The organism is Brevibacillus sp. NRS-1366, assembly GCF_050467985.1.
On record NZ_JBITPN010000022.1, the window covers coordinates 461,373 to 692,058 of the forward strand.

Genomic DNA, 230,686 nt, shown 5'->3' on the forward strand with positions numbered 1-230,686 from the left:
CTTGTCTGCCTTGGCAATCGCAGCTAGTGTTTGTGCCCTTCTATCCTCAGGCATTTCAGACATGATCGAAATTGCTCTCGCCTTGTTTGTTTGCATAAGGGAGCGAATCACAGCGGCTGAATCCTCTGCTGGCATCTGCGCAAACGTATTTGCTATTGATTCCTTGCTCTCGGTGCTTGCCCGATTGTCACGGGTTTCACTCAATGCTTTGGTCAATACTTGGACACGTTCTTGTAAAGCAGCAAGGTCATCATCTTTTGCCACAACAGAATCTTTTAACAAGATGGAAATGTCAGCAGCCTTCTTTGGATCCATTTTGGCTAAGATGTCTGCTCGCTGATTTGGCTTCATCTTGGTCATTACCGTTACTGATTCTTCCATACTCAGGTTTTCAATGATCGCAGCAGCGTTCTTCGCGGACATGGTCGTATAAACTTTGGCCAAATCTGCGTATTGCTGCTGCCGCTCTTCCTCAGTAGTCCGCTTCTCTTCACTCAGCTTTTTCAATTCCTGAATCTGATTTTCCAGCGCTTGAATGGTCGAATCTTTTTTGGCCGATTCCGCTTGCAGCGTGGAAAGAGCTTGTTGGTTCTTGGCTTGATCATTTTGCAGGCTGGTTACCTGCTTCTTCAAATCAGGCTTCTCATCCGTGCCGGGAGCCGCCGCATAATCGTCTGGGATTAGCTTTTCCACGTACGGTATGGAGTTGGCCCAGTTTAGAACATTGCCAAGCACGTTGACCCCCAGCAAGCTGAGGAGCACGCCGCCAAGGAGGCAGGCAAAAAGGGCAGGAATGACAATCATGTAAAAAAACCATTCCCACCTGCCGTACTCGCGTTCTTCTTGGATTTCTTCCATCGTGTACCTCCCTCAGTTGCTTCGACGAAGATAGAGCTGAGTGCCAATCTCGTCCAACTCTTTTTGCTCTCTTTGCTTTTCTGCGTCTAGAAATTGATGGAGAGATCGTTCACGCAGGCGATTCCATAGCTCGGACTCTTGCATCCGCTCCGTTAGGCGAGACTGACAGCGCTCCACATCCTGTTCGCACCCATTCAACGTCCGCCTTTGATTGGTTATAGACCTTGCTACAGATTGTTGATACTGCGTAATGGAAATGAGCTGCGCTGCACTGCAAGTCTGCTCTTGCACTTCCTGAAGCAGATGTGTCATTTGGTCATGGTGCTCATTTAATTGAAACAGCTTCCATTCTTCTTCGTTTTTCCGTTGAATGGATTTACCAAATGCCCACTGGGCCTGTTCTTTCTCTTTTTCCTTTAGATCCAGAACTTTTTGGAGATGAAACTGAAAAAACTTCACGCTAGTTCACTCCTCCGAAATGAGCTGTCAACGCTTTTATGGCGCTTTGCAGTGTGGAGGGCTCATGCGTCCCTTGCGCCGTAAACTCACGTATGACATCCCGATAACGAATTGCGGCATCAATTTCCCGATTGGTCCCTGGCTTGTATGCACCGATGTTGATGAGATCTTCTGCATCTCGAAAGATTGCCAAATGCCTTTTCAGTTGACGTGCAGCATCCTGATGTTCATCTGTTGCAATTTCACTCATTACCCTACTGACGCTGGCCATCACATCAATGGCAGGAAAATGACCTTTTTGTGCGATTTTCCGATCGAGTACGATGTGGCCGTCCAATATCCCGCGAACAGCATCCGCAATCGGATCATTCATGTCGTCCGAATCCACAAGTACTGTATAGAAAGCGGTAATGCTTCCACGGTCTGCAGTGCCTGCCCTCTCAAGCAGCTTTGGAAGAAGAGCAAACACAGAAGGCGTATAACCGCGTGTCGCAGGAGGTTCTCCAATTGCGAGGCCAACCTCGCGTTGAGCCATTGCAAACCGCGTAACCGAATCCATCATCAGCATGACATTCAAACCGCGATCTCGAAAGTATTCCGCTATCGAAGTAGCAATCATAGCGCCTTTGATCCGGATCATGGCAGGCTGGTCAGAGGTAGCAACGACAACAACCGATCTCTTTAGACCTTCTTCCCCAAGATCTCGTTCAATAAACTCCATAACCTCACGCCCGCGTTCACCAATCAGCCCGATGACATTAATATCTGCTGTAGTATTGCGGGCGATCATTCCCATCAAGGTACTCTTGCCCACCCCCGAACCCGCGAATATGCCGACCCGCTGTCCTTTTCCAATCGTCAGCAATCCATCAATAGCTCGAACACCTACACTCAAAGCTTCCTTAATACGCGGACGCAGAATCGGGTTTGGGGGTAAATTGTTCGTCGGAAAAGCTGTTAGTCCGAAAGGGAGTGACCCTTGGTAAGGGCGACCCAAACCATCTAGAACCGATCCGAGAATTTCTGGTCCCACCTTCACTTCAAGCGATCGACCAGTTGCTACAACATCGCAACCAGGTCCGATGGCAGTGAGCTCACCCAACGGCATCAGCAGAACCTTGTTTTCACGAAAGCCAACGACTTCCGCAATAATGGGCTCACTGCTATTCGTTGGAAACAGGTGGCAAATTTCGCCCAGCTTTACTTCAGGGCCTTGTGATTCAATAGTCAGTCCTACAACCTGCGTTACCTTTCCATTTACACGCAAGGGATCTAGTCCTTGTAATACTTGTTTGTATTTCGAAAGGTCGAGGATACTCATCCTGTCTCACTTCCTCGAGCAATGTCCAGCAGCGCTTGCTTGATTTCGCCCAGTTGTGTATCCACTCGTGCGTCCACACTCCCCAGCTGGGTGCGAATCACACATCCCCCATCCTGGACCGTGTAATCCGGGTAAATAGACAATTCAGCTTGTCCATCCAGTAGTTCGAGCAATTGGGAACGATGCTCTTGCACGTAATCAAAATATTGATGATTGACGCATACCGTTATCTGACCGTGGACACGTGATCTTCTAAGTACCTTTTTAGACATTTCCAGGACCTGCTCTGGTGACTGCTGGAGTTCAGCAACGATCACTTTTTTAGCTACCTCCATGCTCAACTCGACTAAAAATGGTTCAGCTTCGGCGATAATCTGTTCTTTAACATGGTAGGCCTGTTCCAAAATCGTCTTCGCTTTTGTAAGAGCTCCTATTTCATCCTCGTATGCTTGTCGCTTGCCTTCTTCATATCCAGCAGCGTGACCCTCGCGAGCAGCTTCTTCCTGGATTTGTTCGAACAAAGCTGCTGCTTCCGCCCGCTTTTGTTCCCACCATTGATCCATCTGCGCAAGTGCTTGCTGCTTCATTTGCTGAGCTTGTTCAGTGGCTTGTTGCAATATCTTCTGAGCCGTTTCTTCCGCGTCGGAAATAATGGTTTTTGCTTCTATTTCTGCTTGATTAATAATTTCTAGATTTTCTTGCAACCTTTCGGAACTTTGCTCCGTCTTAAATGGTACAGGCGTCACCGAGAGGATAATAGAATCCTCGGAAGGCCGATAATTGGCCACCTTGATGATCCTAGACAATGATATCATCTCCTCCACCGCGAGCGATGATGATCTCACCAGCCTCCTCTAAACGACGGATAATCGCAACAATACGCGATTGTGCCTCTTCGACGTCGCGAAGGCGAACAGGACCCATAAATTCCATTTCTTCCTTGAAGGTATCCGCCATCCGCTTTGACATATTGCGGAAAATAACTTCCCGTACCTCTTCGCTGGACACTTTGAGGGAAAGTTGTAGATCGGCATTCTCCACATCGCGGATAACCCGTTGGATGGAGCGATTGTCCAAAGTAGCGATGTCCTCGAAGACAAACATGCGCTTTTTGATTTCCTCGGCCAATTCAGGATCCTGAATTTCCAGGGAATCTAAAATAGTACGCTCGGTCCCGCGGTCAACACCGTTCAGTACAGCAACGATTGCTTCGATACCACCTGCTTGAGTGTAATCTTGCGTAACCGTAGCAGACAGCTTTTGTTCCAGCACTTGTTCTACTTGAGCGATTACTTCCGGCGACGTACTGTCCATCATAGCAATTCGCTTCGCTACTTCCGCCTGACTCTCTTGGGGAAGAGCGGACAAAATCATCGCTGCTTGCTGTGCTTCCAAATAGGACAAGACCAAGGCAATTGTTTGCGGATGCTCATTTTGAATAAAGTTCAGGATTTGACCAGGATCAGCTTTTCTGGCGAAATCAAAAGGCCGAACCTGCAAATTTGCTGTCAGGCGGTTAATAATATCCATGGCTTTGGTTTCACCCAATGCCTTTTGCAGAATATCTTTTGCGTACGTAATTCCACCTTGGGCAATTACTTCTTTTGCTACTGCGATCTGATGAAACTCGGAAAGAATTTTATCTTTTTCCTCGGTATCTACTTTGCGAACATTGGCGATTTCCAATGTCAGTTGCTCGATCTCATCTTCACGTAAGTGTTTGAACACCTGGGCAGAAATTTCCGGCCCGAGTGAAATGAGTAGAATAGCCGCCTTTTGTCGTCCGGTCAACTCTTTAGCGCCGCGAGCCATCACTTTCACTCCTTAATCTTCTGCTAACCATGTACGCAGTAGAACAACAAATTCATCTGGCTTGCTACGCGCCAACTTTTCAAGCTGCTTTCTAACCATTACTTGATCCCCGTCTTCTTGGTAGATCAAATCAGGGATTTCCATCGACTGTGATGGTGTCAGCAAGTCTTGAATATCATCCTCTTCTTGCTGCTGCTTGGCCTGAGTGCGTCTACGATAGACTAGGAATGCAACTGCTGCGAGAGCCAATACCGCAATACCACCCACAGTCCAAAGAACAGCAGGGCTAAGTGCACTCGAATCTTCTACAGCGACTTTTCCTGAGAATTGACGTGGCAAGACGGAAATATGCTTGTCCAGTTCTTCCTGGCTGAGATCCAGGCCTTGGTTACTCAGAGTCACGCGGACTACATTACGTAACACCTGCTTGATGCTCTCAACGGTCGCATCATCCAACTGACCTCCGGCTGGCGGTTCGACACCTACGTTAATCGTTAAGTCTTCGATCTTGTAAGGAGTTACGACTACGTTTCGTGTAATTCGGTTTACTTCTCGATTGATCGTATCGTTGATCTCTTCGTATTGACTGTTACTACCTTGTGGATTATTCCCCGGATAGCTTGGGACAGCATTCGCACCTGTGCCGGCCACTCCGCCTGGAGGCGTTCCTTGTCCGGAAAAAGCTTTGGATAATTTTTGAGATGAGATGATTAGGCCTTCGTTATTCTCTTTGTCAGGTGCTTCTACGAGATTTTCTACACGGTTTTCCTTATCAAAATTCATTTTGATAAATGCATGGACAATGACTTTGTCACGACCCATGATTGTTCCAAGTAGATTATACAGATTTTGCTGAATTTTCTTTTCCACTTCTGCTTTAATTTCTTCTTGCTGCTTGAAGCTGCTCAGTGTTCCCTCGTTTTCATTTCCTTCCACGCGCTCCAATGGATTAGAGTACTGGTCAGTAATTGCGATCGCTTCCATCGGCAACTTAGGAACACTTCGAGAAACAAGCAGATAAAGCGAGTTGATCTGCTTTTGTTCCAATGTAGTTCCTGGTTCTACATCGACGATGACCGAAGCTGTTGCCGAATCCGGGGTCTCGGTTACCCAAAGAGTTTCTTGCGGCAGCGTAATCATGACCTGTGCACTCCGTACACCTTTTACCCGCTCCAGCATTTTACGCAATTCCTGCTGAAGTGCTTCCTTCTTCATGACATCAAATTGGCGGTCTGTCACACCAAGCGTATTGGAAAAGATCTCTGCGTTTATTCCCGCTTGACTCGGTATACCTTGTGCTGCCAGATCTACAATGACATCCTGCGCCATCTTTTCGGGTACTTCAATGCTTGTTCCATTCCCTGTAATCCTGTATGGAATTTGGGAGCCCTCTAACTCTTTTTTGATCGTCCCGATTTCTTGTTCACTCAGCCTTTGGTTATACAAGGGCTTGTACACCGGTTGAGCTGCTATGTATATGTATAAGCCAAGCGAGATCAGAAGAAATAAAGTAATTCCGATAATCATCCATCTTTGTTTCTTCGTAAACTGGTTCCATTTAGTCGTAAGCTGTTCTCTGAATACTGCCAGACGCTCGTTCATGATTCACCTCTCACAGGATACCAACAACACTTAAATAGGCATGCGCATGATTTCTTGGTAAGACTCGATTACCTTGTTACGTACCTGTAAGGTCATCTGCAGCATAACCGAAGATTTTTGACCGGCTGCGGTTACTTGATGAATATCCTGAATTTGACCAGCAGCAAATTTGTCTCCCAGAATCGCCGAATCTACTTGAGCCTGATTTACCTGATTGATTGCATCTGATAAAAATGAGGTAAAGTCTTTGGCTAATTCTGCAGGTGTTTGGCTCTTGTTTACACCAGACGTTTGAATGGGACTAACTTGGGATAATGCTTGAATATTCATCTTTTACTTTTCACCCGCCTACCTGATTTCCAAAGCTTTCATCATCATTTGTTTGGTTGCATTAAAAGCAGTAACGTTCGCTTCATACGATCTGGATGCAGAAATGAGGTCAACCATTTCTTTCATCGGATCCACATTTGGCAACAATACGTATCCTTCTGCATCGGCATCGGGATGAGATGGATCATACAACCGTTTGAATGGCGTGTTATCCTCTTGAATGGCCGTGACTCGTACACCCTGCTCCGTGCTTCTGCCGGAGACATTGCCAACTGCCGCCTGTAAAAAGTTGTCAAATGACTCGCTCGTTTTAGGGGACAATTCAACCATTTTTCGTTTGTATGGCTGCCATGCCCCGTTAACAAAGTTCGCTCTAGTAGACTCAGCGTTCGCAATGTTGGAAGCAATGGTATCCATGCGCAAACGGTTAGCAGTCAAAGCCGAGGCACTTGTGTTCATTCCCTGAAACAAACTCATCCCTATTTACCCCCACCCTCAATGACACTTCGTAGTTTTTGATAGGATCCTGCAGTTAGCTGTGTCAGACCGCTGTACCAAATTTGGTTTTTGGCCAGTTCCGTGTTCTCTGACTCCATGTCTACATCATTTCCATTGTTCTGTACAAAGTTAGTCGGATTGGATACGACCTGCGGCACTGCAAAGCCTCCACTATTGGCAAATGGAAGATGCCGCTCGTTGGTTCGGTAAGCTGCCAGTTTTTGCTTCCCCACTACTCCGTTTAATTCATCTTGCAAATAATCTTCAAAGATGACTTGCTGACTTTTGAACCCGGGGGTATCTATGTTGGCAAGGTTGTTCGTGATCGTTCTATGACGCATCGTGGCAGCGTCCATCGATCGCTCTAGGACTTGAAGATGATAGCTTCCCAGCATTTTTCATTCTCCCCCTATATTTTCCAGTCGTTTCCTCAAATCTACCTAAATTTCCTGTATTTTCGACATCTAAGACACGCTTCAATCATAGCAAAACTGTAATAGTGAAAAAAGCCCCTTTTCATGAAGATTTTCAAAATGATTCAATCGCACTAAATCCCTGATCTTTCCTGTTTTTTTACTGCATTTGACAATTAACTGAATGATCTTGCCAGATTTTGTACAGAAGTTATGACGAATATACGCGGAAAAAACTGGTTTATCGTGTCGGTTTATGTTGTATTTAGGTATAAATACCCACGAAAAAAGGCATAGCAACATAAGTTGCTACGCCTCTTGTTTAGCCTCGTATAACTTTTGCTCTACGCTCTGGCGCCTTGCCTTAGGAGGTTTTTAGCTTCTCCAGCTCAGGTAACAGCTTCTCGTTCAGCACTTTAATAAATGTACCTTTCATCCCGAGAGAGCGAGACTCAATCACACCAGCACTCTCAAGCTTACGCAGTGCGTTTACAATCACAGAACGGGTAATCCCCACGCGGTCTGCAATTTTGGAAGCTACGAGTAGACCTTCTTTTCCTTCCAGCTCTTCAAAGATGTGCTCCACTGCTTCCAATTCGCTATAGGAAAGCGAACCAATTGCCATTTGAACTACCGCTTTGCTGCGAGCTTCTTCTTCAATTGCTTCGGAACGCTCACGCAAAATTTCCATTCCAACTACAGTTGCCCCTACTTCAGCCAGAATGAGATCGTCATCTACGAATTGGTCGTTGATGCGTCCCAAAATGAGTGTACCCAGACGGTCGCCGCCACCAATGATCGGTACCAATGTGGTCCAACCTGCACGGAAAACTTCTTTCATTTCTTCCGGGAAAATGGTGTATGGGCTATCTACATCCAGGTTTGCAGATGTCTCATCTACTTTCAAGAGACCCATGCTGTACTCTTCCGGAAAACGACGATCTTCCAACATTTTGCGAATACGTGCGTTTTCCATTTCTTGATGAATAGCAAAACCAAGAAGTTTACCTTTGCGGCTTACGACAAACGTATTCGCTTCAATTACGTCACTTAATACTTGTGCCATTTCGTTGAAATTAACGGCATGACCTGCAGATTTTTGCAGCATGCGGTTAATTCTTCTTGTTTTCGTTAGTAGATCCATCTTTATTTCCTCCCAGTGTCTGTGTGTTACCTACCCAATCATCGTTACAAAATATATTGACTTAAATCTTTGTTCCCCACGATGGTACCTAGTTTTTGACGTACGTAATCTGGGGTAATCTGCACAACCTCCAGGTGAATTTCTGGGGCTTCAAAGGATAGATCCTCCAAGAGCTTCTCCAGTATGGTATGCAAACGTCTTGCTCCGATGTTGTCCGTACTTTGATTCACCTCAGCGGCAAGGCGTGCAAGCTCGGAAATGGCTTCTGGTGTGAATTCAACATGGACACCTTCTGTTTCCAAAAGGGCAACGTACTGCTTCAGAAGTGCATTTTTGGGCTCCGTCAAAATTCGAACGAAGTCCTCCACGCGAAGGCTAGTCAGCTCCACCCTGATTGGAAAACGTCCTTGAAGCTCTGGAATGAGATCGGATGGCTTCGCCATGTGAAAAGCTCCTGCAGCGATAAACAAGACGTAATCGGTCTTGACTGGACCATATTTGGTCATAATCGTAGAGCCTTCCACAATGGGCAAGATATCACGCTGAACCCCTTCACGGGACACATCAGGACCACGGCCATCTTTTCCTGCAATCTTGTCAATCTCGTCAATAAAGATAATCCCGTGATTTTCTGCCCGGCGTATCGACTCCTGCGTTACTTCATCCATATCCACCAGTTTTTGCGCTTCTTGTTGAATTAATACCTTTCGCGCATCTTTAATTCGCAATTTTCGCTTCTTCGTCCGCTTCGGCATCAGGCTTCCGAGCATATCTTGCATTTGCATCCCCATTTGTTCTGTACCCGGAACCTGGAACATATCAAACATCGTTGGCGATTGATCTTCCACATCTATCTCAATGATTTGCTCTTCCAACTGACCATTCGCCAGTTGCCAAGCCATCTGTCTGCGCTGTTGTTCCACAGAGGCTTCTTCTGGATCATTTGCAGTTGGTTGTGTTTGTTGCTGTCCGCCGAAGAACATCTCCAATGGATTTTTAAATGAGCTCTGCTGTTTACGTGATGGAACCAGCACGTGGACAATTGCTTCATTTGCAAGCTTTTCCGCTTTCTCTTTAACCGACTCCATTTTTTCTTGCTTGACAGTACGAATGGAGGCTTCCACCAGATCGCGAACCATTGACTCTACATCTCGTCCTACATAACCAACTTCCGTGAATTTGGTCGCTTCTACCTTGATAAAGGGTGCTCCAGAAAGCTTGGCAATCCGACGAGCAATTTCCGTCTTCCCTACACCAGTAGGACCGATCATCAAGATATTTTTCGGAACGACTTCGTCTATCATCTGTTCAGGCAAACGACTGCGACGGTAGCGGTTACGAAGCGCTACGGCGATGGCTTTCTTGGCTTGTGCCTGCCCGACGATGTATTTGTCCAAATGCTCTACAATCTTACGTGGGGTTAATTGCTCAAGATTCAGCACAGAAAGTCCTCCCTTTCGCTCAATTCAACTCATCCACAACGAGATTGTTATTCGTGAACACGCAGATTTCGGCAGCAGTTCGAAGTGATGCTTCCGCAATTTCTCTTGCGCTAAGATGGGGTGCATACGTCTTTAATGCTCTTCCAGCAGCCAAAGCAAAGCTGCCTCCGGAACCAATTGCCAAGATTCCATCATCCGGTTCAATGATTTCTCCGTTTCCAGATATGAGCAGTAAATGATCCTTATTCAGCACAATCATCATCGCTTCCAGACGACGTAGTATTTTATCCATGCGCCACTCTTTGGCCAGCTCGACAGCGGCACGCTGCAGATTACCGTGGTATTCCTCCAGCTTCCCCTCGAACTTTTCAAAAAGCGTGATCGCGTCGGCAACAGATCCAGCGAAACCTGCCAAAACCTCTCCGCGATAGAGGCGTCTTACTTTTTTGGCACCGTGTTTCATTACCATGCTGTTCCCAAAAGTGACCTGACCGTCTCCGGCCATCGCTACGGATCCATTATGCTGTATGGCGAAGATTGTTGTTGCGTGAAACTGTTCCATCACTGATTCCTCCCGTTTATGTCCGATTGGCGGAACCGGTATCGCGCGGATTTGCACGCGGATGAGCGGTGTCATATACATGGCGAAGTCGCTCTTTGGTCACATGCGTGTACACCTGTGTCGTCGAGACATTGACATGCCCCAGCAATTCCTGAACGGTCCGCAGATCTGCACCTCCATTTAGCATGTGGGTTGCAAATGTATGCCGAAACGTATGAGGCGATACACGCAAATGCAGAGCGTACGTGTCAACGTATTTGTCTACAATCCGGCGAACACTGCGGTCGGATAGCGGCTCTCCACGATAATTAACCAGTAAATTGCCGTGGTCTTCTTTTCCTGCCAGCAGTTTTTCTCTTCCATACTCTAGGTATTGCCGAAGAACGTCACAAGCATAACTGCCAACCGGCACATAACGTTCTTTTGCCCCTTTTCCATAAACGAGAGCGACTCCCATGTCTGGATTAATGTCCCCCACGGAAAGTGTGACAAGTTCCATGACACGCATGCCACTAGCGTACAGTAGTTCAAAAATCAGCCGATCACGAATTCCTAGTGGAGTGGATGTGTCTGGCAGATCAAAAAACGCCTGGACTTCTTGTGGATACAGAAAGGAAGGAAGTTTCTTCTCCATTTTCGGAGTGGAGACGAGTTGGAATGGATTTTGTTCCAGCTTACCTTCACGCAATAAAAAGCGATACAAGCTTCGCAAGCTGGAGAGCTTACGTGCAATACTTCGCCGTGAAAGCCCCCTCCCCACTAATTGTGCAAGAAAGGAGCGACCATGCAAATAAGAAACAGCAGCAAATACAGTGATTTGGTGCTGTTCCATAAAGGAGACAAATTCGCTGATATCTGCCACATACTGCTTTACCGTATGAGGAGAGGCGTTTTTTTCGACTCGCAAATAACGGGTAAACATCGCAAGATCCGCAGAATTCTGTTGCGAAAAGTCCATACGGGATGCACCCTCCTCGAAGCACCTATATAGTAACACAGTCGAAAATATGATATCAACGTTAATTGTGTCGTTATTGTGTAAAATTCTGAATTGTATCTAGCGCCCGCTCAGCCAATTTTTCATTTTTTTCTCGCTTGTTTCGAATTCGTTCTGGCAATTCGGGAACTAAGCCGAAATTGGCGTTCATCGGTTGAAAATGATTGGAGTCAGCGGTCGTGATATAACGCGCCATGCTGCCAATGACCGTCTCAGGAGGCAGGACTAAGAGTTCCTCCCCTTTTGCCAGTCGAGCAGCATTCATTCCAGCCATAAGCCCTGAAGCAGCAGACTCTACGTACCCTTCCACACCTGTCATTTGTCCGGCAAAGAAAAGGGTGTCGCGGTCTTTGTACTGGTAAGTTGGTTTCAAAAGCTTTGGAGAGTTGATAAATGTGTTGCGATGCATAACTCCATAGCGTACGATTTCGCAATTTTCCAGTCCAGGAATCAAGGAAAAGACGCGTTTTTGCTCCGGCCATTTTAGATGGGTTTGGAAACCTACGATGTTATATAGGGTTGCAGCACCATTATCCTGCCTCAGCTGAACGACTGCATAAGGCTTTTTACCTGTTCTCGGGTCAGTAAGTCCTACCGGCTTCAGTGGTCCAAATACCATTGTCTGACGACCGCGCTTGGCCATGACTTCAATCGGCATGCAGCCTTCAAAGAAGATTTCTTTCTCAAATTCCTTTAACGGAACTGCTTCTGCCGCTATCAGTTCATCGTAAAAACAATTGAACTCTTCCTCTGTCATTGGACAATTCAAGTACGCTGCTTCGCCTTTATCGTAACGGGAAGCAACGAAAACCTTGTTCATGTCAATGGAATCCTTTTCCAGAATTGGAGCAGCCGCATCGTAGAAGTACAAGTATTCCTCACCAGTCAGCTCTTTTAACTGCTTCGAAAGAGCCGGGGAGGTCAAAGGACCTGTGGCAATCACAACGATCCCTTCAGGAATCTCGGTAATTTCCTCCGATACGACCTCAACCAGCGGATGATTTCGAACCGCCTCTGTAACATAGTCGGCGAACTCATGTCGGTCTACAGCCAGCGCTCCACCTGCCGGTACAGCACAACGATCCGCCGCATTAATAATGACGGAGCCAAGTCGTCGCATTTCTTCCTTTAGAACACCAACCGCATTCGTCAAGGTATTTGCACGCAAAGAGTTGCTGCATACCAATTCTGCGAATTTGTCTGTATGGTGAGCAGGAGTCTGTGTTTTCGGTCTCATTTCATACAACTTCACTGGAACACCGGCCTGAGCAATTTGCCAAGCAGCCTCACTGCCTGCCAGTCCAGCGCCCACAACGGTAATCGTTGGTAGTGTCATGCTGTTAATCCTCCAAACCTGCAGAAATCTGATAAACCCTTTTATGAATCAGCTTCTTCCTGATAATCGCATTTCGTGCAAACGACGCTAACACCTTGTTTCTTGCGTTTTTTCTCTATGAGCATGCTTGAGCATTTCGGGCACGGTCTGGCAATCGGTTTGTCCCAAGAAACAAAATCGCACCCTGGATATTGGTTACACCCATAAAATATGCGGCTCTTCTTAGATTTACGTTCGATAATCTCTCCGGTTTCACATTGTGGACATTTTACTCCAGTTTCTTTTACAATCGGCTTGGTATTGCGGCAATCCGGGAATCCAGAGCAAGCGAGGAATTTCCCGAAGCGCCCCAATTTGTATACCATGACACTGCCACAAAGCTCGCATGATTCATCTGACTCTTCATCTTTGAGCTCTACTTCTTTCATCTCTTCTTCTGCCACAGCTACCCGTTTTGCAAAATCTCCGTAAAACGCGTCCAAGATTTGGACCCAATTAGTGGAGCCTGCTTCGATGTCATCCAATCCGGATTCCATATGAGCGGTAAACTCGACATTGAGAATTTCAGGGAAAAACTCCTCGATGAGTGTGATAACAATTTCACCCAGCTCTGTCGGAACAAACCGCTTTTCCTCAAGCGCTACGTATCCGCGTTTTTGTACGGTTTCCAGCGTAGGCGCATAGGTGGAAGGCCGACCAATGCCCATCTCCTCGAGCGTTTTTAACATACGCGCTTCAGAATAACGCGGCGGAGGCTGTGTAAAATGCTGGCTCGGTTCAATTTCTTGTTGTTCCAGCGTTTGCCCTTCTTCGATCGGAGGCAGGTAACCTTCCTCTTCCGTACCGTCGTCGTTTCCTTCAATATATACCTTCATAAAACCAGGGAACTTCACTTTAGAACCAGTCGCTCTAAATGTGACTCCTCCTGAATCAATATCCACGCTCATCGTATCCAGTACTGCCGATGACATTTGGCTGGCGAGGAAACGCTCCCAGATCAACCGATACAAACGCAGCTGATCACGCGATAAAAACTCCTTGATTTCATCAGGCGTGCGAGCCACCGCTGTTGGTCTGATCGCTTCATGGGCATCTTGCGCATTTTCGTTTTTGGCCTGCGTACGTGGTTCAGACAGGACATACTCTGCACCAAATTTTTCAAGTATGTATTCTTTCGCTTCATTCTGCGCGGTTACAGATAGACGGGTCGAATCCGTACGCATATACGTAATCAAACCCACAGCGCCTTCCTTATTGCCTACATCAATACCTTCGTACAGCTCTTGGGCAATCCGCATGGTCTTTGCAGTTCGAAAGTTCAGCTTGCGCGCCGCTTCCTGCTGCAGTGAGCTGGTGATGAACGGAGGTGCCGGATTTCGCTTGCGCTCACGCTTCGTAACCTTTTGTACGACATAAGGATGGTCTTTCATCCGCTCGAGGACTTGTTTTACATCCTCTTCTGACTTTAGTTCTACTTTTTCATCGCCATAGCCGTAAAATTTAGCTTGAATTTCTTTTCCGTTACTTATCAGCTTACTGACGATTGACCAGTACTCTTCAGGAATAAATTGCTGAATTTCACGTTCCCGGTCCATGATCAATTTAACGGTTACCGATTGTACGCGGCCAGCACTTAACCCTTTACGAACCTTTTTCCACAAGATAGGGCTGATGTTGTAGCCTACAAGACGATCCAAAATACGGCGTGCTTGTTGGGCATTCACCAGATCCATATTGATATGCCGCGGGTGTTTGAACGCTTCTTTGATGGCGTCCTTGGTAATTTCATTAAACACCACACGAAGTGGCTGACTCATGTCCAGCCCTAAGTATTGTGCCAAATGCCAGGCAATTGCTTCCCCTTCGCGATCCGGGTCAGCCGCCAGATATACTTTTTTGACTTTCTTGGCGGCATCTTTCAGGGCCTTCAATACATCGCCTTTACCGCGAATGGTTATGTATTTAGGTTCAAAGCCACGTGTTACGTCTACACCCATCTGACTTTTCGGGAGGTCGCGCACATGACCCATGGACGCTTTTACAATATATTTGCTGCCTAGATATTTTCCAATGGTTTTCGCCTTCGTAGGGGATTCTACGATTACGAGCGTGTCAGCCATTTTTTTCCTCCCCTTTTAGTAAGGAATCTTCCCTATTATTAAATATGCTTATCCGATTTGTCAAACACTTGCAAGACTTAGGGGATGTAAGGGTAGGGGAGAGAGCCGCTTAACGCTTTGCGAAATACCCCCCTGGCAGTGCGACAATTGCACCCTTTGCCTCGAGTCTGATGAGTACCTGATGGAGATTTCTACGCATGTCTGGCTCCAGTAGACCGACCAAGTCGTCTGCATGAGTGCCCTCGTGAGAAATGACTGATACGATCGCCTTTTCATCAGGTTCTAGTGCCGAAGCGGATGCTGTGGTAGTTTGATTATCATTTGATTTACGAGCCAGCGAAACCCCCAACTCATCCAAAACATCAGAGCTTCTTGTTACTAGCTTTGCTCCTTGTTTGATCAAGTTATGCGGGCCAGCGCTCACTGATGAAAAAATCGGCCCTGGAATTGCAAAAACTTCACGTCCTTGCTCTAATGCACAATCGGCCGTAATCAATGATCCGCTCTTCTCTGCCGCTTCCACAACCAGAACACCCAAACTTAAACCGCTAATAATCCGGTTACGTTCGGGAAAAAGACCTGGCACTGGCGGCGTTCCAGGTGGATGTTCGGAAATGAGTAGGCCTAAAGATGCGATTTTTTGATAAAGCAACCGGTGACTTGCCGGATAAATCTGGTCAATTCCACACCCTAAGACGCCTACCGTCTTCCCACCTGCTGCAAGCGCGGTCTGGTGTGCTTCGCCATCAATGCCATGCGCCAAGCCAGAAATGATCACGAGTCCTGCCTGAACCAATTCCTTGACTAAATAAGCGCAGCTAGCCTTACCGTACGGGGTAGGCCTTCGTGAACCAACCACTCCAACCGCTGGCTGCTGCAACAAATGAATGTCTCCACGATAAAACAAGGTAAGCGGTGGATCGGGAATATGACGTAATAAAACTGGATAATCGTCGTCAAAACAACACATGTAATCTACACCTTTTGATGTACGTTCTTGCAGCAATTGGTATACCGATTCTATTCTTGTCTGCCGTTTCACCGCTTTTCTGAGCGGCGCAGTCAGCTTTAGTTGATCAGCAACATGATCCCAATTGTCCACTGTCGTACCAAAAGACCCAGTTGCTTCATAGATGGCCCTCAGCCTTACTCGCCCCAATCCAGGTATCAACGCCAATACATACAGCCAATCTCTTTCTGTTACTTGTCCCATCAACACGCCTCACTCTCCCTGTCTGTTGCTCTGTTTTACTACCCAGACAGTATCGAGTGCTATTTTATCGAAAGACAGTGGTCGCTTCAAAAATAAAAAGCGGACAAGGCCTGAAGCCTGTCCACTTTTTGAAAACGATTAGCTTATTTGCTCATTACTTTGTCGAGCATTCCACGCTCAGTCAACAGTTGAACCAAAGTTTCACCGATAACTGCAGGTGTTTTCGCTACGCGTACGCCACATTCTTCCAGCTTCGCGATTTTTTCAGCGGCTGTACCTTTACCGCCGGAGATGATCGCACCAGCGTGACCCATGCGTTTTCCTGGAGGTGCAGTTTGTCCGCCGATGAAGCCTACAACTGGTTTTTTCATGTTCGCAGCGATCCATTCTGCTGCCTCTTCTTCCGCAGTACCACCGATTTCACCCAGCATGATTACTGCTTCTGTGTCTGGATCCTCATTGAACATTTTCAGTACATCGATGAACTCCATACCTTTAACAGGGTCCCCACCGATACCTACAGCAGTGGATTGACCAATGCCGCGAGTAGAAGTTTGGTGTACTGCTTCATAAGTCAAGGTACCAGAGCGGGATACGATACCCACTTTACCTGGAACATGGATGTAACCAGGCATGATACCGATTTTGCACTCGCCTGGAGTGATAACGCCAGGGCAGTTTGGTCCAACAAGAAGGGTTTTCTTGCCTTCCATGTAGCGCTTAACTTTTACCATGTCCAGTACTGGGATTCCTTCTGTAATGCAGATAACCAGATCCAGTTCAGCGTCAACCGCTTCCATGATCGCGTCAGCAGCAAATGGAGGAGCAACGTAGATTACGGAAGCAGTTGCACCCGTTTTTTCTACTGCTTCTGCTACTGTGTTGAAAATAGGAATACCGTCAACCTCAGTGCCACCTTTACCCGGTGTTACACCGCCCACCATTTGTGTACCGTATTCAACGGCTCCGCGAGTGTGGAAAAGGCCCGTTGCACCCGTAATACCTTGCGTAATTACCTTTGTATTTTTATTAACAAGAATACTCATCGCGTAATTTTCCCACCTTTTTTGACGTATCTACTCGCCTAAGCTTACTTCACCAAGGATACGATTTTTTCAGCGCCATCCGCCATAGATTCAGCAGCTACGATGTTCAGACCAGACTCGTTGAGGATTTTCTTACCCAGATCAACGTTAGTACCTTCGAGACGAACTACGAGAGGTTTGTCCAGTTTGATTTGTTTCGCTGCATTCACTACGCCGTTTGCGATTACATCGCACTTCATGATGCCGCCGAAAATATTGACGAAAATACCTTTTACTTTTTCGTCACGGAGAATAATTTTGAACGCTTCTGTTACTTTTTCTTCAGTAGCTCCGCCACCAACGTCAAGGAAGTTAGCAGGGTCTCCACCATAGAATTTCACGATGTCCATAGTTGCCATAGCCAGACCAGCACCATTTACCATGCAACCGATGTTACCATCGAGAGCAATGTAGGACAGATCAAACTTGGAAGCTTCGATTTCTTTTTCATCTTCTTCATCCAGATCGCGCAGAGCCACGATATCAGGGTGACGATAGAGTGCGTTGCTGTCGAAGTTCAGTTTAGCATCCAGTGCCATTACTTCACCGTCGCCAGTAACAACCAGAGGGTTGATTTCAGCAATAGAAGCATCTTTATCAACAAAAGCTTGGTACAAGCTCATCATGAATTTGGCAGCTTTGTTAATCAACTCTTTTGGAATATTGATCGCATAAGCCAGACGACGAGCTTGGAAGCCGTTCAGACCAGTTACCGGATCTACTACTTCTTTGAAGATTTTTTCTGGAGTATTTGCTGCTACTTCCTCAATGTCCATACCGCCCTCTTCAGAAGCCATCATTACGACGCTTCCAGTTGCACGGTCAACTACAACACCTACGTAGTATTCTTTTTTGATGTCGCAGCCTTGCTCGATCAGAAGACGCTTAACTTCTTTGCCTTCCGGTCCTGTTTGATGAGTAACCAGTACTTTGCCAAGAATTTCACTGGCATATGTACGAACTTCATCCAGATTTTTTGCAACTTTTACCCCGCCTGCCTTACCACGGCCACCAGCGTGAATTTGCGCTTTTACTACGTTTACTTGGGTGCCCAGTTCTTTCGCTGCTTCAACAGCTTCTTCCACTGTGAAAGCTACGCGTCCTTCAGGAACTTTTACACCGTACTGCTTAAGTATCTCTTTACCTTGATACTCATGAATGTTCATTCTCCATCCTCCTATGGCAGATAAAGATCGGCAGGCTTTTAGACCGGTATTGAGACATACTGTAACATACTGTCTCCCCCAGTCTTAAAGCACCACTATCAGTGCAACGTTACTATTCTACGACAAAAAATGCAAAAGTGGTAGTAATATGTTCTCCTTATCCTGACCATTCATGTCAAACTTCATAAGGTAAAACACTTACATTCGCAGATTTTCAAACAACTTCCACACATTTTGGTCTAGTTCACTATGAGCGTACCATGATTGATCCAGCTTAAAATAACGAGGATAAAAGACGATTGACCGCTCTGTTCCATTCACCAGAAAATGCAGTTGGAATTGTTCTGTTCCTGGAGATGGAGGAGCTTCTTTCATGAGGACTCCTGTTTGTAGTAAGCGAACGATTTGATGAGCAGTTCCTTGCTCAACCGTTGTTTGGGTCACATCCAGTTCCCGCTTTTCTACAGCCATTTCTCCAGTTTTTTCCACCCGAATTCGTGTGGCTTTAAACAGCGGATCAAGGGGTCGCTCTTCTTTCTCTCCCGGCGGCAGCCATTCGGTCAAACGAGAGAACAGTTTTCCATCTACATGAAAGTTGTGTTTCTCCCGGCCAAAGGGTACAGATATCAACGTAGGTGTTAAGACTGTTACCTCAAGTGGCCTTTGCGCTGAGCCCATTCGCAATTTGTAGTACGGAAACAGGGTGTATTGCTTGTTGTTCTTATCGGTTTCAGGAATTGCTGTCGCGAGCACTTTGCTAATGTAAGCCACCTCTGGCTCTCCTAATGCACTGGATCTGGAAAGATCTTCTGCTGACAAAAGAACACTGTCGAACTTTTGGGCAAGCAGTCCTTTTCCGGTTTGTTTATGAACCCACTGATAAAAATAAATGGCACCATTCCCGCGATATGTACTTTCTCCAAACTGGCTTGCTTTTTCACCCACCGTAACGACGAGGGGCGCTAGCTGCTTTCGATACAAAACGAGCGTAAAACGCACGTCTTCTTGTTTGAGCGGCTCAGTTGATAATTGCAAGTCATTTCCCTGAGTAGGCAATTCTTTGAGGAAAACAGGCAGATCCAGTGCCACCTCCTGCCCATCTGTGGACATGACCGTCACCTTTTCAACCGCACCCAGCTCGGTCTCTATACGGTCTCTCATATCGGTCTCGGTAACCTTGCTTCCTTGTGCACATCCAGTCATTACCATGCTTGCCACCAAAACACTAAGCAGATAGGCACGTAAAGACGATTTCATGCAGCAACCTCCTTCGTGTATGCAATCCTGTACGATTATGCTACAGAAGCCCCAATCGACGGCTGATTTCACTGCCCAGTTTTCGTTTTACGTAGATTTCTCCAATTTGATGAGGGTCCCGGACTACGACCGAGCGATTGTTTGTACGAATTACTACGTACTTTTCTCCGTTCTTGTCCAGTCCACAAATCAATTCGGAAGCAACCTCTACAAAGATGGCAACAACATATTTACCCTGTACCCTTAGTAAGGAAATTTTGGGAAAAGGCGTAAGAAATGGCGTCATTTTGTCTTGTATATACTGCGTAATCGCTAAAATATACTTATCCGGATCGCCGTAATGCTCCACTTCATGATCCACGCCGCAAATATGTCCTTCGTCTGTAATGCCTAGAAACAAATTGCCGTTGTTTGAATTCGCAAATGCCACGATCGACTTGATAATTCCACTCTTGGATAACAAAAAGTCGCGTTTGAATTCAATCATGTCGTTCTCACCAAGCTGTGTAGCAACAAGTGGGTCATCGACACGACCGAGGTAACGAAACCTGCTGATCGCTCCCAAGCGGTAGACGTATTCTTCAAAGATGTCTGCCGGGAGGGAGATGTCCTCCAAAATGGCATCGGTATTTTGCCATAATTTGTACGTTTGCGGGGCAAAACACATATCAAACAGCACATTGCTTCCCAGAGATCGGATATTCATACCAATTGCAGCAGGCTGAGCAGCAATCGGTTGGTAAGGCGTATCACTCTCTACTTCCAATACTCCCGAAAGAAGTAAATAATCAAAATAGTGCCGGGGCAGGGTAACCCTTTGTTTTAAAAGTTCGCGGTCCGGTTTAGACCTTTTGATCTCTTGGTAAAAGTCAAAACGCACAGATTGTTCTTCCAGTTGGGTAACGACAGCTACAAATGAACAAATATGGCGCATGATTCCCCTCGTTCTTTTAGTTTGATGACTTGTCATTCATTGGTCATATTTTAACGCAACCCTTTAGGAATTGACCAGTTATTTCTAAATAAGCATGGATGACATGGAAAAACCAACCATTTGATTCAGGAATTCGTTTCAGAGCTTCCATCTCTTCTTCAATTCCTAGAGAACCTATATTTGATAGGTATGGAGGACAGTTTGAAGCTTGATAGAGAGTCCTATGTCCCCTTTTATTTTCATTTTTCCAGTAATGATAGAGACTGCCGGATTTAGTTTACCTTCCAACCATTGAATCAAATCAGTGCCTGACAGTTCCAAGGAGCATTTAGCCTCTCGGGTAATTCCCTTTTGAAACGATGCCTGATTATTAGCGAACTCAACTTGATAATCCCCTCCATCGTTACCATCCAGGTAGAAGTGGTACACAGCATGAAATCCATCTATACCATGGGGATTCTTATTTATTTTCGCAGTAAATGCGGATAAGGCTTTTTCAACGACAGACACGAATATTCCCTACTTTCACACTGCAAGAATACGCAAAGGAAGGATTGCAAATGACCAAGATACAAGCGTTGGCTACGCCCTACTTTTGAAGGAATTCAATCTGTGATGGAAAAAAAAGAAAGCCGGTCAAATCCCGGCTCATTTCACACGTACAGCAGTGCCTGTTGCAATAACCATCATCATGCCTTCGCGCAAGGTTTCAAAATCCAGATCGACGCCAACAACGGCATTTGCTCCTAAACTCCGGGCTTTTTCTTTCATTTCACGGATAGCCATTTCTCGCCCTTCGGCTAGCTTGCTCTCGTAAGAACCGCTTCTTCCCCCGATGATATCTGTGATTCCGGCAAGAAAATCACGCACAACGTTTGCTCCCATAATGACTTCTCCGCTGACGATATCTAAATAGGCTTCAATCTCTTTTCCTTGCAATGTGTTTGTAGTCGTAACAATCATCCGACAGCCTCCTTTTATTCAGGTTCCTTTTTTTCTTATGTATTACGATTGAACAAGAAACTGGTTGCACCTAACCTCGGAATTATGCCCTATCATTCTCAACGAAAAGTTTATGCAAGAAGACGAATCGCTATTCCCCGACTGTTTTTTTCTACTTATGACGGTAGCGTTGAATAATCACTTTGCAATTTAGCTGCCGATGATTCCAAGCTGGCTTTCGCCATCAGATCCCGCAAGGTGTGCGTAAAAAAATAAGGGTCTTCATATCCATTCACATGACCAACTGCAGCAGAAATCCTGACGTGGTGAATGTTTGTTGGTTGCGTAATTAAGGCTATTCCCTTTTTGACTTGTTCCACTTCTGCTGTGGAGATCAGGACAAACTCATCTCCAGCATATCGGCATAGATGGGCACCTTGCTCTGAAGCAAAGGAAGAGAGCACAGAGGAATATTTTCGAATGACATCGTCTCCAAATGGGTGTCCGTACAGCTTATTAATTTGTCCAAAATCGTTTAGATCAATGAAAAGCAAATGAAACGGCTTTTGTTCCTTCAAGAGCTGCTCACCAATAAACTGAATGTATGGTGCTTCATATAATCCTGTCAACGGATCAATATATTCCGCAATTTTCATACGTATGTCTTCCTTTGTTATCAATCCGATTAACTGATCTCCATCCATAATGAGCGCAACTTCTCGATTTTTTTCCTGCAAAAAGCTGTGTGCCTCCCACACATTTTGATAAGCCGACATACGACTTGGCTGCAGACTCATCGCATCTGCTACAATCCGATTGGGATGAGCCGACAGTACATCGCGGGAAGTCACGACACCCAAAATCTCTCCGTGATCCATGACAACTAACCATCGAGTATTGCATTCATTCATCCGCTCCGCCGCATGAGAGACACTTTTGCCAGAGGTAATGGTGCTTATCGTCGTTGTCATGATTTCGGAGATGTTCATAACAAATCCACCTCTCGTTGGACCGAAACGGCAATTTTCAGTTCAGATCGCAGCACCATAGAATCGCTAATCATGCGTTCTGCTTCCTCCAGCACAATCTTCATCAGCAGTTTTTCATCCAGCATTTGCAAAAGAGTATTTCGCAAAAGAACCGCCTCAATTTTGGGGTGATCCATTTTTAACAAGGTGAACTGCTCGGGAGAAAGGGCTTCAGCCATTCTTCTTACTGCTTCTGGCCCAATAGGAGCCTTTTTCCCGACGATCAGCATGTCTTGCATGGGAGGAACTTCAAACTCCGATATTTTAAGAGAAAGGGTAGCCTTTCTGGAATAGACGTTTTTATCACTGCTCATATGTATACCTCCACATTCTACACTTGTTTCTTAATCGTCCAGCAAGCTGCCTGGCTTCCCAAACAAATATCCCTGACCGATTACGACACCAAGCAAAGAAGCACATACAAAATCCTCTTCTTCTTCAACTCCTTCGAGAATGAGTTGAGAATCATTTTGGCAAAAGTCTACGAAAAGCTTTACGGTTTTTTGCTTATCCCGCGAAGTAGACAACTCTTGGGAAAAAAATCTGTCAATTTTTATGTAATCGGGTGAGATATCTACGATTTTCCTAAAGGTGTTTACTCCTTCGCCTACATCATCAAGTGCAATCAAAAAACCTCTTTCTTTTAAATCTGCAATTCTCTCTTTGAAGACAGGGTCGTGCCATACCTCCCCTTCCATGATGGACTCGTTTATTTCCAGCACGATTTGGCTCAGGAACGGATGAAACGACTGGGTGATTTCTTGAATAAAGAACGGAAACGATTTTCCCGTAATTGTCGATGGAAATATGTTGACAAACAAAAGATCCTCTCGTTGAATAGTTGCCGAAGGAAAAAAAGTAGAAAGAGCATAATGCAGGGATTGCGTGTCGAGCTCTGGTAATTTCCTCCGTTTCTTTGCCAGTTGAAACAAGGTTTCTGGATCTATTTCTGCCTTACTACGCAGTAATACTTCATACCCGATTCTCTTTCTTTCGGGAAGATGGAAAATGGGTTGAAAGGCGTGGTAGTATTCTTTCTTTTCAAACAGTTCCGCAATGCTCTCCATCAGTTTTCCTTTCCCTTTCTTAGCAATTGATGAACACAAAGAAAAAGCTTCTCCCAATCGAGAGGAGCACCTTATAGTCGCCTGCTCCTTGGAGAGTGCTGGAAATTGACCAACACGCGATTAACAAAGAATTACCATTCTAGTCCTCTTTTTGTTTTTCTTTCACTTGTTTTTTAGGTAAAAAAGATCATTCAAGAGCAGTTTTCATTCGACACTATATGTCTTTATCCCTATTCATTCGCTAATATTTCTTAAAATCCTTTCCAAATCATACTAAATATCGATAAAAAAATGGCAGTTTCCCCATTTACTACATCTTTTGTTTACTGTCATATAATTCAAAATTATTATATACTTCAATGAAATTACCCGTATATTTGTCATAACCCAATTCGGAACGCTACATATAGTAAAAGTGTGCATTTCAGAAAGCGAAAGCACGCTAGAAAGGACGAAGATAGTTGGCCAATATCTCTACCTACGCCATCCGCACAGCTGCGGGTCATTCTTTTTCCTTGTCGCTCGACGCAAATCCAAGTAACGGGTACCAATGGGGGCTCTCCAATCCACTAGACTCGCGGTATCTCGAACTCATATCCAGTCATTATGCACCTCTATCCGCACCTTCACGAATTGGTCAAGGTGGACATCAAATATTCACCTTCCATCCGTTGAGGGCCGGAATGACCTCCATTGCCTTCAAGTATTGCCGTCCATGGGATGACAGCGACTGCGGTCAGTTTACGTTTTATGTTGTCACCATTACGTAATTTTCTATGTAGCTATCAAGGTCAAAAGGAGATAGCTCGATCCAAAGCGCGATAACGGATTGCCTCGGCTACATGTGCAGCCTCAATCCCTTCTGCTCCCTCCAGATCAGCGATGGTTCTCGCTACCTTCACAATTCTGTCGTACGCTCGAGCACTTAATCCCAGTGTTTCAAAAGCGAGTTGCAGCATTTCCTGCCCCTCCTTGTCCAAACGGGCAAAGCAGCGCAGCTCTTCTCCACTCATTCCACTATTAAACGGGTAGCTTGTGCGCTGGCTGTACCGCGCCAATTGGATGCTCCGGGCTTGTTCTACGCGCTGCTGAATGGTCTTGGACGATTCCTCCGCTGTGCGCTTGTGCAGCAGATGTACAGGGACACGCGGTACTTCCAGATGTAAATCGATGCGATCCAGCAATGGCCCGGAGAGCTTGGACCGGTATTTCTGAATCTGCTGTGGTGTACACGAGCATGCTTGTTGGTCGCGGGCTGCGAAAAATCCGCAGGGACACGGATTGCATGACCCTATTAGGAGAAAACGAGCAGGAAAAGTAAATACCCGCTTGGCCCTCCCAATCGTCACGACCCCCGCTTCTAGAGGCTGACGCAGCACTTCCAGCACATGCCGTGAAAACTCTGGCATCTCATCTAAAAAGAGGATGCCACCATGAGACAAGCTGCACTCGCCTGGTCGAGGGATTTGTGTTCCTCCCCCTATTAGCGCAGTCGCTGTAATCGTATGGTGCGGAGAACGAAATGGCCGCTCCTCGATAAGTCCGCCTGCCCGCGTCAAATGTCCCGCGATGCTGTAGATTTTCGTCACCTCGTACGATTCATCCATCGTCATTTGCGGCATTATGCCCGGTAAGCACGTCGCGAGTAATGTTTTTCCCGAGCCAGGAGGGCCGACTAAAATCACGTTGTGGAAGCCGGCAGCGGCTATCTCTAACCCGCGCTTTACAAAGTGCTGGCCGTATACATCGGTAAAATCTGCAGTGTTCCCCTGCTTTATTTGATTGTTAGAGTTAATCTGTCTCACCTCGTTATTACGGTCAACGGTAAGTCCGTTGCTCCAATAATGAACAGCCTCCCGCATTGTTACGGCTGGCAAGACAATGATATCGACGAGCTGGGCTTCGGCTGCATTTTGTTCAGGCAGGATTACGTGGGTAAATCCATTCCTTTTTGCCTCAAGTAAAATGGGGAGCACGCCAGTTACGGGACGCAGGGAGCCATCTAGCGCTAATTCACCTAAAATGAGAATTTGTTCTGAGCGAGGGGTGATTTGCTTTGAAGCAAGGAGGATTCCAAAAGCAATCGCGAGGTCAAACCCTGAGCCTTCCTTACGCTGGTCGGCAGGGGCCAGGTTGACAGTGATTCGCTGCATGGGATAGTCAAAGCCTGCATTTCGCAAGGCTGCACGTACGCGGTCTCGGGCTTCTTTTACAGCAGAACCCCCCAGTCCGACCAAATCGAACTGAGGCAGTCCGTTGGCGATATCCGTTTCTACGGTAACCACCATTCCATCTATACCATGTACGGTGCCGGAATAACTGGATGCAAACATGTTCTCTCCCCCTCTTTCTTCTAAGGTAGGAAAAGATAGAGGGGGTGGGCAAGTTTATTGTGGGGGGTTACCTTCTGAATCACTTAGGTTTTGGTAGTACAGTAAATCAGAAGGTTCATTCTTGGTTATGAACAGTAGGCAGTTATTTATAAAATCTGTATTAGATTCATAACTAAACTCTCATCCTTAAAATTTTCTAATGCCTTGCCAATCGAAGTACTTCAGAAATCTTTTTTCTTTCCAAAAAGGGATTTATCCTTTTAAACAAATATCCAATTTGGTGATCTGATAAAGTTATTATTCCATTTTCCAAAGTTTCTAACATGCCTCTAAGCGTATAATCAAGCCTTGCAGCATATATTACACTTTCTTCAATAGTAGTTATATATTCAGTAATACTAGTCAGTATCTGAGTCTTTGAGTTTCCATTTACAATGCTTCTTAAATTACCGGCAATATACTGATATTGGTTAGATCCCATCTGCGATAGGCCAATTAATAAATGTAATGCTTCATATAACCCAACCAACTCGTCTTTAGAATATAAGTCTTCATTCAATAAACACGCATAATATGATTGCAGTTCCGATATTCTCTCCTTTAACTTTTGGTAGTTATCTTTTTTTTCTGACACATTATTAAAATTGTAGATAACAGTATTAAGATCGAAGCTTGCTTTAAAATTATCAAAACTAGGATTTATTCTCCGGATTAAGAAACTTTTCTGACTAGATTTTATATGACTTTTGTAATAAATAAGGTATGGAATAAATTCTTTAGTCAACCAATTATATGCTTCCTCAGGCCCCCACTTCTTTTTAGGCGAGTATTCTTCTAAATTTTTTTCAGTATTTGAGAAAAATATGTCTGTCCAAACTATCCATACCATACCGTAGCCTTTTCTAACTTGGAAGGCGCTTCCTTCTTGTTCTGGAATTAAAAAAGCGTGATATCCTGGTTCATAAAATGAATGATTAGTTTTACTAAATACTTTTATTTGATTACCATTCGAGTCAAAAATATTCCACTCTGAGTTACCACTCTCATAATCAAATTCGCTACAAAACGCCATCATTTCTTCCCATAATTCTACACTAACACCCAAAAGACGTTGTCCATTGTTTACCGCTTCAGAAGGTCTAAAAATTTCAGGTTTTAATTTTTCTTGAATTATCATTAATTGTTTTAGATAATTCTTTGCAAAGTCATCAATTATCTCACATAATTGTTCTACCTCAATAGATTTTAAGGGCAACCTAACATTTCCCAATTGGACAAAATAATTGTCATTATAGCTTTCTAAAAAATTTCTCAAACCATATTTCTTATCTGTATTTATTCCTGAAAAGAGTATAGAAAGTATTTGATCGTGATTTAAACTGATCATACAATCTCTAATTCTCAAGCTTTTAAATAGAATTTGACAGCTACCTGTTTTATTTGGGTATTTTGGTATAAAACCACTTAGGGATACGTTAGGCAAGGTTTTTTTATATCCATACTGTTTTCCAAAATCCCATATTTCATTCTCTTTCTCAAAAGTTGTTTCACCGGTTAACGTATCATATATATCTGCTATATCAATATGATTATTGAGATTCTCTAGTTGCATAGCAATTTTTGTTATATCTACATCGCCTTTGAACTGATTGCGTAAGCTACTAATTCTTTCAATAATCTTTGGTGCCATTTTCATCGTTGCATCTAGCATATTTGATGTAATCGAGTCCGTATACATTAAAGTTCCTTTATCACGATTATTGGTACCTCTGCTTGGCACTAAATTTCGCAAACAATCTTTATGAAAATTATTAGGTAAGTTAAATTTCTCGAAAATGTATCTTAATTCTTCTTCATTCTCTTTCTTAAACAGATCTTGCGGAATTATATGATCTAATTCCATTTCTCTATATTTCAATGGCTCTTTGTCATGAAAACATATTCCCCCATGCTCATAATAAATCGCTGCACGAACATATGAATTGTATCTATCCACTCGACTGTACATTAAATAATACTCCTTACTTTTGCAGGATTATAGAAATCTTTGCTTAATCAAACTCACCTTTAAAATACTTCAAACCACTTCAAGAACAAACTTAAGTACCGGTAGGCTAATCCCTCAGCAAGGTTTCTCAAGATTATCCACACCTTATCCTAATACATGAGAATTGCTTATGCACTTACCCATTCTTCTATAATACAAACCTGAAATTTTCTAAAAAAGTAATCTTTCATCAAAAACGAACACTTCTATTTTAGACCAAGTACTTTTTAGATCTGATAATGATTTTACTTACTAACCGATATATACTTCTTATCCACCTGATCTGCCAACCAAACCATTTCATTCCCGTGATAAAATTTGACTCCCTCATCCCACGCTCTTTTCGCATCTATCTTGAGTATTACCGGTTGCTCGTGTAACAATAAAGAACTTATTCGATTTCTACCCACCCGTATTCATCTAACTCCAGCTCATACTCATGTGGTGCATGACGCAAAGCATATGAAAGTTCCTTGCTCAGTTTTTGATAGTCCATTTTATTGCTCACCTCTTACATCAATATCTGCTCTCCATTCCCCTATCCAAACGTCCCCTTCTCCTACCTTGTAATACTTATCTACACCATAACTCAGCTCCATCATTCCTTCGCTGTACGAGCGCCTAATTAACGCGTCAACCTCATTTGCGGTCATTAAGCCTAAACGAATATCTTCCTCTAATTCAGATAGCCAGTAGGTTGAGGCATCCTTGTGGAGCTTCCATTCAAATCTACCTGTGATTTCTTCCCCCGCAAAAAAATGGCTGGGGAACTTTTTGCTCTGTAAGTCGCGATCGAATAAACTCTCATAGTATTGAATTTGTTCTTTTATGGCTACCACGATTTGAGACTGTGTAAAAGAAGGATGGTAAAGCCATATTTTCAGATAAAATGGTTCATTCAAATCTCGTAATTTTTCATGCCAAGAGCAATAAATTTCTACCATCGCTTTAAAAATGATCCGTGTCAGCCACTGTGGTGGATTCCGTCTCACTAATCGGTACCAAGGATCGATCCAGAGCTTTACGTAGTCTTTGTGATCAACCAACAGGGTATCAAGATCGAGACCGATACACCGCTTCTTCCAATCCTCGACCTCTCGGATTCTCCTTTTCCACCCGCGGACTTTTTTCTTATTTGACTCTGGATTCGCCAACTGTGCACTCACCTTTTCTTCAATGCTTATCTTTTTACATGGGCATACCCCTGTATTAGGCGCGCCCTAGTGGAAGCCTACTTTCACCTATTCCAACTCATTTTCTTCTCTTTAAAACAGTGACCACATCGCGAGAAGCTCCTTGGGATTGACTTGTATCAAAACATGAGATCAGTTCCCAACCTTGCTCGCCCATTTTGTTAAGCATGGCCTCAAACTCATTTGTATCAAGCTTCCCTCCAAAAAACCCTCCTGTTTGGAACTTGATTGTTCTATACTCCCACTTTTCCATTTGAATTCTCCTTTTTATCTGTACTTAAATAGAGGTCTTACACCTTTCTCTGTCTGAATCGCCCAACATAGCCAAACAATAAATCCAAAAACAAAAGAACTACCCCAATATTTATCGCATGATCAGCCAGGTTCAGAATGCCATTCCCCGAAGAGGAGACCAGAAAGTCGGTTACACGCCCAAAGAGGATGCGATCAATGGCATTTCCGATAGCTCCTCCTACGAAAAATCCTAGACTCACTTCCACCAATAACCGCTTTTGTTCTGCCTTTTTTCGATAGTAGAGAACTCCCATGACAAACAAGACCGCCACTACCGCAAACAATCGTGCATAGCCTTGGAATAAGCTAAAGGCCATGCCCGCATTTTCATAATGGGTCAATTGAAATCCCCATAGATCGGTCGTCTTCCCAACAGGAAGGTAGAGGCGAATCATATATTTCGATAGCTGATCTACGAATACAACCAGAGTGGATATGAGATAAAAAATCATATGTTGACCTTCTTTCAAGTAGAGTACATGACTACTTTCCCCACTTTACTCTGGTGCTACGATTTTTGCCATCTCCAAACTCTTTTGCATTACGTACAACATTTAAAAAGAAGCCCACTGAATCAACAACGATTGACCCAGTGAGCTTCAGCCTTCTTTATTTTACGGTAACTTTAATTTTCACTTTTTCCCCTTTGTATTCAGCGGTAATCGTTGCAGTTCCTTTTGCTTTCCCTTTAACAACACCGCGATTTACGGTTGCAACAGACGATTTAGACGTTGTCCAGGTTGCCTTGCTGTTAGAGATGGATTTATTATTGTATGTTAAACCAATGGTCTCTGTATCGCCTTTTTTGATGCTAATGCTCGTATCATCTGCTTCCAGTGAATCAGAGCCAGAGCCATCTGTATCTACATTAACCTCAATTTCTACTTCTCCCCCCTTGTACTTGGCGGTGATGGTCGCAGTGCCTTTTGCCTTGGCTGTAACTTCTCCGCTGCTGCTCACTGTCGCGACGGAAGATTTGGAGGTGCTCCAGGAAGCCTTCGTTCCGGAGAGCGAGCTGCCATCATAGGTCAATTTAATTGTTGCCTTATCGCCCTTATCCAATGACAATTTGGTCTTTGATGCTTCCAACGTGTCAGAAGAGCCAGTCGTATCGACGTTGACTTCGATTTTAACACTTTCCGATTTGTACGAAGCAGTGATCGTAGCGGTACCTTTTGCTTTTGCAGTAATGACGCCATCATCGTCTACAGTTGCAACGGAGGATTTGGACGTTTTCCAGGTTGCTTTTGAGCCTGAGATGCTTCTGCCATCATACTTTAATTTGATAGTTTCTTTTTTCCCTTTTTTAAGATTTACCTTCGTTTCGTCAGCTTCCAGCATTTTGGAATTTTTCTCTTCAACCTTTACTTCAATTTCTACTTTTTCGTCTTTGTACTCGGCCTTGATTGTCGCCGTTCCTTCGCCTTTAGCAGTAATTACTCCATCCGTTACCGTAGCCACTGCAGCTTTCGAGGTATTCCATGTAGCTTTTGATCCTGCAAGTTTTGATCCATCATAGAATAAGGTTACCGTTTCTTTCTCGCCTTTTCTCATCGAGATTTCCGAATCGACTACTGCTAGCTTTTTGGAATCTTTGTCATCAACTTTTACTTCAATTTCAACCTCGTAACCTTTGTACTCTGCCGTGATTGTCGCCGTTCCTTTGCCTTTGGCAGTAATCACTCCATCCGTTACCGTAGCCACTGCAGCTTTCGACGTATTCCATGTAGCTTTTGATCCTGCAAGTTTTGATCCATCATAGAATAAGGTTACCGTTTCTTTCTCGCCTTTTCTCATCGAGATTTCCGAATCGACTACTGCTAGCTTTTGGGAATCTTTGTCATCAACTTTTACTTCAATTTCAACCTCGTAACCTTTGTACTCTGCCGTGATTGTCGCCGTTCCTTTGCCTTTGGCAGTGATCACTCCATCATTTACAGTAGCCACTGCAGCTTTTGACGTATTCCATATAGCTTTCGATCCTGTAAGTTTTGATCCGTCATAGAATAAGGTTATCGTTTCTTTCTCGCCTTTTTTCATGGAAATTTCCGTATCGACTACGTCTAACTTTCCTGACGCGTTGCTGTCTACGTTCACTGTAACTCTCACCGTTTGCCCATTGTATCTAGCCGTAATGACTGCAGTACCCGCAGATTTGCCAGTAACTACACCATTTTTGACGGTAGCCACATCGGTATTTGAAGTAGTCCATGTTGCACTGGTCCCTGAAATACTTTTGTTGTTGTATTTCAACGTAATTGTTTTTTCATTTCCTTTTTTCAGAGAAATAGTACTGCTATTTGCCTCGAGAATATCCACTTTTGTAACGTTGAGCAGAATATAGACCTCTTCATCGTTATAGGAAGCAGTAATGATGACTGTTCCCGATCTTTTACCTAAGATTCCTCCATTTTTAACAGCGGCAATGGAGGAATTTGTTACGCTCCAATCTACCTTTGCATTATCGAGTGTCCGGCCGTTATAAGTAAGCTCGATTGTATATGTATCTCCAGGTGAGACAGTTATCACAGGTTTATCAGCTTGAAGTTTCTCTGAATAAGCCTTTGCTACAGCACTGTAAGTAGTTGCTGAATTCACTGTCTGTGCTGAAGCCATGCCTGTAAGAGAAAACTGTACGGAGCAAATAGTCGCAATTGCAATGGCGACATTTTTCATCATTTTGTTTTTCGTCTGTTTCATATTTACCTCCAAGTGGATTCCTATACTTTATTTGACGAATGAACTGGAAAAATGTCACATGAAAAAGACGCTTTTTTTGAAAAACATTTGTTTTTTTATTTATCAAATGTTTTCTAGATATTTGATCTGATAAAAAAAAAGCCTTCCAGCAACCATGCTGGAGGGCAAATGTTGATGCTTGGAGGAGTTTCATCGCGTCGAGTACAGTACATCATACGCCGGGTGCAAGGCGGTTGCTGTAGACATATCCCCAATAAACAGATGGTCTAGAGCCCTTTTTTAGGAAAGGCGTTATTTTTTCAGCTTACGCAATTGACGGACTAAAATGCCTGCTCGATGTGCTGGATTTGCAGCTGTTCTTTCAAAGCGCCCTGATTGGAACATTCAATTGCGATCACATCAAATCGAAAGGATGGAACATACCCCGTCGTCGTTTGCAAATACTCCATGGCGAGCTCACGCAGCTTTTGTCTTTTTCTCCATGTAATTGACTCGGCCGCGGTGCCAAAAGTGTGACTGCTTCTTGTCCGAACTTCTACGAACACCAGCGAAGTCCCGTCCATTGCGATTATATCAATCTCCCCACGTTTCGTGCGAGCATTGCGTTCGACTATGCGATACCCCTTTTGCTCCAGAAATGCCTCAGCCATCTCTTCTCCCTTTTGCCCAAGAATCCGGCGGCGATCCTTCATCACCGGTCACCCCCTACTTTGTCCAAGCGATAGACGAAAGCAAGAATTTCGGCGACCACCTGATACAGCTCAGGAGGAATTTGCTGATTTAAGTCCAATTTCCCAAGGACTTCCACGAGCGACGGATCTTCCTGGACCGGAATATGATGTTCCTTTGCTGTCTTGAGAATGTTTTCGGCGACGTAGCCTTTCCCCTTAGCCACAACTTTAGGAGCATCCATAGTCCCTGCTTGATATTTGAGGGCCACTGCCTGTATTCGTTTATTCTCTGGAGTAAAGGATTGACTCATACGCGCAGATCCACTCCTTTGTAATCCGAGAGAGCGGCACGCTTTGCTCCCGCTTGGCCTGACATCCGACTACGCTCATCAGGAACGGGCTGAATGCGCATTGCTGACAGGTGGTAACCGACTTCCTGAAGCTGTACAGAAAAACTGTCCTTCATCCCTGACACTAGCGATTCCACCCACTTGGTATCATTGAAGATCTGGAGATTGACAATGCGATTTACGATACTTACGTCAATCATCGTCGTCCCCATCGATTGCAGCTCCAAATGGAAAAACAAGCGGCAGTTCTCCGCGTCCACCTGCCCACCATCTTTTTTCTTGGATTCGATCTGTACAAAGGCTGTATCCTCACCCTGTTCAGAGCGTATCGGGATCTGCAGAACGATCTGGGACAATGCCTGACTGGGAGGTTGAAGCATCATGAGCTGCTGGCCCGTGACTTGCTGCAGCATCTGATCTGCCGCCTCTCGCAGTGCAGTCGGGACAGTTTGAGGTGGGGCTTGGGTGATTTGCAGGAGCAATGATTTGACGGATTCCATTTGTTTATGAACACCTGCATCAAGCGAGCCACCGGACAGGGTCTGTCCCATGATGTTGCGTTCATGCCCAACTCCCAGCTGACGAAACAGTTCCGCAATTGGATTAGAGGGCGCTGACGCGGAAGCCGTCGTTTGAACATTTGCTGGAGCGGATGAATTTGCTTTCACAGGGACGTCAACGATTGATTTTTCTGACTCTCCCCTCGTCAATGAAACACCCCGCTGTGGCTGCGGTTGCCCGCCATTTGGAATGACGATGATGGACTGACTCGCCCCCTCCTGTACAACCATTCCCCTACTGTTCATGATTTGTCCACTTGCGGTACCTACGCTCTGATTTCCAATTCCAGTACTCGGCTGGCTCCCATTACTTTGTGCCACTTCCTTTTGCACAACGGCTCCATCTGCTGTCGTTTTTAGCAGGCTGATCTGTTCACCAGCCAACATCTGTTTCGCAGAGGAATCCGTACCCTTCGCTTGGGTCATTGCGGCGGGAGCTTGTTGTAGACTTCCTGTACCAGTCGTTGTTGCTATCTGTCCAGCAGAAGGACTGGCAGCCGGCTTATTCGAACCAGCTTGGAGCGACGCATCTGCCTCTGCTAACGTACCTTCCCCAGCAACTGTCATCGGTAGAGCAGCCAGCTTTTCCTTCAATTGACCTACTACCTGACGCAGATCCAGATGGGACGAATTAGTCTGGTCTTGGCGGGCAGCTTGTCCCATCGGCATGGGTGCTGCTGTGTCCGCTTCTAAAAAAAGCGAGGCTTGTTGTTGAAATTGCTGCATCACTTGGCCGATTGGTTTTGCAGACAAAAAAGCTTTGAGCCCTGAAATGGTATCGTGAGTCAGGGGGAGATTTCGTTTCGCTGCCAGCATGAATGCCTCAATCGTAGCATCATCCATTCCCTGTCGCTGCGCTACCGCAGAAAACGCTTGTACCGTTTCCTTGTTCACTGGCAAATTAGCATGCAGCAGAGCAGAAACAATGGCTCTACTCTCTTTGCTCTCCGGAAGCCCCAGAGAACGCATCAAGCCCTCCAGCGTCGCCTCTTTCCCGGCCCCTGTAGATGCAGTTTCCAAAACCTTCAAGGTAACGACGTCTGCAGTTGGTTGCACTTGCAGCCACGCTTTTTGCCCCGGCTCCAGGTTTGCTTCCATTTTAGCCTGGACCTGCATCCCGCCGATTTGCACCAGCGCCATGTTGTCCGGATATTGCTTGATGACTGTGCCTTTAAACACCTGGCCAGGGGTGAGTTCCACCGGCTTTGGAGTCGAAATGGGTGATCGCTGCACTACTGATTGTATCAATTGCGAGGGGGAAAACATGGGAAACCTCCTCCTTCACGTTGAGAGTATACCGCAGGAATTAAGCCTGTTCTTTTACACCGGTAAAAGTCATGCGATGAATCGGCGTTGGTCCGAAGCGAGCGATGGCAGCCAGATGCTCAGCCGTACCGTAGCCTGCATGCTTTTCAAATCCATACTCTGGATACTCATTCGCGTATTCTGCCATCATCCGGTCCCGCGTTACCTTGGCGACAATGGAGGCTGCAGCAATCGATATACTTTTTGCATCACCGCCAATAATCGGAACCTGCTCACAAATAAGACCGTCGATTTGGACGGCGTCAATCAGACATGCATCTGGAACGAAGCCTGCATTGTCAATAGCACACTTCATCGCCTCTTTGGTTGCCTGCAGGATATTGATTGCGTCAATTCTCGCAGCATCGACGATTCCTATTCCTACCGCTTGTGCATCCCGCATGATTACCTCATAAAAAGCTTCCCGTGTAGCAACCGGAACTTTTTTGGAATCATTTAATCCGGGTAAGTAAAAATCTTCTGGAAGGCATACGGCACATGCCACAACAGGCCCAGCCAATGGGCCTCTGCCTACTTCATCCACTCCAAACAGGTGAACGTGACCTCTGGCACGGAGCGTTCGTTCAAAGTGCGTCATTTCCGTCCACATCGCGGCAAGCTTTTCCTGTCGAGCAATAGCCGCCTCCATCTGGCGAGCCAAAGCTTGGACACCTGCCCGCTGATCCTCTTTTAACGATTGTAAAAAATCTTTGGGTACTTCGTCCATTTTTTCGATCGCCATCCGTATTTCTTTTATCGACAGTTCGGACAAATTCATTGACTCATTTCTCCTTCAGTTATGTATCGAAACTTTTTCAATCCTGGCTCAAGGACAGCGGCAGTCAATCAAAAAAAAACCGCCTACCGGATTGTCGATAGACAGGTTTTTTACGGGCTCACTGCACTCATTCAGGGAAGGATACAGGTTTTCCGATCGGCTCTTCCATTTCCCAGTCAATCGGTCGCTCTAATGATACCGTCCCCAGCTTGCCAGAGCGCAGTTCACGTAGGAAGATTTCGGCCGCCTTATCATAATCAATATTTCCGCCTGAAATGAGGCATCCTCGCTTCTTGCCGATCTCCTCGAGCATCGTGATTCGATCCTCGGGCAGTTCTTTCATCTTGAATCGTTCCAGCAAGCGTTCCGGATAATAATGCATCATGTAACTGATGACGAACAGAGCAACCTCAGAGAAGTCGATCAGTTCATCTTTAATCGCCCCGCTGGCCGCGAGTCTGAGGCCTACCATTTGGTCTTCGAATTTGGGCCACAAAATTCCCGGGGTGTCCAAAAGCTCCAGTGTATCGCCCATCTTCACCCATTGCTGCGCTTTGGTTACGGCAGGACGGTCACCAGTCTGTGCTACAGCGCGCTTGGACAGCCGGTTAATCAATGAGGACTTGCCCACATTTGGAATACCGAGAATCATGATGCGAATCGCCCGTCCTTGCATCCCTCGCTCGGTTCGTTTCGCCAACATCTCAGCCGCTTGCTCTTTGCACAGCTCAGGAAGCTTGTTCACACCTTTACCGCTTAATGCATCAATCGGCAATGTGCGAATGCCCAGCTTGCGGAAATACGCAATCCATTCGTCAGTCGCTTTTTCATCAGCCAAGTCGGCTTTGTTTAGTAAAATTAATCGGGGTTTATCGCTGACAATCTCATCAATCATCGGATTTCGGCTGGACAACGGAAGACGTGCATCCAAAAGCTCGATGACCACGTCAATCAGTTTCAGCTTTTCCGTTACTTGTCGGCGTGCCTTTGCCATATGGCCAGGAAACCATTGGATCGCCATGATGTCTCACCTACCTTGGAGCTATGCTAGTAAACTTATCGAGTCATACGGATATCTCCGATCGGCCAGAATGTAAATTCCGCCCGCCCAACAACGGTACTTGTAGCAACAGGCCCTATTGCCCGGCTGTCGTGACTGTTGAGTCGATTATCTCCCATAACAAAAATGTGTCCGGCTGGTATTTGAACCGGCGGGAAATCATTGGTGAAAAATGGCTCACCCTGTAATTTCGCTTGTTCTTTATGTTGTGCAAGATAAGGCTCTTCTACCAATTTTCCGTTTACCAGAAGCTGATCGTTCTTTACCTCGACCGTATCTCCAGCAACCGCAATTACTCGTTTAATATAATCGCGTGTCTGCTCGGCGTGGAACACAATGATATCTCCTGGCTGCGGGTCTTGCAAATAGTAAATAGCCTTATTCACGACTAATTTTTCACTGTTATGTAAAGTGGTTTCCATTGATTCGCCCTCTACAATAAAGGGAGCGAACAGGAACGTACGGATCAGAAACGCTAGTACAATCGCTATTCCGAGCGCCTTTAACCATTCCCATAGCTCGTTCTTCTTGGCGCGGCTGGAGGTAACTTCTTCGCTCATGTTTTAAGATCCTCCTATGCAAGCTCGTCCATTCTGAAAAAATCCACTAACGATGCCAGCTCAGGGAGGCGTGACACAAGTTTAGTGGGAGAATTTTAGCGAATAGTAGAAAACGTGGCTACGTCAACCATGTGAGCGTAGCCTTAGCTGCAAGCAAAATGGAAAAAAGAGGCCTGGCTAGCAGACCAGTCCCCTTTCTCATGCGTTATGAAACGCTTATCGACGAATTTCTTTAATACGAGCTGCTTTACCTACGCGATCGCGCAGATAGTACAGTTTCGCACGACGTACTTTACCATGACGCACGATTTCGATCTTGTCGATCTTAGGCGTGTGCACTGGGAATGTACGCTCAACACCTACTCCGTAAGAAATCTTACGAGCAGTGAAAGTTTCGCTGACACCTGTACCACGACGGCGGATTACTACGCCTTCGAACAGCTGAATACGCTCACGCTGACCCTCGATAACCTTAACGTGTACACGAACGGTGTCACCAGGTCGGAACGCAGGAATGTCCTGTTTCAATTGCTCTTTTTCCAATTCACGGATTACTTGGTTCATTTGAATTCCCTCCTTCCGATCAGACGTTCTTACTCGTCTATCCAATAGGCTCAGTCATAACTGAGTTACGAGTAGCGGACCGCCTTAGTCAGCGGGCAAAATTGCCACAAGAGATATATTAACACAGTGGGCGAAAAACCACAAGGAGGTTCTACGATTTGTCCTCCCATTTTTTCTCTTGCTCCAGTTCGGCCAGCAGCTTTTTCATTTCAGTGGTCAGCTCCAGCTTATCCAGCAGATCTGGTCTGCGTTCACTCGTTCTCCTCAGTGATTCTTTGAGACGCCAGGTTTCAATATTGGCATGGTGTCCAGACAGCAACACATCTGGTACTTTCCAACCACGATATTCGGCTGGTCTGGTGTAATGCGGGTATTCGAGCAGCCCAGTAGAAAATGAGTCTTCTACTGCAGATGTCTGGTTTCCCAATGCTCCCGGCTGCAGACGAACGACACTGTCAATGACAACCATGGCAGCCAGCTCGCCGCCAGTCAGTACGTAATCGCCAATGGAAATCTCATCGGTAACCAGATGCTCACGAATGCGCTCATCGTACCCCTCATAGTGTCCGCAAATAAAGACCAGGTGTTCCTCCTTAGCTAACTCTTCTGCGAGCTTTTGATGATACGGGACGCCCTGTGGACACATGAGGATGACACGAGGTTTTTTGTCTTTGTCGGTAGCCATAGATTCTACAGCCCTAAACAATGGCTCTGGCTTTAACACCATTCCACCGCCGCCACCGTACGGCGTATCATCTACTGTTCCGTGTTTGCTTTCTGAGAAATCGCGAAAATTATGGACGTGAAAGTCCGCAATCTCCTTTTCGCTCGCTTTTCCCAAGATACTACTAGACAGAACTGGGGTAACCATCTCTGGAAACAATGTAAGAATATCAATCCGCATCTGACACTCTCCTCCCTACAGCAATCCTTCCATCAGATGACAGATGACTCGCTTGTTCGCGATATCTACTTTCTTGATGCAATCATCGATGTAGGGGAGCAGGATTTCGCCGCGTTTTCCTTTCACTACCCAGACATCGTTAGCACCGGGCTGTATGACATCCACAATCTTGCCCAGCTCTTCCCCTTCGTCTGTCACGACATCGCATCCGACGAGCTGATGGATGTAAAACTCATCCTCTTCAAGCTCCATGAGCGCATCCTCGGGGATTTTCAGCTCTCCACCCTTGTACTTCTCGATATCATTAATATTGCTGTATCCATGAAAGCTCAAAACCTCAAAGCCCTTATGAGAACGGCGTGTTGCGATTTTCAGTTTTAATGGCTCCGATAGCGACGGATGAAACAAAAACAGCTCATTCCCTTTGCGAAAACGTTGATCGGGGAAATCCGTCGTAGGCGTAACCCTTACTTCTCCGCGCAGCCCGTGGGTATTTACGAGCCTGCCTACACCAAAATAGTTTTTCTGATCCAAGGAACATGCCTCCTTTTTACGTACCAGCCAGCGAGCTCAAGTTTTTTGACGTATCTCATGAACACGGCCATCTTTTAACATGATTTCCGTTCCTGCCATCTTTTCATCCCAAATATCGCCTACTTGAATCGTCACGGGGCTTTGGATAGTCTGATAATCCAACTCGCTGCCCACAGGCAGGTTTTCCACCTGATCGAGCTGCAGCGTTAGATTCTCTATTTTTTCTTTGCGCAAACGTTCTTCCCGAGCGATTTTCTCTTGCGCTAGTGCATATGTATCCGCAGACTTTTTTCTCGCATCAGCCAGTATTTTTTTGGCTTGAAACTGCCACTGCTCCCATTCCTCATTGCGCTGTTGCAGTTGGTTTCTGTACTGAGCTACGAGCACGGCACGAGACGCTTCCGTCATGATGATCTTGACCTGTACCGAACGAAAAATCGTGAGCATTATCAAGCACTCCTTTACGCGCAAGAGTTATCCCAAACGCGCAAAAATACGTAGAAAAAAGACTGGGAAAGCTCCCAGCCTTTTCTCAAACAATCTCAACCGTGACACGCTTGTCCGTTTCCACGGAAGCCGCCATCACGACCGTGCGCAGTGCCTTGGCAATCCGTCCTTGCTTGCCGATGATCTTCCCCATATCATCAGGGTGAACCGACAACTCAAAGACGAGAGTGCGCTCTTTATCCACTGCGTTAACACGAACCTCATTCGGATGATCGACGAGAGCTTTAGCGATCGTTTCGACCAGCGCTTTCATCATCAGACCCCCAGATGATCGACTTATTTGCCGTATTTGGTTTCGTGTACTTTTGCCATTACGCCTTCTTTGGAGAGAAGGTTACGAACGGTATCAGTCGGAGCTGCACCATTCAGGATCCATTGTACCGCTTTTTCGGTATCAATTTTCACCACTGCCGGTTGTGCAACCGGATTGTAGTAACCGATTTCTTCAATGAAACGGCCATCGCGAGGGGAACGAGAGTCAGCTACTACTACACGGTAGAAAGGAGCTTTCTTGGAACCCATACGCTTCAGACGGATTTTAACTGCCATGTTGTGTCACCTCCTGTATGGATCAACGCAAGTTACACTAGCGTTGGTGCTACTATATCTGAACCATCGCATCCACTGACAAGTCAGCGTCGCGAAGAGATCATGCCTTTTTACTTGAACGGTGGTTTAAAGTTAAAGGGAAAGTTCATGCCGCCTTGGTTGTTTCCTCCGCCTTTACCCATGAATGGTAGACCAGCGAAGCCCTTTTTCTTCGACTTCTTGACCATTTTGTCAGCAGCGCCAGAGAATTGCTTCATCATTTTCTTCATTTCCTCGAATTGCTTGAGGAAACGATTCACTTCCTGAATGCTTGTTCCGCTACCGCTTGCAATACGCTTGCGTCGGTTGGCGTTGAGAAGATCAGGATTGGCGCGCTCCGCTTTGGTCATGGATTTGGCGATCGCTTCCACTCGGGCAATCTGCTTCTCGTCCACGTTCATTTTGCCCTTCATCTTGTTCATTCCTGGCAACATCCCGAGAATGTCTTCGAAGGGACCTAGATTGCGAAGCTGCTGCATGGAATCCAAGAACATGTCAAAGGAAAACTCACCTTGACGCATTTGGCGTTCCATATCGCGTGCTTTGTCTTCATCGACGGATGCCTGAGCTTTTTCAATCAGGCTGAGCACGTCACCCATACCGAGGATACGGGAGGCCATGCGATCCGGATGAAACGGTTCAAGCGCATCCAGTTTTTCACCCATCGCCGCGAATTTGATCGGCTTGCCAGTGACAGCTTTTACGGAAAGTGCCGCACCGCCCCTGGTATCGCCATCGAGCTTGGTGAGAACCACACCAGTCAATTCGAGCTGGCTGTTAAAGCTCTCTGCCACATTGACGGCATCTTGACCAGTCATCGCATCCACAACCAAGAGAATCTCATCAGGCTTGGTTACGTCGCGAATCTGTTTCAACTCGTCCATCAGTGCCTCGTCAATGTGCAGGCGACCTGCCGTATCGATGATGACTACGTCGAGATGATTCGTTTTCGCGTGGTCGATTGCCTGCCGAGCGATATCGACTGGACTGACTTGATCACCGAGAGTGAAGACGGGAACATTCAGCTGATCCCCTAAAACTTGAAGCTGTTTAATCGCAGCAGGACGATAGATGTCCCCCGCTACCAAAAGCGGCTTCTTGTTTTGCTTTTGCAAATGCTTGGCCAGCTTACCGGTCGTAGTCGTTTTACCTGCACCTTGCAGACCTGCCATCATAATGACGGTCGGCGGTCGGTTCGCCATCGTAAGCCCGGCCACGCTGCCACCCATCAGGGCGACAAGCTCCTCATTTACGATCTTGATCACCATTTGACCAGGTGTCAGGCTTTTCATGACTTCCTGACCGACAGCGCGCTCCTTGACACGAGCTACGAAGTCTTTTACTACTTTAAAGTTAACGTCTGCTTCCAACAGGGCCAGGCGTACTTCACGCATCGCTTCATTGACGATGGTTTCGTCAATCTTTCCTCTGCCGCGCAGTTTGTCAAATGCGTTCTGCAGCCGATTGGCTAAGCTCTCAAACGCCATACGAGCCCTCCTAATCCATCTCTGACAGTTGGTGGAGCAAAGTGTTCAGCTCGTCTCTCGTCCCGCCTTCCGCAAGCCCTTCTACAAGCTCGGTCATTCGGTTCAGTACAGCCATCCGATTCTCATGACGCTCTGCGAGACGAAGCTTCTGATCGTACTCAAACAGCTGCTTCTCTGCCCGCTTGATATGGTCATAAACAGCTTGGCGACTTACCTCGTGCATCTCGGCAATTTCTCCGAGCGATAAATCATCCAGGTAATAAAGCTCCAGATATTCTCGCTGCTTGCCCTTGAGTAGCGGCGCGTAAAAGTCAAACAAGAGATTGACTTGATTGGTCTTTTCTAACATGAAACCAATCCTTTGCTATGAGGTACTCGATTCAAATCTGTAAAGACTTTTTCTTTACAGCACGTAGATTATAGTACCTAATTCCACACCTAGTGTCAAGGTTTTTTATTGACATCATTTTTTTATTTTGGTTCTACTTGATTTTATCCGTTTTCTTGGGCTTTCGTCTCTTCATTTTGAATCAATCCAGCAAACAATGCATGTACAAATTGCTCAGGATCAAATTGCTGCAAGTCATCCATTCGCTCGCCAAGCCCTACATATTTTACTGGGATATTCAGCTCATTACGAATGGCGATGACGATACCGCCCTTCGCCGTGCCATCCAGCTTGGTCAGCACAAGACCGCTTACGCCTGCCGATTGACCAAAAGTCTTTGCCTGGGACAGCGCGTTTTGTCCGGTTGTAGCATCTAACACCAGGAGAACTTCGTGCGGAGCGCCAGGCAGTTCTCTTTGCAGAACGCGATGGACCTTGGCCAGCTCCTCCATGAGGTTCACTTTGTTTTGCAAGCGGCCCGCTGTATCGCACAACAACACGTCAACCTGACGAGATTTGGCAGCCTGGACCGCGTCGTAAATGACAGCTGCCGGATCAGAGCCCTGCTGCTGCTTGATCACGTCTACGCCGACACGCTCACCCCAAACTTCCAGCTGCTCAATCGCGGCGGCACGGAATGTATCTCCTGCTGCGAGCAGAACTTTTTTCCCTTGCTGCTTGAACATATGCGCCATTTTTCCGATCGTGGTCGTCTTTCCTACCCCATTGACCCCTACGAACAAAATAACATTTACACGACCGTCTTGTACATTTAGCTCGGTATCCGCCGCCTCGTCGTTCTTCAATAAAGCAACCAGTTTTTCAGAGAGAATCGGCTGAAGATCAATCGCATCTTCGATTTTTTGCTTGCGCACTTCTGTGCGAAGGTCGTCAATCAGCTCCATCACCGTATTGACTCCGACATCAGAAGTAATCAAGATTTCTTCTAATTCATCAAAGAAGTCATCATCAATTTTTTTATAGCGACGAACCAAATCCTCTACTTTTTCGACTAAAAGGTCTCTCGTCTTGGCTAGTCCGTCGGTAAATTTTTTTGTAACATCTTCTGATTTTTGTACGATCGCGTCACGCAGGCGCTTGAAAAAACTCATGTCCATCTTCCTTTGCAGGTAATGTCGGTTGAAAAAGAGAATGACTACGATGCTGATTCAATAAATTTGTCGCTATCCTCCAGCTTCACAGAAACTAGCTTGGAGACACCGCCCTCTTGCATCGTAATCCCGTATAACACGTCAGCGGACTCCATTGTTCCTTTGCGATGAGTTACGCAAATAAACTGTGTTTGGCTGCTAAAATGGTGCATGTACTCGGCAAAGCGGTTGACGTTGGCCTCATCCAGAGCCGCTTCCACCTCATCCAGCACACAGAAAGGAACAGGCTTGACGCGCAGAATGGCAAATAACAGGGCCATTGCCGTCAAGGCTCGCTCACCGCCTGAGAGCAGCGCCAGATTTTGCAGTTTTTTACCCGGAGGCTGAGCCACAATATCAATCCCGGTCTCCAGCAGATTATCCGGATTGGACAATACGAGATCCGCACGTCCTCCTCCAAACAATTGGACAAACACATCGCGGAACTGCAGGGAAATCGCATCAAATGTCTCTTTGAAGCGCCTAGACATTTCCACGTCCATTTCTTGAATGACCTGGTACAGCATGTCTTTCGCTTCGTTCAAATCGTCTTCCTGCGAGCTTAGGAACTGCTGACGCTCTGACAGTCGCTCATATTCTTCGATGGCTCCCAGATTCACGGTACCCAAGGAACCAATCTGCTTTTTGAGACGGTTGACGATTTGCATTTCGTCTGCAATTTCCCCACGAGCAGGGTACTTTTGTTTAGCCAGATCGTAGCTCATTTCGTATTCTTCGGAGAGTTTGTGGAGCAGATGATCCAGTTCTACCTCATTGCGGTTTACCTTCACTTCTTCCTGGTGCAGCTTCTCCTCAAGCGATTTGACCTCGCGACGAATTTCCTTTACTTGCTGTTCCAGTTGTTCCTGTTTGTAGAAAAGAGTAGCTCGTTCATTGCGACGCTCAGAAATCAAGCCGGCCACCCGGTCTTTGTCCTGACGTAATTCTGCAATTCGCGAGTCCAGGTGAGCTCCCGATGATTCGTTTGTACGTTCCAGTTCGTCAAACGATGCTAAATTCTCGTTTTGCTCTTCCCATTCCCGCTGCAACAAACCTTTTTGCTCGCCCAATCGCTCCGTCTGTTCCAGGCGGGATTGATATTCTTGCTTGACCTGTGCGTTCAACACCTTGAGACTCGTGATTTTTTCATTCATCTCTTCTTTGGATTCGAGCTGTTCTTGACGCTTGGCTTCCGCGGCTGCAACCTGGGCAGAGAGTTCCTTTTCCTCTTGGTCCATGGTAGCTAAAGAGGCTTGGAGCTCCTCTTGCCTGCGAAGAGCTTCTTCCATTTCCCGCCTGTAGCCAGCGATATCTTGTTCGACCAGCTTCGTACGCTCGCCGAGTGAACGACCTTCTGCTTCGGTTTGTTGCAAAAGCCCTTTTACTTCCTGTTCTTTCAAACGCAAGGTCTCGCCTTCCGACCGCAGCGCTTCCTGCTCTTGTTCCATTTGGTCAAGCTCTTTGGCTAGCTGTTCGATACGGGTAGTATGTCCAGAAATTTCCTGATCGATATCCCCCATCTGCGCTTCCAGTTCTTCTGCTTGGCGATTTCGCCCCAACAGGTTGGTGCTATTTTTTTTGAGCGCGCCCCCTGTCATCGAACCGCCTGCATTCACGATGTCCCCTTCGAGAGTGACGACGCGATACCGATAACTGAGTGTACGGGCGACCTTGTTGGCTTGCTCCAGCGTCTCCGTTACGATCACGTTACCGAGCAGCGCTTCCAGGATCGGGCGATAAGTAGCGTCAAATGACACCAGCTCGCTCGCGATACCGATGACGCCTGTTTCCTTAGTCAGTTGTCGTTTATCATCTGCAGCTAAATTACGCGCCCGTATGACATCAAGTGGCAAAAATGTAGCACGCCCCGCATTGTGTTGTTTCAAGTACGTGATGGCAGAGCGTCCTGCCGCTTCGTTTTCCACAACGACATTTTGCAGAGCACCACCGAGTGCTACCTCCAAGGCAGTCTCATATTGCTTGGGAACAACGACCAGTTCGGCTACTGCACCGTGAATCCCTTTAAATCCGCGCTCCCGAGCCTTGAGGATTTCCTTTACCCCCTGCTGAAACCCGGCAAACTCGGACTGCATTTCTTTTAACAGATCGAAACGGGACTTTGCAGCTTCCCTTTTTTGCTCGTATTGACGAAGCTCCCGGCGTGCGCTCTCCATCCGAGCCTGTCCATCGCGCAGACCATCCATTAGCTGTTTGTAGCGTGTTACGGTCTCCACGATCTTTCGTTCAATGCCCTCTAGCTGCTCTTTTAAGGTAGACAGCTTTTCATGACGCCGCTGCTCCTCCAGATCCAGTTGTTCTTTTCCCGACATCTGACGGTCCAATCTGGCCTGACTCGTCTGGACAAGCTGCTGCTGGTGACGAATCTCGTTGCGTTGATTGGCCATCTCGTTCAGCTTTTCGAAATAATCGCCTTTCAGTCTCTCAACATCATCAGTCAGTGACTGTACCATGGAAAAGAATTGGCCTTCCGCTTCTTGCAACGCTTCATGCGCCTCAGTCATCCTCCGTTTGGCTTCTTGCGCTCGCTCCTGTTCTTCCGTCAGCTCTGACTCCAAAAGGTGCTGCTTTTCCGTAATTCGATGCATCTGCTCCATCGTCTGCTGACGGTTTGCATGCAGATTTCGCATGCGTTCCCGCAAAACTTCCCGTTGCCCCTCTACTTTTTCAGTTTCTTCACTGACTGTGAGCAGGACGTGCTGTAGTTCTTCGATTGACTGGTCGATTTGGGTGACATGAAAACGCGCTTGCTCCAGATCTGCTTCTTGCTTGGTTGCTTCCGACGACTGCCCGACAAGGAGCTCCCGGAGCTCCACCACGCGTTTAGAAGCATCCTCCCATTTGGTGTGTGCGGCTTCTATTTGCTGAACATAGAGGGCAACCTCATGCTCAACCAGCTTCCGATGCAGCTCCTTGTACGTCCTCGCTGTTTCTGCTTGCTCCTGCAAGGGACCGATTTGTTCGCTTATTTCACTTACGATATCGTGGATTCGGACCAGATTTTGTTCCGTATCATCGAGCTTCTTTTCCGCCTCACGCTTGCGGGTCTTGTATTTCACAATTCCAGCAGCCTCTTCAAAAATGCCTCGACGATCTTCCGATTTGGTGCTGAGGATCTCCTCAATTTTCCCTTGGCCAATAATGGAATACGCTTCTTTTCCCAAGCCCGTATCCATAAACAGCTCCATAATATCTTTTAAACGGCATGATCTGTTGTTTATGTAATACTCACTATCCCCAGAGCGATAGACTCGGCGTGTCACGGAGACTTCCGAATATTCCATGTCGAGGGAGCGATCCGTATTGTCCAATGTTAGCGTTACTTCAGCAAAGTTCACCGGCTTGCGTGTATCGCTGCCAGCAAAAATTATATCTTCCATCTTCGCCCCACGAAGCGATTTGGCACTCTGTTCACCCAGTACCCAGCGGATCGAATCGGAGACGTTGCTTTTTCCGCTCCCGTTCGGACCTACAACCGCTGTTACCCCCGGCACAAATTCCAACTCCGTCCGGTCGGCAAAGGACTTGAATCCTGCCAGTTCCAGGCGTTTCAAATACATACTGACGGTCCTCCTTAAGAACGCATCCTCACCACATAACAATAGAAGTGACGGTGAAAGTCTCATCATCCATTGGTGTCATCTGGATCGAATGTTACCCGAAAAGAAGCCCCTGCATCGAACAGGAGCTACTCCACTACGAGCATACTTGATCATATCGAAATAAGTGTATCATAGAAGGCTTCGTCACGCAGTAATTTCCCTATGTTTACAGCCAAAAATGGCGAAAGCCGCACCATCTTTTCACAGATGATGCAGCCTCCCTTGTTCGTTCTATCATTTATCGCCCAGAATCACTAGCGCACGCGCAGCGGCTTGCTGTTCCGCTTCTTTTTTGGAGCGGCCAGAGCCGATGCCAAGCGAACGGTTATTTAAAAGAACTTCGGACACGAATTCTCGATTATGAGCCGGTCCTTTTTCTTCGACGATTCGATACTGGATGTCTCCCAGATTGTCCTGTTGAACAAATTCCTGCAACTGGCTCTTGAAGTCGGTTACCTGGGCAAACTCTCCCTTATCTACCCTGGGATAGACGTATTTTTCCATAAAGGAGAAAACAGCGTCTACTCCCTGATCTAAATAGAGTGCACCTACAAATGCTTCAAAAACGTCCGCTAGCAAGGCTGGTCGCTGTCGGCCACCCGTCAGCTCTTCCCCTTTTCCCAGCAAAACGAGATCGCCAAAATTCAGCAGTTCGGCAAATTTAACCAGAGACGGTTCGCAGACGATGGCCGCTCGCAGTTTTGTCATTTCCCCTTCACTCATTTTGGGAAATGTCTTATACAGAAACTGTGATACAGTCAACTCCAAAACGGCATCACCTAAAAACTCCAGCCGCTCATTGTCAGATATCCGTTTGCCTCGTTGCTCGTTCACGTAGGAAGAATGGGTGAATGCTTGCCGCAAAACGCTTTCATCATGAAAGCGTACTCCGATTTTTTCTTGCAGCTGTGCAAAACTCATCACCCTCACCACCGTTCCAGGAGACTGCCTACTTTTCCTCACAGTAGGACTCATTTATGCTTCGTAACGCTTAAGGACAACCGTTGCATTATGACCGCCGAATCCAAATGTATTGGAAACAGCTACATTGACGGTCGCCCGACGCGCATGGTTGGGAACATAATCAAGATCGCATTCTGGATCAGGATTTTCCAGGTTGATGGTAGGCGGCAGGATTTGATCACGCAGTGCGTATGCAGAGGCGATCGCCTCAATTCCGCCTGTTGCTCCAAGCAAATGTCCTGTCATGGATTTGGTGGAGCTGACAGCCAGCTTGTAAGCGTGTTCACCAAAAACGGCCTTGATCGCTTGCGTCTCAGCAATATCGCCTTGGTCCGTAGAAGTACCATGTGCATTAATATAATCAACTTCGGCAGGATCAATGCCAGCATCTTTCAATGCGTTTGTCATGCAACGCGCTGCACCTTCACCACCTGGTGACGGAGACGTAATGTGATGCGCATCCGCGCTCATTCCATATCCAATCACTTCAGCAATGATGTTCGCACCACGCTTTTTCGCGTGTTCCAGCTCTTCCAAAATAACGACGCCGGCACCCTCACCCATCACGAACCCGTCCCGATCTTTATCAAACGGACGGCTTGCTTTTTGTGGATCGTCATTGCGGGTAGACATCGCTTTGGCCGAGCAAAAACCAGCGAATGCCATCGGACGGACAGTCGCTTCCGCTCCACCTGCAATCATGACATCTGCATGATCAAACTGGATCAAACGAAGAGCATCACCAATCGCGTTGGTACCAGTCGCACATGCAGTAATTGCACTGGATGTAGGTCCTTTGGCACCATATTGAATCGATACGGCACCAGATGCCATGTTCGCAATCAGCATGGGGATAAAGAACGGGCTCACACGGCGAGGCCCTTTTTCCAAAAGTACGGAATGCTGATCTTCCCATGTTGACAGACCGCCAATTCCGGACCCGATGTATACACCCACTCGTTCCGCATTTTCTGGCGTGATTTCCAGTTTTGCGTCTTCTACTGCCATTTTGGCAGCTGCCAAACCAAACTGAACGAATCGGTCTGTACGTCGTATTTCTTTTTTGTCCATATACAGCTCGGGATCAAAATCCTTCACTTCTCCCGCAATCTGTGTTGGATAATCAGAGGCGTCAAACGCAGTCAGGCGGTCAATGCCTGATTTGCCTTCCATTAAGCTGTTCCAGAAGGTCTGCGCGTCATTTCCCACCGGGGAGACAACACCAACGCCAGTTATCACCACTCTTCGTTTCATTACGATCACCTCTATATGAAAGTCAGCAGCCAGCTTCTTACTTCACGCGTCTAACAAAAGTAACAGTGAATGGTATGTACTAAGCGATAATTGAAGGAGAAGTCCCGTAGAGTACGGGACTTCCAACTGATTTATCTACTTCTGAGATTCTATGTATTTTACAACCTCACCAACAGAAGTGATCTTTTCAGCATCTTCGTCAGAAATCTCTAAATCAAACTCGTCTTCGAGTTCCATTACGAGTTCTACTACATCCAGGGAGTCAGCGCCCAGGTCTTCTTTGAAAGAAGCTTCCAAAGTAATCTTGGACTCATCTACACCCAGACGATCGACGATGATTTTCTTCACACGCTCCAATGTATCTGCCATCTTGCTTCACCCCCTCTCCCGTATTATAGTGGATGAGCTTTGAAAAAACCAGTTCGTAGGAAACAAGACTTGAACTTCTTCTCAAAGATTTTTACATGTACATGCCGCCATCTACATGCAATGTCTGACCTGTCATGTAGTTCGCTGCATCAGAAGCGAGGAACAACACGACAGAAGCGATATCATCCGTTTGACCCAAGCGGGCCAAAGGAATTTGACTCACCAAGCCTGCCTTTACATCCTCAGGCAAAACGGCCGTCATTTCCGTATCAATAAAGCCAGGGGCTACAGCGTTCACGGTGATGCCACGGCTAGCCAGCTCGCGCGCCGCTGTTTTGGTAAGACCGATTACACCTGCTTTAGCGGCTACGTAGTTAGCCTGACCCGCATTGCCGAGTACCCCAACAACCGAAGTGATATTAATAATCTTGCCAGAACGCTGCTTCATCATCGGACGAGTCGCTGCTTTCAAGCAGTTAAATACGCCCTTCAGATTTGTAGCGATGACATCATCCCACTCTTCTTCTTTCATTCGCATCAGCAAATTATCGCGTGTAATCCCTGCGTTATTTACAAGAATGTCAATGGCTCCAAAATGATCAAGCGCCGCTTTGAACATATCATTGACATCATCCGTAGAAGATACATTGGCGCGAATTGTGATTGCATCGCGACCCATTTCCTTGATGAGTGCAACTGTTTCGCTGGCGGCGGCTTCACTACCTGCGTAGTTCACCACAACATTCGCGCCTGCTTCTGCCAGTTTTAGCGCAATCGCACGACCGATGCCGCGCGACGCCCCTGTAACGAGTGCTGTTTTTCCTGCTAGCATAGTACCCCTCCGTTTAAAAGCTCAGTAAGCGAATCCATATCTTGTACAGAAATTATGGTCGTTTCAGAAGACGCTATTTTCTTGATCAAACCAGCCAATACCTTGCCAGGACCGATTTCAACAAAAGTCGTCACACCTTGTTCTACCATCCACTGTACAGAGTCTTCCCACAGTACCGGGGCACAAACTTGCGTGATCAAGCTATCTACAATCGAAGCAGCTTCTTCGACCGGTTTTGCGCTCACATTGGCGACAACAGGTACTTTCGCATTCTGCACAGTCACACCTGCCAGTACGGCTTGCAGCTTGTCAGCGGCAGGCTGCATCAGACTGGAATGGAACGGACCACTTACATTAAGCGGAAGCACCCGTTTTGCTCCTGCTGCCTTCGCTTGTTCACCAGCCAGCTTGACACCCTCTGCCGATCCAGAAATGACGATCTGTCCTGGAGAGTTGAGATTCGCGAGTTGGACCGGGTGACCCGATGCAGTCACTTCTTCACAAACGGCATGAAGTGCGGCACGATCCATATTCAAAACAGCAGCCATTGCCCCCTGTCCAGCCGGAACTGCCTCCTCCATGAATTGTCCACGGGACCTTACTGTTTTTACAGCATCCGCAAATGCCAAAGCTTCTGCTGCAACCAAAGCAGAATATTCGCCCAGGCTATGTCCAGCCACAAAGGCTGGCTTGAAGTCAGGTTGTTTTTCTTTTAAGGCCGCCAAAACAGCGATGCTCGTTGTCAGAATAGCTGGCTGGGTGTTGGCTGTCAGCTTGAGGTCTTCTTCTGGACCTTCGTAGCACAACTGAGAGAGCGAAAAGCCCAGCGCTTCATCTGCCTCTTCAAACACACGGCGCGCGGCCGCTGATTGGTCAGCGAGCGCCTGTCCCATTCCTACGAATTGCGAACCTTGCCCCGGGAAGACAAATGCTACCTTTCCCATTACTTTTCGCTCCCTTCAACGGAAGCAGTCGACCATTTCAAGAGAGACGCTCCCCAAGTCAAACCGCCACCGAAGCCAACGAGGACAATATGATCCCCTTCCTTCACGCGACCTGCTTGCACCGCCTCATCCAGTGCTACAGGGATCGATGCGGAAGACATGTTTCCATAGCGATCGAGGTTGATGGCTACTTTTTCTTCGGACAAACCAAAGCGTTGAACAGCTGCATCGATAATGCGCTTGTTCGCCTGATGTGGGACCAACAGGTCAATTTCTTCTTTAGCGATGCCCGCTTTGGACAATACTGCTTCCGTCGCCGAATTCATGACGCGAACAGCGAATTTGAAGACCTCGCCTCCAGCCATGAAGAGAGTATGTAGATTCTTCTCAACCGATTCGCTGGAAGCAGGAATTCTCGAGCCCCCTGCAGGCTGGCACAAAAGTGGTCCACCTGTACCATCTGCACCCAGCTCGAATGATTGGAAGCCAAAGCCCTCCTTCACTTCACCGATGACTGCTGCTCCTGCTCCATCCCCAAACAGGACGCAAGTATTCCGGTCTTCGTAGTTCGTAATTTTCGAGAGGGTTTCTACCCCTACAACCAAAACATATTTATACATTCCACCTGCAATAAACTGAGTCGCTGTCGTGATTCCATACAAGAAGCCAGTGCAAGCTGCGGATACGTCTAATGCCGACGCGCGCTTTGCCCCTAGTTTTTCCTGCAAGATGCAGGCAGTCGAAGGAAACATCATGTCTGGTGTCACGGTTGCGACAATAATCATATCCAGTTGTTCCGCACTAATTTTCGCGTTTTCCAGCGCTTTTTTTGCTGCTTCAAAAGCAAGGTCAGAAGAAGCCTGTTCCGTAGAACTGATACGTCTTTCGCGGATACCTGTACGCGAAACGATCCATTCGTCTGAGGTATCCACCATTTTTTCCAGATCAAAGTTGGACAACACCCGCTCGGGGGTGTAGGAGCCTGTAGCCAAAATTCCTACTGAACGCTTTCCATTCATCTTCTTCACTCGCTTTCTCTCTTATTTTTCTGTAGCGCCTGTTGAATAATCCCGTTTACGTCCTGACCCACGTACCTGGCCGCACTGGCAATCGCATTTTTTATCGCTTTTTCATCTGATGAACCGTGAGCTTTGATGACTGGACTGCGCAAGCCAAGTAGAGGGGCTCCACCGTATTCCGCATAATCCATGCGCTTTTTGAAGCGAGACAGTCCTGGTTTTAAAATTGCTGCTCCTACCTTATTAATCAGGCTTGAAGTAAACTCCTGCTTCAACTGTGAAAAGATTGTAGAGGCTGCACCCTCGACTGCTTTCAGCAAGACGTTCCCGACAAATCCATCACAGACAAGAACGTCGCATGCTCCTTGCATGACATCGCGAGCTTCGACATTGCCGACAAAGTTCAGATCTGCTACTTTCAACAACGGAAAAACGGCTTTGGTCAATTCATTGCCTTTTCCTTCTTCCGTCCCGACATTAAGTAAGCCCACTTTTGGCCGTTCAAATCCAAGCACACTTTCTGCATACAAACTTCCCATTACAGCGTATTGAAGGAGATGGTGTGGTTTGGCATCCATATTCGCGCCGACATCGAGTGTCAGCGTCACTCTTCCTTTGACATTCGGGATAAAAGCGGCAAGCGCTGGACGTTCAATTCCTTCCATACGACCTGCATAAAGCAACCCAGCAGTCATCAACGCACCTGTATTTCCTGCGGAGATAGCAGCATCCACGATTTTCTCCCGCGCCATCTCCACCGAAACGACCAGCGAAGAATTTTTCTTTCGACGAACAGCTCTCACAGGCTCATCATCTGTTTGAATGACTTCTGACGTATGAACAATTTCAATGTTAACAGGAGTATCCTGCGGCAAATGGCTCCGAATGGCTTGTTCATCCCCCACCAATACCACTGTAATTGACGGGTTTTCTTTGACGGCAGCTATAGCCCCCAGCACCGTACTTCTCGGTGCATGATCGCCACCCATCGCATCCACTGCAATTCGCAACCGTAATTCCTCCTTACCTCTCATCCATGCCGTGTTTGTGACCCTGACATCCCGACTACACGGAAGGTAGCGGTAAAGACCAATTCTCCTTGTACTTTTGTCTCTACACGCACCTTACATTCATCGCCATCACGGCTCCTCACCAGAGCCTTGGCAACCAGTTTTTCGCCAGCCCGCACAGGTCGAACAAAACGAATCCTGGCCGTTGCGGTCAGTGCCACATCTGCATTGATAACTGCCACTGCCAACGAGTTGGCTTGAGCAAATATGTAATGTCCACGAGCAATTTGTGTTCGTGAAAAAACGTGTTCTTCCTTGATTTCCAGTACAGAAATCGCCTGTGAATCGAGCTGCAAGTCAATGATCTCTCCAATGACTTCATCAATTCCCAGTGATTTCACCGGGTCCAGGTTTTTTTCTGCCACCGATTTGATCCGCTCTCTAAGCTCCGGGATGCCTAGCTCTAAACGGTCCAATCGTATTGTTTGAATACTGACTTGAAATAACTCTGCAAGATCCTCGTCCGTCGCAAATGGATTATCCGCCAGCGACTGCACCAAACGGGACTGGCGATCTTTTTTCGGCAAGCGGGCGATGCTCGACACCCCCTAGCAAGATTATGTTTTCTTTTTTATGTTTGCGATCAGTCTTTAATACCTGGTACCAAAAATCAGTATAAGGGAGAAGGCTCTGAATTACAAGTAAAGTTGGCGAAAATAGGTATGCGTCCCTAGCGATACAAACGCTTGATTACCTCTTCAATCCCAGGTTCCTTCATACGAATGTCCAAAGGATCACCCCATTTCACTACTTCCGCCAAGATCCGTGGCGAGGAGGTCTTCCCTTTGTCAAAGTAGATCGACAACTCATTGTCCTCAAGCTCTATTCGCTCTACCCCTTCAATCTCTGCAATTTCCTCGGGCGGTTGCCGATATTCGACCTGAATCATACTCGGCAGCCCGATCATACTGCGCAAATCTTGCATACTCGCATCCACCATCTTCTTTCCATGATTGATCACGATGATCCGATTGCACAGCTGCTCGATGTCATCCATGTCATGCGTCGTCAGAAGAATCGTCTTTTTTTGGGTCTGATTCACCTCCCGCAAGAAGGCTCGAATACGCGTTTTGGCTACCACATCCAGACCAATTGTCGGTTCGTCCAAAAAGAGAATTGGCGGATCGTGCAAGAGAGCAGCTGCCAGGTCCGCTCGCATTCTTTGACCGAGCGAAAGCTTACGCACAGGCGTGTCGAGAAATTCATGCAAATCCAACAGCTCGTGATAAGTATCCATCGAGCGTCGATACCGCTGAGGATTGATTTTGTACATCGCTTGCAAAATTTCAAAGGAATCTCTCACCGGCAGGTCCCACCACAGCTGGGTTCTTTGTCCAAACACAACTCCAATCTGAGAAGCCACCCGGACTCGGTCTTTTTGCGGGCTATATCCTCCAACAAAAATCTTCCCGCGAGTGGGATGAAGAATTCCGGACAGCATTTTTATCGTAGTCGATTTACCTGCACCATTCGGCCCTATATAACCGACGAATTGTCCTTCTTCAATCGTAAATGATATATCATCTACTGCCTTTACTTCCCGCTGCTGGCGAGAAAACAGAGTTCGCAGTGCAGCAAATCTCCCTTCTTTCGGTTGTGTCAGAAAAAAAGATTTTCCGACATGCTCTGCTTTTATCATTGAAAACACCCTCCCTAACTGCCCGTACTGTGATAATGCCGAATCCCTACATTCCATAAGCGAAGTGACAAAAACAAGGCGCCTCCTGCTGCCACCGGGGTCAAGAGTGGGTAATACCAATTCCCTGCTTTGTCTAGCAATGTAAGCATCGGTACGTAATTCATGAAGGCAATCGGCAATACCGTATAAAACAGCCATTTTAACCAACTGGGATACAGACCAATTGGATAATTGGCCGCATTGGCTGGCGCGTAAATAGTGAAGGTCTGCAGATCTTTTATCTGATGTGTCCAAAACGCCAACGCTGCCGTGCATAGAGCAATCGAGAAATAGATGATGCTCCCAGATGCAATCGCTACCGGTGCAAACAGAAGCAGTAGCCCGATCGCTTTACCTTGTCCATACAATCCGATTAATGAAAGGACCAAAACAGACATACCCTGCACGATCCCGCCAAGTCGGGACATATCCAAATTCCTTGTCAACAGCAGTAACAGTGGGGAAACAGGACGGATAAGAAGTTGATCCAGCTCGCCTTGAACGATGTATTTCTCAAAGTCATTGATCTCCGGTGCGAATAGTCGATAGGTTGAAACAGAGACGGAAGAGATCCCGTACAGCAGCCCTACCTCGTATATATTCCAGCCGATGACATCATTGAAGCGATAGAGAATGGCAGACAGGATCAAAAAATCAAGAACCATGATCATCCCCGTTGTAGCAGCACTCGTGACAAAATTCATTTTATACTGCATTTGTGCGCGAATACTCGCAGCCACAAGCTTTCGATAAAGAACAATCACACCACTTATCCTCCTTGAATCTCGAGCTTTCTTCTCGCCTGTCTTGTCATAAAGAGAGCGGCACAAGTGAGCAGGAATGCCCAGCTAGCTTGTATGAGAATCCCTGCAGCTCCTGCCAGCTCCAAATAAGTCATTACCGGATAGTAAATCATGCTGGAAAAAGGCAAATAAAGCGCAATCCTACCCACCACACCCGGTAGTAAATCCAGAGGTATCATTTGTCCTCCTAAACCAAATACCAGCGATAGTAAAATGTAGTGAACCCAACGAATTTCAGTCGTCCAAAAAGAAGAGAGTCCTACGAGGTAAAAAAGCAGCAGTCCAACATATGTCCCGAGTAGAATCGATAGAGCAAACCAAAGGAAAGTGAGCGGGCTAGAAGGAAAATAATAGCCCACGGCTAACCCGAGTAAGAAGCCGATGGGCACGCTTCGATAAAAGGCATTGTAGGCGATTCTTCCAAATTCCTGACTCAAAACATACCACAGATAATGAACCGGCTTAATTAAATCAAGACTTACCGCACCGCTCCTGACACCCATTTGGACATTGAGTCCGGGCGACAGAAAGGTTGTCATCCATAATACACTTTGACAAATGGCAATGTAGTACCCCATCGTCTTGATGTCATATGGGCCGTGAACCTGCTTATCTTGTAAAACTCCTGCCCAAATGGCAATAAAAACAAGCCCAAAGATTGAACTTGCCAGGTTGTTGATCAGATGTGACAAACGATACTGAAGATTACGACAATAACTCTTGCGGATAATCCGCCAATAAACCATAAAATCCTCCTTTTGGAAAAAGTCAGGAATCATAGAATACCAGCTACTGCGTACCGTTGCAACCCCCAAAAAAAAGAGAAAGCCCCTCTTTATTGAAGGACTTCTCTGATAAATTCACCTGCTGTCACGCTGCCAACAACAATCACGCCAGCCAGATGAAATCTATCCGCTTTTCTACAAGATTGTAGCATCGGGAGTCGCCACAATGACTTCGACTTCATTTTTACGTAAGGCATCAGCCATTTCCAGATCAGGCTCCTGATCGGTTACGATGATATCTACCTGATTGAGACCCGCTACGCGAAACAGCATACTTTTACCGAATTTGGAGTGATCGGTAATATAATGACCTGGTCAGCTCGTTTGATCATTTCCTTGATCAGGTGCCCATGCTCCTCACGTGGAGAAACCAGGCCGTCTGCAGTGAGTCCACAAGCGCCCACCAACACTTTGTCTACATGATAGTCAGCCAAGTTTTCAAGGGTACGGGTGCCATATACCAATTGATCCTCCCGATGTACATCGCCACCCAAGAGCTTTACGAGTATTCCGTCTTTGCGAGCCATGCCCAGCGCTGTTGCCAGTGAGTTGATAATAATTACGTGGTCCTACGAATGTACAAAAAAAGTAAGGTGATTGCTCACCTTACTTTTTAGCAGCGGATCTTACTTCGCTACTTTCACGCCTTTGTAGTGACCGCAGCTTGGGCAAACACGATGCGCAAGCTTGTATTCGCTGCAATTATCGCATTTGATCATGCCTGGAATCTCTAATTTGAAGTGCGTACGACGCATTCTTTTACGGGTTTTGGAAGTTCTCCGTTGAGGTACTGCCATCTTCCTTACACCTCCTTCAACTGACAAATGCTAAGATGCTCTATTGGGTGGACAGTATAGGCGAAAAGCTTATGCCATCCTTCAAAAATGAGACGCTGCCATTGAGAAAAGACGCCTCATCTTGAAAACATTAGGGAATTACTTGCTGTCTTTGAAAAAATCGGCCAACCCTGCCAAGCGCGGATCAATCCGTTCATTCTTACAGCTGCAGGCGGCCTCATTACGGTTTGCACCACATGTTGGGCACAGCCCTTTGCAATCTTCCTCGCAAAGCGGGAAAGTCGGCATCGCCAGAAGAAAATCCTCCTGCAAAAGCGCGTCCAACTTGATTTCATCGCCTTCAAGAGGAAGGATGTCACTATCTTCATCCTCACCCAGCACCGGATCATCTTCCGGGGCGAACGTTTCCGAAAAAGAAACGGCCGCATGATGTGTATAAGGATTCAGGCACCTTGCACAAATGAAATTGACATCGGCTTTCATTTTGCCTTTTACGTAATAGAGATTGCCTAGTTGTACTGCCTCGCCCTCTGCTTCAACGGGCGTCATCCCGCGAATCTCATGATGGCGGCTTTTTAGCTCCGCTGCATCTAACGTGGCTTTAAACGGCAACGGCTCTCCCTTTCTACGTTCCAGATCTGCTAACTTAATGTTCATCGTCATTTCACCTCATGCACAACAAAGATGATTATAGACCCTGCCCAAAGCTTTGTCAACCATTTTTCCTTGACAGCTAATTCGCTCAGGATGATTTTGGTTTTTGATCATTCAAGTACGCTACCGCGTCCCCTACCGTCTTGATCGGGACGACTTTCATCGTGGTTCCGATACGTTTAGCCGTCGCGAGAGCCTCCTCGTAGTTCGAGCTCTGGTCAGGTGTGTCCTGAGGGGCAAAGAAGATCTCTGCACCTGCTTTATCTGCCGCGATCACCTTATGATTAATACCACCAATCCTGCCGACCGTTCCGTCCAGCGAAATAGTGCCTGTGCCGGCAATTTTGTAGCCTTTGGTTAAATCCGTACTGGTATTGAGCTGATCGTAAATCTCCAGTGTCATCATCAGTCCTGCCGAAGGACCACCAATTCCTTGTGAAGCGATGTTTACTGTTTTCGGAATCAAGATGCTCTGCTTGTTATCAGGGCGCACACCGATGCCAACGGACTTGGACTCAGGTAGTGGTACCAAGGTTAACATCGTTTTTGCTTCTTGTCCATCTCTTGTGTATGTAATCTCAACTTTGTCTCCTGCACTCTTTTTCGAAAGCACTTGGAGCAGATCCGTTGCTTCAGCCGTGCGAATTCCATCGACGGCCGTGATGACATCACCGATCTTTAGGACTTGTTTTGCGGGCAATCCTTCGATGGTTCCCATTACCCAAACGCCCTGCTTTTCGATCTTGACATCATAACCTGCCAAACGAAAAGCTACCGCTTCGGCAATTTTTTGCGAATTATCCATGACAGCCTGTTCGCGCCGGACAAAATCCTCACTATTTTCGCCTTTGCTGACTACTAGTTCTTTTGGCATCAATTCCGCATCGGCTGCAAACTTGGCATATACGTACCATGCTAAATTCGCTTCGCCCATCCGGACGGTTGTAAGCATGAAAGAGCCTGTCTCATCCTTTTTTCCGCCTTCTACATCAATCATCGGCCCTAGCTCTATAGCTGAACCAGGTCGTGTTACATAATAATTAGTGGGCACAAAAAAAGAGAGTCCCAGCAAGACCGAAACCAGAGCAAGTGTCCAGCTAAAGCCACTTCTACCCTTTGGTCTTCGATTATTAGCGTAAAGCTGATCCTCACTCATGAGCTGCCTCCCAATTCGCAATCAATTCTTGGATGTGTTCTACGTGTGCGACTGTTGCCCGTTCTCCCAACTCCATGATTTCTTCCACACCGGAATAGGCGATACTGCTATAGTGTCCAACATCAGGCCTAATTACGAGATCCGCCGCTATGATCCTATGGCGAAGAATTTCTCGTTCCATGACATCAATCGTCTGTGCGATGACATCGAAAATCGAGTTTACCTTCATCGGTGTATCGACCTGCGCAACATCCACCGCGATAACGATGTCTGCCCCCATATCACGAATAACCGTAACGGGTACCCTGTCAATCACTCCACCATCCACAAGCAAGCGGTCACCCACTCTCTCCGGCACAAAAATACCGGGAATGGATATGCTTGCCCTGACAGCTTGATCAATGGGTCCATCACGAAAGACAACCCGCTCCCCCGATTCGATATCAGTAGCTACAATTGCGAGGGGTTTGTTTAATTCCTCAATACGCTTGCCATGGGTTAAAAGCCGAATCAATTGTTTGATTTTTTCTCCCGATACAAACCCAAGTGTTGGCACGGTAAGGTCGAGCCAATGTTTGCGCTTTAAATTGAGCGCGAGCTTCCCCATCATATGAGGCTCAATTCCATTGGCGTAAACGGCCGCGATCAAGCTCCCCATGCTGCTGCCTGCTAGCATGTCAATTTCGATCCCTTTCGCCTCTAATGCTTTTAGTACGCCAATATGCGCAAACCCTCGAGCCCCTCCTGACCCCAGTGCCACCCCCACTTTTGGTTTACGTTTCGTTGCCATGGTAACATCCCCCCTGTAACAAACGTATGTGGACAGCTGCAGATCCTTTCACATTTCAAGATACAAGCTCACGCATAGTTTTCTTGTCTTCCACGTAGACATGTACTATCTATCTTGCAGTTGGTTCAGGAGGAGTCCATGTCACGCCATTCTCCGATTTTTACGCTGTTGTTTGCGTTTTCGGCCATTGCCCTCGTATTGTCGTTAGTTGCTTTTTCCCAAATTTCATTTGAAGCAGCAGTCAGAGGCTTGAAAATTTGGTGGGAGGTCGTGTTTCCCTCTACCCTACCGTTTATCGTCCTCTCAGAGATTTTGATGGGTCTTGGAGTCGTTCACTTCGTCGGTGTCTTGCTTGAACCCTTCATGCGACCTTTGTTCAACGTCCCTGGCACAGGCGGCTTCGTGCTTGCGATGGGCTTTTCTTCCGGCTATCCAGTGGCTGCCAAGCTGACGACTCGCCTCAGAGAACAAGGCAATGTGACCCAGGCCGAAGGAGAAAGACTCGTTTCCTTCACGACCACAGGTGATCCCTTGTTCGTCATCGGTGCTGTGGCGATCGGTTTCTTTCACAGTGAGCAAATGGGAGTCGTTCTCGCTACGACCCACTACCTCTCCGCCATTCTCATGGGGCTTTTGTATCGCTTTCATGCACCTTTTGCTACAGTCTCAAAGCCGCTAGAAAAGACAAATCTGCCCCTTCCATTACGTGCGCTACAAGCCATGCATCGTGCCCGCATACGGGACGGCCGCGCTTTTGGAAAATTGATGGGAGATGCTGTTCAATCTGCTTTGAACACGCTCTTTATGATCGGTGGTTTTATCATTGTCTTTTCGGTATTGATCCAGTTGTTCGCTGCGATCCACCTGACCCAGTTCATTAGCTCGATCTTGGCTATTTTCCTTGGTCCTTTGGGCTTTCCACCTGCTTTTTCCCAAGCGATCATATCAGGGCTGTTCGAAGTAACACTCGGTGCGCAGGCAGCCAGTATAGTCCCCGACGGTTTCTCTATGGTCTGGAAAGCAGCCATTGCAAGTGCTGTACTCTCGTGGGGTGGATTGAGTGTCCATGCCCAGGTAGCCAGTATATTAAGCGAGACAGACATACGAGTCGTCCCTTATTTGATTGCACGCTCAGTGCACGCTGTTCTGGCAGGAATCCTAACATTTATTGTTTGGGAGCCGCTTACCAGTACAGGCAGTTGGTTCACAGAAAAAAGCGTCCCTGTCTTTATTCCTGTCACATCAGGCATCCCTGAAACGAGCTGGTGGGAAACCTTTGCTTATTCAGGTACGGTCGCCATCGGGATAGCAACCATCCTCGTCCTCGCCAGCTTCTTGACTCGTCAATTTCAAAACCGTCGCTCCTGATTTTGCTACTCAGCCATTTTTTTATGCAGAGCCTGCTCGACAACAGGGGGTACCAGATCCGTGACGCTCGCCTTGTATTTGGCTACTTCTTTTACGATGCTGGAGCTTAAATACGAATACTGGTTATTCGTCATCATGAAAAAAGTTTCGATCTTTTCATCGAGCTTCTTGTTTATAGAAGCTACCTGCATTTCATACTCAAAGTCAGAGACAGCACGTAACCCCCGAATAATCACTTGTGCGCCTCGTTTGTTCATGTAGTCGATCAATAGTCCGTCAAATGAGTCCACTTCTACATTTTCCATGTCAGCCGTTGTTTGGCGCAAAAGCTCCACGCGCTCCTCCACGCTGAACAAGGAATTTTTTTTGGAATTGATCAGAACCGCGACAATTACTTTATCAAATACTTTTGCACCTCGAGAAATGATATCGAGATGCCCATAAGTAACAGGGTCAAAGCTTCCCGAACAAACAGCGATAGCCATTGTGAATCCTCCTCTTACCTTCAAGCTTTTGGCTGACTCACTACGTTTTTAGATCAGCCTCGAAATAGTACAATGTGACGGCTGTATCCCCGTAGGTTGATTCACGATCTTTCACGCAGTTTCCAATCTCTTCGGGAAATCGGTCGAAAGCATCATGCTCAGCCACGATCCAGGCCCCATCAGCTAGCATGCCCAGCTCTTGCAGCAACGTGATTTCCTCCACAATTTTCTGATTGGCATAGGGAGGATCCAAAAATACGAGATCAAATGGTTGGGTGCGTTTGGCTAACGTACGAATCGCTCTGTCCGCATCCATTCGGTATAGCTCGGCATAAGCGTCAAGCCTGCATGCGGCCACATTTTGTTTGACAACAGCGAATGCCTTGTTGTCTTTCTCGACAAATACCGCGCGATCCGCACCTCTGCTCAGCGCTTCAATGCCAAGACCACCTGTTCCCGCATACAAGTCCAACGCCCAGCCCCCATCAAAATACGGGCCAATCATGTTGAAAATGGATTCTTTTACTTTATCGGTCGTTGGGCGAGTACCTTTTCCAGGGACTGCCGTCAACCTTCTTCCTCTGTGTTCTCCAGCGATGACTCGCATACTTTCTCACCTGTCAACTAAGAATGATTTCATACTATCACAACTGCAAACAGCCGTAAAATTGTCCGTTGGAAATTTTTCACCGCGAGTAGGTATACCTGTCGAAAAAATTGGAAAGGATGATGGATAGCGACGTAACGGTGTCGCTGACAACCGCGGAGAAGACTTACGTTTCCCCATAAGCTCTTCCTCCGGTTTCTCCTCTCCCATAATTGAAAGGCTGTTCACTTTTCGCGCACGGCGTGTCTGATAGGAGCATTCCGTGCCATCTCTCCCACCACGGGAGGAGTTGAACCGCTGCCCCTTCGTCTTTTTGGCGACGGGGTATTTTTTTGCGCTGATAAGAAGCATACTACTTATACATTGCGTAAAAGGGGGAAGCATATCCATGGCAGAAAAGCAGCCATCCGAGCAAAAGCTGAAGGCAGCCAAGGCCCAATCCATCGCCGATCGCACAGGTGTTGGGGAAGAGTGCGCGAGAGAAATGCAATCCGAGGCAGATCAATCAGATATTGTGAAACACGGACAATAAGACAAGACAGCCAGCCGATGATTGCCTATTGGCTGGTTTTTTCATGCCGTCCTTGCCATCACCTTCATTTCCCTCGCTGCCTCCTCCTTTAGAACGCAGATACTAAACGAAAAGCGAAAGACAGGAGGGATCTCATGCATACCGTATGGAAAGGCTCAATCAGTTTTGGCCTTGTCAATATACCCGTACGAATGTTTACTGCGACGGAAGAGCGGGACATTCGGTTCCGCCAACTGCATAAAGAATGCCATACCCCCATTAAATACACAAAAATGTGTCCTCACTGCCAGCGTGAAGTGGACGCAAGCGAGATCGTTCGCGGGTATGAATACGAAAAAGGCCACTTTGTTATGATTGATGACTCTGATTTGGAAGCCATTACACCGGAAACCCGAAGAGCCATCGAAATTCTCGATTTCGTCGATTTAAAGGAGATTGACCCGATTTATTTTGACAAAAGCTACTTCCTCTCGCCGCAGGATACAGGGGAAAAAGCGTATGCACTACTACGAGCGGCTATGGAACAGAGTGGAAAAATAGCTGTTGCCCAGGTGACGATGCGCAATCGTCAGAGCTTGGCCGTAATCCGCCTGTATGAGCATTGCATCATGCTGGAAACGATTTACTACCCAGACGAGGTGCGACCCGTAAACCAGGTGCCAGCCCTCCCCGAGGCGACAGTCGCTCTCGCTGAAAATGAGCTAAAAATGGCAACTGAGCTGATTGGAAACATGACCATTACCTTTGAGCCTGCCAAGTATACGGATGAATACCGCTCCGAGCTGCAAGCGATGATTGAGAAAAAACTAGAAGGTCAGGAGATTACAACCGCTCCAACCGTAGCTCGCACGAATGTGATTGACTTGATGCAAGCCCTAAAAGAAAGTCTGGAATCGACGGCGGGACAGGCAGCAGGTCCAATCAAAGTGGAAACGGAGCCCACTCCTGCACCTGCCAAAAACAAGCCAGGCAAAAAACGGGCAGCGCCTGCACGAAAAGACGCAACACCCCAAACGGCGACTGCGACCGCAGGAGGCTCCACTTCGACAACGAAAACGCTGCGCCGAAAAAAAGCAACTCCATCCTAATTCTAATGACACCAAGCGATAAAACAAAAAACCTGTCCAACTACGGGCAGGTTTTGGCTTTATCTCTCTATTAGTTTCTGATCTGGTTCAATGTGGATATGAACCGCATTTATTTTGTGAACCTTTCTCATTCGATCCTCAATCTTTTCGGTAATGGTGTGGCTTTCTACCACATTCAGGTCTGGGTCGACATGAATGACGACATCGACGAGCACACTGCTGCCGTGATAGCGGGCTTTGATATCACTAATTTCTTTGACTCCGGCAATCCCCATGATCGTTGATCGTAAATCATCCAATTGTGTCTGATCAAAACCGTCCGTCAAACGATGCGTCGCCTCCCGGAAAATATCCCATGCCGTCTTTAGGATTATCAAGCCGACTACAAAAGCTGCAAGCGGGTCGAGCCAATGCAATTGAAATTGTGCTCCTGCTACCCCTACAAACGTTCCGATACTAACCAGCGCATCAGAGCGGTTATCAGCAGCCGCAGCCATAAGAGCCTGGCTATTTATTTTTTTCGCGAGTGCCCGATTGTAACGATAAACACCTAGCATCACAACAGAAGTAGCAAGCGCTGTCCAGCCAGCGAGCATACCTGGCGCTGTATGATTTGTATCAAACAGTGAAGGTACCGCATCTGTGACAACCTGTATGCCGACAAAAAGCATGATAAAGGACGCAATGAGAGAGAAAATCGTCTCTGCACGAAAATGTCCGTAGGGATGGTCCTGATCAGGCGGTTTTCGAGCGATGCGCAGCCCGATTAAGACAGCGACCGAAGCTACGACATCCGTCAAGTTGTTTAATCCATCTGCCATTAATGCCTCAGAGCTTGCTAGTAATGCCACTCCTATCTTTAAAGCAGAGCAGAAGATATAGGCAATGATACTCACCCATGCTCCTCTTTCCCCTTGTTTTAAATTTGAATAAACATCCACACTGCATCACCTCAAAAAAATCTCTATACCAAGCGATAGGAGCGAAAAAAATGACCGCAGCTTCCAGTTTCTTTTTTTCCGAACTTCATCGTAACAGACGCGATTCGTGTGGGTCTACAGAAACACTTTTTGTCCGAGTCACGAGAATAGATGGGGGGAAAATGTGTTGCGCGTCGGCAAAAATGAATTTTAAAAATTGCTTGTAATTGGAATGGCAAATGGCTATCCTATAGTTGCAAGACATCATTATAAAAAGCACGGGAGCTTGGGAGTTACCAGGCTGAGAGGATGGCTATTGTGCCATCGACCGTTGAACCTGAACTGGGTAATGCCAGCGGAGGAATTGTCATATACGACACGATAAGATACGTGTATTCTTTTTGAATACCCGTTTTCTTCTCTACTCTCGCGTCTGGCGTCGCATATCCCTATGCGGCGTTTTTTCGTGGCGTGATAGATTCTTTCGCCTCCCGAGCAAGGTTCTCGCTTTCGTGCGACCATGACAAGGAGGTTTTTCTTATGTTCTCGATCCCATCTTTTCCAGGCAGCCGCAAAGTGTACGAAGCAGGCAGTCGCCCTGACATCCGTGTACCTATGCGGGAAATTACACTTCATCCGACGGACGGCCCATCCGGTCCCACTCCCAATCCTCCACTGCGTGTTTATGACACCAGCGGCGAGTACACCTCCCCTCACTACTCCCCCGACATTGAAGCCGGGCTCCCTTTCCTGCGCCAGGATTGGATTGCTGAGCGTCATGACACCGAAGCCTACACTGGAAGAAAACCACATCCTAGCGATGATGGACTTAAAACCGAAGCCAAACGAACCGTCCCCTCATTTCCGCGTGAAGGATACCAGCCCATTCGAGCAAAATCAGGAAAAGTCGTGACTCAGCTTCACTACGCAAGGAAAAACATCATCACCCCGGAAATGGAATACGTCGCCATCCGCGAAGGGGTCTCACCCGATTTTGTCAGGGAAGAAATAGCCTGCGGTCGTGCGATTATCCCGGTCAATATTAATCATCCTGAAAGTGAACCGATGATTATCGGACGCAGCTTTCATGTCAAAATCAACGCAAATATTGGTACTTCGGCTGTCACATCCTCGATGGAGGAAGAAGTCGAAAAAATGATGTGGTCTGTACGCTGGGGAGCCGATACCATCATGGATCTCTCTACTGGCAAGCACATTCACACTACCCGAGAATGGATTATTCGCAACAGCCCAGTGCCTGTGGGGACTGTACCGATTTATCAAGCGCTGGAGAAAGTGAATGGTAAAGCCGAGGAGCTGACCTGGGAAGTCTACCGCGACACCTTAATCGAGCAGGCAGAGCAAGGTGTGGACTATTTTACGATTCACGCCGGTGTGCTGCTGCGTTACATCCCGATGACCGCAGCGCGTGTTACCGGAATTGTGTCTCGCGGCGGTTCCATTCTAGCCGCCTGGTGCCTAGCGCATCATGAGGAAAACTTCCTGTACACGCACTTTGAAGAAATCTGCGAAATTTTGAAGGCTTACGATATTTGCGTTTCCTTGGGCGATGGTCTGCGCCCCGGCTCCATCGCTGATGCCAACGATGAAGCGCAATTTGCTGAGCTGGAAACGCTCGGTGAGTTGACGAAGATTGCATGGAAGCACGATGTCCAGGTCATGATCGAAGGGCCAGGACACGTTCCGATGCACCTCATTCGCGAAAACATGGATAAACAGTTGACGATTTGCCATGAAGCTCCCTTCTATACATTGGGGCCGCTGACGACAGATATCGCTCCTGGTTATGACCATATCACCTCCGCTATTGGAGCCGCCATGATTGGCTGGTTCGGAACGGCCATGCTCTGCTATGTCACACCCAAGGAGCATCTGGGGCTGCCAAACAAAGAAGACGTACGCAATGGCCTGATTGCCTACAAGATAGCTGCCCATGCCGCCGATCTGGCAAAAGGACACCCTCGTGCAAAAGAACGAGATGACGCTCTTTCCAAAGCAAGATTCGAATTTCGCTGGACGGATCAATTTAATCTGTCCCTCGACCCAGAGCGGGCACGTGAATACCATGACGAAACACTACCGGCGGAGGTCGCCAAATCCGCACACTTCTGCTCGATGTGTGGTCCCAAATTTTGCAGTATGAAAATCACACAAGACATCCGAAATTATGCCCGTGAACAGCAACTGACAACGGATTCTTCCATTGAGGCAGGATTAAAGGAAAAAGCACAGGAATTTCGTGAAAAAGGCAGTCAACTCTATACGTAGCGGGACTGGAGGCAGGAAATGAAGGAAACAATCCGGTTGCGGGAAGAAATCATGCGTCTTCAGGCTGAGTTAGATAAGCATCAAAAAGCGTTGACCGAATTGCAGCAAAAATGTGAGCATGAGTTCCACGAGACCAGCTTAGTGCGTACATGCAGCAAATGCTCTTGGACAGAAAGCCTTTATTATTAACTGTAGCCGATCCTCTCAACAGAAAAGGTCGAAATCCTCCTTGCGAGGACTCGACCTTTTTTGTTGAGAGCGAAGCACCTATCAGCGAACCATTTCAACCTGGTTCCTTTGCAAGGGAAGCCCTTCTTTGTAATAAAGTGTAGGCGAAAGCAAAATAAAAAAGATATGAACTTGCTCAAAACCATGCTGTTTAAGGGTTTCATGGAGCATGCTGGCAAGATCATCATGCTTCCTTTGCTCTCTTTCAAACATGAGAATTTCAACTGAGTACGGGCTATTCGTGATTTGCTCTACGTGGAGCAGCTCAATTTTCACCTTTTCAGGTGCTACATTTGCTATATCGGCGAACTGTTCGATGATACTTGGGGACATGACTGTCAGTTTATTTTTATCAAACCCTTTAAAACGAAGAAAAGGCAAGGTAATCCCAACTTTCCTGTTACAGATAATCAATGCTGAAAATAGTTACCTTAGTAATTATAATCACAACGATATTTACAGATCAATTGAAATAAAAGTAACGTTTAGTGAACAAAGCCATGCTTATGCTCCCATTAACTAAAAAAAGAGGGCCATATCAGAGAAGAGAGCCCGACCTTTGAGGTGTGGTGGACGTACCACAGGGACGGGATTCATTCAACCAGATATAGCCCATACAAACGAGCCTATGAGTAACTTGATGTCACATCATATGGAAATACATGTTACTGAATTCACCTCTAGTATAACTTAATTATCAATACATAATCAACAAAAAAGTTTCTAATAAGCAGTTCTTTTGAGCTCTGCTGTGATTCTTCAAGGTCTTTTTTCTGTTCCTAACATCCGGAGATTGTTCCTACTAAAAATTGTTAGAAAGAATGAAACAAATTCAATCTCTTCAACGTCTTAGATAAGGATTTTCAAAAATGCTATATTATGACAACTTTGTTTTTCAATTCTTGTAAAAACATAGTTCAAAATTCTTATCTACAGGTGATTTTATGAGAAAAAAACAACTGATATTTGGTGTTGCTTTTATACTTTCTATATGTATACTACTGCAACACTTAAGCAAAGAAGCTCACAGTACGGAAATTCCACTTATACAATCAACCCATTCCATATTTGACTTTGGAACAATTGTCGAACAGAAATATGAATTTCCTAACAATGACTTGTATTGGCTTAAAAAAATCGAAGCACAAAAGAATTCTGCGCCCTATGTTTTCCATTTAAGAGTTCCTGGTAAGAATGGGGTATTCAGATATAACGAATATCAAGATAATCAATTGGAGAAAAGTAATTGGAAGATCATCAACTTAAATGACGTTACGTATTTGCCATTATCAACTGGTTTTATTGAAACAGATAATAAAAACATTTGGATCAGCATGCCAAGCGTTTATGCAAATTTAGGAAAAGGTACGATTGAAGAAAAATTTGATCTACAGAAAAAGATACAAGTAATGGAAGACGAAGAAGGATACGTATTAGAGATCACCTTACCCGTATACCAAGGGTTAATTAGTGAAATTTGGGCACTCGAATCTAATGATACACTTGTTCGTTGGGATTATGGGCGGATGTCAGACATTTGGCTGGCTTTAGATTTAAATAGAAGAGGAAAATGGTCCTATGATGGTTACTATGTCAAATCGCCGTCGTCCTATTTACCTTACAACACAAATTCATTTTGGCGGATTCCCGAGAACTATATCTTAAAATCATTCATTTATACCGGGGAAAGTAGGATTGCCGAAGATATGGGATACGTAATGTTGGGAACCGCATTGCAAAGTCAAGAAAAGGAAGGGTATTGGAAAACGTTACCGATGTCAACTTGGCTCCAAAAAGATTATGGGATCGAGGACGGCTACTTCGATACTAGGTTTAATGTAGGACAAGCAGATCTCTTTCTAGAAGGATGTAAAACATATAAAGAAGAGAAATTTTGCAACGCTACGCAACAATTCGCCCATTATTTTCGTAATCATGCAGAAAAACATCATTTTGATGTAAAAGGAAGCAATGTTGGTTGGCTTGTTGAAGACTATGCCCACCCTAAAGGAAATCATCCAACTCATGTCTCTCTAAATCACCAATTAGCCGAGATAAATTATTTGTATAAAATGTACAGGTATTTTAACGATAATGACTATAAAGTTCTTGCTGAAAAATTATTGTACGGTGTAGAAAATATAGGAGGGAGATGGATTACACCAAGCGGCGATTTACATTATGCGTATTTTCCAGATGGTTCATTTGGAAGGACAGATTATCCGTATCTGACGTACAATGATTTATTAGAGACTCAAAAGTTGCATCGTGAAATTTATGGTACAGAAAATGTTACGCTGAACCAGCTGATTCAGAGCAAGAAAATCTGGATACAGAGTAACGATATAAAAAACCCATTTGGAAACTAATCGAAAAGAGATGCAATGCAAAACATTGAAAAGTTGATTCTCAGAGTTGGCGCCAGTAGACAATCGGCGTCAACTTTTTCGTATTTATGATGGTCATGTCTTGCAAATTAAAATTTTGGCGGTACGCCTTTGGACAACTCAAGAACACATTGATGAGCAGGAACATCAACGAAGGCTTGTATACTTGGTTGTCGTAGTGAATGTCCATCCACCCACTCAGCAAATTTGATCTTAGCAGTGATTTTTGGCTGAAGCCAAACCGTATTTGTGATCCGTGGTGGTTTATTAACAAATGGCATGTTTTTTTGTACGAGTGGTCTAATTCTTTCAGTAAGATTCCTCCAGTCGTTTTGGGTTAGTCTTCCTGTCCCTGCATGTCCAATATATCGGAATCCGCCCTCGTGATCGTATAGTCCTAGTAGGAGTGAATTTACCAGGTTATCTCTAAGGGTCACACCACCTACTACAGCTATTACATCTCTATAAAATTTTTTCTTTTGCCACCGAGAGTCTTTTCCGTTTATCAAATAGGTGCTGGTTAGATCTTTAATGATGATTCCTTCCATTTCTTGTTTTTTAATTGCTTCATACAAAGCCTTTGCCTCAAAGTTGTCCACCAATTGAACATACTCATTTGTCTTTATTACCTCTCTGAGCAGCCTCTGTCTCTCGTCCAAAGGGGAAGATGTTACCCATTGACCATTCACATACAGAATATCGAAGATCATGTATGTAATGGGAATGCTTTTTTTCATCACATCTACGTTACTCAGCTTCTTAATACCGTCCCTTTTCATTACCTCATAAAAAGAAGGTTTTCCATCTTTTAACGCAATAATTTCTCCATCCAATATGATGGAATCCGCTGAACAATATTCTCCGATGTTTATCAGCTCTAGATAATGAAAGGTTCGCTCGTTGAACTTGCGATTAAAAAGCCTTACTTCGTGACCATCATAATAAGTCAATATACGAACCCCATCCCATTTGACCTGCCCTGCCCAGTTTGGACCTTCCGGAATAAGTTCTGTACGAATCGGTTCAAACGGTACGATTGGTTCCAAATTCAACATTCCTTTTTTACATAGTCTTATCAACCATGCCGCAAAATATGAAAAGGTGTATAAAGCTTACGACCCTTTTAGCTAAAAGAAAACAATAGTGCGCACCATGGCCCTATTGTCGGAAAGATCCTGCTTGTTTGGATTGAGCGAGCTTCTGCTTACCGTGATTCAGAGCCTGCATTTCCCCGTAACTGGCGAGGAGAGCAATGAAAAATAGCGCGATGTACACGATCGCAGTCAGTAACCCCGCAAAAACTGATTTATCTAAGAACAGATCCCCAATCACGACTGTTAGGAAGCAGCCAATCAAGGCAAGACCCCCAATCCACACCATCGAATTGTAAAATCGGTAAAGTCGTGTGCCTTTTGGAATGCTTACTTGTGTATCCATTTTACGATTGAAGCGCGCGTGTATATACAAAAACAGCAGCAACGGCACTTGTATGATCAACACAATGACGGGCAGCGTGTAGCTGAGAAATGTATCAAAATCCTGTACGCTCGGGAATGCCAACAATGATGTGACCACCAAAAACCATCCACTAGGGAGATTTAACGCATTATAATGCTGTTGCCCACCAAACGACCCCACGCCAACCAAAAAAGCAAGATAAGCTACAATCACCTTAATTGTAAATGCCGGAAACCATAAGCTGAACAATATAATTTCGATGCGATCTAAAAAATCCGTGACATGAATCTGTTGGACGAGAATAAAAATCGGAAAATGGAGGCGGCTGGCAATTGTAAACCCCATCACCCCCAGCAAGATTAACAGCAGTATAGTCACGGTAAAGCCAACAATGAGTACACCGTGTTTCATTGCTGCAAAAAACAGCCGAGGATGCGTCGATGCATGCAGGAAGGCCCCAAATAGTAAGATATCCCCATAAATCCCGATTGGAAAAATATTACTGGCAAATATTTGCCCCAGGCCCGTGCTTAGAATCGGTTCAATACGTTCCACACTATATTCATTTCCCAACAAGAAATAGAGCATCATCGACAAAATAAAGTAAGCAGGAAAGTAAATTTCATTGACCCTCGCTGCAACTTCCAGGCTCGTTCTCCCGTAGTACATCATCAAAAGGACGAAGACAATCAAGATGATCTCAACGGGAGTTCGGGGAAGCAGGGTCTCACGAAAAAATTCGGATGCTCCTTTGATATCAAGCGTAAGGATGATCCAGATGTAAATCAATAAAATAACGTTAATGAGCCCACCAATCCATTTTCCGCACACAATAAACAAGATCTCAAACAGATTTTTTCCCGGATAAGCTCGTGATAATTCAGCTAAGACAAAAGCCACAACAATCGCAAAACCAACAGGCATGATCTGGGAAAACCAAGCATCCATCTTGCTGACTGCTACGATTTTGTGCAAGGAAGAAATCATCATTGCCGTCATCAGAACGCTACCAACCAACCACGCAGTCTGCCTATGATTGATGACCTGCTTGTGAATCATGTCTTTCCCTCCTCTACATCATCTGTTCGATCCACCTTTTGAGCGGTGAGAAGAAGCTGGCCAGATGCCTGAACGGCAACAATTCATTGTACTGATACTGAAGACACACCAATAAAGCGATGGTTAACGTATAAAGAATGAAGATGATGCTTTGTTGCTTTGGGGGCATGGTCTTTCGTTTAACGAGAAAGTGGATCACAGAAATCCCGAGCAACAGACCGAACACTAGCAAAAATACCCGATTCATTAGCGCTCTTCCTTCATAATGTTCTTGTTCGTTTGACCAATATCAACTACGCGCATTTTACTTTTGATCCGGTACGTAATCTTAGGTAGTTCCTTATCCCACGTATTGCGATATTTCACCGCCCACTCTTTCGGAAAATGACGCCCCACTACAATTCCCAATCCGATCGTATCTGATTGTGTTTTCTTAATTTGTTCTACGACCTTTTTTACGTCATTCGTGATTTCTTGTGTCAGCTTGTTTTCGATGATTTTGTTGTTCTTTTCCTGGCTCAAATCGAGAGTTGAGTGATTCTCAGTAACAAATGCGGAGCCATATAATTCAATGTTAAAGTGAACGTGGTCCCCTTCGAACAATGGCTTGATTTTCGCCTTTGCATCCATGAAGGTTATACTCAGATTTTCTTTTCCGCCTACATGTAAAATCGTATTGATTGGAGCCCCCCGATGAAACCATCTGAGTCCATTCAATTCTTTGGTTGAATACATACCGATCAATTTGTCATAGCGAAACGTTCCGATACCGACCGATTGTATTTCTTTTGATTTCCCTTTCGGATGTGAATCTACTGCCGTAAAAATAGGCAAGAACGCATCTACCCCTGGAGTATTCAACATTTGAGAAATATCCTTGATCGTGACAGCAATTGCCTCTGATTTTACCAGCTCGCGGATCGCTTCCCCAGAAAAGCGCTCAAATTGCGGTTGTGCAGTTAGAAGTTCGATGCTTTTGCCTCTTGTCATCACGATATATGCCGTTAACCGATTCTCAGGAAATCGAGAAACGATATCGAGTGCATCGCTAAATCCCTCTTTGGCAAGCCGTTCGCCTATAACGATAATCCGATGATGAGCATAGTAGAGATGCCTGGACATTCTCGACTGAATCGTATTATTGGCCTCACGAATCGTCTTGCCTACCGCCGAATCCACATAATAGCTTTTATCTCCACTGGTTCCCCCTCCCCCGCCAGAAGGTCCGCCCAAATGGCTGACAAGCGGCACCTGAACGGACAAGCGATACAACCCATTCGGCTCCTTATCAATCGCCATCGCAATGACGATTGCCATGTCATTGACTTCACGCCGATCCCAACAGCCCGTGACGGCCAACATACTGAGCAACAATGCGACTACCAAGGGAACACGCATCAAGATTTTCCCTCCTCGTTCGATCTGCCTTCGACTGATCGTCCTTTTCCTCCCCCTTTGTTCTGGATTTGCTCGGCAAAGTCCGTATCCATCCTCCTGGCATTTTGCACACCTACGAAGCTTGGACGCTTTTCATTATTCGACCAAGGCGCTCTAATCAGTGTATCTTTCAAATCGCCAACAGACATCGGTGCGAGTGGGGAGAGATAAGGTACGCCAAAGGAACGAAGATTGGCCATATGTCCTAAAATAATTAAAGCCATCACTAAAATTCCGTATATGCCCAGAATTGAGGCGATAATCATAAGAGGAAAGCGAAGCATCCGCAAGGCAATGGCAGCGTTAAAATGAGGAATCGTAAAAGAAGCGATCCCTGTAATCGAAACGACGATTACCATCGGTGCCGAGACAATACCCGCCGTTACTGCAGCCTGCCCGACTACGAGGGCCCCTAAAATACTTACAGCTTGACCCACTGTTTTAGGAAGTCGAATCCCCGCTTCACGCAATGCCTCAAATGCGACCTCCATAATAAGTGCTTCCACAATAGCGGGAAACGGTATGGCCTCCCTGGCAGCAGCAATACTGAGCAAGAGCGTCGTTGGCAGCATCTGTTGATGATAGGTGGTGATTGCGACATAAATGGCAGGAGTCACCAACGAAATAATCACAAACAGGTAGCGCAGCCATCTCACTAGCGTAGCCATTTGAAACCGTTCAAAATAGTCTTCGTTTGCTTGCATCAGCATCCAAAAAGTAGTGGGTACAATTAGCACCATTGGCGTACCGTCTACAAAAATGGCTACGCGCCCTTCAAGTAAAGCCCCTGCCACGGTGTCAGGTCGTTCTGAATACATCACTTGAGGAAACGGTGAGTACGTACTATCCTGGATCAACTCTTCGATATAGCCACTTTCCAGAACCGAGTCGATATCGATTCGGTCAATGCGTCTCGTAACCTCATCCACGATTTGCGGGTCTGCAATACCGTCCAGATAGGCAATAACCAGATTGGTATTCGTTTCACGTCCAACCATAGCCGATTTCATTTTTAATCGTGGCGTCTTCAGCTTGCGTCGCAGCATCGAGGTATTTGTTCGGATGTTCTCAATGAAACCTTCACGCGGACCGCGTACGACCGCTTCTCCCTCGGGCTCGTTTACGGAGCGCTTCTCCGCACCACGTATCCCTAAAGCCAGCGCTTCTACATTGCCTTCTACGATGATTGCTGTATCTCCAGAGAGCACAGCTTGCAACAACTGTTTATATTCGTTGACTCTCGTAATTTGAGAGACCGGCAGCAGTGCTTCTTCAATCACTCGGATATTCTCATCGCCATCTTCCAGAACCATCAGCGATTTTAATGCCTGATTCACCTCTTTGGTGTCGATCAGACCATCTACAAATACAGCTATAGCAATGACACTGTTTTTTTGCTTGAATTCCCTAATGACAAAATCCGAGCAGTCGGAGAACAGTTTTTTCAAAAAGGCGATGTTATCTTCGAGTTTGCAAAAGACCGGAATGCCTTCCAGATCCATCAAACTACAGGCATCATCAATAGACTCAATCAGCTCTTTTGTTTTGTCTTTACGCTTAAAATCCATTTCATCACCTGCCACTGGAAAGCTATACGTATTATGGATGATTCAGGTAAAAGCTATACAAAAAAAGCATCTCGCTTACATAAACTTCGTTTGACTGGACAAAGTAGGGTCAACGTATCTCGTTGAAAGAAGGAGCAAACATGGGTGCACCAACAAAAGAGTATGAACTGACTATTCATGGACGAACCTTGTCCATTACCAATCCATATAAACCGTTATGGCCCCAGGCTGATGTCACAAAACTGGACTATCTCCGCTACTTATTGACTGTCGCAACACCCATGCTGGCTTACACAAAGGATCGCCTCCTGACCGTCATTCGCTATCCTCACGGCATTACCGATAAGCATTTTTATCAAAAAAACGCACCAGACTATACCCCAGCCTGGATCGAGACGCACAGGTGGGAGAATGTCCGATATGTCCTGTGCAATGACGAAGCTACTTTGATCTGGATGGCAAATCAGGCGGCTCTAGAGTGGCATGTGTCGTTTCATCTCGCCAAGGACGAGATCCCTACAGAGCTCGTATTTGATCTAGATCCTTCTACCAACGACTTTTCCGTGGTGATTCAATCGGCCTTGCTTGTAAAAGAATTGCTGGATGAGCTGAACCTGCCTTCCCAAGTCAAGACGTCGGGTTCCAGTGGATTGCAAATCTATGTACCTATTGAACTGCGCTATACGTTTGAACAAACGAGACAGGTCGGTTATTTTCTCGCTTCTTATTTAGTGAACAAGCATCCTCAATTGCTTACCATTGAACGAATGGTGAAAAACAGAGGGACGAAATTGTATATCGACTACTTGCAGCATTGGCGAGGCAAAACGCTGCCTGCTCCATATTCCACCCGGGCAAAAGAGCAGGCAACGGTCTCCACGCCTTTGCACTGGGATGAAGTCCCGCATATTCATCCTACGGCTTTTACCATTCACACGGTTCCTAAGAGACTTCAAAACTTTGGCGATCTGTTCGCGCCTGTCTCTTCTCCCGATTTTCGAGCTTCGCTTGATCCTATTCTTTCCTTTTTGCAGTCGCGGTAAGGTCTAGTTGGAATCCTCCCTCTTGTTTGTGCTATACTGTGCACAGAAGTTTGAGGCAAGGAGGCATTTTGATGATTGATCCAATTGCAATTGCAATCGGACCCCTTAAGATTCACTGGTATGGTATCATCATGGGGCTCGCTTTTTTTCTGGGGACCTATTTGGCCCGGTACAATTCCAAACGTTCTGGCATTGATCCTGATCACGTCCTGAATATGGTCGTGCTGATCATTCCAGCCGCCATTATCTGCGCACGTCTGTACTATGTTGTGTTTGAATGGGGACAGTACAAAGAAAACCCAATTGATATCATTAAGGTGTGGAACGGTGGTCTGGCAATTCATGGGGGACTTATCGGCGGGTTGTTAGCAGGTACCTGGTATATCCGCAAGCACAAGCTCCCGTTTCTGCGGCTGGCCGATGTATTTATGCCAAGTGTGATTCTTGGTCAAGCGATTGGTCGCTGGGGAAATTTCATCAATCAGGAAGCCCATGGAGATGTTGCTTCCGCTGAATTCATGCAGAAGTTCCCTGCGTTTATTCGCGATCAGATGTATATCGGGGGCGAGTATTACCACCCTACGTTCCTCTATGAGTCCATATGGAATCTAGTGGTGTTTGCAATCCTTCTCTTTATGCTCTATCGGTTTAAAAAGTTCGATGGACAGATCCTGTTTAGTTACATGATCCTCTATTCCGTCGGCCGCTTCTTCATCGAAGGCATGCGCACGGACAGTTTGCTCATTGCCGATACGCTGCGTGTCGCTCAACTAGTCAGCTTGACCCTGATCGCTATCGGTATCATTTTAATGCTCGTCTTCGCTCGAAAAAAGAAACAGTCACGACATTCCCATAATTCGATGGAATAATGGCGCCAAAAGCAAAAACCACCCTTTTCGTGTAGGACAGGGTGGTTTTTTTTGCCTTCTCGTCTGAATTATCGCAAACGAGGGAATACTGGTAGATAATCAAAATCGGATGAAAGGAGTGGGAAATATGGATGATGGTATGTTAGAAGATTATCTGAATCGGTCGGTACGCGTTCATTTTGCTCCCGCCATGACCGGTCCTGGTTTATCTCCTTATGCTGAAGGCAAATTGTACGATTACAGCCCGAACGGAATCCTGCTCGAGGAGCGCGACGGTTCGCTTGATTACATCCCCTTTGCGGCTGTTAGGCTCATTCAGATCCGCCCAAAGCCTGGAATATGGGAACGCTTAACGGGATCTAGTTAAAAAAACCACTATCGAGGCCTGCTCAAGGAGAAGCGACCGCGTTTAGTGGAAGGTTTTTATGCGTTCCAGAATTCATAAGCGTCGCGCTTATAAATTCTTACACGTAAAAAAAAGACATCTCTTACCATTCGTATCTCGGTAAGAGAACATGTCTTTTTTTGTAAGAGTTTAATTACTATTTATAGAAAAACGTCAAATACGACATAACAGGCAGCAGCAAGCAAAGCCGATACCGGGAGTGTAATCACCCATGTAATCAAAATGCGGCCCGCCAAGCCCCATTTTACTGCGTTGAGTTTTTGAGATGCCCCTACGCCTAATATAGAAGAAGTGATGACGTGTGTCGTACTCACAGGCAACTTCAGTGTGGTAAAAATTGTGATAATCAAGGCAGAAGACAAGTCTGCAGAGAACCCGGTAATTGGCTTGATTTTCATAATTTTACCACCCATGGTTTTGATAATACGCCAGCCACCAACAGATGTTCCGAGTGCCATTGCAATCGCGGCAGAAAGCTTCACCCAGAGCGGAATGGTGAACTCACCTGGTTCTTGAACCAAAAACCCTCCCGAAAGCAGTGCGAGCGTAATAACCCCCATTGTTTTCTGCGCATCGTTGGCTCCATGGCTAAATGACTGCCAGGAAGCAGACAACACTTGAAGCGCCCGAAAGCTTCGATTGGTCTTATGGTATGCCTTGTTTGCAACGAGTTTTGACACGATCTTAATCACAATAAAACCAACAACAAAGGCGACGATAGGCGAGATAATCAATGCCTTCACAATGTCTATGAAACCTTCCATGTTGATTGCCCCTAAACCTGCAGCTCCAATGGCCGCACCAGCGACACCGCCGATAATCGCATGGGAGGAAGAACTCGGAATACCGAACCACCACGTAATCAGGTTCCATAAAATCGCCGCTGTCAGCGCAGCCAGTACTACCAAGAGCCCATTTTGCAGCTTGAACGGATCTGTAATCTGTCCACCAATTGTTTTCGCTACTCCTGTATAAGTGAGTGCTCCAACCAGGTTGAATACAGAAGCAATAATGATGGCTGTACGTGGACTGAGCGCCCGAGTCGATACGGAGGTTGCGATTGCATTAGCTGTGTCATGAAAGCCGTTGATAAAGTCAAAACTTAGCGCCATGATGACGACGAGTACGAGAATGATCACGTCTGGCGAAAGATCAGGCATTCTTTAACACGATCCCTTCTACCAGGTTGGAGACATCCTCCGCGAAGTCTGCGCAGTCCTCTAGCTTGTCGTAGATTTCTTTGAGCTTAATGGCTTCGATCGGATTCGCATCAGGAGCATTCAACAGATCCGATACCATTTTACGGTAGTTGGAATCGGATTCATGTTCGAGATCCTTGATTTCTCGAGCGATTTTCGAAACCACCTGATGGTCCAGCTTACGCAATGTACGGATCAGCTCAATCAGCTTGGCCGAGCATTTTACCAAAATGTTGGCTTGGGCAAGCACGCGCGGGTCTGGCTGACGAACTTGATAGAGGTACATGCGATCCGCTACGCCGTCGATGTAATCGATCATCGAGTCCATAGTATGAGCGAGTTGGTGAATGTCTTCACGCTCAAGTGGAGTGATAAAGGTAGAGTTCAATTCGTTCATAATACGGCGAACGATTTCATCCCCTTCTTTTTCAACAGCTTTGATTGCCTTTACTTTTGCCTCTAGATCTTGATAGTTCCCTATCATTTCATAAAAGAGATGGGTCCCTTTGTGTACCGTGGCAATTTGCTGTTCGAACAGATCAAAGAAGATATACTTGTTTGATTTCAACATACGTTCCTTCTTCACTCCTTAGGAAAAATGACACCTAAACGATTATATCGAACATTATTGTTGACGTAAATTTAAAAACAAGGTCAAGTGTGTGTATTTTTTATAAAAGGTTTATTAAGTTTTTGTAAATCATCTTTACAATCGGCAAATAAAAACACCCATCTCCACAGGGTATGAGTGTTAGTCTTCCAGTCTATGCCAGATTTAATTCGTTGCTGCCATCATGCAGTCTTTCTTTTTCTTTGCTTCATACATCAAGGTGTCTGCCTTTTCTGTCAATTCATTGGCACTGGAAGCATGCAGAGGATAAGAGGCTACTCCAATACTAACCGTTACGCCTGATAGAAGACTACGGGCCTGTTTTTGGATTCGCTCACCAACACCAAGTCCTACGCTCGTTTCCGTTTGCGGTAACAAGACTACGAATTCTTCGCCGCCCCAGCGTCCCACCACGTCATGTCTACGGACATTGACTTGCAATAGCTTGGCGAATTGGCATAATAGCTGGTCTCCTTTTATATGCCCGTATCGGTCATTGAATTCCTTGAAGTTATCCAAATCAATAAACAATAAGGTGACCGGGTAATGATTACGATTTGCCAATCTTACCTCATGTTCCAGTTTGTCGATAAATCTGCGATTGACCAACACGCCAGTAAGCGAATCGTGATAGGCCATCCGCCGCAATTTATTCACATAGGTCCCCAGCATGTATCCCACACCAGCCTGAATGATGGCAGCGATCATGACCTGCACTGACACCGTTTCCTCTTGGGGGAATCCATACACATTTAGCCAAATGAAAATCATTAGAAAGGAAGCTCCCATGCCAATCCAGCGCGAGTCCACACAATCTCCCTCTGGTCCATGCTAGTTGCAATTCTGTTCCGAATGATTCATAAGACCTAAATTAAAATAATGATATTAGGACTTTAATCTTAATGTCAGGAATATTTTACCTGTATCTTCTCCTGAGTTCAAGGACTAAAAGTACGCTTATCTTGCTGCATCATCCTGTTTTCATAGATTCGTCATCCTTTGTTACAATTTTCAGATTTATGACAACCCTCTTTTTTTTCTTATAACACTCCGATATAATTACAAAATATTCTTTATCGGCAGGGAGGATTTAACTGAATGGATTGGTTCCAAAGCATTCTCTCCCGTTATGACAGTACCATCTGGATTCGCGTCATCGGGACCATACTCACAACATTTGCTGGCTTTATGCTCCGACCATTCCTGGCTTTCTACCTCTATGACAAAATGGACGGTAACCTCTTAGTAGCTGCAATGGTAACAAGTCTTCAACCTCTTGCCAGTATCATCTCCGGCTATTTTGCAGGTAGTTTGTCCGACCGTTATGGACGCAAGCCGTTGATGGTAGCTGCCCTCATCATTGAATCGATTTCCATGGCTGGTTACATCTGGGCCGAATCCCTGTTTACCTTCGCCGCCCTTACTGTGTTGAATGGCATTGGCGCTTCTCTTTTCTGGCCTGCCGCAAGCGCACAGGTAACGGATGTTGTTCCTGAGGAAAAGCGCAGCGAGGTATTCGCTCTTTTGCATACTGCACTGAATCTAGGTGCTGCAGCAGGTCCGCTGATTGGAGTGTCTCTGTACAAAATCAATCCTGCTATTGCGTTCGGGATTTGTGCCTGTACCTTGTTTGTCTACTGTCTGCTCATCATTTGGAAGGTGCCTGAAACATTGCCTCAGCCATTGCGAGAGCGCGCCAAACAAAAAACGGGTAAAGAAATGATACCACGCATGAAGCTCACGGAACATTCGACCTTGATTTGGATAACGCTGGCAGCTGTCCCGGTTTCTCTTCTGTATTCGCAAGTGGAAATCATCTTACCCCAGCATCTGCGCACCCAATACGATGACTTCCTAACCGTGTTCGCTACGCTCTTAACCATTAATGGGATACTCGTCGTCTGCTGTCAGATCGCAATTGCCAAATTCGCAGATCGTTTCCCTGCTCATCGTGTGATCCTGATCGCTTATTTGTTCCTCGCCTGTGTCGGTTTTGGTTATGGATGGGCACCTAGCTTTCTCGTACTGATTATTGCCGAAACCTTGTTCACCATTGGAGAAATGCTAAATGGGCCGCAAATTCAAAAGGCGATCTCCGTTATGGCTCCCGACGAGTACCGGGGTCGTTACTTTGCTATTTTTGGCGCGAACTGGGGAATTACCGGTACCATTGGACCATCTGTTGGTGCCGTCGCATTCCGAGGCATCGGCGGTGCGTACTGGTTTTCTATCTTAGGTCTGCTCTTATTGATCGGAGGTCTTTTTCAATATCGTTTTGTTAGAAAATCTCTATCCCGTTCGCAGGTCGACACATCATCTGCTAAACAGACGAATGCCGCTATTTCGTAAACATCATGACCCATCTACCTGGTATCTCGAATCTTTTCGGGACCAGGTTTTTTTATATGAATTGGAATCAATTGGGAAGGGGAAGCTAGCAATACGTAATCTTACAACGGGAGTGGATGTTAATATGCCCCGGATTGAAGCTGTTGCCACAGCAGTGCCTCCCCATCAAGTAACCCAAGAAGATTCTGCAGTGCTCGCACGTCACTTTTTCCAAGAAGCATTTCCTGATATTGATCGTCTATTGCATGTGTTTGCCCACAGCAAGATCAAGAAACGCCATTTTTGCATGCCGATGGACTGGTTCTCGGACAATCGCCTCTTTGCCGAAAAGAATCAATTGTATGTCGAGCACGCTGAGGCACTTGCTACACAAGCTGCTCTCAGTTGTCTGGATAAAGCCAGCGTCTTCGCTTCATCCATTGATTGTCTGATCTTTGTCTCCAGTACCGGAATCGCCACTCCCAGTCTCGATTCGCGCTTGGTGAATCGGTTAGGCCTGCGAGCTGATATCACCCGCCTTCCTTTATGGGGTTTAGGCTGTGCCGGAGGAGCGATGGGACTCTCTCGTGCTTGTGAGTACACGCGTGCCTACCCGCAAAAACGTGTTTTGCTCATCAGCGTAGAACTGTGTGGTTTGACTTTCATCCGTCAAGACATGTCCAAAAGCAACCTGGTCGCTACTTGTCTTTTTGGTGACGGTGCTGCGGCTGTTCTGGTCGAAGGTGATGAAGTGCGAAGTTCCCGGTCTACACCAATGCCCCGACTGCGCTTTTGTGGAGCTCGCACCACCACCTGGCCTGGTACGCTGGATGTCATGGGGTGGGAATTGACCGAGCCCGGATTAAAAGTCATTTTTTCTCGCGACATTCCTACCATTATTCGTCAAGCGATGAAAGACAACGTGGAAAGCTTCTTATCTCCCTATGACACCTCTGTGGATCGACTCCGCCACTTTATCCTCCATCCCGGTGGAGCCAAGGTCTTAACGGCGTACCAGCAATCTCTCGGTATATCTGTGGATGCAACTCGTCTGTCAGAAGAAGTCTTGCACAACTTCGGGAACATGTCTTCTCCTACTGTATTATTTGTGTTGGAGAAAAGCATGGAGCAGGCATGGGAGCCAGGGGAACGGGGACTACTGGCCGCACTTGGCCCTGGCTTCAGCTCTGAGCTGCTTTTGTTGGAGGCGAGGTAAAGTAGATGACGTTCTTTGGAATCGTCCTGGGAGTGGTTCTCTTGCAACGAGGAGGCGAGCTATTTTTGGCCTCCCGAAACGCACGACACATTCGTGCCAGAGGGGGCTATGAGGTTGGAGAGGAGCATTACAAATATATCGTGACGCTTCATCTGCTTTTTTTCGTCAGTTTACTGCTCGAAGTAAGCCTAAAGGAAGCCCCATTTGCGCTTCCCGCTTGGTGGATGTATCCCTTTTCCCTTTTCCTGCTCGCCCAATTCCTTCGCTACTGGTGCATGCAAAGCTTAGGGAGACACTGGAACACGCGCATTTTGATCCTGCCAGGTGCACAGCCTGTCATTCGTGGGCCTTATCGATTTTTGCGGCATCCTAATTATTTGGTTGTCGCAGTAGAATTATTTTCGTTACCGCTCTCGTTTTCTGCTTTTCTCACAGCCATCACTTTTTCCATCCTGAATGCATGGCTGCTCCTTCGTATTCGTATTCCTTTGGAAGAAAAAAGCTTGTATGAACCGGAAAAGTAGGTGGGCTCACTCCTTTTTCTAGCTAAAAAGCCTCTGCCATCCTTAGATGCCAGAGACTTTTTTCATATTTCATGTTTACAATCCGTCGTTCGGAGGAAAAGAGAAACATACTCTATTTTTTCCCGTGAGGTGGATCTGGTGAATCGCACAAACATTTACGAACCTCTGGAGACAAAAAGAATGATCATTCGTGATTTTTGTAGTTTGCTCGAAACGATTCCGAATCAAGATGATCAGGTGACCATTCAAAAATTTCTCCGTTACTTACAAAGTCTGATCAGAATCAAGCAAGTCGTACCGCCTGTTGTGGAGATCATGACTGTGATTAAACAAAACAAGCCTATTTTGTACCATGCCGCTCGTCGAGCCATTATGACTTCTAGCAACCTGCATATGCTTTTTCAGCTCGACATGGATTTTGAAGTAGCCCAAAAGCGACTGGGGCAATACGATCAATAATCCTGTCTTATGCTTGCAGTTGTTCGGGATTGAGGCATTCGAGCTCTGGAATGACAAAGCGACCGTCTTTTCGGATCAGCACACCGTCAAACCAAATTTCTCCCCCGCCCCACTCTGGACGTTGAATGGAAACCATGTCCCAGTGCACAGAAGATTTGTTCCCATTGTATGCTTCGTCATAGCACTGGCCTGGTGTAAAGTGAAAACTGCCATCAATTTTCTCATCAAACAAGATATCTTTCATCGGATTCCGGATGTAAGGATTTACCCCGATCGCAAATTCTCCAATAAAGCGTGCTCCCTCGTCTGTATCCAGAATCTCATTGAGTCGCTTCGTATCGTTCGCAGTTGCCTCTACAATTTTACCATCCTTAAATGTCAGGCGTACATTTTCAAAGGTGAAACCATGGTAAGGGGTAGGGGCATTATGCGTAATTGTTCCATTGACCGAATCTCTTACAGGAGCAGTGTATACCTCCCCGTCAGGAATGTTGCGCAAGCCCGCACATTTGACAGCGGGAATATCTTTGATGGAGAAAGTCAGATCGGTTTCAGGACCTACTAGTCTCACCTGATCCGTCCGGTTCATCAATTCAACCAAGCTATCCATAGCCTTGTCCATCTTCGCATAATCCAAATTGCATACCTGGAAGTAAAAATCTTCAAATGCTGTCGTTGACATGTTTGCCAATTGGGCCATAGATGGATTAGGGTAACGTAAAACGACCCATTTGGTTTGTGGTACGCGAACATTCATGACAGGCAGTTCGTACAAGCGAGAGTATATCCCCAGTTTGTCACCTGGAACATCCGCCATTTCATTTATATTGCTTGCTGCACGAATTCCGATATAGCCGTCCATCTTTTCCATCAGGGCTACCTCATTGGCCGCCATCAGCTTCAATTGCTCTTCATTGCAATGCATAGCTAATTCGCGACTCACTGCTGGATTGATTACTTGTACATAAGGGCTGCCTCCAGCTTTGTAAATCTCGCGTACAAGGGCAGCTACCAATTCAGGCGTCTCCCCTTTTGCGTTAATCAAAACATTTTCTCCTGGCTGAACCCGTACGGAATAGTTGACCAGATTGTAGGCCAATTGCTCCAATCGAGGATCTCTCATGAGCGACACACCCTTTTTAAATTTTCTGATTCCTTATGTATTTTTACCGATAAATGATAAAAAGTCAATAAAATTTATTTTATCGAAAGGGTTTTTCACCTTCATTCGTTCTTGTTTCCGAAGATGAAAAGACGCTTTGCTCGTGGAAAGAACAAAGCGCCTTAAACCATTATTCTTATTTGTCGTTATCGGATACTGGAGGCATCATCGACCAGCCGGAGCGATTCGCTACGTCTTGAGTAGCGTTGCGACCCATCACTACAGTTTCGTCCTCTGCTGGCATTGCTACCCATCCGGATGATGGTGCTACCACTGGGCCTGCTTTTGGGGAAATCATGGTGTATTGATCTTCTGTCGGCATTGCTGCCCAGCCAGATGCTGGTGCTACTACAGGTGTTTTATCTCCAAGAATGACGAACTCATCCTCAGCCGGCATGAAAACCCAGCCACCCGTTCCTTGTACAGGTATGTATCCATTGGAGGTTACGAATTCATCTTCACCTGGCATCGCTACCCACCCTGCAGATGGCGCTACTACGGATCCGGATTTTTCCCCAAGAATCACATACTCATCTTTAGCTGGCATAATAAAAGCGCCAGGAGCAGAGGATTGTGGTTGGCTTGCAGTTGTTGTAGTGATCGTAGGCGCTGCTGCAGTCGTTGCAGAAGCATCTGTTGCCGTAACTGTAGCTTCTTCTGCACAGGCCGACTGCGCGAATAGTGCTGCCCCCAAAACCAAAGAACCCATCATAAGTGTGCTGCTTTTTCTCATATGTGTACACTCCCATTCTCGTAGTACACACATCGTCTTCTGAAATGTCCCCCACCCGCTAACCTGACGGCATTGCTACATGCATTGCTTCATTTTCCGTAGAAAATAAGTAAACTGTTCCAACTCGTCGTCGCTCAGGTTTTCCATTAGCTTTCCAACCAGTACCCTTCTCTGGCATAAAAGCCCTTCCAGCATCGGAAGTCCTTTTTGAGACAGGTTAACCCACACTACGCGTCGATCCAGCTCATCACGAACTCGATCCACATAACCGGCCTTTACCAGCCGATTAAGCGCGATAGTGGTTGCACTGTTGGATTGCTTCAGAATGGTCGCCAGTTCAGATACTGTGCTTCGCCCTTTTTGGTGAAGCACACGTAGCAAAATAAATTGCTTTGGACTGATCTGCTCTTCTTCTTCCAGCCAATGGCTGATAAAATAACGAGCCATTTCGACAAATACTCGATCCAGTTCCTCAATTTTACTGGCGCGGGACATGTCGCTCACATCATCACCTATTTTCAGAAAGTAAATAATAGAAGTACTTTTACTATAAAACTATATAGCTTATGTACATGAAGAGCAATAGGACTCTTCCTATTATTTTCTTTTAAATAGGTATGTATGAACTGTGACAAAGTGTTTACTACTTAATATTTTTACTGTAAAACTTATTTGCATCATCATCTTACCTCAAACAGGAAAAACTGACAATAGTTTATGATGGCAAAATCGTGACCAAACTTTTTCCCGCGTTCATTTCCATCTATTTCCTCGAATCTTCTTCCGTATCCATTCGTAAAGCATGTATAATGAAAGGGCAGTTTCGGACGCAGGATTCTTTTGTCCAACAGAGCAGGACCACGAAACCACATACATAGGAGATCAGGTCTATGGAACAAACTAACAGTACGACGAAATGGAAGGTTGAATTGCTTGATTGGTTGAAATCGTTTGTCTTGATTGGCGGTTTGACCGCCTTTATCTACGTGTTCGTAATGGCTCCATACGTTGTTCAAGGACGTTCGATGGAGAACACGTTGCACGACCGCGAACGCGTCATTGTGAACAAAGCCATTTATTATTTGAAAGACCCGAAGCCGGGTGACATCGTGATCATCCACCCGGATGCCAGCGGAGACAACTGGATCAAAAGAGTCGTGGCTGTAGCTGGAGATACAGTGGAAGCAAAGGATGATCAACTCTACATCAACGGCAAACCACTGAGTGAAGAATACTTGACTGCCAACAAATTGAGAGCGTCCGCTGACGGGGTTACGTTGACAGAAGACTTTGATCCGATCACGATTCCCGAGGGCAGCGTCTTTGTAATGGGAGACAACCGCAACAACAGTATGGATAGCCGCGTAATCGGTCCTGTAAAGCTGGATCACGTAGTCGGTCGAGCTGAAGCCGTTTATTGGCCGCTTACTGATATTCGCCTGCCGAAATAACCAATGGTTGTAATCGAAAAGCCGCTCACGAAGAGCGGCTTTTTTTATGATTACTGTTTTTGCGCGGAACCCTCGTCTGTCAGGTAGTCTTCCAATGTCATTCCTTTTGCCATGATGTCCTGCGCCATTTCTTTACCGACGTAGCGCAGATGCCACGGTTCGTATGAGTAGCCTGTAATCGCTTCTTTACCTTTGAGATAGCGAATGATGAAACCGTATTCGGCGCTATGGGCTGCAAGCCACTTTCCTTCAGGCGTCTCTCCGAATGGCTCCTCTAGTCTTGTCTGTGCATCAGCTCCTGAAACGTCCATCGCCAGACCCGTTTGATGCTCGCTTTTTCCCGGGACAGCACTGTACGCTGCTGCGTGCTCCGCACCTTGTGTTTTCACGTAGGTTTCGTAGAGTGACTTTTGGGTTTTATAGGAACGGTAGCCTGAGACTGCATATAGTTCAATTCCGTCCAACTTTGCTTTAGCGAACAGCTCCTCAAGCGCTTTTGCTGCTGCTTCGCGCATGAATCGCTTTTCTACTTTTTCATCAAACGGGAATGGTACATTCGGTTCTACCAGATCGGGCGGAATATAATCAGCAGGCAGAGCTCTTTGTTTGTTTACAACCACTGATAAATCAGTCGGGTTGGTCACAGTCGGTACTCCCTCTACCATCGTAATCGTCTCTCTTAATGACGCAGGCTTGGGTTTACCTGTCTCCTCCTGTTGCGGCTTGGCTTTGCCATCGCCTGATCCTTCTCCTGTCGTGCCGCTTGCCGGAGTCGATGTCTCTGATTGACTGCTATCCGTGCCTGAGAGTAATTTGGTTAATGACGGTGCTTCACATCCACTAAGTAGGGCTACTGATAGTACTGCGACAATTGCTAGTCCAGTAGTGCGATTCTTCTTCATGACTTATCCTCCTGGTTCCATACAGACACATACGTTCTGCTCTACATTACCACGGAGTCAGACAAAAAAATAGCATGGATTGTGAGCCGTTTTTATTAGGAGGGCCGCGCAGCGATTGTCCTGATCAGCTCAGGCAACCAGGATTGCAGAGTCCGAAAAGAAAATCCCGCTTGAGTTGCTTTGCTGTTATCCATATAAAAGGATTCTGGAAAAGCGAATGGAGAACGATCGTCAGAAGATGTTTCTTCTTGGATTTGCGCTGGTTTTCCAACAGCACTCGCGATCTCCTCCATAAGCGCCCGGAGCTGAATTGTACCGTGTGAGCAGGCGTTAACAGGGCCAGCTTGCGAAGTCAAGCCTGCCCATTGCAAAAATTCTGCTGCCTCTTGCGCATGAATAAAGCACATGATCGCCTCGGGGTTTACCATGCCGATCGGACGCTCTTCTTGTACATGCTCGACGTGAAAGTGCAGCCGTCTCGTATAATCATCTTCAGCCAGCACAATGGGGAAACGTGGTGCGATGACAGGAAATGCCTGCTGCTGGAAAAATACTGCTTCTGCTTGCCGTTTCCCTTCCTGATAGGTAACTTCATCCCTCGTTGTCCGGTGGATCTGATACGAATATGGATCAAAAGCCTCTTCCTTTAGACTTTCTGTCGCAAAATCATAGACCGAAAGCGTGGAGGTCAGCACATACTTGCCAACCTTGCCTTGGAATACTTGACACGCATCAAGCGCATTTTGTGATGAGTAGCAGATGTTGTCATAAATGACATCCCAATCGGTCCCACCTACTACTGCAAGCGAACGAGGGTCTTCTCGATCTACAGTTACACGTTTGACTTGAGGGGGTAAATCAGCATCTGCAAGCCCTCTAGTAGCTACTGTTACTTCAGCTTCGGATTGTGCCAGAAGCTGGACGAGTCTTTTTCCAAAAAAGCGAGTTCCTCCGATAACAAGCACTTTTTTCATCATAGCCCTCCACCTTTCCATTGTTTTCCTCCCCATTATACGTGTTATCTTTGTTAGGAGGACAGGCAAATAAAAAAACTCTTCTGAAACAAAGGCATTCCGCCTTGCCAGAAGAGTTTATTCATACGAAATCATTTGTCCGATTACGGCATGATCACAAGATTGCTCACAACAGAGCGTTCTTTCCCACCCGACGGCTTGTTCATCAGCTTACCTTTGTAATAGAAGGCACTGGAGCCGCCTCCATCGAGGTTGAACGCATCGACGACATGGAATTCCTGCAGTTTTCTTTGCGCTTCTTCCAGGGTAACGCCATTACTCCAGCCCTCACGTCTACCGTCGATGACAATCAAGAGCAAGTCTCCATTGTCAAAATGACCGATCAATGTCCGGGGCTGACGAGCATTCGCCCAGTCACGCGGAATCGGCAGGCGTTTCCCATCCTGCAGCAAGCGTGGCAAGAAGCTGGCGCCTTGCAAAATCCCTTGCTGTGTAATTTGGGCTTGGGTCGTAATGTTTGCCCCGATCAAATGACCTTTGTTGTTAAAACCGACGAAGCTCAATTTGGTATTGTTCGAAAAGGTACGAATTTTACCGTCAACCACTGTAATTCCAAGGGGGGTCAAATTGCCTTGCTTGTCTGACATGAAGCCACCTGCATTGATAGCGAGAACGGCTCCCGTCCTTTTCCCGGCATGACTCGTCGTCTCACCCTTGCTCTTCACCGAATTGTTAGCTAAAACCATCTTTAGCGCTTTCGGGTCCTTTAACCGGACTTTTGCCATGTACCCACGGTAGCCTGCTTCCTCCAGGGAATATACCTTCACCGTAGAATTGTTCCCAAACGACTGTCCGATTGGATTGCCTAGCATATTGGAAAGAATCGTATCGAGTACATCCGCCGATTTTTGCGTTTGCGACTTACTCGCTGAGAGCAGGTTGTTGATTTTACTGTTTTGCTGCTCGTAATCCTTCTTTTCCTTTTCAGACTTATCGCGGATCTCTTCGATGAGGATTTCTACACCCCTCATTTGCACTTTAGTTTCATAGAGCTGCTCTCCAATCGCATCCGCTTGTGCTTTGGTTTGCTCGGCAGGCAGCTTTAGCGCATCCAGCTGGGGCTTGTCCACTGGATTTGCCCCTGAAAAAGCAACCAAAAACCCGACAGCAGGAGCCAGCAGAAACGCGAAAAAACGATTTATGTTACCAAGCACGGGCTGCATCCTCCAGTTTTTTCAGTGATGCTTTCAAATCTACCAGCTGTTTGTTCAACTGATCAATTCGATCCTGAAGGGCCTCCTTGGTCTTATTCGTTCCTCCAATTGTTTCTCCAGTTAATTCCAAATCTTCTTCCAAATTTGTGAGTCCACTTTGAACGTTTTTCATTTCATCCTGAACCAATGTCAATTGCTCTCCTAATGCTCGCACCTGTTTCTGGTTTTCTTCTTGTACCAGTTGAATTTGTTGGTTTACAAACTGTTGTTGCTTGTCCAATGTATGAACAGCAAAAGCATAACCAGCGTATGCGAGTCCTCCCCAGAGCAGAACAGCCAAAATAAGAGGCAGCGGGGACCGCTTTTCTTCTGTCCGGGAGGGAAACAATGCCTGGAATAATCCAGCTCGTTTGCGTCTACCGTCCTGCTTCCCCCCACCAGGCAGTGGCAGGCTAGTGGATGATGACGATGAAGCGGGCATATATTTATCGCTCATCGACTCCCTCCTCCTTTCTATGACATAGAGTGAGGTTTTATTATAACATAGAACATATTTCGTCAGGCTCTTTGCGGAATATTGGAAAAATAATGTGAAAATAACAAAAACCGCCCATTTAGGCGGTCTTCGGCTCTCTGATCATTTTCCCAAGCGCCACTCGTCTCGTAACTGGCTGTGCAAACGCTGCAGAAACAGGACCGGGTCCTCTTTTACAAGTGGCAACTCGCTGTATTCCAGCTTTTTGGACAGATTGCTTGCGATTTGTTGACCGAGCTCCCGTTTCTTCTCCTGAGAAAGGGAGGATAATCGACTGACAAAGGTTGCGAGCAGTTGCCAGTCTTCGCGAGTAATAGCTTGTTTTTGAACCTCACTTAGCACGAGTGGCGTCCAGTCCGCCCGCTCCTTTTGTTGTTGCCTTGTTTTTCGTTTTTGGAACAGAGCTGACTTTTGTCCACCTTCCATAACGACAATCGTTCCCGCCACCAAATCGCCAATCCGTTTATCGCGCGGATGGAAAATAGAGACCATCGCTCCAAGAAAATATCCTGTTGGCAAGACATCTACGACACGGAACAGATTGCGGATTGCGGAGGACAAAAAAGTAGCAGGCTGACCATTGTCGCGAATGACTCGAATCCCCAGTAATTTTTTCCCGACCGTCTGCCCAGCCCAAAAGGCTTCCAGAACTAAAAAATAACCGAAATTAAGCACGAAAACAAAAAGAATGACAATCGCGATTGCATAATTTTCCGTTTCGAGGAAAAAAAGACGATTTTCACCAAACACAACTATACTGAACAAGGTAAATACAGTAAGATTAACCAAGAGCAAAATCACCGTGTCAACGAGCTGTGCTGCCGCGCGACTGCCCACACCAGCCGTCTGAAATCGCAGCAAGACATGCTCTGGTGTAACAATAGAAGCTTCTCGATCTGGTGGTTGGTTCGTCTGGGTCCATTCATTCATCCCTACTTGCTCACCCTCTCGTTTCCCTGTTCGCATAAGGAGGAATTTTTCTTGGATATCACTTCGTTCTGGCATAAACACAAAGCCGCATGGGCAGAACTGGAGCAATTGGTAGAACGCTTTTCCCGTCAGCCCCGAAAAATCGGAGCAGCGGACATCGACCGTCTCACCCACTTGTATAAAAAAGCATCTGCCCATTTGGCGTATATTCGTACGTATCATCCCTCTGATGAAATCACGCTCTACTTGAACCAGCTCGTTTCCCGTGCTCATAATTTAGCGTACAAACAGCATTCTGGCAGCTTGCAGCAGTTAGCCCATTTCTTTGGTATCCACTTGATGCAATTAATTGACAAGCGCCTCGGATTCATCGGAATGGCTGCCCTTTTGTTTATCATCGGAGGGATATCCGGTTTTGCTGCGGTGATGGCAGATCCACTCAACCTGTACTACGTGCTGCCGCAAGGGATGGCCGAGCAAATCGACCCCACCCGGCTGGGCGAAGGACATGGTTCCATCAACAGTCCTGTCATCTCGACATTGATCATGACCAACAATATGAAGGTTGCGATACTTGCGTTTGTCAGCGGAATCACACTCGGGCTCTTTCCCATCTATCTCTTGTTGTTCAACGGCCTCTTAGTCGGTTCTCTTGCAGCCGTGTATTTTCAGGCTGACAGCAGCTATGCATTCTGGGCGTACATCCTGCCGCATGGCGTCATCGAGCTGACCGCCATTTTTATCGCAGGTGGTGCAGGGCTGCATATGGGATATCGCTTGCTCGTTCCTGGCCGCTTTGCCCGTAAATATCAGTTTCTCGAGGCAGCCAAAGAATCTGCGCAGCTCCTGCTTGCCACTCTCCCGCTTTTAGTCATCGCAGGAATCATCGAGGGCTACATCACTCCGTCTGCCCTTTCTCTAGAAGGCAAGTACGCGGTTGCCCTCGTTACCTTACTTATTCTTTTCGCTTGGTATCTGCTTGCCCACAAGCGGCGAGCCTACAACGCTTCTCTCGATTTGATTTCTAAATAAGCATTTACGACTGTCAGCGTCAACTGATCGGCCGGTACATCCAACACCTGGATTCCCGCGCCGGTCATTTTTTGTTGAAAAGCTCTTCGATCCAACTGAAAGCGCTGGGCCACTGACTTGACGAAAGCCAATCGACTGTTTTCCGTTTCCACGTGACTCCATCTGTAGAGAAGCGGATCAGCCAAGGAAAGCAAAAGGAGCAGATGCGAGCGTCGCATTCTCCATAAATAACTGCCTAGCTGATCCTCGACGAGGTAGTTCTCCATATCGGAGAATAGCACGACCAGGCTTCGCTTTTTCTGCTGGCGGTGAAGAAATTCTAAAGCCTTGGCAGGATCGGCTTCCACGAAATCACTCTTTATGTTATAGGTAGCGGAAAGGATTGTATGCAAATGACGAAGCCCTTTGCCAGGCGGTATGTAGACTTTGACCTCATGAGAATATGCCAAAAGCCCAACCTGATCGCCTTGGCGAAGCGCTACAGCAGCCACTGTTAACGCTGCTTCCAGGGAAACATCCAGCCTCGTCTTGTTATCCAGCTCCACACCCATGAGCCTTCCGCAATCAATTACGATCATAATCACTTTGCCATGCTCCGGACGGTACTGATTGGTCATTAATCGTCGCGTACGAGCGGATGCAGACCAATTGATGAAGCGCGGGTCATCATCCGGGACATACTCCCTGATTGCATGAAATTCCGAGCCCATTTTTGCACGACGTACAATCTTTTTGCCATCCACGATCAGACTTTCCTGCACGGACGCGAGATACCCGCGGACAGCAGACAAATCGGGAAACACCTTGATCGACTGCTCACACGGAAAACGGCTCTGTCTATACCAAAGACCGATTTTCCCGTGCCAACGCAAGTAAAGCCAATGAAATTGATATTCACCCCGTTCTTTCGCCCGCGTAGTGTAACTGATTCTCGTCTCACCCGTATCCATGATGCCAGCGATTGGTCCAGTCTCTACAAAAGAGAGCGGTAAATCATCCACAAGCGAATAGCCGACGAGCTGGCCACTTCGGTTTTCTAAATCTACCTGAATGGAAACCGGCTGACCTAGGTCGGTCTGCTCAGGCAAAATTCTTTTCAGCGACAAATCACGCCGCTTAGGTATAGTGACCCAGTCAATCAAGCTGGCTATTAAAATCAAGCTATTATACAGCCAAAAAATCGTATAACCCCATCCCATCCAAAAACCAGTCCCTGCAAGAGGGGTTCCGAGCAGAACCAAGAGAATCAGCCGCTTGGTCGGCAGAACGAACCGATCAGCCAGAACATCAGCGAGGAACTGGAATAGCCGCCAACGTTTCGTCGATGATGTGGTCACTGGTGCCCCCCTCCAATTCTACCTGCGGTGAAAGAATAAGGCGGTGGCGCAGTGCCGGACGAGCCACCATCTTCACATCATCTGGCGTCACATAGAGACGGTTGTCGAGCAGTGCCCAGGCCTTGCTCGCCATTAAAACGGCAATGCCGGCTCTGGAGCTCGCTCCGAGCTGCAACCGCTTGGTCTCTCTCGTTTTACGGATCAATGTCGTGATGTATTCCAAAAGCGAGTCATCCACGACAACCTCTTGAAGCTTTTGTCTTTGGGCGATAATTTCATCTAATGAACAAATTTGTTTTTCAAAACTCGCTTGGCTTTCCTCCCATGGCCTGTGCTGCGCCAAGATTTGCTTTTCATGCTCATGCGAAGGATATTGCATCGTTAGTTTGAACAAAAAGCGATCAAGCTGTGCTTCTGGCAGCACATAGGTACCCTCATACTCAACCGGATTTTGTGTGGCTACGACAAAAAACGGTTCGGGTAGCGGATAAGTGACTCCGTGTATCGTGACCTGTCCCTCTTCCATCGCCTCCAAAAGAGCCGCTTGTGTTTTGGGAGGGGTACGGTTGATCTCGTCCGCAAGCAGCAGATTGGCAAATACGGGACCTCTTATTGTTTCAAATTGATTCTTTTGCATATTAAAAACGACCTGACCAATAATGTCAGAAGGCATCATGTCCGGAGTAAATTGAACGCGCTTGCTCTCTCCCCCGATCAATCGGGACAGCGTCCGGACCATTTTAGTCTTGCCTATTCCCGGAACACCTTCCAAGAGTACATGGCCCCCTGCTAGTAATGCGGTGATCAACAACCGAATGTTCTGTCGTTGTCCGACCAGCTCTTTTTCCATTTGTGCTACCAATTGCTCCACGTTTTTGTCACTCCTTCTCTAGGCGCTTGCTCATTTCATCCATCAAAAGACTATCCACAAGCAGCTTTTTCTTCGTGTATCTCTCCCCGCTTTTTGCTTGCTCCAATCGTTCTAACAAGCTTGCCAATTTACTCACTTCACTATCGGTCCATTTCGTTTTGGCCACTCGAATGAGTTCTGAACGGTCTGCTCGTTGATGTAGTCCCCAACGATCGTGGATGAGTTGACGCAAATAGGCTTCCCTATGTAAGAACGCATCCTGGGCAAGACTTCTTTGTTCATACCAACTCGATACAGCCAAAAGAGTTTCATCTCCACGGCGAACAGTCCATTCCCGCAATGTATAAACAGGGCCAAAGCGTTTGCCTCGCCACCACACCCACAACAGCAGGACTATAGCCAACTGAGTGCAGATGACAATCAGCCACCCCGGATAAATGGCAAAAAAGCCGGGCTTTTGCTGCAAGCCATGGTGGTACTCGTCGACCCATATCAAAGGCCAATCTCCCAGAAGGTACGGCCATATGGCTTCAAAGTGCGAATGGCGCTCAATCTGACTGTTCGTCATCCACTCAGGTACGAGAAAAAGGGTGATGCTGCCTTTCCCCACTGACGTCCGCCCAGCTAAAATTCCCTGATCGTCGTATAAAAGTGCTTCCATCGACTGCGCTTCATTTAATCGGACGAGAGAGTCCGCGCGGCCCGAATAGCCCTCTCCCAACAAGGGTCCTCTCATGTTTCGCTCTTTACTGTTTTTTTCTTCCGTAAAATGTGTTGTGAAGGGCAGTTCTTCCCATTCGATTGGGCTTTTTTCGAACAGAATCAGATGATTCCCTCGTTCTACCCAATTGCGAATTTCCTCCTGCTCATCAATCGTCATATGGTTTGGCTCCACTGCAAGTAATGCCTGGCCTTCCTGCCCAGGTAAAAAGCGCATAGGCTGTCGCCATTCTTTGACGCTCTTCCCTTTTTCCTCAAGCAAAAGCAGCACAGCCTTGATTCCATCCGGCTGCGCCGAAGCAGCCAGATAAGGGGGATAATGCATAGACGATGGCCTTAGTATGAACCACCCCAGAACGAGTAGAAAAAGAATCGCAATGACTATTCCTGCGCGATAGGCTCGCAATTTATCCATGCTGTCCCTCCTCGCGCCACATTCCCTCCAGCTCTTTCACACGTTCCCAGAACTGTTCTTCATTTACTGGCGCTTGCCCGTACCATACTTGGTCAAAAGTTCGCGCGTGACGCCGGAACAGCCCTTCTACTGCCGGCTGATTCATTTGCAGCTCATCTGCATATTCCCAGTTGGTCTTCCACTGTTCGATCCGAATCCACGCTTTCATTTGCAAATAGACCAGCAGGGCCAGAAATAGGGAGCGCTCACCTTCCCGCCAATCCCCCTCTTGTCCCCGTTGTTTTGCATCACGTAAATAATCCATATAGGAACGTATTTTTTCGCCCTGGACGAATAGCGATCGTTGCCTTTTCTGCTCCCATACGATTCGTTTCGCCTGCCAGTAAATGGAGAAAATCAATCCCAAGCCCGCTATGACAAGAACGATGGTGGATACTGTACTTGAAGCTGTTGCCGGTATTTCCGTCCATTCAAACAGCTTCGCAATCATTTCTATCAAATAGTTGATCGCTTTTTCGATTAGACTTTCTCCATCACCCTGGATTTTTTTGAATTCGTCCTGGGACAAAATTTCTCGCAACCGTTCCTTGTCTTGCGAAATGGTCCATCCACTATTCATGTGGAGCTTCCTGTTCATTTGGCACAACTGTGGCTTGGTCTTGTGTCATCTGATTGTTGAGCATGACTTGCAGGTCGGTTCCCTCTTTTCGGACAACCAAATCAAAATAAGTAAGGGCATAAACAATCGACATCCATGGCATCAACAAGCAAGCCAAAAGAACTAAAATGAGCTGCGCTACGATCGACATTCCCATTGTCCCTGTCGTCAGAGCCTGCACCCCTCCAGAGAAAATCGAGTAGAGTACGCTTAAGACAAAGAAAATGGCGAGCAATCTCCAAAAGTTCCCTTTCGTTAAACGCCAGCTCTCTGCAAGTCCAACACCATTTTGCTCGAATAACACGAGAGGCAAATAGAAGCTCCAGCGCAGCAAGAAGAATCCAGGTACGAGCATGGTGCCGATGATAAACACGATATTGCCCACAATAAACAACAACATCAGGAAAATAGGGTTTACATCATTCCCTAGGCCCAGGAATGTGTCGAAGGACCCGCCGAATGCCACTGTCAGCAAAAAGAAAAGCAGCATGCAAGCGAGAACGAAGCCGATCATAACTCCCAAAGCAACGAGTCCGTACACCACTGTACTGCCGACTAAAGGCCAGAAACGACCAAGCGCCTGTTTCATTGCGTCCTTCAGTCGCAATTGCTTTCCTTTGATTGCACCCTCCGTTAGTATTGTAGCAACGGAAATCATCTGCGGATAAGCAACAAAAGTCATTAAAGGAATAACAATCACTATGTACGTTACAAGTAGAGCCATATTATCCGTCATCAATTCTTCTTGACCCATAAACCGATTCCCCATAGATTCCCAAAAGTCCAAACCGTCCGTATCTTGCATAAGCAATGGCATACTGCCGATATCAACCATCAGAAATTGCTGCAATAACAAAAAGGGGCCAAACCAAATGAGGGCTAACAGAAAAAAAGCAGCAAAGTGTTGACGATATACAGAGAAACTGCGATCAAGCAGCTTTCCTACTCCCATAGGAGCAAGTGGCGTTTGATTCATTGTGAAACCTCCATCATCCTTTTTGAGATTACCGTAAATAGTATACACGATTTTCCACTCCTTTTAAGAATTTCCTGCCCTTTTTTTCTTTCTAGTGTATTTGTCCATAACAGCCCTGCCTGTGTTGAATATGATGAACCATGGAAAAAAGGAGGTGTTTAGCACTGAAAGCAGCGAGGAAGAAGGTGCAAGCAAATTCGACAAATCTTCATCGCCGGTCTGCCCGTGCTCCTCGAAATCTTTCTACGAACAAACTAGTAAAAGCGAACGATCAACGTATGCTGCGGGTCAATGTTCGTGCCCCTAACGTGCATTTCACGGCACCAGTACCTCATGTTTCCGTTACGGCTCCCACTCCGTCCGTTCAGGTGGAAGCACCCACTGTTCAGATACAAGCCCCTAAGCTTGTAATCATCCCTGCTCCCATCGTGAAAGTAGATGTCGAAGCTGAGGAGAGTACAGACGAAGTCAGTCTAAAAGGTCTGCGAAAAGAATTGCGAAAATGTATGAAAGAAAACCAGATCGTGGAGCTGATACTGACAACAGACTGGGGACCAGACAGCCGCTCTTATCGGATGGGAACCCTGGTTCGAGTCGATGAAGGACTGATTGAACTGCGCACCCATGCTTCTCTGCCAAACAAAGGCGGGAGCATCTTGATTCCGCTCAATCGCATTGTGGCGATTATCCCCAACCTTCAGGTGCCTGCTCAAGTGGCCGTACCGGAATCAATGAAAGAAACAGAATCAGTCCCACTCAAATTAGTCGAGAGTTCGGGAGAGCGAAACGACCGTCATCTTGCTTCGGGGTAGGCAGGTTTTTCAACAATTGCACATCAGCTGTGCAATTCCCTTTGGCGGGGGAACGATTGCTGCGGCTTCCCCCAGCCAGATCTCCTCTATCAGTCTACATTTTGGACAAGCTGAATCGTGTGGACTTTTCAAGCTTGTCCTCTCGTTGTGATGACGTGCTTGTTATGCCTGTTCGCCAGGTCAATAAAAAGATCAGGAGAAATGAGCCATTGCCCACCTTCCTGATCGTTTTCCTTGTGATACGAAAGAGAGATCGGACTCTCCTGCTTACTGCCGTTACGGTCAAGAGCCCCAAACATCCAGGACCTCTTGCGCAACACGCTCCCACGTAAAGCGCTCTTCCGCCAATCGCCGTCCGCTGCTCCCCATTTTTCCCTGTAAATCCCGGCTGGAAAGCAATGTATTCAACTGCGCAGAGAAGGCTAAGGGATTCTCAGGCTCTTCTACCAATAGCCCGTTGCCCCCAATGATCACTTCAGCATTACCCCCGCGTTTTGTTGTTACGAATGGCAAGCCTGCAGCCATTGCTTCATAATGAACGCGGGCCAAAGGCTCCTCCCACTGCGAAGGACAGACAAAAATGTCTCCTGCCCAAAACCAGTGATGGATTTCCTCCGCTGGTACAAAACCGGTTGTGATCACGGGTATGGGTGACCGATCTGCCAGCGAACGCACATAGGCAACGTAGTCGCTTATTTTATCAACCCCGTACCAGGAACCTCCTACGAGGACGAGAGCGATATTGGAGTGCTGACGGTGTAAATCATTCATCGCCCGTACTAGAATATCTGCTCCTTTTTTCGGGGTAAGTCTGCCCACAAACAAGATGACCTGCTTGTTACCGAGATTGTGCATTGTGCGTAGTTGTTGTCTGATTTGCTTTGCCGTCTGTGATTTGTCCCACGGAACGAACGTTTGCAAATCTACTCCTGAATAAATCGTACGCAGCTTGCCTGCAGCCTCCGGGTATAGTGAACCGATTACACGGCCAACGTAATCGCTAATCGTAATAATTCGTTCTGTGCTGGCAATGGCCTTTTGTGCTGTTTCCTGCTCGATTTTGGCCAGATCAAACATATCATTGTGCATACTTAAAATGATTCGAGCATCTGGGCACACTTCCCGTATCATTGGCACTAAGCGAGGCCGATTGAATACGTGAATGACTTCATAAGAATTCACCCGCAAAAACTTGATCACTTCTTCTGCATACGTTTCGAATACACCCATGCCATTTACCCTTGCATAGCGGACATTGCGAACCTGCTCATCCAGAGGTAAGGAAGGATCTGTTGTCCCTAGTACAGTCAGATTGTGACGTTGCCCAAGAAAATCGGCTATACCAGCAATGTAGGTTTGGATCGCACCCCCGCGAACGGGTGGCACGGGCAACTTTTCCGTGCATATCATAGCTACTTTCATCGAAATTCTCCTTTCCTCATACGGCTTTTTACCTGCCTCTAGCCACTTTCAATCCTTTTTGTGCTCGTGGCTTAACCGACCGGGCATTTGCCATTTTTCGGCTGGGGGCTGCCACCTTCGAATAGGCGAGAGCTTTTGAGACTGGTGCGCGCTGAGTCTTTGCAGGAGAAACGGCCCGCTTTTGACTTGCAGATTTTTTGCGGTATTGACTAAGCTTTGCCACTTCTTGTTTTCCAGTCTTTGCTTTACGTAGAGACTCAGAAGCCTTTTTTATTACTGGACTTCTGGCTTGAACGGTTTTTGCTTTCGTTTTGCTTATTTGCTTTTGTACATTTGTGGATGTAGATGTGGAGATTTTCTTCTTCTGGTTCAGTTTCTTGATACTCGTTGCCTGTTTTTTGGATACAGGCTTTTTGGACTTCGCGGCTTTCCATTTCTTTTTCTCCAGATGCGAAGCCAGATCAATTACATTGCTATTGGAGGATGGCTCTGGGGTTGCTTTTTTTCGAGTTGCAGCAGGAGTGGTTGTTGGTGTCTCTGCTTGCACGGGAACAGGAGCTTCCGTGGCAGTTGGTTTCTGTTCGACTCTGACCGTTCTGTTATTTCGAGACCGTTTTTTATCCGTGCTATTTGATTCGGCCTTGTTTTTATCCAACTGCTTTTGTTCTTCTGCGGCTGGGATCTGCTCGACTTTTGCAGCCTCACTGCTGACAGTTGATTTTTTTTCCTTACTTTCCTTACTTTCCTTGCTTCCTTCCGTTGTTTTTTTGTTGACCACGCTATCTTCACTGGTGGACTTTTTCTTCGGGACCTTGATAGTCGTTTTGCTTTTAGCCGGTTGATCTTCACGCGCTACAGCGGCTGCAGTCGTCTCCGTCTTCTCTTGCGGTTGCAGAACCCATGTCTGTTGATCCCAAGCAATCTCAGAAGCTTCACTTTTCGGCGTGCCTGCAGCCAGCAATTGCTCATAATTGCCAGACTCGTATTTCGACGCGTCTTTCGCAAGCTCCGCCAAGGCCTGGGTTTTGGTTTGATCTGCTGTGAGCACTCGTTGCAAGATCGCATCTGCCTCTGTATTCAAAAATGTAACCGGATCGAAGAACATTTCTTTCAAATGTTTGTAAAACTCATTTGGCATCGCCATGTCGATCAATAAAACCTCAAACGACTCTCTATCCAGTGGATTCGCTTTATGATAGGCTTCAATCATTCCTCTTATCCAGTTCACATCCCACACACCCATATCGTCCATGGTGCTGGTGATGAGCTTGCGCAAGTCGCGGAAAGGCAAGTCGTACGATACCCCGTCAAGGTCTATGACCCATAGTCCACCTGGACCGTTTTGCCCGTTTGACCAACCGTAATCCTGATGAACGAGTCCCCAGTGCGGCTCTCCCATAGCGACCATACTGGGATAGGCGGATGCTTTTAACCTGGTCAACCCTTCTAGGGCTTGCTGTTCATACTGATCCACTACAGCCAGGATCGACTTGCTCGCGACTGTTTCAGGGTAGGCCTTTGCCATTTCCCGCATCCAGCCTGTTTTTTTGGCAATTTTTTGATAATAATTCGGCCAGCGGAACAAGCGAGATGAGTTTTTGGCACCTAAAGGCGGGATGTAGCCTTTGGTGTGGCGGTGAAACTCACCGAGGCCATAACAGAGCTCTTGTGCACCAGTCAAATCTACTTTGGTAGCTGGTTGCAGGTCGATCCAATCTGTAACAATCCATAGCTTACCGCCCATTTCTACAAACAACTTCCCGTCTTTAGCCGGAATTAATGCGGGAACCCTAGCCCCTTGTTTCACGACATAATCTTGCAGCCCTACGCTGTACAGACTGCGTTCCGGAGTACGATGCAAGACTTTCAAGCTACGAAGACCCTTATTTGTCTCGATACGCCAAATAGCGCCGCCTTTGTCCGGCTTTGAAGTGATCAAAGTACGACTGCTGACGGACATATCATATTGTTGGATGACTTGTTCGGCTATTGCATCTACTTCAGGAGGCACATGCATATCCCAATCGACAGGAGTTGCTTCGGTTCCATCCCGGGTGTCCCATGGCTTGATCAGGTACTGTTCCATACCATTCCCCCCCATGTTTCGCTGTAGAGTAATAACGCTCCATTCTTAATAAGCTATTCGCTCTGTTTTGAACCCGAAACGGACAAATATCTAAGTATAGATTCTACCGCATTCCATATTCCGCGCAAAAAAAATACCTTGACCTATTGAACGATGCAAGGTCAAGACATTTATCTTATATCATCAAAATTTCACGAATGTCCTGCTCGTTTAAGACGGACATTGCCTCCTGTCCCGGCTGGACCACTTCCTCAATGAGATTCTTCTTTTTTTGTTGGAGTTCATACATTTTTTCTTCTACCGTACCTTGGGAAACCAGGCGAATCACTTGCACGACCCTCTTTTGCCCGATGCGATGTGCACGATCGGCTGCCTGTTGCTCCACAGCAGGATTCCACCATAGATCGTAGAGGATAACCGTGTCCGCACCAGTCAAATTCAGTCCCGTACCGCCTGCCTTTAGTGACATGAGAAATAAATCCCGCTCCCCATCATTGAATCTATTGCACAGTTCTACACGCTCGGCGGAGGGAGTATTGCCATCGAGATAGAAAAACGGTACCCCCTGATAACCTAATTCCCTCCCGATCATACCTAGCATTTCAGTGAATTGAGAGAATATCAATACTCGTTTTCCAGCACTTCTGCACTCCTCAATAATCTCCAAAAGCTGCTCGAATTTGGCTGAGCTACCCTCGTAGTTTTCTACGAACAACGCAGGATGACAACAGATCTGGCGCAGTCTAGTCAAGCCAGCAAGGATTTTGATCCGATGTTTCTGAAAGCCCTGGTCATTCAAATGCTTCAACGTTTCCTGCTGTAATTGTGCCAAATAAGCGGCATACAGCTTCTTTTGATCGGACAGTAGTTCAGAGGCTTGGAAGGACTCGATTTTTTCAGGCAGTTCTCGAAGAACGTCACTCTTCAGCCGACGTAACAGAAAAGGACGTGCTCTTTTGGCAACAACCTCTCGTGATAAGTCATTGAATTTTTTCCTGCTGGGAAACAAATCAGGGAATACCGCATCATAAATCGACCACAACTCCTCCAGTCTGTTTTCCACCGGTGTCCCCGTCAATGCAAAACGATACAGCGCCTGAACTTTCTTGACAGCATGGGCAGTTTGGGTTGTGTGATTTTTAAATGCTTGTGCCTCGTCCAATATGAGGGTATGAAATGTCTGCTCCCCGTATTGTTCGCAATCTCTACGGAGTAAAGGGTATGAAGTGATTATCACGTCTACCTCAGATACATCCTGCAGCAGTTGCGTTCGCTGATCTCTATTTCCGTCGATAATGACTGTTCGAATTTCAGGTGCAAATTTCTGGAGTTCATTGCGCCAGTTGTATACGAGAGAAGCAGGACAAACGATCAGCGCAGGCTGTTCTTTTTGCCTAATTTCAGGTAGCACAGAGACTAAAAAGGCGATGCTTTGCAACGTTTTGCCCAGCCCCATATCATCTGCCAGAATGCCTCCAAAGCGATAGTGCGCCAACGTCTTCAGCCATTGAAATCCATACTTCTGATAGTCACGAAGCACAGATTCCAGCCTCTTCGGCACAGGGAAATCAAGATGATCGGGATTGCGCATATTTTCCAGCAGTTGACGAAACGATTTGCCCAATTGGATGGCTTTCCCTTGTCGCTCTGTCTCCATTAAATGAATACTACGGACAACAGGGAGGCGTATTTGTGTTCCGTTCCAATCACGGTTACGAATGCCCATGTCGTCCATAAACCGGGTCATTTCTTGGAAATCTTGACCTTCCAACGGCAGCAGTGCCCCGTTTGGCAAGCGATGATATTTTCGCTTTTCCTCCAGCGACTGTAAAAGCTGACGTATGTCCGATTCCGGAATTCCGTTCATATCAAAAGACACTTCCAGCCAATTCGTTCGCGCATTTAGATCCACTACCACTTTTGGTGCTGTATGTCCGGTGTGCAGTCTGACTTTTACTGCGGAAGTTGCATACACACTCACCAGCTTTTCCAGCTGTGGAACGACATGATACAAAAATTCGTATTCTGCGTCCTCATCCTGCAGGAAATAACCGCCTTCTGTGCTGGAAAATGCGCTTTGCTCCATGATATCCAGAATTTGTCGCTCGCGCTCCCCATCTCTCATTACGATCAAGTCGGCCCCACGCTGTTGATTCTGTTGTTCTAACGGATTTATGACAATATCCCCGTACTGGAATTCGAGTCCCGCTAAAAGTCGATCTCTCACTCTGTCCAAATACAGCTTTGCTTTTAGCTTGGTTTGCACGATCCGATCCGAGACAGCACGGGCGATATGGACGCTTCCCAGCTTCATCAGCCCCGGTACCACCTGAACCATGAACGTTTCGATTTGCTCAGGAGGAATCTGTATTTTTTCTTTTCGATTCGCTTCCAACATCTGCTTCAACCCCGCGAGACGTCTGCACTGCTCCGCCGAAAGCTTCAGCAATTTTCCCTCGATCACGATTACTCCATACGACTCCATTACCGTAATGGCTTCCAATCCTTCGACGTCCAGTTGATAGCCCTCTCCCTGTAATTGGTCAAAAGCATACTGAACAGGAATCGGTCCATCAAACAGCTCAAGCTTGGTACATGCAGCATCCCCGTGCTGGATTTGTACCGATGAGGCTGCAAGCAGCAGTGGGAGAAGGATGTCCCATGTGAATGGAGGTACCAACAGCATTCGATCACCACTTATACTTTCTGCCTGGTTGGGGTAACGATTCGTAGTTTCACGATAAATATTTTCGTTTTGGTAGATTTGGGTCAACTGCCGAATAATCGCGTCATCTTCTTTTCGAAAACGATGGAGCTGTGGATCGTACGTAAAATGATTGGAAAAAACAAAGGGCTCCCGTTTATGTATTCGCTCGAGAAAATCCCTCATTTTTTTAACGATATATAGTCGTTTGGTCCCGACCTTCAGTTCTATGCCGAACATGTACTTGCGATAGCCGTAAGGGAATATCTTGCAAATAAACTCCACTTCTAAGCATACCCTGGAATCCTGAAGCACAGATCGGGAGCTACTAGGTCGAAGCGGTTTGACTTCGAACAATTCTAGTACGCCTTTTGTCAGTTGCATATTCCCTGATGTCCACCCCGAAACACCCTGATACTGTTCTGATTCTTTTTTTGATGGCAGAGAGCGGACAGATGTTCTGTCGTCTTGGAGCATGTCCTTTACTTGCAGGAGCGCAGCGGCGATATGCTGGCAGTATTGATCATATGAATGAAGCGTGGGACAAGTACAAGCTGCTCCTATCCCACTCCCGTCTATTTCTATGCTGACCTGATAGTGACTGTCTCCCGCCTTGACTGTCGCTTCAAAAGAGACTGCTTCGGGATCATAGTAATTCATCGTCACTTTTCTGGTACGGTAATATGCTTTTCCTTTTTCATAGGAAATCCGACCGCATAACGTTTTTATTACGTGATCACTAATTGTAAAGCTCATGGTCTTGACCCTTTCTATTCAAACGAATTAATTCAATGATAACAGATTGAATAAAAAAACGCTTGGTCAGTCAGCAAAGAAGAAGATGCGTCGTTCGACGCACCTTCTTCTTTTGCAATATAAAAAGGCAAAACTCTATTTACGATTAATCTTCCTCGTCGGAATCTTCTTCCTCAGAGTCGGCCTCCTCAGAATTACCATCCCCATCGGAGTCGCCATCTTCGTCTTCCTCGTCTTCCTCATCTTCTTCATCTTCGCCATCTTCGTATACGGGATCTTGGTCACCGGTGAAAATCCATTTCTTTTTGGTTCCATCCTCGTATTCGATCTTTACTTCAATTTCTTCAATTTCGTCGTCATCGCCAACTTGTTTTTGCAAATACTTCAACCAATTCAGCCCCATGACTACACCTCCGGTACTGGATGATTTTACATTTGACTCGTCAGCGGCTCACCGTTGACTTTGATACTATATGAAGGATGCCATGTAGTTGTTTGGACAGTTGTCTATTCTTTTATATATTTTTCATACCCCATGCACTTTTCTCTTACGCTAAGGAATGCCTTACATAAATGGGTAGGGACTGGACAAACTTTTGATGGAAACCTAACATCTCGTTTGGCCTTGTGGAAAGGACGTGAAATTTGGTTATGGACAAGCTATACAAATGGGGCATGGTCAGTCTCAGTTTTTTGCTGCTGTTTGCCTTGCCGCTCCAGTCTTCTGCAGCTTATCAGGACCATCCCTATCATTTTGGCTTCAAGAAAAGTAAAAACGGCGAACTACCCTCCATCACGGAGGAAGGCTTTAAAGGGATCGTGGATCGTCATGGGGCTATCTTTTTAGGGGATACATCGAAGAAGGAACTGTACCTGACATTTGATAATGGCTATGAAAACGGGTATACCGCTTCGATTCTGGACACCCTGTTGGTCAGAAAAGTACCTGCCATCTTTTTTGTAACGGGCCATTATGTAAAGGAACAACCCGAGCTATTAAAACGCATGACGACAGAAGGCCATCTCATCGGCAATCACTCCTGGAGTCATCCGGATATGACTACGATCTCGAATCAAAAGGTGAAAGAAGAGCTAGCGAAAGTAAAAGATGCTGTCACCCAAGTGACCGGTCAAAAGGAAATGCAGTATGTACGACCACCTCGTGGCATCTTCAGTGATCGCACCCTGGCTGTAACCAAGGAAGTGGGTTATACCAACGTTTTTTGGTCCGTCGCTTACAAGGATTGGGATACAAAAGTTATGCGCGGTGCCAAATACGCATACGATAACGTCATGTCTCAGCTGCACCCCGGTGCGGTGATCCTTTTGCATTCCGTATCCAAGGATAATGCCGAAGCACTTGGTTCCATCATTGACGAGGCCCGCAAGCAAGGCTACGAATTCAAGAGCTTGGATCAACTACCTAAAAAATAAGTCAGCTCATGAACAGCAAAAACTCCCGTATCGAGTGACGGGAGTTTTCGTATCACTAATTAGTTGCGATCAAGCAAGGACGCTCCAGCAATCCCAGGGTGAGTCATCTCAAATGGATCCAAAATCAGATCCAGCTCTTCTTCGGTCAGAACATTATGCTCCAGGCATAGCTCCCGCACGGATTTTCCTGTCAAAATGGCTTCGCGTGCAATGCGTGCAGCGGTTTCATAGCCCAGGTGCGGATTGACAGCCGTGATGACCCCAACACTTTTTTCTACATATTCTCTCATGCGCTCACGATTTGCCTCAATTCCTTCCAAGCAGTATTGAGTAAAAGCACGGAACGCATTATCCATGATGCTGATGGATTGCAAGAGATTAAAGACAAGCACTGGCTCCATCACATTCAGCTCGAGTTGTCCAGCTTCAGACGCCAAGCAAATCGTATGGTCATTGCCGATCACTTGGAACGCTACCTGATTAATGACCTCAGCCATTACCGGATTTACTTTTCCTGGCATGATGGACGAACCAGGCTGGCGAGCCGGCAGAGAGATTTCCCCCAGACCAGCGCGCGGACCAGACGCCATCAAGCGCAAGTCATTGGCGATTTTGGACATGTTCATCATGCAAACCTTCAGTGCAGCAGACACTTCTGTATAGGCATCTGTATTTTGTGTAGCGTCAACGAGATGTTCTGCTCCGCTCAGTGGGAATCCGGTGATTTTTGCCAACTGTTCCACAACTGTGGTAATATAACGCGGGTCTGCATTCAAGCCTGTACCCACGGCAGTTGCACCCATGTTGACCTCATAAAGATGCTGGCGAGATTGCTTGATCCGTTTGATATCACGCTCGAGCACACGACGGTAGGCTTCAAACTCTTGGCCTAGACGAATCGGAACGGCATCCTGCAAATGAGTTCGACCCATTTTAATGACGTCATCAAATTCAGTTGCTTTTTTGCCAAATGCATCATGCATGGCTTCCATTGTCACCAGCAGTTTTTCCAGCAGGAAGAGCGTCGAGATGTGAATAGCCGTTGGAAATGCATCATTGGTAGACTGAGACATGTTAACATGTGTATTGGGGCTGAGATTGAAATAATCTCCTTTTTTCTCTCCCAAAATTTCAAGTCCGCGGTTGGCGATCACTTCGTTTGCATTCATATTGATGGAAGTTCCCGCGCCACCCTGGATAGGGTCTACAATGAACTGATCATGCCATTGTCCCTCAATGATCTCATGGGCAGCTTGGACAATCGCATTTCCCAGACGAGCATTGAGACGGGATACTTCCATGTTGGCAATCGCCGCTGCTTTCTTAACCATTGCCATTGCGATGATCAGGGAAGAATGTAGACGGTAGCCTGTGATTGGAAAGTTTTCCGTCGCACGCATAGTTTGGACGCCATAATAGGCATCGACAGGAATTTCCTTTTCACCGAGAAAATCCTTTTCAATTCGATACGTATGTTGTGCCATTCTTTTTCGACCAGCTTTCTAGGAATAGTGGTTAATGCTTCCCCCCCATTCTATCACAGTTCTTATGTTAGTAGCCCCCTATTGTAACACTGGCTCTGTTTTCTACGTCTTACTAAGTGGAAGGACTCACAACAAACCGACAGAATCGAGGGATACCATGAAAAAGTTTCTTCTGTTACTGTTGACAGTAGGAGTGCTCCAAGGCTGCACAAGCGGTACACAAAACCCGGCCAGTCCGGTGGAGCCACAAACTCCTCCTGCTACAACTCAGCCGCAAACACCCGGCACGCAGCCAGAAACACCTACTCCAACACAACCGCAGCCACCGGCTGAAACGCCACCAACTACCCAACAACCTGATCCAGCCGCTGCCGTCTATGCCAATGACATTTTCCGCAACGTCACCGTTAAAAAGACGGGGCAGGACACCTTTGAAGTCAAGGGTCAGGCACAAGTATTTGAAGGCGTTGTCAGTTATGTCGTGGAGGATGGCCATAACGAGCTGATACAGGGCTCTATACAAACCTCCGCTGGTGCTCCTGAATGGGGTGACTTTACCCATACGTTGAAAGTAAAAAAAGCAGAGCCAAACAGTACATTGATGTTGATTCTATTTGAGACGAGTGCAAAAGACGGAAGTCGCAGAATGGAACTTATTATTCCATTGCCAGAATAATAGAAGTCGCTTAGCCTTTCATTCATTACCATTTTCTTCATATTCGACAGCACTGAGAAATCGTCATTTCTTTTTTGCACCTTCCATACAACACAGCAAAAAACCATGTGGACACGTATCCTTCATGGTTTTTTGCTGTGTTTAGAAATGGTTATAAACTAGGTGTCAACTGCCCACTATATCCTGGGGGCACTACCTCATCAGGAATCCCTGCCTGATAATCAAAACCTTTTGTGTTCTCCACGAATTCGGCCTTTGCCCTCTCCAGGATACCGTTTGTGTTGTTCAACAAATCGTATGCGGTAAGTGCCATGATTTTGGCTGCGTAGTGCATTCCCTTCATACCGATCGTTGACCCAAAGGAAGCAGTCGCCTGCCATGTGTGTACGGTGATTCCCCTCGGTGCGCATGTCGTCGTGACTTGTCCTACAGGTGTGATCCAGGAAACATCCCCTACATCAGTAGAAGCACCTACCGATTTACCTACCTGGTTCAAATCGTGATAAAAGACCGAATCCAATCGTTTTTCCTTTTCGGAACCGCTTGCTTCTGTACCTGATCCTACGGGTGCCACTGCATTGTATAGCTCTCTTGCGAATGCCTCTTCTTCCTCTGTAAAAACGATCTGTCCCGCATCCGTTGCTTGCGAAAACATCAGTTCGTTCAAGGCAAGATTCGGCAGTGTATCGTAGCAGCCTGCCTTTATTTCCCAGCGCACTGTCGTCTCCGTCATCATCGCTGCACCTTGCGCTATTTTTATCAATCTGGCCTGTAGCTCGTCCACCTGCTTGCGATTTGCCCCACGCAAGAAATAATATACACTGGCGCTATCAGGAACGATATTGGGCGCCATTCCGCCATTTGTAATTTGATAGTGGATACGTGTCCCGTCTGGCACATGCTCTCTCATATAATTTGCGCCTACATTCATAAGCTCTACCGCGTCCAGTGCACTTCGTCCAAGATGCGGAGCTGATCCCGCATGCGCGGTTATTCCTGAAAAATAGAATTCGATCGCGGACAATGCCTGAAAACGGACATTGCTCGTCGCATTCGTACTACCTGGATGCCAAGTTAGCGCACAATCCAAGTCCGCAAAGACACCAGAGCGTGCCATGAACGTTTTGCCTGAAAGCAGTTCCTCTGCCGGACAGCCGTAGTAGCGAATTGTTCCCGGGATGTTTTCTGCATCCATCCGCTGCTTGAGCGCAATCACCGCCTCTACTCCCGCTGTCCCCAACAAATTATGTCCGCATCCATGACCAGGACCATTGACTACGAGCGGTTGATGCACGGGACTAACCTGTTGCGACAAACCGGGGAGTGCGTCAAACTCACCTAATATCCCAACAATCGGATGAGAGGTTCCGTATTCCGCGATAAATGCTGTCGCTATATCCCCAATCCCGGTACGAATACGAAACCCTGCTTGCTGCAGAATCTGTATCTGGAGTGAAGAGGCGAAGCTCTCGGTATAACCAAGCTCTGGATTCTCCCAAATTTTCCTCGACACCTCTGTAAACGTATCGGCATTGGCATCAATCCAACTCGTGATATCTGATTTTGCCATCGTAAGCCCCCCTCTTTCCTTGCGTTCGTATTTTAGATCGTACATGCTACTTTCCATTTTCTCCTCATGCTTCCATTTTAGTTAAGCGCTACCCAGAAAATCATTAGTGAAACCTCTCATCTTTTACTATAATAGTTGTGTATTTCTCCAATGAATCTCACTTCTCTAACGATGCAGGGATATAGGTATGAGGGAGAGTGTGCACAGATGCAAAATATACGCATGAGTATGAACCAAGAAATGTTCTTCGACGCTTCCTGCCATATTTGGACTGCTACTGCCCATCATCACTGGGCGTACGCAAACCCCAGTCGCAGCAATCTGACTGACTCAGATACAATGCCGTCTTGTGCGGAATGGAGCTGGCCGTGTTCCGATCATTTGACAGAGTTCTCTTACACAACACATTTTGATAGCGAACGAAAGGCCCAGCTCTTCGCATTTATAACGGAGCCTCCCGAGTCGCTCCCTGTTCGTGCGCTGCTGTTTGGTGATGAACCATTGACGCCGTCAGCATGTGATCTTTTTGTGCTGCATGTCAAATACGCTCTGTTGCGTAAATCTTCCCAGCACCAATGGCAAGAGCATGACCAATGGCTTTACGCACTGCAATCCCTCACAGCTTCGCTCGATCTGGACGAGCTGCTGCTCCACATTATGCATAACGCTTTGCATGCGATTCCTGCTGTTGATCGTGGCTTTTTGATGCTCTACGATGCGGAATCAAATCTACTTGTTCCAAAAGCAAGCGTTGGTATGGGGCCAAGTATTTACGAGTTCAAGGTGGCCGTAGGTGAAGGGATTACGGGAAAAGTGTTTCAGGAAGGAATCGGACGCATTTTTGATCGGGAACAATCAAAAGAAGCGATGAAAAACATCCAAACGGGGAATATGGAGAATCTAAAAAACGCTTCGATCACAGACGACGTAAAGTTTGATCAGCCGATTGTAATGGCTGTACCTGTCACCATGAATGCGGAACAAATCGGAGTACTGATCGTGCATCAAATCAAGGCGAAAAGGCAGCTTACATGGCATGACTTACGCCGCTTACAAGGATTTGCTGACCTCGCAGCGATCGCCATTTACAATGCCAAACTATTTACAGAGTTGCGCGTAACCAATGAGTATTTGGTCAAACGAAGCCAGATTCATGAAGTCTTCATCCAGCTCTCTCTTCAAGAAGCTGACTTGACCACCGTCACAAAAACAGTAGAGCGGATGCTCGGGCTGCCAACAGCCTTGATCGACCTTGCGCAAAATGAGTGGTTTCCCCCTCAGTCGCCTGTAGCAAGCTCTCTTTTCGATGCAGAAGCACTTTCGGATTGGGAGCAAAATAAGTCCGCGCGAGAAGTGCAAGCACCAAGCGGTATCCCCGTCTACTTATTTCCCATCATCCATGGTGGCGTCACACTCGGCTGCTTCGCCGTGGAAACACCTCGTCCACTTGAAAAGCTCGATATTGTGGTGTTGGAACAAGCTGGGGCGGTCGTTGCTTTGGAAATGATGAATTCCTATTCGCTCACAGAGCTGAGTTACAAAAAAAGCTATGAATTTTTTAACGAGCTCCTACTATTCCGAGAACCAAAGCAAATCGTAGCCAAGGCAAAAGAGTTCGGACTATCAGCTAGTCTGCCTCTCTTTGTCGTCATGCTGCAAATTACCGACCAAACACAGGATCAAAAGAGAAAAGAGACTCACTTGCGACGCTTGATCGCTGAACTCAATAAAGCGCTTGGAAAAAAGAACGTACTTATTTTCAACTTCCACGAAAAAATTACGATTGTGCTGCATGTAGAAAATAGACTTAAGCAGAACAGCCTGATTAAAAAGCTGAATGCTGCTATCTCGCACTGGGAGCATGAAGAAACCCCACCCCTATACATCGGCATCGGTGGTGTATATGCTGGGCTGGAGCACTGTGCAAAAAGTACTGAAGAAGCGAGCAAATCCCTCTCCTTTCTTCTAAACAGAGCCAAGCCTGGGATGATTCGCTATGAAGAGATTGGGATTAATCGTCTCTTTCTCCATCAGCCTCCTGAAGAGATCGAACGATTTATTCAGGAAATTTTGGCACCTCTGCGCAGTCCTAAAGCAACGGCTAGCGAGCTAGAGCAGACTTTAAAAGAATATATCTGTGCAAACCGCTCCACCTCTTTGACTGCAGCGCGCTTGCATATTCACCCGAATACACTCTACCATCGACTTGGCAAGATCGAAGAAATTCTCGAGGTCGACCTGAACGATCCAGATGATTGGCTCAGTCTCTACTTGGCCTGTCATTTGAGTCAAACCTATTAATGAACGTAAACACCCCAGCCTGTCTCTAACCGACAGGATATCTGGGGTGTATTGTCAACCATTACGCACTGATTTTTTCTGCTGCTTTCTTGCCGCTTTTCTTTGCCAGCTGATTGGCCGTAACGGTAATTAGGAATGCACATAAGAGACCACTTGCCATCGCTATGATAAATCCGAGCATATTATTGGATAATAGTGGTGCCATCACAGACGGGACGTATGCGGTTCCTCTTACATCAAACACTCCTACCATCGTTCCGGCAATCCCCGAAGAAATAATGGCGCCCGCAAACACGACTTTGTTCGAAAACATGAAAGGATACGCCGCTTCGACAAAGGTTCCGAAGCCCATATTGATTAAAAAGCCTGGCGTCGCTACTGTCGCTTCGCTTTTATCTCGTGGCGAAACGATGTTGGCAAGCGTGATTCCTGCTGATACCATAACTAATCCAACCATGTCGACTGCCCCGAGGAAACTATTACCTGTTTTTTCCATCTCTAAAAGTACAATCGGCAAAATAGCCGCGTGATAAACTCCACCGATGATCGCTGGCCAAATCAAAAGCCCAGCAATTAGGCCCGCTACAATCGGACTGTAGGAGACCGCGCCTTCGATCAGGACTTTCACCCATTCCCCTGCTTGCAAAGCAATCGGTGCCAGCAGATAAAAGACAACCAATCCAGCCGCAAGACCGGATACACCACCCGCAATGATATTGACCGTCGTCGTGGGAAAGCGCCATTCAATACATTTGCGGAACAACACATTGACGAGAAGACCAGCTCCAATTCCTCCGATCATTCCCCCGATAATGCCTCCGTCTACAGACAAAACGCCTGCCAATACTCCCGCTACTACAGACACTTCTTCCATATCCGATACCTGCTTGGCAGCAATCGCCGCAATCACGACGGGCAACGCCTTGATCAACCCATCGAACACACCACCAAGCATGTCCAAACCTGGAATTTTACTTAAGGCGAGGATCAGAGCCAAAGCGATAAAGCCTGGCAATGATGACATCATGATTCCTCGAATATTTATTCGCTTCCAGGGACTTGCGGAAATCCCGGAAGCCTCTTTTGCATCTCCGATCATGGGTCGGTAGGATATACCCCAATGTTTGGAGAGAGAAGTAATAAAGCTGATCGCCCTCGTACGGTTCGTGGTCCCCGTCGTCCCAGAAGTAAGGATGACGTTTGCTCCCTTAGCACTGATGAGCGCCATGGAAGTGCCGCCTGTACCGGCGATAGGGATTTGCTTTTCTACTGCGGTCTGAATCGTCTGTTGATTGGCTCCGTCTGGATCGGCACTCATGGTAATCAGACCTTCTATTTGTCCCACTTTCATCTGAAAAGCTATATGGTCATCCAAATTTCGTGCGTACTCATTACATTCTTCCAAAGTTCCTCGGAACGCTGTCACGATCTCTTTTGCCTCATCGTCCCATGAATAAACCGTAGACGGCGTAGCTTTTCCCGCCATATCCATCGAACCTTGTGCTGCGATAAACTGAATGGCTGCAATGCTGATTCCAGCCGCTTTTGCCTGGTTGATGATCTCTTTCAACAGCTTCTCAGGATCTTTCCCGCCCAGATTGTATAAATTCCCTCCACTGCTTCCCAGTATAGCCATCTGCTTCATTGGCTTTCAATCTCCCTTGATTTCAATTTACTAAAGCTTTATCTCGTTAGTTCGTTATCATATTACTTTAGTAAAGTGTCGAAGCAAATTCAATAGATTCTTACTTTTTTGATCACTCGCAGGTTGATTTTGAAGGAATTTTTGAAATGAAATGGAAATATGGTATGATTTGGTGATTATCTTTGAGAAATTGCCTGAAAAACCATAACCCTCTCTATAGAAAGAGAGGGTTATGATGACCTGCATTTATCGTGTGGGGCAGCATGCTGCCATTCATCATGTTGTTACTTTTGCTCGTTTTGCTCTTCTTTGTAGCATTCCATGCAAAGAGCGTCGTTGTTTTCAATTTCATATTCAGTCAAACGCGCCTGGCAAGATTTGCATTGTTTTTCAGTAAGCACCAAGTTCAAGACTATATCTCCTCTCATTGATGTAACGTGGTCTATTTATATTATAACTGATTATTTATTTCATTTAAGCCGTATTGTGTTAAAATTTCGTGAATTCTTTCAATAAATAAAAAACAATAAACAATTTTGGAGGCTCAGATGAATTCGCCTTATTTGTCTTTGACATTTACTGGAGAGCCCTTTCGCCTGTTCTCTTTATCTCATATCGTTGCCCTCTTGCTGCTAGCCTGTCTCATTGCCCTGCTTTTTTTGTTCCGGCAGAAGCTGCGAGTGCCTGTTACCGACAAGTGGGCTCGTTACATACTGGCAAGCCTTCTGCTCCTATCTGAGGTCTGCTTCCAGCTCTGGCATGTCTTCACCGAGAGCTGGTCTGCCGCCTTTACCCTGCCTCTGCAGCTTTGCAGCGTCACTTTGCTTTTCTCTGCCGTGATGCTAATCAACAGGCGGTATGGGCTGTTTGAGATCACTTTTTTTGCGGGTGTTGGTGGTGCCGCCCAAGCAATGCTCACGCCTGAGTTGTTCTATCCTTTCCCTCATTTTCGCTTTCTGCATTTTTTTTTGGCGCATGCGGGGATTATTCTGGCCTGTCTTTACATGACCTGGGTTGAAGGCTATCGCCCTACATTTCGATCGCTCTGGAAAACAATGGGTTTTCTAAACCTACTCCTTTTCATCGCCCTGCTCGTGAACCATTGGACAGGAGGAAATTACCTGTTTGTATCCCATAAACCTGAGAACGCCAGCCTGATCGATTACCTAGGTCCCTATCCTTGGTACATTCTCTCCTTGGAGGGAGTTGCCTTTGCCTTGTTTTCTTTGTTGTACTTGCCGTTTGCAGGAAAGCGTCCTGCCTCCAAGGAACGTGCACACGACTTGTCTTCCTAGCCTACTGTTGCTCGCCTACCCACTCTGTTACATATTGCAAGAACCGTTTGGCTGCCGGCGACTGTTTGGCAAAAGAAGTTGCCGCCACACCAAGCGAGCGGTAATACTCCCCATCGAGAGGAATGGTGCGAATATTTTCGGGTAGTCGAAACAGGATCATTTCAGGCAGAATGCTGATTCCCAGTCCATTTTGTACCATGGCAATAATCGCATGATCGTCCCCCACCTCGTACTTGACCCGCGGTTGCAAGTGGTGCTTTGCCAAGACCCGCTGAATGTCGTTGTCACAGCCTGCTTTCGGCATGATAAACGTCTCTTCTGCCAGTTGGCTCACATGCACCCGCTCCGCTTGAAACAGCGGGTGCTTATCTGTTACAAGCAAGAACAACTGGTCTTTTTTTAAGGGAATGGATTCCAGCTCTCCCGTCGTCGGCAAGGAGACAAAGCCAAAGTCGACCTCCCCCGTCTGTATCCAGTGTTCAATCCCATCGTAGTAGCCTTCCATCAGCTTGATCTCAATAGCTGGGTAATTGTCTTGAAATCGTTTCAGAATACCCGGCAGCCATTGAGTAGAGACACTCGTGAAAGTCCCGATTCTTACCGTCCCGACCTCCATTCCATTGATCGCGGCTATCTCCTGCTGCATCCGTTCATGACCTCGAAGCATCTCGCGCATGTAAGGAAGAAGGCGCTCTCCATTACTGGTCAGACTGATGCCAGTTCGCCCCCTCGTTAAAATCGGAAAACCGTATTCCCTCTCCAAACTCGCAATCGCATGGCTAACCGCTGATTGCGTCAAACCGAGCATTTCACCTGCACGGGTCAAGCTTCCGGATTCGATAACCGTCATGAATACTTCAAATTTGCTAAGACTCAACCGTCTCGCCCCCCCTTTTCATCAATTTCATTCATGAAAACCATAACAAACATTCATTTTTCTTATTTAAAAGATACTCGTATACTGAGTAATGCACAATCCCTTATCTTCACTGACATCGCCCGCTTCATCCGGGCAAGGAGGCTTGACATGAAACCGCAAGCAAAAGCCGATCTGGCTATACTCATGTGTACCCTTTTTTGGGGATCATCGTATTTATTCATGCAAATGGGTCTGAAAGATCTGGAGACCTATAATTTGATCGGCGTGCGCTTTGGCATTGCCTTTTTGTTTGCAGCCGCCTTCTTTCATCGACGCTTGCTTGGCACGAATCGCAAAACCATCCTTCACGCCTTTATTTTAGGAGCGATTCTATTCGGTGTGTTTGCCACTGTGACGAGTGGAGTCAAAACGACGACTGCTTCACAAGCCGGCTTTTTAGTTAGTCTTACAGTCATTTTTGTCCCTATCTTATCGATTCTCTTTCGAAACAAACCTCAGAAGCGCGTATTTTTCGGAGCGGGGCTGGCTGTTATCGGTATTGGTTTACTGACATTAAGCTCAGAGCTTCGGATCAGTCAAGGCGATCTTTTGTGTATGGCCGGAGCACTTTTTTACGCCATGCATATTATTGTGACAGGAAGATGGGCCAGTCAATCCGATACGATACAGCTTGGTATTTTCCAGCTCGGATTTACCGCTCTATTCGGCATTGTATGTTCATTCTTGTTTGAAACGCCTGCCTTGCCGCACAGTCCTGAGTCATGGCTCGCCGTTCTTTCGCTCAGTATTTTGTGCAGTGCGATCGGATTTGTCGTTCAAACGGTTGCCCAGAAATATACCACCCCTGCTCATACTGGTGTGATTTTCTCACTGGAGCCCGTCTTTGCTGCACTTTTTGCCTTTTTGGTTACTGGGGAGACTCTAACCGAACGCGGATATATTGGTGCAGGCCTCGTCCTCATCAGTGTGCTGATCGCGGAGATTGATGTGAGTAGATGGAGACGGGATAAGCAGGAAGAGCATCTCTTTAGTTAGATCGAATAGAAAAAAGCCGGCTCTCTAAGCAGAGCTGGCTTTTCTTATTTGGAACGACTGCGGCAAAAGAACTACCTCACCTCACCTATCGACTGAAGCACACCTTCCCGCCAATAACCGTCATGACGACCTGGGTAGAAAGCAGTTCATCCGGATCCATCGAGAATAAGTCTTTTGAATACACCGTCATATCCGCATATTTCCCCCGAGATAGGGTGCCTTTTACATGGTCCTCATTCGTCACTTGTGCGCTTCCTACTGTAAAGAGGTGAATGGCTTCTTGCATCGTCAGCTTTTCCTCATGCATATAGCCCCCATGTGTATCCCCCGGCGCTTTTCGCGTAACTGCCGCATGAATCCCTAGCAAAGGATCAATCGGTTCAACCGGCGTATCGGAGCCTGCAGCGCAGATGATGCCGTAATCCATCATCGTTTTCCAAATATAAGAGTGCTGGATGCGTTCTTCTCCGACGCGATCGATGACCCAAGGGAAATCCCCTGCGAGAAAACGCGGTTGGATATCTGCAATCCGATTCGGGTGCTTCAATCGCTCCAGCAAGTCCGGACGCAATATTTGTGTATGAATGAGGCGATCCTTGTACGCAATAGCCGGAAATTGATCGAAGCTGTCCAATACCATCTCCAAGGCCTTGTCCCCAATTGTATGCACCGCGATCGGCATCCCCAGGCTGCGGGCTTGGCGTACCAGCTCGGTCAGTTCGTCCTGCTCATGAACAGGGTACCCACTCGTACTCGGATCATCCGCATACGGTGCCGACAAAAAGGCAGTTCGTCGCCCCAGAGCGCCATCTGCGAAAATTTTCACAGCCCCAATCTGGACATGGCTGTTTCCGTATCCGGCATGCATTTGCAGATCACGCAGCTCATGCATGTGCGGATAATAAACGAGCAGGTTGCATCGCAGCGCCAGCTCTTCTCCATTAATCAGCTCGTCGTAGAGGCGATAGGTTTGCGCCAGTCCTCTGAGCTCCCGCAGATCCTCTGTATGAGCCCCTGTCAAGCCATGCGCCATCGCATAGCGAATCGAGCTGCGCAGGGAATCTTTTAACTGCTCGTAGTCAGGCTTTGGAATATGCTTCGTAATCAAATTGGACGCTGTTTCCAAAAGCATCCCTGTTGGCTTTTGCGTGACGGGATCGTGCATGATGAGTCCACCAGCAGGTACTTCCATGTCCCGGTGATAGCCGGACAGCTCCAATGCCTTGCTGTTCACGAGGTAGGCATGGCCACATACACGTGCTAACAATATTGGGCAATGCGGGGCTACCTGATCGAGCTCTTCAATGGTTGGAATTCCTCCCCCGCCCACAAACAGATTTTCATCCCAGCCAAACCCTTGTATCCATTGGTTCGCTTCTGTTTCATTCGCCTTTTGCTTGATAAGTACCAGCATCTCGTCCTTTGATCTCGCTTTTCCCAGGTCAAGCTGTAAAAAAGTCAGTCCTAGCCACCCTAAATGCAGATGACTGTCAATCAGCCCAGGTGTCGCTGTGCACCCTTGCAGGTCAATTACCTGAGCATCGCCTGTTTTGTATTGGAGAATCATGTCGGCATTACTGCCCAAGTCATGGACGAGACCATCTCGCACCACCACGGATTGTACAAACAAATGCCGGGAATCTCCGGTATAAATACGCCCATTTGTAAAAATGGCTGTTGTCATTTTTTGTTACCCCTTTTCTTCATTTCTGTCCCTCTCCTTAATTTGTTTAGCCATAGCGTTTTTCCTTCTCCAAAAGAAAAAATAGTTCAAAACATTCAGAGTAAGTCTATATCACTTGGGAAATAGTAGTAATTTTTCTCTTTACCGATGAAAGCCAGAATCGTGGGGCACGTTATGTGCAAGTACTACTTCATGAAGCGGGGGGAAACGTATGCACCAAAAAACGAAGGACCGCCTCCCGTCCTTTCTCCAGAGCCTTCAACAGATGGGACGAGATTGGTCCCGTCAAAATACGTCTGCTCACGAGCCACACAAGCCGGGACATCTCGATAGTCAGGCGAAACTGCTGCTTTTGGTAAATGTCTTGTTTATTACTGCGGGAGCTTTGTCCGGTACCTTTGTTAACGTCTATTTGTGGAAGGTGAAAAGTCAGTTTGCTCCTATCGCCTGGTTTACTTTTACGACCCACCTGGTTGGTGCTCTGACTTTTTGGGTAGCCGGCTGGTACGCCAAGCAAGGAAATAAAATGAACATCCTCCGTGCGGGAATGGCTGTATCGGCAATCTTTTACCTCGTGGTGCTCGTGATTGGTCCAAAGGCGGTTTCCTATGCCCCTCTGATCGGATTCATACAGGGAATGGCAGTTGGTTTTTTCTGGCTTGCGTTCAATGTCGTTTATTTTGAGATTACGGGTCCGGACAACCGCGATCGCTTCAATGGCTGGGCTGGACTATTGGTGTCTGGGGGTGGCATGCTTGCCCCTTGGATTTCTGGTTGGCTCATTACACGGCTGCCTAGCAATAGTGGCTACTCGTTGATATTTGGCATTTCGCTAGCGCTGTTCATTGTGGGGGTTGTGATTAGTTTTTTTCTGAAAAAGCGGCAGTCAGAGGGATGTTATTCTTGGGCTTTTGCCCTTCGCTGCCTGCGGGACGATCCCCAGTGGCGCTTTGCTGCAGGTGCTTTGGCAGGACAAGGTTTGCGAGAGGGACTTTTTGGCTTTATCATCGGCCTGATGGTCTATATTGCCACCAAGAGTGAAATGACGCTCGGCAATTATTGGCTCATCACTTCTGCGGTTGGCATCGTCAGCTATTATTTGACCTCCAGATGGCTTACTCTTCGCTATCGCAAGTGGGGTATGCTGGTCGGGGCTGTCATCATGTCAGGCGTCGTCGCTCTGTTTTTTTGGCAGGTCAGCTACTCGACCCTGCTCATTTTCGGGATTGCTGTCTCGATCGCTTATCCGCTCTTTTCGGTGCCAATGATCTCAACGATCTTTGATTTAATTGGAACAAACGAGGAGAGTGCGCAAAATCGGGTCGAGTATGTGGTTTTGAGAGAATTTGCGCTTGATGCCGGTCGCATTGTTGGTATTGTCTTGTTTCTTGTCGTGACTTCCATCAGTATTTCCCCCACCACACTCAACTGGCTGATTCTGTCTATCGGGACAGGACCGATCATCGCTTGGCTCTGCATGGCACGTCTGTTTCGCACAGAATCACTCGAAAAAAAAGAAGGATAGAAGCCCTGCCCAAAGCCATCCCTGACTATTTTAGCTATGGATGGCTTTGGATTTTTCTCCCTTGTTCAATGAGTTTTTCAAGAGGGGTTCAGAAAAGCAGTTGACTATTGGTATAATTATCTAATGTGTCTGCCCCAAAGGAAAAACCACAGACGCACAGCCTTTCGTTTTGAGACAGCAAAGGAGAAAAATCGTGCAAAAGAAACTACTTGTATTCATCATCGCACTTCTGCTCGGATTTGGGTCGTGGCTGTTCGAGCAGCAAGATTCCCAGACGCAAGTCGCTACCGGCCAGGCCGATCTGGTTCTAGAATTCCCGAGCAGTCGTTATCCTGAGACAGCAGAGCATATTCGCTCCGCTATTGAAAAGGGGCAATCTGCCGTTTGTACGATTGATCGTAAAGGCGCAAATAAGCATCGGGAGCAATCGCTTCGCGGTATTCCTACCAAGCCTGGCTTCGATCGCGATGAATGGCCCATGGCTATGTGCAAAGAAGGGGGAGATGGCGCAGATATTGCCTATATCTCTCCTTCTGATAATCGGGGAGCTGGGTCATGGGTCTCTAACCAGTTGGAAGATTACCCAGATGGAACCCGCGTCCAAATTGTCGTAAAATGATGGAAACATACTTTGTTCAGACAGCAAAGCCCGCATTGGCATCGTAGCCGTGCGGGTTTTGTTTCTGAAATGACAGCAGCCTGTCATTCCTGGATGAATATGGACACAGCACTGTACATTAGCAAAAGCCCCATGACTACATGAAAGGCTGTTTCGTATTTTGCCAAAAACGTTTGAAAGAGTGCTCCAAAAACGGCCCAGCTGCTCGTGCTCAAAAAACCGATAAAGCCTAAAAATATGGAAAAGAAAAGCAAGCTGGCATTCGAATCGTAAAAAGGGATAACAAATGTTGAAATAGTTGTGATGCCGTATAAGATGGTTTTAGGATTGACAAACTGCAAGATCATACCCGTAAAGAAAGAATTCATTTCTTTTTGGTTGCTGTCTTTCCCGCTAGGCTTATTCAGCATGATTTTAATGGCAAGATACAGCATATAGAGTCCTCCCAGGATGCTCATGCCAGTCTTAATTTTGGGGATGAAGCTGTACAGCAGCAGATTGAAATAACTGCTCAATAGCACAATGATCGTAGTCCCGACGGTCACTCCCAAAATAAACTTGAGCGATTTTTTGTAACCATACTTTGCTGAATACGCCATGGACATCATGTTATTCGGGCCAGGTGTAAACGAAGTGACAACGATATATAGCAAAAACGGAACCCATTGCATTTTATTAGCTCTCCTTTGTGTATTATAATGAGGAAAATAGACGTTATAACGACTGGTCGTTATTATTATACAATTCAGTCGTTATAAAGCACAAGAGGAGGTTACATGTTTTATGGAAAACATCAATTTTGTGCTTGCTGAAAACCTCAAAAATCTGCGGGCGTCCAAAAAGCTGAGTTTGGACAAGGTTGCGGAAATGACAGGCGTAAGCAAGACGATGCTTGGTCAAATTGAACGAGGGGAATCGAACCCAACCATTAATACCGTTTGGAAGATCGCCAATGGCTTGAAGATTTCATTCACTTCTCTAATTAACCACCCACAGCCCGATACCATTGTCATTACCCAAAATGACATTCAATCCTTACAAGAAGATAATGGGAGATATCGGGTATATCCCTATTTTCCGTTTGAAGAGGGCCGACGATTCGAGGTGTATACAGTCGAGATTGATACGGGCGGATATTTGAGTGCGGACCCGCACGGCCCAGGTACGGAGGAATTCATAACCGTATTTGAGGGTGAGCTTACGATTCGAATCCATGATGGGGAATATACCATAAAAAGTGGAGATTCGATCCGCTTTAAAGCAGACAGGAATCATGTTTACCATAATTCAGGCACGACACTCACTCGAATCAGCATGGTGATTTACTACCCGAATTAACAGAAACACGAAAAACCGCAAGTCGCTAATGACTTGCGGTTCGCCCGAGGTTGCTTCCTTATTTGAATTTGATGGAGCTTGCGATTTTCTTTAACTCTTCATAAGACAGATCGCTAATCAGCTTGTATACGACCCCTTCTTCTGGTTCCCAGATAAAACCGTTAAGATGCGTCAGTTCGGGCTTGCTCATCATGGATGCCCTTAATTTAAAGGTATAGGCCAGCTCCCCCTTTCACGCAAAAAAGACTGGAGGCCATAGGCTTCCGGCCTCTTTGTGTTGGCAACAAAAAACCTTTCCTACCCGGAATCGTTCATGTCCGGCAGAAAAGGTTGCGTTAGTTAGCGTGCCATTTAGGTTGTTGCTACCTTGTCTTTGCTTTTGGTAACAATGTGGTGACCGAGCGGCAAGCCACGTTGCTGCAGCTCATCCGTCGTCAGAATATGGAGCGTCTCACTCTTACACGGCATGGGCATCAAACCGCCCAAAGGACTCATTACCCGACCGATCGTGTCTGTCTCGATGAGCACGTACAGGCCTTTTTCCTCCAACTGTTGAATAAATTCACCCCAACGCTTGGAAGTGATTTGATCGGCGTGCTTGGTGAACATGACACCCATTTCTTGTGCTAACATGTAAAATCTCCTTTTTCCTATCCATCAGATATCTGCTTTAAAAGATATCCTAACAATACAAGGAAACATCCTATTCTGGCAAAATCCGTGGAAGCCAATAAAACGCGAAAAACGGCTGATTTCGACCGGTTTTCGTTTCAGGAATCTCGGCGCTTTCTCACACACACCGTTTCATCGCGGCACGCTGTTTTTTGCCGCTTGCATTTAAAAAGCGGCCCATTTTTGTCGATTTTGCGAAATGATGTTCTGGGTCGGCGTTAGATCGAGCTGTAATGGAGGAGAGGAAACCGGAGAAAACGCTCCAGCTTCTGGGGCCCCCTGCTGGGGGTCATCCCTGCCCGCCTACATTCCAAAAACGAAACCGCACCCAAAGCAGTCGGTTCAAGAGGCTACTCAGAGGTGGGCGCTACATACTGTTTCGTTTTTTCCATTTCAGCTTGGTTGGCGTCCCAAAGAGCTTCGCTTGTTTCTCCGGTTTCCTCTCACAAGCTGTGGCTCTATTGCCAGCCTTTGTTTGGTGGTATCAAAAAGTAGCCTCCAGCTCTACATACAGCAACCGGGCAAAGGGAACCCAGCGAGTCTCGGAGCCTGCCCGCAGCTTGATACGCTGCGCTGCCTGGTCAATATGAACGACGTGGGCTGACATGCGGCGCGGCTGCTGTCCGTCATAATAGGTCAATGTCAAGCTGCTCCCTGTCTGGAATGCCTGCCATACCAACTCGCTTATAGCCCCCAACTGCTCCTGATCCAACTCGGGCGGTACATGGCGGCGTTCCTCTTCTTTGATCCGCAAATACATTTCCCGATGCTCAGGTAACAGAAATCTCATTGAACCAAATATATCGTTCTTTTTACTCCCCACGTTTTCAACCACCTCCACAGGAATGTATGTTCCCATATTATCCTCTATGCTCCGTTTTATCAACTCCACTTTGTGTCCAAAAAACATTTCGTGTACGTAACCATGAGTATTTAATCTTTCCTTCTTTGGGCTCATACGAACATAACAGAAGATTGGACTATCCCAAAGGCTCCCCGAGCTGTTGGGAAAGAAAGGCCCGCCAGCCTTCAATCCTAATGTCCAGAGTATGAAAACGGCCAGATAGAGACGAGGAGCAATGTTGGGATCGTAGACCTTGATCTGCCACTCAACCCCTTGTTACCACTTGGAAAAGACATCGCGCATGGCATCTGAATGACGTGCAACTTCATCGCTAGCCACTGTAGGAAGACCGATTTCAAGGGCATGACATATGGCCCAATGGGATTTAATACTTGCCTTCAAGATTTTCTGCAAAGTTTGATTTCCTAGGCGATGTCTCAAATAGTATCGATATCTAAGAACTCGACTTTGAATACAATTATACATTTCAATGAGATAAGGATTTCCAGAAGCATTAACGATACAACTATGGAATTCGTGATCACAAGTTTCAAAACCATCCAATTCAATATTTCCTACAATTTTTTCATAATCCGACGCCAACTTTTTCAGTTTTCCAAGGTTAACATGATCAATCACTTGAGATGCAAGGTAGCTGGCTTTGCTTTCAATGAAAATTCTAGCTTGAGTAATTTGCAAGCAGTCATCGGGTGTAATTAATGCAACAAAGGGATTCTTGCCACTTTCTTTGATAACCAGTCGTTCATTATATAGTCGTTCTATTGCTGTTCGTATAGGTGAACGGCTAATTTCCAATTGTTTCGCAATTTGTGCCTCATTAATTCTCGTTCCTGGTAGCATTTTCATTGTAATAATCATTTCAAACAAATAATCATAGACCAAGTCACTAAGCACCGCAAATGGCTGTCCTTTGATTTTTTCATGAAATTTGTTAGTTTCCATAGACATCCTCCTATCTTCTATATTTTATCAAAATTTTATATGAATTCTTTTAATAAAACTGAAATTTCGATAGGTTGATGTAAAAACTATTATAATTCGAAAATTCAATAAATTAAGAAAGGCAATTTGTCCAATCGTTCCGTGCCCTCCTCAAGTATTTGAAGAGAAATGATAAGGAAATTTTTTGCCATCTTCAGGATCGGAAGCATTTTTCCGTTTATAGGAAAAGCGAAAAGTGGACAGAGAAACGAATCCCTGTCCACCCATTGAATCTTAAAAATACTGGCCTTCGTTTAGAACAATCCGTTCTGACAAGGCATCCCAAGTCATTTGTTTCCCAGCCATTATCCACATTGCCCACCCACTCTATTTGCGAACAATTCGCTCCAGTGCTTCCAGGAATGCTTCAACCTCGTATTCGGTGTTGTATGGAGCGAGTCCCGCCCGAATCCAACCGCCGGAGCTATTGACATCTAACTTGTCTGCAAGGGTGGTAGCATAGAAGTCTCCATCAGCGATAAAAATTCCATACTCCTTAGCCATCGTCTCACATACTTGACGTGGGCTCATGTTAGCCACTCGGAAGGCAACTGTTGGCGTCTTTTTGTACGGCTCTGGTGATGCATACATTGTCACGCCGGGCAACGTAGGTAACTCTTTGCGAATTTTATCTGCAAGGTAATTTTCGTGCGCTTCCACCGTGGTCATGGAGCTGACAAGCTTCTCACGTAACGTGACACCCCGCCCAAGTGTAGAGATAAAATGAATGGCCCCATTAACACCCGCAATGCCTTCATGATTTTGGGTGCCGTTTTCTAGTTTTTCAGGCATGTACGTGGGTGCGGGTTGTAACTTATAAGGCTCTAGGCGCTCAAACAGATCATTTCTGATTGCCGCAATACCGACATGCGGTCCAAAGAACTTATAAGCAGAACAAAGAAGGATATCCGCACCGAGTTCGTCGCGGTCAATCACAATATGAGGTGCGGCGTGAACCGCGTCCACTGCTACAACGGCGTTTACTTCATGCGCTCTTTTTGCAACCTTGTTGACATTGGATACTGTGCCAACAGCATTAGAAGAGAGGCCCAGTGCGACTAACTTTGTTTTCTCAGTAATCACACTGTCTAGCTCGTCCAGATTTAAAGTCAATGTTTCCTTATCCACAGTCAACCACTTCACATTTACCCCACGATCTCGAGCTGCTAACAACCACGGATCAACATTGGCGCGGTGGTCAAGTTCGGAAACCACAATTTCAGATCCGGGTTCCCAGGTGCGAGACAATGCCCGGGAGATGGCTAAGTTCAGAGTAGTCATGTTTGCTCCAAATGCTATCTCTTGAGGCTGTGCGCCGAGGAAAGCGGCCACCGTTTGTCTAGTTTCAGCAATGATTGCTTCCGTTTCGTAACTGCTTGGAAATGGACCATGAAGATTTGCTCCACCACGCATCATATAACTACTTATTGCGTCAATTGATGATTTCACTGCCTGCGAGCCGCCTGGTCCGTCAAAATAGACTACTCGCTGTCCCTTATAGGTACGATTTAGTGCGGGAAATTGGTCACGAACCTTTTCAACATCAAAATTTCTTTCCATTTTTGACAACTCCATTCAAATTTACTATAATTATTTTTTTCATTTACATTAAATTTTTGAAAATTTAGTGAACCTCAGAAAATAATTCACCCAAACGTTTCATGCCCTCCTCAATTGTTTCCGGAGTATTTGAAGAGAAATTTAAACGTAAGGATTTTCTGCCATCTTCAGGATTTATATAAAATGGTTTTCCTGGAACAAAGGCCACCTTATGTTGTTCTACTGCCCTTTCTAATAATGCTTGAATATTGGGCTCACCAGGCAATTCTGTCCATATGAAAAGACCGCCTTCTGGTTGGGTATATTTGGTATCACTCGGAAAGTATTTCTTAATACCCTCTTGCATTGTATTCAATCGCGCTGCATATATTTGCGTAATGACTTTCAGATGCCCTGGTAATAACCCGCGATTTAGAAATTCTGCACACACTACCTGTGTTAAATTAGTAGTATGAGTATCAGCACACTGCTTTGCAACGGTCATTTTTTGAATGATTTCTGGCTCTGCCAAAACTGTACCGACACGCAAACCAGGCGAGATAATCTTAGAAAAACTATTTAAAAGAATGACATGTCCAGTCTGATCAAAGGATTTAATCGGTGGTAATGCTTCGCCTTTGTATCTTAAGTCGCAATAGGGATCATCTTCCATCACCATCATATTGTAGGTAGAGGCTAGTTCAGCAATTTTTTTACGTCGATCCAAAGGTAATGTTTTTCCAGTAGGATTTTGAAATGTCGGAATAGAATAGAGCATTTTCGGATGATATTTTTTTATCTTTTCCTCCAAATCTTCCATGATCATTCCATGTTCATCTGTCTCAACAGGAACGCATTTGACAAAATATTTCTTGAAAACCATTAATGTACTTAAGAATGTAGGAGATTCTACTAGTACAACATCACCTGGATCAAGAAATACATCGGTTGCTAATTGAATGCCCTGTGTTGCTCCTGTGGTGGTTATTACATTTTCTAATGAGGCATTCACACCTTTTGGATAGGCGATGTGCTCTAAATAAGCTTCACGTAAAGGCTTCCAACCTTCTGTAACGCCATATTGAAGGACTTGGTGTCCATTTTCTTGCAATGCTTTATCTATGATGTCTTGAATGGTATCAATTGGAAATGACTCTTTTGCAGGACTTCCTCCACCAAAAGATATGATCTCAGGGTCTGCCATTAATTTTAAAATTTCTCGAACTGGACTTGCGGATACCTCTCCCATGCGCTTTGCAAAATTATACATAATTACGTTCCTCTCTTTTTCTGAATCAAGCTGTGTGTTTTTTTTGACAATCAACTTCGGGATGTTTTAAGGCTACTCCATTTTCCCCTTCGAAAAGTCTTCCCCACCCCGTAATAACAGCAAACAGGAAGACTAAGAAAAGGGCGATAGGATGAAACGTACCTACTGGTATTAACATTGGATTAATGGGCTGAATAAATGAGAATTCTTCAACTAAACTATTCATATTTGCATTGGTAATAATGATAAATAGACTGCTAAATGGTATTAGAACTGGAATTGTAGATGCAAATCCGGACAATAGATTTCCTCTGCGATAAGGATGCAGATGCTTCTGTTTTCCTAACTTGTCTGTTAGGGGTCCAAACATAAGACAAGCAGGTCCGTTGGCACCACCAAGACAAATACCTGAAAGGGTTGTACCCATCATAATAATGATCTCTGTCCCTCTTGCGGTAGACGCTAGTTTACTGTTTGCCAAGCGATTTATGATTTCATTCATAGTACCGCTTTCTTCGAGAACACCCATAATCCCAAACAATGGTATTAGGAACGCGATGGTGCCTAGGACGCTGCGAATACCATTGATAAGAAACCCATCTAATTTGCCGTCTTGCACAGTAAAGATATCGGCCACCTCAAGAATACCAAGAGGCAATGCAACAGCAATTCCGGATAAAGTCCCCATCGTAACTGCTATATATATGTTTTGACTTTTCACTGCTACGAACAACAAGATGACCACTGGTATTAACATGATTAACCCTCTTGGGTCAGAATATTGTTTGATTAACTCTTGTCCAGCAAGATCAGTTTCTTGACCTGAACCTCCAAAAATCAAGAAAAGTACAATGGAGATCAGTCCCGCTACCAATGCATACCGTAATCGTGATAGAACCATTCCTCCAATATCTGCAAAGCCTTCTTTTCGGGTATATTTTTGGGTAGCACAAGAGGCAATCGTAACGTCTGAAATTGGGCCTATGCTATCGCCGAAAATAGCACCGCTTAAAATAGCTCCTGCTAAAAAAAGCGGATCTGCACCTAATAAAATACCAGCAGGGTATAGGAGTGGAAAAGCAGTAGCTAGTGTTCCAATTGAAGTTCCGGTTATGGTGGCTAACAAACTGGCAATTATAAATGTAAACACGGTAAAAAGGGCGCCTGTTAGGTGCAGTTGCATACCCACCCAGACGAAACCTTCCGCCACACCTGCGAGCGCCATCATCTTTCCAAAAAATGAGACTACAATCAAAATTAGAATTAATGTATTGGCCATATCGGAAGACATTCCTTTGATAACACTTTCCCAATACTTTCCAATGTTTTTCGCAAACAAGCTACCGATGATTAGCGCCATAAACCCGCCCATAGCAAGAACGTCCATTTCATAAATACGAAATACAACAAAGAAAAGAATACAAGCTACCATAAAAATAAACAGCGGTAGCAATGATAGCCATCTGCTCACTCTAAAATCAACAGAATACTTTTTTTGTTCCAGCATAGTAGATTTCTCCTATTCTTGTTTTAAATCCAACATTATATGCCTCTTACTTCTTTGATAATCGACTTAAATCCACTGATATATACGGCAGCATCCACGCTTATAGCAACGCCATCAAATCCATCGGCTACATATTTTTTCGCAGTGCTGGAATCTGCTGAATAAATAAAAGAAAATTTTCCTGCATCTTTACATGCTTTGAGAATTCGATCAATGGCCATTACAAAATCTGGGTGTGTAAATTGAGCGGGTATTCCCATTCCAATAGAAAGATCATACGGCCCGATAAAAATTCCATCAACTCCATCGATGTTGACAATTTCTTCAATATGATTCAAGCATCCTTGCGTTTCACACTGAGGAAGAATCATTGTTTTTTCATTGCAAGTCTTGAAGTATTCATCCATGTTCTTTGTGAAACTTTCAAACCCATAACCGGCTGCCCTGGCATAAGTAAAACCGCGTTTACCTGTAGGGTAATATTTTCCGTATTCCACTAATTGTTTTACTTGATCAATCGTTTCAATGCAAGGCACAACGAGGCCCTTTGCACCTACATCTAACATTTTAAGAATGGAAGACCGCGAACCATCTTTTACTCTTACCAATGGTGTGATTCCTCTTAGCTCTGCAACACGAATAAAATCCATAGAACTTTCTACATCAAAAGGACCATGCTCCGTATCAATCACTAAAAAATCTAATCCGGAAATACCCAAACACTCTACAGCTGTACTACCACCAAGTGCAAAAAAAGTTCCTAGAACTGATTCTCCATGGAGCATTTTTTCTTTCATGTTGTTTTCCACTATAATTCCCCTTTGATAGAGCATCATTTGGTAATCGTTTTTATAGGCCTATAATTAAATTATGGAGTTGTCTTAATAGTGTGTCAAAATTTCGACAATAAATGGCCTTCTTCTAAGATATCGTTTATAACTAAAGACACTATTTTTAAATACTACATAGATTGATTCATATAAAAAAACAAAGGTGCAAGAAAAGTGACAGAATAGTAAAAAAAGCAGGAACGAATGGGGCTCTAAACTTGATAAGATTTTGTTTTCCAAATAAAAAGATCCGTACATGTTATACGGATCTTACCTACTCATTTATGCTCATTTCATTTTTGGCGGGTTTCCCTCATAGACTGGTCTTCTCTCCTTGCTGATAATGTTTCATCCATAGTCCAACGAGCTGCTGGCACTCCGCACGCAAAACCTCGATCGAATAGATGGCTTCTCTGAGATAGCCGCGCTGCCGATAATGAACTACATACATATGTCCTTGGCGCTGTGAGCTGACTACGGTGCATCCGCGTTGCCGCAACCCGCGACGCAACTGGTGGTGCTGCCGCTCTGCCCAGCGGGAAAGATCCTGGAAAAGCCAATCAAATACTTCGTGATAAGAAAGCTTCAGCGGTACGATACGAGCCTGGCTCAGGTCTACCATGGCGACGCGAAACAAAAGCCCAAACAAAATATACAAACGCACCAGCTCCTGCTCTCCCTCTTCTGCCGGCGAAATCGACTCCATCACTTGTAATGCCCTCCGATCTTGCGGGCCCTCTCTTTTGCCTGACCAGCGCTGAGCAAGGAGGCGGCACGCAAAATAGCATCCGGTCCATAGCGTGCACGAATATCGTCCATCGCATGAGCCAGTAAGCGACTTTTGTGATTGTCCGTGAACAGATTAAGCTGTACGACGTTGTCAGGAACCAACTGCTCCAGGCTGACGCCGATACTGCGGACGGGAGTCTCCTGCCAATGGCGGTCGAACAGGCGACAAGCAGCTTCGTACAACGTCATGACATCATTGGTCTGCTCTGCCAGCTTCATCTGTCGACCAAAACCAGTCCCGGCAGCCAAGTCAGCACCGCGACAGCCGACTGAAAGCACAGATCCCATTCGCTCCTTGCTCCGCGCCCGGCGACACACTTCTTCGCACAGCTCCAGCAGCACTACCTTGATTTCGGCGGCTGTATGATAATCCCGCGGCAACGTCATGTGATGACCGATACCTTTTTGTGTATCATAAACATTCAAGGAAACGGGCGAATCATCCAGTCCATGGGCCGTACGCCACAACACCTCGCCGTTTACTCCCCAATGACGAATCAGTACGGCCGGTCTCAAATCCGCCAGTTGCCCGATCCGATAGATCCCCATTCGATGAAAATGGCGCTTCATCCGCGAGCCGACCCCAAACATTTTTTCAATCGGCAGCTTCCAGAGTGTGTCGGATAATTCCTCCCGCTTGAGCCAAAAGATCCCCTCTTCCCGCTTCTTGGCGAAGTTGTCACAGGCCATTTTTGCCAATACTTTGTTCTCTGCAATTCCCACTCGACAGTTGATCCCCGTCTCCAACCAGACACGGCAGCGAATTTGCTTAGCCATTTGTATCGGGTCCCCAAACAGATGAACACTGCCGGTCACATCGAGAAACTGTTCGTCAATCGAATACGGCTCCACCTTGTCGGTAAACGCTTCGAAAATTTGGGTGATCTGCGTTGAGATGCGTATATACATTTCCATTCGCGGGCGCACAACCACGAGCTGGCGGCACTTTTGCTGAGCCTGCCACAAAGCTTCTGCTGTGACGACTCCGTATGTTTTGGCGATCGGACAGGCTGCCAGAATCACCCCGCTGCGTCTCTCTGGATCACCTGCTACAACAATCGGCTGATTCCGCAGCTCGGGATTGGCCACTTTCTCCACACTTGCGTAGAAGCTTTGCATGTCAATCAGAAAAATAATTCGTTTGTTCGCATTGGGCATATAATCATCCCCTGAATAAGAACTTGTGTTCCTGTTTTGGTTCTGTTCTTATTATAGCAAACAAACGTTCGTATTTATACCTGCATCCCTGAAAAATTCTCTGGTAATTATTTCTTCTCTTTATACACGTGGGCTTTCTTTTTTCAACACGGGTATCCAAATTTCACTTTTAAAAGTAGGCGACGTTATCTCTTTGTTCTCGTTCCACAAGATTTCCGGCCCCTCGGCTAGTTCGTAGCTGGAGGGCGGAAACCACTCAGAATAGATGCGCCCCCAGATATCCTGCAGCGTCTGCGGAAACGGCCCGACAACTTCGAACACAGCCCAAGTTGAGGCAGGAACTTCAAGCTTTGCCGTGATGTCCGGACAGTCTTTAGTCGTTGCAACGCCAATGTAATGATCCAGCTCTCCATTGTCCAGTCTGCCTTCTGAAAAGTTCGTGGAGGCGCTAATCAGTCCCGAGGGCTCGACATTCGAAAGACTCTTCCACTTTTTGATCGTCTCATGATCTAGACTTGCCCACATAGCAGCCACCGCAGGATTCACTCCGTGGTATACCAAAGGCACCCTTTTCATGATGCCAACAATGCGAAAAGCTGCTTTCTTTTCAATGCGATAGTTCATTTCGTTCCCTCCTTTAATGGTTAGCTGAAAGGTCATTCGTGGATAGGCTTTCAGCGAATGTCCATGGCTCCTGGCTTCTGTTGGAGTGACTCCATGCAACTGTTGAAAGGCCCTTGCGAAAGAATCTGGCGAGTGATACCCGTATTTGATCGCCACGTCGATAACCCTCGTATTGCTGTCTTTTAGATCAAATGCAGCAAGCGTAATCCTTCTGCGCCGGATATATTCCGAGAGGGTAATGCCTGCGAGAAAGGAAAACATCCGCTTAAAATGATACTCGGAGCAGCAAGCGACCCTGGCTACTTCTTTAAAATCAATCTCATTCGTAAGGTTTTCTTCGACATAGTTCAAAGCCGCATTCATCTGTTCCAGTGAATTCATAGATACACCCTCCTTTCAACAATAGACTAGCAGAAGTAGTTGATTCCCATCCGACATTTCGTGCACAGTTCTGTAGGGTTTTCAAGCATATCCAACAAAAGGAGGTTGATCCTATTCAAGACAGGCAGATTCAGATTCTTCCCCGTAGCTAAGGAGCAAGCGGCTGATCTGTTGCTACATAGAGTCACTTCCCATCACTGCTTGGACCTAGGAGAGAAAATCCGTAAGACAGCCCGGTAACCAGAACCGTTCTTTGTTTCCGATCAGCGTCAAACTGAAAAAGCTCCATGCCCTCCCCTTCCTTTGCAGCCTCAGCGAAAATAAAGCGATGCGTTCCCGGAATCCATGCTCCCGCTCCGATTTGCTGGAGAAGCTTCGTAGAGCCTTGGAACAGACCAGCATTCCAGTAATATTGATACATGCCATCATCAGATTGAACAAAGCCGGACCAGAAATCAGCGGGCACAGGTGGATTCCAGCTCGTCATCTTGCCCGATTTCCATTCGAAGCGCTGACGAACCTCCTCAAAGCTCTTTTCCTCTTTTCTCATGGCAAACGTGACAAACCGGCCATCATCATCAAAGCTGACGGGGACAACCGCCCCATTCCATTCGCTTGTAGGAACCAATCCTTTGATGACCCCCGGCCATGTCATAGACTGAATATAGCTTCTCGTAAAGGGCATCGCACTCACAATAATTCGTAAATCGTGACAGCAATACGTACCGCTGCTTGGAGTCCAGGAATTCCATATTCGTCATGACCGAAAAATCAGTCCATTTTTCACATGTTTTGCCATCCACCGAAATTTGCCAAATTTGTTGTGGTGGCAGCACGACTTCTTGCCACACAATCTCTTCGGAGGACTTTTGTGGAACAGTAACCAGCAATTGCAGCTGACGATCAGAAGCCCAATGAAAGGTAAAGCCTGGTTCGATGAAACCTAGGTCCTCTTTAGAGGTAGCCACTTTGGCATGATTTCGGATTGCCACTTCTACACTTACCTGATCCATGGCCTCGCGGAAAAAGAATGTGTACGACTGAGGGTCAATTCCGACGACAGTGCGCAAAGGGGAGTGCAGCCTGGGCTCTTCATTCAATTGAATCCGTACATCCTCTTGCATCGATGCGATTGGCTTCTCGGATGAGAACGTAGAGACTGAGCCACACCCTGACATAGCGAAAAGAGACAAGCAGAACAAGATGCTCATTCCTAGTAAGGATTCCGTTAGATGAGCGACCGAGATTTAGCCGAGAGTACAAAAAAACCTTCCTTAGACTTCATTAGGAAGGTTTTTGCTGATTGATTCGTACACTAGTCAAACACAATCCCGTCGAGTACACCCTCGCGCTTTAAGTAATCGCGAAGCCAGTGGTACTCGGCATCTCGCCAAAACGAGTTGTCCGCAACCAGACGGGCTGTCTCCTGTCTGGCTACCTCCAGAGCTTTGTAATCGCTCAAGAGATCCGCCACCTTGAACTCAGGCAGACCGCTTTGTTTGGTTCCGAAGAAATCACCCGGTCCACGCAGCTCCAAATCGCGCTGGGACAGTTCGAAGCCGTCTGTCGTCTCACACATGACGCGCATCCGCTCTTTCCCAATCTCTGATTTGGGATCGGCTATCAGAACGCAATAAGACTGCTCCGAGCCACGTCCCACACGACCACGCAGTTGGTGCAGTTGAGCGAGACCGAACCGCTCTGCATCATAGATCACCATATACGTCGCATTCGGTACGTTTACCCCTACCTCTACTACTGTTGTGGAGACCAGAACTGCGTATTCGCCTGAGAGAAACGCTTGCATCACCGCATCCTTTTCTTTTGCAGGCAATCGTCCATGCATCAGCCCCACGCCAAACTCAGTAAATACATGGGAGAGCTGCGCATGAACATCTATCGCATTTTGCACGTCCAGCTTTTCCGATTCCTCAATCAATGGACAAATGACATAGGCCTGCCGTCCTTTGCGCAGCTCGCCCTTCATTTGCTCGAGAACGGCGGGAAATTGATCATGCTTTTTCCACGTCGTCTCAATCGGTTTGCGACCCGCCGGCATCTGGTCAATCGTAGATACATCCATATCGCCAAATGCGGTGATCGCCAGTGTACGGGGAATCGGTGTCGCCGTCATGAACAAAACATCAGGTGACAAGCCTTTGCTGCGTAATACCCGCCGCTGCTCTACACCGAAGCGATGCTGCTCATCTGTGATGACGAGGCCAAGGCGTGAGAAAAACACGTCTTCTTGAATCAGCGCATGTGTCCCTACCACCACGTCAATTAGCCCCATTTGCAGAGAGCCGATCACTTCACGCCTGCGTTTAGCTGTCAGCGAGCCCGACAACAAAGCTACTTCAATCCCGTAGTCAGATAGAATAGCGGTCAGGGACTGCACATGCTGCTCCGCCAAAATTTCGGTCGGTACCATGAGCGCTCCCTGAAAACCAGCCTTCACAGCGGCAATCAGTGCGATCGCTGCCACCACGGTCTTTCCCGAACCTACATCCCCTTGCAGCAATCGGTTCATCGCATGAGGAGAGCGCATATCATCCAGGATTTCCTTGACGACTCGTTTCTGTGCATCCGTCAGCGGAAACGGCAGGGAGGTCACAAATTGACGTACCTCGTCCATCGGAATCGCTAAAGCCATCCCTTCCGTCTGCTGCCTGTGAATACGGCGAAGTGTTTGCATTTTCAACTGAAATAAAAATAGCTCCTCAAACATGATCCGCCGCCGCGCCTGCCGACCATCTTCCGCATTTTCCGGAAAATGAATCGAATGAAAAGCATCCATACGCGGCATGAGACGGTATCGTTCCACAATCTCCGGCGGTAAGATTTCAGGTACTTCTTTTCCATATTGCCGCAAAGCTTGTTGGATCGACTTGCGGAGCAAAGTATGCGTCACATCTCCCCCTAATGGATAGATGGGCGCCAGCTCCCCCCGCTTCGTCGCACGATCCGAATCTGCCTCCGTCATTTCACTAACTGTGATCTGCAGCTTGTGCTTGTCCCATTTTCCCGTAATGAGAATTTCCTTGCCCGGCGACAATCTGCTTTTAATAAATGTCTGATTAAACCATACAGCGGTTACGACTACCCGGTCCATGACGATCTTGACGGAAATGCGCGATTTTCCCTTTCCATAAAAACGAACAGAGGGTTCGCCGTACACCGTTCCCGCCAGCGTGACCCTCTCTCCATCTTTTACTTCTGTCAAATCACGCACGCGGTAATCTTCATAGCGAGACGGGAAATACTCCAGCAAATCGCCGATGGTGTGAATTCCCAATCCTGCAAAAGCCTTCGCCCGCTCTTCCCCTACCCCGTGCAAATGGGAAACGGGCGCTTGATATGCACCAGCCATTATTACTTCTCCATCCGCACGCCAAAAACTTTGGCTTCGATCATACGGCCTGTTTGGGTTGCTGCCAATCCACCCTGTGCTGTTTCTTTGAGCGTATTCGGCATCGCGCAACCGATCCGATACATCGCTTCGATGACTTCGTCTGTCGGAATTACGCTCTTGATTCCTGCCATGGCCATATCCGCTGCTACCGTAGCAATGGCGGCTCCCATCGCATTTCGTTTGACACAAGGTACCTCAACCAGTCCGGCTACGGGGTCACAGACCAGACCTAGCATGTTTTTCATCGCAATCGCCACTGCCTGAGCAGACTCCTCTGGCGTGCCGCCTGCTATTTCCACGATCGCTGCAGCAGCCATCGCGGTCGCAGAACCAACCTCTGCCTGACAACCGCCTGCCGCACCTGAAATGAATGCATTATTGGCGATGCAATAGCCGATCGCACCAGCCGTAAACAAGTAGTTCACCATGTCTTCGCGGCTTGGCTGCAGCTTGTCAGACACCGCAAACAGTGTTCCCGGCACAATGCCACAGGCGCCTGCCGTAGGAGTTGCCACAATGGTACCCATCGCTGCATTGACTTCATTGACCGCGACAGACATCGAGACAGCATTCAGGAGAGTCGGCCCCGACAAAAAAGGCTTTGTCTTCATATATTCCTGCAGTTTTTTGGCATCGCCGCCGGTAAGTCCGCTATGGGAACGAATGTCTTCTGTCAGACCGCGACGCACTGCTTTTTCCATTACATCCAGATTGGCGTACATATCTTGCATGATGGCATCCCGAGAACGCTGGGAAACCTCCATCTCCGCCTCAATCATCACCTGGGAGATTTTCTTGCCCTGTGATTGTGCCAATTCAACCAGTTCAGCCACATTGCGAAACATCTAGTTGGATTCACTCCTCTTTTCACTTGTTGATCAGGCGCCTTGCCTAACTCAACGACAGCAGGGATACTTCAAAAATATGAGGGATCTGGCGGATTTCCTCCAGTACCTCGGGGGAGAGCGCCCGGTCTGTCTCAATCGCCATCAGCGCACGTGAACCACGGTCGTGTCGCGACACTTCCATGAGTCCTACGTTGATTCGATGATGGGTCAATACTTTTGCCACTGCAGCAATCATCCCGAAGCGATCCTCGTGCAGGACAAGCAAGGTAGGCGTATCGAAGCCCAGCTGCAAGGCGAAACCGTTTACTTCCAATACTTCTATTTTCCCTCCACCAATCGAAACGCCGACGATCTCTATTTGATGCTGATCGTCTGACAGCTTAATCCGCGCAGTATTAGGATGCTCCGTTAGGACGTCCGAAGTAGTCAATACTACTTCCAGTCCTGCCTTTTGGGCAAGCAAGAGCGAGTTCTTCAATCGCAAGTCAAACGTATCAAAGTCAAGAATCCCAGCAACAGTCGCAACATCGGAGCCATGGCCTTGGTACGTTTTGGCGAACGAGCCGTAAAACGTAATCTCTGCCCGTGTCGGTTGCTTGCCGAACAGCTTTCGTGCTACCCGACCAATTCGAGCGGCACCTGCCGTATGCGAGCTGGATGGACCAACCATGATCGGGCCGATAATATCAAACACACTTTTGTATTTCAACCGGTTCTCCTCCTGAATCACAAGGGGTTCAACAAGATTCACTCTCATTGTATCCTACGTGCTGTGAATACGCTATATAGGAAAGCATCCAAGCTGCTTTTCTCCCTATTTTTGGCCAAAAAAACGCTGTTTGGGGCAAAAGAAGGACGTAAATCTTTCCTGCACGTGAAAAAACTCCTTTTATCCAGAAGGGGGTTTCACCAATGGCAGGCAACGTTACTTTTATCTCTTGCTTGGAAAGGTCTATCGTCGCCTTCCCGTGGAAAGCGTCCGTCAGCTTGTCTACAGGCACAAGCACACTCCCGTTTTCCTGCTTGATTCCCAAATAATCAGACGCAAAGGGCTGATCATTGATAAACAGCTCGACCATCCTTCCTGGAAAAACGTTACAGGAATTACAAAAAAGCTTCCCCGTTATCCAGGGAAGCCATTTCAACATTCACTTATCCTAAAAATCTTTCACCATAACAATTCCTATAAGGCCGGGCCCAGTATGCGTGCCGATGACTGGTCCGATCTCTTCCAGATGCGAAGCCGTCACCTGGAATTCCCGCTTCACTCGCTCCAATATTTCTGCAGCCTGGTCTGGAACACTGCTGTGGAGAACGGCCACTTTAACGGGCTGACCTTGCGCATATTCCTGCAAGGTTTCAAGAACCCGGTTCAGTGCCTTTTTCGTACCTCGCACTTTGTCAAAGGCTGAGACATAGCCAGCCGGGTCGAGCATTAAAATTGGTTTGATGTTCAGCAAGGAGCCAATCACAGCAGATGCCCGCCCAATCCGTCCGCCTTTTTGCAGAAACTCCAGGGTATCCACAATGAAGTATACCTGCACCTCGTCCAGATAGCGGTCAATTATGTCCAAAATCTGTTCTTTGTTTTTACCTGCCTGAGCTGCTTTTGCCGCCTCGACACAGATCATCCCATGCACGTACGAAGCTTTGCGGGAGTCTATCACAGTAATGTCCATGTTTTCTTCCAGCATAGATTTGGCAATCATCGCAGACTGATACGTGCCGGAGAGTGATCCCGACAAGAGGATGGCAATAATCTGCACATCTTCCCCATACTGCTCATGAATCGCTTTGTAGCTTTCTGCAAATTCGAGCGGAGACGGCTGCGAGGTAGTCGGCAAAACATGTGACTGCTTCAGCTTTTCAAAAAAAGCTGATGAAGAGATGGTCACTCCATCCAAATAGGTCTCAGATCCGAACATGACCTTCAGTGGAACGGCCACAATTCCTAATGATTGCCTCACAGACGCATCAATATCAGATGCGCTGTCGGTAAGAATCACAATTGGCATTCACGAGGCTCCTCTCACGTTTACTCGACAGAAAAAATGAATGGATAGAGCGGTTGACCGCCTACCTGGATCTCCACTTCCACATCCGGGTAAGCCTCGGTAACTGCCGTCTGCAGCACTTCTGCCTGTTCTGCTGTCGCTCCTTCTCCGAGGAAGATCGTGACGATTTCTGCTTCATCGTCGACAATCTCCTTGAGTAGGGTCACTGCAGACTCCATCAAATCAGGTCCAGCAGTCACAATTTCCTTTTCGGCGATGCCGATATAATCGCCTTCCGTGATCTCCACATCGCCCATCCGCGTATCGCGAACCGCGTGGGTCACCATTCCTGTCTTTACTTGAGCGATTGCTTTTTCCATTGCCTGCGTATTTACGGCCAGCTCTGCATCCGCATGGAAAGCAATCAGCGCTGCGAGCCCCTGAGGAATAGTCTTGCTTGGAATGACCGCAACAGGCACCTCAGTCAAATCAGCAGCCTGCTTAGCGGCCATAATGATGTTACTGTTATTAGGCAGAAGAATGATTTTCTCAGCATGCAAGTCTTCGATAGCTCTCATGAAGTCCTCTGTGCTAGGGTTCATCGTCTGGCCACCTTCGACTACAACATGCACGCCCATACTGCGCAAAATCTTGGCAATGCCTTCTCCAGCCGCTACCGCAATCAATCCATATGGGAGAGCTTCGCCGCCTTTTGACTGAGCTAGCTGCTGCGCCGGAGCATGACCTTTGCTCTCTTCCGCTTTCAGGATGTTCGCATGCTGCTCCCGCATGTTTTCAATCTTGAGTCGATGCAGGCTTCCGAATTGCTGGGCGTACTGAAGCACGCTGCCCGGATGCTCTGCATGAATATGTACTTTGACGATCTCATCGTCGGAAACGACAAGCAACGAATCACCCATCGTATCCAAGTGACTACGGAACAAAGCCTCGGAAAATGGCTTCTTGTTTGGCTCTGTGCTATGTGCGACGTGTACCATAAATTCTGTGCAATAACCAAAAGTAATGTCTTCGGTTTTCATATGGATTTGCGCATTGTGCTGTTCAGAAATCAGCTTCTCCAGCTCTTCCTGACCCATTGCCGGCTTCGCGTACTTTTTCACTTCTCCCAGCTCTTCGCCGCGCAGCGCACGCAAAAACCCCTCATAGATAAAGAGAAGGCCTTGTCCGCCTGAATCGACCACGCCTACTTCTTTTAAGACGGGCAACATTTCCGGTGTACGCAAGAGCGTCGCCTGCGCCTGCTCGTATGTTTTTTCCATTACAGTCGCGATGTCATCAGACGTGCGTGCGGCACGAATAGCCATCTCAGCAGCCTCACGAGCCACAGTCAAAATTGTGCCTTCTACCGGTTTCATCACTGCCTGATAAGCGGCATCTACACCGGCCTTTAATGCATCAGCAAACTGACGGCTATTGATCACGTCTTTTCCATTCACTGATTTGCTGAAGCCACGGAACAACTGGGATAAGATCACACCAGAGTTACCACGCGCTCCCATTAGCAGACCTTTTGCCAAAGTAGCTGTTGCCTCTGTGATGCGGGGAGATTCCTTGCGAGTCAGCTCCTCCACACCGGATGAGAAGGTCAGATTCATGTTTGTTCCCGTATCGCCATCCGGCACAGGAAACACATTTAATCCGTCTACCACCTTGACGTTTTCGGACAAAAGGCTCGCCCCTAGGTAAACCATTCGGCTAAACAGCTCGCCATCTAGACGCGTATGTACCAACTAATGTTCCTCCTTACGTATCCATGTCTGTACGTACACCCTGCACGAAAATATTAACGGCAGTCACATCTATGCCAACTGTTTGCTCCAATGTGTATCTTACGCGACGCTGAACATTGCCTGCGACCTCGGAAATTTTCACGCCATAGCTGACGATGATATGCATGTCCAAAACAACTTCGCCGTTCGTATTGTGAACAACGACACCTTTGCTCAAGTTGTCGCGTCCGAGCAGCTCGGCGATTCCATCTTTCAACGCTTTACGGGAAGCCATACCTACCAGGCCAAAGACTTCCATGGCCGCGCCTCCTGCAATCCGAGCGATCACATCTTCTGTTACGTCAATTTTCCCAAGAGATGTACTCATTTCCACTGTCATGCAAGGACTCCTCCTTTGTTCCGCTCCTGCAACTACGGTTCCACTATCATCATAGGTTCGGTGTTTTCTGCGTTTTCTATGAACAGCTTGACCGCTTTGGAAAGCATAACCATGCTTCCCTCAATTCTACACTAACCAATGTGAGAAATGAAGCGTTTTGTCGAAGCTGTCAACCGTTGAAGAAAACAAGGCTAATCCACATGTCAAGTATTGCAATTGACAGCAATGGTGTGCTACTATAGTCGAGTATTTGTATTTCCCACAAGGAAATCCCGTTTAGATGCAACAAGGGAGGTGGATCGTAATGGCACGTCGCTGCTTTGTAACTGGTAAATCTGCAAAAGCTGGAAACGCTCGCTCCCACTCCATGCGCGCAACTCGCCGCACCTGGGGTGTCAACGTACAAAAAGTGCGCATTCTCGTAAATGGAAAACCGAAGCGCGTTTATGTAAGTACCCGAGCACTGAAATCCGGTCTCGTAACTCGCGTGTAGTCTTTATTCTACGCGAAAAAAAGCACCCTCGAGGTGCTTTTTTGCATTTCTTGCTTTTGTCCACTCACTCCTTCAGGAGGCTGAGGCCGCGCCATCATTTTTTCTTATTGAAGGCCTCGATGATGCCGCGAATCATGCCACCCAGGAACTTCGGCAACTTGATGGTGTAAAATCGCATGCTACCCCTCCTCACCGAAATTACTTCCCACGATACAAAAACCAGCCCGCTCCCGTGAGTGCCAGTGCTAACAAGCTATACCAAACCCACGGAGGTGCCATGTACAAAAAAATGGTGATTCCCCCGACAGCCAACATAGCCCCGAGAACACGTCGCAAGGCGCCCCCCTGTCGCAGGCGATAGGAGCGCAATCCCATTTTATACTGCACCTCCTTCAGGTGTTCTCCCAAACGTGCATATTACATCATATTCTGCTGTCGGATAAACATGTATCCTGCCACACGAAAATATAGATTCGGGTGGAGAATCTTACGAACGAAAAAAATCAGGCAACTCATTCGCTGCCTGAATAAAATATGTGAGACGTTTAAAGAATATGCAGGTCCCATTATGCCAATCGATCGCGTGTCGGGAACAGCAGCTTCGTTGCACTGCCCAAAACCACGGTCAAAACGACTCCCGATATGAGCATTTCTGGCAGAAGGTACGTAATATTGTAAACAAAGGAGTACAAAGCCACCGGTGTACCTTCGGGAGCATACTGACCAAACCAGACAATTCCAGATATAAAATGGCAAACCAGTCGACCAAGCACGCCGATAAACAAGCTGCTCCACAAAACCATGAGACGCTGTTTCTTTCCTTCATAATCAGACAGACGTACGAGTCCTGACAGTCCGAGTGCTGCAAAAGCGAGCGGATAGTCCAAAATCACCTGAACGGGATTTACAATGGTGCTGCCCAGCATCAACTGCAGGAAGCCTACGAGCATTCCTGTCACGACACCCGCTATCGGTCCACGACGTACAGCGATCAGAGCAATCGGGACCATTACCAAGGAAACAGAGCCCCCCTGCGGCATTTCAAAAACCTTGATCTGGCTAAAAACGACCGCAAGAGCTGCCATCATCGCCATTTCCAGCAAGATTAGCAATCGTTGTCGATCCAAAACCTTTCACTCCTTATAAACATAATGAATCGTCGAAATAGAATAGCCGCTTTCCATGCTGATTCTAGCCCAAGTGTAGGCTTGAAGTCAAAGAGAAAAGCCGCGGTAAAAACCATACCGCGACTCGCTTTCCTACCGAACCTTTTCCAGAAACTGTTTGGCTCGCTCACTTCTCGGATTGTGGAAAAACTCTTTTGGTGGCGTCTCTTCCAGAAGCTGCCCATCATCGAGAAACAGGATTCGGTCCGAAACCTCTTCGGCAAATCTCATCTCATGCGTGACAATAGCCATAGTCATACCTGTAAGTGCCAAGCCTTTCATTACCTCCAGAACTTCCTTGACCATCTCCGGGTCAAGGGCAGAGGTCGGCTCATCAAACAGCATAATTTGTGGCTCCATGACCAACGAGCGTGCGATGGCCACACGCTGTTTCTGACCGCCGGACAATCGCGACGGATAGACATCTGCCTTGTCTGACAGTCCTACACGTGCGAGCAGCTCCCTGGCCTTTTTTTCAGCCTCGCTCCTGGGTAAGCCCTTTACCTTGATTGGTGCATACGTCAGATTGTTTAAGACAGTCATATGCGGGAACAGATGAAAATGCTGGAATACCATTCCGATCTGCTGGCGGATTCGCATCACATCTGCTTTGGGAGCCGTAATGTCTTCTCCATTGATAGCAATCATGCCAGTGGTTGGAACCTCCAACAGGTTCATACAGCGCAGCAGCGTCGATTTTCCGGAGCCCGATGGTCCGATGATCGCCACCACTTCGCCCTTACCAATCTCAGTAGAAATCCCCTTGAGCACATTCAGTTGACCAAATGACTTGGTGATGTTGTCGATCTTAATCACTGCGTCTCATCCTCCGTTCCACAAAACGCGCTACCCAGGTCAGGAACATCACCATGACATAATACAAAATACCCGCGATGATGTAAGGCTCAAAGTAACGATAGGTCGCGCCCTTGACCACATTTGCATTTTGCAGGATGTCTGCCAAACCGATCGTGGACACAAGAGCCGATTCTTTCAAAAGAGCGATCGTTTCATTCACCAGAGCAGGCAAGATGTTTTTCACGCCCTGCGGCAAAATGATATCCAGCATCATGCGGCGATAAGGGATGCCGAGTGCCTTGGCAGCTTCCCACTGTCCCTTGTCGACCGCAAGGATTCCCCCACGAATCGTCTCTGAAATATACGCTGCTGAGTTCAATGTAAACGTCAGCACCGCTGCTTCCAACTGCGAAATATTGTAGCCAGTGATCTGAGGTGTTGCGAAATAGACAAAGGTTAATTGTAAAATCAGTGGCGTGCCGCGGAACACAGACGTGTAGGCGACAGCCAGCCAGTTGAGAGGACCAAACTTAGAAATTTTGATGAGTGCGAGGATCGAACCCCAGATGAAGCCCAAAACAACCGATAGCAATGTTACGAGTAACGTGACCTTTATCCCTTCTAAAATGAAAGGGATATAGGGCACAATTTGTGCAAGATCCAAATTCATGCCCTTTCCCACTCCTTGCAAATGATGTCAAATCCCAATGGTGAAAGCAAGAAAGTTTATTGACCGAACCATTTTTGGATCAGCTTGTCCATTTCACCGTTTTCCTGCATCTTTTTAATGACCTTGTTAAATTCCTCTACGTGTACAGAACCTTTTGGAAAGGCAATAGCTGTTCCCTGCGCCTCTGCTGTTTCAATCGCGGTGAGCTGCAGGCCTTCATTGCTTTCCACGAAGCCTTTGGCAACGTGATCTTCAATGATTGCTGCATCTACACGGCCAGTCTTTACCTCTTCTACAATCTCCCCGAGTTTATTGAGAGAAGTAATTTGCAGTCCTTGCACGGTTTTTGCCAGTTCTTTTGCCGTAGTTTCTTGCGTTGATCCGAGCTGAACAGCTACTTTCTTTCCAGCCAATTGCTCGGGCTTGGTCAGGTTGCTGTCTTTTTTGGAGACAATCGTATTTCTCGCATCATGGTAAATTACCGAGAAGTCAACGTTCTTCTGGCGATCCGGTGTCGGAGTCATCCCGGCCATGACAAAATCGGCACGGTTCGTTTGCAAGGCAGGAACCAATCCATCAAAGTTCATGTCGTTGATTTGAACTTCATATCCAAGCTCTTTTCCAATATACTTGGCGATGTCTACGTCAAACCCTACAATCTCATCTTTGCCGCTGGTCAAATCGTGGTATTCGTACGGTTTAAAATCCGCAGAAGTTGCCATTGTCAGCGTCTTTGCCCCGCCTGTGGAAGGCGTCGCTTGCCCCTGACCAGCCCCCGATTGGTTGCCTGTTCCGCAACCGGCGATGACTGCTACCGCTAAAAGTGAAGAAAGAGCCATAGAAAAGAAAGACATCTGTTTTTTCATGTTGTACCCCCATTTAAAATAGATTACTGGAAAAGCTGTCATGCTTGTCCGAGATATTTTGCTCGACAACTTATATTTATACATGATAATGACTATTTTAATCAATGGTGAAACATTTTCAACAGTTTTTTAACAGTATTTTAAAATAGCCAATATACAGAATTTTATTTACGAACATCCCCCTGCTTTTTCATGGCTCTAATCCTTTCTATGCTAGTATGTCCACCATTTTGTTTCCTACAAGCTCTCTTTGGTATTGGCAGGTGAGGAGTTAATCATGGAAGGCGGAATTACGAAGCCATCAATGGTAGTAAGAACTACCGGGACCGAAGAACTATTTTTGTTCGCGTAAGAACAAGCTCACCAGCAAGGATTTCATTTAACTGAACGCTGCGTTGGCGGGAGCGAGTGCTAGAAATTTCACTGCTGAGGCAGGAACTCCTACTCTCGATGGTTTAGCGCCTGTAGGAGATGGGGCCCATGTCTCCCATGAGCCCATTATCCTGGATGCGGTTCCTGAAAGGATTACCGAATTATTTCGCCTATTTCATACCTTGTAATATAATTATTTCCAAGTATATAATGATTACGGCAAGACAAGACTCCGTCAATCAGATTGACGGAGTCTTGTCTTGCACTACTTTCGATTAGGCACACATATATATATTCCTATCGAAGAGCGAAGGAGATGAAACGATGGAAAACATGGAAGTAGGAGCACCATTGCCAAGCAATGCCGTGGGTTTCTGGCGTCGCCTGGGAGCTACCTTGTTAGATGGACTCATTATTGGCGTACCTCTGGCACTCATTGCTTACTTCATGACCGGTGAATCAAAAGGAAACTGGTTTACAAACTCAATCTCGACCTTGTATAGCCTGCTCGTTCCCATTTTCTGGTACGGATATACCGTCGGGAAAAAGATCGTTGGCGTACGCATTGTCAAAGTAGACGGAGAGCCTGTCGGTATCGGAACGATGCTGCTGCGCGTATTTGTTGGCATGTGGCTCATCTACGGGATTACTTTCGGTCTTGCTGCCATCGCCAGTGCGATCATGGTAGGTGTTCGCAAGGATAAACGAGCGATTCACGATTTGGTTGCAGGTACCTACGTGACTTCGAATCGACCATAGTCTAGACAGACATATCTTATTCTGTGAGTCGGGACGTACCAGTTTCCCGGCTCTTTTTTTGTGATGAAAAAAAAGCCACCTGTGCCTTTGGCAACAGATGGCTTCTTCATCATATCCATTTATCCACGAATGGCTGCAATCGCTTGCGCTCGATCTGCTTGATTGAAAACCGCATTTCCAGCCACGAGAACTGTGGCTCCTGCCTCTGTGCACAGACGTGCTGTTTCCGCATTTACTCCACCGTCAATTTCAATTTCTACATGTCCCAAATCGCGCTCGTTCAGCATGCGACGAAGCTCTTTAATCTTTGGCACGACATTGTGAATAAATTTCTGTCCGCCGAATCCTGGATTGACAGTCATCAAGAGCACCATGTCGAGATCAGGTAGGATTGGTTCAATTGTAACCAGCGGTGTAGCTGGATTTAATACCACGCCTGCCTTTACTCCCTGCTCTTTGATCAGATAAAGGGTACGATGCAAATGGCGGCAGGCCTCTTGATGAACCGTGATCCAATCCGCTCCACTCCCCACAAACTGCGGAATGTACCGATCCGGCTCCTCGATCATCAGATGCACGTCTAGCGGCAGCTTGGTTACTGGGCGAATCGCGTCCACGATCAATGGTCCAATCGTAATATTCGGAACGAAATGTCCGTCCATGACGTCTACGTGAATCCAATCCGCGCCACCTTTTTCGACATCGCGAATCTCATCGCCCAATCGGGCAAAATCTGCTGACAGGATAGAAGGTGCGATTTTTACCATGGTTTGTTCCTCCGTTGATATTCTTTTAGCTCTTCTCGGAACTGCTTGTAGTGCTCATAGCGCTCTGAAGAGAGTTCTCCCGCTGCCAATGCTTCTTGTACGGCGCATGACGGTTCGCTAATATGCAAGCAGCCACGAAACTTGCAATCGGGACTGAGAGCGGCAAAATCGCGGAAGGAATCGGCCAAATCCTGCTCCGTGAAATCCATGAACTCCAGTGAACTAAAACCCGGTGTGTCCGCTACATATCCCCCGCCATCCAATGGTATCAATTCTACATGGCGCGTCGTATGTTTTCCCCGCCCAAGCTTTTGACTGACATCGCCCGTTTGCAAGCTGACGCCCGGGAACAACGTATTAATCAATGATGACTTCCCAACACCGGACTGCCCTGCAAAAACAGAGATCCGATCGTGCAAAATATCGCGGACCTCCTGCAATCCCCGCTCTTGAACCGTTGAGGTCGGAATAACCGTATAGCCGATCGCTTCGTATGTCTTCACGATAGCCTCGACCTCTTCATCCGAAACATGATCCGCTTTTGACAGCACAATGACAGGGTCTATTCCCGCACGCTCCGTGTGGACTAAGAACTTGTCGAGTAAAAGCGGGCTAAACATGGGCTTGTACATAGAAAAAACGAGTACCGCCTGATCTACATTGGAAATGGGCGGGCGAACCAGCTCACTGGTCCGTTCGCCCACCTCCATTACATAGCCTTCTTCCTCATTGATCGGGTCGAAGACAACCCAATCGCCTACAAGCGGATTCACTTTGGCGTCTTTTTTCTTGAAAAGCCCTCTTGCACGGCAACTGTAGATTCGCCCTTCATCGGCTACATAGTAGAAGCCACTCAGCGCTTTCACAATCCGTCCTTCTGGCATTCATGTCCCTCCACTATGGTACGCTTTGCACGCTGTTATAGGAAACCGGAATCGTTTGATATTCGTGGTATTGCTGGTCATTTGGCCCCTTTACCGTCACCGAAATCACGGCATTCTTTTCCGGTGAAAGGACCACAGTCACCGGGAATTCGGCGCTTTCAGTCAAGGTCTTTTTGGTTATTACCTGATTTTCTCCGCGCGCATCACTGACTTCAATTTTCACATCGAGCGTCTCACCCGGAACGACTTCAATATAGGTAGGCACATTGGCAACTTTCGCTTCCTGCGGGTACTGTCCATTGCTTACCGTCAGTGGGACAGCAACGCCTCTTTGCACATCCATGCCAGGATCGTACGGATGGGTAGAGAGCACCATTCCCTCTTTATCGGTCGTATACGTAGGCTCTTTTTTAATTTCGCCAACATTAAGGCCCCACTTGAACAGCTCTACTTGTGCTGCTTCGACTGACTTGTTTCTGACATCAGGCATCTTGACATAGGCCCTGCCCTTGCTAACAGTTACCTTTACGGTGTCTTTGGTCGGATACACCTTGACATTTGCCTCTGGCGCTTGACCGATAACCGTCCCTTTTTCAGCCTGGTCGTCTGTCTCTTCGACAAACGTGACATTTTCCATCTTGAATCCAAGCTGTTTCAATGTATCTTCAGCAGTAGAGCGCGGCAAGGAGACGAGATTTGGCATGTCAATCTGCTGCTGCCCTTTGCTCACATAGAGCGTAACGACCGCATTTTCTTTCAGCCTCATCGGTGGCGCCGGATCCTGCCTGATGACGATCCCCTTTTCGATTGTGTCATGGGCTTCCTCGATCACCTGAGGGACGAGCTTCGCATCCCTAATCTCTTTCTCTGCCAAGGTTATATCGCGCCCTTCCACATGCGGAACGGGCACCTCAGGAATAGAAGGGACCACATTCAACAGAAAATTGAATCCGAAAAAGGCTAGAACAAGAAACAATCCGATTCCCGCTACCCAAAAAATCGTTTTTAACCACCATTTTTTTTCTGGCTTTTGTTCCTCCGTATCATTTCGCTGCTCGTAACGGTTCCGCTGTCCGCCGCCTGTACGACCATTGGCGTGACCCTCCATCATCTCTGGAGTAATGATCGGGACTACACGAGTCATCTCTTCATCCTCAGGGAAGATTAGCTTTTCCTCATGTAAACGTTCTGGGAACAAGCAGGTCTCCAAATCTTCAAGCATTTCACGTGCCGACCCGTACCGCAAGAATGGATCTTTCACCAGCGCCTTGAAAATAACATTTTCCACGCTTTGCGGAATCCCCGGATTCACTGTACGCGGTTCAGGAAGCGGCTCTTGGAGATGCTTGAGCGCTACAGAGATAGGCGAATCGCCGGAAAACGGCAGCTCTCCCGTAACCATTTCATAAAGGACAATCCCCAGTGAGTAAATATCCGACTTTTCTCCAGTGATACCACCTCTAGCTTGCTCTGGAGAAAAATAATGGACAGAGCCAAGCATGGCGTTTGTATGGGTAATCGTGGCGGAAGTAACTGCCCGTGCAATACCAAAGTCCGTTACTTTGACCCGCCCGTTTTTTCCAATCATAATATTATGCGGCTTGATATCTCTGTGAATGATCTGATTTTGATGGGCGTGATCGAGAGCATCGCAGATCTGCTCGGCAATTCTCACCGCCTCTTCTATAGGCAAAGCTCCCCGCCCGATGATGACTTCTTTTAACGTGTAGCCTTCTATGTACTCCATTACCATGTAATGGGTATCGCCTTCCTGGCCTACGTCGTAAACACCCACCACGTTGGGGTGAGACAGGCTTGCCACTGCTTGCGCTTCTCGCCTGAACCTGTTCACAAAGTCTTCATCCGTACCAAACTGCGAGCGCAGTACCTTGACGGCTACCGGACGATTCAAAATCAAGTCCCTAGCCTTGTACACAATAGCCATACCGCCCCCGCCGACGCGGGACTCCAATTGGTACCGTCCTCCCAGTCGTTGACCTTCCATCTCTCTCACCCCTCTTTCTGACTGGTATCAGGCGTGTTACGGACGGCAACCAGCGTAATGTTATCTTCTCCACCAGCTGTCAATGCCTCTTGCACTAACCCGTCCACCTTTGCTTGCAACGATACCATTTTATTCAACCACTCTTCCAAGGACGTGTTGTTTACTTTATTACTCAATCCATCCGAGCAAATAAGTACAACATCACCTTCGGACCACGCGAACTGTCCCAGATCAATCAGCACATCCGGCTCGGTCCCCAAAGATCGCATGATCACATTGCGGTGCGGGTGAACAGACGCTTCTTCTGGCGTAATCTGCCCACTTTTTACCAGCTCGTTCACAAGGGAGTGATCTTCTGTTTTCATGACAAGTCCATCCTGGTTAAAGAAATACAGGCGACTGTCGCCAATATGAGCGGTAATGACCGTAGTAGGGCTAAGCAGAGCCGCAACCACTGTCGTTCCCATGCCATTACATTCCGGATGCTGTGCTGCGTATTCGAATACTTCTTTATTGGCGAGCCTAACAGCGTTCATCAATTGCTCACGAGCGTCGTCTCCGTCTATATTTCCATCCAGGTGACGCAGTTCTTTTACTATTCTCTCAACGGCGAGCCTGCTGGCGATATCACCAGCCTGATGACCGCCCATACCATCTGCTACTACAGCCAGTACGCGTCCGTTTAGATCGGCAATACAAGCATAATAATCCTCGTTTACCTGACGGACGCGACCAACATGGGATTTCATCGCGATATCCATGGCATCACCCCACGGTTTCTTTAGCGTGTTGTGCCCTCAACTGTCCACATGCAGCCGCAATGTCACTGCCCTGCTCGCGTCTGATGGTCACATTGATTCCCTTGTCCTCCAATATGCGTTTGAACTGAAAAATCTCATCACGCGGCGTACGTACGTAATCCCGCTCCGGAACATAGTTAACCGGAATCAGATTGACGTGGCACAGCATGTCTCCAATCAGGCTCGCCAGTTCTTCGGCATGCTCTGGCTGATCGTTTTTCCCACCAAAAAGTCCATATTCAAAACTGATCCGTCGACCCGTCTTGTTGATGTAATGGTGGCAGGCTTCCATCAATTGGGCAAGTGGGAAGCCGCGGTTAATTGGCATCAGGGTGCTACGCAGCTCCGTGTTTGGCGCATGCAAGGAAATAGCCAAATTCACTTGTCCGCCTCTTTCAGCAAACTCGTATATTTTTGGCACGATCCCGCTGGTCGAAACGGTGATATGACGAGCACCGATATTCAATCCACGGTTGTCATTGATTACGGACAAAAACGCCATCAAGCTCTCAAAGTTCTCAAACGGCTCTCCAATCCCCATGACTACCACGTGGCTGACCCGCTCACCATCTGCATCCAGTCTACGCTGTGCCATCAACACTTGGGAGACGATTTCACCCGCATCCAGGTTTCGTTTGAGCCCGCCCAGCGTAGAAGCACAAAACGTGCATCCGATACGGCAGCCCACCTGCGTAGTAACACAGATGCTGTTGCCGTAGTTATGACGCATAATGACTGTTTCAATCGCATGTCCGTCCACCAATTGGAACAAAAACTTGATGGTTCCGTCTTGCGATTCCTGATGGGTAATTTCCTTCAAGGAATCCATACGGAAAGCGTCCGCCAGCTTTTGGCGCAGTTCCTTGGACAAATTGCTCATCTCATCAAAAGAGGTAACGCGCTTTACATAGAGCCAGTCAAAAATCTGGTGGGCGCGAAAAGCTTTATCTCCTGCTTCAACAAGCCATTCTTTCATTTCATCTTGTGTCAAACTGTAAATGAGCGGCTTTGCGCTCGTAAATGTCGTGATCGGCATTGCTGTCTTCACATCCTCGGGTTCATTGCTTAAATCGTCATTCTATCATTGTACCTCGCCAAGCGTCTCGCTTCAAACGGTTTTGGCATCCAAACGACAAATGCATCGCTGTTCCTAGTGTAAACAAATCCAAAGAGCCGCAAACAAAGGTAAAGGAGTGGCACTCACCGGACCTGATGCGCCACCCCCTCCCGCCTATTCTTTCCGTTTCAAACGAGCAATAAAGAAACCGTCGCTCTCAAAATCATGCGGCAAAATTTGGACATACGCTCCCGTTTCATCCACCTTATTCCTTACCGCTTGTGGTAGATCAGCCCGAAGCGTATCGTCGAGCACAAATTCCGGATGCTCCGAAGTAAAACGACGGACGATATCCTGATTTTCCTTTGGCTCGATTGTACACGTACTATAGACCAGCATGCCGCCTGGAGCAAGCATCGTGGACAAGTGCTTCAATAGCTCGTATTGCAACTGGGCGATCGCACGGACATCCTCAGGTGTCTTGTTCCATTTCAAATCTGGCTTACGACGAATGACACCAAAGCCTGAGCATGGGGCATCCAGCAAAATCCGGTCAAATGTACCCAGTCCTTTTTCAGGCAAATCAAGGGCGTCACTAACGATTGGCTCAATAATGGAAATCCCTAGCCTTTTTGCCGCAGCAGCAATCAGTTCCCGTTTGTGAGGGTGTACGTCACTGGCAACAATCTGTCCCTGGTTGCCCATCCTCTCTGCCAAATGAGTCGTTTTCCCACCAGGAGCGGCACATGCATCCAGAACACGCATGCCGGGCTTCACTGCCAGCGCAGGCGCCACCAGCATCGAGCTCTCATCCTGAATCGTATAATACCCTTCTTTAAACCAGCGAGTGCCTGCAGCATGACCGCCTTCAATCAAAAGTCCTTCTTCACTAAGCTCGGATGCTCGGACGACACCGCCCTCTTCCATCAATTGGGCGAGAAGCTCGTCTTTTTTTATTTTCAGCGTATTGACACGCACGGAACTATGAGGAGCGCGGTTGTTAGCCTCACAAATTGCCTTTGTTGTCTCTTCCCCGTATGTCTGGATCCACTGGCGAACCAGCCATTCCGGATGAGAATGAGTCACAGCGATTTGCTCAGCAACCCCGCCAATAGGCATACGTTCCCATACGTCAGGCTGACGTAAAACATTGCGCAAGACGCCATTTACCATGGAGGCGATGCCTTGATGACCGCGCTTTTTGGCAATCTCGACTGCTTCATGCACGGCTGCACGCTCTGGAATTCGATCTAAAAAGTGAATCTGGTACAAACTGAGGCGCAACAAATTACGGACCCAAGCCTGTACCTTTTTCCCTCCAATAAAGTGCGACAACACATGATCCAACGTCAATTTACGCTGAATCGTGCCGTACACGAGCTCTGTTACTAGCCCCGCATCCGCAGCATTCAGCTCCGTGCGATCCAGGACATTGCGCAGTTCAAGATTGCTGTAAGATTTATGTTCCTCTACCCTGTTTAATACGTCTAGGGCGATATCACGTGCTCCCTTTTTTGCCACAGACTATTCTCCTACCTTTGTGCCGATTTCAATGCCAGCGCCCGCTCCGCGCAGAAAGCCCTCAGCACTCATGCGTTTTTTGCCTTCTGGCTGTAGTTCCGTTATTTTCACTGCACCACTGCCGCAAGCTATAACCAGTCCATCTTCTTCACGTGCAATGATGGTTCCCGGTTCTTTTCCTGCTGCCGCTTCCACTAGCTTTTCCACCCACCAAATTTTCAACACCTTGCCTTGGTACGTCGTAAAAGCGACCGGCCATGGATTCAAACCCCGTACTTGGTTATAAATTTGCTCAGCGGTACGGTTCCAGTCAATTCGCTCATCCGTACGCTTTATGTTAGGAGCGAATGTCGCCCGCAAATGATCTTGTGCCACTGCTTGGATCTCTCCCGCCAAAAGACGCGGAATCGTTTCCAGCAAGAGGGCAGAGCCAGCTTCAGCCAGCTTGTCATGCAAAAGTCCTACTGTATCCCTCTCCTCGATGGGCACGACAACCTTTGACAGCATGTCCCCTGCATCAAGCGCCTCCACCATATACATGATGGTCACTCCCGACTCACTTTCACCTTCTACAATGGATTTGTGGATCGGAGCCCCTCCGCGGTATTTTGGCAGTAAGGAAGCATGAACGTTAATACAACCAAATTTCGGTGCATCCAACAGTCGTTTTGGCAAAATTTGACCGTATGCGGCAGTTACAATCAGGTCAGGCGAGAGCGCCAGTATTTCTTCCAGGGCTTCTTCTTCCTTAATTTTTTCAGGCTGCAACACAGGGAGTCCATGACGCAAAGCCGCCTCCTTGACGGGGGGCGGCGTCAACACCTGCTTGCGTCCTACAGGACGATCCGGTTTGGTAACGACTCCAATCACATTGTATCCAGCTTCCAGTACAGCCGTAAGACTTGTTACCGCAAAGTCAGGCGTACCCATGAAAAGTATGCGCACATCTTTCAAATGAATTATTCCCCTTCCTCATCCGGGTTCACTTGATACACTTTGTCAGCGACGTCAATGAACAACACACCGTTCAAGTGATCAATTTCGTGCTGGGAGCAGCGGGACAACAAATCATCTGCTTCCAGCTCGATTTCATTACCAAAGCGATCCTGTCCACGCAGTTTGATCCATTTATGACGGCGAACATCGCCTCGGAGGCCCGGGATGCTCAGGCAGCCTTCCGGATAATCGAATTGCTCGCCTTTATGATCAACGATTTCTGGATTCACGATTTCGATAAGTCCGTCGCCGCAGTCCATAACGATCACGCGTTTGGAAATTCCTACTTGTGGTGCAGCAAGTCCTACTCCATCCGCATCGTACATGGTGTCTGCCATATCGTCCAGAAGCTTGTGCAAGTTAGAATTGAACTTGGTGACGACCATTGCTTTTTCACGCAAGATCGGATCTGGATGTTTTACAATTGTGCGAATAGCCATGTGATTAATATCCTCCCTAAAGCAGCACATACGGATCAACGTCAATTGTCATCAGTACTTTCTGCTGTTTGTTCCATTCTTCAAATGCCGCTGTTGCCTGAGCCAGTAATTCAGCCAATTGCGGTTCATCCCGATATTTTAGCATGATCTGAAATCGAAATCTATCCTTCACACGAGCAATGGGCGATGCCACAGGGCCTAGCAGGATTGTCGTCTGCGCCAATCTCTGACCCAAATAATCCGCCATCGTATGGGCGCCGCGGATTACGACCGGGACATCCTCATGACTAAACGTGATCAGAACCAGGCGAAAATAAGGCGGGTAGCCTGTACGCCTCCGCTGCAACATTTCATCGTGATAAAACGCTGGGTAATCATGTTGTGTAGCATGTATGATGCTGTAGTGCTCTGGTGTGTACGTCTGGATGACCACATCTCCAGCGAGTTCATGACGTCCGGCACGTCCGCCTACTTGTGTCAGCAGCTGGAACGTCTTTTCCGCAGCGCGAAAATCCGGGAGGTGCAGAGACGTATCCGCAGCAATAATTCCTGCCAGTGTCACCCTTGGAAAATCAAGACCTTTTGCAATCATTTGCGTTCCCAGCAGCACATCACCTTGTCCAGAGCGGAATTTATTCAACAGCTCTTCATGAGATCCTTTGCGGGAGGTCGTATCCACATCCATCCGAATCACACGAATCCCCGGGAAGAGCTTGGCCAGCTCCATCTCGACTTTTTGTGTTCCCGTACCAAAAAACCGAATGTGCTCGCTTTGACACTCAGGACAATGGGTTGGTTGGGCAATGGTATACCCGCAATAATGGCAACGGGCCGTATGGTTGGTTTTATGGTAAGTGAGCGAAATATCGCAGTGTACGCAACGCATGGTATATCCGCAGGAGCGGCACATCACGAATGTCGAAAAGCCGCGTCGATTGAGGAAGATCACCATTTGCTCCTCTTTTCGCAGCCGGTCCTGGATCATTTCATGCAGCTTGCGACTAAACATCGAACGATTTTCAGCTTGGAGTTCTTCACGCATATCCACAACGTGCACTTCTGGCATTGGACGATTTCCTACCCGGTCAGGCATTTGCAGCAGCGTGTACCTTCCCCTGGTTGCCAAGGCATACGTCTCCAGGGCAGGAGTAGCACTTCCCATCAAGAGGACAGCGTCATTTTCCTTCGCTCGCCACAGAGCTACTTCCCTGGCATGATAGCGGGGCGTTTCTTCTTGTTTATATGAGCTCTCATGCTCCTCATCAATGACGATCAGACCGACATTTCGAAACGGAGCGAAAATGGCCGAGCGCGCACCAACAACAACCTTCACCTGATTGCGAATAATTTTGCGCCACTCATCAAATCGCTCTCCGGAAGACAAGGCACTATGCAGCACAGCTACATCCGCACCAAAGCGGCCTTTGAAGCGCTCCACCATCTGTGGGGTGAGCGAAATTTCGGGAACGAGGAAGATCGCCTCGCGTCCTTTGGCCAAGGTCCGCTCGATTGCCTCCAAGTATACCTCTGTCTTGCCGCTCCCTGTAACGCCATGCAGAAGATAAGAGGCATAGCTCCCTGATTCTATAGATTGCAAAATCGGTGCCAAAACTTCTTGCTGCAAAGGAGTAAACACGGGCTTCTCTTTGTCAGAAAAGCGCCTGTTGGCATACGGGTCGCGGTAAACCTCCACTTGCTCAATTGCGATCCAGCCTTTTGCTTCCAGGCTTTTTAGGGGCGAACGGTTAATCCCGTATTCATCCCGCATCATCTGTACAGAAAAGGACTGTCCCTCGTGCTCTGTAAACAATTGAAGAACTCGGCGCATCTGCTCCGCTCGTGCCGGCAAGGAAGCAATCACTTCCTCAAGCTGCACTTTACCAAGCAAGCTTCTGACAAATGATTGCTGTTTGCGTGTAATACGATCCGTCACCTGATATTCGGTCGCGAGGAGCCCGCTGTGGATCCAACCGGGAACGAGCAAATATTCTTCCGGAAACTGCTTTTCCACTTCCGCAAGCGGCAGATGGCGCTTGCGATACAGCTCCCACAATAGACCAGACTTTCCACACGTCTCCTCATCCAAACCATCTGTTGCGGTGAGCCATTTCTCCGACTTGCCTTTGAGGACAGCCGGAATCATCGCTTGAACAGCCGTAACCCATGGACATAAATACTGCCTGGACATCCATTCACTCATTTTTAGTAATTCAGCCGTTAGCGGAGGGGTATCGTCCAATACTTGCTCCACGTCCTTTAGGCGCGTGTTCTCTACTTGGACATCCGCTTGCTCCGTAATCCCGATCACGTACCCTTGGAGCTTGCGTGGACCAAAAGGAACGATGACACGGCTGCCGATGCTTATAATCGGTGTTAACCAGGCTGGAACGCGATAGTCAAAGGGCCGATTCGTCCGATTAACCGGTACGTCCACGATAATCTGTGCGATCATGACAGCTCCGAAAGCGAACGCTGCGAAAGCTTCAATAAAACGGCATCAAAGATCTTATCGGCCACAGCACGCTTGCTTAGTTTTTCCAGTGCCACTTCCTCCCCGGCTCGGGTCAAAAGCGTCACGATATTCGTATCACTGCCCATACCTGCGCCTTCGGTCAATACGTTATTCGCAACGATCATGTCGAGGTTTTTTCTCTCCAGTTTTGACTGGGCATGCTTTATTACCTCTTGCGTCTCGGCCGCAAAACCAACGACAAACTGTTTTGTTTTACGTTCTCCGATTGTTTTTAAAATGTCAGGCGCCTTATCTAGCTCCAACACGAGAGGACCATCGCCTTTTTTCATTTTATGCTCCTGCACCGTTTTCGGACGATAATCAGATACAGCAGCAGATTTAATAACGATATCGCTATCGGGTAAACAGTCCATGACGGCATCAAACATTTCCTGTACGGATTCCACTGCAAGAAATTCTACTCCTACTGGGCGAGCAAGCGAAGTTGGACCGCTTACCAACGTCACTTTTGCTCCCCGATCCCGTGCCGCTTCTGCGATGGCATAGCCCATCTTTCCAGAAGCATGGTTGGTTATGTAACGTACGGGGTCGATTTTTTCACGAGTCGGTCCGGCTGTTACCAGCACATGTTTGCCGACCAGATCTTGTGGTTGTTTCACCTGAGCTTGCTTCTGTGTAAAGTAGGCTAGGGCCGCTTCCACAATTTCCTCAGGTTCTGCTAGACGCCCTTTGCCAATCCACCCGCATGCCAATAATCCTACACCCGGCTCTACAAACTGATAGCCATATGCGACAAGCTTGTCCATATTAGCCGAAACAGCAGGATGCTCGTACATATTGACATTCATAGCCGGCGCGACCATGACTGGGGCCTTTGTAGCCAAAACAGTCGTCGTCAACATATCATCGGCGATTCCGTTCGCCATTTTACCAATGACATTTGCTGTAGCTGGTGCGATCAACACGAGATCTGCTTTGTCCGCCAGATCAATATGGCTAATTACGTGTGGATCCGGCTCCGTAAATGTGTCTGTATATACAGGCAGATGTGAAAGCGCCTGAAACGTCAATGGCTGAACAAACTGCAGGGCGCTTTGGGTCAAAATGACGTGCACACGGGCACCAGCCTGGGTCAGTTTACTGGTGAGCGCGGCGGCCTTGTATGCAGCAATGCCTCCCGAAACTCCAAGAACAATTTGTTTTCCAGCAAGTGAGTGCATCCACAACTCTCCTCCCTCCCTATCCGAAAAAAACAACCTGCATGAGGTTGTTTTTTAGGTGGAATCCTTATTTGCGTCCGTCTAGGAATTCGTGCACGAGCTCATCAGAGATAAATTCTTCGAGAGCCAGCCCCACATACTTTTTGGATTTTGGTCTCACTACCTGGATTTCACTGTTTTCCCGCAGTTGTCTTGCGCGTTTGGAAGCGATTGTTACCAGGATGTATTTGCTTTCCGCTTTTTCTGTCAACTCATCAATAGATGGGTACAACATAATTTATTCAACCTCCTTCAGCCATTTGCGATACTTGTGAACCTGACGTTCTTTTTTCAAATGCTCCGCAGTAATAATCGCTTGGATACGATCACATGCCGATTCGATGACATCATTGACTACCACGTAATCGTAATGATCCATCAGCTCAATCTCTGCGCGCGCGACTTCCATGCGCTTTGCAATGATCTCTTCTGTTTCCGTGCCTCGACCGATAATCCTGTTTTCCAGCTCATTCAAATCAGGCGGGGCCAGAAACAAGAACGTTCCTTGTGGAAAGCTTTTTTTCACCTGAAGGGCGCCCTGGACTTCAATCTCCAGTATAACATCTCTGCCTTCATCCAGCATTTCATCTACAAACTGGCGCGGGGTTCCGTAGTAATTGCCTACATATTCAGCCCACTCAAGAAGAGCGTCCTGCTCAATCATTTGTCGGAACTCTTCTTTTGATTTAAAAAAGTAGTTAACTCCTTCCACCTCTCCAGGCCGCGGAGAACGTGTGGTTGCGGAAACCGAGTATACAAGATCAGGCATTCGTTCACGAAGCGCCTTGCATACGGTTCCTTTTCCCACTCCGGCAGGTCCGGAAAGAATTAAAAGGAGACCACGATCAACCATGCTCATTGTTTACACTCCTACTTTATTCGTCCGATTCGTCATCCTTTGTTGTCAGACGCTGGGCTACCGTTTCCGGTTGAACAGCTGACAAAATGACATGATCGCTATCTGTAATAATAACGGCCCGTGTCCGTCTCCCGTAGGTTGCGTCAACTAGCATGTTGCGGTCACGCGCTTCCTGGATAATCCGTTTAATAGGAGCTGACTCCGGACTTACAATAGAAATAATGCGGTTGGCATTTACAATATTGCCAAATCCGATATTGATTAGCTTGATTGCCATGACGGCCCAGCCCATCCTTTCATCCTACTCAACGTTCTGTACTTGCTCTCTCATCTTTTCCAGTTCACTCTTGATCTCAACTGCCAGATGCTGGATGCGTAAATGATTCGCCTTGGAGGCAATCGTATTTGCTTCCCGATTCATTTCCTGCAAAAGAAAATCAAGCTTGCGTCCTATTGCTTCATCTTTTCCAAACTGCTCTACAAACTGATGACAATGGCTCTCTAAACGAGTGATTTCTTCACTGATGTCGCTTTTATCAGCAAAAAAGGCTACCTCTTGTGCAACTCTTCCCATGTCCAATTCAAACGGAGCTTGGTGGGTCCATTCATTCAACCGTTGCTGAAGGCGGCTGTGATACTCCTCCATGCCGAGCGGCGCTAATTGATGAATCTCCTTTATCCACTCACTCACGTGCGAAAGCCGCTTGGTCAGGTCAGCGTATAATTGCCTGCCTTCTGCCACTTTCATGGATAATAAATCCTTTGCTGCCACTTGGACCTGGGCTAGCAGCCAATCCACTAATTCATCATCATTTGCTGCTTCTGTTTCCTTGGTATGTAACACGCCTGGGAAGAACAGCACGTCTTTCGCGGTCACTACTGTCTCCAGCAAAAATCGCCGGTCGATCTCGCGTGTCAGCGCTACGTACTGTTCTGCGACACTCCAATTAATAGAGGCTGCTGAAATCGACTGGATATTCTCGAGCGAAATAGATACCTCGACACGACCGCGCAGCGTAAACTGAGCGATCAGCTTGCGTACCGGATCCTCCAGTATACTCCATGCTTTGGGCAGGCGAACCAGGATCTCGGAAAACCGATGATTGACGGAACGGATCTCAACTGTCAATCGTGTGGAGCCTTTTACTTCATCTATTCTTCCATAACCTGTCATGCTTCGAATCATAAGTTTTCACTTCCGCAGACGTAAAATCGTTAATTAATTATAGGAGACAAGTCTTGGCAGTGTCAACCGAAGCCGCATACGGACAACAAGATTCCTTCCCGGTTATGCTTTATGCTACACTGTGACTGGCAACTATTTCGAATACATGTACCCTTTTATAGGCATTCTTTCTTGATTGAGGTGACCAATTGTGGCATTTGACGGCGTAGTAACCCGTGCCGTAGTACGGGAGTTACATAAGCTGGTGGGTGGACGCATTTCGAAAATTCATCAACCCCACCACAGTGATATCGTGATGCAGGTAAGAACACAAGGAGAAACGGTCAAATTACTGCTTTCTGCCAATCCTACGTACCCCCGCATCCACATCACAACTGAGGAATTCACCAATCCTTTGGAAGCACCGATGTTTTGCATGCTGCTTCGCAAGCATTGTGAGGGCGGCGTGATCGAGCAGGTCCAGCAAGTCGGGATGGAGCGGATCATTCACATAGATGTGCGTACCCGAGATGAATTAGGCGATACGGCTGTAAGACGAATCATCATGGAGATCATGGGCAAGCATAGCAACATTATTTTGATTGACCCTGCAACGGGCATCATTTTGGATAGCGCGATGCATGTAACACTAGCTATTAGTCAGTATAGACAAGTCACACCAGGGCGAGCCTACGTCTCTCCGCCAAGTCAGGACAAACGAGACCCGCTCGACATCACTCGGCCGGAATTTATCTCGTCTCTCGATTGGAATGGCGGGCGGCTGGATAAGCAGATCGTAGATGCGTATACCGGGATTAGTCCGCTTCTAGCCAAAGAAGTCGTACACCGAGCCAAACTCGCAGGCCGCGAGACACTTTGGGCTGCCTTTTCTCAGGTGATGGATGCAATCAAGCTGGATACGTTTGCACCGAATATTACGGAGACAAAGGAAAAGTCTTATTTTCATGTCGTGGAGCTGACACATATCCAAGCCGAGTCGACTACTCCCTTCCCATCTGTACAAGCTTGCCTGCAAGCGTACTACGAAGGAAAGGCTCTGCGTGATACGGTAAAACAGCGAGCACACGACTTGATTCGGTTTGTCACTGGCGAGAGGAACAAAAACGAGAAAAAGATTGAAAAGCTGGAGCAAACCCTAAAGGACGCGCATGACGCTGACCTCTTCCGCCTGTATGGTGAGCTGATCACAGCCAACATGCACCAAATGAAGCGAGGCGATAAAGAGCTCGTGACGGTCAACTGGTATGACGAAGCAGGGGGATCTTTGACCATTCCGCTCGATCCACTGAAAACCCCTTCGGAGAATCTACAGTTTTATTACAAGCGGTATAACAAAGCCAAAAAAAGTTTGCAGATTGTCAGTGAGCAGATCGAACAAGCAAAAACAGAAATCATGTACCTAGATGGTTTGCTCGTTCAGCTCTCCCACGCCACTTTAAAAGAAGCGGAAGAAATTCGCGAAGAGCTCGTGGAACAAGGATATGTCCGGGATCGCAAAAAACGGGGACCACGCAAGAAAAAAGAAACGAAACCAGAGCTGGAGGTATATTTTTCAACGGACGGTACGGAAATTCTCGTTGGGAAAAACAACAAGCAAAATGAATATTTGACCAACAAGCTGGCTTCTTCCCAGGACACCTGGCTTCATACAAAAGATATTCCCGGGTCCCATGTCGTCATACGCGCCCGAGAGTTTTCTGATGCGACTCTGCTTGAAGCCGCTAACCTCGCCGCCTATTTCAGCCGGGCTAAATCAGGAAGTCAAATTCCTGTGGACTATACCTTGATCAAACATGTAAAAAAACCTAGCGGAGCCAAGCCTGGGTATGTCATTTATGAACAGCAGCGTACCTTGTATGTCACTCCGGATGATACCCTGATTCGTCAGTTGAAAACGAACACCAAAGGCTACGCATAGCAAGACTACCTAAGTTCATACTAAGAGCATGAAAGGGGGTGTTCGCTTCTGTGAACATCTTACTCAAGCTCTTGGTGAATGGGATCATTGCGGTTCCGGGGCTTTTTTGGTCAGGAACGTCACTTGGGTTTGCCTTTATCGTAAGCATCATCGGAAGCTTGCTGGCTTACGCGCTGATTGATGCCTATATCCTGCCGCGCACGAACAACACATTTGCTAGCACAGCTGATTTTTTGTTCGTGTTTGCGTTTTTCTGGGTAAGCAGTTATGCATTTGCCCAGCCCTTTGTCTTATCTGGCTTGTTTTTGACAGCGTTCGCCATAACAGTGGTTGAATACTTTTACCACAGTTACCTGCAACACCACGGAGTTCATCACTCCAAGCACCCGGGCTGAGGTCTATTTTCTATTTCGGAAGGAGGATCGGGATGAACGTCATCGGCATCATCCAGACCGATTTAAATGAATTCAGCGTGTTGTTCGACCAAGGGCAAGGCGGCGGACAAAACGGACAGGGACAGCAAAATCAGAATGGTGGACAAGGTCAAGCTCAAGGCGGGCAAGATAGCCAAGACAACGATTCCATGTTCCTGAGCTTTCTTGACGAGCAACCGAGCTCGAATGAAGGAAGCAACCAAAGCGGGCAGCAGCAACAGCAAAACGGTCCTCAGGAATTGACCGTCCGAATCAAAGGAATACCAGAAGGACAAAAAGCCAACTTTTTGCAAATGTATCAAATTCTTCAGGATGCAAAGGACACTCAGTCTCTTGATCAATCCTTAACGATTGTAAACCAAGGTGACCAACAAGACGGACAGGGTAGCGGGTCCGACAACAAACAGGGAAAGAGCCATGGCTCTGGCAACTAAAACGAAGCTTCCTTTTCCCTAAACGTGACTTTCCCCTTGCAAATTTATCCCAATAAAAAAACCACCTGGAATCAAAAATCTCTCCAGGTGGTTTTGTTTCATGCTATAGAAAGAACACGTATCTTACTAAAACAGCCAAGTCCCCGCTCTGCCGTTGACCTCATGTTTCTATAACCTGCGCTCACACAGGTGGGTGACCCTTTCGTACTTCAGCCTTCCCATGCATCCAAGTGGAGGTGGGCCTGACTTCCATGGCGAATTTTCGTCTCCCGAAAAACACGTATAAGGTTAGAAACATTTACGGCCTTACGTACATCGCAGGATCTTGATATACATACTCTACCACAAAATTCATTCCTGCTCAACGGATATTCTTCCCGACATCCAGGTAATGATAAGCGCCGATACACATGGACAAGGAATATTTCCATTATTTATAATAGAAGAGATGATTTAGGGGGGTATGCCGTCATCCTATGGAGCCTGGGGAATGACACCTTGCTTTTGAAGACGGCGCAGGCCTTCGTCGGTTATGTTTAGCCTTCGTTTTAGCAGCTCGTGTGTGTGATCGGTATACCAAGGGGGTAATTTTCGATCTCGTTGAAACCGGTGCTGCGTTTTGGCTGCTAAAGGCTCCTTTTTCTCCAAAAACGGCAACGTATACGTAATCTCTCGGCTGGTCACATACGAACTATCTGCCCACGTCTCCAGCTCTTCCACTGCCGTCAGGCAACAGTCGACCTCGAGCCCCAGCTCACTCCACTCCGCTTGCGTGCGGGTTAGAAACAATGCTTTCAACTCGTCGTACACATCAGGATGCTGTGTTATCGTAGCCTGGTGCAGCATCTCCCAGTCCTCTCGACCGACCGCCCTGCAGAAATTGAGCCAAAACTTTTCCTCCAGAGCAGCCAGAGCAACGTAGTGCCCATCGGAGGTTTCAAATACTTGATAAGCGACTCTCCCTGTGCGTAGAGAATGATTCCATTTCTCCTCATTATATTTAGCAAAGATTGCATGCAATCCCGTCCAGGATGAAAAAAGGTCAGCAGAGGCAACATCTAAATAAGCACCTCGTCCAGTCCGCAAGCGCTGGACCAGAGCTGCACAAATTTGTTCACTGGCATAAAGTCCTACAGCGAAATCTGTGATAGGGACATCGGCGACGACTGGCCTTTCTTCTGAGTCTCGAATGGTGGAGAGAAGTCCGCTTACGGCCTGGACATTCAAGTCATGACCGCCTAACTGAGAAAGCTCACCACTTTGCCCATAGCCGGTAACCGAGCAATAGATGACAGCAGGGTGGACTGCCCACAAACTGTCATAATCGAGCCCCAGATGGCGCAAGACACCCGGTCGAAAGCTCTCAACTACAACATCAGCCTGTTTGGCCAACGCAAATGCGAGCGTTTTCCCCTCTTCCGTGCGCAAGTTCAAAGAAATGCTTTTATGATTGCGGTGAGAACGCAGGTAAAAACCTCCCGTTTCGCTACTATCCCCGTTTGCATAATCGGTCAATCGGTTATGGTCATTGTCAGGAAAAGTCTCTACTTCGATGACCTCCGCCCCAAGATCGGCCAGCCTCATCGTGCAGATTGGTCCGGGAAGATGGCGTGAAAAATCGACAATCGTAACACCAGTCAACATCGTGGACACCCCTTCCACCGATATACCTTTTTCTTCGTATTTCGTGATCGAGTACATAGCCTCCTCTCTTTGAAAGAAAATTCAAACAAAAAGAAGAGCCGCTCCATTTTTCGCAGGGCGGCTCTGGCTTCGGTCATCTTTACTTGATAAAACGAAAAATAAGTGGATATTGGAAAGCTTTCCCTTCATTCGTTCTCACAGCTGCAAGAATGATAAAAATGATCCAGAATAAGAACAATGCAACCAACAGCAGCGCTCCGATAAACACGATGAGCAGGATACTGGAAATAGCCGCATAAATCGTAATGGAGATATTGAAATTAAGTGCTTCCCTCCCGTGTGCGTCAAAATAAGCGCCTTCCTCACGTTTCCACAACCAAATAATGAGGGGACCCAGCACATTCCCCAGTGGAATGAAAAATCCGATGAGGGCTGACAAATGCACGATCATCGCCCACATCCGTTCTTCTTTTCCAGAAAGTGTATTCATCATGATACCTCCTCTATTCACTTATCATAGTGTACGACGGAATTGAGGCAAAGTTGCGAAAAAACGAAAAAAGCGCCCCTGAAAGGCGCTTTTCGCTATTAATATTTGCCACCCATAGAGGACCCGCCGTAACCACCCATAGAGGATCCGCCATAACCGCCGTAGCCGTGGTCATAACCGTGGCCGTAACCTCCATGACCATGACCGCAATGTCCGTGACCGCCTTTGCACTCCATCTTGTAGTATGGCTGATAGTAGCAATGTTTTTTGTAGTATTTCTTTTTACAGCACTTCTTGTAGTAGCATTTGCAATGTGATCTTCTGCATCCGCAACCCATGAACCTCACCCCCTCTTGATCGGTACATCTACAAGGTATGTAGGTGATGGTTCATTGGCATGGGGCACTTGTCTATTGTCATAGGAAAATCAGCAAATGTCACGGTTTTACCAGCATGAAGCCACTACCAGCGGAAATACTAAGCCCGATACTACATTGCAAGAAGGAGGGACCCTCATGGGAGAACACAGCCGTTTTCGCGAAGGTCAAAAATCTCCAAAGAACGCAGTATACATGGAAATCGGTGAGACCGGGGCAGGTGTACAAGACCCGATGATTGTTGAACTCGGCAAGGGAGAAAAGTTCCCGGCGACCCGAAACAAAAATCGGGTATGGACGCAAAAGTAAGCGGATAGCAAAGGACCAACCTCTCCGTTCTTGGAGGGTTGGTTCTTCTCCTTACCTGTCTTCTTCGTTTTCGTCCTCGTCTTCATCCTCGAAGTCTTCCTCATCCCCACTCAGGTAGATGATGGTAACCCCTAAACTCTCCAGTAGCGAAATGACTTCTCGGTTCAGCTCCTGATCCATCAGAAGACCAAGGCTTTGGGCGAGCTCCAGCTCTTCCAAATCCCCTTGTTCAGCATCCTCAATCAACTCTATAATTTCCGTCATTTTCTTTTTTTCTAGGACTGCCATCAATTCGTCTCTCGTCATAATTGGTTTCACACCTCATTTTCTCTTCTCTTTGCTTTATAATAGTATATAACCTAACCGTTGAAAACCAAGCAATGAGGTGAAGACCTTTGTATCCGCAATCTTATCTGGACTATTTGGTTCAGTTTCATGTTGACCGTGATTATTTCGAATGCCACGAAATTCTCGAAGAATATTGGAAAAGCGCTCCCCCAAAGGAACGAAGGCCTGTATGGGTCGGACTGATTCAGATTGCCGTTGCGCTCTATCATCAGAGACGCGGCAACCAAAGCGGTGCCATTAAAATGCTCACGAGTGCGATTTCACTTGTAGAAGAGCATCAAGGTGATATCCAGGCGCTCGGATTGGATAGCAAAGCCTTACATGATTTGCTGGCTGAGCGTCTCGATGACATGAAACAAGGCAAGGCGTATCACAGCCTTTCCCTGCCTATTACAGATCAAAGCTTGCAGCAAGCGTATGAACAGGCATGCGCCATCCGCAACACGCCAAAGGAGCGTGCGAGCAACATGGAGGACTCCTATTTGCTCAACAAGCATACCTTACGTGATCGTAGCGATGTGCATGCGGAAAGGCTGCGCCAATTACAGTTGCGGGAAGAACGACGAACCCAACAGTCAGATCAGATCTCGTAAGACCTCAGATATGCCGGTGAGATCGCCTTGCTCAAAAAAAACTGGTCACTTGCGCGGTAAAAGAGGATGCCCGCTTCATGGGCCGCCTGTGCCTTTACGATCAGAAGAGATAGAGAATCCACCGGCATACCGATTTCCTTGGGACTTATTGCAAGCTGTACAAACTCGCTTGCGATCGGTAACAAACCACTAGCGAGCACTTGCCGAAATAGCTTGCGATGCGTACCGTAATACAGCTGTTCAGGAGGTGGCATCTCTGTTAGTCTGTTTTTTGACTTTGTCGGCAAAAAACCGTACGTTGCTCGAATGAGGGCTCCTCCATCCCATTCGATTTGCCGTCCGGGATCATTTTCTACGACCTGCCATAAATCAGATCGGCTAACAAGGGCACAGCCCTTTAAAGTCCGAAGATAAGCGAGCATCGGCTCGACTGGCGTATATCCGTATGTATCATAATAGAGCTGGACATGTTCATTATTTTGCCGAAGAATGCTGAGCAAACGCTTGCGCAAGCGCATTTCTTCATCGAGCGAAGCCATGTTGACCCTCCTTTGCGTCACCATCAATAAATCCACAGAAGCACCGACATCACAAGCCCCAGATCGGCGAACAAATGGCTGATCCATGTAGTGTAAATCGTGGGAAATATGCCTTTCATCCATCCCCAAATGACTCCTGCCCCAAAAACAAGCACGGTTATCAATAGACCCAGTCTGAATCCAAACATGGCGGTTGTCACGATCAGATGATACAACGTAAAGAAAAAACTGGAGAGGACAATGGATGTAATCGGTGATAACGCCAGCATCATTCGTTGCAACACGAAACCACGCCAAAATAGTTCCTCCAAAAGGGAGTTGATAAAGACCAAATAAAGAGAAAACCACCAGATCCACTGATCATTTAAATCCCATTCTGCCAAGACTTGTCGGATCTTCTCCGGTCTTCCCTCGGGTTGCAGAAGGATCCAGGCCCCAGCCAACACACCTGTCAAAAGCAGCGTTCCGAGGAACAGCCCATACCAGGCTCCGCGCTTGTCAAATCGCCCCCACGCGTGTCTCCAGCTCTCGCTAAGAGTCCCCTCCCACCACCCATGGATAAACGGGATGCACAAACAGATCAGCAGATGGAACGCGACAAAAGTAACAAACAGACTATGCCGTTCGACCAGACCGTAAAAAATGGCTAGCGTAGCAGCAAAACCATATCCGATCAGTAAAAGTAACGACCGTTTTCGCGCCATGTGGATAAGCTCCCTTTTTTACGTTATGGCCGCTTAGTATCAGTATAGGTTGTCCTTTATGAAAGGTCAGCATACCCACATAGACAATAAATATACAATTCTGGAGGGAGATGCTATACTGGTTGATACCTTTCTACGAAAAAATTTTTTTGATTTGGAGTGGCTCTCATGTTGTGGCGAAACCGAACTTTTGTCCTCTTAATGACGGGGGAGATCGTCGCAGGAGCAGGCATGTGGATTTCTATCATTGCCAATCTTCAGTTCATGCAAAGGCTGATCCCTTCCGAAACGGTTAAGGGACTGATTCTGATGAGCGGATTGGTTGTCAGCATTTTGCTTTCCCCCAAAGCTGGCGTCGTGATTGACATGTACGACAAAGGGAAAGTGATGATGCTCGCGAGCTTGGTACGCGTTTTAAGTCCAGTCTTCATGTTCCCTGCCATTGCGTACGATTCGATCCTCTGGATGATCGTCTCCCTCATTGTCATGCAATGCTCCGCAGCTTTTTACTTTCCGACCGTGCAAGCTTCACTGCCTGCAATCCTGTCCCAGGATGAGTTACTCAAAGCGAACAGCGCCTATCTGAATATTTCTACGTTATCCCGCATCGGCGGAACCGCGTTGGGTGGTGTTCTGGTAGCCTCGATGAATTTGCAAATGCTGTATGTTTGCTCGATTGTCGCTTACGCTGTCCTCGCTGTTGTCACCCTTTTCTTGCGCATTCCGCAAGTTACCTCCCGTACCATGAAAGAAAAAGTGGAGTTTCGTGAGGTACTGACGATTGCCAGAAAAGACCCTGCTTTATTAGTCGGATTAATCAACAATGGATTGATTACTCTGTTTTTAGGCGGTATCAATTTGATGATTCTAAAATTTAGCGAGATTCATCAGGAACCACAGCTTATGGGCTGGATCTACGCCGCGGAGGGCATAAGTATTCTCGCGGGAAGTCTGCTGGCGAAGCGCTGGATCGGCAAAAACAATCTGGTTGCTGCATCCACCTTGATGCTTGCTTTCTTTGCCCTTTCCCAGTATGGGATGTCTATCGCTGGAAACAAATTGATGGTACTTGGTTCATTTGCTGTCTTTGGATTTGTCGTGGCGTTCTTTTTCCCTGTAATCGCGACAATTTTTCAAAAGCGACTGCCTGCTCATCAACAAGGAAGATTCTTTTCGTTTAAAAGCATGTTAGATCGTTGCTTCTTCCTGGTTGCTTTGGGGATTACGGGTGGAGGACTGGACCTGATGGGGATTAGTGGCTATTTACTGTTCCTCGGCTCACTCACTTTGGTATTTGCACTTGTGACCTTCTTTTACAGCAAAAAGCATAAGCTCGATGTTAGAGCCAATGACGAGGCCGCCGCGTAAGCTATCGTTAATCATTGTCAAATGCTTTGCTGGTCCATGAATTTGGTGTAAACTAAGAGGGGCACTTCGAAAACTAATGGAGGGATTCTTCCATGCAAATACTTTCATCAACCGCTCTGGGAGTCTTGGTACCACTCCTGATGGCAACGGCGGTCATCTTCCTGCGAATGCGACGTCAGAAAAAGCCGGTATCAGCAAAAAGCATCATCCTGCCGCCTTTTTTTATGGCCACGGGATTTGCCATGTTCTTCTTGCCGGAAGCAGCCACACCGCCTATGTATGATGTTGGAGCTTTTTTGGTAGGCTTGGTGTTCTCGATTCCACTTATTCTGACATCACGTTTTGAAATCATTGGTCAGGATGTCTATCTCAAGCGATCCCGTGCTTTTTTCTTCATTTTGATGGGCTTGTTGGTGATTCGACTCATTATTAAATTACTCATCAACGATTCGTTTACACCGATTCAGACAGGTGGACTTTTCTTCTTGCTTGCATTTGGAATGCTGGTGCCATGGCGAATTGCTATGCTGTACATGTACCGTCAGCTCACCAAGAAAACATTTGGGGCTCAATAAACCAGCCCATTTTCATCCGAAAAAAACCACCCGCAGGTGGTTTTTTTACTTTGAAGACTTTACTCTTTCTCCGGACGCCAAGAAGAAAAATGCTTTTCGATGACACCGACTAAACCAGTCAGGATCACTCCAACTACCGTAATCACAAGAACACCTACAAACATGCGGTCCGTTTGCAGGTTCTGTCCTGCGTTTGTCAATTGAAAACCGATACCTGCAGTTGAGGCAAACAACTCGCCGACAACCACTCCAATCAACCCTTGTCCGATCCCAAGACGGATACCTGTAAGCATAAAGGGAACGGTTGAAGGGAGTGCTATCGTCTTGAAGATTTGCCACTCGCTGGCAGTAAATGCCCTCGCCGCTTTTATTAAATTTTGATCCAAGGTGTTCATCGCCTTTTGAGCATTCATGATGATGGGAAATAAAGCCATGAGAAACACTACAACCATTTTCGAGGCAGGTCCAATTCCAAAAGCAATAATAATGACTGGCATCAATGCGACACGGGGGGTCACATACATCGCAGAAATAAATGGATTCACCACATGGTAAAACGTCTTGTTCCACCCCGAAAATACGCCCAGCGGAATGCCGACTAGGATGGCTAAACCAAAACCAACGATGAACTCATAGCCGCTGACCCCCAGGTCCTTCCAAAAGTCTGATTCTTGCAGCATGACAACCGCTGCCTGAGCAATCGCTGTAGGAGAACTGATGAAAAGCGGATCGACGATCTCTTGACGAGCGATAAACTCCCACAAGACTAAAACCGCAACGATAGAAAGAGTACTTAAAAGGGTCCCTCTACTATCTTTGACAAGCTTGCGCCAGCGAAATGCGGTTTGGCTTTTTGTAACCTCTGAAAGCTGGTAGGCCGTGTTTTTTTCCATCCTGTAAGCTCCTTTCCCTTCGTGTTTTTAGTGATCAAATCCTTGCTTGCTGGACTCCGCTTCGATAATTGACCACACGTAGTCGACCAATTCCAAAAATACCGGGTTTCGTTTCACATTCAAGTCTCGCGGACGGGGAAGATCTACATTGATGACATCAACGACACGGCCTGGTCGCGCTCCGAAAATAAATACTCGGTCAGCCAAATAAATAGCCTCATCGATTTGGTGTGTAATAAATAGACTGGTTTTCTTCGTCTCACTCCAAATACGTAAGAGTTCTTTTTGCATAAACTCGCGTGTTTGAGCATCTAGTGCGGCAAATGGCTCATCCAAAAGGAGGATTTTCGGTTCGACAGCCAAGGCGCGCGCGAGATTTACCCGTTGTTGCATTCCGCCCGACAGTTCATGGGGATAATGATTTTCAAAACCTTTTAATCCAACCATGTTGATAAATTGCTGGGCTCGTTCTTTTGAATCCCCCGACAGTCTGTTATGGAGTTCCAAGCCATACAGAACGTTATTCATGACGTTTCTCCACGGCAAAAGGCTTGCTGACTGGAAAACCATGGAACGATCGCGGCCCGGGCCGTCCACTTTTTGACCATCAATGGCTAAGGTTCCCCGCGTCGCCTTCAACAGACCCGCAACGGTGTTTAGAAAAGTAGTTTTTCCACATCCGCTCGGGCCGACAATACAGATGAATTCCCCCTCTTGAATTTGCAGGTTTATATCACTGAGCGCCTTCGTTTCGACGCCGGTTTTCGAATTGGTATAGACGATATCCAGGTTTTGCGCGGAAAGCTTTGGTATGCTTGATCCAGCGTTGCGCAATTGTTGATCCTCTGCTTTGAGCATGTTCCCGTAAGTCCCCTTTGCAAAAATTTATTTTCCAAACGCTTCTTCGATATACTGATTGGTCCAGAATGTGCCGGGATTCGTGTCGGCTGCCGCTTCAATTCCGGTCAATTTGGAGTACTTGATTAATGGCGTTTGGGCATTATCCCACGCTTCTTTGGTCATTTCCCCATGTCCGACAAAGGTTTTTTCCAAAGAGCTTAAACCATTTTCAATAAGCGAAGTGCTCGTTCCGCTGAAATAGGCTTCGATCAGTTTAGCCGATTCCTTGGGATTTTCTCTTGTAAATTCAATTCCTTTTCCAACCGCTCTGACTGCCGCTACGACGAGATCGTGATTCTTATTCGCAAATTCTTTGGAGGTAAAGAGAACTTCCCAAATCATATTGGAATATTCCGGAATTTCAAAGGAACTGATCCACAATCGGCCTGCTTTTTTGTCAGCCGTCTCTAGAGCAAACGGCGCGCTGTTGATACCACCGTCAATTACGCCTTGCTTCATCGTCGCGATTTTTGGACCAAGACCGTTTACTTTCACCACTTTGATATCATCAGACTTTTGCCCGTAAAGCTCCATCGTATAGCGCAGGAATACGTCTCCCGAATCACCGATATTATTGGTTGCAAGTGTTGCCCCTCGTAGCATCTCTACCTTTTCTTTCGTAGACATCTGCTTCGCAGGATCTATCCCTTTTTTCTCGAGAAACTTGTCTGAGAGGACGATGTCGTAGGTTAAAGATGAGTTAAGCGACTGCACCACCATAGGTTCTTTCCCGGCGCTCAGTGTTTTTAAAGCAGCGTTTGGAGCCGCTACTCCAAATTGCGCCTGACCGGAAATGATAGTCGCCATTACCTGAGAACCGCCTCCGCCTGACGCGATTTTCACGTCAAGTCCCTCTTCTTTAAAAAATCCTTTTTCAATGGCGACATAAAGAGGTGCAAATGAGAGAACACGTACAGGTTCACTAATGGTAATTTCCGTTAGCTTGCCAGCCTCTTTCTTCTCTTGCTTCGGTTCACCTGATTGGCTTGGTGTGGTCGTCCCTGTAGTGCTCGTGTTTGTGTTACCGCATCCTGTAAAAATCAAAGAAATAACAAGAAGGAGAAAACCGATTAACCTGCTGTTTACTTTCATCACGTCATATAGCCCCCTTATGTATTCTGCTTCGGTCCCTTGCTTTATGAGTTCCAGTGCCACATCTCTTTTTTGTCCGCACCAACCCCTTTCTTTTGAATTTGAAGATAATCACTAGTTTTGTATTTAAAACATTGTTTTAATATTCTTATATTATAGATTGATTATATTTTTCAGTCAATTAAAATGATTTCTAATTCTTAATATTCTGGTTGTTGTTTGCCAAGAAAACCTCTCAGAATTGCCACTGAAAAACACAAAACCTCCGCCTGCGAAACAGCGGAGGTTCTTTCCTATTAGGACCTGAGATAAATACTTCCGAAGACAATGTCCAATCGCTCAATACCTTCACCGGCTAAGCGTACAAAAAAAGGCCTCTCGCCACGAGCAGCCAAAGCCTGCTGTGCGAGGCCTTGCTGGTTTGGCTGGCAGAGAACGATGTTGCCGCCGGGTACTATCAACGTTTGGCAGAGCGCTCCGAGCTGTTCATCGACAAACACGTCTGTACTCTGAAATCCGAACCAACGCAGCCAACTCGAAGCAGCTTCCTCCAAATCCGCAACCGCATACCCTGTCTGTTGCAAATTTTGGGCTCCATTCGGATGGGGTGCAATAATTTCCCGTTCTGTCAGATCCTGCTCCCGCTCCTCCTCGCTTTGTTGCCATTCAATAAAGAAAGGGGGGCGCAGCTTACTATTCGCGTCTTCAAAAAACAGCATCCTCCAGCTCAAGGTCGTACCATCATCTCGCTTGCGACTCCCAGCAACAGGATCGTGAACGACCAAATCATTCGTTCGAAGTCTCTGTACCCATTCATCCATCTGAGAAGTACGAAGGGCAATCTGTCCTAGCCCCTCCCCTAAATCACGATCCCGAACAAGCTGGCGAATCAATGGATTATCAGATTGTTTGGCGACTGTCTCGTCTTTTATCGCCAAAAACTCGATATAAGAAAGTCCAAAATAACTAAGGCTATTCCAAGTTCCCCAGGCCTCGTGGCGCCCACCTGCTACGGCATGAAATCCAGCTTGTCGGAACAGCTCAGTTGCTTTTGCAGGAGGACGATCTATGAAATGTACCAAATGGTCAAATGCTGCACGCATCGTTTTTCGCCTCTTTTCGTATCACATCTATGACATCTATGACATCTATGCCCGTTGTCACCCGGGCAAGAAAAACCCCTTGACACATGGTATAATGGTAAAACCTTCAAGTATCATCATGGATTTGTAAATAGGGGGAGCAATGAATCAGACGAGAGCCGATCGAGTAAAGACCCGTCGCAAAAGGAAAAGAAGCAGATGGATCCGGATGGGTCAAAACACGCTTGTTTTCAGTATGCTGGCTGTTATTGCAACGGGTATGTATATCGCCATGGATTCGTTCACCAAAAACGGAGGCAATTCAATCGACCCGCCTACCCAACCGGGGACGGATATGGCAACTGAGCCCAAAGAGCCAACTGTGAATCTCACCTTCGTCGGGGATATCATGATGTCCGGGAATGTGGAAAAAAGATTACTTGAGGAAGGCTACGACTTCCCTTTTACGCATGTGAAGTCGCTATTTTTGCAAGATGACTATACCATAGCCAATCTCGAGACGCCTATAACCGCTAAAGGCACTCCGTCGGACAATAAAGAATTTGTCTACAAATCTTCTCCAACCGCCGTTCCTGCTATGAAAAAGGCAGGTATCGACGCAGTCAATTTGGCAAACAATCACTCGATGGATCAAGGAGTGGATGGCTTGCTCGATACGATCGCGGCATTGGATGAAAATCAGATCGAGTACGTTGGTGCAGGTGCAGATGCCAAGCGCGCCTACGCCCCTGTCTATTTTGAGCGAAACGGCATTCGGATTGCTCTTTTCGGCTTTAGTCGCGTCATTCCCGAGGTAAGCTGGTACGCAGGAAAAGCACAACCTGGACTCGCTGCATCCTATGATCCCGCATTAGCCGTACAGGCCATCCATGATGCCAAAAAAGACGCAGACCTCGTCATCGTGATCGCACATTGGGGGAAGGAAAAAGTCGATTTTCCCGTGGATCATCAAAAGACGTTGGCTCACGCTTATATTGATGCTGGTGCTGATCTGATTGTCGGTGGACATCCTCACGTGCTCCAAGGATTTGAACGATACCAGGGTAAGTGGATCGCCTACAGCTTGGGTAATTTTATTTTTACACGTGCCGTCGAACCGAAAACATGGGACAGCATGGTCTTGCAAGCATCCTGTACAATAAAAGGCGACTGTGAGGTAACCATGCTGCCTTATTACGCCGAGCTGGGACAAGCCGTACCTATGAATGAAAGCGACGGAGCTGCTTTATTGAAACGGATCGAGTCGATATCAGAAAATGTGCGTCTTGACAGTGATGGCCGCGTGCAAGCGACCGATTGATTGAGCCATTCGTCTGCACCCATTTGTTGAAACTCTCGCTTGTTTGAATCGTACTAACAAGTAACGATATAACAATCAAGTAGAGGAGTGAGAGTGATGACAGGAGTCATTATTACAGTGGCAGCGATCGGAATCTTCATTCTCTCCGGATACTTCTTGACTAAATGGGAAAAGGCCGTCTTTCCAGGCAATCAATAAAACGGAAATGAGGCAGAGAACAAAGCAAAACTGAAAAAATAGGTGTAGGCAGAACTGGGGCAACCATTATGAAAAAGCTCTTGCTGCCTGTACCGCTTTTTTCCAGCCACCGTACAATCCGTCACGTTCCATCACAGACATCTGCCCTTCAAAGGAGCGCTCTACTCTCCAATTTTCGGCGATGTCCTGCTTGTTTTTCCAAAACCCAACTGCCAGTCCTGCGAGATACGCAGCCCCTAAGGCCGTGGTCTCATTCACTTCGGGCCGATCAACAGGAACACCCAGCAGATCGCTTTGGAACTGCATGAGAAAATTGTTCATCACAGCTCCGCCATCCACACGCAGTTTTTTCAGCATGAGACCAGAATCTGCTTCCATGGCAGTCAGAACGTCCTTCGTCTGATAGGCGAGTGATTCCAGTGTTGCACGAACGAAATGTTCCTTGCTCGTTCCGCGAGTGAGACCGAATACTGCGCCACGCACTTCACTGTCCCAGTAGGGGGTCCCCAGACCAACAAAGGCAGGTACTACGTAAACTCCTTGCGTAGACGTGACCCTGGTCGCATACTGTTCACTATCTGCTGCATTTTTCAGCATCCGCAGCCCATCACGCAACCACTGAATGGCAGATCCCGCGACAAAAATACTTCCTTCCAGCGCATACTCCACCTTGCCATCAATGCCCCATGCAATCGTCGTCAACAGACCATGGTCCGAGGAAACGGCATTTTCTCCGGTATTCATGAGCATAAAGCAGCCTGTTCCGTACGTATTTTTTGCCATCCCTTCCTCAAAGCATGCCTGCCCGAACAAAGCGGCCTGCTGGTCTCCCGCCGCCCCGGCAATCGGTATTTCTTCCCCGAAAAATAGGTTCCTGTCCGTATGGGCATAGACTTGTGAGCTGGGGCATACTTTTGGCAGCATGGCTTTTGGCACGTCTAGCCATGCAAGCAGTTCGTCATCCCATGCCAGCTCGTGGATGTTGTACATAAGGGTTCGGGAAGCATTCGTATAATCGGTCACATGCGCACGACCACCCGATAGCTTCCAAATCAGCCACGTATCAATCGTGCCAAACAGCAGTTCTCCATGCTCCGCCCGTTCCCTGGCCCCGGCGACGCGATCCAGAATCCATTTGACCTTGGTTCCCGAAAAATACGCATCAATCAACAAACCCGTCTTGGCACGGACTACATCATTTTTCCCCTGTTGTTTCAACTGTTCGCAAATCTGGGTGGTTTGACGTGACTGCCAGACGATGGCATTGTAGATCGGGACTCCGGTCTTTTTATCCCAGACCAATGTGGTTTCGCGCTGATTTGTAATCCCGACAGCAGCGACCTCACTCGCGGAAATGTTGTGGCTGGTCAGTACCTGTCCGATCACCGCCACCACTGACGACCAAATCTCGAGTCCATCGTGCTCTACCCAGCCCGGTTCCGGAAAAAGCTGAGTAAATTCCTTCTGTGCCACACCAGCGATCTTCCCTTCCTGATTGATCAGGATCGCCCGCGTGCTCGTCGTTCCCTGGTCAATGGCTAACACGTAGCGTTTCTCTCTGGATGTCATCCGCTTCGCCTCTCTTTCCCTGTCCTTTTCTGTCATGTGCAAGAAGGATATTTCTATTCCTACCTATATTTGAGAAAAAACAGATGATCCCTCTTTTTCAAGCAGACAGAATAAAAAGGCGAAAGCGATTTTCTTACTGAATCAGAAAGTATGAACCTCGCGAATCCGCTTACTGATTCAGCAAGAATAACCTTCCTCTAAAACGCGGTCGCTCCTCCTTGAGGAGGCCTCGATAGAGGTTTTCTTATGATTCAGCAGATTCCAAGATCGGAAAGCGGCGCACGGACAAGCCAAAGTCACTCGTCAGAAGCGCTTCGTGTTCTTCATTTAACCCACTTGTAATCAGTCCGGCGCGCAATACGCCACCCAAATCGAACTGGACCTTGAGTTTGCTGATGCTCACCCCAGCCGCTCGCAAAAAATGCAGGACGCGATCAGGTGTTGCGGATGGACATGATCCTTCCAAATAACACAGCGAACGCTGGCTCGCCTCTGGCTGCGCTGCCAAATGCGAAGCCGTATTTTCTCTCCAGACCGGATGAGGCGTGAATGGCTGGGTCAACAAATAAGCCAAATCCTCCACAACCGCGCTGGCTGTTGGAAGCTCTCCTGCCCCTCTACCTGTAAACAACAGATCTCCTACGATATTACCCGATAGCTGGACAGCATTGAAAGCGTCCTGGATTTGTGCCAATGGGTGACCAAGAGGCAGCATTGTAGGCTGAACGGAAAGACGAATGCCTTCATCGGTTTGATACGCTTGGGCGATCAGCTTAATCCGGTAGCCTAGCTCACTAGCAATACGGATATGTCCGGCTGAGAGATCTGAGATCCCTTTTCGCACCACATCTGCCAAAGGGAGAGATTCTCCATAGACCAGTTGTGCCAGGATATACAGTTTATACATCGCATCGAAGCCCTCTACATCAGAACGAGGGTCTGCTTCGGCATAACCCAGCTCCTGCGCCTGCTTCAGCACTTCTTGGTAGGAGAGCTGCTCGGCTTCCATCTTGGTCAAAATGAAGTTGGTCGTCCCGTTAAGAATTCCGCGTACACCGCTGATGTCATTGGTTCTAAGGAACTGACGGAGTACACTTAAAATGGGAATACCTCCCGCTACGCTTGCTTCATAGGCCAAGTGCACTTGGTGCTGGTTAGCCAGTTCAACCAACTCTGTTCCTCTTTTCGCCAGCAGTTCCTTGTTTGCCGTTACCACATGGCATCCTTTTTCAATCAACGCACGGACATAATCATAGGTAGGATCAACTCCCCCCATCACTTCCACTACAATATCTACATCGCTTTTTAATACGTCTTCAAAGTTTGTTGTCAATATGGATGGTTCTACGTGAACCGCGCGTTCTTTTTCAGAATCTCGTACCAACGCTTTTACGATTTCGATTCGTTTGCCCAAACGGAGTGACAGCTTCTCCTGCTGGGAGCGAATCGTTTTAATTACCCCTCCGCCTACTGTTCCCAATCCCAACAATCCCACTCTTACTACGCCTACGCTCATCCTGACCACCCCATACTCAAATTGAAAAACAAAAAAGCCATCTTCGCTAAGAAGAAGGCTTTGGGCATCGCTGCTCCCCTTCTCCTTATCTCCCAGGACGCTTTTGTCCTGCAGGAATTGGCACCTTGTCACATACTGCGTGACGGTTGCCGGGCTTCATCGGGCCAGTCCCTCCACCTCTCTGGATAAAGAAAAATATGAATTTTTGTACTTCGGAGAATTAGAAAACCTGGCTGCGCCATGCCTTTTGGCAGAGCCGCGGTTGCACTTATACTGGATAAGAATTTTATAAATTCTTATCTGTATTAAAAAAACCTTCTTCACTTAAGAAGAAGGTTCGCATTCACTTATACGAGACACCCGCTTCTTATCTGCCGAGATGCACGATCTCGCAGGAATTGGCACCTTGTCACATGTCGTGACGGTTGCCGGGCTTCATAGGGCCAGACCCTCCACCTCTCTGGATAAGAATAATGTATTCTGTTGAGCTTTATTCTAAGAAATTCCATACCATCCGTCAACAAAATTCTTTCTTTTCAATAAAGACATTTTGTTGAACGCAAGCAAACGCATGGTGATAAGAGAAAAGTGTCCGGTTTGCGGGGCGTGCGCGCAGATTTGGCCGGGAGTGCTCAGCATCTTTTCAAAAGAATGTTCTACTCGGAAAACAGGCATTCTACTTCCTCCTTGCTGCAGCATGCACAATACAGCTGATGCCCGTCACTCTCCTTTAGAAGGATCCTTTCTTCCACATACCCGCACCCTTGACAAATGAACAGCTCAAACATGGCTTGACCTCCCGATCCGTTCCGGCTTGTCTTGTCAGTATTTCCTTTTCAATTATTTCTAGCCCAACACAAAACAGGCACTTCTCACGATCGAATCGAACGTTAGAAATGCCTGTTTTTCACTTATGCAGCTGCGTTTCACTTTTCTGCGATTATTCTGCCCGACCATGGATGGTTTTGGGAGAAACGAACTGTTTTTCGTGTTCAAGCAGCCACTCTTTTCTCCATAACCCACCCGCGTAGCCGGTTAAACTGCCGTTCGCTCCCACAATTCGATGACAGGGAACTACGATACTCAAGCGGTTTTTCCCATTCGCATTCCCGACTGCCCGTACTGCCTTTTCATTGCCGATCGTTTTGGCGAGGAAGGAATACGAGGCTGTCTGTCCAAATGGTATCGTTGTTAGCGTATGCCAGACGGTCTTTTGAAAGCTCGTCCCAGCCATCGAAACGGGAAACGAGAATTCGCGCCGAGTTCCTTTAAAATAGTCATCGAGCTGCTGGTAACAATCCCAAAACACCTGCGGACAATTCGCCCTTTCTTCGGGAGCTTGCGGTAATGTATGCTCTGCAAACATGATGGAGCTGATCGCGTCATCAGTCCCGATGATTTCTAAGACTCCAATCGGAGAAGGGTACTCCAGCTTATGTAAAATCGTCATAAAGCGACCTCCATAAATAAAACGTAGCGTATGCTTCCCAGCCTTCCCATTTCACAGCCATTTGCCTGATTTGTGCCTGTGAGGGCTTCTCTTTTAATCCGAGCTGGATTTTTAGTGCGTTGTGTAATCCAACATCGGCAATGGGAAAAGCGGACTTTTGCTGCAAGCATTTCATCATGACGTAATCTGCCGTCCACGCCCCTACACCTCGAATGGCTGTCAGGGCTTGATGCATCTGCTGCGACTCCCGCATATCGAGCAGCTTTTCCTTCTTCAGCTCTCCTGTTGCCATGGCTTTGGCTACTCCAATGACATATTCTGCCTTTCGGGTCGTGAATTGGAGTTCTCGCAAATCGTCTACCTGCAAGGATGCCACGGTTTGAAAAGTTGGGTATAGCCAGTAGCGCTTGTCTGCAAAAGTCAGCTTCTCCCCAAACTGCTCCGTGAATCGCTTTTTCATGGTGTAAGCAAAGCTGAGAGTGATTTGTTGACCGATAATCGCCCAGGTCAAGGCCTCGAATAAATCAGGGATGCCAACAATCCGCAAACCTCTGTATCGCATCGCAAGTGGACGCAATACATCATCCTGCTCGGCTGTTTTATAAAAGCCTCGCAAATCACGATTCAAATCAAACAACTGGGCCAAATAGACCTTTATGTCCGTGAGCATGTCTGCTGTAGGCGTCCCAGCGAGACATTCAATCTGGAGCTGGTGACTCATTCTCCTATTTTCAGGCTGCCCACAACTGATCTTGAGCAATAAAACTTCCCCTCGTACTTTGAGTGCTTTATACAAGGAACCATTCTCAATACGATGCAATACCTCTTGATCAGATCTTCCCAAGAAGCGGAGGCACTCATCGAAAGAAAAACAGTCTGGTACTGCTATTTCCATCATTGCCACAGGATTCAGGCTGCTCACCTCCTACCTTGCCTTTTTTCGATATTCTCCCGGAGAGCACATCTTTCCTTTGCGAAATGCCTGATAGAAATGGGACGGACTCTGAAATCCCACCTCATAGCATATCTCCAAATTCGATAAGCTCGTGGTGCTAATCAGATGAGCTGCTTTATCCACACGAATTTTTTCCAAATAAGATCGCGGTGTTTCCGACGTATGCTGCTTAAACAATCGCTCCAGATAAAAGGCACTCATGCCAACATGCCTCGCAATGTCGTCGAGAACGACTTTTTGTTTGTATGAGTCAATCAGAAAAGTCTTCACACACTGGACTACACTCATCTGCGGAGTTTGATTGGAATTGGGCTGACACCTTTTACAGGCTCGAAATCCGGCCGCTTCTACCTCTTTTTTCTCCTGATAGAACAGGACGTTTTCTTTCTTTGGCTTTCGGGATCGACATGAAGGCCGACAGTAAATTTTGGTTGTTTTGACGGCGGTCAGGAATACGTCATCGTACGCACTGTCGCAGGCAAGAATGATCTCCCATTTTTCATCGAATGTCAGTTGTAGCTGCTCCATTCATTTTCCCTCCCGTCCTGTTTCGTCTCTCACTTTACCAAGGTTCAGACACGGTTTCATCTTCATTCTTGCTATTATGGTCTTCCAAGTTGAAAAAAGCCACCCTTGTCAAAAGGCAGCTTCCCAGCGATTCACAAAGATCAAATTATGATTGGGTCAACAAGTATTTCTCTTTCAATACATGGATATGGTGCTTTTCGTGACCCGTGAGCACATAGGCCACAGCTCTGGCAGACAGCTTGCTGTTGTTGAGGGTACCTGTGATTGAATAATAACTACTGCATTCATCCGGGGTAGGCCTTACGAGCATGTTGTCATCCTCCTTATTTTTGTACCACAGAATGAAAAATCGTTAATATTAGTTGAAAAGTTAGAATAATTCAATTATGATGGTGGAAGCTTGATAATAAAAAATATTTTATCGAAAGGTGCGCTTGTCATGAAAAAAGCACTCGTGCTTGGCGGTACACAATTTTTCGGAAAACGGCTGGTACAAAATTTACTTGATGCGGATTGGGACGTCACCATTGCGACACGCGGAAAAACACCTGACTCCTTTGGAAACAAGGTTCAACGACTTCAGCTCGACCGTTGTGACAAAGGAACTCTGGAAGCAGCCTTTTCTTCTGATGATACATACTGGGACTCTGTTTTTGACCAAACTTGTTATTCACCGATAGAAGTCAAAGATGTCATCGAAATACTAGCTGGGAAAATCGGACACTATGTATTCACCTCTACCATGGCTGTCTACGATTATGGAACCGATAAAAAGGAAAGTGATTACGACCCCTACTCTTATCCAGTCGAAATGCGCTCCCGAAAAGAGTACATCGGTATGGAAGGCTATCGCGAGGCCAAGAGGCAAGCAGAGGCCGTCTTGTTCCAAGCAGCCCCCTTCTCTGCTGCAGCCGTACGTTTTCCGCTCGTCATTGGACCAGATGATTACACCGGACGTTTCCAGTTTCACGTCGATCGGGTAAAAGCAGGGGAACCGATCGGCATCGCGAATCTTCAACATCGAATCGGTTTTATCACCTCAGAGGATGCTGGCCGCTTTTTACATTTTGCTGCTCGGGAAAAGCTGACAGGTCCATTTAATGCTGGATCGCCTGGCGATTTGTCTCTGCGGGAGCTGCTGGGCCGTATCGAGTCTGCTACCCGTACAGCTGCAAGTACTCCCATCGTTGAGCTTACCGATCCACAGTCACGCTCTCCGTACGATGTCGGGGGTTCTCTATCGATAGATGTTACGAAAGCTGCTTCTGCGGGTTTTGACTTCAAACCTATGAATGAAACCATAACTGAGTTGATTGATCTGTATATTCATCAAAACCAGTAAACCAAAAAATGAACCCCGCCTTCATTCAAGAGAAGCCGGGGTTTCCCTTTCATTTTACTGGCATGCTATAATCAAGAGAAGAGAATTTACCAAAAACTAGTTTGAATTTGTAGATGGATTGAATAATAAAGAGTGGGATGATATCATGATACAAATACCGTCTGGTCGGTACGCTCATTATTGGAGGCATGATTCTTTTGAAAAAAAAGATCCAGAACGATGAACTATTAAATGCCGTTTCACGAATTATCAACACCAAAGGCGTTTCGTACCTTACTTTAGAAAACGTTGCCAATGAAGCTGGCGTCAGCAAGGGTGGTCTGCTTCATTACTTTCCGAACAAAAAAGCTCTTATCGAAGGCGGCATTACTTCTGTCATCGAGAAATACACAGAAAATTTAGAGAAAAGTTCCTTGAAAGATTCTGATCCGGGGCATACCCTGCGCGCTTACATCGAGGTATCCATGAATGATCCTGATCAGTTGACCGCTGGCTTACTCGCAGCGATTGCGACTGATCCTGAGCTGCTGCGGCCCCTGCAAGACCACTACGCCGTATGGCAAAAACATGTCGAAGATGATGGGTTGGATCCCGTTTTCGCAACGATTATCAGGCTTGCCATTGATGGATTATGGTTCTGCGATATGTTTGGGTTGACCTCGCTAGAGCCTGAGCTGCGGGAAAAAGTATTAAGAGAGCTGGTTGCGCTGACGAGAAAAGAACAATTGTAAGCTACAAAAGAATATCACACCATAGACACGACGAAGGATAACCATCGAGATACATTTTTTGATGGCTATCCTTTGTTCATGCTTAGCTCAGGTTCATCTCAGGCTGGCTCGTCTCTCTCGATAAACTCGGGGAGTCTGGCTCTTTCTCTGATTGATCGAGCGCGAGTGTCGGTGCGGGTTTTTTGAAGCCATTCGTCAAAAAAAGGAGGTACACGAAACCACAGGAGACCCAAAGAACACCTAGAATCAGTGCGATTTTACTAATGTTAAACCACATGGCGGCAATAAACAGAATGCCGATACAAGGGAAAATAAAATGGAGAAGGATCTCTTTTCCTGTCTTCGTTTTGCTCCCGATGAAATAGTGCTTGATCACACAGAGGTTGACAAAGGTAAAGGCTGTATAGGCGCCAAAGCTAATGATGGAGGCAACCTGGTCTAGTGTCAGGAATACGGCATTCATGCCGAGCCCGCCAATCAGCAAGATGTTGTAGATCGGAATGCCGCTTTTCGGATGCAGATACCCAAAAATTCGTCTCGGGATGACGTTATCCCGTCCCATTGCAAAAAGCAAGCGTGAAATGCTCATCTGTGCAGAGATCCCGCCCACCAGACAGCTAGCAATCACTACTCCCAGAAATAAGGAGGAAAAGAAGATTCCTCCGATTTGTTGCGCGATTTCAAAAGCCGCTCCATCCGGACTTGTAAACACCGAGATATCGGGGAACGCTGACTGCATAAAATACGTAAGAATCACATACAAGACACCGATGAATAGCGCCAGCGTAATCATTACTTTGGGAATCGTTTTCGTCGGGTTATGTGTTTCTTCTGCCAGCGTACTGACAGCATCAAATCCGATGAAGGTATAAGCCAGGATCACTGCACCAGATAATAAGGTGGGCCAGGTCAAGCTGGGTGAATAAAAAGCTTGTAATGAAAAAAGATGTGTCGGGTCCTGCGTCAGTTGGTACTTGATCAACAGCGCGATAAAGATGGCAATCGTCACTAATTGTACGATGATCAATAGAGTCGTAAACGAGACTGCGACCTTTACGTTAAAAACATTGGCTATTGTCATAATCAGCATGATAGCAACTACCCACACCCACAAAGGGACTTCAGGAAATAACGGCTCCAAATAGATCGTGACAGACAACACATAGGTAAACGGCAGGAACAGGTAATCGAATAAGGTCGTCCATCCAACTAAAAAGCCGGTGTTGGAATGAAACGTCTGCTGTACATAGGTGTAAGCTGAACCCGCACGCGGAAAGACTTTGGACATCTTGGCGTAGCTTAGCACCGTAAAGAAAATAGCCATGGCCGCAAAAGCGTAGACTGCAGGTACATGTCCATTGGTTATGCCGGCTGCAATCCCGTAGACAAAGAAAGCAGAGGTTGGCACTAATAGCCCTATTCCCAAGATTAATACGCTAAAAAAGCCCAGCGACCTCTTGAGCCCGCCCGTTTCACTATTCATCGCACATCATCTCCTTTTGGTAAATCTTGTTAAATAGGGAGAATATTATACCAAGAGATAATATTCTGAATTAATAAGCCGTACGATACAAAAGTAAGCGATATCATTTTGAGGAACAGCAAAGGGGCGTACGCGAACTCTGAATGGATACTCTCTTTCAAATTCAAGAGTTGGATACTGCCCCTATGTATCAAGACTTACAAGTTAATTATCATTGGATTATTTTTTACCTTGATTATATTGTAGATAAACAACATGGGTTTGCAAGTACTCTTCTAAACCATGCTTTCCATCTGCTCCACCAATCCCGGATTTTTTCCATCCGGCGTGAAATCCTTGTATGGCTTCGAAATTTTCGCGATTGATATACGTTTCACCGAATTGCAGCTCGTTGGACGCGCGCATCGCTACATCTATATTTTGCGTATAGATCGAGGAAGTCAGGCCGTATTCACAATCATTGGCAAGCTCGATCGCTTCATCCAAATCAGAGAAGGTCGCAATCGGGAGAACGGGACCAAAAATCTCTTCCTTCATAATCTCCATCTCATTCGTTACGTTCACAAGCACGGTCGGTTCGTAGTAATAGCCGACCTCGCCCGCTCGCTTTCCGCCCGTCAGAAGCTTGGCACCGGCAGCAATAGCACCTTTGACATGATTATCTACGGATTCGAGGGAGCCTTTGTTCACCAGTGGTCCCATATCAATATCCTTATCAACCAATGGATTCCCAAATTTTGTTTGCTCCATTGCCTTGACAATCTTTTCAATGAATTCGTCTGCTACCCGTTCATGGACGTACACACGTTCCGCACAGTTGCATACTTGACCGGTGTTGATCACGCGGGATGCGACGATCGATTTGACAGCCAGATCGAGGTCCGCATCGTCCATGACGATAGCTGGTGCTTTGCCTCCAAGCTCAAGCGATACTTTCGTGATATTGTCTGCAGCCGCACGCATGACAGCCGCACCTGCACTGTAGCTGCCTGTCAAGCTGACCATTCCTACCTTTGGACTTGCAGAAAGCTCATTGCCCAGCGCCCTTCCGCTGCCAGTCACAATATTGATGACACCTTTTGGGAGGCCCGCTTTTTCCACAAGCTTGGCGAATTCGATGGCATTGTTCGGTGATTCATCGCTTGGCTTGAGAACGACCGTGTTTCCGGTAATCAACGCAGGAGCCGCCTTGCGTGCAATGAGGAAGAACGGGAAGTTCCATGGCAGGATGCCCGCAATGACACCAATCGGCTGCTTGAAGACGAAAATATTTTCGTTTCGGCGGTCACTTTGAATAATTTCACCCTCGTATCTTCTTGCCCACTCTGCCATATAATCGATGTAATCTGCTGTAAAATGGACTTCTACTTCTGCAAGTGCGAGTGTTTTTCCCATTTCCTCGGAGATGGTACGCGCCAAGTTACCCACGTTGTCGCGAATCTCTTTGGAGATCACCCGCAGGTAGGCTGCCCGCTCGATCGGGGCAAGCCTCGACCAGCTTTTTTGCGCACGCTCTGCTGCCTCGATCGCCCGGCGGACATCTTCTACGGTTCCTTTGGGAACCTCTGAGATGACTTCCTCTGTTGCCGGATTGATCACTTGGGTCGTCTCTTGTGAGCTGGAATCCACGAATTCTCCATCAATGAACATTTGATACTTCTTCGTTGCGATTTGCATGCAGCATGCCCCTCTCGTCATTGGTCAAAAAAATGATTTGATAATTCAGTCATATGTTAACGAGCGTCTAACGCCTGTAACACCAAGCCTTGGAAGTGATGGAGCGCGTGCTCACTGATGTCGCCGGTTCTTTCCTCGTCCACGATCAAGCGGCCGCCTGCATATCCTTTTGATTTCAGCCCCTTGTGTACAGCTTCACAGATCGAAATATCTTCTGGATTCAACACGTTTTTCATGTAGTTAATACCTGACCAGCCCTCTTCCGTCGGCTCTTTGTCCAGGAAATAGAAGTCAAAATACTCGATCGTTGTGTCTGGGCCTGTCGGCATGATATGGAAGATTTGCAAGGCAGTTTCACCTGGATTCGCATTGAACATCGTCATCGGCCAGAGCCAGTAAGCAATAAAATTTTGATTGCCGCCGTTCGGATCAATCTTATAAGCCACTTTCCCGTCCGGATTCCCCATCGGTGCCGTATGAGACGAATAGTAGTCGTAAATATAGGACTTGTAGTTCTTCAGATCAATCAAGTCACATAAGGCTGGGTGAGTATGACTGCAATGGTTGCACTCCAGGAAGTTATCTACGACTACCTTCCAGTTGGCTTTTACTTCAAATTTCAACCTGTGTGAAAACGTCAGTTTATCAAGCTCAGGGATGTAGCGCTTCAGATCTTGTTCTAGTCCGTTGTACATCACATGCGCAGGCTTTGCATTCAGATCCAGATTGAAAAAGATCAAATTCGCGTATTCTTCTACCCGAACAGGAGTCAAGCAGTGCTCCTTATTGTCAAAATCCTTTACTTTGTCAGCGCCGCGCCCTTTGATCAGCTCCCCACTCATTTGGAAAGTCCAGGCGTGATACGGACAGACAATCGTCGCTTTTTTCCCCTCGCCCTCCAGCAGTTGATGACCGCGATGAGGACAAACATTATAGAACGCTTTCAATTGGTTGTCTTTGGTTCTCGTAATCAGAACTTCCTGATCGAGGATCGCGTACGTAAAGTAAGACCCTGGCTCTCTCAGCTTTTCCGCGTGACAGGCAAAAATCCAGTTTTTGAAGAAGATTGCTTCCCGCTCTATTTCAAAAATTTTAGGGTCCGTGTAATACGGTGCCGTCAATGCGTACGATTTCTCCGGGTCTAAATGATACTTATGTGGGAATTGTGCAGTTGTGTTTACCATGCTTTTGACCTCCTGATCATTTGATAAATCCAAACCATCCAGACGGTTTATGTTATTAACATACCATCCAGACGGTTTTTATGCAACAATTTTAATTTAATAAATTTTCAGAAATTCATACTTGTACTGTGCGCTGGCTGTAGTCTTGACTCCGGGTCCATGTACGCCTTGGCATTGTTTACAGCGGTCGGCCCTTCGCCAAATCCTGATGCAATCAGCTTGACTTTGCCAGGATAGGTCGCAATATCTCCCGCTGCATAAATTCCCGAAATGTTCGTCTCCCCTCTGGAATTAATCACAATGCTCCCTTTTTCCACCTGCAGTCCCCATTCCTTGATCGGGCCAATGGACGAAACGAATCCATAGCTAACGATCATCTCATCCACTTCCAGTACTTCTTCTTCCTCTAAGACTTGGTGGATCAAACGGACCAACTCCACCCGCTCCAGACCTTCCAGTGCAGAAATTTCAACAGAGGTTTTGACCACGACAGTCGATTTTTCTAGCAGACTGATGCTGTGCTCGTGAGCCCGAAACTTATCTCTCCGATGCACGAGGACGACCTTTTTGGCTATCGGCTCCAGCATGAGCGCCCAGTCTAGCGCAGAATCTCCTCCACCTGCTACAAGAACTGTTTTGCCCGCGAACCGTTTCATATCTCGGGCAAAGTAATGCAGGTTAGACCGCTCAAAGTCCCTGGCATTCACGTGCTCCAGTCTTCGCGGTTGGAAAGCGCCTGCACCAGCAGTAATAATCACGGTTTTGGAAAAATGGACGGCCTTGTCTGTGGTCAATTCAAAGATTTCTTCTTGATTTTTGCAGACATCAAGCACTTTTTCCTCCAGACAGATCGTTGGATCAAAATGAAAGGCTTGTTTCTTCAACCGATCAACCAGCTCTTGTGCACGTATTTTTGGGAAGCCAGCTACATCGTAAATAAACTTTTCGGGGTACAGTGCTGATAATTGTCCGCCAAGCTGCGGCATGCTTTCGATAATCTTTACACTGCACTGTCTCATTCCGCCATAAAATGCTGTGAACAGGCCTACCGGTCCACCACCTATAATCGTGATGTCATACACTTGTTGGTCTTCTTTCATCGCTTCCTCCCCTTTTCTTCGTTGATGATTGGACACATGTCATTCAAAAATAAAATACCGTCCGGACGGTTTAAATATGATACTACCATTTCCACTCTATTTATTCAATCATCAGAATTCTTAGGTTAACTATTACAAAAAAAAGAAAGGGATGTTTTCCCTTTCTTTACCAGACTTCCTTTTTCATTTATGGATATTATCGGTGATTGCTTATTTTGCCTAGCATGCTCGGCCTTTTGTCCAGCAACTGCTTCAAGCTGTTTAGGTTGATCAGAATGATTCCGCTAATAATCGTGATTCCCCCTACCAACGATAATAAGGACAGAGGCTCATTGTACAAAATGACTCCCAGGGTAAGAGCTATCAATGGCGAGATATAGAGCCACGTGGATGGAAAAACAGGATTCGTTTTGGCCACGAGCCAATAGAAGATCGTATGTCCCATCATGGAACCTACAAAGATCAAGTACAGGAGCGAAATAACCGCCTGAGGGGTGAACATAGATTGAACGTGCACTTGTTCCGTAAAGAACGACAATACGAGTAGCATGGCTCCCCCGTACATCATCTGAGCTGCGTTCAAAGCAATTGGAGAGACGTCTTGAAATCGTTGGATCACACGGCGGGAGTAGACAGCGCCACCAGAATAAAAGACCTGGCCTACCAAGACCGCGATGCATCCAATTAGCCAACTCGTGCTGAAGGTGAAGGAAACTCCGGGTAAAATCAACAAGATGACACCTGCAAACCCTACGAGGCACCCTGCCCAGGAAGCGGCCGAGAGCTTTTGCCGGGAAAGGGTGGTCTGAAGCAGCATCACCATGAGCGGTGCCGTTGCCGATAAGACCGCTGCAATTCCGGAACTCAAATACTGCTCTGCCCAATACAGAGTTGCAAACGTCCCGAAGGTTAGTCCAATTCCAGTAAGAAACATCTCCTTGCAGAAAAGTAACGATACACGAGTTTTTCCTCTCCACACCATAAAAGAGAATAAGATGGTGCCCGCAAGGAAAAAGCGAATACCTCCTGAAAAAAAGGGAGGTGCTCCCGCATCAATCCCTACTTTGATCGCTAGAAAAGTCGTCCCGAAAATCAGGCACATCACGATATAATTTATTAGTACCATTGCTACTCCTCCTTTTCCTCATCATAAGGGGGAGGGAATAGAACAGATGAAATGAAACAGAACAGTTTTTAGATCAATCATTTATACTAGAGAGAAAGGGGTGAGGTCTGTATGAAACGAGTGGTTTTCTCAAACGTACAATCCGATAAGCTTTTCGAACAGGTCTATGACTATCTGCTGGAACGAATCAGACGTGGAGAGTGGAAGGCACACGAAAAGCTCCCCTCTGTTCGAACACTGGCCCTGGAATTGAATGTACATCGCCTCACTGTGTTTAAAGCGTATCAATTGCTGAAGCAAAATCAAAAAGTATATGTGAAGGATAAATCCGGTTATTATGTTCAACCCAGCAATTTGTTGCAGATGGCTTCGCAAAATGACCCTATTATTTCTGCATATGTCCATGAAAGCCACCTTTCCGAAATTCACCAAGTGCAAGCCACCTATCAATTTTCCAAAGCACTGCTCGATCCGAATCTGTTACCGAATCTTTATTTTTCGGAATACGTAAAAAACGTTTTCGACCTGTATCCAAAAGTGCTGGGTACCTATTCTACCACGCAGGGAGATCGGGAGCTGCGCGAAGCCCTGTGCGGCTATTTTTCGAATCGGTTCCATTTCCACTTGTCTCCTGATGAACTGCTGATTACATCCGGTTCCCAGGAAGCCATCGATTTGATCGCAAGAAGCCTGATCAAACCAAGAGATGTCGTATTGCTGGAGAGACCTACCTACAGCCCTGCCATCGATGTTTTTCACAGAGAAGGCGCTACGATCATTCCTATCGAAATCCATCCACACGGCTATGATCTGGAGCAGGTAGAAATGCTCATGCAACAATATAAACCGCGCCTGTTTTATCTCAATCCTACCTTTCAGAATCCAACGGGGTACACAGTTCCAGTTGACCAGCGCAAACGCTTGGTTGAACTGGCTGAAAAGTATCAGTGTCTGCTGATAGAAGATGACCCGTACCGTGATATTTATTTTGGCAAAGAGCCTCCCCTGCCGCTTTTTTCTTATGACACCGCAGGATGTGTCATCTATCTTCGCAGCTTCAGCAAATACATCGCACCTGGTCTTGGCATTGCCACTGTGGCTTGCCGCCCATCTCTCATGAAGTATCTCATAAAAGCGAAATCATTATCTGATAGTGGAGCGCCGTTATTGAATCAAAAAATCTTTTTGCACTATTTCTTTTCTGAACGGTTGCAGCAGCATTTGGTGAAGCTTCGCACGGCGCTGGCAGTACGCAAGGAAATCATGGAGGAAGAATTGTCTGTCACCGGCTGGAAATGGTCCAGTCCGACAGGAGGCTTTAATTTGTGGGTCAATCTGCCTGAGTCGACACCGATGGATCGTCTTCTCGCCAAGTGCCTGGAGCATTCCATTACCTTTGTTCCCGGTTCTATCTGTGATCCTCGCAGGGAGCTACACACATGGATACGGGTGAGCTATTCTTATATGAATGAACAACAATTACGAGATGGTTTGAAGCAGCTTGTCACCTTGTCTCGCTCATTGGATTTAGAAGAGGTTTAGTCCTCGGGAAAATGGAAAAAAACCAGTCCAACACATCGTTTCCGTTTGTCTTGGGCTGGTTATGTTCTGTGCAGGGATCGTCTACTTGTTGGTATGATACTAACCGACTTGGATCGTTACCCCTTCAAACAACAGGACTCTGGCAGGAGCAGCATCTGTCCCGACCAGCTTTAGAGGAGCGGCCACCATGAAATACTCTCCTTGTGGCACTTCTTGCAACCGCAGTCCCTCCATGACAATTACATTTCCTGCAAACAATATTTTATGTGTAGGATGGTCTTCCTGATTTCTCTCGATGCCTAGTGCATCAGTTCCTACTCCCCGGACTCCGATCTCGGCGAGGTACTGAGCTCCATCACTAGCCAAAAACACGAACGTAAAGGAAAACGCCTCTTCGAACGAATTCTTCGTTTTCAACAAGACAAAATCATCCTGCGCAATGTCCAAGCACTCCAGCTCAGCCCGCGTGATGCGATCCTTTACGTGGGTAAGATCCAGTACCTTGCACGTTCCGACCAGCTTGTCTACTGGAATGGCTTCCATCGTTTCACCACCCGTCACCATGTGCAGAGGGGCATCGACATGTGTACCCGTATGAACATCCAATTCGATTCTGGATTCTGTGACATAGCCATTGGTGACGGATTTGAAGATGGGCTGTTTTTCCGGCTTATTTTTGTAAACGGTCATTCCTTCAAAAATAGCTCCGGTTACATCGTACATTTTCATCCCAAATCGCATCTCACGCTCTCCCCTTTACGCCTATTCGTTTTTCTCGACGGCATGCCCTCCGAATTCGTTGCGCAATGCAGCGACCACTTTGCCTGTGAAAGTATCTGTTTCAAGTGAGCGATACCGCATTAGAAGCGACATAGCGATAACGGGAGTCGCGACCTGTAAGTCCAATGCCGTCTCGACTGTCCATTTCCCCTCTCCAGAAGAATGCATGACGCCTTTGATCCCATCCAGATTGGCGTCCTTGGAAAAGGCCCGCTCCGTCAGCTCCATCAGCCAGGAACGAATAACTGAGCCATGGTTCCACACTCTCGCCACTTTTTCATAATCGTATTCAAACTCGCTTTTATCCAGCACTTCAAAGCCTTCTCCGATGGCGGCCATCATGCCGTATTCAATTCCGTTGTGAACCATTTTCAGGAAATGGCCACTGCCTGCCCTGCCTGCGTACAAATACCCACTCTCTGTCGCCGTATCCCGAAAAATCGGTTCTACCAGCTCCCATGCATCAGGGTCTCCTCCTACCATATAGCAAGCTCCATGACGTGCTCCTTCCATTCCGCCAGAAGTCCCCGCGTCCATGAATCGAATTCCGTACTCTTTTAGCTGTTTGTATCGGCGGATCGACTCTTTGTAGTGGGAATTCCCTGCTTCGATGACAATATCTCCCTCGGCGAGCAATGGCGTAAGCTCTTGCAATACAGGATCAACAACCTTATGGGGAACCATGATCCAGAGAACTCTGGGCATATCCAGTGCCTGAACGAGCGCAGAGAGACTGGCTGCTCCGATCGCTCCATAGGTGCACAGCTCCTCCACAGCCTGGGCGTTGACATCGAAGGCAACAACCGATTGATTGTGTTCAAGCAGATTTCTCCCCAAATTCAAGCCCATTTTGCCTAAGCCGATTAATCCAATCCCCATCCAATTTTTGCCTCCCTTTATTGAAGCTATGAGAGAACCCCCTGCGGCTCACGTTCCTCTACTTCATCCAGCCACCACGAAAATCCCTCTTCTTGCAATAACTGTGCTGCCGCCTGCGGACCATATGAACCCGCCACGTACGAATGAAGCGGAACGAGATTTTCAGCAAATGCCTCCAGGATAGGAGTAACCCACTTCCACGACAGCTGTACTTCTTTCCAGTGAGCAAAATACGTAGCATCACCACGCATTGCGTCAAACAGCAAGAGCTCATACGCTTCCGGAACATTTTTCGTACCTGCCGAAAAGTCTACGGTAACAGGCTCAAGCTTGCCGCTGTGAGAGGGATTTTTGCGATTTACTTGCAAGGCAATCCCTTCCTTGGGGTTGATACTGATGATTAACAAATTGGGTGCTGTTGTCTCATTTTGCTCCCGATACATCTCTTCTAGCGGATTTTTAAATTCGATTACGATCTTGGTTGATTTTTCTTTCAGCCGTTTCCCCGTTCGTATATAAAAGGGGACTTGCGACCAAAAGGGGTCATCAATCCATACGCGAAGAGCGATAAACGTGTCCGTCATCGAAGCAGCTTCAACCCCGGGCTCGTCCTTGTAGCCGACTACACGCTCCTGGTGAATTTCGCCGGCTCGATACTGCCCGCGAATTACGTGTTTAATTACATCTTCTTTTTGCAAAGGACGCACCGCTTCCATCACTTTTCGCTTTTCCCGGCGAATCTCCTTTGCGGTTATACGATTCGGGAGATGCATAGCGACCATCATCAGCATTTGCAGCATATGATTTTGCACCATGTCCCGCAGCGTTCCTGCATGATCGAAGTACCCGGCCCGCTCTTCAACTCCAACCGTCTCTATTGCTGTGATTTGCACGTTGGCAATATATTGGTTGTTCCAGATTGCCTGGAACACAGGATTGGCGAATTCCAATGCTTCGAGATTGCGCACCATCGGCTTTCCCAGGTAGTGATCAATGCGATAGATTTCTTCTTCGGAAAAGGAAGTGAGAAGCTTGTTGTTCAACGCTTCGGCGGATTGTAGATCTCGGCCAAACGGTTTTTCGATAAGCAGGCGTTTCCAGCCTATCGTTGTGCCAAGTCCGCTTGCCTTGATATTCGTCGCAATCGCCCCGAAAAGTTCGGGAGCAACTGATAGGTAAAACAAGCGGTTTTGTGGAATTTGTAATTCTTTCTCGCGCTGCAAAACCGTATCAAGTAAAGGCATGTACGCTTCTTTATTGGTAACGTCAACTGCCATATAACGCAATGTTGACAAAAAAGATTTCAATTGCGCAGGGTTGATTTCACTGCGTCGTGAGAAACCTCGAATGGATTGGTCTACGCTGGTAAGAAAATCAGTATGTGACCACCCTCTTCTGCCAACCCCGACAATCGAGAAGGAGGCTGGCATTTTTTTATCCAGATACAGGTTAAACAGGGCAGGGAATATTTTCCGCTTCGCCAAATCTCCTGTGGCACCAAACAGTATAAAGGTCATTGCTTCCATCTGTGTTCTCCCTCTTCGTGACATACGCCGACTAAGACACACTCAATTTCTTTACCTCCAGTCTACCTTCATTCTTTGATTTAATCCTTACTTTTTTTCAACTGCTTTCAGAGGCCGTATCACTATTTTTGCAGGAAAGGGAACACTTGCAGGCGTAAAAAAAGAAAAAGCAAGGAGCCTGTAATGCCCCTTGCTTTTTTCCTTTCAGAAGATCACTTATAGCGTTTGAGCCGAGAGATTTCTCGTGTTTGATTCCAATAAGCGATGAGAATAACTCGTGACTTCTTCGTCATGCTAGATACGAGAGACTGGAGCAGAGAACGAGGCCATTTCATCATTTTCTCGCCTTGGCATTTACCCATCTGCGAGCTTTTCCTTAATATATCACCTCTGCAAGATTTTCCTCTACTCTTTGCGCATGGGACGTCTGGGGGATTTCATATACATATACGAACCACCCTTTTTATCCAGTAAACCCAAAACACCATTCTGCTTTTCCAAGGAGGTTTTTATGAAACTGAAATTGAGGCTGCGCCCCCCGGAGCTGATCGACACCGTACCCAAGGCAACCATGAGGCCAAAATGGAATCACGGTACGGATTACCCCGTGGATATTGATTTGTTTTTGGAGAAATGGTTGTTTCGAATGCGAAGGTAGTCGATTTGCCCATTAGGGAGGAGGACTCTATGCGAGTCGCAATTGTAGGCGTTGGTGGAGTCGGACAAGTAAGTGCATGCGAACTCATAAAATCCCATTACGTAACCAAGTTGGTTCTTGCAGATATTTCGATCGGTCCAGCCGAGGAGCTCGCTGCAGAGCTTCGGCGGGAAACAGATGTGGAAATTCAAGTAAAACGTGTGGATGCCCGTGATGTTTCGAGTGTGCAGGCCATTTTGGACGACATTGATCTCTTGCTCCATATTGGTTTGCCTGAAAATAATTTTGAAGTGATGAAAGCCTGCTTAAATACAAGGACCCATTATATTGATACGGCCTCATCAGGTCCACAATGGCTCCGAGAACAACTGGCTTGGAACGATCAGTTCCGCGCTGCAGGCATTCTCGGGATCATGGGACTTGGATGTGATCCTGGTTTTTCCAATATTGCCGCTCGCTACGCTGTCGATCAGTTAGACGAGGTCGATTCGATTCTCATTCGAGATGGCGATAATTCTGTCGTCGACTATGACGGCTTTTGCTCTTATTTCAGCCCGCAGACAGCGATCCAGGAGTGTCTGGCCAAACCCAACTATTGGACAGAAGCCAAAGGAGAACAGTACTTTCCTACTCCTTTTGCCAACAAGGAAGAATTTGAATTCCCCGAACCGATTGGCTGGCTAGACTGCTACAACGTGGAGCACGAAGAGGCCACCACCTTGGGCGAGACGATTGGTCGTGCCAAAGGATGCAAATACGTGGATTTCAAATACGCGCTTCATCCCGACTTTGTCAACACACTAAAAGTGTTGCGCTATTTGGGTCTGGACAGCGACGAGGAGATCGAGGTCAAAGGAGTGCGTGTTGCCCCTCGCGATGTAGTCGTTACTTCCATGCCAAAGCCGGTTGATTTGGCTGGCAAAATTCACGGATACTCCAGCGTGGGCGCACTCGTCAAAGGCAAGAAGGATAACAAACGAAAAGAAGTTTACGTCTACACGATCGCGAATCATGACGAGGTTTTTTATAAAACCGAATTCCAAGCTACGATTTGGCAAACAGGAATCCCGCCAGTTGTTGCCGTGGACATGATCGCGGAGGGGCTTTTGACTATCACAGGCTGCATACCTCCAGAGTTGATCGATCCCATCCCATTTTTGGCAAAACTCAAGGCTCGTGGCATGGCCTGGGATGTCATCGAAAAGACCTCCCCGCTATTGCAATTCTCGTAGGGCGTAAGTTTAGATAAAAAGAAAAACCGTTCCAGCCAGATCGGCATTGAACGGTTTTTCGATGTTATATGAACAGGCGTCCGCTGCCTTTTTATTTATTTCCGGAATATTCATTTTCGGCTATGATATCAATATCACCCTGACTTAGAGAAATTACGTACGCCATACAAAATGGAAAATCAGTTCGGTATTACTCAGAATTCATATCTGCCGCCACCCATCAGGAAGGAGATTTACTCATGGAACATCAACAAGTCACTCGTCTGAATGAGCATATTTTGTATCTTCCAGCGAACCATGAAACCGATCGGCCTATTCTTGCTGCCATATCGGGGTCAAATCGAACGTTGCTTTTGGACGCCGGCAACTCTTTTGCCCATGCTTCCCTCTTTCTGAAAGAATTGTCTGCCTACGACCTTCCACGCATGGAAATGGTGGCCCTTACTCATTGGCATTGGGATCATATTTTTGGATTGGCTGGGATGAATTTGCCTTCTATTTCTCACGTCTTAACTAAACATGAGATGGAGAAGCTAGCCGACTTGGAATGGACAGATGCCGCACTCGATCAGCGTGTTCAGGATGGAACCGAAATTTCCTTTTGTGCTGAAATGATAAAGAAAGAGTTCCCAGGGAGCTTGCGAAATGGTATCTCCATCACGCTGCCTACTCTGGTATTTGAAGATAAATTGGAGATAGATTTGGGGAATGTCACCTGCATTCTGCAGCACGTAGGCGGTGATCACGCTCATGACTCGACAGTGTTGTACGTCAACGAGGCCAAAACCCTCTTTTTGGGCGATTGTCTGGCACCAGATATATACGCAAGACAACGGAACTATTCCCCTGACGCTTTTTTAGCGCTTTTGGAAAAGATCGATGGATTTGATGCCGACACCTATGTAGAATCCCATGGAGTCCCCATGCCGAAAAGCCAGTTTCAACAAGAAATGAATGAAATGAAGCTGATGGCTCAGGCTGTCACCTTGCATCGTGGCGATCGCGATACGATACTGGCCGAATTATCAGGCTCATGGAATCGCCAGTGGAGCCCAACCGATGATGTGCTGCTAGGCTATTTCTTGAATGGGTATGACAGGACTGACTGAATCAACGCAAAATGAAGACCGTTCCTGCCAGATCGGCAAGAACGGTTTTTCGATGGTTTTATGAACATGGGAGAAAGGAAATTAACGACGAAGAACAGCGCGTACTGGGCTTCCATCCGATTCAACCAGCGCCAAAGGCAGTGCGATCAGTTCGTAATCCCCTGGTTCTACATGATCAAGCATAAGCCCTTCTAAAATGTGAATATCGTGCTTATGTAACCCATGGTGCGCAGGCAATTCTTTGCTGTCCAGCGGATCGACAGAGGGTACATCCACCCCAATCAAACGAACGCCTTTTTCTGCGAGAAAGGGAGCAAGATCTGGGCGGAGATAGCAAATGGCGTCCGGGAACTGTTCCTGATCCCTCCACGAGGAAGTGCGTAACAACAGGCGTTTGATCCCTGTAAGATCAATATCTGCCAAATCATCTGCACCAATGCTGTCCCTGTCAGATACATCAATCATTCTGGCTGTCCCCACGTACAGGTCGAGATCCAGCGCCATCATTTTTCGTCCTTCGTCGTCAAAATGAAAAGGTGCGTCCACGTGTGTTCCTGTATGGATACTCATCGACAGCCTTCCTACATTCACTGACCCACTCTCTGATTTCGGCCAGCTTACTTCATATTGAAACGGCGTATCTCCGGGCCAGGTCGGTACGCCTTGCTTCAGCGGACGGGAAATATCATATAGTGTCATACTTCCTCCTTTATTTCTAACATCACACTATTTTCATTATTTCCAGAATATTTATTTTCGACTATGATGTCAATATCACCGAAGAAACAGAAGGATAAATAGGCACTAGCAACTAATCATTTACGAAGTGAAAGAAAAAGATTGGAGCGTATGAAATTGCGTGTCATCACCTGGAAATTCTTATGGAGCTTACATCATTGGTGTTGAGAGATCAACTGGGAGAAAACGAAAGAAAGGCGTGCCTGAACGGTTTTCCGCTCACACGCCTTTTGATTCATCATCAATCCAGTTCTACATCTTTCGTTTCAGGTACCATCGTGAGCATAACCAGCAAGCCAATTGGATAAATCATGAAAGTTTAGTTCTTCCCATAAGAATTCTCATACTTTTCAAGCTTTTTACGTTACCTAAGCTTATATGGTTACCCTGGAATCACCCTTCGAGCAAATAGGAAATGTTGATACCAGTATTCCCCTTCTTTTTCGTCCTTGTGGATATTACTGATGACTACCCCAATACCTGGTTCATACGTATGGAGTATTTTTCCATCCCCCATATAAATGCCCACATGTCGAACTTTATTTAAGCCTACCTCGTTGGGGAAATCTTCATCGGAGAAGTACATAATATCGCCCTTGCGTAAATTCATAAATGGTATTTCTTTTCCCTCTACTGCTTGCTCCCTGGCATTATAACCCAGGTTAATGCCGTGTTTTGCATAAAGAAATTGAACGTAGGATGAACAATCGAAAGCTTTGTCACTGAACCTTTCTGTTCCGTAAACATAAGGTGTTCCTAGATATTGCAATCCTTCTGCAACGATAGCATCAGCTGTTTTTTTCCACGCAGGTGTGTCTACGCCAGTAGTGGTATAGGATTTCACCTGGTCTGTATTCCTATTGGATTTTACCTGATCGGGAGCTGGAACATTGGGCATAGATTGATTTGTACAGCCACTCAAAAACAAAATGACGATAAGTATCATTGGATAGCGCGATTTTTTCATCCTAACCCCCTCCTGCGTGTAGTCTGTGTCCGCCAGGGGTTATCTATTCGTCTTTACGGTTATTTTACTGTACAGGAATCTTGCCACGAACATAAGCCGTGACCCTAGTCTTTTTACTTAACATCCCTTCCATCTTCCCATCATGATGGTGTTATAGTAGTTTCCATCGGAAAGAAGCTTGTCCTTCTTTAAGATCCCTTCGATTTCAAAGCCTAGCTTTTTATACAGCTTTATCGCCTTATCATTCGTTTCCAGTACACTTAATGTCATTTTTTTAATGCCGCTGGAGTCAGCCCACGCCACAGACTCTTGCAATAGATTTTTCCCAATGCCATATCCCCAAAAATCTTTTAATACGCATACGCCAAATTCCACTTTATGCGAGAGCCTTTTCAATTGGACTCCTTCGCATCTTGAAAATCCTACAATCCGATCAAGCGCGACGGCAACTAGAAATATGTTTCTTGGACTGTCAGTGTCTGTTTTGATTAATTGCTCAAATCCCGGGATATCGATGAACGCTTCCCCTTTTTCTCTGTCCATATTTTCGGTCTCTCCATCAATCTGCATTCTTAATGCAGACAACTCTTTTGCATCTTTTTCATTTGCAGATCGAATCGTATAGGTCAGCCCATTTACATGAAATTGTTGATCGTCGATTAGCATGATATCCCCCATCTCAAAACATCGTAAAGGCGTGCCTGAACGTTTTCCGCTCGCACGCCTTTTGATTCATCATCAATCCAGTTCTACATCTTTCGTTTCAGGCACCATCGTCAGCATGACCAACAGCCCAATCGGATAGATTAGGAACACCAGAGACATGGCTCCCATAATATTGCCACCCACGCTGAGCATTCCGATAATCGCTGGCCCAAAGCCTGCTAGCCCGCGGCCTGTCCCAAAAATAAAGTTTTCCGCAGTGGAACGGGCCTCGGCAGGATAATTTTCCGCGAGAACAGCTCCAAAACCGCCCATCATACCGTTCACGAAGAAGCCTAGCATTGCGCTTCCCCACAAGAGCAGACTCTCATCTTTAAATACAAAGAAGTAAAGGATGCAAGCGACAGTGCCTCCGATATAGTAAATCGCAAACGTCTTCTTGCGCCCGATTTTATCGGCCAGTATTCCAAAAATCATAATTCCGATCAGCATGCCGATCGTGGAAATCAGCATCCATCCACTCGCTTTTGCCAAGGTATAGCCGTATTTCTGTGCCAACACGGTCGGCATCCAGGAAAAGATTCCGTAGTAACCGAAGTTCTGGATAAAGGACATAATGATGAGGCCGATCGTCGCAATCGTCAACTTTTTCGTTGCAAACAGCCTGCGAAGCGGAAAACTGGTCATCTGCTTCAATGCAATCTCTTCCTCAGCAGTGATCGTTCCCTCTGAAGCCTTTTTCTGCAGGTGTTTCTTATAATCGTTTTTGCTTTTCCAGATCTCTGGTTCTTTCAAGCCAAAGCGCGCGTAGGCCGCAAGCAATGCAGGCAAGAGCCCGAACAAAAAGACTGCGCGCCATCCGAATGTCGGAACGATTAATGCAGGCAATACCGAGGCCGCAAGTACACCTAGCTGCCATCCAAGTGCCACACCCGACGTAGCTTTGGCGCGTTGCTTTTTGGACCACGTCTCGGTCACCACTGCCATCCCGATCCCGAACTCACCACCTACTCCCAATCCTACAAGAAAACGAAGGATGAGAAGGTGCGAATAATCAGTCGCAAAGTACATAAGCGCCGTTGCAACGGAAAAAAGCAAGATCGTTAAAGAAAAAATACGGACGCGCCCATAGAGGTCGGCGAGAAAACCGAACAGATAAGAACCTACCAGAATACCAATCGTCGTTACAAGCGTCAGATTACCCGCTTCTGTAGGAGTAAGCCCAAATTCATTAATAATAAAAACTAATACGAATGCCAATAAGAGCATATCCAGGCCTTCTGCGGCATACCCGAGAATGGACCCTACAAGTGTTTTGATCTGCGTCGATTTACTTTCTTCTAGATGAGTTGGTTTTTCCACAAAAAGTACTCTCCTTACCGAATTTGTTCCATCGAACGATTGATTTGGCAAAAAAAGAGTGGAACCGATTTACCATCGTTTCCAACTCCTTTTTGCCATGCAGGAATGCTTCCATCCTTCACGCGGATAGCGTCATCGCTGCAACACTGTATCATCTTGCGTTTTTATTCAAAGAAAGTTCGCGGTGATTTGCGCCATTCTCCCAAAACAGTCTCCTGCTCGGACGTGATAACTCCCTGTTCGGTTGCCGCCTCAAGAAGTGCCGTATAGTTGGAGATCGTCGTGCAAGGTACTCCTGCTTCGGCAAACAAAGCTTCTGCATCAGGAAACTGATAGCTGAAAATCGCAACTACGCCAAGAACTTCTCCACCCTCTGCTTGAACGGCTTGCGCTGCCTTGAGGGAGCTGCCACCTGTCGAAATCAGGTCTTCGATCACCACTACTTTTTGACCGGGAGTCAAAGCGCCCTCGATCTGATTTTGGCGGCCATGTCCTTTTGCCTTGTCACGTACATAGATCATTGGCAGATCGAGCATCTCCGCCACCCACGCAGCGTGAGGAATTCCTGCGGTCGCAGTACCAGCTACCACTTCTGCCTGTGGGTAACGCTCACGGATGATCTCGGCAAAAGCTTTAGCGATCTCGCGACGAACCTGCGGGTGAGACATCGTGATCCGGTTATCGCAATAAATAGGTGATTTGATCCCGGACGTCCAGGTAAACGGTTGATCTGGGCGCAGATGAACTGCTCCGATCGAAAGCAAACTTCCCGCGACATCTTTGGCTATTGTCTTTGTCATCTTGTTTCTTTCCCTCCAGGTAGTAAGTTATTGCTGGTTGGCTTCTACCGCTTGGACAATGCCTTGCCAAGTAGCTGCCGGATCTTTCGAATTCGTAATGGCTCGACCTATAACGAGATAATCGCTTCCCAGTCGGAATGCCTGCTCTGGTGTCGTAATGCGTGTCTGGTCTCCCTGATCTGCTCCGATCGGACGGATGCCAGGTGTTACCGTAATGAACGAGTCACCTGCTGCCTTTTTGATCATCGGAACCTCCAAAGGAGAAGCAACTACCCCATCTAATCCAGCCTGCTTGGTCATCATCGCATAATGAACAACAGCATCCTCGACGGAGCCTGGAATCTTCAGTTCTTGGTTCATCGTCTGCAAACTAGTAGAGGTAAGCATAGTGACCCCGATCAGGATGGGACGAGCAGCTCCTGCTATCGTCCCTTGCTCCAGGCCTTCTCGCGCCGCTTCCATCATCGCAACACCACCGGCAGCATGAACGTTTACCATGTCCGCACCTAGGCGAGCAAGACTTCGCATCGCGCCTTTCGCAGTATTCGGGATGTCGTGTACCTTGAGGTCAAGAAATACCTTGAGTCCTTTTTCCTTCAAATACGAAACGATAGCGGGCCCTTCTGCATAGGCAAGCTCCATGCCCACCTTCACATAACGGATATGCCCTTCTAACGGCTCCAGGCAATGCTTGATCTCTTCCAGCGTGGAAAAGTCGAGCGCAACGATCATGCGCTCACGAATATCTAATGCTAGTGGTTGCACACTACTCTCCTCTTTTCTATTTCAATTTCACCGCTGCGGGTTTGTTGCCTAGATCGTGACAGCTACCTTGGCGCCTGCTTGTTGGGCTGGCATCGCTTCTGTCGAGAAGGTGATCGTTTCCAAGACGTGCAGCAATGCTGATGCTGTATCGAGGGAGGTCAGGCAAACTGCACCATTCTCAACCGCTTCACGGCGAATTCTAAATCCGTCACGCTGCGGAGTTTTGCCTTTGGTCAAGGTGTTCAACACGATGTTGGCTTCACCTGTATGAATCATATCCAAGAGGTTAGGAGTGCCCTCCGACAGTTTGTTTACTCGTGTTACCGGCAGGCCAGCCTGTTCCAGATAATCTGCCGTTCCTGAGGTTGCCAGCAGTTTAAAGCCCAGATGACGGAATCGTTTCACGATGTCCAATGCTTCTTCCTTATCCTTGTCAGCTACCGTCACGAGGAGTGTGCCTTGTGTCGGGATATTCATGCCAGCCGCAACCAGACCTTTATACAGAGCTTTTGCCAGCGTGCTCTCGCGTCCCATGACCTCACCCGTAGATTTCATCTCAGGACCGAGGGTAATATCTACGCGGCGCAGCTTCGCAAAGGAGAATACCGGTACTTTAACCGATACCATTTTCTCTTCCGGATGATAGCCTGGCGTGAAGCCCTGCTCTACGATCGAGTGACCGAGAATCGCCTTGGTCGCAATGTTCGCCATCGGGATTCCTGTTACTTTGGAGAGGAATGGCACTGTGCGCGACGAACGAGGGTTTACCTCGATGACATACGGACGATCTTTGTAGATTACGAACTGGATATTGAGCAAGCCTTTGATTTGCAGTGCGCGCGCCAGCTTGGTTGTCATGTCGACCAGCTCATCTTTGATGGCTTGCGACAGAGATTGTGGCGGATATACCGCAATCGAGTCTCCCGAGTGAACACCTGCGCGCTCGATATGCTCCATGATGCCTGGGATCAGGACGTTTTCGCCGTCGCAGATCGCGTCGACCTCAGCCTCTACCCCGACCATGTAGCGGTCGACGAGAACCGGATGATCCGGGTTGACCTTCACCGCTTTTTCCATGTACTCCAAGAGTTCAGGCTGATTGTAGACAATCTCCATCGCACGTCCACCCAGTACATAGGACGGTCGTACCAATACCGGGAAGCCCAGTCCTTCTGCTGCTACAACTGCTTGTTCTACAGAAGTGACGGTTTTGCCAGGTGGTTGTGCGATGTTCAGCTCACGCAAGAGCGCTTCGAACTTCTCTCGATTTTCCGCTGCGTCAATGTTTTCCAAGCTCGTACCTAAAATTTTGATTCCGCGAGCAGCCAGCTTGTCAGCCAGATTGATCGCTGTTTGACCGCCGAATTGAACGATGACACCCTCTGGTTTCTCAGCATCCAGAATGTTCATCACGTCCTCGATGTAAAGCGGTTCAAAGTAGAGGCGATCAGAAGTATTGAAGTCGGTAGAAACCGTTTCTGGGTTGTTGTTAACGATGACTGCCTCATAACCAGCTTCTCTCAGAGCCCATACAGCGTGTACGGTCGCATAGTCAAATTCGATCCCTTGACCAATCCGGATCGGACCGGAACCCAGTACGACAACACGTTTTTTACCTGTCTCGATCCGCTCGTCCTCTACTTCATAGCTGGAGTAGTAGTACGGAGTCTGTGCTTCGAACTCAGCAGCGCACGTGTCTACCATTTTGTAAACCGGGACAAATCCGTTTTCTTGACGCAGCTTGCGAACGGCTTCCTCTGTTTGACCGGAAAGCTCCGCGATTTTTCTATCGGTAAAGCCCATACGCTTGGCCTCGAACAGCTTTTCAGTAGTCAAGCCTTGTGCCAGCTCGGCTTCAAAGGCAATCATTTTATGGAATTTATGCAGGAAGAACAGGTCGATCTTGGTCAGCTCATGCAGTTCTGCGGTCGTCCAACCACGGCGCAGCGCTTCTGCCAAAAGGAACAATCGCTCGTCGTCAGCTTGCACCAGACGGGCTTTCAGTTCTTCTGCAGGGATATCGGACGCGCCACTGATTTCGATGTGGTAGCTGCCGATTTCGAGCGAACGGATCGCCTTCATGATGGATTCTTCGAAAGTACGACCAATCGCCATTACTTCGCCAGTCGCTTTCATCTGTGTACCCAGCTTGCGGTTGGCGGATTGGAATTTATCGAACGGCCAGCGAGGAATCTTGCTCACAATGTAGTCCAGTGTTGGCTCAAAGCACGCGTATGTTTGACCTGTAACCGGGTTTTTCAGCTCATCCAGTGTATAGCCAATGGCAATTTTAGCAGCCATTTTTGCAATCGGATAGCCGGTTGCTTTGGAAGCAAGCGCCGAGGAACGGCTCACACGCGGGTTTACCTCAATCACATAGTATTGGAAGCTGTGCGGGTCTAGTGCGTACTGTACGTTGCAACCGCCCTCGATGCCCAGCGCACGAATAATGTTCAGTGCGGAAGAACGCAGCATTTGGTACTCGCGATCTGCGAGTGTTTGGCTCGGTGCCACTACAATGGAATCCCCTGTGTGGACACCAACTGGATCGATGTTTTCCATGTTGCAAACTACGATGCAGTTGTCATTCGCGTCACGCATGACTTCGTATTCGATTTCCTTCATACCCGCAATGCTCTTTTCGATCAGGCACTGCGTGATTGGAGAGTACTTCAATCCGCTTGCTACGATTTCGCGCAGGCCCTCTTCATCATCACAAATTCCGCCGCCTGTTCCTCCCAGCGTGTATGCCGGACGCACGATAATCGGGTATCCAATCTCGCTTGCAAAATCTACAGCTTCTTCTATCGTGCTGACGATGACTGATTCCGGAACCGGCTCGCCAAGCTCATTCATCAAGGCACGGAACAGCTCGCGGTCTTCGGCTTGCTTGATCGATTCCAGCTTGGTACCGAGCAGCTTTACATTCTCCTGCGCAAGCACGCCGGCTTCTGCAAGCGCTACAGCCATGTTCAAGCCAGTTTGTCCACCGAGGGTCGGCAAAAGGCCATCCGGCTTTTCCTTGCGAATCACACGCGCTACAAATTCAGGGGTGATGGGCTCAATGTAAACTTTGTCTGCCATGTTGGTATCGGTCATGATTGTTGCCGGATTGGAGTTGATCAGGACAACTTCCATCCCCTCTTCTCTTAGCGCCTCGCATGCTTGCGTACCTGCGTAGTCAAATTCTGCAGCTTGCCCAATGACAATAGGACCGGAACCGATCACGAGGATCTTTTTTAAGTTAGCGTGTTTTGGCATGATTTTTTTCCTCCTTAGCGGTATCCATCATTGCAAGAAACTGATCAAACAAGTAGCCGGAGTCATAGGGGCCTGGAGCCGCTTCCGGGTGATATTGGACGGAAAAGGCCTTCTTCTGGGCGTTTCGCAGTCCTTCGATTGTTCCGTCATTTAGTGCAGTATGGGTAATTTCCAGCTCTGTTCCTGCCAGCGATTCTTCTTTTACCGCATAGCTGTGGTTTTGAGAGGTAATGTACGTTCTGCCTGTTGGCAGCTCTTTTACCGGATGGTTGCCTCCTCGGTGTCCGAACTTCAATTTAATCGAATCAGCACCCGATGCCAGTGCGAACAATTGATGACCGAGGCAAATTCCGAACAGTGGGTATTCCCCCAAAATGCCGCGAATCATCTCTACTGCTACTGGTACATCTTTTGGATCTCCAGGGCCGTTTGACAAGAGAATGCCATCTGGCTGGATGCGGCGAATCTCTTCTGCTGTTACATTGTACGGAACCACAACCACATCGCAGTTGCGCTTGGTCAGCTCGCGCAAAATCCCGTGCTTGGAGCCGAAGTCTACCAGCGCAACACGATGCCCTGTGCCTGGGCAGCTAAACACGCTTTTCGTGGAGACGCGCGATACTTGATCAGTCATAAGCTGTGTGCCGGCAAGTGCTGCAACCAAATCTGAGAGCGGGGCTTCACTGGTTGTAATCATGCCTTTCATCGTTCCATGGTAACGGATTTTTCTCGTCAGCATCCGTGTATCAATTCCTGCGATTCCAGGGATGTCGTATGTTTTCAAAAGTTCATCCAAAGTGTTAGTGTTGCGCCAGTTGCTTGGCATATCACAGTGTTCGCGAACGACAAAGCCGTGGATGTATGGGCGTACTGCTTCAAAGTCATCCCGATTAATTCCATAATTCCCGATCAGCGGGTATGTCATGGTAACAATCTGTCCGCAGTATGACGGGTCTGACAATACCTCCTGGTATCCTGTCAGCCCTGTATTGAAAACGACTTCCCCATAGGATTCCTTCGTCGCTCCAAATGCTGTACCGATAAACTCTGTTCCGTCTTCCAAGATCAATCTAGCACGCATCTCATTTCCTCCTTCTGTGTCGGGTAAGACGCCATCACCTTACCCGTTTGCCAGCCAATCACTTACACTGTTCTCTTTTTCTTACGCTTCTTGATGTACGATCTTGCCATCTACCAAGGTCAGGATCGGCCAGCCTTTGCACGCCCAGCCTGTGAATGGCGTATTTGTTCCTTTGCTTGCAAAGGTTGTAGGATCAATCGTTTTTTCTGTTTCCAAATCAATGACAGTCAAATCGGCAGGCGCTCCTACTTCGAGACGGCCAAAAGGCAATCCAAAAGCGGCAGCAGGCTTCACAGTCAGTAGTTCTACCAGCGTTTTCAGCGTCAACTCACCGGTTTGTACCAGATGAGTATAGAGCAGTGGAAAGGCTGTTTCCAATCCGACGATGCCAAACGGTGCGCGATTGATTCCATTTGCTTTTTCTTCTGCCGTATGCGGTGCATGGTCTGTCGCGATCATGTCGATCGTACCGTCTTTCAGCCCTGTAATCAGCGCTGCGCGATCCTCACGGGAACGAAGCGGCGGATTCATTTTCCAGTTTGTATCCAGACTTTCTGGAATATCCTCATCACACAAGAGCAAGTGGTGCGGTGTCACCTCGCAGGTTACATTGACGCCTGCGCGCTTCCCGTCACGAACCAGGCGAACGGATTCTTTCGCACTGATGTGGCATACATGGTAGTGAACGCCTGTTTGTTCAGCCAGCAAAATGTCGCGTCCTACGTGGATAGATTCGGACTCGGACGGGATGCCTGGCAGTCCGTGCCGTGCAGCCACTACCCCATCATGCAGAGCAGCGCCTGGAATGAGCAGGTCTTCATCCTCGCAGTGAGCAACGATGGAAATTCCCAGTTCAGCAGCAGCTTTCATCGCTGTTTTCATCATGCCGGTAGATTGTACGCCTACCCCGTCATCAGTCAGAGCGAAAATTCCTGCTTCCTTCAAGCCCGCAAAGTCGGTCAGTTCTTTACCCAATTGGCGGATGGTAATCGCGCCGTAAGGGATCACACGTGCCATGCCTGCCTCGCGTGCTTTTTCCAAAATGTACTTCACAGTCTCGACGCTATCGATGGAAGGGCGGGTATTTGGCATGCAAGAGATGGTGGTAAAGCCTCCACGTACGGCTGCCTTTGCTCCTGTTTCGATCGTTTCTTTATGTTCAAAGCCCGGCTCGCGCAAATGAACGTGCACATCGATCAGGCCAGCGCTGACCATGCCGCCTTTGCAATCAACCCACTCATGTCCATCACGTGTGATCGCCTCACCGATGGCTTTGATCTGTCCGTTTTCAACTAATATTTCTACCGGGATAAGCTCCCCCGCTTGATTTAGTATGTTGCCGTTGCCAAGGATGGTTCCCATGTCAATTCGCTCCCTTTCAACAAAGTTTCTAGTACAGCCATTCGTGCCGCTACTCCATTTGTTACTTGTCTTTGAATCAGCGATGTTTCACATTCTACCAGATCGGTATGGATTTCTACTCCCCGATTCACTGGAGCAGGGTGCATGATCACTGAGCCTGGCTTCATCATTTTTGCTCTCTCCAGTGTCAGCCCGTGTGCCTGGTGATATTCTTCCTTGGAAATGTAGAGCGATTCAGCGTGACGCTCCAGTTGGACGCGAAGCATCATGACCACGTCTGCTGTCTGGATCGCTTCCTCCATCCCGACTACCTTTACTCCATCCGGAATATGAGCCGGCATCATGCTCACCGGTCCAGAGAGCATGAGATTCACACCCAGTTTAGGCAATGCGTGCAGATGAGAGCCGAGCACGCGGCTGTGGCGCAGATCACCGATGATCGCAACAGTGAGTCCAGCAAGCTTGCCGAACTGCCTTTTCATGGTCAACAGGTCCAAGAGGCATTGGGTTGGATGTTCATTGGTTCCGTCGCCTGCGTTAATGAGCCGCATGTCGACCGTTTCTGCCAGCTCTTGCAAGAGACCTTCTTTTTTGGTTCGGATGACGGCTGCCTCTACACCCATTGCTTCCAAGGTGCGGATGGTGTCATATACCGTCTCCCCTTTTACTGCGGAGGAGGTTTCAGGTATGAAGTTTAACACGTGGGCGCCCAACCTCTTTTGCGCTACTTCAAAAGAAAAGCGGGTTCTGGTGCTTGCTTCAAAGAACAGATTGGCTACAAAGCGTCCGCGTAAAACTTCGGCTTGCTCTGCAGGTCTACTCGCCCAGTAATCAGCGCGATCCAGTAATTGGATAATCTGTTCTTTGGTCAAATCTTTCAAGCCAATCAGGTGCGCCATGTTGTTCATCGTGAATCCCTCCGTTTTGTCTGATTTATCGAAAGAAAAAGCTTCTTGGCATCGCTTTGCCGGGAAGAGGCGAGCGAGACAAGAAGCTGTGTGGCTACCTCATTTGGGCAGCGTTAACCAGCGTTCTATGCCTTGCCAGCCTCTCTGGACTGGATTTAAAGGAATGGGAACGTATCAGACTGTTTTACGTTGCTTCTTCGCGGTTTGCTTCTCCCATCGCCGATTCCTTGCCTGGCAGAATAACGTGCAGAATGATCCCCAGGAAGGTCGAGAAGGCGATATTGTCGATTGTCAAATCATTCAGGAAACCCAAACCTACGAAGCTGATCTTGTATCCGCCGATACCTGTAACCAGAATCGCTGCGGCGACAATCATGTTGCGTTTATTGGCAAAGTCAACTTTGTTCTCCACATACATCCGCAAACCTTGAGCAGCGATAATTCCAAACAGGATGATAGAGACACCACCCAAAACTGGGGTCGGAATGCTCATCAGCAGTGTGCTGATTTTACCGATGAAGGCGAACAAGATGGCCATGACAGCTGCCAGTGCGATAACCACCCGGCTGTAAACTCGTGTGATCGCCAGGACACCGATGTTTTCTCCGTACGTCGTTGCCGGAGGTCCGCCGATAATGGCTGCCAAAGATGTGGCAATTCCATCTCCAAGCAGGCTGCGGTGCAGACCAGGACTTTTCATCAGGTCACGTTCCATGACCTTGCTGGTCACAAGCAGGTGACCCAAGTGCTCAGCGAGTGTGACAAATGCTACCGGAGCGATAACCAATGCAGCAATCCAAGCAGTTGGCTGCATAATGACTTCTGCGACCGCCCCGAACTTGAAGTGAGTCGTAAACATATCGGAAAAGCTGACAATCCAGGGAGCATCAGCCACCTTTTGAAAGTCAATCAGTCCCGGGTGGCGCAAAAGCGTGTATACATAACCTGCGATAATCCCGATCAGGATCGGAATAAGTCCTAAGAATCCACGGAGCATGACTGCAGCTATAATCGTAACCAGCATCGTAACAAGGGAGATTTCAATTGAGGTAAGCGACAGCACCATCTGTTCCCCTACCTTTACTTTCGTTGCCATGTCTACGGCTACACCAGCGAGGCTAAGTCCGATCACGACGATGACCGATGCGATCACGACTGGAGGCAGTACTTTGTCGAGCCATTTGACCCCTGCCTTTTTCACAATCCCTGCAACGATGATGTACACGATCCCGGAGAGAAAACATCCGAGTAGGGCCGTACCTACACCATGTGAGGCTGTGACGGCGATGATCGGACCGATAAAGGCGAAGGACGAACCGAGGTAGTTCGGAATTCTTCCTTTTGTGATCCACAGGAACAAGAGTGTTCCGATCCCGCTCGTAAAAAGCGCGGTTGCTACATCGAGGCCGGTTAAGATCGGTACGAGAACCGTCGAGCCAAACATCGCAAACAAGTGTTGAATGCTAAGCGGCAGCAATTTCGATATATGCGGTGTTTCGTCTACGTCTACAAAGTTTTTTTGGCTCATAGCTCTATGCTCCCCCCGTGTTTCTTTTTTCTTCCCTTTGGCTACCCATCCCGTTGTCGGTACGTTTTTTCGCAACAAAAAACCTCTTTGCGAGGGCACAAAGAGGCTAGCTTCTCCGTTCAAACGGGAAGTTTTCCTGCCTCTTGCCGACCTCACGGGATCGTTATTAAAGAGGAATCATTCCATTTTTACAGAAGCTGGCGGATAGACACGATGTCCATCACATCTACTTCATCCAGTTGCACATCTACAATTTCCGTACGTGCTGTCGGAACATTCTTCCCTACAAAATCAGGGCGAATCGGGAGTTCACGATGTCCACGATCGACGAGTACAGCCAATTGGATCATACGAGGACGTCCGTTGTCGATCAATGCATCTAATGCCGCCCGCACTGTACGCCCAGTGTAGAGTACGTCGTCTACCAGAATCACCGTTTTTCCAGTGATTTGTGATGGCAGATGTGAGCCTTGCAGTACGGCATCCTCTGACTTGTGCTGCAGATCATCGCGATAGAAGGTAATGTCCAGTTCACCGACTGGCACCTTTACATTCTCAATCATTTCGATCCGTTCAACCAAGCGTTGCGCCAAATAAATGCCTCTGGTCTTAATCCCGACGATGATACAATCTTCGACACCTTTGTTGCGCTCAATAATTTCGTGGGCAATCCGAGTAAGCGCGCGGCGAATAGCCGCTTCATCCATGATGACACTTTTGTTGATCATCTGCTTTTCCCTCCTCGACGGGAACAGTGGACTGAAGAAAAAAGGCCTCTTGTCAGGAGACAAGAAGCCAGTGGACATGATAGCTTGTATGAGGGTGCCCCCCTGCTTTCCGCTATCGTGTCACTTCCGTGCCCTTGCCAGCCTCACTGGACTGGATTTAAAGGTTCCATTCGTCATGTAGAATTATGTCACGGAACCGGACGGGTGTCAATGGAATCCGAAGAAATCTAACTATTCCAATACACACGAATCCACTGGGGCAAGTAATTGGCGTAATAACCGATGTCACCTGTGATGCCTTTGACAAGCTCAGTTTCACTTCCATCCTTCATCAGAAACAGAGTTCCTCGTTCGGCCGCTTCCATGCGCACGAATAACAGCTGCTTGCCATTTTTTGAAGGAGTCGGGTAGTAATCAGCTGTCTGATCCGTCCCTTGCGTAACCTGTTTTTGCTCGCCATTGGAATCCCTCTTCCAAATACGTTGGCCTGGCACCATCACTTTTTTCGGATCATAGGCGTAAGGCGTTCCCTTACCGCGAGAAAAGTAGAGCGTATCTGTTTCTTTATCAGTCCAAACCGGGAGCGTGTCCACCTGATCTTGCTGGCCGGCAGATGCTACCTTGCCTTCACGATCCGCTATCTTCAAATGCTTGTTAGTCGTAGCGATGCGGTCAGATCCATCAATGAAAGCGAGCTGCTTATAATCCCTGGACCACGCCAGCCATTCCGGGTAAGCCAAGCCCGTGCCCAGTTCTTTTGGCATTCGGTTTGGCTGCGTCAGACTAAAGAGCTGAATAGGCACGCCGTCCGCAGACAAAGAACCGGAATTGTACCGAACAAAAAAGGCAACGAGCTGTCCATCGGGTGAAACCTGCAATCCTTTCGGAGCCCACGGATAAACCCCTTCTTCTATATTTGGCGGCTTGGCCACCGGATAAGTAGCCAATGTTTTCCCTCCAAGATTGCGAAGGACCAGTGTCATAGCTCGGTCCTTTTCGGCTGCAGTGGATACGAGGAGTTTTTCCCCATCAGGCATCCAGGTAAAGTCGACAAAATCGGCCTTTGTTGTACTTTGCGAAGCCAGCTCTCCATTATCCAAGATAGCTTTGTTGACAAATCGTGTGTCTGGCTGCTCATTGCTTCCGATGTTAACGGTATAAGCGAACTTGTTTGCAACAGGCGACCATTTTGGCTTTTCCATGATCGGTCTGTCATCAACTTGAATGAGTCCGCTCCCGTCTGCTCGGACTGCCCACAGATAGCCTGGGGTCGAGTAATTATCATTTCCTTTGTAGTGCAGATAGAGAAGCCATTTGCCATCCGTGGACCAATCGACGATCTCAGAAAGCCCGCTTGTCGTGATTTGTTTAGGAGTCGCATTCTTGTTTTGTCCATCAAGTAAAAAAAGGTGTCGGTTACTGGTAAACGCGATTTGCGCAGACACCGCAACATCCTGATTCACTCGTTCTGGCACAGCCGTACTTTCGGCAGCAAGTACTTGGCTGCTGCCTGCAAATAGCATGGCCGCAACACCTGCTGCGCACGCTAGTCTGCTCCAAATTTTTTGCATCAAGATTCCCCTCCCTTTTCCACATAATTAGAAAACCTCTATCGAGGCCTATTCCAGGATGAGCGACCGCGTTTTCGCGGAAGGTTATTCTTGCTGAATCAGGGAGTAGGCACGAGATGCTTATCCTTTCTGATTCAGTAAAAAAACGCCAGGAAGAAAGCAATCTGCCCTCCACTAGCGTTTTCCATTCAAGAATTGTTTATGTAAGCATTACATCATGGTAGGCTGCAACAGCAAAAAGCGATTCCCGTAAAGATCCTCGAAAATGACCTCGATTCCGTACATGACTTCATGCGGCTCGCTAATGAATGTTACTCCGCGTTGTCGAAATGATTCATAGGTGCCTTGAAAATCATCGGTCTCCCATACCCACATCGGGTTTTTGCCGACCTGTTTCAGCATTTCCTGTGCTACTTCCTCGCGATGCCAGTGCGTCGGATCATGCAAAACGATCTCTACCTCCTGACTTGGCAAGCCAATCGTGAGCCAGCGGGAGCCATCATCCATTTTGGTGTCCATCCGTTTTTCAAAACCCAGCTTCTCCGTATAAAACTGGAGGGCTTCCTCACAATCACGAACGTACAGCGTCACATGAGCCAACCTCTTCAGCATTTACGATTCCTCCTGCTTTATGATTGTCGCAAGAATTGAATGACGTCGACCAATTCTTTAGGGAGTGGTGCTTCAAACTCCAGGCGCTCCCCCGTACGAGGATGGGTAAAGCCTAATGTTTTGGCATGGAGAGCCTGTCCATCAAGCTCCAGCGTATTTTTCGGACCGTACTTGGGATCACCTGCGAGCGGATAATCGATGTATTTCATATGCACCCGGATTTGATGTGTCCGCCCTGTCTCCAGCTTTAGCTCTACCAGAGTATGCTCTTTAAAACGATCCAGAACGATAAAATGAGTGACCGCCGGCTTGCTGTTTTCAAATACAACGGCCATTTGCTGTCTGTTTTTTGGGTCACGACCGATTGGAGCATCAATCGTTCCCATTTCATGGGGAATCACTCCATGAACAATCGCCACGTACTTGCGATCGACGGAATGCTCTTTTAATTGTGCGGCGAGTCCCACATGCGCCTTATCGTTTTTGGCAACCATCAACAAACCGGATGTATCTTTATCGATTCGATGCACGATACCTGGGCGCAGGACACCGTTTATGCCGGATAAGTCCTTGCAATGGGCGAGCAAACCATTCACCAGCGTTCCGCTGTAATGTCCAGGCGCAGGGTGAACAACCAGACCGCGTGGCTTGTTGACGACTACAACATCGCTGTCTTCATATACGATCTCAAGCGGCATTGGCTCCGGCTTGATCGTCATCTCTTTTGGCGGTGGTACGCGCAGTGTCACTTCGTCGTCAGCCTGCAGCTTGTAATTGTTTTTGATAGGTTCGCCGTTGACGGTTACTCGTCCTTCTTTAATCCAAGTCTGTACTTGGGAACGGGACCAGTCTTCATTTTGCAGGGTGATGTATTTGTCGATCCGCTCACTTACATCGGAAGGCTCTACATTCCAATCATAACGTTCGAATAATTGCGTGTCGTTCATGTTTGTCTCCTCATCTGGTTACTATCAAACCATTTGTTACTTAGTATCATCGAAAAATAACCGTATCATTACCGGCCGCTTTTTTTGCCATCCAAGAGTACGTCAAGCAGCAAAAGGGCTACACCAATCGTAATGGCCATATCCGCCACGTTGAAAATCGGAAAATGGATCAGGGTGAAATCGAGGAAATCGACAACCTGACCAGTCGTAGCGCGATCAATGAAATTCCCAACTGCTCCGCCCAGAACCAGCGAGAGTGCGAGGGAAGAGCGCGGTTGTTTTTTTCCGATACGAATCAGAGAAAACACAATTCCGACAACTACTGCAATCGTAATGATGATGAACAGCCAGCGTTGGTTTTGCAAAATACCGAAGGCTGCGCCCATGTTGCGGTGCGAGGTAAGATGAAATACATCGGCGATCAACGGGACCGATTCCCCACGCTCCATATACTTCAATACGAGATGCTTGGTCCACTGATCAAGCGCAATAATGACTGCAGCAATGAGATAATACAACAATGGAATGTCCTCCTTCATGTAACTCAACCAGCCATGCAACCACTTTTGTCAAATGTTCATTTTACCAGAGTAGGGTTACAGGAACAAGCGCCTGGCTTTTTTATACAAACGGTACCCTTTGCGCACGCCGTCTAATGCCCAGAGGGGAATTTTCCAGCCGCGATCCTTCAAAAACGGTAAGTATACCTTGTAATACGCTTTTCGCAAATCCCGCCACTTACTGTCAGGAATGTTTTTGTAGTAGTCTGATACATCAATCAGGTATCCACGTCCCTGATTCATCAGTACATTTTTCCCGTGAACATCATGCGGAAACAGACCCTTTTCTCGCGCTTCCTCCAATGCCTCTTCCACATCCTCGATCACTTGAGGGGGTATCGGGATCCCGAAGCGGGCACAATCAAATAAAGAGATGCCGTTCATGCGCTTGATCACCAGGTAGCCCTCGCCTGAATCGTAGCAAATCGGAAACGAGCGGGACTCTCCGAGCTTTCGATATACCTCGATTTCCTGCTCCCATCCCGGTCGCCCTGGCGCATACAGCTTGATCACGACTGGGGGGTAATCCGGATGAGCGAAAACCGCTGCATAATTGCCGGTGCCAACCAATTCCCACGGATAGGGCGTATGGAGCACAACAACTGGATCATCTGGTGACTGGCTTTCTACCTTTACTTCTCGTAAAAAAGACTGCAATACTTGTTGGTCAATACACATAGGCCCTCATCTCTCATTGGCTACCGACTTCTATACACTGATTCTAGCAAAATGTTTTTTTATTAAAAACCCCTAATCCTGCACTTTTCCATAAAGCAGGGCTTTCGACTGGCATTAAAAGAGAACCATGCCACCTCGGCAGGTTCTCCTTTTGCTGCTTACACATTGATTTCTAAAAACCACTCTCGGATCGCTTCCTTGATTTTTTCCAAAGCCGCCACATTCGTCGCTTCGCAGTAAATGCGGACGAGTGGCTCCGTGCCGGACGGACGGATCAATACCCAGTGACCCTCATCAAGTAAGAGCTTGATACCGTCCAGACGATTCATGCCGCGTACCGGATAAGGTCCTACTTGCGCAGGTGGCATGGAGATCATCTGCTCGATCCACTGAGTCTTTTCTTGTAAGCGCATGTCCAGTCGTGTATGGAACAATTCTCCAAACTGATCGTATACATCCTGTAAAATTTGGTCGATTTCTTTGCCTTCGCAGGCGCACATTTCTGCCAGCAGCAGATTGATCAGGACCCCATCTTTTTCGGGAATGTGGCCGAGTATGCTTGCTCCTCCGCTTTCCTCTCCCCCGATCAAGACATCCCCTTTTCTCATCTGCTCTCCGATATATTTAAAACCGACTGGTGTCTCCACAATAGCTAATCCGTACTTTTCCGCCATTCTGTCCAGCAAATGAGTAGTTGCGACGGTACGAACGATCCTGCCTGAGAGATTTCGATTTTTGATCAAATGATAGGTTAATAGAACCAGCACATCATTAGGAGGAATATACTGACCAAATCTGTCTACCACACCAAAACGATCGGCATCCCCGTCGTTGGCAAGCCCTAGCGTAGCAGATCGACTGACTACTTCTTTTTTGAGCAGCGTCAGATGCTTGTCATTCGGTTCCGGCAAATCACCTCCGAATGCCGCATCCGGTGTCTCCCTGATCCCTACCGTTTTCACACCTGCTTCCGTCAATAGGCCGCTGACATAGCCCATCCCGGAGCCGTGCATGGCGTCTACGACTACATGGAGGGACGATTGTTTAAGCACATCCATGTTGATCATCCGACGCAAGTGCGCTTCATAGTGCGGGCGCAAAACGATCACCTGCAGCAGCTTTCGCGTGACGGCGTCTGCGAGCGGTGTTGTGTGCACTTCGCCCGATTGTGAGATCTGGGCGATCCACTCTTCCAGCCGCCGGGTGATCGCCGGGGTAGCAGGACCCGCATACTCAGGAATGTACTTGATTCCGTTATACTCAGGAGGATTGTGACTCGCTGTGACCATCACCGCTCCGCTTGCAGCGAAATGCTTGACGCCAAACGCTACAGCCGGGGTGGGCGCCGCTTCGTTGACCAGGTAGGTGCGTATGCCGTTGGCAGTCAGTACAGAGACAATCTCCTCAGCAAATCGGCGGCCGAGGAACCTGGTGTCATGCCCGACCAGAATAGGTTGTTCCTGCTGTCCAAGCTCCTTGGTATAGCTGGCGATTGCTTGTGCGACAATACGCACGTTCTCCATCGTAAACCCATCAGCCACGATGTCGCGCCAACCGTCCGTACCAAAACGGATCGCTCTCATCTCTTCATCTCTCCTCTCGTAACCGTAGCTCATTCACCTTCTCCAAATAGCGCAAAATAGTGGCAACATATGTAGCATGGGACCAGGTTAGGGGGGCGACCGATACGGGAGCACCTGTGTATGGGTCAAGTTGTTCCGAAAGAACGCCGCTCTCAAGTGCGTGGCGAACGACCCAAGAAAGTCTTTTTTTCGGTTCCTCCAACTCTTCTGGTGACTTCGCTTTGGCAATCTCCCAATCCGCTACCCACAACGTACAAATAATCCAGGGATTTCCAGGAACTTTTGCTGTGTCATGTGATTTTTTGAAGTAGTAATCTCCTTGGTAACGTGCGAATCCGCCTACCTCGGTGTCCACACGAAGGCTTCGTTTTACAGCCTCCATCGTGCTGACCACACGAGGATCATCCGCCGGCAGCACCTCTAGCGCGAACAAGGCGAACAAACTGCTCTCAACTGTAAAATCTTTTTCCACTCTTCCATCTGGGCGCACGTAGATTCCCCGTAAAAAACGGCCGATTTCCTGATCGTACAGGTGCTTGATCATCGCAGTCCGAATGCGCTCAGCTCCGTCATCATAGCGCTTGTAACGTCGGTCGTCCCCAAACAGCTGGGCGAACCGTGCTGCGGCCTTTAGACCCGCAACAACCGTCGCACACGTGAAGGTGAAGATACCTCTGCGCTCTTCCCATAAGTCGTAGCTAGGCTTGGGGAGGTGCAAATCTGGATCCACGTACTCCAGCAAAAATCGGGCTGCCGGACGAACCAGCGTGGGGTATAGTGCCTGACAATCCTCGATCTGCTTGCCACTCTTGTACTGCTCCCACAAGGCATGCAGCACCAATGCCGTTTCATCCTCCTGGATCGGTAGTTGAATGCCACCATCCGCTACGTATGGATGCCAGCTAGAACCGACAGAACCGTCCGGGTTGTACTTGTGCCGCAAATACCCTTCATCGTTTAGGGCCTCCGCGCAGAATCGGAAAAATGGAGCAACGACTCCTGTATAACCCGCCTGAGCCATCGCACTTGCGATTAACGCCCCATCACGCGGCCACATATAGCTGTAATGGTCACGGTTATATTGCAAAATATCGGAATCATTAGCGGCAAGTATGGCACCGTTGTGGTCAATCTGAGTACGGACGAGCAACAGACTGGTCTTGTACAGATTAACGACATCGGAGGGAAGATCTGCAAAATCCCTCGCCTCCTTGTTCACCCAGCGCTGCCAGTAAACAGCTACTCTGCCCAGCAAGCGGTCAGGATCGCTATCCAGCACATATTGATTCAATGCTTTCACAGCCTCATAGGAGTCTCCGACACAAATCCAATAATGAAGCGTCTTTTCCTCCTGAGGTTGCAGCATCAATCGAAATGACACCGTACTATCGACCGAGCCTTGGGCAATGGGGTTGCCGGATAGGAGGCCATCTTCCGCATCGCGCCACGTGCCTTCTGCATAATTGAAACGCTTGATCCCCGTGCTGTATTGATCAATTCCGGCTTCAGCTGTTTTTCCGTTGATCATGATGTACACATTTCGTTTGTAATGATAAACCGTTCGCAGGTTTGGATCGAAAACGGCTGTATCCCCTACCTCTGTTTCATTCAAACTGAAATCATGATTAAAAAACAGCCGTACTTCGCGCGCTTCACCGGCGTGGTTGCGCACGTGAACTTTTTTTAAGTAGATCGGATCACGCTGGTGTACCCCATCCGCTATCCGCAGGGAAAGTCCCAGATGTTCATGATGCGCATGAACATCTGTAACGAGTGACTCTGGACCGTATCCGAGCTTGCGTTTCCACCCGTCTTCGTCCACCCAGGAGAAGCGCCCCTGCACCCAAACCCCTAGCTTGCTGAAGTGTCCCCCGACATGATTGAGTTGCCCTACATATGGAAAGTAAAAATCGCGCATGTGGAGCCTATCGTCAAAATTAATCAGCAGTCTTCCATTCCCAACGACGAGTGGTCTCGGCATGCCCTCACGTCCTTTTCGTATCCAGGCTGTCGATCAAAAGCCATTATTGATATTCCGCAATCCGCCTCGCATACGAAGAAGCGAGCGTCGCCGCTGTTTCTGCAGTAGCTCCCTGAGAAATGACCTTGACATGCGAATCCTCGGTATCAGGCAAGATCAGAACCCACCCATTGACGTCGTAGACCTTGATTCCGTCTACAAGCTCAAGCAGCTTGCCTTTGTTCTCCTCCAGTACTTTGCGCATCACTTTCCCTTTTGACGACCACGGGCAAAAAACGGTTTTTCGCTCCATATGGCAAGCTGGCAATAGCTCAAGCAGCACACTGAGTGGCTTTTCTTCTCGAGCCAGATACGAGAGAATTCTCATCAAGCTGTATACCGCATCAAACATCGGATGAAACCGTTCCTCCGCAGAAACTTCCATCATGGAACGAGGGGTGACCTTGGTGCGCACCACTTCAAGTTGCAATAGCTGAGCCAAGTGCTCTAATTCCATCGGTGCGCTTACGGGCAGACCGATCTTTTTGTGATGACCGCTGCAAGCCAAAAGCTGCAAAGCAAGCAATTGCTCGGTTGATAGTTTTTGACCCTGTTCTGTGAAAAGTGAGAATTGCTCCGCATTTTTATCCAGTCGAAAACCAAGATCCGCCCCTGTCTTACTTACACCTTCTTGAATTTGACCATACACGACGGTCACACCCAACGCATGGAAGAACGGAGCCAGAAACGGCGGCATAAATCGCGGTTCGCAATCGACCAGCAGGTGGAATCGCTTGCGCTGGATGCCTGCTACATCTATTTGCTCTGCCATTGCTCGCAGATACGCGTCCTGGACTTGATGCTCTACATGCAATTCGCCCAAATGGTGGAGGCTGCGCACGTAAGTTTCCTGCCAGTAGGCATTTTCAATTTTGCGCTCCATATCACGGGAAATAGGCAACCCCGCATGGTCGATGAACTGAATGACAATCTCTTTTTCTTCCATGGGCTCAGCCATAAAAATATGGATGCCGCCTGCGCATTGTAAGCCACGTACACCGTATCTCATCAATGGAGCATTTCCCAGCCCCAGATCTACAGTGTCGATCCCAGAAGAGCAAAGACTCGTCATGACACTATGCTTAAGCAGCTGCGCAAAAGGATGCGCGCATGCGGACAGAGCAATTCTACTGCCCGATCGCAGTAAATAGGCGTAGGCTGATGCAAGTCTTGTGACGAACTCGGTCGTAATGTCCACGTTGCCGATTCCTTTGATGCCATATGTGCCAAATAGATTTTTCATTTGCCTCTTGCCATAAATGAGGGAAGTGTTGACAGTCGCACTTTCCTCTACTTCTTTATCGGGCCAGATCTTGACGCCTGCTTTGACTACCGATTTTGGCCCAATCCGGCAATTGTCACCGATCACTGCTCCTTCTCCAAGTAAGACACACTCGCCAATGCGGATATTGCGGCAAAGGGTAGTGCCGTTGATCTCTGCTTTTTTCCCGACGACTGTGTTTTCCCACATAATTGCCTGCGATAGCTTAGTACCAGAGGAAACAATCGTATTCGTTCCCAAGATGGAGTAGGCGCCAACCGATACCCCTGTTTGCAAATGAACATTTTCACTAATGTAAACAGGCCCCTCCAGTCTTACAGAGGAATCGACTCTTACATGGTTTTCCAAGAAGATTCGAGGTGCAATCTCCTGAGCCTTGATCTCAAGATTTACACGTCCATCCAGCAAATCAAATTGGGCCTGGCGATAAACGTCAAGAGAACCAATATCCGACCAATACCCCTCTGCAGAATAACCAAACAGAGGCTTTCCTTCCTGTAAAAAGAAAGGGAATATTTCCTTGCTGAAATCGACTTCTCTCTCTTCTTCTATATAAGACAGGACCTCAGGCTCGCATACATACATACCCGTATTCACCGTGTCGCTAAAAACTTCCGCCCAGCTTGGCTTTTCAAGAAAGCGGGTAATTCGACCGCTCTCATCGGTCATGACGACCCCAAATTCCAGCGGAGTTTCTACCTGGGTCAAGATCAGTGTAGCGAGTGCCTTGTTTTGATCATGAAAGCGAATCGCTTCAGACAAATTAATATCTGTAAGCGTATCTCCACTGATGACGAGGAAGCGTTCGTCTAGAAAATCTGCGCAGTTTTTTACACTGCCTGCTGTTCCGAGTGGGGTCGTTTCCTCAAAATAAACGAGCGAGACACCATAGGAGGATCCATCACCAAACGTATCGCGTATCACATCTGGCAGATACTGGAGCGTCACCGCAATCTCAGTAATACCGTGTTTTTTTAAAAGATCAATAGTGTACTCCATGCAAGGCCGGTTTAACAATGGCACCATTGGTTTTGGAGTATGCGATGTTAACGGACGTAAACGGGTACCTTTACCGCCAGCCATGATTACTGCCTTCATCTCTCTTAGTTCCTCCTTCATAGTTGCAATGCTAGGTTGTTCCCACACCTTTGAGGTAACGCTTGCGAGCGATACTCCTCGATCGTCTTGCGCGCCAAATAAGCCCAATCATAGTGTTGCCGCACATCGTTCTCGGCGGCTTTTGCCATCTGATAGCGCCGATCAGGATTGCCCAGCATCCAGTGCAACTGATTGACCAAAGACTCTACGTCACCGGTGTACATGGTTGCACCATTCTCTCCATGCCGGACAATTTCGCGAAGCCCGCCTGTATCTGCTACAAGTAACGGTGTCCCAAAAGCCATTGCTTCCAGTGCCACGATTCCAAATGGCTCATAAAGACTAGGGAATACAGCTACATCCGCTAAACAAAATAATTGATTTCGCCGCACGTCATCGACAAACCCCAAAAACAGCACCCGATCAGCTACTCCCATTTGAACAGCTAGTCGTTTTAAATCGGCTTCCATCGGTCCTTTCCCTGCAATCACAAGCTTAAGTGCGGGATATGCACCAGCGAGTCGCACGACTGCTTCCACTAACAAATGAACCCCTTTTTCACGAACTAAACGACCTACGAAAAATAAGATTGGGCCATCTCCAAGACCTAGCTCCTGTCTTAGCTGCTGCAGGTCTCCTTCACGTGCTGCTACAGCTTCAACCCCGTTATAAATGACGCTCAGTTTTTCTTGGGCGACTGAAAATAACCTCATCACTTCCTGGCCCATGTAGTGGCTGCAAACAAGCACACGATCCGATGCTGCTGTCAACATCCGCTCACACTCGTGAATTCGATGCTGCATAGGCGTATGAATGCCTTGGTGTCGACCATGCTCCAATGCATGGATGGTAGTGATTAGCGGGATGGACAGCCGCCGCTTTAATTCCACGGCAGCCCAATTTACCAGCCAATCGTGCGCATGAATCACATCCGCTTGAAAACCGTTACTCATCAATCCCTCTACGGCATCCACCATCGCCAGGTTAAGCTGGAATATCCATTGCATGAAGTCTTCCTGCTCAGCGGGAATATAAGTGGGGAGTCTGTGAACATGTACACTGTCCATCATCTCCTGCTTTGCCACGCAATCTGAAGAGCCTGTCAGTACGTGCACCTCGATCCCTTGTCGCACAAGATGACGAGACAGATCATAGACAGCCCTCCCCAGTCCTCCAACGACGTGAGGAGGAAATTCCCAACTGAGCATCAGTACTTTTAGCGCGGCTTCATGAGATTGGCCGGCTGCTACCATTTGACGCGATACGTTCACTCTATGCGCACGGTTCGGCAAATAGTACGTCTCATCCAAGCTGGGAAAGAGCGGGTACGCTATTTCCATTTCCAGTAAGCGATTCTCATCCGGCTGTTCCTGATGAAAAATCGCAAGCAATTCCCGAAAACGCGCCAAATGGTCATGAATACGACGGACTGCGTACTCCACAACAGTCTGACCGTCCAATATAAACGCCCAATCACTGCTTTGCGCCAGCATCAATTCTCGCGATGCTTGTTTCAAGCAGCGACTTTTGACATGATTTCTGTTCAGATCCTGCTCCCCGCTCTCATGGAATGTGATCGCAGCTTCGATCAATTCGCGCTCTGCCTGATGCAGATGACGATAGATCCAGCCGTTACGCTCGTTTAGCCAGACCTCACCGTATCCATTTCTCCCCCAGGTAGACATAGGCATATGGGCCCGATCCTGCTCTGGGTAACGTGCCAAATACTCAGAAGGGGTAATCAGCTTCACTTGTTTCGAATCACATACCGTTTTTCGTAGCAAATAATCGAGGAATTGCGGTCCTTCATACCACCAATGCCCAAACAGCTCAGCATCATACGTTGCTACCACCAAGGGTTCACGGTCCATCCATACAGAAGCCTCTTCTACTTGGCGTTCCCGATGATACAAAAAGTGACTGGCGTGAGAAGCCGCTTTTTCCCGAGCCCAGTTTGGCTCATACGTTTCCTTATGTTCACCTCGCCCGGTGATCCGATAGTATTTCAAGCCTGTATGTACGCGGATTCCCGCTGGATGGATGTAAGGCTCGATGTAGTCCATTTCCCGATCAAATCCGATATCCCGGTAATATTCCCGGTAATCAAAGTCACCCGGATAGCCGTCAAATGAACTCCATACCTGACGTGAGGCTACTTCATCACGAGCGAAAGCAGCTACATCATGAGGAGTAAATAGCGGTGCGTACAGACCTCTGCGCGGCGTAGGAGTCGCGTAGTTAATCGTATGACTGTCCACGAAAAAGTAGCGCAGCCCTGCTTCTTTCAACAAACGGTCCAATCCAGGCGTATACCCGCACTCTGGCAGCCAAATTCCATTCGGACGTTGTCCCAGGATGCGCTCGTGCGTGTCGATCCCAACGAGTAGCTGAGCGCGGATCGCTTCCTCTGTTTCGACAAATGGGAGAAAAGAGTGAGTGGCCGCACACGTAATGAGCTCCACGCAACCGCTCTCCTGCACTCGTTTGAGTCCGCCGATCAAACGGTAGTCCAGCTTGCGACAATAAGAGGCAATCATACGAAATCGTTCCAGATACATTTTGGCTACACGATGCTCCTGCGGCAGGTTAGCGGTCCTTTTTACTTCCTTGCCAGCCAGTTCAATGGTTTTGGCTAAATGTGTCTGAAAGCGGGTTTGAATTAATTCATCATCTAACATGGACAATAACGTCGGAGAAACAGCAAGGGTCATGCGAAAATCGATTCCGTCCGAGAGGAGCTTGTCGAAAACCAGTAACAGGGGGAGATACGATTCCAGCATAGCCTCGTACACCCAGCGCTCTTCCAGGTAATCGTCCCGATCCCCGTGCCGAACATAAGGCAAATGGGCATGCAACACGAGGGAGAGATAACCGTTTTGCACGGATGACACCTCACTTATTTGGTTGATTTGGAATAGAGGGAATAAGAGGAGAAATTTTCATACCAGGAAGGCGTCGCAGAATCGCTGACTGGCTCTACCAATGCCTCTCCCCAGCTCGCTTTTGAATTACGGGGTGTAACAATCGCTTCCGATCGTAAAATTGGGCAAAAGCGACCATGTTCATACAATCCGAAATCAATCATATAGGTACGTCCCGGCGAAACGTCTTGGATATACCAGGAGTTCGCTTCTTCTGGCACCAAGATATCTCTTATGGATTGTGCGTTTTTTCCATCAAACAAACGGTCTGTCACATCATAGAGACGCAAGCCTTTTTGAATATAACGAAAATCGACGTTCAGGTAGGAAGCGACCATTCTCATGCGCGGCCATGTAATTTCCCAGTATACAAAAAGAACACTCGGGCCTTGTGCCATTACTTTGACGAGGTCACGCCCATAAAAGGCTGGCAACCGCCACTCCTTTTCTGCTCGCGAAAGGAAGCGCTGTTGTAGGTGTGAATCTGTTACTCTTTCTACATCTTGCCTGGATCTGTCTTTTTGCAAACGATATTTTACCTGTCCCACAGTTAAGCCGCATTCTTTGGCAATTTGTGCAATGGACTTGGATTGTGAACGAAGTTCGAGAATTTTTTCCAACATCGCATGAGCGCTCCTTTCCGCTTTCTTACCCTGTTTGCCACACTGTCATCATAGCCAATACAAATAACAAAGACTGTCGAACGCTGGGCGCACATCCCTTCTTCTTTTGTCGATAATCCATCATATTTTCGTCATTCATAAACAAAACTCGAGAATAAGCCAATGGAAACCGCTTCCATGCGCCATACAGTCGCTCTGTTCTTAAACAAAGGAGTTTACATGGAAGTAGCGGTCACTCCCGCTTCTCATCCATACATCTTACAAACTCGCTGAGCAATACATTCATTACTTTATGAAAAATTAATTACAGACATATTATCGACCGCAAAAAAAAACCCGCTCGAAAGCGGGTTAACTTGGAATTTTATTTGCATCCATCTCTTATCTTCGTTTCGTAATGCGTCCTGATCCACCTACTTTGGTACGTGGGGGAGAATTGCTTTTTGGTGAAGAAAAGATCGAGGAACGCTTGGGGGTAACAGAACCACTTGATTTGGATGAACTACTGTCAGAAGAACGAATAATTTTGCCCGTGCTGCCACTGGACGGTTCGACTTGTTTTTTGAAAATACTGCCGCTAGAGCCGACCGATCCATCTGAGTTTTTCTTTGTGTCACTTCGCTTGGTGATGCTCCCTGTACCTTCCGTGGTAATCGGCGGGACCGCTTTTTTCTCTTGTTCAGTCGGGATATGATACGTACCTGTTGGCTTGTAGATGTCTTTGCTGGAGTATCCTCGATAACTGCCCTTCGAACCTTTTGACACATCGTCAAACAAATCATTTAAAACGCTTGCTAAAATGTATCCTTGTAAAAACGACGTATCGTAGTTTTGACGGACATACTCTTTGGAGTCCACTTCGATAATCGTATCTGTTGGCTTGGCTTCATCCTGCTGCAAATGGTACACTTCGTCCTTGTATATAAGGAACATATGTTTTGTATCTTCTTTGGAGATTTCCTCCGGCTGCTTTTGATCCGCCAGCTCTTTTGCCACTTCCGGTACGGTTTTGTCTTCTGCCCGGTAAATACGTGAGGTCTGACCCTTGTCCTTGGACGATACGGATTCCAGCTGATACGAATCGCTTAGGTCGGTATGATCGAAGTTTGCCATTGCAAGAAAAAAAATGGCCGGAACGAGCAGGAGCTTTATCAACTTAACCCAATTATGTGGCATCTTCTCTCCCCCTACGTCCCGCGTAAGACCTGCACATCTGCTGGAAGGACAGTCTCTCCCTCGTATAGCATAAATCGGCCGTCTTGCCACTCAATTCGCAGCAATTGGCGCTGATCCGATTGGAATTGCCAAATGTATTGTTCCCCTGAGGTATGGAAAGGGGCCTTGCCCAGCACATTTACCCGTCCCGTATACTGCTCTTCCAGGTGGTACGTAATGTCGTCCATTTCAATGGTCGTTGGTACTTCCTCCACAGAGTCCAATCTACCGTCGATGACATTGTAGAGATGATACACGATTCTCTCCCGCTCCTCGATATAAAGGTAACGGATCGTGTTGCCATCTTGAAGGGTCAGCATCGCTGCATTGCGACTGGCATTCATTGCTTTTCCTGTCACTTGGTATGTTTCCAGCGATACTTCCACGACATCTCCCGGTCCTACTGTCAGAATGCTTTTTTCAACTGCAGGTGGTTCATGCTTCGCAAATATATTTTGAATCCGCTTGAACAAACTCATTTCTGTACTCCTCTCCGGCACGCTTTACAGACATGCAGCCAAAATCAGGGCACCTACGATATGGAAAGAACCGGCGAGCATAGCGTGTGCGACTTTCCCCTGCTTCGTGCCTTGTTCCAAATCAAGTCCAGCCGTTTTGCGCAGTGCAAGTTCTACAATTCTTTCCAGCAAGAACAAGATAACAAATGAGACCACTGAAACAAGCAAGGCTACAAATAAATCTTTTGAATTGAGCATCGACTGAGACAAAATGTATCCCTGTGCAAACAGCTTCATGACAAATCGAGTCGTCACAGCTACATTGCCGTTTTTTATTTCTTCCAGATCGTTGTATTTCGTGAATAACGCGTCGATCCACATCAAGATCGCAAGCAAGATGCCGCCCGCGCCCGTCCAAACGAGCATCGCTACTACTTCAACCCACGTCAAAATTTATCCCCCCGCATCGAGTTGTTTATTGTGATTGAAAAAAGGGGAACCGCCAGTAGCGGTTTACCCCTCATATTTTTTCATGAGCGCTGCCAACTCGTCTTCTACTTGTTGATCTTTGCTCAACTTGGAAATTTCATCGTCCAATGAGCTTTCTTTCTTGTAAACTTCTCCACTGGCCTCTGCTTCTGCTTCCATTTGCAGTGCCTTTTCTTCCATACGCTTCAGACCGGCCATAGCGGAGTTGCTGTCGAATCCAGCCATTGCCTGATTGATCGTTTTTTGTGCTTTTGCTGCATTGACGCGGGCTACGAGAGTTTCGCGCTTGTTTTTCAGCTCGGTGATCTGCTTTTTCATCTCAGTCAGCTTGTCGCGCAGACCATCTGCAGCCAGCTTGTTTTTCTCATAGCCTTCTTTGTACTCGTTCATTTTCTGCTCGGCGGCTTTCTTTTCTTCCAGAGCGCGACGAGCGAGGTCGATATTTTTTGCTTGTGCTGCTACATGTGCCTGCTCCTCACGCTTTTTCACCAAAGCTTCCTGTTCTTCATACAGCACTTTGAATTTCTTTTCCAATGCGATTTGGGCAGCAACAGCTTTCTCTGCTTCGCCCAGGTCCTCCTGCATATCGCGTAAATATTGATCGGTCATTTTAATTGGATCTTCTGCTTTTTCAATTAACGAATACAAATTGGACATGGTCAAATCGCGTAGTCTTTTAAAAATGGACATGGATTCTTCCTCCTTGAGTACGTTTACGGGATTGTCATTCCCTCTATACATGTATCTACGTTCCTTATGCAAGTAAGTTTCGTGATCTTCTGATTTATTTTTACTCGCGGCTCACTTTTGCTTTTTTCTCCTGCTCGTCCCACACCAGATAGGCATCAAATTTTTCCTTTCCTTTAATAAATCCCTTGATCTGATTGGTTTTGCCTGTATCCATCAGCTTTTTCACCATTGCTGCTGATATTTTTTTGC

At 47.2% G+C, this 230,686-nt stretch carries 234 protein-coding genes, 1 other RNA gene and 3 riboswitches (2 of these 238 only partly in view); of the genes, 41 read left to right on the plus strand and 194 right to left on the minus strand.

Translation table 11 applies throughout. The annotated features are described in order from the left end of the window. The 25 genes from ACIFQN_RS18940 to ACIFQN_RS19060 form a co-directional block, all read right to left on the minus strand. Positions 1–858, minus strand: the 5' portion of a protein-coding gene (locus ACIFQN_RS18940) for a MotE family protein (RefSeq protein ID WP_429834578.1). Its footprint begins 51 nt before the window's first position; 858 of the gene's 909 nt are visible here — the first part of the coding sequence; its start codon is at positions 856–858; its stop codon lies beyond the left edge, outside the window. A gap of 12 nt (positions 859–870) precedes the next feature. Beyond that, positions 871–1,317 carry a flagellar export protein FliJ gene (gene fliJ, locus ACIFQN_RS18945; protein WP_429834579.1) on the minus strand — a complete coding sequence of 149 codons (447 nt, stop codon included), beginning with the start codon at positions 1,315–1,317 and terminating at the stop codon, positions 871–873. 1 nt (position 1,318) lies between these two features. After that, on the minus strand, positions 1,319–2,638 hold the full coding sequence (gene fliI, locus ACIFQN_RS18950; RefSeq protein WP_429834580.1) for a flagellar protein export ATPase FliI: 1,320 nt from the start codon (positions 2,636–2,638) through the stop codon (positions 1,319–1,321). Next, a complete protein-coding gene (locus tag ACIFQN_RS18955) occupies positions 2,635–3,453 on the minus strand; it encodes a FliH/SctL family protein (protein WP_429834581.1) in 819 nt (272 codons plus the stop codon). Before ACIFQN_RS18955 ends, fliI begins: the two co-directional genes overlap by 4 nt. After that, positions 3,437–4,450, minus strand: a complete 1,014-nt coding sequence (gene fliG, locus ACIFQN_RS18960; RefSeq protein ID WP_429834582.1) for a flagellar motor switch protein FliG — start codon at positions 4,448–4,450, stop codon at positions 3,437–3,439. The genes ACIFQN_RS18955 and fliG overlap by 17 nt, the downstream gene beginning before the upstream one ends. Before the next feature lie 12 nt (positions 4,451–4,462). Then, positions 4,463–6,052 (minus strand): flagellar basal-body MS-ring/collar protein FliF, encoded by a 1,590-nt coding sequence (fliF, locus tag ACIFQN_RS18965; RefSeq protein ID WP_429834583.1) that lies wholly within the window; start codon positions 6,050–6,052, stop codon positions 4,463–4,465. Between the two features lie 30 nt (positions 6,053–6,082). Then, positions 6,083–6,382 carry a flagellar hook-basal body complex protein FliE gene (gene fliE, locus ACIFQN_RS18970; protein WP_429834584.1) on the minus strand — a complete coding sequence of 100 codons (300 nt, stop codon included), beginning with the start codon at positions 6,380–6,382 and terminating at the stop codon, positions 6,083–6,085. A gap of 18 nt (positions 6,383–6,400) precedes the next feature. Continuing rightward, the gene (flgC, locus tag ACIFQN_RS18975) at positions 6,401–6,859 is read right to left on the minus strand and encodes a flagellar basal body rod protein FlgC (protein ID WP_429834585.1); all 459 of its coding nucleotides are present in this window, start codon (positions 6,857–6,859) and stop codon (positions 6,401–6,403) included. 2 nt (positions 6,860–6,861) lie between these two features. Continuing rightward, positions 6,862–7,275, minus strand: coding sequence for a flagellar basal body rod protein FlgB (gene flgB / locus ACIFQN_RS18980; RefSeq protein WP_429834586.1), 414 nt, complete (start codon positions 7,273–7,275; stop codon positions 6,862–6,864). Positions 7,276–7,657: 382 nt separating this feature from the next. Beyond that, positions 7,658–8,437: a GTP-sensing pleiotropic transcriptional regulator CodY gene (codY, locus tag ACIFQN_RS18985; protein WP_429834587.1), complete on the minus strand. Its 780-nt coding sequence runs from the start codon at positions 8,435–8,437 to the stop codon at positions 7,658–7,660. Between the two features lie 44 nt (positions 8,438–8,481). Further along, positions 8,482–9,879 carry an ATP-dependent protease ATPase subunit HslU gene (hslU, locus tag ACIFQN_RS18990; protein ID WP_429834588.1) on the minus strand — a complete coding sequence of 466 codons (1,398 nt, stop codon included), beginning with the start codon at positions 9,877–9,879 and terminating at the stop codon, positions 8,482–8,484. A 19-nt stretch (positions 9,880–9,898) separates the two neighbouring features. Beyond that, complete coding sequence (hslV, locus tag ACIFQN_RS18995; protein ID WP_049738763.1) at positions 9,899–10,441, minus strand: ATP-dependent protease subunit HslV; 543 nt, start codon at positions 10,439–10,441, stop codon at positions 9,899–9,901. A gap of 16 nt (positions 10,442–10,457) precedes the next feature. Next, positions 10,458–11,399, minus strand: a complete 942-nt coding sequence (gene xerC / locus ACIFQN_RS19000; RefSeq protein ID WP_429834589.1) for a tyrosine recombinase XerC — start codon at positions 11,397–11,399, stop codon at positions 10,458–10,460. A gap of 73 nt (positions 11,400–11,472) precedes the next feature. Continuing rightward, positions 11,473–12,774, minus strand: coding sequence for an FADH(2)-oxidizing methylenetetrahydrofolate--tRNA-(uracil(54)-C(5))-methyltransferase TrmFO (trmFO, locus tag ACIFQN_RS19005; RefSeq protein ID WP_429834590.1), 1,302 nt, complete (start codon positions 12,772–12,774; stop codon positions 11,473–11,475). A gap of 41 nt (positions 12,775–12,815) precedes the next feature. Beyond that, a complete protein-coding gene (topA, locus tag ACIFQN_RS19010; protein ID WP_429834591.1) occupies positions 12,816–14,894 on the minus strand; it encodes a type I DNA topoisomerase in 2,079 nt (692 codons plus the stop codon). Positions 14,895–15,003: 109 nt separating this feature from the next. Further along, entirely contained in the window at positions 15,004–16,107 is a 1,104-nt protein-coding gene (gene dprA, locus ACIFQN_RS19015) for a DNA-processing protein DprA (RefSeq protein ID WP_429834916.1), read from the minus strand. Between the two features lie 143 nt (positions 16,108–16,250). Continuing rightward, positions 16,251–17,153, minus strand: a complete 903-nt coding sequence (sucD, locus tag ACIFQN_RS19020) for a succinate--CoA ligase subunit alpha (protein WP_429834592.1) — start codon at positions 17,151–17,153, stop codon at positions 16,251–16,253. A gap of 44 nt (positions 17,154–17,197) precedes the next feature. Next, entirely contained in the window at positions 17,198–18,358 is a 1,161-nt protein-coding gene (gene sucC, locus ACIFQN_RS19025) for an ADP-forming succinate--CoA ligase subunit beta (protein WP_016743310.1), read from the minus strand. Between the two features lie 198 nt (positions 18,359–18,556). Beyond that, entirely contained in the window at positions 18,557–19,615 is a 1,059-nt protein-coding gene (locus ACIFQN_RS19030) for a hypothetical protein (RefSeq protein ID WP_429834593.1), read from the minus strand. Between the two features lie 40 nt (positions 19,616–19,655). Next, positions 19,656–20,549, minus strand: coding sequence for an AlbA family DNA-binding domain-containing protein (locus ACIFQN_RS19035; RefSeq protein WP_429834594.1), 894 nt, complete (start codon positions 20,547–20,549; stop codon positions 19,656–19,658). Between the two features lie 174 nt (positions 20,550–20,723). Then, positions 20,724–21,059, minus strand: coding sequence for an SCP2 sterol-binding domain-containing protein (locus ACIFQN_RS19040; RefSeq protein ID WP_429834595.1), 336 nt, complete (start codon positions 21,057–21,059; stop codon positions 20,724–20,726). Positions 21,060–21,197: 138 nt separating this feature from the next. Beyond that, the gene (locus tag ACIFQN_RS19045; protein ID WP_429834596.1) at positions 21,198–21,512 is read right to left on the minus strand and encodes a YbjQ family protein; all 315 of its coding nucleotides are present in this window, start codon (positions 21,510–21,512) and stop codon (positions 21,198–21,200) included. A gap of 155 nt (positions 21,513–21,667) precedes the next feature. Beyond that, complete coding sequence (locus ACIFQN_RS19050) at positions 21,668–22,480, minus strand: diguanylate cyclase domain-containing protein (protein ID WP_429834597.1); 813 nt, start codon at positions 22,478–22,480, stop codon at positions 21,668–21,670. Next, the gene (locus tag ACIFQN_RS19055; RefSeq protein ID WP_429834598.1) at positions 22,477–22,833 is read right to left on the minus strand and encodes a hypothetical protein; all 357 of its coding nucleotides are present in this window, start codon (positions 22,831–22,833) and stop codon (positions 22,477–22,479) included. The genes ACIFQN_RS19050 and ACIFQN_RS19055 overlap by 4 nt, the downstream gene beginning before the upstream one ends. 30 nt (positions 22,834–22,863) lie before the next feature. Beyond that, positions 22,864–23,586 (minus strand): EAL domain-containing protein, encoded by a 723-nt coding sequence (locus ACIFQN_RS19060; protein ID WP_429834599.1) that lies wholly within the window; start codon positions 23,584–23,586, stop codon positions 22,864–22,866. Positions 23,587–24,047: 461 nt separating this feature from the next. Between ACIFQN_RS19060 and ACIFQN_RS19065 the strand changes: the two genes are divergently transcribed. Continuing rightward, complete coding sequence (locus ACIFQN_RS19065; RefSeq protein ID WP_429834600.1) at positions 24,048–24,356, plus strand: protease inhibitor I42 family protein; 309 nt, start codon at positions 24,048–24,050, stop codon at positions 24,354–24,356. Between the two features lie 21 nt (positions 24,357–24,377). Here ACIFQN_RS19065 and ACIFQN_RS19070 read toward each other — a convergent pair whose 3' ends face one another. The 40 genes from ACIFQN_RS19070 to ACIFQN_RS19265 form a co-directional block, all read right to left on the minus strand. Further along, the gene (locus ACIFQN_RS19070; RefSeq protein WP_429834601.1) at positions 24,378–25,919 is read right to left on the minus strand and encodes a YifB family Mg chelatase-like AAA ATPase; all 1,542 of its coding nucleotides are present in this window, start codon (positions 25,917–25,919) and stop codon (positions 24,378–24,380) included. A gap of 196 nt (positions 25,920–26,115) precedes the next feature. Beyond that, a complete protein-coding gene (locus ACIFQN_RS19075) occupies positions 26,116–27,927 on the minus strand; it encodes a hypothetical protein (RefSeq protein WP_429834602.1) in 1,812 nt (603 codons plus the stop codon). Between the two features lie 430 nt (positions 27,928–28,357). After that, complete coding sequence (locus ACIFQN_RS19080) at positions 28,358–28,462, minus strand: RNA 2'-phosphotransferase (protein ID WP_429834603.1); 105 nt, start codon at positions 28,460–28,462, stop codon at positions 28,358–28,360. A 1-nt stretch (position 28,463) separates the two neighbouring features. Then, positions 28,464–29,120, minus strand: a complete 657-nt coding sequence (locus ACIFQN_RS19085; protein ID WP_429834604.1) for a hypothetical protein — start codon at positions 29,118–29,120, stop codon at positions 28,464–28,466. 97 nt (positions 29,121–29,217) lie between these two features. Further along, positions 29,218–29,412 carry a DUF4177 domain-containing protein gene (locus ACIFQN_RS19090; protein WP_429834605.1) on the minus strand — a complete coding sequence of 65 codons (195 nt, stop codon included), beginning with the start codon at positions 29,410–29,412 and terminating at the stop codon, positions 29,218–29,220. A 37-nt stretch (positions 29,413–29,449) separates the two neighbouring features. Then, on the minus strand, positions 29,450–29,905 hold the full coding sequence (lspA, locus tag ACIFQN_RS19095; protein WP_429834606.1) for a signal peptidase II: 456 nt from the start codon (positions 29,903–29,905) through the stop codon (positions 29,450–29,452). A 157-nt stretch (positions 29,906–30,062) separates the two neighbouring features. Next, positions 30,063–32,153 (minus strand): Ig-like domain-containing protein, encoded by a 2,091-nt coding sequence (locus tag ACIFQN_RS19100; protein WP_429834607.1) that lies wholly within the window; start codon positions 32,151–32,153, stop codon positions 30,063–30,065. Positions 32,154–32,473: 320 nt separating this feature from the next. Next, on the minus strand, positions 32,474–32,845 hold the full coding sequence (locus ACIFQN_RS19105; RefSeq protein ID WP_429834608.1) for a YraN family protein: 372 nt from the start codon (positions 32,843–32,845) through the stop codon (positions 32,474–32,476). Next, positions 32,845–33,135: an EscU/YscU/HrcU family type III secretion system export apparatus switch protein gene (locus ACIFQN_RS19110; RefSeq protein WP_429834609.1), complete on the minus strand. Its 291-nt coding sequence runs from the start codon at positions 33,133–33,135 to the stop codon at positions 32,845–32,847. The genes ACIFQN_RS19105 and ACIFQN_RS19110 overlap by 1 nt, the downstream gene beginning before the upstream one ends. Continuing rightward, positions 33,132–35,000 (minus strand): hypothetical protein, encoded by a 1,869-nt coding sequence (locus tag ACIFQN_RS19115; RefSeq protein ID WP_429834610.1) that lies wholly within the window; start codon positions 34,998–35,000, stop codon positions 33,132–33,134. The genes ACIFQN_RS19110 and ACIFQN_RS19115 overlap by 4 nt, the downstream gene beginning before the upstream one ends. Positions 35,001–35,040: 40 nt before the next feature. Further along, positions 35,041–35,817, minus strand: coding sequence for a ribonuclease HII (locus ACIFQN_RS19120; protein ID WP_429834611.1), 777 nt, complete (start codon positions 35,815–35,817; stop codon positions 35,041–35,043). Positions 35,818–35,944: 127 nt separating this feature from the next. Further along, positions 35,945–36,838: a ribosome biogenesis GTPase YlqF gene (gene ylqF / locus ACIFQN_RS19125; RefSeq protein ID WP_429834612.1), complete on the minus strand. Its 894-nt coding sequence runs from the start codon at positions 36,836–36,838 to the stop codon at positions 35,945–35,947. A 35-nt stretch (positions 36,839–36,873) separates the two neighbouring features. Next, positions 36,874–37,437 carry a signal peptidase I gene (lepB, locus tag ACIFQN_RS19130; RefSeq protein ID WP_429834613.1) on the minus strand — a complete coding sequence of 188 codons (564 nt, stop codon included), beginning with the start codon at positions 37,435–37,437 and terminating at the stop codon, positions 36,874–36,876. Positions 37,438–37,653: 216 nt separating this feature from the next. After that, positions 37,654–38,001, minus strand: a complete 348-nt coding sequence (gene rplS / locus ACIFQN_RS19135) for a 50S ribosomal protein L19 (protein ID WP_049738740.1) — start codon at positions 37,999–38,001, stop codon at positions 37,654–37,656. A 151-nt stretch (positions 38,002–38,152) separates the two neighbouring features. Next, positions 38,153–38,905: a tRNA (guanosine(37)-N1)-methyltransferase TrmD gene (trmD, locus tag ACIFQN_RS19140; protein WP_429834614.1), complete on the minus strand. Its 753-nt coding sequence runs from the start codon at positions 38,903–38,905 to the stop codon at positions 38,153–38,155. 15 nt (positions 38,906–38,920) lie between these two features. Next, positions 38,921–39,439 carry a ribosome maturation factor RimM gene (rimM, locus tag ACIFQN_RS19145; RefSeq protein WP_429834615.1) on the minus strand — a complete coding sequence of 173 codons (519 nt, stop codon included), beginning with the start codon at positions 39,437–39,439 and terminating at the stop codon, positions 38,921–38,923. Between the two features lie 36 nt (positions 39,440–39,475). Further along, positions 39,476–39,886, minus strand: a complete 411-nt coding sequence (locus ACIFQN_RS19150) for a YlqD family protein (RefSeq protein ID WP_429834616.1) — start codon at positions 39,884–39,886, stop codon at positions 39,476–39,478. An 85-nt stretch (positions 39,887–39,971) separates the two neighbouring features. Continuing rightward, complete coding sequence (locus ACIFQN_RS19155) at positions 39,972–40,199, minus strand: KH domain-containing protein (protein ID WP_005834320.1); 228 nt, start codon at positions 40,197–40,199, stop codon at positions 39,972–39,974. 23 nt (positions 40,200–40,222) lie between these two features. Then, a complete protein-coding gene (rpsP, locus tag ACIFQN_RS19160; protein WP_092266620.1) occupies positions 40,223–40,495 on the minus strand; it encodes a 30S ribosomal protein S16 in 273 nt (90 codons plus the stop codon). A gap of 110 nt (positions 40,496–40,605) precedes the next feature. Next, positions 40,606–42,021: a signal recognition particle protein gene (gene ffh, locus ACIFQN_RS19165; RefSeq protein ID WP_429834617.1), complete on the minus strand. Its 1,416-nt coding sequence runs from the start codon at positions 42,019–42,021 to the stop codon at positions 40,606–40,608. Positions 42,022–42,031: 10 nt separating this feature from the next. Continuing rightward, positions 42,032–42,370 (minus strand): putative DNA-binding protein, encoded by a 339-nt coding sequence (locus ACIFQN_RS19170; protein ID WP_429834618.1) that lies wholly within the window; start codon positions 42,368–42,370, stop codon positions 42,032–42,034. 143 nt (positions 42,371–42,513) lie between these two features. Continuing rightward, entirely contained in the window at positions 42,514–43,521 is a 1,008-nt protein-coding gene (ftsY, locus tag ACIFQN_RS19175; RefSeq protein ID WP_429834619.1) for a signal recognition particle-docking protein FtsY, read from the minus strand. A gap of 44 nt (positions 43,522–43,565) precedes the next feature. Then, the gene (gene smc / locus ACIFQN_RS19180; RefSeq protein ID WP_429834620.1) at positions 43,566–47,138 is read right to left on the minus strand and encodes a chromosome segregation protein SMC; all 3,573 of its coding nucleotides are present in this window, start codon (positions 47,136–47,138) and stop codon (positions 43,566–43,568) included. 276 nt (positions 47,139–47,414) lie between these two features. Then, positions 47,415–48,101 carry a ribonuclease III gene (gene rnc / locus ACIFQN_RS19185; RefSeq protein WP_429834621.1) on the minus strand — a complete coding sequence of 229 codons (687 nt, stop codon included), beginning with the start codon at positions 48,099–48,101 and terminating at the stop codon, positions 47,415–47,417. Positions 48,102–48,155: 54 nt separating this feature from the next. Next, positions 48,156–49,397 (minus strand): beta-ketoacyl-ACP synthase II, encoded by a 1,242-nt coding sequence (fabF, locus tag ACIFQN_RS19190; RefSeq protein ID WP_429834622.1) that lies wholly within the window; start codon positions 49,395–49,397, stop codon positions 48,156–48,158. 135 nt (positions 49,398–49,532) lie between these two features. Next, positions 49,533–49,766, minus strand: a complete 234-nt coding sequence (gene acpP, locus ACIFQN_RS19195; protein ID WP_049738730.1) for an acyl carrier protein — start codon at positions 49,764–49,766, stop codon at positions 49,533–49,535. A 91-nt stretch (positions 49,767–49,857) separates the two neighbouring features. Further along, positions 49,858–50,598 carry a 3-oxoacyl-[acyl-carrier-protein] reductase gene (gene fabG, locus ACIFQN_RS19200; protein WP_429834623.1) on the minus strand — a complete coding sequence of 247 codons (741 nt, stop codon included), beginning with the start codon at positions 50,596–50,598 and terminating at the stop codon, positions 49,858–49,860. After that, the gene (fabD, locus tag ACIFQN_RS19205) at positions 50,592–51,542 is read right to left on the minus strand and encodes an ACP S-malonyltransferase (RefSeq protein WP_429834624.1); all 951 of its coding nucleotides are present in this window, start codon (positions 51,540–51,542) and stop codon (positions 50,592–50,594) included. The genes fabG and fabD overlap by 7 nt, the downstream gene beginning before the upstream one ends. Next, positions 51,542–52,561 (minus strand): beta-ketoacyl-ACP synthase III, encoded by a 1,020-nt coding sequence (locus ACIFQN_RS19210; protein WP_429834917.1) that lies wholly within the window; start codon positions 52,559–52,561, stop codon positions 51,542–51,544. Before ACIFQN_RS19210 ends, fabD begins: the two co-directional genes overlap by 1 nt. A 5-nt stretch (positions 52,562–52,566) precedes the next feature. Then, positions 52,567–53,571: a phosphate acyltransferase PlsX gene (gene plsX / locus ACIFQN_RS19215; RefSeq protein ID WP_429834625.1), complete on the minus strand. Its 1,005-nt coding sequence runs from the start codon at positions 53,569–53,571 to the stop codon at positions 52,567–52,569. Between the two features lie 20 nt (positions 53,572–53,591). Next, entirely contained in the window at positions 53,592–54,176 is a 585-nt protein-coding gene (gene fapR / locus ACIFQN_RS19220; protein WP_429834626.1) for a transcription factor FapR, read from the minus strand. 125 nt (positions 54,177–54,301) lie between these two features. Beyond that, on the minus strand, positions 54,302–55,270 hold the full coding sequence (locus tag ACIFQN_RS19225) for an ABC transporter ATP-binding protein (protein WP_429834627.1): 969 nt from the start codon (positions 55,268–55,270) through the stop codon (positions 54,302–54,304). Positions 55,271–55,284: 14 nt separating this feature from the next. Then, positions 55,285–56,073, minus strand: coding sequence for an ABC transporter permease (locus ACIFQN_RS19230; protein ID WP_429834628.1), 789 nt, complete (start codon positions 56,071–56,073; stop codon positions 55,285–55,287). Between the two features lie 5 nt (positions 56,074–56,078). Then, positions 56,079–56,858 carry an ABC transporter permease gene (locus tag ACIFQN_RS19235; protein WP_429834629.1) on the minus strand — a complete coding sequence of 260 codons (780 nt, stop codon included), beginning with the start codon at positions 56,856–56,858 and terminating at the stop codon, positions 56,079–56,081. Between the two features lie 174 nt (positions 56,859–57,032). Then, entirely contained in the window at positions 57,033–57,170 is a 138-nt protein-coding gene (locus ACIFQN_RS19240; RefSeq protein ID WP_429834630.1) for a hypothetical protein, read from the minus strand. Beyond that, on the minus strand, positions 57,155–57,424 hold the full coding sequence (locus tag ACIFQN_RS19245) for a hypothetical protein (protein ID WP_429834631.1): 270 nt from the start codon (positions 57,422–57,424) through the stop codon (positions 57,155–57,157). Before ACIFQN_RS19245 ends, ACIFQN_RS19240 begins: the two co-directional genes overlap by 16 nt. Positions 57,425–57,523: 99 nt before the next feature. Further along, positions 57,524–57,694 (minus strand): 50S ribosomal protein L32, encoded by a 171-nt coding sequence (gene rpmF, locus ACIFQN_RS19250; protein WP_005834357.1) that lies wholly within the window; start codon positions 57,692–57,694, stop codon positions 57,524–57,526. A gap of 138 nt (positions 57,695–57,832) precedes the next feature. Continuing rightward, positions 57,833–58,351 (minus strand): YceD family protein, encoded by a 519-nt coding sequence (locus ACIFQN_RS19255; RefSeq protein ID WP_429834632.1) that lies wholly within the window; start codon positions 58,349–58,351, stop codon positions 57,833–57,835. 85 nt (positions 58,352–58,436) lie between these two features. Then, complete coding sequence (locus ACIFQN_RS19260; protein WP_429834633.1) at positions 58,437–59,504, minus strand: SepM family pheromone-processing serine protease; 1,068 nt, start codon at positions 59,502–59,504, stop codon at positions 58,437–58,439. Then, the gene (locus ACIFQN_RS19265; protein WP_429834634.1) at positions 59,497–60,294 is read right to left on the minus strand and encodes a patatin-like phospholipase family protein; all 798 of its coding nucleotides are present in this window, start codon (positions 60,292–60,294) and stop codon (positions 59,497–59,499) included. Before ACIFQN_RS19265 ends, ACIFQN_RS19260 begins: the two co-directional genes overlap by 8 nt. Positions 60,295–60,432: 138 nt before the next feature. On the opposite strand from ACIFQN_RS19265, the gene ylbJ reads away from it, so the two are divergent. Continuing rightward, positions 60,433–61,662 carry a sporulation integral membrane protein YlbJ gene (gene ylbJ, locus ACIFQN_RS19270; protein WP_429834635.1) on the plus strand — a complete coding sequence of 410 codons (1,230 nt, stop codon included), beginning with the start codon at positions 60,433–60,435 and terminating at the stop codon, positions 61,660–61,662. Positions 61,663–61,667: 5 nt separating this feature from the next. Here ylbJ and coaD read toward each other — a convergent pair whose 3' ends face one another. Together coaD and rsmD are read right to left on the minus strand one after the other, a co-directional pair. Then, on the minus strand, positions 61,668–62,147 hold the full coding sequence (gene coaD, locus ACIFQN_RS19275; protein ID WP_429834636.1) for a pantetheine-phosphate adenylyltransferase: 480 nt from the start codon (positions 62,145–62,147) through the stop codon (positions 61,668–61,670). A gap of 40 nt (positions 62,148–62,187) precedes the next feature. Then, a complete protein-coding gene (gene rsmD / locus ACIFQN_RS19280) occupies positions 62,188–62,754 on the minus strand; it encodes a 16S rRNA (guanine(966)-N(2))-methyltransferase RsmD (protein WP_429834637.1) in 567 nt (188 codons plus the stop codon). Positions 62,755–63,142: 388 nt separating this feature from the next. Here rsmD and ACIFQN_RS19285 point away from each other — a divergent pair, with 388 nt between their 5' ends. Beyond that, entirely contained in the window at positions 63,143–63,286 is a 144-nt protein-coding gene (locus ACIFQN_RS19285) for a hypothetical protein (RefSeq protein WP_429834638.1), read from the plus strand. A gap of 134 nt (positions 63,287–63,420) precedes the next feature. Beyond that, positions 63,421–64,374 carry a Ku protein gene (locus ACIFQN_RS19290; RefSeq protein ID WP_429834639.1) on the plus strand — a complete coding sequence of 318 codons (954 nt, stop codon included), beginning with the start codon at positions 63,421–63,423 and terminating at the stop codon, positions 64,372–64,374. A 59-nt stretch (positions 64,375–64,433) separates the two neighbouring features. On the opposite strand, the gene ACIFQN_RS19295 is transcribed toward ACIFQN_RS19290, so the two are convergent. Then, a complete protein-coding gene (locus ACIFQN_RS19295) occupies positions 64,434–65,315 on the minus strand; it encodes a cation diffusion facilitator family transporter (RefSeq protein ID WP_429834640.1) in 882 nt (293 codons plus the stop codon). A gap of 247 nt (positions 65,316–65,562) precedes the next feature. Further along, positions 65,563–65,675: riboswitch (TPP riboswitch) on the plus strand. 159 nt (positions 65,676–65,834) lie between these two features. Between ACIFQN_RS19295 and thiC the strand changes: the two genes are divergently transcribed. Both thiC and ACIFQN_RS19305 read left to right on the plus strand, forming a co-directional pair. After that, on the plus strand, positions 65,835–67,583 hold the full coding sequence (gene thiC / locus ACIFQN_RS19300; RefSeq protein WP_429834641.1) for a phosphomethylpyrimidine synthase ThiC: 1,749 nt from the start codon (positions 65,835–65,837) through the stop codon (positions 67,581–67,583). An 18-nt stretch (positions 67,584–67,601) separates the two neighbouring features. After that, positions 67,602–67,772: a hypothetical protein gene (locus tag ACIFQN_RS19305; protein ID WP_429834642.1), complete on the plus strand. Its 171-nt coding sequence runs from the start codon at positions 67,602–67,604 to the stop codon at positions 67,770–67,772. Between the two features lie 81 nt (positions 67,773–67,853). On the opposite strand, the gene ACIFQN_RS19310 is transcribed toward ACIFQN_RS19305, so the two are convergent. Continuing rightward, positions 67,854–68,192, minus strand: a complete 339-nt coding sequence (locus ACIFQN_RS19310; protein ID WP_429834643.1) for a DUF1904 family protein — start codon at positions 68,190–68,192, stop codon at positions 67,854–67,856. Between the two features lie 563 nt (positions 68,193–68,755). Here ACIFQN_RS19310 and ACIFQN_RS19315 point away from each other — a divergent pair. Continuing rightward, positions 68,756–70,180 (plus strand): hypothetical protein, encoded by a 1,425-nt coding sequence (locus ACIFQN_RS19315; protein ID WP_429834644.1) that lies wholly within the window; start codon positions 68,756–68,758, stop codon positions 70,178–70,180. Positions 70,181–70,287: 107 nt separating this feature from the next. On the opposite strand, the gene ACIFQN_RS19320 is transcribed toward ACIFQN_RS19315, so the two are convergent. From ACIFQN_RS19320 to ACIFQN_RS19340, 5 genes are all read right to left on the minus strand, one after another. Then, complete coding sequence (locus ACIFQN_RS19320; RefSeq protein ID WP_429834645.1) at positions 70,288–71,253, minus strand: RNA ligase family protein; 966 nt, start codon at positions 71,251–71,253, stop codon at positions 70,288–70,290. Positions 71,254–71,356: 103 nt separating this feature from the next. After that, entirely contained in the window at positions 71,357–72,715 is a 1,359-nt protein-coding gene (locus ACIFQN_RS19325; RefSeq protein WP_429834646.1) for a GerAB/ArcD/ProY family transporter, read from the minus strand. A 13-nt stretch (positions 72,716–72,728) separates the two neighbouring features. Beyond that, positions 72,729–72,962 (minus strand): hypothetical protein, encoded by a 234-nt coding sequence (locus ACIFQN_RS19330; protein WP_429834647.1) that lies wholly within the window; start codon positions 72,960–72,962, stop codon positions 72,729–72,731. Then, positions 72,962–74,113 (minus strand): Ger(x)C family spore germination protein, encoded by a 1,152-nt coding sequence (locus tag ACIFQN_RS19335; RefSeq protein WP_429834648.1) that lies wholly within the window; start codon positions 74,111–74,113, stop codon positions 72,962–72,964. Before ACIFQN_RS19335 ends, ACIFQN_RS19330 begins: the two co-directional genes overlap by 1 nt. Continuing rightward, positions 74,113–75,720: a spore germination protein gene (locus ACIFQN_RS19340; RefSeq protein WP_429834649.1), complete on the minus strand. Its 1,608-nt coding sequence runs from the start codon at positions 75,718–75,720 to the stop codon at positions 74,113–74,115. Before ACIFQN_RS19340 ends, ACIFQN_RS19335 begins: the two co-directional genes overlap by 1 nt. Positions 75,721–75,860: 140 nt before the next feature. Between ACIFQN_RS19340 and ligD the strand changes: the two genes are divergently transcribed. From ligD to ACIFQN_RS19355, 3 genes are all read left to right on the plus strand, one after another. Continuing rightward, positions 75,861–76,763: a non-homologous end-joining DNA ligase gene (gene ligD / locus ACIFQN_RS19345; protein ID WP_429834650.1), complete on the plus strand. Its 903-nt coding sequence runs from the start codon at positions 75,861–75,863 to the stop codon at positions 76,761–76,763. Positions 76,764–76,834: 71 nt separating this feature from the next. Then, entirely contained in the window at positions 76,835–77,632 is a 798-nt protein-coding gene (gene lgt, locus ACIFQN_RS19350; RefSeq protein ID WP_429834651.1) for a prolipoprotein diacylglyceryl transferase, read from the plus strand. A 127-nt stretch (positions 77,633–77,759) separates the two neighbouring features. Further along, positions 77,760–77,999, plus strand: coding sequence for a hypothetical protein (locus tag ACIFQN_RS19355; RefSeq protein ID WP_429834652.1), 240 nt, complete (start codon positions 77,760–77,762; stop codon positions 77,997–77,999). Between the two features lie 179 nt (positions 78,000–78,178). Here ACIFQN_RS19355 and ACIFQN_RS19360 read toward each other — a convergent pair whose 3' ends face one another. The 3 genes from ACIFQN_RS19360 to ACIFQN_RS19370 form a co-directional block, all read right to left on the minus strand. Further along, complete coding sequence (locus ACIFQN_RS19360; protein ID WP_429834653.1) at positions 78,179–79,198, minus strand: inorganic phosphate transporter; 1,020 nt, start codon at positions 79,196–79,198, stop codon at positions 78,179–78,181. Beyond that, entirely contained in the window at positions 79,191–79,808 is a 618-nt protein-coding gene (locus ACIFQN_RS19365) for a DUF47 domain-containing protein (RefSeq protein ID WP_429834654.1), read from the minus strand. The genes ACIFQN_RS19360 and ACIFQN_RS19365 overlap by 8 nt, the downstream gene beginning before the upstream one ends. A 204-nt stretch (positions 79,809–80,012) precedes the next feature. Beyond that, positions 80,013–80,657, minus strand: a complete 645-nt coding sequence (locus tag ACIFQN_RS19370; RefSeq protein WP_429834655.1) for a GGDEF domain-containing protein — start codon at positions 80,655–80,657, stop codon at positions 80,013–80,015. Positions 80,658–80,945: 288 nt separating this feature from the next. Here ACIFQN_RS19370 and ACIFQN_RS19375 point away from each other — a divergent pair, with 288 nt between their 5' ends. From ACIFQN_RS19375 to ACIFQN_RS19390, 4 genes are all read left to right on the plus strand, one after another. After that, on the plus strand, positions 80,946–82,196 hold the full coding sequence (locus ACIFQN_RS19375) for an MDR family MFS transporter (RefSeq protein WP_429834656.1): 1,251 nt from the start codon (positions 80,946–80,948) through the stop codon (positions 82,194–82,196). 124 nt (positions 82,197–82,320) lie between these two features. Beyond that, positions 82,321–83,391, plus strand: a complete 1,071-nt coding sequence (locus tag ACIFQN_RS19380; protein ID WP_429834657.1) for a type III polyketide synthase — start codon at positions 82,321–82,323, stop codon at positions 83,389–83,391. Positions 83,392–83,396: 5 nt separating this feature from the next. Further along, positions 83,397–83,915 (plus strand): isoprenylcysteine carboxyl methyltransferase family protein, encoded by a 519-nt coding sequence (locus ACIFQN_RS19385; protein ID WP_429834658.1) that lies wholly within the window; start codon positions 83,397–83,399, stop codon positions 83,913–83,915. A 138-nt stretch (positions 83,916–84,053) separates the two neighbouring features. Beyond that, the gene (locus ACIFQN_RS19390) at positions 84,054–84,374 is read left to right on the plus strand and encodes a hypothetical protein (RefSeq protein WP_429834659.1); all 321 of its coding nucleotides are present in this window, start codon (positions 84,054–84,056) and stop codon (positions 84,372–84,374) included. A gap of 7 nt (positions 84,375–84,381) precedes the next feature. Here ACIFQN_RS19390 and ACIFQN_RS19395 read toward each other — a convergent pair whose 3' ends face one another. The 3 genes from ACIFQN_RS19395 to ACIFQN_RS19405 form a co-directional block, all read right to left on the minus strand. Further along, positions 84,382–85,497, minus strand: coding sequence for an aminopeptidase (locus ACIFQN_RS19395; RefSeq protein ID WP_429834660.1), 1,116 nt, complete (start codon positions 85,495–85,497; stop codon positions 84,382–84,384). Between the two features lie 175 nt (positions 85,498–85,672). Then, the gene (locus ACIFQN_RS19400) at positions 85,673–86,269 is read right to left on the minus strand and encodes a hypothetical protein (RefSeq protein WP_429834661.1); all 597 of its coding nucleotides are present in this window, start codon (positions 86,267–86,269) and stop codon (positions 85,673–85,675) included. 75 nt (positions 86,270–86,344) lie between these two features. Then, complete coding sequence (locus ACIFQN_RS19405) at positions 86,345–86,773, minus strand: MarR family winged helix-turn-helix transcriptional regulator (RefSeq protein WP_429834662.1); 429 nt, start codon at positions 86,771–86,773, stop codon at positions 86,345–86,347. A 386-nt stretch (positions 86,774–87,159) separates the two neighbouring features. Between ACIFQN_RS19405 and lepB (ACIFQN_RS19410) the strand changes: the two genes are divergently transcribed. Next, positions 87,160–87,720 (plus strand): signal peptidase I, encoded by a 561-nt coding sequence (lepB, locus tag ACIFQN_RS19410; protein ID WP_429834663.1) that lies wholly within the window; start codon positions 87,160–87,162, stop codon positions 87,718–87,720. Between the two features lie 50 nt (positions 87,721–87,770). Here the strand turns inward: lepB (ACIFQN_RS19410) and ACIFQN_RS19415 are convergent, their stop codons facing one another. The 5 genes from ACIFQN_RS19415 to ACIFQN_RS19435 form a co-directional block, all read right to left on the minus strand. Then, on the minus strand, positions 87,771–88,622 hold the full coding sequence (locus ACIFQN_RS19415) for a M15 family metallopeptidase (protein WP_429834664.1): 852 nt from the start codon (positions 88,620–88,622) through the stop codon (positions 87,771–87,773). 95 nt (positions 88,623–88,717) lie between these two features. Then, entirely contained in the window at positions 88,718–89,596 is an 879-nt protein-coding gene (locus ACIFQN_RS19420; RefSeq protein ID WP_429834918.1) for an NAD-dependent epimerase/dehydratase family protein, read from the minus strand. Positions 89,597–89,739: 143 nt separating this feature from the next. Further along, positions 89,740–90,819, minus strand: a complete 1,080-nt coding sequence (locus ACIFQN_RS19425; protein WP_429834665.1) for a phosphodiester glycosidase family protein — start codon at positions 90,817–90,819, stop codon at positions 89,740–89,742. Further along, positions 90,800–91,306, minus strand: a complete 507-nt coding sequence (locus tag ACIFQN_RS19430; RefSeq protein ID WP_429834666.1) for a hypothetical protein — start codon at positions 91,304–91,306, stop codon at positions 90,800–90,802. Before ACIFQN_RS19430 ends, ACIFQN_RS19425 begins: the two co-directional genes overlap by 20 nt. 141 nt (positions 91,307–91,447) lie before the next feature. Then, positions 91,448–92,275: an RDD family protein gene (locus ACIFQN_RS19435; protein WP_429834667.1), complete on the minus strand. Its 828-nt coding sequence runs from the start codon at positions 92,273–92,275 to the stop codon at positions 91,448–91,450. A 51-nt stretch (positions 92,276–92,326) separates the two neighbouring features. Here ACIFQN_RS19435 and ACIFQN_RS19440 point away from each other — a divergent pair, with 51 nt between their 5' ends. Continuing rightward, a complete protein-coding gene (locus tag ACIFQN_RS19440) occupies positions 92,327–93,307 on the plus strand; it encodes a stage II sporulation protein M (RefSeq protein ID WP_429834668.1) in 981 nt (326 codons plus the stop codon). Here the strand turns inward: ACIFQN_RS19440 and ACIFQN_RS19445 are convergent. From ACIFQN_RS19445 to ACIFQN_RS19465, 5 genes are read right to left on the minus strand one after another with little or no spacing between them, the layout of a single operon-like run. Then, positions 93,274–94,644 carry a DUF58 domain-containing protein gene (locus tag ACIFQN_RS19445; RefSeq protein ID WP_429834669.1) on the minus strand — a complete coding sequence of 457 codons (1,371 nt, stop codon included), beginning with the start codon at positions 94,642–94,644 and terminating at the stop codon, positions 93,274–93,276. The two genes, ACIFQN_RS19440 and ACIFQN_RS19445, sit on opposite strands and share 34 nt — an antisense overlap. Next, positions 94,595–95,515, minus strand: a complete 921-nt coding sequence (locus ACIFQN_RS19450; protein WP_429834670.1) for an AAA family ATPase — start codon at positions 95,513–95,515, stop codon at positions 94,595–94,597. Before ACIFQN_RS19450 ends, ACIFQN_RS19445 begins: the two co-directional genes overlap by 50 nt. A gap of 7 nt (positions 95,516–95,522) precedes the next feature. Then, positions 95,523–96,650, minus strand: coding sequence for a DUF4350 domain-containing protein (locus tag ACIFQN_RS19455; protein ID WP_429834671.1), 1,128 nt, complete (start codon positions 96,648–96,650; stop codon positions 95,523–95,525). Next, complete coding sequence (locus ACIFQN_RS19460; RefSeq protein ID WP_429834672.1) at positions 96,643–97,269, minus strand: DUF4129 domain-containing protein; 627 nt, start codon at positions 97,267–97,269, stop codon at positions 96,643–96,645. Before ACIFQN_RS19460 ends, ACIFQN_RS19455 begins: the two co-directional genes overlap by 8 nt. Beyond that, positions 97,262–98,284: an ABC transporter ATP-binding protein gene (locus tag ACIFQN_RS19465; RefSeq protein WP_429834673.1), complete on the minus strand. Its 1,023-nt coding sequence runs from the start codon at positions 98,282–98,284 to the stop codon at positions 97,262–97,264. The genes ACIFQN_RS19460 and ACIFQN_RS19465 overlap by 8 nt, the downstream gene beginning before the upstream one ends. A gap of 185 nt (positions 98,285–98,469) precedes the next feature. Between ACIFQN_RS19465 and ACIFQN_RS19470 the strand changes: the two genes are divergently transcribed. Beyond that, the gene (locus tag ACIFQN_RS19470; protein WP_429834674.1) at positions 98,470–99,096 is read left to right on the plus strand and encodes a hypothetical protein; all 627 of its coding nucleotides are present in this window, start codon (positions 98,470–98,472) and stop codon (positions 99,094–99,096) included. A gap of 128 nt (positions 99,097–99,224) precedes the next feature. On the opposite strand, the gene ACIFQN_RS19475 is transcribed toward ACIFQN_RS19470, so the two are convergent. From ACIFQN_RS19475 to ACIFQN_RS19495, 5 genes are all read right to left on the minus strand, one after another. Continuing rightward, complete coding sequence (locus tag ACIFQN_RS19475; RefSeq protein ID WP_429834675.1) at positions 99,225–99,395, minus strand: hypothetical protein; 171 nt, start codon at positions 99,393–99,395, stop codon at positions 99,225–99,227. Further along, the gene (locus tag ACIFQN_RS19480) at positions 99,379–100,518 is read right to left on the minus strand and encodes a glycosyltransferase family 4 protein (RefSeq protein ID WP_429834676.1); all 1,140 of its coding nucleotides are present in this window, start codon (positions 100,516–100,518) and stop codon (positions 99,379–99,381) included. The genes ACIFQN_RS19475 and ACIFQN_RS19480 overlap by 17 nt, the downstream gene beginning before the upstream one ends. A 28-nt stretch (positions 100,519–100,546) precedes the next feature. Next, complete coding sequence (locus ACIFQN_RS19485) at positions 100,547–102,604, minus strand: CotS family spore coat protein (protein ID WP_429834677.1); 2,058 nt, start codon at positions 102,602–102,604, stop codon at positions 100,547–100,549. A 175-nt stretch (positions 102,605–102,779) separates the two neighbouring features. Then, a complete protein-coding gene (locus ACIFQN_RS19490) occupies positions 102,780–106,064 on the minus strand; it encodes an SNF2 helicase associated domain-containing protein (RefSeq protein ID WP_429834678.1) in 3,285 nt (1,094 codons plus the stop codon). A 145-nt stretch (positions 106,065–106,209) separates the two neighbouring features. After that, positions 106,210–106,467 (minus strand): DNA primase, encoded by a 258-nt coding sequence (locus ACIFQN_RS19495; protein ID WP_429834679.1) that lies wholly within the window; start codon positions 106,465–106,467, stop codon positions 106,210–106,212. 248 nt (positions 106,468–106,715) lie between these two features. Between ACIFQN_RS19495 and pdaA the strand changes: the two genes are divergently transcribed. After that, a complete protein-coding gene (gene pdaA, locus ACIFQN_RS19500) occupies positions 106,716–107,498 on the plus strand; it encodes a delta-lactam-biosynthetic de-N-acetylase (RefSeq protein WP_429834680.1) in 783 nt (260 codons plus the stop codon). A gap of 59 nt (positions 107,499–107,557) precedes the next feature. Here pdaA and aspA read toward each other — a convergent pair whose 3' ends face one another. Beyond that, positions 107,558–108,982, minus strand: a complete 1,425-nt coding sequence (gene aspA, locus ACIFQN_RS19505; RefSeq protein WP_429834681.1) for an aspartate ammonia-lyase — start codon at positions 108,980–108,982, stop codon at positions 107,558–107,560. A gap of 157 nt (positions 108,983–109,139) precedes the next feature. Between aspA and ACIFQN_RS19510 the strand changes: the two genes are divergently transcribed. Further along, positions 109,140–109,658 (plus strand): Gmad2 immunoglobulin-like domain-containing protein, encoded by a 519-nt coding sequence (locus ACIFQN_RS19510; protein ID WP_429834682.1) that lies wholly within the window; start codon positions 109,140–109,142, stop codon positions 109,656–109,658. Between the two features lie 151 nt (positions 109,659–109,809). On the opposite strand, the gene ACIFQN_RS19515 is transcribed toward ACIFQN_RS19510, so the two are convergent. Next, on the minus strand, positions 109,810–111,228 hold the full coding sequence (locus ACIFQN_RS19515; RefSeq protein WP_429834683.1) for an amidohydrolase: 1,419 nt from the start codon (positions 111,226–111,228) through the stop codon (positions 109,810–109,812). A 207-nt stretch (positions 111,229–111,435) separates the two neighbouring features. Here ACIFQN_RS19515 and ACIFQN_RS19520 point away from each other — a divergent pair, with 207 nt between their 5' ends. Then, complete coding sequence (locus ACIFQN_RS19520; RefSeq protein ID WP_429834684.1) at positions 111,436–113,529, plus strand: helix-turn-helix domain-containing protein; 2,094 nt, start codon at positions 111,436–111,438, stop codon at positions 113,527–113,529. Positions 113,530–113,590: 61 nt separating this feature from the next. Here ACIFQN_RS19520 and ACIFQN_RS19525 read toward each other — a convergent pair whose 3' ends face one another. Then, positions 113,591–115,174, minus strand: a complete 1,584-nt coding sequence (locus ACIFQN_RS19525; protein WP_429834685.1) for a PTS sugar transporter — start codon at positions 115,172–115,174, stop codon at positions 113,591–113,593. Between the two features lie 284 nt (positions 115,175–115,458). After that, positions 115,459–115,584, minus strand: coding sequence for a hypothetical protein (locus ACIFQN_RS19530; protein WP_429834686.1), 126 nt, complete (start codon positions 115,582–115,584; stop codon positions 115,459–115,461). 138 nt (positions 115,585–115,722) lie between these two features. On the opposite strand from ACIFQN_RS19530, the gene ACIFQN_RS19535 reads away from it, so the two are divergent. Continuing rightward, positions 115,723–116,469, plus strand: a complete 747-nt coding sequence (locus tag ACIFQN_RS19535; protein WP_429834687.1) for a TIGR02206 family membrane protein — start codon at positions 115,723–115,725, stop codon at positions 116,467–116,469. A gap of 1 nt (position 116,470) precedes the next feature. Here the strand turns inward: ACIFQN_RS19535 and ACIFQN_RS19540 are convergent, their stop codons facing one another. Beyond that, complete coding sequence (locus ACIFQN_RS19540; protein WP_429834688.1) at positions 116,471–117,346, minus strand: LysR family transcriptional regulator; 876 nt, start codon at positions 117,344–117,346, stop codon at positions 116,471–116,473. 150 nt (positions 117,347–117,496) lie between these two features. Here ACIFQN_RS19540 and ACIFQN_RS19545 point away from each other — a divergent pair, with 150 nt between their 5' ends. Continuing rightward, positions 117,497–118,384, plus strand: a complete 888-nt coding sequence (locus ACIFQN_RS19545; protein ID WP_429834689.1) for a DMT family transporter — start codon at positions 117,497–117,499, stop codon at positions 118,382–118,384. Positions 118,385–118,469: 85 nt separating this feature from the next. Here the strand turns inward: ACIFQN_RS19545 and ACIFQN_RS19550 are convergent, their stop codons facing one another. Beyond that, positions 118,470–120,068 (minus strand): amidohydrolase, encoded by a 1,599-nt coding sequence (locus tag ACIFQN_RS19550; RefSeq protein WP_429834690.1) that lies wholly within the window; start codon positions 120,066–120,068, stop codon positions 118,470–118,472. Between the two features lie 211 nt (positions 120,069–120,279). Between ACIFQN_RS19550 and ACIFQN_RS19555 the strand changes: the two genes are divergently transcribed. Both ACIFQN_RS19555 and ACIFQN_RS19560 read left to right on the plus strand, forming a co-directional pair. Continuing rightward, positions 120,280–121,593 carry an MFS transporter gene (locus tag ACIFQN_RS19555; RefSeq protein WP_429834691.1) on the plus strand — a complete coding sequence of 438 codons (1,314 nt, stop codon included), beginning with the start codon at positions 120,280–120,282 and terminating at the stop codon, positions 121,591–121,593. 250 nt (positions 121,594–121,843) lie between these two features. Next, entirely contained in the window at positions 121,844–122,212 is a 369-nt protein-coding gene (locus tag ACIFQN_RS19560; RefSeq protein ID WP_429834919.1) for a NucA/NucB deoxyribonuclease domain-containing protein, read from the plus strand. Between the two features lie 83 nt (positions 122,213–122,295). Here ACIFQN_RS19560 and ACIFQN_RS19565 read toward each other — a convergent pair whose 3' ends face one another. Beyond that, positions 122,296–122,883 (minus strand): LysE family translocator, encoded by a 588-nt coding sequence (locus ACIFQN_RS19565; RefSeq protein WP_429834692.1) that lies wholly within the window; start codon positions 122,881–122,883, stop codon positions 122,296–122,298. 112 nt (positions 122,884–122,995) lie between these two features. Between ACIFQN_RS19565 and ACIFQN_RS19570 the strand changes: the two genes are divergently transcribed. Next, positions 122,996–123,550, plus strand: a complete 555-nt coding sequence (locus ACIFQN_RS19570) for a helix-turn-helix domain-containing protein (RefSeq protein WP_429834693.1) — start codon at positions 122,996–122,998, stop codon at positions 123,548–123,550. 58 nt (positions 123,551–123,608) lie between these two features. Here the strand turns inward: ACIFQN_RS19570 and ACIFQN_RS19575 are convergent, their stop codons facing one another. The 20 genes from ACIFQN_RS19575 to ACIFQN_RS19670 all read right to left on the minus strand — a co-directional run bounded on the left by ACIFQN_RS19575 (position 123,609) and on the right by ACIFQN_RS19670 (position 142,550). Continuing rightward, positions 123,609–123,743 carry a DUF4367 domain-containing protein gene (locus ACIFQN_RS19575; RefSeq protein ID WP_429834694.1) on the minus strand — a complete coding sequence of 45 codons (135 nt, stop codon included), beginning with the start codon at positions 123,741–123,743 and terminating at the stop codon, positions 123,609–123,611. A gap of 158 nt (positions 123,744–123,901) precedes the next feature. Continuing rightward, positions 123,902–124,183, minus strand: a complete 282-nt coding sequence (locus ACIFQN_RS19580; protein WP_429834695.1) for a hypothetical protein — start codon at positions 124,181–124,183, stop codon at positions 123,902–123,904. Positions 124,184–124,706: 523 nt separating this feature from the next. Then, positions 124,707–125,045: a YolD-like family protein gene (locus ACIFQN_RS19585; RefSeq protein ID WP_429834696.1), complete on the minus strand. Its 339-nt coding sequence runs from the start codon at positions 125,043–125,045 to the stop codon at positions 124,707–124,709. A gap of 297 nt (positions 125,046–125,342) precedes the next feature. Beyond that, positions 125,343–126,029: a GntR family transcriptional regulator gene (locus ACIFQN_RS19590; RefSeq protein ID WP_429834697.1), complete on the minus strand. Its 687-nt coding sequence runs from the start codon at positions 126,027–126,029 to the stop codon at positions 125,343–125,345. Positions 126,030–126,395: 366 nt separating this feature from the next. Further along, complete coding sequence (locus ACIFQN_RS19595) at positions 126,396–127,628, minus strand: cysteine desulfurase-like protein (RefSeq protein ID WP_429834698.1); 1,233 nt, start codon at positions 127,626–127,628, stop codon at positions 126,396–126,398. Positions 127,629–127,692: 64 nt separating this feature from the next. Next, on the minus strand, positions 127,693–128,877 hold the full coding sequence (locus ACIFQN_RS19600; RefSeq protein ID WP_429834699.1) for a PLP-dependent aminotransferase family protein: 1,185 nt from the start codon (positions 128,875–128,877) through the stop codon (positions 127,693–127,695). 25 nt (positions 128,878–128,902) lie between these two features. Then, positions 128,903–130,384: a Na+/H+ antiporter NhaC family protein gene (locus tag ACIFQN_RS19605; RefSeq protein WP_429834700.1), complete on the minus strand. Its 1,482-nt coding sequence runs from the start codon at positions 130,382–130,384 to the stop codon at positions 128,903–128,905. A gap of 35 nt (positions 130,385–130,419) precedes the next feature. Beyond that, complete coding sequence (locus tag ACIFQN_RS19610; RefSeq protein ID WP_429834701.1) at positions 130,420–131,193, minus strand: HpcH/HpaI aldolase family protein; 774 nt, start codon at positions 131,191–131,193, stop codon at positions 130,420–130,422. Positions 131,194–131,527: 334 nt separating this feature from the next. Next, a complete protein-coding gene (locus tag ACIFQN_RS19615; RefSeq protein ID WP_429834920.1) occupies positions 131,528–131,920 on the minus strand; it encodes a hypothetical protein in 393 nt (130 codons plus the stop codon). Next, positions 131,920–133,161: a DNA polymerase IV gene (gene dinB / locus ACIFQN_RS19620; RefSeq protein ID WP_429834702.1), complete on the minus strand. Its 1,242-nt coding sequence runs from the start codon at positions 133,159–133,161 to the stop codon at positions 131,920–131,922. Before dinB ends, ACIFQN_RS19615 begins: the two co-directional genes overlap by 1 nt. Before the next feature lie 120 nt (positions 133,162–133,281). Then, complete coding sequence (locus tag ACIFQN_RS19625; protein WP_429834703.1) at positions 133,282–134,166, minus strand: AraC family transcriptional regulator; 885 nt, start codon at positions 134,164–134,166, stop codon at positions 133,282–133,284. A 184-nt stretch (positions 134,167–134,350) separates the two neighbouring features. After that, entirely contained in the window at positions 134,351–134,794 is a 444-nt protein-coding gene (locus tag ACIFQN_RS19630) for a hypothetical protein (protein WP_429834704.1), read from the minus strand. Beyond that, complete coding sequence (locus ACIFQN_RS19635) at positions 134,745–135,290, minus strand: hypothetical protein (protein ID WP_429834705.1); 546 nt, start codon at positions 135,288–135,290, stop codon at positions 134,745–134,747. The genes ACIFQN_RS19630 and ACIFQN_RS19635 overlap by 50 nt, the downstream gene beginning before the upstream one ends. A gap of 191 nt (positions 135,291–135,481) precedes the next feature. After that, the gene (gene recG / locus ACIFQN_RS19640; RefSeq protein WP_429834706.1) at positions 135,482–137,536 is read right to left on the minus strand and encodes an ATP-dependent DNA helicase RecG; all 2,055 of its coding nucleotides are present in this window, start codon (positions 137,534–137,536) and stop codon (positions 135,482–135,484) included. 2 nt (positions 137,537–137,538) lie between these two features. Further along, positions 137,539–138,423, minus strand: a complete 885-nt coding sequence (gene sdaAA, locus ACIFQN_RS19645) for an L-serine ammonia-lyase, iron-sulfur-dependent, subunit alpha (RefSeq protein WP_429834707.1) — start codon at positions 138,421–138,423, stop codon at positions 137,539–137,541. A 46-nt stretch (positions 138,424–138,469) separates the two neighbouring features. After that, complete coding sequence (sdaAB, locus tag ACIFQN_RS19650) at positions 138,470–139,135, minus strand: L-serine ammonia-lyase, iron-sulfur-dependent subunit beta (protein WP_429834708.1); 666 nt, start codon at positions 139,133–139,135, stop codon at positions 138,470–138,472. A gap of 28 nt (positions 139,136–139,163) precedes the next feature. After that, positions 139,164–139,505, minus strand: a complete 342-nt coding sequence (locus ACIFQN_RS19655) for a hypothetical protein (RefSeq protein WP_429834709.1) — start codon at positions 139,503–139,505, stop codon at positions 139,164–139,166. 78 nt (positions 139,506–139,583) lie between these two features. Continuing rightward, a complete protein-coding gene (locus ACIFQN_RS19660) occupies positions 139,584–140,441 on the minus strand; it encodes a DegV family protein (RefSeq protein WP_429834710.1) in 858 nt (285 codons plus the stop codon). Between the two features lie 20 nt (positions 140,442–140,461). Continuing rightward, positions 140,462–142,171, minus strand: a complete 1,710-nt coding sequence (locus ACIFQN_RS19665; protein ID WP_429834711.1) for a DAK2 domain-containing protein — start codon at positions 142,169–142,171, stop codon at positions 140,462–140,464. A gap of 13 nt (positions 142,172–142,184) precedes the next feature. Continuing rightward, positions 142,185–142,550 carry an Asp23/Gls24 family envelope stress response protein gene (locus tag ACIFQN_RS19670; RefSeq protein ID WP_429834712.1) on the minus strand — a complete coding sequence of 122 codons (366 nt, stop codon included), beginning with the start codon at positions 142,548–142,550 and terminating at the stop codon, positions 142,185–142,187. A gap of 304 nt (positions 142,551–142,854) precedes the next feature. On the opposite strand from ACIFQN_RS19670, the gene rpmB reads away from it, so the two are divergent. Further along, on the plus strand, positions 142,855–143,043 hold the full coding sequence (gene rpmB, locus ACIFQN_RS19675) for a 50S ribosomal protein L28 (RefSeq protein ID WP_005831020.1): 189 nt from the start codon (positions 142,855–142,857) through the stop codon (positions 143,041–143,043). Between the two features lie 94 nt (positions 143,044–143,137). Here rpmB and spoVM read toward each other — a convergent pair whose 3' ends face one another. From spoVM to ACIFQN_RS19705, 6 genes are all read right to left on the minus strand, one after another. Then, positions 143,138–143,221 carry a stage V sporulation protein SpoVM gene (gene spoVM, locus ACIFQN_RS19680; protein ID WP_005831022.1) on the minus strand — a complete coding sequence of 28 codons (84 nt, stop codon included), beginning with the start codon at positions 143,219–143,221 and terminating at the stop codon, positions 143,138–143,140. A gap of 20 nt (positions 143,222–143,241) precedes the next feature. Continuing rightward, positions 143,242–143,418 (minus strand): hypothetical protein, encoded by a 177-nt coding sequence (locus ACIFQN_RS19685; RefSeq protein WP_429834713.1) that lies wholly within the window; start codon positions 143,416–143,418, stop codon positions 143,242–143,244. Between the two features lie 191 nt (positions 143,419–143,609). Continuing rightward, complete coding sequence (gene thiT / locus ACIFQN_RS19690) at positions 143,610–144,170, minus strand: energy-coupled thiamine transporter ThiT (protein ID WP_429834714.1); 561 nt, start codon at positions 144,168–144,170, stop codon at positions 143,610–143,612. Positions 144,171–144,302: 132 nt separating this feature from the next. Further along, positions 144,303–145,025: an amino acid ABC transporter ATP-binding protein gene (locus tag ACIFQN_RS19695; protein ID WP_429834715.1), complete on the minus strand. Its 723-nt coding sequence runs from the start codon at positions 145,023–145,025 to the stop codon at positions 144,303–144,305. Continuing rightward, positions 145,018–145,677 (minus strand): amino acid ABC transporter permease, encoded by a 660-nt coding sequence (locus ACIFQN_RS19700; RefSeq protein ID WP_429834716.1) that lies wholly within the window; start codon positions 145,675–145,677, stop codon positions 145,018–145,020. Before ACIFQN_RS19700 ends, ACIFQN_RS19695 begins: the two co-directional genes overlap by 8 nt. Before the next feature lie 56 nt (positions 145,678–145,733). Beyond that, the gene (locus ACIFQN_RS19705) at positions 145,734–146,543 is read right to left on the minus strand and encodes a transporter substrate-binding domain-containing protein (protein WP_429834717.1); all 810 of its coding nucleotides are present in this window, start codon (positions 146,541–146,543) and stop codon (positions 145,734–145,736) included. A gap of 705 nt (positions 146,544–147,248) precedes the next feature. On the opposite strand from ACIFQN_RS19705, the gene ACIFQN_RS19710 reads away from it, so the two are divergent. Next, on the plus strand, positions 147,249–147,674 hold the full coding sequence (locus tag ACIFQN_RS19710) for an RDD family protein (protein ID WP_429834921.1): 426 nt from the start codon (positions 147,249–147,251) through the stop codon (positions 147,672–147,674). A gap of 119 nt (positions 147,675–147,793) precedes the next feature. On the opposite strand, the gene rpe is transcribed toward ACIFQN_RS19710, so the two are convergent. The 14 genes from rpe to ACIFQN_RS19780 form a co-directional block, all read right to left on the minus strand. Next, positions 147,794–148,441, minus strand: a complete 648-nt coding sequence (gene rpe / locus ACIFQN_RS19715) for a ribulose-phosphate 3-epimerase (RefSeq protein WP_429834718.1) — start codon at positions 148,439–148,441, stop codon at positions 147,794–147,796. Then, positions 148,435–149,325: a ribosome small subunit-dependent GTPase A gene (rsgA, locus tag ACIFQN_RS19720; RefSeq protein ID WP_429834719.1), complete on the minus strand. Its 891-nt coding sequence runs from the start codon at positions 149,323–149,325 to the stop codon at positions 148,435–148,437. Before rsgA ends, rpe begins: the two co-directional genes overlap by 7 nt. Positions 149,326–149,338: 13 nt before the next feature. Beyond that, the gene (pknB, locus tag ACIFQN_RS19725) at positions 149,339–151,330 is read right to left on the minus strand and encodes a Stk1 family PASTA domain-containing Ser/Thr kinase (RefSeq protein WP_429834720.1); all 1,992 of its coding nucleotides are present in this window, start codon (positions 151,328–151,330) and stop codon (positions 149,339–149,341) included. Positions 151,331–151,335: 5 nt separating this feature from the next. Next, on the minus strand, positions 151,336–152,091 hold the full coding sequence (locus tag ACIFQN_RS19730) for a Stp1/IreP family PP2C-type Ser/Thr phosphatase (RefSeq protein WP_429834721.1): 756 nt from the start codon (positions 152,089–152,091) through the stop codon (positions 151,336–151,338). Positions 152,092–152,095: 4 nt separating this feature from the next. After that, entirely contained in the window at positions 152,096–153,166 is a 1,071-nt protein-coding gene (gene rlmN / locus ACIFQN_RS19735; RefSeq protein WP_429834722.1) for a 23S rRNA (adenine(2503)-C(2))-methyltransferase RlmN, read from the minus strand. A gap of 195 nt (positions 153,167–153,361) precedes the next feature. Then, the gene (gene rsmB / locus ACIFQN_RS19740) at positions 153,362–154,708 is read right to left on the minus strand and encodes a 16S rRNA (cytosine(967)-C(5))-methyltransferase RsmB (RefSeq protein WP_429834723.1); all 1,347 of its coding nucleotides are present in this window, start codon (positions 154,706–154,708) and stop codon (positions 153,362–153,364) included. Between the two features lie 3 nt (positions 154,709–154,711). Further along, positions 154,712–155,662 carry a methionyl-tRNA formyltransferase gene (gene fmt / locus ACIFQN_RS19745; protein ID WP_429834724.1) on the minus strand — a complete coding sequence of 317 codons (951 nt, stop codon included), beginning with the start codon at positions 155,660–155,662 and terminating at the stop codon, positions 154,712–154,714. 5 nt (positions 155,663–155,667) lie between these two features. Then, positions 155,668–156,144: a peptide deformylase gene (gene def, locus ACIFQN_RS19750; protein WP_429834725.1), complete on the minus strand. Its 477-nt coding sequence runs from the start codon at positions 156,142–156,144 to the stop codon at positions 155,668–155,670. A gap of 16 nt (positions 156,145–156,160) precedes the next feature. Further along, positions 156,161–158,596, minus strand: coding sequence for a primosomal protein N' (gene priA, locus ACIFQN_RS19755; protein ID WP_429834726.1), 2,436 nt, complete (start codon positions 158,594–158,596; stop codon positions 156,161–156,163). Then, positions 158,593–159,837, minus strand: coding sequence for a bifunctional phosphopantothenoylcysteine decarboxylase/phosphopantothenate--cysteine ligase CoaBC (coaBC, locus tag ACIFQN_RS19760; RefSeq protein ID WP_429834727.1), 1,245 nt, complete (start codon positions 159,835–159,837; stop codon positions 158,593–158,595). Before coaBC ends, priA begins: the two co-directional genes overlap by 4 nt. Positions 159,838–159,904: 67 nt before the next feature. Continuing rightward, positions 159,905–160,111: a DNA-directed RNA polymerase subunit omega gene (rpoZ, locus tag ACIFQN_RS19765; protein WP_429834728.1), complete on the minus strand. Its 207-nt coding sequence runs from the start codon at positions 160,109–160,111 to the stop codon at positions 159,905–159,907. 3 nt (positions 160,112–160,114) lie between these two features. After that, on the minus strand, positions 160,115–160,735 hold the full coding sequence (gmk, locus tag ACIFQN_RS19770; RefSeq protein WP_429834729.1) for a guanylate kinase: 621 nt from the start codon (positions 160,733–160,735) through the stop codon (positions 160,115–160,117). Between the two features lie 16 nt (positions 160,736–160,751). Then, positions 160,752–161,012, minus strand: a complete 261-nt coding sequence (remA, locus tag ACIFQN_RS19775) for an extracellular matrix/biofilm regulator RemA (RefSeq protein WP_015891999.1) — start codon at positions 161,010–161,012, stop codon at positions 160,752–160,754. Positions 161,013–161,036: 24 nt separating this feature from the next. Next, complete coding sequence (locus ACIFQN_RS19780; protein ID WP_429834730.1) at positions 161,037–161,921, minus strand: YicC/YloC family endoribonuclease; 885 nt, start codon at positions 161,919–161,921, stop codon at positions 161,037–161,039. 190 nt (positions 161,922–162,111) lie between these two features. Here ACIFQN_RS19780 and ACIFQN_RS19785 point away from each other — a divergent pair, with 190 nt between their 5' ends. Genes ACIFQN_RS19785 through ACIFQN_RS19795 form a run of 3 tightly spaced genes read left to right on the plus strand, consistent with a single transcriptional unit; the run spans position 162,112 to position 164,707 of the window. Then, a complete protein-coding gene (locus ACIFQN_RS19785; protein WP_429834731.1) occupies positions 162,112–163,839 on the plus strand; it encodes an Rqc2 family fibronectin-binding protein in 1,728 nt (575 codons plus the stop codon). A 50-nt stretch (positions 163,840–163,889) separates the two neighbouring features. Further along, complete coding sequence (locus ACIFQN_RS19790) at positions 163,890–164,234, plus strand: DUF2512 family protein (RefSeq protein ID WP_429834732.1); 345 nt, start codon at positions 163,890–163,892, stop codon at positions 164,232–164,234. Positions 164,235–164,266: 32 nt separating this feature from the next. Then, complete coding sequence (locus ACIFQN_RS19795; RefSeq protein ID WP_429834733.1) at positions 164,267–164,707, plus strand: hypothetical protein; 441 nt, start codon at positions 164,267–164,269, stop codon at positions 164,705–164,707. A gap of 136 nt (positions 164,708–164,843) precedes the next feature. On the opposite strand, the gene ssrS is transcribed toward ACIFQN_RS19795, so the two are convergent. From ssrS to ACIFQN_RS19815, 4 genes are all read right to left on the minus strand, one after another. Further along, positions 164,844–165,034, minus strand: a non-coding RNA gene (ssrS, locus tag ACIFQN_RS19800) — 6S RNA. A gap of 147 nt (positions 165,035–165,181) precedes the next feature. Then, entirely contained in the window at positions 165,182–166,408 is a 1,227-nt protein-coding gene (locus tag ACIFQN_RS19805) for a CaiB/BaiF CoA transferase family protein (protein ID WP_429834734.1), read from the minus strand. Between the two features lie 82 nt (positions 166,409–166,490). Next, positions 166,491–166,844, minus strand: coding sequence for a DUF4870 domain-containing protein (locus ACIFQN_RS19810; RefSeq protein ID WP_429834735.1), 354 nt, complete (start codon positions 166,842–166,844; stop codon positions 166,491–166,493). 95 nt (positions 166,845–166,939) lie between these two features. Then, positions 166,940–167,179: a hypothetical protein gene (locus tag ACIFQN_RS19815; RefSeq protein ID WP_429834736.1), complete on the minus strand. Its 240-nt coding sequence runs from the start codon at positions 167,177–167,179 to the stop codon at positions 166,940–166,942. A gap of 177 nt (positions 167,180–167,356) precedes the next feature. Here ACIFQN_RS19815 and ACIFQN_RS19820 point away from each other — a divergent pair, with 177 nt between their 5' ends. Then, entirely contained in the window at positions 167,357–167,527 is a 171-nt protein-coding gene (locus ACIFQN_RS19820; RefSeq protein WP_429834737.1) for a YjzC family protein, read from the plus strand. Positions 167,528–167,578: 51 nt separating this feature from the next. On the opposite strand, the gene ACIFQN_RS19825 is transcribed toward ACIFQN_RS19820, so the two are convergent. Further along, the gene (locus tag ACIFQN_RS19825; RefSeq protein ID WP_429834922.1) at positions 167,579–167,833 is read right to left on the minus strand and encodes a hypothetical protein; all 255 of its coding nucleotides are present in this window, start codon (positions 167,831–167,833) and stop codon (positions 167,579–167,581) included. Positions 167,834–167,922: 89 nt separating this feature from the next. Here ACIFQN_RS19825 and ACIFQN_RS19830 point away from each other — a divergent pair, with 89 nt between their 5' ends. After that, positions 167,923–168,468, plus strand: a complete 546-nt coding sequence (locus ACIFQN_RS19830) for a DUF309 domain-containing protein (protein ID WP_429834738.1) — start codon at positions 167,923–167,925, stop codon at positions 168,466–168,468. On the opposite strand, the gene ACIFQN_RS19835 is transcribed toward ACIFQN_RS19830, so the two are convergent. Both ACIFQN_RS19835 and ACIFQN_RS19840 read right to left on the minus strand, forming a co-directional pair. Then, complete coding sequence (locus tag ACIFQN_RS19835; RefSeq protein ID WP_429834739.1) at positions 168,456–169,007, minus strand: RNA 2'-phosphotransferase; 552 nt, start codon at positions 169,005–169,007, stop codon at positions 168,456–168,458. The two genes, ACIFQN_RS19830 and ACIFQN_RS19835, sit on opposite strands and share 13 nt — an antisense overlap. A gap of 23 nt (positions 169,008–169,030) precedes the next feature. Further along, positions 169,031–169,711 carry a CPBP family intramembrane glutamic endopeptidase gene (locus ACIFQN_RS19840; protein ID WP_429834740.1) on the minus strand — a complete coding sequence of 227 codons (681 nt, stop codon included), beginning with the start codon at positions 169,709–169,711 and terminating at the stop codon, positions 169,031–169,033. Positions 169,712–169,879: 168 nt separating this feature from the next. Between ACIFQN_RS19840 and ACIFQN_RS19845 the strand changes: the two genes are divergently transcribed. Together ACIFQN_RS19845 and ACIFQN_RS19850 are read left to right on the plus strand one after the other, a co-directional pair. Then, positions 169,880–171,079: an MFS transporter gene (locus tag ACIFQN_RS19845; protein ID WP_429834741.1), complete on the plus strand. Its 1,200-nt coding sequence runs from the start codon at positions 169,880–169,882 to the stop codon at positions 171,077–171,079. Between the two features lie 92 nt (positions 171,080–171,171). Then, on the plus strand, positions 171,172–171,654 hold the full coding sequence (locus ACIFQN_RS19850; protein ID WP_429834742.1) for a CcdC family protein: 483 nt from the start codon (positions 171,172–171,174) through the stop codon (positions 171,652–171,654). Between the two features lie 59 nt (positions 171,655–171,713). Here the strand turns inward: ACIFQN_RS19850 and ACIFQN_RS19855 are convergent, their stop codons facing one another. The 4 genes from ACIFQN_RS19855 to ACIFQN_RS19870 all read right to left on the minus strand — a co-directional run bounded on the left by ACIFQN_RS19855 (position 171,714) and on the right by ACIFQN_RS19870 (position 175,642). After that, a complete protein-coding gene (locus tag ACIFQN_RS19855) occupies positions 171,714–172,547 on the minus strand; it encodes an ABC transporter permease (RefSeq protein WP_429834743.1) in 834 nt (277 codons plus the stop codon). A gap of 27 nt (positions 172,548–172,574) precedes the next feature. Then, positions 172,575–173,405: an ABC transporter ATP-binding protein gene (locus ACIFQN_RS19860; RefSeq protein ID WP_429834744.1), complete on the minus strand. Its 831-nt coding sequence runs from the start codon at positions 173,403–173,405 to the stop codon at positions 172,575–172,577. 27 nt (positions 173,406–173,432) lie between these two features. After that, the gene (locus tag ACIFQN_RS19865; RefSeq protein ID WP_429834923.1) at positions 173,433–174,539 is read right to left on the minus strand and encodes an ABC transporter substrate-binding protein; all 1,107 of its coding nucleotides are present in this window, start codon (positions 174,537–174,539) and stop codon (positions 173,433–173,435) included. Between the two features lie 296 nt (positions 174,540–174,835). Next, positions 174,836–175,642 (minus strand): VOC family protein, encoded by an 807-nt coding sequence (locus tag ACIFQN_RS19870; protein ID WP_429834745.1) that lies wholly within the window; start codon positions 175,640–175,642, stop codon positions 174,836–174,838. A 142-nt stretch (positions 175,643–175,784) separates the two neighbouring features. On the opposite strand from ACIFQN_RS19870, the gene ACIFQN_RS19875 reads away from it, so the two are divergent. Beyond that, entirely contained in the window at positions 175,785–176,942 is a 1,158-nt protein-coding gene (locus ACIFQN_RS19875) for a CapA family protein (RefSeq protein WP_429834746.1), read from the plus strand. 264 nt (positions 176,943–177,206) lie between these two features. On the opposite strand, the gene glpK is transcribed toward ACIFQN_RS19875, so the two are convergent. The 6 genes from glpK to ACIFQN_RS19905 form a co-directional block, all read right to left on the minus strand. Beyond that, on the minus strand, positions 177,207–178,709 hold the full coding sequence (gene glpK / locus ACIFQN_RS19880) for a glycerol kinase GlpK (RefSeq protein WP_429834747.1): 1,503 nt from the start codon (positions 178,707–178,709) through the stop codon (positions 177,207–177,209). 244 nt (positions 178,710–178,953) lie between these two features. Beyond that, the gene (locus tag ACIFQN_RS19885; protein WP_429834748.1) at positions 178,954–180,225 is read right to left on the minus strand and encodes a homoserine dehydrogenase; all 1,272 of its coding nucleotides are present in this window, start codon (positions 180,223–180,225) and stop codon (positions 178,954–178,956) included. An 82-nt stretch (positions 180,226–180,307) separates the two neighbouring features. Further along, positions 180,308–180,417, minus strand: a riboswitch (SAM riboswitch). 172 nt (positions 180,418–180,589) lie between these two features. Next, positions 180,590–180,696: riboswitch (SAM riboswitch) on the minus strand. 469 nt (positions 180,697–181,165) lie between these two features. Then, positions 181,166–181,675, minus strand: coding sequence for a methylated-DNA--[protein]-cysteine S-methyltransferase (locus ACIFQN_RS19890; protein ID WP_429834749.1), 510 nt, complete (start codon positions 181,673–181,675; stop codon positions 181,166–181,168). Continuing rightward, positions 181,659–182,573 (minus strand): DNA-3-methyladenine glycosylase family protein, encoded by a 915-nt coding sequence (locus tag ACIFQN_RS19895; RefSeq protein ID WP_429834924.1) that lies wholly within the window; start codon positions 182,571–182,573, stop codon positions 181,659–181,661. Before ACIFQN_RS19895 ends, ACIFQN_RS19890 begins: the two co-directional genes overlap by 17 nt. A 27-nt stretch (positions 182,574–182,600) precedes the next feature. Continuing rightward, on the minus strand, positions 182,601–183,158 hold the full coding sequence (locus ACIFQN_RS19900; protein WP_429834750.1) for a bifunctional transcriptional activator/DNA repair enzyme AdaA: 558 nt from the start codon (positions 183,156–183,158) through the stop codon (positions 182,601–182,603). Positions 183,159–183,303: 145 nt separating this feature from the next. Further along, positions 183,304–183,468: a hypothetical protein gene (locus ACIFQN_RS19905; RefSeq protein WP_429834751.1), complete on the minus strand. Its 165-nt coding sequence runs from the start codon at positions 183,466–183,468 to the stop codon at positions 183,304–183,306. A 129-nt stretch (positions 183,469–183,597) separates the two neighbouring features. Here ACIFQN_RS19905 and ACIFQN_RS19910 point away from each other — a divergent pair, with 129 nt between their 5' ends. Both ACIFQN_RS19910 and ACIFQN_RS19915 read left to right on the plus strand, forming a co-directional pair. Beyond that, positions 183,598–184,500, plus strand: coding sequence for an NAD-dependent epimerase/dehydratase family protein (locus tag ACIFQN_RS19910; protein ID WP_429834752.1), 903 nt, complete (start codon positions 183,598–183,600; stop codon positions 184,498–184,500). Positions 184,501–184,697: 197 nt separating this feature from the next. Then, a complete protein-coding gene (locus tag ACIFQN_RS19915; protein WP_429834753.1) occupies positions 184,698–185,231 on the plus strand; it encodes a TetR/AcrR family transcriptional regulator in 534 nt (177 codons plus the stop codon). Positions 185,232–185,313: 82 nt separating this feature from the next. Here the strand turns inward: ACIFQN_RS19915 and ACIFQN_RS19920 are convergent, their stop codons facing one another. From ACIFQN_RS19920 to ACIFQN_RS19940, 5 genes are all read right to left on the minus strand, one after another. After that, a complete protein-coding gene (locus ACIFQN_RS19920) occupies positions 185,314–186,714 on the minus strand; it encodes an APC family permease (RefSeq protein ID WP_429834754.1) in 1,401 nt (466 codons plus the stop codon). A 219-nt stretch (positions 186,715–186,933) separates the two neighbouring features. Beyond that, on the minus strand, positions 186,934–188,391 hold the full coding sequence (aldA, locus tag ACIFQN_RS19925) for an aldehyde dehydrogenase (RefSeq protein WP_429834755.1): 1,458 nt from the start codon (positions 188,389–188,391) through the stop codon (positions 186,934–186,936). Positions 188,392–188,447: 56 nt separating this feature from the next. Continuing rightward, positions 188,448–189,575, minus strand: coding sequence for an aromatic ring-hydroxylating oxygenase subunit alpha (locus ACIFQN_RS19930; protein ID WP_429834756.1), 1,128 nt, complete (start codon positions 189,573–189,575; stop codon positions 188,448–188,450). Between the two features lie 107 nt (positions 189,576–189,682). Beyond that, on the minus strand, positions 189,683–190,675 hold the full coding sequence (locus ACIFQN_RS19935) for an NAD(P)/FAD-dependent oxidoreductase (protein ID WP_429834757.1): 993 nt from the start codon (positions 190,673–190,675) through the stop codon (positions 189,683–189,685). Between the two features lie 196 nt (positions 190,676–190,871). Continuing rightward, positions 190,872–191,801, minus strand: coding sequence for a DMT family transporter (locus tag ACIFQN_RS19940; protein ID WP_429834758.1), 930 nt, complete (start codon positions 191,799–191,801; stop codon positions 190,872–190,874). A gap of 111 nt (positions 191,802–191,912) precedes the next feature. Here ACIFQN_RS19940 and ACIFQN_RS19945 point away from each other — a divergent pair, with 111 nt between their 5' ends. Then, entirely contained in the window at positions 191,913–193,343 is a 1,431-nt protein-coding gene (locus ACIFQN_RS19945; protein WP_429834759.1) for a PLP-dependent aminotransferase family protein, read from the plus strand. A gap of 99 nt (positions 193,344–193,442) precedes the next feature. On the opposite strand, the gene ACIFQN_RS19950 is transcribed toward ACIFQN_RS19945, so the two are convergent. The 3 genes from ACIFQN_RS19950 to zwf are packed head-to-tail and all read right to left on the minus strand — an operon-like array spanning position 193,443 to position 196,528. Further along, positions 193,443–194,072 (minus strand): cyclase family protein, encoded by a 630-nt coding sequence (locus ACIFQN_RS19950; RefSeq protein WP_429834925.1) that lies wholly within the window; start codon positions 194,070–194,072, stop codon positions 193,443–193,445. Positions 194,073–194,105: 33 nt separating this feature from the next. After that, positions 194,106–195,002 (minus strand): phosphogluconate dehydrogenase (NAD(+)-dependent, decarboxylating), encoded by an 897-nt coding sequence (gene gnd, locus ACIFQN_RS19955; RefSeq protein ID WP_429834760.1) that lies wholly within the window; start codon positions 195,000–195,002, stop codon positions 194,106–194,108. Between the two features lie 26 nt (positions 195,003–195,028). Beyond that, entirely contained in the window at positions 195,029–196,528 is a 1,500-nt protein-coding gene (zwf, locus tag ACIFQN_RS19960) for a glucose-6-phosphate dehydrogenase (RefSeq protein ID WP_429834761.1), read from the minus strand. 511 nt (positions 196,529–197,039) lie between these two features. On the opposite strand from zwf, the gene ACIFQN_RS19965 reads away from it, so the two are divergent. The 3 genes from ACIFQN_RS19965 (at position 197,040) to ACIFQN_RS19975 (ending at position 199,527) form a co-directional block, all read left to right on the plus strand. After that, entirely contained in the window at positions 197,040–197,186 is a 147-nt protein-coding gene (locus tag ACIFQN_RS19965) for a hypothetical protein (RefSeq protein ID WP_429834762.1), read from the plus strand. A 29-nt stretch (positions 197,187–197,215) separates the two neighbouring features. Next, complete coding sequence (locus ACIFQN_RS19970) at positions 197,216–198,418, plus strand: saccharopine dehydrogenase family protein (RefSeq protein WP_429834763.1); 1,203 nt, start codon at positions 197,216–197,218, stop codon at positions 198,416–198,418. A gap of 239 nt (positions 198,419–198,657) precedes the next feature. Continuing rightward, positions 198,658–199,527, plus strand: coding sequence for an MBL fold metallo-hydrolase (locus ACIFQN_RS19975; RefSeq protein ID WP_429834764.1), 870 nt, complete (start codon positions 198,658–198,660; stop codon positions 199,525–199,527). An 81-nt stretch (positions 199,528–199,608) separates the two neighbouring features. Here ACIFQN_RS19975 and kynB read toward each other — a convergent pair whose 3' ends face one another. The 27 genes from kynB to ACIFQN_RS20110 all read right to left on the minus strand — a co-directional run. Continuing rightward, positions 199,609–200,226 carry an arylformamidase gene (kynB, locus tag ACIFQN_RS19980; protein WP_429834765.1) on the minus strand — a complete coding sequence of 206 codons (618 nt, stop codon included), beginning with the start codon at positions 200,224–200,226 and terminating at the stop codon, positions 199,609–199,611. Positions 200,227–200,647: 421 nt separating this feature from the next. Further along, on the minus strand, positions 200,648–201,232 hold the full coding sequence (locus ACIFQN_RS19985; protein WP_429834766.1) for an NlpC/P60 family protein: 585 nt from the start codon (positions 201,230–201,232) through the stop codon (positions 200,648–200,650). A gap of 117 nt (positions 201,233–201,349) precedes the next feature. Beyond that, positions 201,350–201,898 (minus strand): N-acetyltransferase family protein, encoded by a 549-nt coding sequence (locus ACIFQN_RS19990; protein ID WP_429834767.1) that lies wholly within the window; start codon positions 201,896–201,898, stop codon positions 201,350–201,352. Between the two features lie 72 nt (positions 201,899–201,970). Continuing rightward, positions 201,971–203,257, minus strand: a complete 1,287-nt coding sequence (locus ACIFQN_RS19995; RefSeq protein ID WP_429834768.1) for an MFS transporter — start codon at positions 203,255–203,257, stop codon at positions 201,971–201,973. A 164-nt stretch (positions 203,258–203,421) separates the two neighbouring features. Beyond that, the gene (pyrE, locus tag ACIFQN_RS20000) at positions 203,422–204,057 is read right to left on the minus strand and encodes an orotate phosphoribosyltransferase (RefSeq protein WP_429834769.1); all 636 of its coding nucleotides are present in this window, start codon (positions 204,055–204,057) and stop codon (positions 203,422–203,424) included. A 27-nt stretch (positions 204,058–204,084) separates the two neighbouring features. Beyond that, entirely contained in the window at positions 204,085–204,789 is a 705-nt protein-coding gene (gene pyrF, locus ACIFQN_RS20005) for an orotidine-5'-phosphate decarboxylase (RefSeq protein ID WP_429834926.1), read from the minus strand. Positions 204,790–204,870: 81 nt separating this feature from the next. Continuing rightward, complete coding sequence (carB, locus tag ACIFQN_RS20010) at positions 204,871–208,083, minus strand: carbamoyl-phosphate synthase large subunit (RefSeq protein WP_429834770.1); 3,213 nt, start codon at positions 208,081–208,083, stop codon at positions 204,871–204,873. Then, positions 208,067–209,164, minus strand: a complete 1,098-nt coding sequence (locus ACIFQN_RS20015; RefSeq protein WP_429834771.1) for a carbamoyl phosphate synthase small subunit — start codon at positions 209,162–209,164, stop codon at positions 208,067–208,069. Before ACIFQN_RS20015 ends, carB begins: the two co-directional genes overlap by 17 nt. An 81-nt stretch (positions 209,165–209,245) precedes the next feature. Continuing rightward, a complete protein-coding gene (locus ACIFQN_RS20020; RefSeq protein ID WP_429834772.1) occupies positions 209,246–210,526 on the minus strand; it encodes a dihydroorotase in 1,281 nt (426 codons plus the stop codon). Continuing rightward, positions 210,493–211,434, minus strand: a complete 942-nt coding sequence (locus ACIFQN_RS20025; RefSeq protein ID WP_429834773.1) for an aspartate carbamoyltransferase catalytic subunit — start codon at positions 211,432–211,434, stop codon at positions 210,493–210,495. Before ACIFQN_RS20025 ends, ACIFQN_RS20020 begins: the two co-directional genes overlap by 34 nt. A gap of 184 nt (positions 211,435–211,618) precedes the next feature. After that, positions 211,619–212,962, minus strand: coding sequence for a solute carrier family 23 protein (locus ACIFQN_RS20030; RefSeq protein ID WP_429834774.1), 1,344 nt, complete (start codon positions 212,960–212,962; stop codon positions 211,619–211,621). A 188-nt stretch (positions 212,963–213,150) separates the two neighbouring features. Next, a complete protein-coding gene (gene pyrR / locus ACIFQN_RS20035) occupies positions 213,151–213,690 on the minus strand; it encodes a bifunctional pyr operon transcriptional regulator/uracil phosphoribosyltransferase PyrR (protein WP_429834775.1) in 540 nt (179 codons plus the stop codon). 227 nt (positions 213,691–213,917) lie between these two features. After that, positions 213,918–215,261: a hypothetical protein gene (locus ACIFQN_RS20040; RefSeq protein ID WP_429834776.1), complete on the minus strand. Its 1,344-nt coding sequence runs from the start codon at positions 215,259–215,261 to the stop codon at positions 213,918–213,920. A gap of 210 nt (positions 215,262–215,471) precedes the next feature. Further along, on the minus strand, positions 215,472–215,873 hold the full coding sequence (locus ACIFQN_RS20045; protein WP_429834777.1) for a VOC family protein: 402 nt from the start codon (positions 215,871–215,873) through the stop codon (positions 215,472–215,474). A gap of 17 nt (positions 215,874–215,890) precedes the next feature. Continuing rightward, positions 215,891–216,820 (minus strand): RluA family pseudouridine synthase, encoded by a 930-nt coding sequence (locus ACIFQN_RS20050; RefSeq protein WP_429834778.1) that lies wholly within the window; start codon positions 216,818–216,820, stop codon positions 215,891–215,893. 68 nt (positions 216,821–216,888) lie between these two features. Beyond that, on the minus strand, positions 216,889–217,341 hold the full coding sequence (lspA, locus tag ACIFQN_RS20055; RefSeq protein WP_429834779.1) for a signal peptidase II: 453 nt from the start codon (positions 217,339–217,341) through the stop codon (positions 216,889–216,891). A gap of 75 nt (positions 217,342–217,416) precedes the next feature. Then, a complete protein-coding gene (locus ACIFQN_RS20060; RefSeq protein ID WP_429834780.1) occupies positions 217,417–218,058 on the minus strand; it encodes a serine/threonine protein kinase in 642 nt (213 codons plus the stop codon). Positions 218,059–218,216: 158 nt separating this feature from the next. Next, the gene (locus ACIFQN_RS20065; protein WP_429834781.1) at positions 218,217–219,674 is read right to left on the minus strand and encodes a phosphoglucomutase/phosphomannomutase family protein; all 1,458 of its coding nucleotides are present in this window, start codon (positions 219,672–219,674) and stop codon (positions 218,217–218,219) included. After that, on the minus strand, positions 219,646–221,622 hold the full coding sequence (locus ACIFQN_RS20070; protein ID WP_429834782.1) for a glycoside hydrolase family 15 protein: 1,977 nt from the start codon (positions 221,620–221,622) through the stop codon (positions 219,646–219,648). The genes ACIFQN_RS20065 and ACIFQN_RS20070 overlap by 29 nt, the downstream gene beginning before the upstream one ends. A 43-nt stretch (positions 221,623–221,665) precedes the next feature. After that, the gene (locus ACIFQN_RS20075; protein WP_429834783.1) at positions 221,666–224,041 is read right to left on the minus strand and encodes a sugar phosphate nucleotidyltransferase; all 2,376 of its coding nucleotides are present in this window, start codon (positions 224,039–224,041) and stop codon (positions 221,666–221,668) included. Between the two features lie 17 nt (positions 224,042–224,058). Then, positions 224,059–226,923, minus strand: coding sequence for a 1,4-alpha-glucan branching protein domain-containing protein (locus ACIFQN_RS20080; protein WP_429834784.1), 2,865 nt, complete (start codon positions 226,921–226,923; stop codon positions 224,059–224,061). A gap of 14 nt (positions 226,924–226,937) precedes the next feature. Further along, positions 226,938–227,585, minus strand: coding sequence for a DUF4912 domain-containing protein (locus ACIFQN_RS20085; RefSeq protein WP_429834785.1), 648 nt, complete (start codon positions 227,583–227,585; stop codon positions 226,938–226,940). 381 nt (positions 227,586–227,966) lie between these two features. Then, positions 227,967–228,761 (minus strand): DUF4247 domain-containing protein, encoded by a 795-nt coding sequence (locus ACIFQN_RS20090; RefSeq protein ID WP_429834786.1) that lies wholly within the window; start codon positions 228,759–228,761, stop codon positions 227,967–227,969. Between the two features lie 11 nt (positions 228,762–228,772). Further along, positions 228,773–229,279 carry a DUF4178 domain-containing protein gene (locus ACIFQN_RS20095; protein ID WP_429834787.1) on the minus strand — a complete coding sequence of 169 codons (507 nt, stop codon included), beginning with the start codon at positions 229,277–229,279 and terminating at the stop codon, positions 228,773–228,775. A gap of 24 nt (positions 229,280–229,303) precedes the next feature. Then, a complete protein-coding gene (locus tag ACIFQN_RS20100; protein ID WP_429834788.1) occupies positions 229,304–229,708 on the minus strand; it encodes a DUF350 domain-containing protein in 405 nt (134 codons plus the stop codon). 63 nt (positions 229,709–229,771) lie between these two features. Continuing rightward, the gene (locus tag ACIFQN_RS20105) at positions 229,772–230,437 is read right to left on the minus strand and encodes a PspA/IM30 family protein (RefSeq protein WP_429834789.1); all 666 of its coding nucleotides are present in this window, start codon (positions 230,435–230,437) and stop codon (positions 229,772–229,774) included. A 100-nt stretch (positions 230,438–230,537) separates the two neighbouring features. Next, positions 230,538–230,686, minus strand: partial view of a DNA topoisomerase III gene (locus ACIFQN_RS20110; protein ID WP_429834790.1) — the 3' end only. It continues 2,008 nt past the right edge of the window; the window shows 149 of its 2,157 coding nt (coding positions 2,009–2,157); its start codon lies beyond the right edge, outside the window; it ends in the stop codon at positions 230,538–230,540.

Excerpts from the sequence above, each read along its gene's own strand:
- fliI (WP_429834580.1), bottom strand. The coding sequence starts at position 2,638 with ATGAGTATCCTCGACCTTTCGAAATACAAACAAGTATTACAAGGACTA.
- ACIFQN_RS18955 (WP_429834581.1), bottom strand. The coding sequence starts at position 3,453 with ATGATATCATTGTCTAGGATCATCAAGGTGGCCAATTATCGGCCTTCC.
- fliG (WP_429834582.1), bottom strand. The coding sequence starts at position 4,450 with ATGGCTCGCGGCGCTAAAGAGTTGACCGGACGACAAAAGGCGGCTATT.
- fliF (WP_429834583.1), bottom strand. The coding sequence starts at position 6,052 with ATGAACGAGCGTCTGGCAGTATTCAGAGAACAGCTTACGACTAAATGG.
- fliE (WP_429834584.1), bottom strand. The coding sequence starts at position 6,382 with ATGAATATTCAAGCATTATCCCAAGTTAGTCCCATTCAAACGTCTGGT.
- flgC (WP_429834585.1), bottom strand. The coding sequence starts at position 6,859 with ATGAGTTTGTTTCAGGGAATGAACACAAGTGCCTCGGCTTTGACTGCT.
- flgB (WP_429834586.1), bottom strand. The coding sequence starts at position 7,275 with ATGCTGGGAAGCTATCATCTTCAAGTCCTAGAGCGATCGATGGACGCT.
- codY (WP_429834587.1), bottom strand. The coding sequence starts at position 8,437 with ATGGATCTACTAACGAAAACAAGAAGAATTAACCGCATGCTGCAAAAA.
- hslV (WP_049738763.1), bottom strand. The coding sequence starts at position 10,441 with ATGGAACAGTTTCACGCAACAACAATCTTCGCCATACAGCATAATGGA.
- xerC (WP_429834589.1), bottom strand. The coding sequence starts at position 11,399 with ATGGACTTTTCGCAACAGAATTCTGCGGATCTTGCGATGTTTACCCGT.
- trmFO (WP_429834590.1), bottom strand. The coding sequence starts at position 12,774 with ATGACACTACCAACGATTACCGTTGTGGGCGCTGGACTGGCAGGCAGT.
- topA (WP_429834591.1), bottom strand. The coding sequence starts at position 14,894 with ATGGCTGACACGCTCGTAATCGTAGAATCCCCTACGAAGGCGAAAACC.
- dprA (WP_429834916.1), bottom strand. The coding sequence starts at position 16,107 with ATGGGACAAGTAACAGAAAGAGATTGGCTGTATGTATTGGCGTTGATA.
- sucD (WP_429834592.1), bottom strand. The coding sequence starts at position 17,153 with ATGAGTATTCTTGTTAATAAAAATACAAAGGTAATTACGCAAGGTATT.
- sucC (WP_016743310.1), bottom strand. The coding sequence starts at position 18,358 with ATGAACATTCATGAGTATCAAGGTAAAGAGATACTTAAGCAGTACGGT.
- ACIFQN_RS19030 (WP_429834593.1), bottom strand. The coding sequence starts at position 19,615 with ATGAAATCGTCTTTACGTGCCTATCTGCTTAGTGTTTTGGTGGCAAGC.
- ACIFQN_RS19035 (WP_429834594.1), bottom strand. The coding sequence starts at position 20,549 with ATGCGCCATATTTGTTCATTTGTAGCTGTCGTTACCCAACTGGAAGAA.
- ACIFQN_RS19045 (WP_429834596.1), bottom strand. The coding sequence starts at position 21,512 with ATGATTGTTACGACTACAAACACATTGCAAGGAAAAGAGATTGAAGCC.
- ACIFQN_RS19050 (WP_429834597.1), bottom strand. The coding sequence starts at position 22,480 with ATGAACATCTCCGAAATCATGACAACGACGATAAGCACCATTACCTCT.
- ACIFQN_RS19055 (WP_429834598.1), bottom strand. The coding sequence starts at position 22,833 with ATGAGCAGTGATAAAAACGTCTATTCCAGAAAGGCTACCCTTTCTCTT.
- ACIFQN_RS19060 (WP_429834599.1), bottom strand. The coding sequence starts at position 23,586 with ATGGAGAGCATTGCGGAACTGTTTGAAAAGAAAGAATACTACCACGCC.
- ACIFQN_RS19070 (WP_429834601.1), bottom strand. The coding sequence starts at position 25,919 with ATGTTTGCATCCAGTTATTCCGGCACCGTACATGGTATAGATGGAATG.
- ACIFQN_RS19075 (WP_429834602.1), bottom strand. The coding sequence starts at position 27,927 with ATGTACAGTCGAGTGGATAGATACAATTCATATGTTCGTGCAGCGATT.
- ACIFQN_RS19080 (WP_429834603.1), bottom strand. The coding sequence starts at position 28,462 with ATGGACTATCAAAAACTGAGCAAGGAACTTTCATATGCTTTGCGTCAT.
- ACIFQN_RS19090 (WP_429834605.1), bottom strand. The coding sequence starts at position 29,412 with ATGGAAAAGTGGGAGTATAGAACAATCAAGTTCCAAACAGGAGGGTTT.
- lspA (WP_429834606.1), bottom strand. The coding sequence starts at position 29,905 with ATGATTTTTTATCTCATATCCACTCTGGTTGTATTCGTAGATCAGCTA.
- ACIFQN_RS19100 (WP_429834607.1), bottom strand. The coding sequence starts at position 32,153 with ATGAAACAGACGAAAAACAAAATGATGAAAAATGTCGCCATTGCAATT.
- ACIFQN_RS19105 (WP_429834608.1), bottom strand. The coding sequence starts at position 32,845 with ATGAAGGATCGCCGCCGGATTCTTGGGCAAAAGGGAGAAGAGATGGCT.
- ACIFQN_RS19110 (WP_429834609.1), bottom strand. The coding sequence starts at position 33,135 with ATGAGTCAATCCTTTACTCCAGAGAATAAACGAATACAGGCAGTGGCC.
- ACIFQN_RS19115 (WP_429834610.1), bottom strand. The coding sequence starts at position 35,000 with ATGTTTTCCCCCTCGCAATTGATACAATCAGTAGTGCAGCGATCACCC.
- ACIFQN_RS19120 (WP_429834611.1), bottom strand. The coding sequence starts at position 35,817 with ATGAATTTGTCCGAACTGTCGATAAAAGAAATACGGATGGCGATCGAA.
- ylqF (WP_429834612.1), bottom strand. The coding sequence starts at position 36,838 with ATGGCGATCCAATGGTTTCCTGGCCATATGGCAAAGGCACGCCGACAA.
- lepB (WP_429834613.1), bottom strand. The coding sequence starts at position 37,437 with ATGAGCGAAGAAGTTACCTCCAGCCGCGCCAAGAAGAACGAGCTATGG.
- rplS (WP_049738740.1), bottom strand. The coding sequence starts at position 38,001 with ATGAACCAAGTAATCCGTGAATTGGAAAAAGAGCAATTGAAACAGGAC.
- trmD (WP_429834614.1), bottom strand. The coding sequence starts at position 38,905 with ATGCGGATTGATATTCTTACATTGTTTCCAGAGATGGTTACCCCAGTT.
- ACIFQN_RS19150 (WP_429834616.1), bottom strand. The coding sequence starts at position 39,886 with ATGCTCACGATTTTTCGTTCGGTACAGGTCAAGATCATCATGACGGAA.
- ACIFQN_RS19155 (WP_005834320.1), bottom strand. The coding sequence starts at position 40,199 with ATGAAAGCGCTGGTCGAAACGATCGCTAAAGCTCTCGTCGATCATCCG.
- rpsP (WP_092266620.1), bottom strand. The coding sequence starts at position 40,495 with ATGGCAGTTAAAATCCGTCTGAAGCGTATGGGTTCCAAGAAAGCTCCT.
- ffh (WP_429834617.1), bottom strand. The coding sequence starts at position 42,021 with ATGGCGTTTGAGAGCTTAGCCAATCGGCTGCAGAACGCATTTGACAAA.
- ACIFQN_RS19170 (WP_429834618.1), bottom strand. The coding sequence starts at position 42,370 with ATGTTAGAAAAGACCAATCAAGTCAATCTCTTGTTTGACTTTTACGCG.
- ftsY (WP_429834619.1), bottom strand. The coding sequence starts at position 43,521 with ATGAGTTTTTTCAAGCGCCTGCGTGACGCGATCGTACAAAAATCAGAA.
- smc (WP_429834620.1), bottom strand. The coding sequence starts at position 47,138 with ATGTATTTGAAACGCCTGGAACTGGCAGGATTCAAGTCCTTTGCCGAC.
- rnc (WP_429834621.1), bottom strand. The coding sequence starts at position 48,101 with ATGAGTTTTGCACAGCTGCAAGAAAAAATCGGAGTACGCTTTCATGAT.
- fabF (WP_429834622.1), bottom strand. The coding sequence starts at position 49,397 with ATGAAACGAAGAGTGGTGATAACTGGCGTTGGTGTTGTCTCCCCGGTG.
- acpP (WP_049738730.1), bottom strand. The coding sequence starts at position 49,766 with ATGGCAGATACATTGGAGCGTGTGAAGAAAATCATCGTCGATCGTCTG.
- fabG (WP_429834623.1), bottom strand. The coding sequence starts at position 50,598 with ATGCTAGCAGGAAAAACAGCACTCGTTACAGGGGCGTCGCGCGGCATC.
- fabD (WP_429834624.1), bottom strand. The coding sequence starts at position 51,542 with ATGGGAAAGGTAGCATTTGTCTTCCCGGGGCAAGGTTCGCAATTCGTA.
- ACIFQN_RS19210 (WP_429834917.1), bottom strand. The coding sequence starts at position 52,561 with ATGAATGGAAAGCGTTCAGTAGGAATTTTGGCTACAGGCTCCTACACC.
- ACIFQN_RS19225 (WP_429834627.1), bottom strand. The coding sequence starts at position 55,270 with ATGATAAAAGCAGAGCATGTCGGAAAATCTTTTTTTCTGACACAACCG.
- ACIFQN_RS19235 (WP_429834629.1), bottom strand. The coding sequence starts at position 56,858 with ATGGTTTATTGGCGGATTATCCGCAAGAGTTATTGTCGTAATCTTCAG.
- ACIFQN_RS19240 (WP_429834630.1), bottom strand. The coding sequence starts at position 57,170 with ATGCTGTTTCGCGTAGCGGGTCTCAATCAGGTAGATATCATCGTAACC.
- ACIFQN_RS19245 (WP_429834631.1), bottom strand. The coding sequence starts at position 57,424 with ATGGCTCGCAAAGACGGAATACTCGTAAAGCTCTTGGGTGGCGATGTA.
- rpmF (WP_005834357.1), bottom strand. The coding sequence starts at position 57,694 with ATGGCAGTACCTCAACGGAGAACTTCCAAAACCCGTAAAAGAATGCGT.
- ACIFQN_RS19255 (WP_429834632.1), bottom strand. The coding sequence starts at position 58,351 with ATGAACATTAAGTTAGCAGATCTGGAACGTAGAAAGGGAGAGCCGTTG.
- ACIFQN_RS19260 (WP_429834633.1), bottom strand. The coding sequence starts at position 59,504 with ATGAGTGAGGATCAGCTTTACGCTAATAATCGAAGACCAAAGGGTAGA.
- ACIFQN_RS19265 (WP_429834634.1), bottom strand. The coding sequence starts at position 60,294 with ATGGCAACGAAACGTAAACCAAAAGTGGGGGTGGCACTGGGGTCAGGA.
- ylbJ (WP_429834635.1), top strand. The coding sequence starts at position 60,433 with ATGTCACGCCATTCTCCGATTTTTACGCTGTTGTTTGCGTTTTCGGCC.
- coaD (WP_429834636.1), bottom strand. The coding sequence starts at position 62,147 with ATGGCTATCGCTGTTTGTTCGGGAAGCTTTGACCCTGTTACTTATGGG.
- rsmD (WP_429834637.1), bottom strand. The coding sequence starts at position 62,754 with ATGCGAGTCATCGCTGGAGAACACAGAGGAAGAAGGTTGACGGCAGTC.
- ACIFQN_RS19285 (WP_429834638.1), top strand. The coding sequence starts at position 63,143 with ATGGCAGAAAAGCAGCCATCCGAGCAAAAGCTGAAGGCAGCCAAGGCC.
- ACIFQN_RS19290 (WP_429834639.1), top strand. The coding sequence starts at position 63,421 with ATGCATACCGTATGGAAAGGCTCAATCAGTTTTGGCCTTGTCAATATA.
- thiC (WP_429834641.1), top strand. The coding sequence starts at position 65,835 with ATGTTCTCGATCCCATCTTTTCCAGGCAGCCGCAAAGTGTACGAAGCA.
- ACIFQN_RS19305 (WP_429834642.1), top strand. The coding sequence starts at position 67,602 with ATGAAGGAAACAATCCGGTTGCGGGAAGAAATCATGCGTCTTCAGGCT.
- ACIFQN_RS19315 (WP_429834644.1), top strand. The coding sequence starts at position 68,756 with ATGAGAAAAAAACAACTGATATTTGGTGTTGCTTTTATACTTTCTATA.
- ACIFQN_RS19320 (WP_429834645.1), bottom strand. The coding sequence starts at position 71,253 with ATGTTGAATTTGGAACCAATCGTACCGTTTGAACCGATTCGTACAGAA.
- ACIFQN_RS19325 (WP_429834646.1), bottom strand. The coding sequence starts at position 72,715 with ATGATTCACAAGCAGGTCATCAATCATAGGCAGACTGCGTGGTTGGTT.
- ACIFQN_RS19330 (WP_429834647.1), bottom strand. The coding sequence starts at position 72,962 with ATGAATCGGGTATTTTTGCTAGTGTTCGGTCTGTTGCTCGGGATTTCT.
- ACIFQN_RS19335 (WP_429834648.1), bottom strand. The coding sequence starts at position 74,113 with ATGCGTGTTCCCTTGGTAGTCGCATTGTTGCTCAGTATGTTGGCCGTC.
- ACIFQN_RS19340 (WP_429834649.1), bottom strand. The coding sequence starts at position 75,720 with ATGGATTTTAAGCGTAAAGACAAAACAAAAGAGCTGATTGAGTCTATT.
- ligD (WP_429834650.1), top strand. The coding sequence starts at position 75,861 with ATGGGTGCACCAACAAAAGAGTATGAACTGACTATTCATGGACGAACC.
- lgt (WP_429834651.1), top strand. The coding sequence starts at position 76,835 with ATGATTGATCCAATTGCAATTGCAATCGGACCCCTTAAGATTCACTGG.
- ACIFQN_RS19355 (WP_429834652.1), top strand. The coding sequence starts at position 77,760 with ATGGATGATGGTATGTTAGAAGATTATCTGAATCGGTCGGTACGCGTT.
- ACIFQN_RS19360 (WP_429834653.1), bottom strand. The coding sequence starts at position 79,198 with ATGCCTGATCTTTCGCCAGACGTGATCATTCTCGTACTCGTCGTCATC.
- ACIFQN_RS19365 (WP_429834654.1), bottom strand. The coding sequence starts at position 79,808 with ATGTTGAAATCAAACAAGTATATCTTCTTTGATCTGTTCGAACAGCAA.
- ACIFQN_RS19375 (WP_429834656.1), top strand. The coding sequence starts at position 80,946 with ATGGATTGGTTCCAAAGCATTCTCTCCCGTTATGACAGTACCATCTGG.
- ACIFQN_RS19380 (WP_429834657.1), top strand. The coding sequence starts at position 82,321 with ATGCCCCGGATTGAAGCTGTTGCCACAGCAGTGCCTCCCCATCAAGTA.
- ACIFQN_RS19385 (WP_429834658.1), top strand. The coding sequence starts at position 83,397 with ATGACGTTCTTTGGAATCGTCCTGGGAGTGGTTCTCTTGCAACGAGGA.
- ACIFQN_RS19395 (WP_429834660.1), bottom strand. The coding sequence starts at position 85,497 with ATGAGAGATCCTCGATTGGAGCAATTGGCCTACAATCTGGTCAACTAT.
- ACIFQN_RS19400 (WP_429834661.1), bottom strand. The coding sequence starts at position 86,269 with ATGAGAAAAAGCAGCACACTTATGATGGGTTCTTTGGTTTTGGGGGCA.
- lepB (WP_429834663.1), top strand. The coding sequence starts at position 87,160 with ATGGAACAAACTAACAGTACGACGAAATGGAAGGTTGAATTGCTTGAT.
- ACIFQN_RS19415 (WP_429834664.1), bottom strand. The coding sequence starts at position 88,622 with ATGAAGAAGAATCGCACTACTGGACTAGCAATTGTCGCAGTACTATCA.
- ACIFQN_RS19420 (WP_429834918.1), bottom strand. The coding sequence starts at position 89,596 with ATGAAAAAAGTGCTTGTTATCGGAGGAACTCGCTTTTTTGGAAAAAGA.
- ACIFQN_RS19425 (WP_429834665.1), bottom strand. The coding sequence starts at position 90,819 with ATGCAGCCCGTGCTTGGTAACATAAATCGTTTTTTCGCGTTTCTGCTG.
- ACIFQN_RS19430 (WP_429834666.1), bottom strand. The coding sequence starts at position 91,306 with ATGAGCGATAAATATATGCCCGCTTCATCGTCATCATCCACTAGCCTG.
- ACIFQN_RS19435 (WP_429834667.1), bottom strand. The coding sequence starts at position 92,275 with ATGAATGAATGGACCCAGACGAACCAACCACCAGATCGAGAAGCTTCT.
- ACIFQN_RS19455 (WP_429834671.1), bottom strand. The coding sequence starts at position 96,650 with ATGGATAAATTGCGAGCCTATCGCGCAGGAATAGTCATTGCGATTCTT.
- ACIFQN_RS19460 (WP_429834672.1), bottom strand. The coding sequence starts at position 97,269 with ATGAATAGTGGATGGACCATTTCGCAAGACAAGGAACGGTTGCGAGAA.
- ACIFQN_RS19465 (WP_429834673.1), bottom strand. The coding sequence starts at position 98,284 with ATGAATCAAACGCCACTTGCTCCTATGGGAGTAGGAAAGCTGCTTGAT.
- ACIFQN_RS19475 (WP_429834675.1), bottom strand. The coding sequence starts at position 99,395 with ATGTTTGGGGCTCTTGACCGTAACGGCAGTAAGCAGGAGAGTCCGATC.
- ACIFQN_RS19480 (WP_429834676.1), bottom strand. The coding sequence starts at position 100,518 with ATGAAAGTAGCTATGATATGCACGGAAAAGTTGCCCGTGCCACCCGTT.
- ACIFQN_RS19485 (WP_429834677.1), bottom strand. The coding sequence starts at position 102,604 with ATGGAACAGTACCTGATCAAGCCATGGGACACCCGGGATGGAACCGAA.
- ACIFQN_RS19490 (WP_429834678.1), bottom strand. The coding sequence starts at position 106,064 with ATGAGCTTTACAATTAGTGATCACGTAATAAAAACGTTATGCGGTCGG.
- ACIFQN_RS19495 (WP_429834679.1), bottom strand. The coding sequence starts at position 106,467 with ATGGGGCTGAATTGGTTGAAGTATTTGCAAAAACAAGTTGGCGATGAC.
- pdaA (WP_429834680.1), top strand. The coding sequence starts at position 106,716 with ATGGACAAGCTATACAAATGGGGCATGGTCAGTCTCAGTTTTTTGCTG.
- aspA (WP_429834681.1), bottom strand. The coding sequence starts at position 108,982 with ATGGCACAACATACGTATCGAATTGAAAAGGATTTTCTCGGTGAAAAG.
- ACIFQN_RS19510 (WP_429834682.1), top strand. The coding sequence starts at position 109,140 with ATGAAAAAGTTTCTTCTGTTACTGTTGACAGTAGGAGTGCTCCAAGGC.
- ACIFQN_RS19515 (WP_429834683.1), bottom strand. The coding sequence starts at position 111,228 with ATGGCAAAATCAGATATCACGAGTTGGATTGATGCCAATGCCGATACG.
- ACIFQN_RS19520 (WP_429834684.1), top strand. The coding sequence starts at position 111,436 with ATGCAAAATATACGCATGAGTATGAACCAAGAAATGTTCTTCGACGCT.
- ACIFQN_RS19525 (WP_429834685.1), bottom strand. The coding sequence starts at position 115,174 with ATGAAGCAGATGGCTATACTGGGAAGCAGTGGAGGGAATTTATACAAT.
- ACIFQN_RS19535 (WP_429834687.1), top strand. The coding sequence starts at position 115,723 with ATGAATTCGCCTTATTTGTCTTTGACATTTACTGGAGAGCCCTTTCGC.
- ACIFQN_RS19545 (WP_429834689.1), top strand. The coding sequence starts at position 117,497 with ATGAAACCGCAAGCAAAAGCCGATCTGGCTATACTCATGTGTACCCTT.
- ACIFQN_RS19550 (WP_429834690.1), bottom strand. The coding sequence starts at position 120,068 with ATGACAACAGCCATTTTTACAAATGGGCGTATTTATACCGGAGATTCC.
- ACIFQN_RS19555 (WP_429834691.1), top strand. The coding sequence starts at position 120,280 with ATGCACCAAAAAACGAAGGACCGCCTCCCGTCCTTTCTCCAGAGCCTT.
- ACIFQN_RS19565 (WP_429834692.1), bottom strand. The coding sequence starts at position 122,883 with ATGCAATGGGTTCCGTTTTTGCTATATATCGTTGTCACTTCGTTTACA.
- ACIFQN_RS19570 (WP_429834693.1), top strand. The coding sequence starts at position 122,996 with ATGGAAAACATCAATTTTGTGCTTGCTGAAAACCTCAAAAATCTGCGG.
- ACIFQN_RS19575 (WP_429834694.1), bottom strand. The coding sequence starts at position 123,743 with ATGATGAGCAAGCCCGAACTGACGCATCTTAACGGTTTTATCTGGGAA.
- ACIFQN_RS19580 (WP_429834695.1), bottom strand. The coding sequence starts at position 124,183 with ATGTTAGCACAAGAAATGGGTGTCATGTTCACCAAGCACGCCGATCAA.
- ACIFQN_RS19590 (WP_429834697.1), bottom strand. The coding sequence starts at position 126,029 with ATGGAAACTAACAAATTTCATGAAAAAATCAAAGGACAGCCATTTGCG.
- ACIFQN_RS19595 (WP_429834698.1), bottom strand. The coding sequence starts at position 127,628 with ATGGAAAGAAATTTTGATGTTGAAAAGGTTCGTGACCAATTTCCCGCA.
- ACIFQN_RS19600 (WP_429834699.1), bottom strand. The coding sequence starts at position 128,877 with ATGTATAATTTTGCAAAGCGCATGGGAGAGGTATCCGCAAGTCCAGTT.
- ACIFQN_RS19605 (WP_429834700.1), bottom strand. The coding sequence starts at position 130,384 with ATGCTGGAACAAAAAAAGTATTCTGTTGATTTTAGAGTGAGCAGATGG.
- ACIFQN_RS19615 (WP_429834920.1), bottom strand. The coding sequence starts at position 131,920 with ATGGAGTCGATTTCGCCGGCAGAAGAGGGAGAGCAGGAGCTGGTGCGT.
- dinB (WP_429834702.1), bottom strand. The coding sequence starts at position 133,161 with ATGCCCAATGCGAACAAACGAATTATTTTTCTGATTGACATGCAAAGC.
- ACIFQN_RS19625 (WP_429834703.1), bottom strand. The coding sequence starts at position 134,166 with ATGAATTCACTGGAACAGATGAATGCGGCTTTGAACTATGTCGAAGAA.
- ACIFQN_RS19635 (WP_429834705.1), bottom strand. The coding sequence starts at position 135,290 with ATGCAAGAGGATGTACGGATTCAATTGAATGAAGAGCCCAGGCTGCAC.
- recG (WP_429834706.1), bottom strand. The coding sequence starts at position 137,536 with ATGGCTGGTGCATATCAAGCGCCCGTTTCCCATTTGCACGGGGTAGGG.
- sdaAA (WP_429834707.1), bottom strand. The coding sequence starts at position 138,423 with ATGTTTCGCAATGTGGCTGAACTGGTTGAATTGGCACAATCACAGGGC.
- ACIFQN_RS19655 (WP_429834709.1), bottom strand. The coding sequence starts at position 139,505 with ATGGTCGAGCTGTTTATCAATGATCAGCCCTTTGCGTCTGATTATTTG.
- ACIFQN_RS19660 (WP_429834710.1), bottom strand. The coding sequence starts at position 140,441 with ATGCCAATTGTGATTCTTACCGACAGCGCATCTGATATTGATGCGTCT.
- ACIFQN_RS19670 (WP_429834712.1), bottom strand. The coding sequence starts at position 142,550 with ATGACAGTGGAAATGAGTACATCTCTTGGGAAAATTGACGTAACAGAA.
- rpmB (WP_005831020.1), top strand. The coding sequence starts at position 142,855 with ATGGCACGTCGCTGCTTTGTAACTGGTAAATCTGCAAAAGCTGGAAAC.
- spoVM (WP_005831022.1), bottom strand. The coding sequence starts at position 143,221 with ATGCGATTTTACACCATCAAGTTGCCGAAGTTCCTGGGTGGCATGATT.
- ACIFQN_RS19685 (WP_429834713.1), bottom strand. The coding sequence starts at position 143,418 with ATGGGATTGCGCTCCTATCGCCTGCGACAGGGGGGCGCCTTGCGACGT.
- ACIFQN_RS19700 (WP_429834716.1), bottom strand. The coding sequence starts at position 145,677 with ATGAATTTGGATCTTGCACAAATTGTGCCCTATATCCCTTTCATTTTA.
- ACIFQN_RS19705 (WP_429834717.1), bottom strand. The coding sequence starts at position 146,543 with ATGAAAAAACAGATGTCTTTCTTTTCTATGGCTCTTTCTTCACTTTTA.
- ACIFQN_RS19710 (WP_429834921.1), top strand. The coding sequence starts at position 147,249 with ATGGAAGTAGGAGCACCATTGCCAAGCAATGCCGTGGGTTTCTGGCGT.
- rpe (WP_429834718.1), bottom strand. The coding sequence starts at position 148,441 with ATGGTAAAAATCGCACCTTCTATCCTGTCAGCAGATTTTGCCCGATTG.
- rsgA (WP_429834719.1), bottom strand. The coding sequence starts at position 149,325 with ATGCCAGAAGGACGGATTGTGAAAGCGCTGAGTGGCTTCTACTATGTA.
- pknB (WP_429834720.1), bottom strand. The coding sequence starts at position 151,330 with ATGGAAGGTCAACGACTGGGAGGACGGTACCAATTGGAGTCCCGCGTC.
- ACIFQN_RS19730 (WP_429834721.1), bottom strand. The coding sequence starts at position 152,091 with ATGGATATCGCGATGAAATCCCATGTTGGTCGCGTCCGTCAGGTAAAC.
- rlmN (WP_429834722.1), bottom strand. The coding sequence starts at position 153,166 with ATGCCGATCACGACATTTACGAGCGCAAAGCCGCTCATTTACAGTTTG.
- def (WP_429834725.1), bottom strand. The coding sequence starts at position 156,144 with ATGGCTATTCGCACAATTGTAAAACATCCAGATCCGATCTTGCGTGAA.
- priA (WP_429834726.1), bottom strand. The coding sequence starts at position 158,596 with ATGATCGCACAGATTATCGTGGACGTACCGGTTAATCGGACGAATCGG.
- coaBC (WP_429834727.1), bottom strand. The coding sequence starts at position 159,837 with ATGCACTCACTTGCTGGAAAACAAATTGTTCTTGGAGTTTCGGGAGGC.
- rpoZ (WP_429834728.1), bottom strand. The coding sequence starts at position 160,111 with ATGTTGTACCCATCTATTGATGAGTTGACAGAAAAAGCGGAAAGCAAA.
- gmk (WP_429834729.1), bottom strand. The coding sequence starts at position 160,735 with ATGAGCATGGTTGATCGTGGTCTCCTTTTAATTCTTTCCGGACCTGCC.
- remA (WP_015891999.1), bottom strand. The coding sequence starts at position 161,012 with ATGGCAATCAAGCTAATCAATATCGGATTTGGCAATATTGTAAATGCC.
- ACIFQN_RS19780 (WP_429834730.1), bottom strand. The coding sequence starts at position 161,921 with ATGATTCGAAGCATGACAGGTTATGGAAGAATAGATGAAGTAAAAGGC.
- ACIFQN_RS19795 (WP_429834733.1), top strand. The coding sequence starts at position 164,267 with ATGAACGTCATCGGCATCATCCAGACCGATTTAAATGAATTCAGCGTG.
- ACIFQN_RS19805 (WP_429834734.1), bottom strand. The coding sequence starts at position 166,408 with ATGTACTCGATCACGAAATACGAAGAAAAAGGTATATCGGTGGAAGGG.
- ACIFQN_RS19810 (WP_429834735.1), bottom strand. The coding sequence starts at position 166,844 with ATGATGAATACACTTTCTGGAAAAGAAGAACGGATGTGGGCGATGATC.
- ACIFQN_RS19815 (WP_429834736.1), bottom strand. The coding sequence starts at position 167,179 with ATGGGTTGCGGATGCAGAAGATCACATTGCAAATGCTACTACAAGAAG.
- ACIFQN_RS19820 (WP_429834737.1), top strand. The coding sequence starts at position 167,357 with ATGGGAGAACACAGCCGTTTTCGCGAAGGTCAAAAATCTCCAAAGAAC.
- ACIFQN_RS19825 (WP_429834922.1), bottom strand. The coding sequence starts at position 167,833 with ATGACGAGAGACGAATTGATGGCAGTCCTAGAAAAAAAGAAAATGACG.
- ACIFQN_RS19835 (WP_429834739.1), bottom strand. The coding sequence starts at position 169,007 with ATGGCTTCGCTCGATGAAGAAATGCGCTTGCGCAAGCGTTTGCTCAGC.
- ACIFQN_RS19840 (WP_429834740.1), bottom strand. The coding sequence starts at position 169,711 with ATGGCGCGAAAACGGTCGTTACTTTTACTGATCGGATATGGTTTTGCT.
- ACIFQN_RS19845 (WP_429834741.1), top strand. The coding sequence starts at position 169,880 with ATGTTGTGGCGAAACCGAACTTTTGTCCTCTTAATGACGGGGGAGATC.
- ACIFQN_RS19850 (WP_429834742.1), top strand. The coding sequence starts at position 171,172 with ATGCAAATACTTTCATCAACCGCTCTGGGAGTCTTGGTACCACTCCTG.
- ACIFQN_RS19855 (WP_429834743.1), bottom strand. The coding sequence starts at position 172,547 with ATGGAAAAAAACACGGCCTACCAGCTTTCAGAGGTTACAAAAAGCCAA.
- ACIFQN_RS19860 (WP_429834744.1), bottom strand. The coding sequence starts at position 173,405 with ATGCTCAAAGCAGAGGATCAACAATTGCGCAACGCTGGATCAAGCATA.
- ACIFQN_RS19865 (WP_429834923.1), bottom strand. The coding sequence starts at position 174,539 with ATGAAAGTAAACAGCAGGTTAATCGGTTTTCTCCTTCTTGTTATTTCT.
- ACIFQN_RS19870 (WP_429834745.1), bottom strand. The coding sequence starts at position 175,642 with ATGCGTGCAGCATTTGACCATTTGGTACATTTCATAGATCGTCCTCCT.
- ACIFQN_RS19875 (WP_429834746.1), top strand. The coding sequence starts at position 175,785 with ATGAATCAGACGAGAGCCGATCGAGTAAAGACCCGTCGCAAAAGGAAA.
- glpK (WP_429834747.1), bottom strand. The coding sequence starts at position 178,709 with ATGACATCCAGAGAGAAACGCTACGTGTTAGCCATTGACCAGGGAACG.
- ACIFQN_RS19885 (WP_429834748.1), bottom strand. The coding sequence starts at position 180,225 with ATGAGCGTAGGCGTAGTAAGAGTGGGATTGTTGGGATTGGGAACAGTA.
- ACIFQN_RS19890 (WP_429834749.1), bottom strand. The coding sequence starts at position 181,675 with ATGACGATTTTACATAAGCTGGAGTACCCTTCTCCGATTGGAGTCTTA.
- ACIFQN_RS19895 (WP_429834924.1), bottom strand. The coding sequence starts at position 182,573 with ATGATGGAAATAGCAGTACCAGACTGTTTTTCTTTCGATGAGTGCCTC.
- ACIFQN_RS19900 (WP_429834750.1), bottom strand. The coding sequence starts at position 183,158 with ATGGAGCAGCTACAACTGACATTCGATGAAAAATGGGAGATCATTCTT.
- ACIFQN_RS19905 (WP_429834751.1), bottom strand. The coding sequence starts at position 183,468 with ATGCTCGTAAGGCCTACCCCGGATGAATGCAGTAGTTATTATTCAATC.
- ACIFQN_RS19910 (WP_429834752.1), top strand. The coding sequence starts at position 183,598 with ATGAAAAAAGCACTCGTGCTTGGCGGTACACAATTTTTCGGAAAACGG.
- ACIFQN_RS19920 (WP_429834754.1), bottom strand. The coding sequence starts at position 186,714 with ATGAATAGTGAAACGGGCGGGCTCAAGAGGTCGCTGGGCTTTTTTAGC.
- aldA (WP_429834755.1), bottom strand. The coding sequence starts at position 188,391 with ATGCAAATCGCAACGAAGAAGTATCAAATGTTCATTGATGGAGAATTC.
- ACIFQN_RS19930 (WP_429834756.1), bottom strand. The coding sequence starts at position 189,575 with ATGGTAAACACAACTGCACAATTCCCACATAAGTATCATTTAGACCCG.
- ACIFQN_RS19935 (WP_429834757.1), bottom strand. The coding sequence starts at position 190,675 with ATGAAAGAAGACCAACAAGTGTATGACATCACGATTATAGGTGGTGGA.
- ACIFQN_RS19940 (WP_429834758.1), bottom strand. The coding sequence starts at position 191,801 with ATGGTACTAATAAATTATATCGTGATGTGCCTGATTTTCGGGACGACT.
- ACIFQN_RS19945 (WP_429834759.1), top strand. The coding sequence starts at position 191,913 with ATGAAACGAGTGGTTTTCTCAAACGTACAATCCGATAAGCTTTTCGAA.
- ACIFQN_RS19950 (WP_429834925.1), bottom strand. The coding sequence starts at position 194,072 with ATGAAAATGTACGATGTAACCGGAGCTATTTTTGAAGGAATGACCGTT.
- gnd (WP_429834760.1), bottom strand. The coding sequence starts at position 195,002 with ATGGGGATTGGATTAATCGGCTTAGGCAAAATGGGCTTGAATTTGGGG.
- zwf (WP_429834761.1), bottom strand. The coding sequence starts at position 196,528 with ATGGAAGCAATGACCTTTATACTGTTTGGTGCCACAGGAGATTTGGCG.
- ACIFQN_RS19965 (WP_429834762.1), top strand. The coding sequence starts at position 197,040 with ATGAAACTGAAATTGAGGCTGCGCCCCCCGGAGCTGATCGACACCGTA.
- ACIFQN_RS19970 (WP_429834763.1), top strand. The coding sequence starts at position 197,216 with ATGCGAGTCGCAATTGTAGGCGTTGGTGGAGTCGGACAAGTAAGTGCA.
- ACIFQN_RS19975 (WP_429834764.1), top strand. The coding sequence starts at position 198,658 with ATGGAACATCAACAAGTCACTCGTCTGAATGAGCATATTTTGTATCTT.
- kynB (WP_429834765.1), bottom strand. The coding sequence starts at position 200,226 with ATGACACTATATGATATTTCCCGTCCGCTGAAGCAAGGCGTACCGACC.
- ACIFQN_RS19985 (WP_429834766.1), bottom strand. The coding sequence starts at position 201,232 with ATGAAAAAATCGCGCTATCCAATGATACTTATCGTCATTTTGTTTTTG.
- ACIFQN_RS19990 (WP_429834767.1), bottom strand. The coding sequence starts at position 201,898 with ATGCTAATCGACGATCAACAATTTCATGTAAATGGGCTGACCTATACG.
- pyrE (WP_429834769.1), bottom strand. The coding sequence starts at position 204,057 with ATGACAAAGACAATAGCCAAAGATGTCGCGGGAAGTTTGCTTTCGATC.
- pyrF (WP_429834926.1), bottom strand. The coding sequence starts at position 204,789 with ATGATCGTTGCGCTCGACTTTTCCACGCTGGAAGAGATCAAGCATTGC.
- carB (WP_429834770.1), bottom strand. The coding sequence starts at position 208,083 with ATGCCAAAACACGCTAACTTAAAAAAGATCCTCGTGATCGGTTCCGGT.
- ACIFQN_RS20015 (WP_429834771.1), bottom strand. The coding sequence starts at position 209,164 with ATGCGTGCTAGATTGATCTTGGAAGACGGAACAGAGTTTATCGGTACA.
- ACIFQN_RS20020 (WP_429834772.1), bottom strand. The coding sequence starts at position 210,526 with ATGGGAACCATCCTTGGCAACGGCAACATACTAAATCAAGCGGGGGAG.
- ACIFQN_RS20025 (WP_429834773.1), bottom strand. The coding sequence starts at position 211,434 with ATGAACAACATGGCGCACCTGATTGGCTTGAAAGATTTGACCAAAGAA.
- ACIFQN_RS20030 (WP_429834774.1), bottom strand. The coding sequence starts at position 212,962 with ATGAGCCAAAAAAACTTTGTAGACGTAGACGAAACACCGCATATATCG.
- pyrR (WP_429834775.1), bottom strand. The coding sequence starts at position 213,690 with ATGATCAACAAAAGTGTCATCATGGATGAAGCGGCTATTCGCCGCGCG.
- ACIFQN_RS20040 (WP_429834776.1), bottom strand. The coding sequence starts at position 215,261 with ATGCAAAAAATTTGGAGCAGACTAGCGTGCGCAGCAGGTGTTGCGGCC.
- ACIFQN_RS20045 (WP_429834777.1), bottom strand. The coding sequence starts at position 215,873 with ATGCTGAAGAGGTTGGCTCATGTGACGCTGTACGTTCGTGATTGTGAG.
- ACIFQN_RS20050 (WP_429834778.1), bottom strand. The coding sequence starts at position 216,820 with ATGAACGACACGCAATTATTCGAACGTTATGATTGGAATGTAGAGCCT.
- ACIFQN_RS20060 (WP_429834780.1), bottom strand. The coding sequence starts at position 218,058 with ATGTGTATTGACCAACAAGTATTGCAGTCTTTTTTACGAGAAGTAAAG.
- ACIFQN_RS20065 (WP_429834781.1), bottom strand. The coding sequence starts at position 219,674 with ATGAGCTACGGTTACGAGAGGAGAGATGAAGAGATGAGAGCGATCCGT.
- ACIFQN_RS20070 (WP_429834782.1), bottom strand. The coding sequence starts at position 221,622 with ATGCCGAGACCACTCGTCGTTGGGAATGGAAGACTGCTGATTAATTTT.
- ACIFQN_RS20075 (WP_429834783.1), bottom strand. The coding sequence starts at position 224,041 with ATGAAGGCAGTAATCATGGCTGGCGGTAAAGGTACCCGTTTACGTCCG.
- ACIFQN_RS20085 (WP_429834785.1), bottom strand. The coding sequence starts at position 227,585 with ATGTTGGAAAAAATTCTCGAACTTCGTTCACAATCCAAGTCCATTGCA.
- ACIFQN_RS20090 (WP_429834786.1), bottom strand. The coding sequence starts at position 228,761 with ATGCCACATAATTGGGTTAAGTTGATAAAGCTCCTGCTCGTTCCGGCC.
- ACIFQN_RS20095 (WP_429834787.1), bottom strand. The coding sequence starts at position 229,279 with ATGAGTTTGTTCAAGCGGATTCAAAATATATTTGCGAAGCATGAACCA.
- ACIFQN_RS20105 (WP_429834789.1), bottom strand. The coding sequence starts at position 230,437 with ATGTCCATTTTTAAAAGACTACGCGATTTGACCATGTCCAATTTGTAT.